Source organism: Streptomyces ferrugineus, from assembly GCF_015160855.1.
Taxonomy (GTDB): Bacteria; Actinomycetota; Actinomycetes; order Streptomycetales; family Streptomycetaceae; genus Streptomyces; species Streptomyces ferrugineus.
On sequence record NZ_CP063373.1, the window covers coordinates 955042 to 1184882 of the forward strand.

Below are 229841 nucleotides of genomic sequence, written 5' to 3' on the forward strand. Positions count from 1 at the left end.
GCAGGGCGCTGGTGCTGGTGCCGGACACCGGGCCGGCGCTGACGATCCGGCCGGGGGACCAGGTGCCGGACGCGCGGTACGGCGTGTACCAGGGGATGTTCATGGTGGACACCACCGAGCACCCGCTGGTCCTCGACCTGTGGCTGGCCGGGCGGGAGACGGCCGACTCGTTCCACTGCCGGGTGGAGCTGATGTGCCAGGTCACCGACCCCGCCGCGGTGGTGGCCCGGGGCGTCCGCGACATGGGCGCCGCCTGGCACGGGCCCGCCCACGAGCGGTTGCGGGACGTGGCCCGCCGGTACGGCGCCGAGCAGCTCCGCAGGGCGGAGGACGCGCTGAACGCCGCGCTGCGGGACTTCACGGGCGACGCGGCCGTCCGGCTGTACGGCGCACGCGCCGAACTGAGCGTCCAGCGGGGGCCGTTGGACACGACCGGCAGAAGCCGGGTGCGCGGTGCGTCTCGGCGTGACCGGTCCGCAGAGGAGACGACGGCACCGGGCGGCCCCGAGGTGCTGCGCGGCGAGGTGCTGTCCCGCAAGGAGGAGCCGCTGCTGCGCAGGCCCAGCAGAGTGCGGGGCACCGGAACGACAGGTGACCGGTGCCGCGAGGGCGGAGGGCGGGTGACCGGGCCGTGATCATCCCGCCGAAGCCCACCCGTCCGCCGGACCGCTCGGGGCCCGCCCGACCCGGCCATCTGACCTGGTCCGCCGCCGACGGACGGCTCATGGCCCTCGCCGTGTGGACGGAACGCCGCCCCGGCCACGGCGAGGACGCCGAACCGCTCGCGGCCCATCACCGGCCCACCGGAGACGGACTGCTCGCCGTCTTCGACGGCTCGGGCGGCTCCGGAGCGGCCCCCGCCTGGCGCGCCCCCGACGGCGCCACCCACACCGGCGCCTGGGTCGGCGCCCGGATCGCGAGGCTGGCCGCGGAGTGCTGGTTCCAGGGCGTCGTCGCCGCCAAGGAGCCGGACACCCCCGAGCGGCTGACGTACTGCCTGCGGGCGGTCCTGGACGCGGCGCCCACGACGACGGCACGGAGCAAGGTCACCGGCTCCATGCGCCGCCTGCTGCCCACCACCATGGCCGCGATCCGCTACCGGGCCGGCGACGACGGCGTGCGCTGGCAGGCCGTCTGGGCCGGCGACTCACGGTCGTACGCCCTGCTCCCCGGCAGCGGACTGCACGCGCTCACCCGGGACGACACCCACGAGGACGACACCCTGGAGCAGCTCCGCCAGGACCCGCCGATGACGAACGTCATCTGCGCCGACCGCCCCTTCGACCTGTCCGCCCGGCAGGGGGAGTTCCACGAGCCCTGCGTCCTGCTGGCCGCCACCGACGGCTTCTTCGGCTACGTCCACACGCCCGCGCAGTTCGAGTGCGTCCTGCTCGACACGCTCGCGCGGTCCAAGAGCGCGGGCGAATGGGCCGAGCTGCTGCGCCGGGCGATCGAGCCGGTCACGGCCGACGACGCGTCACTGTCGCTGGTGGCGGTGGGATTCGCCGACTTCGCGGAGCTGCGCGGGGCCTTCGCCGAGCGCCGCGACAGCGTCGTACGCGCCGGGTATCTCGACGTTCCGCCGGCCGACGACCCCGACGCGGTGCGCCGCTGGCAGGACCGGACGTGGCAGTCCTACCGACACGCATACGAGAAGTTCATGCCGGGGGTGCGCGAGTGAAGCGGGGCGATGTCATCGGGGGATACCGGGTCGTCACCGAGCCGACCAACGCCGGCGGCGGCAAATGCGTATGGGCCTTCGCCGAGAAGGACGGCAAGGAGTACTTCCTCAAACGCTTCCTGGAACCCAAGCGTCCCCGGGAGGGCTCCGGCGGCAGCGCCGCGAGCCGGCGGATCCGGCTGGAGACCTGCCGTGAGTTCGAGGAGCGGCACCGGAGCATCATGAAGCTGCTGCGCCCCGACGCCAGCGGCGCGGGCAACCTGGTGCTCGCCACGGACTTCTTCCACGCCGGCAGCACCTACTACAAGGTGACCGAGCGCATCGACACCGCCAGCCTGGAGGAGCCGCAGTCACTGGGCCCCAAGCAGAAGGCGGTGCTGCTGCGGACGCTGGCGACCAGCCTGCGGCTGCTGCACGACATCGAGGTGGTGCACGGCGACCTCAAGCCGGCCAACGTCCTCGTCCAGAAGCGGGAAGGCGCCGCCTTCCACACGGCGAAGCTGATCGACTTCGACGACTCGTATCTCTCCGGCCGGCCGCCGGAGCGGGACGACGTCGCGGGCGACTCGCTGTACGGCGCGCCGGAGTGGCGGCGCTATGTGCAGGGCGACGAGTCCGTCGACAGTACGGATCTGACGACGGCCGTGGACGTGTTCGCGCTGGGCCTGATGACCCACACCTATCTGACCGGGTCACTGCCCGCCTACGACGGCCGGTTCGGCTCCCCGGCGGACGCGGTCAACGCGGCCGAGCCGCTGGTCGCCGACGACCGGCTCGGCACCGCGACACAGGACCTGATCACGGCCATGACGGCCGCCGAGGCCAAGGACCGCCCCACCGTCGCCGACTTCCTGGCCGCACTCAAGGACCCCGAGGCCTGCACCCTGCACGCCACACCGCAGCCACGCCCGCTGCGCAGGAGCCGGGTCCAGTTCAACCCGCCGGACCGCTCCGGGAAGGCGCCCGCCCCCGGGAGCGACGACCCGCCGGCCAGGTCCAGGGTCCGGATCAACCTCGGTCACCACCGAGAGGGCCACCCCGGCAACCGATCCACCCCGTAACCGAGAGGAACGCCCATGACCACGGAGATCGAGAAGTACCACGGGAACCTCCAGTACGCCGTCGACATCGTGATGTGCATCGACGCCACGGGCAGCATGAATCCCGTGCTGGACATCGTGAAGAACAGCTCGTTGCAGTTCCATCAGCGGCTGGGCGAGGTGATGGCGCGCAAGAGCAAGGAGATCAGCCAGCTCCGTCTGAAGGTCATCGCCTTCCGGGACTTCGGCGACGACCCCTCCGACGCGATCGAGCAGACGGACTTCCTGCGGCTGCCCCAACAGGTCGGCGAGTTCGAGAAGTTCGTCCGCGGCCTGCGGGCGACCGGCGGCGGGGACATCCCCGAGTCCGGACTGGAGGCGCTGGCCCTGGCGATCAACTCCCCCTGGGAGACCGGCCTGGATAGGCGGCGCCACGTCATCGTCATGTTCACCGACGCGCCCGCCCATCCGCTGGGCACGGTCGGCGCCTCCGCGCAGACGTATCCGCGCGGCATTCCGCGCAGCATGGACGACCTCTTCGAGCAGTGGGGGTACGCCCGCAGCCAGACGGCGGTGATGGAGCAGTCGGCGAAGCGGCTGGTGCTGTTCGCGCCGGAGGAGGAGCCGTGGAAGGAGGCCATCGGGGAGGAGTGGGACCTCACCCTGCACTTCCCGTCCAGGGCGGGGGAGGGCCTGGAGGAGTTCGAGATGGACGAGATCATCGAGACGATCGCGAACAGCCTGTGAGCTTCCAGCTGCGCGGCGCGGGCACCCGGCTCGACCTCGACCGGGGATGGCTGGTCGTCACCTGGGGCCGCGCCGACCGCCCCCTCGGCCAGCTGGCCGTGCCGCCCGGGTGCTGTGTCTCGATACGCGGCCGGTCCGTGGCGCCGGAGGGCAGCCTGTGCCTGGCGTTCCGGTTCCGGCCCGCGGGCGAGAGCGGGGCCGATGTGACGGCGGAGATCGTCGTCGGCCCGGCCGGGGCGGAACGGGCCTGGCAGTTCGCGCTGGAGTTCGCCCGCGAGTACGGCGTCCAGGACCTCTCCGCCTCCTGGTGGGACGTCCAACCGTCCGCCGCCGAGCGGGAGGAGAGCGGGCGGGACTGGCTCAGCGCCCCCGTCTCACCGGAGACCCACGTGCTGTTCCGCACGGTCATGGCCCGCCTGACCGTCGCGGACACGTGATCCGAGGGAGCCATGATGACCGGGCCGACGTGGCGGTGCTCGGACTGCGACACCTACAACGATGCCGCGGTGCGCGTGTGCGACCTCTGCGAGACACCGCGGCGCGAGGCGACGGCGCCAAGGGCCGCGTCCGGGGCCGCGTCCGGGCCGAAGAGCGGGGAACCGAGGAAGCCGCCGGTCAAGAAGCCACCGGTCAAGAAGCCGCCGGTCAAGAAGCCACCGGCCCGCACGGGCACTGGCGCCACCGGTTCCCGCTCGGTCCTGTCGGAACTGGACTGGGTGTGCGCCGCTTGCGGCCACCGTGTGGCGGGGCGGATCAACTGCGATGCCTGCGGCACGCTCTGGACACCCGAAGTGACGACGATCGTGCACGGGGATCCGCTGTACGGGAGCTTCCGGCTCCCGTCGTCCCCGCCGGACGACCTCGTGGACTCGCTCCTCCCGAAGCCGACCCCCAGGGAACCCACCCGGGGAGAGGTGGCCGCGGGCTGCGGATGCCTGCTCTTCCTCGCGTCCGTCGTCGTCACCCTGATCGTGCTGCTGATCCTCAACTGGTCGACGGTGACCTCGTTCCTGACGGGCTCCGACTCCTCGGAGGGCTCCGCGAAACCGTCCCCGACGGTCTCCGCGAGCGGCCCCTGCCCGAAGGAGCTGGCCGCGATGCTGCCGAAGGGGTCGGCGTCGGGCGCCCGCCTGGTCGCGGCCTACAGCAGGGACAACGTGAAGGACCGATACGCCTTCTGCCGTACGGAGGCGGGGAAGGTCTACTACTTCTTCGCCAAGAGGGCCGGTGAGCGGTACGGCAGGCCCACGGCGGCGGAGAAGTCCGGAACCGGATACCTGGTGCGCTTCTCCAACAGCAGTTTCCGGTTCCGGGACCTGGAGGTGACGGCCTACGACAAGGGCGGCAAGGAGCTCTGGAAGGAGGAGCTGACCCCCGAGGCCTCCGCCGACTGACGGCCGCGGCCTAGTCCTTCGCCGCGCGCGTCCCCACCGCGTCCTCCATCGGCTCCCCGGGCGCCGGCACCGCGGCCGCCGCGGCCCCGTCGCCGTCGGTGTTGATGCGCTCGACGATCGCGAGCCGCTCCGGGGTGTCCTCCGGCTTGATGAAGCCGATGAGGATGTACAGGACCAGTGAGACCGCCAGCGGGATGGAGACCTGGTACTGCAGCGGCACCCCGCCCTCGATCTGCCAACTGATCGGGTAGTTGACCAGCCAGAAGGCGAGCAGGCCCATCGACCAGCTCACGAGGGCGGCGGTCGGGCCGGAGCGGCGGAACGGGCGGAGCAGGCCCAGCATCATCGGGATCGCCATCGGGCCCATCAGACCGGCGACCCATTTGATGACGACCGTGATGATGTCCTTGAACGTGGGGGAGTTGACCTGCGTCGCCGCCGCCATGGACAGGCCGAGGAAGACGACGGTGGCGATCCGGGCGACCCGCAGCCCCTGCCCCTCGGTCCAGGTCCGCGCCCGGCGCCAGATCACCGGCGCGCAGTCCCGGGTGAACACGGCCGCGATGGCGTTGGCGTCGGAGGAGCACATGGCCATGGTGTGCGAGAAGAAGCCGACGATGACCAGACCCAGCAGGCCGTGCGGCAGGAGCTGTTCGGTCATCAGGCCGTAGGAGTCGGAGCCGTCCGGCTTCTGCGACTCGACCAGCAGCGGCGACATCCACATCGGGAAGAACAGGACCACCGGCCAGACCAGCCACAGCAGCGCCGACAGCCGCGCCGAGCGCTCGGCCTCGTACGGGGTGGCCGTGGCCATGTAGCGCTGGGCCTGGTTGAGCATGCCGCCGTTGTACTCGAAGAGCTTGATGAAGAGGAAGGCGAGCAGGAACACGGTCCCGTACGGCCCGACCAGCGGCTCACCGTGGCCCTGCAGCTCCGGCTCGTCCCAGGCGCCGAGGAAACCGATGCCCTTGTCGTTCAGCTTCAGGATCACCGCGACGAACATCGCGACGCCGGCCAGCAACTGGATGACGAACTGCCCGAGTTCGGTGAGCGCGTCCGCCCACAGGCCGCCGATGGTGCAGTAAATGGCGGTGATGCCGCCGGTGATCAGGATGCCCTGGTTCAGGCTGACGCCCGTGAAGACCGACAGCAGCGTCGCGATCGCGGCCCACTTCGCGCCCACGTCCACGATCTTCAGCAGCATGCCGGACCAGGCCAGCGCCTGCTGGGTCTTGAGGTCGTAGCGGTTCTTCAGGTACTCCAGCGGGGAGGCCACATGGAGGCGGGAGCGCAGCCGGTTGATGCGCGGCGCGAACAGCTTCGAGCCGATGGCGATGCCGAGCGCGATGGGGAAGGACCAGGTGACGAAGGACGTGACGCCGTAGGTGTAGGCGATGCCCGCGTACCCGGTGAACATCACCGCGCTGTATCCGGACATGTGATGCGAGATGCCGGACAGCCACCAGGGCATCTTGCCGCCGGCGGTGAAGAAGTCGCTGACGTTGTCCACCCGTTTGTGCGACCAGACACCGATCGCCACCATCACGCCGAAGTAGCCGATGAGCACGGCCCAGTCGAGACCGTTCATGTGCGTCCTCCCAGGGTTCAGCCCGGCGCTCATCGTGGGCGCTGTCGCGTGAACACGACAAGTGAGCGTCGGGTCAAGGGGAGGTAAAAGTATTCGGCATGATGGTCTGCGTTCACCTACCTGAACGTCATCGCATCAGCTCCCCGGCGTTGACCAGCAGTGACTGTCCGGTGATGGCCCGCGCCAGGTCCGACGCGAGGAACACGGCCGCGCCCGCCACATCCCCGTCCGTGGCCAGCTCGGGCAGCGCCATCCGCCCCGTCAGCCGCTTGAGCACGTCCGCCTCCGGTACGCCCTCGGTCTGCGCCGTGAGCCGCACGAACGCCTGCACCGGAGGCCCCCACATCCAGCCCGGCAGCACGGTGTTGACCCGGATCCGGTGCGGGCCGAGCTCCCGGGCCAGGGAGTACATCGCGCTGGTGAGGGCGCCCTTGGAGGCGGCGTAGGCGGCCTGGCGCACCTGGGAGGGCGCGGCCACGGCGGATTGCGTGCCGATGAACACCACCGAGCCCCCGCCGCCCTCCTTCAGTGCCGGAAGACAGGCCCGGGTCATCCGCAGCGAGCCCAGCAGATTGACGTCGATCACCGACTGCCAGGTGGTGAAGTCGGCGTCCTCCAGGCCCCCGAAGTAGGAGTCCCGGGCGGCCACATGCACGACCCCGTCGATCCCGCCGAACCGCTCCCGGGCCAGCGCGGCCAGCGCCTCGCACTGCCCCTCGTCGGTGATGTCGGTCGCCCGGTACGCCGTGTGCGCCCCGGCGGGATCGATCTCGGCCGCGCACTTGGCCAGGTTGGCCTGCGTGCGCGCCCCCAGCACGGCGTTCCCGCCGCCTTGTACGACCGCCGCCGCGACCTGATGACCGAGCCCGGCGCCCACTCCGGAGACGACGACGGTCTTGCCGCTGAGCAGTGACATGGGGGCCTCCCTGGTTGAAGCCTGCGACGCGCACCTGGCGATTTATCTGACGGGGCGTCAGAGTATGGGCGTCCGAGGGAGGAAGGAAGGGAACGGCATGAGCGAGGACACCCGCAGCGGGACGTACGCCGAACTGGCCGCCGTGGGCCCGTACGGAGTCCACCCGGGCCACGCCCTGATCACCATGGTGGAACCGCACCCGGGTCACGAGTACGCCTACAACCGCTGGTACGAGGACGACCACTACTACGCCGGCGCGATGGCGATGCCCTGGATGTTCGCGGGCCGCCGCTGGGTGGCGACCAGGGACCTTCAACTGCTGCGCTACCCGGAGAAGTCGGCGATCGCCCAGCCGGTCACCGCGGGCTGCTACATCTCGACGTACTGGATCACCGCCGGCCGCTACGACGACCACATGCGCTGGACGGTGGCCATCAACAAGCGCCTCAACCGCGACGCCCGGGTCTACCAGGACCGCACCCATGTCTTCACGGCGTTCCAGGACCACGAGGCGACGGTGTACCGCGACGGCGCGGCGGGCCCCCGCGACTTCCACGCCCTGGACCACCCCTACGCGGGACTGGTGGTGCAGGTCGTCGACGCCGACTCGCCGGAGCAGCGAGCCGAACTGCTGGAGTGGCTGCGCGCGAAGTACCTCCCCAGGCGCCTGGCGGCGGGTTCCCCGGCCGCGCTGGTGACGATCTTCCGGCCGACGCCCCTGCCCCTCGACCGCATGTCGTACGTCAAGCAGGTCGAGGGCGTCGACACCCGCCTGACGCTGCTGTGGTTCCTCCAGACGGATCCGAGGGAGTGCTGGGAGGACGCCTTCACAGGTCTGGACACCGCCGTGGAGGAGGCCGGACTGGGGCGGGTGGAGCTGGTGGCGCCGTTCGTTCCCACGGTCCCGGGCACGGACCGCTATGTGGCGGAGCTGCGCTGAGCGCGGACACGGCCGAGCCCTCTCGGCAAGGACGGCGGACTGGTCGAGAGGGCTCTACCTGTGGTGCTTGTGCAGTTGTTGAGCGCGAAGTCGGTTGCGGCTGAGGGACCAGACAGACCCGCTCCTTACGCCTTCACCGACGCCACGAAGGTGTTCCACGCCTTCGCGGGGAACGCCAGGACCGGGCCCTCGGGAACCTTGGAGTCCCGCACCGCCATGGCCGCCGTGACCGGTGACTTGACCTCGACGCACGCGCCGTTTCCTGTGGAGTACGAGGACTTGGTCCACGTGTCCGTGGAACCCTGACGAATTGCCATGTTTGCTCCGAATTGCCAGATGTTGAGTTGCTGTCACCGCCCCGCGCGTCCGGACCGGATCCCGCGGCACGATTCACGCCAACCTGTCTTGCTGGATGGCGTGATCGACGCTACTCGCCAACATCGGCTGACGAAGCGACTATTCACTCGGGTGGGTGCATATTCCAGAGGACTCTTCCATTCCGACCGGGAGACGGTGTACCGTGCGGCGCTTCCTGGTCGGGACGGGCGGCTCAGTGCGCGCTCAGCGCGCGTACTCCTTGGCGATGTCCGCGATGAACTGGCGTGACTGGTCCACGTTCAGGGCCTGCGCCCGCAGGTGCTCGTACATCACGCTGTACTTCTGGACGTCGTTGGCCTTCTCCAGGTACAGGTCGCTGGTGACACCCTCGATGTAGACGACGCTGGAGTCGGCCGCGTCCGGGAACTCCAGGATCGCGTACTGGCCGTTGAGGCCCGGGTGCGCGCCCATGTCGAAGGGGATCACCTGCACGGTGACATGCGGCAACTGGGACTGCTCGACGAGCTGTTCCAACTGGTCGCGCATCAGGGAGCGGTTGCCGACGACCCGGCGCAGGGCCGCCTCGTCCATGACGGTCCACAGGCGCAGCGGGTTCTCCGCGGTGGAGATTCGTTCCTGTCGGCGCATGCGCACCTGGACCCGCTTCTCGATCTCGCCCTGCGCCGTCTCCGGCAACGCCCCGGCGATCAGGGCCTGCGCGTACTGCGGGGTCTGCAACAGCCCGGGAACGACCTGCGGGTCGTACACCCGCAGACTCGCGGCATCGGTCTCCAGCCCGATATAGACGCTGTACGGGATATCGCCGAACGAATGCCACCACCCCTGCTGGCGGCTGTCCTTGGCCATCTGCATCAGCGAATCCACGATCCGGTGGTCCTCCACCTCGTAGACCCCGCACAGATCGCGTACGTCGCGCTGGCTGATGCTGCGCCGCCCGTTCTCCAGCCGGCTGATCTTCGACTGCGACACCAGCAGCCGCTCGGCCACCTCCTCGGCCGTCATGCCCTTGAGCTCGCGGAGCCGGCGCAGCTCCTGGCCCAGCCGGCGTCGCCTGACGGTGGGATTGACATTGGACGCCACGGGACGCGCACCTCCGGCTGCCTGCCTTGTGATTGCAACTTTGCGTATCTGCTGTTGAGCAGACTGCCACCAAGGTGCTTACTACCGCTGGGAAACGGTGGATATGCGCTGGATACCCGCCAGTTCGGCGTCTGCCCGGGCACATGCCGCCGCGCGGGGCGGCGGGACCGGTGTCGTCGTCCGGACGTACGGTCCCGTCACCCCGCGCGGACCAGCGGCTCCCGTACCGGTCTCGGTGACTGCGGTGCGGCGCTGTGCGTGGCGTGCGTGTGGTGCGTGTGGTGCGGGTCGAGCAGCCGGCGCGCGTGCTGCGTGCGCGCCGGATCCTGTTGCCGCGGGCCGTGGGACTGCGGCTCAGTGGGCCACGACTCGCGCCATGGATCCGCGACGCGGCTGGGCCGGAACCCCACGGGCGGGTTCCGCTGCGGCCCTGCCTCCGGCGGCGGCCTGGCGGCCGGCCGGGGCCGGGCTGCGACGCGGCTGGGCCGCCGCGCCGTTCTGGACGTCCATCACGGCGTGCGCGACGAGACCGCCCATGGGGTCGTGCCTGATCAGATCCCGCAACCGGGACCGAGAGGACCGCCCCTCGTTCCCCGGATACAGGTGCTTGCCGAGGCCGACCGCGTGCGCCAGGGCGGCGAGTGCCGCGGTCCGTGGGTCCGGCGGTACGCCGGTGCGGATCGCGGAATCCAGCCGGGCCCTGATCTCCCGGCTGATGGCGTTGTCCGTCGCCTGGTAACGAGTCGTCGGCAACACTCCGCACATCTGACCGGCGACGGCGTGCACCATGCCGCACCTCTCCAGATGTGAGAGATAGGTCTGGCGAAGCCCCAGCCGGGGCCCGCCGATCCAGTGGACGGCACGCACCGGAGCGCCGCGCCTTCGCAGCAACTCCAACGCGCAGTCCAATGTCGGATCTCCAGTCGGCCGTGGTACGACCACGGCGATACGATCCCCGTCAGGGGCTATCCGTCCGGCCAGCGCCAGCTCCACTAGCTGTGCTCCGGCCAGACCGAGGTCGAGCGACTGCGGCTGTGCAGTGGTACCCGTGGCCGGGTCCAGTGCCAGCAGCAGAAGCTCCTCCGGAAGTGTTCTGCGGCTCCTGCCCATCCATGCCTCCCCGCGTGGATGAATGACAGGGTGACCCCTCTCACATTGGTCTGTCGAGGGTGCGTGACCGGTTCGTGAGGGAACCGGTAGGTATGTCGTTCTCGTCTACCGCATGAGTTGAGGGCCGCGCACAGGACACTGGTACATGGTTCGGGCAGCGGCACGGGGGGTCGTGCGGGCACGGTGTCCGGGCGACGGCTCACGGTTCGGCAGACGCACGGAGGGCGTGCGGCACATGGAGGAGGCATCGGTGGCGGGCGAGTCCCCCGACAGGTCGAAGCAGCGCGAGTCGTCGGCAGAACCGACGTCGGGGAGCGCGGTTCCGGTTCCAGATCCCACCCCCGAACCCAAGGGCGACCCACGCCTTGCGGTGGCGCGGGAGACATCGCGGGGCGGCGTCGACACGGCGACGCGCGTGCTGTCCCGGGGCGAACTGGAGGCGGTACGGGCGCGGATGGACGCCGCCGGGCATGCGAACGCCGGCGCCGGGCAGACGAAGGCTGTGGCCGAGAGCAGCGAGGGTGCGCAGGCGCGGACGGACGCCGAGGACGGCGCCGAGACGGAGAGCGACGACGTGGCCGAGTCGAGCAGGAACGACCCCGAGGCCACGTCGAGTGACGACCGCCTGAAGGCGGCGGTGGCGGCGTGGGTGGCCTCCGCGGACACGGACGGGTCCGACGAGGAGAAGAGCGCTGAGGCACCCTCCGACACCGACACCGACGCCGACACCGACGCCGTGACCGAGGAGAGTGCTACGGCGCCCTCCGGCACCGAAGGTGTGGCCGAGGAGAGTGCTACGGCGCCCTCCGGCACCGACGACGACCCGGCCGAGCCCACCGAGGCGTCCACGTCCGATGCCGACGCGGCCCCCGAGGACGCCGGCGCCGGCATAGACCAGGCCGCCGAGGCAGCCGACACCGACGAGACCGGCCCCGACGCGGGCACGAACGCCGGTCGCACCGACGCGGACCAGGACGAGGCCCCGAAGAGCGCCGCGGACGACGACACGGCCACCGAGCCCGCCGACTCGGACGCCACCAGCGCCGCAGGGGAGGACGCGTCCGCCGAGCCCACCGACACGGGCGAAGCCACGACCCCCGCCGACGCCGATGGGGCCCGGCAGGAGGCACCCACAGCCGACGATGGCGAGGACGCCCCGCAGCCGGCACCCGCCGCCGCTGACGCCGAGGAAGCCCGACGGGGTTCACCCGCACGCGGCGACGGCGAGACGGCCCGGGGCGAGGGCGAGGACGCCCCGCAGGGGACATCCGCCTCCGGCGGCACCGCGGACGCACCCGCCGACGGCGACGGAGCCCCGCAGGGGGCACCCGCCCCCGGCGACACCGAGGGCGCCCCCCAGGACGCACCCGCACCCGCCGACGGTGTTGACCCCCCACAGGGGCCACCCGCACCCGGCGACGAGAGTCGCACGGGTGGTGCGGGTGGGAAATCCTCGGCGGGCGAAGGCGGAGCCGAGGCCGTCGATCAGGCCACCGCCGTCTTCAAGGCGGTACGGCCGCCCGCCAAGCCCGCCGTCGATCAGCCGACCACCATGCTGAAGGCCCCCAGGCCCGACGCCGAGGCCCCCGCCGAGCGCACCAGCAAGTTCGTCGCGCTCAAGCCCGACATCCGCGAGGACACGGCGCCGCCCAATGCGCCGCAGGCACCGCAGGCGCCGCAGACCCCGCAGGGCCCCACGCCCGACGTCACCGCCGCCGTGCCCCAGATCGGCCCCGAGCGGACCACGCAGCAGCCGCTGCCGCCCAAGCCGCCGCTCGACCTGCTCGCCGAGCTGACGAACACCCCGCCGCCCCCGGACACCGCCGTGCGGACCGTCATCCGGCGGATCAAGATCTGGACGCCCCTGGCGGTGCTGCTCGCGATCGTCTTCGCGGTCGTGCAGTCGGTGCGCCCGCTCCCGACCCCCACCCTCGACCTCACCGCGAAGGACACCTACACCTTCGAGGGCGGCAAGATCGACATCCCCTGGCCCGCCGCGGGCCAGGCCGCGCTCGACGTCGACGGCATCGGCACCTTCGGCTCCTCCGGCGACCAGAAGCCCGTCCCGATCGCCAGCGTCGCCAAGGTCATGACCGCGTACGTCATCCTGCGCGACCACGCCCTCAAGAGCGGCGCCGAGGGTCCGAAGATCGAGATCGATCAGGCCGCCGAGGACCAGGCGGACGCCGGCCAGGAGTCGACCGTCGACGTGACCAAGGGCGACAGGATCACCCAGCGCGAGGCCCTGGAGAGCATCCTCATCGCATCCGCGAACAACGTGGCCCGTCTGCTGGCCCGCTGGGACGCCGGTTCGGAGAAGGCGTTCGTCGAGAAGATGAACGCCGCCGCCGAGGACCTCGGCATGACGAACACGACGTACACCGACCCCTCCGGCCTGAACAACACCACCGTCAGCACGGCCGTGGACCAGGTGAAGCTGGCCAAGGCGGCGATGAAGCAGCCCGCCTTCCGCGAGGTCGCCGCGATGATGTCGTACGACGACTACAAGGGCGTCAACCACTCCAACTGGAACCAGCTCGTCGGCCGCAACAACGTCGTCGGCATCAAGACCGGCACCACCACCTCCGCCCTCGGCAACCTGGTGTTCGCCGCGAAGAAGGAGATCGGCGGCGAGACCCGCACCATCGTCGGCGCCGTCGTCCGCCAGCCCGCCGGCGGCACGGACAACACCATCCTCAGCGCCGCCCTCACCGGCGGCGACCAGCTCATCCGCGCCGCCCAGGACGCCCTGCAGTCGGCGACCATCCTGAAGAAGGGCGACGTCGTCGGGTACGTGGACGACGGTCTCGGCGGCCGCACCGCGGTCGTCGCCACCAAGGACGTCAAGGCGGTCGGCTGGTCCGGCCTGAAGGTGAAGCTGACCTTCGCCTCCGACGAGGTGCCGCACACCGCGAAGGCCGGCACCCAGGTGGGCACGCTCACCGTCGGTGACGGCACCAGCGGCGCGGTGAAGATTCCGGTCGCCCTCCAGACGGAACTCACCGAACCGGGCTTCACGGACAAGCTGACCCGCATCGGCTGACCCGGAGGCAACGCGAGAGGCCGCACCGCAGCCCGCCGACGGCGCCCGTCGGCGGGCTGCGTGCTAGCGTCACGAAACGGGCAGGTCGTCGCTCACAAGGCGCGGCCGGAGAACCTTCAGGGTCTGGGCCGGCAACACGCGGGAAACGGGACGCGGCCAGAACAGCAGAAGACGGGACAGTACGGGGAGTGCCTCACAAGTGGCCACTGCGGAGCCGACACGCGCCGACGACGCCGATCCGGGACGAGGAGCCGGTCCGCGAATACGCGTGCCCGCGCCGCGTTCGGGAGACGATCGAAGCCGTATGGAGGAAGGACCGCCCTCCCGTCTGAAGGCCGCCGTCCACACCGTGCGTGAGCGTCTCCTGCGGCACCCGGTGCTGTCCGTCACGGCGCTGGCCGGGCTGCTCCACGTCATCTGGTTCTTCACGTTCGCAAGCAGCGGCGGCGATCTCGCGGCCCAGGACGCCTGGGCCGAGTTCGTCGGCCGGCACCCCGACTCGGCCTACAACCTGGCCTGGTACGGCGGTATGCACCCGGTGTCGTACAGCGTGGTGTCGCCGTATCTGATGTCGGTCCTCGGCGTCCGTACCACGATGATGATCGCGGGGACCGTCTCCGCGGGCCTGCTGACGCTGATCCTGCTGCGCAGCCGGGCGGTGCGGAACCCGCTGTGGGCCGCGCTCGCCGGGGTCTTCGGGCTGATCGCCAACGCGGTCTCCGGACGGGTGACCTTCGGCCTGGGCACGATGTTCGCGCTGGGCGCGGTCGCCGTCGTGTACTGCTGGCCGTACCGCTGGCGCTACAAGCGCTGGGCGAAGGCGCTGTGCGCGGCCCCGCTGGCCGCCCTCGCCACCATGGCGTCGCCGGTCGCGGGGCTGTTCGTGGGCTTCGTGGCGGTGGCGCTGTTCCTGCAGAAGCGGCGGCCGGGCGCCTGGGCGCTGGGTCTTGCGCCGTCGGCGGTGGTAGCGCTGTCGGCGTGGCTGTTCCCGTTCTCGGGCACCCAGCCGATGGTGATCGGCTCGGTGCTCCTGCCGCTGCTGATGTCGGTCGCCGTGTTCTTCCTGGTGCCCGAGGAGTGGAAGTCGGTCCGGCTGGTGGCCGCGGTCTACGGCGTCTCCGTGGTCCTGGTCTGGGTGATCAGCTCGCAGATCGGCTCCAACATCACGCGGCTGGCGATGTTGTTCGCTGGCACCACGCTGGTGGCGGCCCTGCCGTTCGCGGTGCCGCGCTCGCGCAAGTGGTACGCGGGCGTGCTGGCCCTGCTCACCTTCGCCGGCTGGATCGGCTACAAGACGGTCGACGACGTCATGCACGCCGCCCCGGAGGCGTCCTGGGCGCGTGAGCTGGCGCCGCTGGTCAACGAGCTCCAGGAGGTCGGCGCCGAGAAGGGCCGGGTGGAGGTCGTACCGGTCCGCTCCCACCGCGAGGCCGCCGCCCTCGCGCCGTACTACAACCTGGCCCGCGGCTGGAATCGCCAGGCCGACATGAAGCGCAACCCGCTCTTCTACGACGACACCCTCAACTCCGCGAACTACCACGAGTGGCTCAAGCGCTGGGCGGTGCACTTCGTGGTGCTGCCCAAGGACGAGCCGGACCCCTCGGCGGCGGAGCGGGAGCGGGAGCTGGTGCAGCGCGGCATGCCGTATCTGCGGCAGGTGTGGGGCGACGCCAACTGGCAGCTGTTCAAGGTGACCAACCCGGCGCCGCTCGCCGAGCCGAACGCCGTCGTGGACCGGGCCGAGCAGGGCGAGATGACGATGCGGGTGAGCAAGCCGGGCCGCATCCTCATCCGCATCCCCTACTCGCCCTGGCTGAGCATCGTCGACGCCGAGGGCAAGAAGCTCGACCCGCCCGAGGAGACGCAGGCGTCCAAGGACCGCCCCGACGGCGAGCCGAAGACGTACGACAACGTCAACGGCTGTCTGACGGAGACCGAGGAGGACGCCTTCGGCGACCAGTGGACGATGCTGGTGGCCCCGAAGGCCGGCACGTACCACCTGGCGGCGCCGTACGACGTGCCGCGCGGTACCCCGTGCCCGGAGGAGCTGCGCCAGGGGTGAGACCTGGCGCAGCCGGGGCCGCCGGTCCGGTCACCTCACCTCACGGGGAACGCCACATCGCACACCGGGTCCTCGGCGCCCGCCGCCTCCCAGTCCGCGAAGTACACCTCGCGGCACGGGCCGGCCTGCCACAGCCCCTGCTGCGGGATCCACTCCTCCACCGCCTCGAAGGCGGCCAGGATCTGCGGATGGGCGACCTGGGCCTTGGTGATGCGGGTGTAGGCGAGCCGGTGGGCCGGCTCCACGCGCACCTTCGTGTCCCGGGCGCGGCCCTGCCGCTCGACCCAGGCCCGGGCCGCGGCCTCGTCGGCCACCGGCACACAGGACTCGGCCGGTCCGTCGCTCTCCATCGACACGTCGGAGTGGTACACGACGAACGGTGCCGCGGTGATGCCGCCGCACTCCCGTGCCCCCTCCTCCAGCCGGCCCAGTGACGCGCCGATCCACGCCGGCAGCTCGCCCGCCAGCACATGGCGCGTCTCGGTGATCAGCACCTGCTCGGGCACGTCCACCGTCGCGACTTCGAACTTTCCGTACATCTCGGAGCTCCTCCCCGACAGTCGTTCACGGAGGTACTCGGCGAGTGCCCGCTGCCCCGCCACCCGCGCCTCGACGTCCGCCCAGTACGCGGTGAGCCGGTCGGCGGCCGTGGCCCCGTCCGGGGCCTCGACGACCTCGGCGACCCGCGCGAGCGGCATGTCGAGCTGGCGCAGGAGTGCCACCAGGCGGGCGCGTTCGATCTGGTCGACGCGGTAGTAGCGGTAGCCGTTGAACTCGTCGACGTGCGCGGGGGCCAGCAGCCCCAGGCGGTCGTACAGGCGCAGCGCCTTGGCCGAGAGCCTGGCGCGCGCGGCGAACGCGCCGATGGTCAGCAGTTCGTCGTCCACGGCCCTCTCCTCCGTCGCCGGGCGGACCGTTCCGCCCGGCGACAAGGACGTTCAGCCCTGCCCCAGGGGCAAGGTCAACCGCCGGCTACGCCAGCTGGCTCTCGACGGCGGCCACGAGCTCCGCGGCCTCCGGCTCGGTCTGCGGGGAGAAGCGGGCGACGACGGTGCCGTCGCGGCCGATCAGGAACTTCTCGAAGTTCCAGCGGATGTCGCCGCTGTGCCCCTCGGCGTCCGCGAACCCGACGAGCCGCTCGTACAGCGGGTGCCGGCCCGCGCCGTTCACCTCGACCTTCTCGGTCATCGGGAAGGTCACGCCATACGTCGCCGAGCAGAACTCGGCGATCTCCTCGGCGCTGCCCGGCTCCTGGCCGAGGAACTGGTTGCAGGGCACGCCGAGCACGGTGAAGCCACGCTCCGCGTAGCGCTCCTGGAGCTTCTCCAGGCCGGTGTACTGCGGGGTGAGGCCGCACTTGGAGGCGACGTTCACGACGAGCACCGCCTGGCCGGCGTACTGGGAGAGGTTCGCGGAGCCGCCCTTGAGGGCGTCGATCTCGACGTCGAGGACAGATGCGTTGGTGTCAGCAGTCATGAGCGGATGCTAGCTCCGGCCAATGCAGGGCCCGCGATCCGGCCCCGCCGCCTCCACGAGCACCTCGGCACGCGCGGTGCCGAGCGGGGCGCTGGCGCAGGGGTAGGCCAGGGCGGGTACCGGTTGGCCTCCGCCTCCCACGACACCCAGCCGCCCCGGCTCACCTGCGCGGTCCGCGCGACCACGTCGGCCTCCAGGACGTGCCGGCGCCGGTCCCGGTCCGGTCGTACGGTCTCGGTCCAGACGTACTCGAGCAGCGCGGCCGCCCGCTCGGGCAGGTCGCCCCGGTCCAGTACGGCGGGCAGCGGCCCGGCGAGGGAGACGGTCAAGGGGCGCGGGCCCGGCCGGGGTCGGTTTTCGCGTGGCGCGCGGGGGATGGCCAAAACATCACGGTGCGTCAGTCGTTTCCGCGCCAACTCGCCCGTGTTCAAGGGGAGTTCACTAGGTTGGTTGCAGATTTGATCACCGGCGACGCTTCGCATCGATCCCCAGGAGGCCACCGTGCCCGACTCCGACACCCCCATCGGCGCCACCGCCCGGACACGGCCCCGGATCGACACCTCCAAGCCCCACTCGGCCCGCTTCTGGAACTACTTCGTCGGCGGCAAGGACCACTACGAGGTCGACCGGCGGATCGGGGACGAGATCAAGGAGATCTTCCCGGGCCTGGTCGACGTGGCCGTCACCAGCCGCCTCTTCCTGGGCCGAGCCGTACGCCATCTGGCCGGCGAGGCGGGCATCCGGCAGTTCCTGGACATCGGCACCGGACTGCCGACCGCCGACAACACCCACGAGGTGGCCCAGCGCGTGGCACCGGACGCCCGGATCGTGTACGTCGACAACGACCCCATCGTGCTGGCCCACGCGAGCGCCCTGCTCACCAGCACGCCCGAGGGCATGACGACGTACCTGGACGCCGACCTCTACGACCCAGAGGCCGTCCTGGAGGCCGCCGCGGGCACGCTCGACCTCTCCCGTCCGGTCGCCCTGATGATCCTCAACACCCTCGGCCATGTCGCCGACCACGACCAGGCCCGCGACCTGGTGCGCCGCCTCCTGGCCGGCCTCCCCTCCGGCAGCCACCTGGTGATCAGCGACAGCACGGCAACCAGCGAGGGCATGATCGCCGCGTCGGAGGCGTACAACGCCAGCGGCGCGGTGCCGTACCACGTGCGCAGCATCGGCGAGATCGCCGCCTTCTTCGACGGCCTGGACCTGGTGGACCCGGGCATCGTGCAGGTGCCCGAGTGGCGCCCCGACGCCCATGGCCCTACGGATCCGGCGACGGCCGCGGTCGACGCCTACTGCGGGGTGGGCCGCAAGCCCTGAGTCACGCTCCGGGCCGGTTCACCTCCCTTGTTCCACGTACTCCTTGAACTGCTCCAGATCACCGCGCACCAGCCGCTCGATCGCGGTCGCCTGGGCGAACCCCTTGGGCCCGCCGAAGGTGTCCCGGACCGTGCCGGGGTCGTACTCCAGCCGCGCCTGGACCCGGGTGTGACCGTCGTCGATCGCCAGCAGCGAGAAGGATCCCGCCAGCTCGGGATCGCCCGTGGTCCGCCACTCCAGCACACGTTCCCCCGCCCGGTCGGAGACCTCGGCCTCGACCTCCCGCGCCCGCCCGCCGGCCTCGACATCCAGCCGTGCCCGACCGCTCCCCTCCGCGCGGGCCTCGCTCACCCCCGCCAGGAAGCGCGGATAGTTCTCCACCCGGTGCAGGCCGTCCCACGCCCGGTCGATCGGAACTCCGACGTCCACATGTTCTTCGAGGGTGCTCATGGCCCACCTCCACGTCCGGCTCATGAAGCCATGCCCTTGTGTTTCCAGTGTGCGCCCGGGGCCTGGCCGGCGCGTGCGTTCCGTCGTTGCACGGCCACGGCGGCCGGGAGCAGCACACCGCGCACGAGGGGTCGCGTAGCCGATGCCCTCGAGCTTTTGTCGAGAGTCGCGGGAAGCGCGACGTCGCGCCCCCTAGGGGGTGCGGGGAGAAGACTCAGGGCTGTCCCGGTCGGTGGCGTACGAAGGTGGCGTAGGCGAACCCCTCGCCCGCGCGTGGCGCCCGGGTCCAGGACCGGGTGGTGAAGGTGTGGAGTCTGCCCTGGGTCAGCGCGAAGCGGGGGAGTGAGAGCCCGAGTTCGGTGTGCAGGGCCTCCAACACGCGGCGCTCGCCGTCCGGTTCCCCGTCCTGCGGCCGGAACAGCCGTGCGGGGTCAAGGTTCTCGGGTATCGCGCCGGAGCGCTGGGCACCGACAGAGGGGCTCTGACCTGCGGTGTCCCCCGGACGCGCTGAGCGGCGGGACCGGTCCCGGCGGTGCGTCGCTAGGTTCCGCCTGGAGCACGCGCGAGCACGTGCGGGGGCTGGCGAGGAGGAGAGCCCGATGGCAGGCCTCAAGATGCGAACCGATCCGGAGATCCGGGCCAGACTCGGCGAGAGCGCCCTTTCCCACCTGCGCACCCAGCTACGGGCGGTCGACTGCCAGACCTGCGGCAGCCGGTTCCGGCGATGGCAGAAGCCCGCGCTCGCGGTCTACGCCGAGGGCGAGCGCGCCCAGGCGTCGCTGCATCACGCAGGTTGCCACCGGCCCGGCTGGCACGAGGGGCGTCTCGGCCCCGTACCCGAGGGCCGGCACCTCACATGGCGCGCGGGGACGTTCGTCATGCCGAGCGCCATGACGTTCGGCCTGTCCTCCGAGGACATCCCGTTCTTCCTGGTGAACCCGTCCTATGAGTCCGCTCTCCTCCAGGACTCCGACGGAGAGGGATGGCGCGTGTGGACGGTGGACCTCTTCCAGGAGCTGGGGCTCGACCGCGGCCTGGAGGCACTGAAGTCGGACGCCCCGACGCGGGCGCTGTCCGCCTCGATCGACGGGGAGTGGATCTCCATCACGGTCCGGGCCGGCAAGGTCCGGCATCACTGGCTGGACATCCCGCTGACCGCGGAGACGGCGGGACTCGTGCGTTCACGAGGCTCGATCGTGGTCGCGGTGACCACCCGCGTCGACGTCTATCAGCCGCTCTCGCACTTCCAGGTCGAGGCGTACATGGCGGCCGGCCTGATGGCGGTCGGGGTGGCCGCGCTCTCCTCTCCCAAGGACGCGGCCCGACGCCGACGGAAGCGTTGACGCGGTGACCTCTGAGGTCGACGTGGCCGGAGCTTCTGCTGAGCCCCGCCCTCATGGCGGCCGTCACCTGCTCTGAACCCACCAGATGATCAGGCCGACAAGGGCCGAACCGAGGGCCGCTCCGGCGCCGCGGACGGTCGCGAACAGCGCAGCGTGTGCGAGTCGGCGACCAGTTGGATTGTTCCGCTTCACAGCGACCTCCTCGCGAGCGTCGCGGCCTCAACGCCGCAGGTGCCTTCCATTGACGGTCAGTTCGGCACGGCAACGGCAGGGATCTCGGAGTACCTCGGAAAGACCGGTGGCCCGCCGTAGACTCGGCTCCCAGTCGGAATTCCGACTCGGAGCCAAACCACACGGGTCGGTGGAGGTTCGGGTGCCGGAAGGTGCTGCTCACGGGGGACCCCTGCCCCCGGTGTTCGTCGAGTTGTCAAAGCTGTGGGACGCGGCGCAGGCTCAGTTGGCCAAGCAGGGACGGCGATTGACTCTCGACCGGGTCAGCCGGGAATCGGGCGTACCGGTGGCGACGCTCAGCGACTGGCGCAGGGGCAACCACGTGCCACGCGAGGCGGAGCAACTGCTCAAAGTGGTCCGCTTGTTGAGTACCTGGGCGGAGCTGCGGCCGCCGGCCGAATCCGGTTGGCGACGGCTCATGGACGGCTCGGCCGCGCCGGCCGCCACGAAGTCCCCGCAGCCGCCGCCGTTCGGCGTCTCCATCGTCGCGCTGGGGGACCGCCTCACAGCGGCCTTCGCGGAGCCGCATGTCGAGGTGGACGCGCTGTGCCTCAACGGCCAGACACTCGCGGTGGCGATGGGGCATCCGCTCCGTGCCGTCCACTCCGGGAAGGCCAGGCCGGCGAAGATCAGCGTCCGTGTGCTCCTGCCCAGCAGGGATATCGATCTGGCCTTCCCCTGTGCCGTGGAATCGGAAGCGGAGGAGACCGACCACGTTCATCAGGCCTGGCTCCGACAGCGAAATGCCCACGCTCAGTCCATGACGAGCACACTGCGGTCACTTCAGGGAACTCACGGCATCGACGTTGAAGTGTCCTACCGAGCGCTGCCCTTCACCCCGATGGCAAGGCTCTACCTCATCAATGGCAAGGAGGCCCTGTTCTCGTACTACACGGTCACCCGGCGTGAGGTGCGGATCAGCGGGCAGGACATGGACGTCTACGATCCAGGAGCACTGGGTCTGGTCCAGCTCTTCGGTACGGAAGAGCGCGACGAGGACACGATGTTCGTCGAGCAGTCGAATCTCTGGTTCAACGCGATATGGGAGACGGTCTCCACCGAGATGACGTTCATGTAGAGCACCTGAACGCCACCGAACCACACAAGCCCCAACTCCGGTCAGATTGGTCGGTACCGGCGTGAACGGATCGGGCCCGGCCGCCGTATTCTTACCCGATCGAGGTGCGCATTCGGCCAGATTCCTCGGTCCGGGGGATGTGAGGCAACCATGGCGGCGGCGAGCAGCACGGTGCGCACAGGCACCGTACTTCCGGTGGACGCGGCGCGACGGGCGATGTGGGCATTCGTCATCGCCAATGTGGTGATCGTCGAGGCGCTGTTCCTCAGCGCCGGTTCGGGCAAGAACGAAGTGCTCACGGTCGCCAAGTTCTTCGGACTGCACGCGGCTCTGCTGATGCTGTTCCAACTGCTGCTGGTGGCCCGGCTGCCGTGGCTGGACCGCCGTATCGGCATGGACCGGCTCACGGTGTGGCACCGCTGGGTCGGCTTCACCCTGCTGTGGACCGTCCTCACCCACGCCACGCTGGTGGTGCTCGGCTACGCGACGCTCGACGACGCGTCCATGGGCAGGACGTTCGTCGCGCTGAGCGGGGTGCCGGCCTCCCTGCTGGGCATTCTCGCCGCGACCGTCATCGTCGTGATCGCCGCGATCTCCACCCGGCCCCTGCGGCGGCGTCTGCGGTACGAGGTCTGGCACGGTCTGCACCTGCTGCTCTACGTGGCCCTGGGCCTGTCGTTCGTCCACCAGCTGCAGGAGACCACGACGTTCACGTCCTCCGCGTTCGCCACGGCCTACTGGTGGATCCTGTGGCTGTTCGCCTTCGGCGCCCTGCTGACCGGACGCCTCGTCATGCCGCTGTGGCGCAACGCCTACCACCGGTTCCGCGTCTCGGCCGTGGTGCCGGAGTCGGCCAACGTGGTCTCCGTGTACGTCACCGGTCGGCACCTCGACAAACTCCCCGCCCGCGCGGGCCAGTTCTGCGTCTGGCGGTTCCCCGGGCACCACCACTGGTGGCTGGCCAACCCCTTCTCCCTGTCGGCGGCGCCGGGCGGACAGGGACTGCGCCTCACCGCCAAGGCCGTGGGCAGTGGCAGCGCGGGCCTGCGGAACGTCCCGGTCGGCAGCCGCGCCTTCGTCGAGGGGCCGTACGGCGCGTTCACCTCGCTGCACCGCACCCGGCCCGGCGCCCTCCTGATCGCCGGCGGGGTGGGGATCACGCCGGTGCGGGCCATGCTGGAGGAGCAGGCGACCGGCGACGTCGTGGTGCTGTACCGGGTGCGCAGCGAGGCCGACGCCGTGCTGCTGAACGAGGTGCGGGAGCTGGTCGCGCTCCGGGGCGGACGGCTGCACCTGCTCACGGGCAGGACCGGCGAGGGCGGCGTCCCGCCGTTCGACCCGAGCGGCCTGCACCGGCTGGTCCCCGACATCACCGAACGCGACGTGTACGTCTGCGGCCCGCCCGCGATGACCACGGCCGTGCTCTCCAGCCTGAGGGACCTGCGGGTCCCCGCACGGCAGGTGCACGCCGAGAGGTTCGGCCTGGCCTGACCCGGCCACCTGCCTCACTGCTCATCGGCCTGACCGGGTGCGGGACGCCGAGGGCCTTGAGCGATCTGGCGAGACGAGGAAGGTACTCGGGCGGATTCGACCGAGCCAGTCCTCGATGGAGCCCCACCGCCTCCTGCGCCGGGGTGAGGGCCTCCTCCAGCCTGCCCGTCAACCGCTCCACAGTGTTCCGCGTCGACGACGAACACGTTTGTCAGGGCTCGGTCACGGGGTGACTCCTGCCCGGGCGACCTGCGGCTCACGCCCGGGAGCGCTGTGGCCTGTGGAAACGTCGAGCGCAGAGGGTCCGCCCGGGTTCCGGGGGGAACGCCTCCCCGGCGAGGCGTCAACCGTTCGTGCGCCGTGCTGGAGGCGGTGCCTGGGCGGGGTCGGGCGGTTCGGTCTTCCACGAGGCCGAACCGCCCGTACCCTTCATGGTGTCTACGGCGTCACATAGCGGGCGCCAAACTCGGGAGGCAATACCTCGTGCTGATTGCTCAGCGTCCCTCGTTGACCGAAGAGGTCGTCGACGAGTTCCGGTCCCGGTTCGTGATCGAGCCGCTGGAGCCGGGCTTCGGCTACACCCTCGGCAATTCCCTTCGCCGGACCCTCCTGTCCTCGATCCCGGGTGCGGCGGTCACGTCCATCCGTATCGACGGCGTGCTGCACGAGTTCACCACCGTGCCGGGCGTCAAGGAGGACGTCACCGACCTGATCCTCAACATCAAGCAGCTGGTCGTCTCCTCGGAGCACGACGAGCCGGTCGTGATGTACCTGCGCAAGCAGGGTCCGGGTCTGGTCACCGCCGCCGACATCGCGCCGCCGGCCGGTGTCGAGGTGCACAATCCCGACCTGGTCCTGGCCACGCTCAACGGCAAGGGCAAGCTGGAGATGGAGCTGACGGTCGAGCGTGGCCGCGGTTATGTCTCGGCGGTGCAGAACAAGCAGGTGGGTCAGGAGATCGGCCGTATTCCGGTCGACTCGATCTACTCGCCGGTTCTGAAGGTCACGTACAAGGTCGAGGCCACGCGTGTCGAGCAGCGCACCGACTTCGACAAGCTGATCGTCGATGTCGAGACCAAGCAGGCGATGCGTCCGCGTGACGCCATGGCGTCGGCGGGCAAGACGCTGGTCGAGCTGTTCGGTCTGGCCCGTGAGCTGAACATCGACGCCGAGGGCATTGACATGGGCCCGTCCCCGACGGACGCCGCCCTTGCCGCGGACCTGGCGCTGCCGATCGAGGAGCTGGAACTCACGGTCCGCTCCTACAACTGCCTCAAGCGTGAGGGCGTCCACTCCGTGGGTGAACTGCTGGCGCGTTCCGAGGCCGATCTGCTGGACATCCGCAACTTCGGTGCGAAGTCCATCGACGAGGTCAAGGCGAAGCTGGCCGGCCTGGGCCTGGGCCTCAAGGACAGCCCGCCCGGATTCGATCCGACCGCCGCTGCCTTCGACGCGGACGACAGCGCGGACGCGGGTTTCGTGGAGACCGAGCGGTACTGAACGCCGCGCCGGATTGCGGGGAGCCGGGACGGCGGACCGGCTCCCCGAGGGCTCACCGGCGGAGATCCGCGTGGCGATCGACCTCGTGGGAGCCGACGGGTGGGCACGGTGGGCGCCGTCCCAGACGGCGCCGTGCCGCTGCTCTTTCCGAGGACTCCGGTCAGGCATCGATGTCCGCGCGCCGCCGCCGCGCCATGAGGATCGCCGACACGACCGACATCACCAGGAACAGCAGGGCGCCCGCGCCCGATATCACCGCCAGCGCAGCTGCCCCGCCGCCCCCGACATCCTCTTCACGGGCGACCACCTGTGGATCGTCCGCCTCGTATCGGATGGGCAGCCTGGCGCCGACAGGGCTCTTGCCGCCGCCGCTGCCCACCGGCAGATCCGCCACCACGGTCCGTCCATGGGCTACGAACTTGACCTGGCATCGCCCCGCCATACAGGCGCCGCCCTCGTGCAGGGTGGCATAAGCCCGCTCGCCGTCCTCGAGGGAGCGCAGGTGCTGGGCCGCCGGAAGCATCACCAGCGCCGACAGCGCGCCCAGCAGCAGCGCGAGGACCAGTGACATCAGGAGAGCCGGACGGGGCCCCAAGCCACCTGCTTTCGGTGTGCCGTCCAGGTGTCTTCACCTCCGTTCCAGTTCATGTCGAAGCGGTGCGCCACGCGTCACGCGTGGACCGTGCTCTGTATCCCGTGACGCTGAGCAGCGTAAAGAGTGAGCCGAGTCGGTATCACGTACTGAACCGGCACACCGGACACGGCCCGGCTGCCTGCTCTCGGCAACGAAGGCCGGTGGAACGGCGTTGAGACGAAGCAGCAGGCGACGCTGCCCAGGCCGAGCTGGCCAGGACAGCGGGCGTGGCCGCGGCCGGCCCCGCGATGCCGTCCGAGGACGGCACCCTGTCCACGGTGATCGTCTACCCGAAGACGTCGCCGCAGTCCGAGGGGACCGCCGATCTCGTGCATCACCTGCGCGCCGACGTGGCTCCGGACCTGGAGCGCGACACCGGCGCCGGGATCCTGGTCGGCGGTGCCACCGCCGCCTCCCAGGACTTCGCGGACACCGTCCACCGCCGCGCTCGGCGCCATGACCCTGGGGAGTGGGAGCGTACGAAGGATCACTCCCTCGCGGTACGGGAGGGACTGGCCGCCACCGGCAAGGTGATCACGGCGGCCGGGGCCATCATGCAACTGCTGGGCAAGCGGGCCTGGTGGCTGCCCGCCCCACTCGCCCGGCGACTGCCCAAGGTCTCCCTCGAACGCCCGGCAGGCCATCTGACTGGCTGAGAAATTCGAATTCGCGTCAGCCCTGGACATCCCATAGAGCCGCGGGCGACCCCTCCAGCCGGGGGGTGTCGTCATCCTCAGGTCGTAGAAGACTCGGCCATTACCCGCCAGTCGGCGGGTGCACATTTCCTTGAACTTGACACCCATCGCGGGCGTGCGTTTTTATGAGCATGTTGCCGGCGGCTGTTCGGCGGGGGAAAGCCGGGGGGCTCTTTTGTTTTCGTTAGTCACTTCTTAGTTCGTGCTCCGGGTGTCCCGTTGAGCTGAATTTCATGAGTTTCCGGATCCTGGTGAATCCTAGGAACGGAAAAGGGGTGCGTCACCTGTGGAAGAGGAACGCACCCCGGGCTGCCGTGCAGCCGAACCACTCGCAATCAAGCAGTTGATCAGGAGATTAACATGTCCGTTCTCGAAATCTCAAAGAAGCGCATCGCCGCTGCCGGTGCCGCCGTCGCCGGTGTGTCCGCCCCGCTCGTTCTCGCGGCGTCGACCACCCCGGACGTGCTGACGAGCTACTTCGGTCTCAGCGGCGTCACCGCGAACCGTGTTCTGAACGCCATCGAGGCGGGCACCGACGTCGCCGCTGCTCTCTCGGTCCTGGGCGGCGTCACCGCGGCCGGCGGTGTGGCCATGTGGATGCTGAAGAAGGCCATCGCCAAGGGTGGCCGCAAGGCCGTCGTCGCCTGACGCTCGTCCGTCGCCGCCGCCGGGGTGCCTCGCGCCCCGGCGGCGGGTCATTCGACCACAAGGGATTCACCGTGACGACCTTCTTCGGTTCCGTCCTGGCGCGCCAGCGGCCTGCCCTGATATCGGGACAGTTGGTCTGGCTCCTGTGTCTTGCCATCGGCGTATGGCTCTCCGGTGATATTCCGTCCGCCGTGCGTGCCGAGCCCAAGAGTCCGGGATCCGGTCTCTTCCTCGGGATTCTGGCGAACAATGCGGGAGTGGCGGCGCTCGCGTTCACCGGAATCGTTACGTTCGGATTGAGTGCCGTAGCTTTTTCGCTTATTTCCGGGCTCGGTGTCGGGATATTCATAGGGCACGCCTATTCGCTGGGTGCCGGGAAATTCTGGTCGGCTTTTCTGCCGCATGCGGTCATTGAGCTTCCCGCGCTGGGCGTGTCGGTGGCCGCCGGTCTGGTCACGGGGGTCGCCGCCGCGCGCAGGATGCTGGGCGGCCGCCGGACGGGCGACGACTCGATGAGCAGGCACCTCATCGACGCGGCGGTCCTCTTCGGGCTTTCTCTGGCCATGCTCGTCGTGGCCGCGGGGGTGGAGACATGGATAAGTTCTCGATGACCGGCACGCGGCGCCCGTTCCGGCTGGCCGCCGCCGGGGCGATGCTGCTGATGCCGCTCGCCAACCTGACCTTGCTGGGCCGCTACCGCGACGGTGTCCTGGAGCGCGTACCGGACGCGCCGCCCGGCGCGTTGAAGGCCGGAGTCGGCGCGGCCTGGCTGTTCGGTTCGGTGCTCAACGCGCTGGGCGTCCTGGTGCTGATCTTCCTCGCGGGGGTGGCCGGTGCGGTGGTCTGCCGGTGGGCGGGAGCCCCGGACGGCTTCGCGCGCCACCGCAGCGCGGTGGGGCTGGCGGTGGCCCTGTTCATGGTCGGAAAGGTGCTGGTACTCGCCGTGACCTCACTGCTGTTCGGTTCGCCCGCGAGTGACCGGATCGTCGACCAGGTGGGTGCCGCGAACCCCTCGCTGCTGCTGCTCGCCGTGGGCTGCGCCGTCGCCGTGCGGCGGGCGGCGGAGCTGTCGTGGCAACGCAGCGCGCTGTGCGCGCTGGCGCCCACGGCCGTGTGCGCCGCGTTCTGTCTCATCCCCGCGTGATGAGCGTGATGACGTGATGAGAGTGATGGGTGCGCAGGGCGGCTGAGTGCGCAAGGTGGCTGAGCGCGCAGGGCGGCTGAGCGCGCGGGACCGGCGCATGCGTAGGACAGATGATGCGCACGACCGATGAGTGCGTAGGACAGGGAGAAGAGTCATGACGAAGCCGGAGACCTCCGGCCGGACCCGTCGAGGGACCGCACTCGCCGGGCTGCTGACCGCGACCGCCGCGGCGGTCGCGGCGGTGCGGGCGGTCTGGTTCTGGGGCGAGAGCGATGCCACCCGCGAGGCCGTGGAACACTCCGCGCGCCTGGCGGACAGCGCCCGCGAGACGGTGCTGACACTGCAGTCCGTACTCAACTGGGGCTGGGCGGCTACGGCCGTACTGCTGGCGGTGCTCGCGACGCTGGTCTGGCTGGCGTCCGTCGGCCGGTGGCTGCTCTTCGGTCTCTCGGCGCTGTTCTGCCTCCCGCTGGGCATCGCCGGATGGCGCCTGCCCGCCGCCCCGGGACTCGATGTGCTCTCCCTCGTGTTCTGCGGGTGTGTGATCGCCGCGAGTGCGGTCGCGCTGCTCACGGCCCCCCGAGAAGGATGAGGCAGCGTCGGATGACCGCCGAGGCGACCGTCGCCGCCGCGTCGGCCCCCGCCACTCCCGAGCGCGTTTGGCGCAGCGCGGCCGCCCTCCTGGAGGGGGACCTGCGGCGACGGCGCAATCGGCTGCCCGGGTACCGGGGGCTGACCCCGGCTGTACGGGCGGTGCTCGCCGGGGCCGCCGCCGTCGGCGTGCTCACCGTGGGCGCGCTGCTCTGGGGCATCGGCGCCGTGTTCGGGCGGGTCTTCCCGGTCGGAATCAACGGCGCGGACGGCGCGGAGCCGGTCGCCGCCGCGTGCTGGCTGGGCGCGGTCGTGGTGTGCGTGGGACAGGTCGCCGCCGCCAGGCCCGTGCAGGCGCGGCTGTTGCTCGACCCGCCGGACCGCGGGGTGCTGCTGCCGTGGGGCGTACCGCCGAGCGCGGTCTTCGGTGCCCGGCTGATCGCGCCCGGCCTCGCCTCGGCCGCGGGCACGACGCTCGTGGTGGCCGTGTTCGCCACCCCCTGGCTCACGGCGACGGCCTCGGGGCGCGCGCTGCTGCCCGCGGTCCTGGTGACCGTGGCGGGCGCGGCGTGCGCCGGGGCGGCGGCCCATGTCTGCGCCATGGCCGTCCTGATGAACACCGCACGCGACAGGTCCACCGGCCGATGGATCCTGTACGCCGTCGTCCTCGGCCTCGCCGTGGGGTTCTTCCTCTCGCCGTTCGCCGGCCGGTTCGCGGGTGCCGCGAGCTATGAGTCCATAACCCTCTCGCTCCGCGAGAGCGTGGCCGGGATGCGTCCCGGGCTCTGGGACGAGCTGTTCGCGCCCGGACACCTGCCGCACGGGCTGCTGGTCTGGGCTCTGGTCACCGCCCTGCTCGCGCTCGCTGCCAGGCTGCTCCTGCGCTCCGCCGCCCACCGCTCCACGCTGGTGCCGACCGTGGCCACCCGGGGCGCGGAGCCGCGTCGGGTATCCAGCCGCCGTATCGGACTCGTCGTCAAGGACCTGCTGGCGCTGCGCCGGAAGCCCGCCGCCGTGACCGCCCCGTTCCACCGGTTGTGCGCGGCCGCCGTCGGGGTCGCGGCCCTGGGCGTGGGAGTACGGCTCCGCTTCGGCGACGACGTGCCCTGGGCGGTGCCCGTGCACACCTGGGGCCCCGCGCTCGCCCTCGCCCTCTTCCTGGCCGTGTCCACCGTGGTGGCCCAGGTCAGCGGAGTCGAGGCGGAGGGCCGCGGCCTGGAGGCGCTGCGCCAGGCACCGCTTCCCTTCGGTGCCGTCCTGGTCGCCAAGGTGTGGGCCTGCGTGTGCGCGGCCGCGCTCCCGGTCGTCCCCGCCTACCTCGGCGTGCTGCTCGCGGCCGGCGGCGCGGTCACGCCCGCCGCTGTCCTGGCCCTGCCGCTCGCCCTCGTCGGCGGCGGCGTCGCCATGGTCGTGACCGCCTTCGTCGTACCGGAGGCGGAGACGTTCTCCGAGGACCGCATCGTCCGCTCCGGCGCCGCGGAGACCGTGGAGGGCGTGCTGGCCGCCGCGCTCGTCGCACCGGGTTCCGCCGGACCGCTGCTGCGCCGACTGCTCGACGTGCCCGGCGGAGCCACGGCCCAGGCACTCGACGCGGGCTGCGCCCTGATCACCCTGTCCCTCTTCATGGCGGGCCTGCGCCTGCTGGCCCGCCGCGACATCCGATTCCGTAAGGCCATCCTGTGATCCACGTCGACTCCGCGACCGTGCGCTACGGCGACCGCGCGGCCCTCACGGACGCCAGCCTCTCCGTGGCGTCCGGTGAGTTCCTCTGCCTCGTAGGCCGCAACGGCTCGGGCAAGACCACCCTGCTGCGGCTGCTCGCGGGGCTGCTGGAGCCGACCGCCGGCACCGTGCGCATAGGCGGCCATCCCGCGGCCCACCGGCAGAGCCGGGCGGTGCGCGGATTCCTCCAGGCCGAACCGCCGCTGTACGAGTACCTGACGGTGGCCGAGCAACTGACCCTGGTCGCCAAGCTGTACGGGCGTGCGCCCGCGCAGGTCCTCGACCGGCTGGCCGGCACCGCGCTGGCCGACCGCCGCCACGCCCTCGTACGCGAACTCTCCCTCGGCATGCGCAAACAGCTCGGGCTGATCGCCGCGACCGTCCACGATCCGGCCCTGATCCTGCTCGACGAGCCCACCAACGCCCTGGATGCCACCGCGGTCGCGGCGCTGCGCGAGGCGGTCGAACGCTGGCACCGCGAGGGCAGGCTGATCGTGCTCTGCACCCATGACCTGGCCTGGGCCGACGGGCTCGCCGACCGGCTCGTCGTCCTGTCCGCGGGACGCGTGCTGCACGATGTCGCGCTGGACGGCGAGACCGCGACCGCCGCGCTGCGGCGCCTGGACCCGAGCGGCGCGCTGACCGCCCGCGGCGAAGGGCCCACCGGCCTGCCCACCGAAGAGTCCGTCGAAGGACCCACCGGCCTGCCCACCGAAGACAAGACCGCGGAGGCGGGCACGCCATGACCGCCATCGACATCCACGGGCTGCGCAGGACGTACGGGACACACACCGCCCTGCGGGGAATCGACCTGACCGTCCCGGCCGGGTCGCTCACCGCTCTCGTCGGCCCCAACGGCTCCGGCAAGACCACCACCATGCGGCTGCTGCTCGGCCTGGACCGCCCCGACGCCGGATCGGGCACCGTCCTCGGCGAGCCGCTCGAACGGCCCGCGCGCTACCTTCCGCGCGTCGGCGCGCTCATAGAGCAGCCCGCTCTCTACCGGCGCCTGACCGGCCGCGCCAATCTGCGGGTGCTCGCCGAACTCGGCGCCACGGACCGCCGCCGCGTCGACGAGGTGCTGGAGCTCACCGGCATGAGCCCGTACGCCGACCGTCCGGTGGCCGGCTACTCGCTGGGCATGCGGCAGCGGATCGGTGTCGCGGGGGCGCTGCTCACCGAGCCGCGCCTGCTGATCCTCGACGAGCCCACCAACGGTCTGGATCCCGTCGGCACCGCCCAGTTGCGTACCCTGCTCACCACCCTGGCCGCCGACGGCGTCACCGTTCTGATCTCCAGCCACCAGCTCAACGAGCTGGACACCCTGTGCGACCACTTCGTCTTCCTCGACCGGGGCAGGGTCCTGTTCGCGGGCGACCGCGCCGGGCTGACCGCGGCGCAGGGCCCGCTGATCGAGGCCGTACCGGAGCGTTCCGGGGATCTGCCCGCCCTGCTGCGCGCCGTCGAGGCGACCGGCCGCACCGCGCACGAGGCGGACGGGCTGCTGCTGACCGCCGCCCCCGCCGACTGGGCGCCGGCCCTGAACCGGATCGCGGCGGAGCACGGCATCACCCTGGCCCATCTCGCCGTACGCCGCCCTTCCCTGGAAGAGGCCTTCTTCACGCTCGCCGAACGCCACAACCCCCGTACAGCGAAGGCGGCCTGACCATGACGAGCACCATGACGACCATGTCGAGGGCTGTCCCGAGGACCATGCCGACCTCCGTGCTGAACGAGATACGCTCCGCCGCCCGCAGCGAGCGGGTGAAACTCGTGCGGCCGCGCCTGGTCCTGCCCGTGCTGCTGGGCACCGCCCTTCTCGCGGCCCTCACCGCCGCCGCCTTCACCCTCCTCTCCGACGGCCCCGCCACCGGCCCGCTGCGTCCCATGGGCATCGCATCGCCGGTCATCGGCCTGGTCGTGATGTGCGTGGCGGCGAACTCGTTCTGCGACGAATACCGCGAGGGCACCTGGGGCGCTCTCCTCGTACGCCATCCCCGCAGATCCACCCTCCTGGTGGGCAAGCTGGGCAGCCTGCTCGCCCTCGCCGCCGCCGCGGCTCTCGCCGCATGCCTGGCCTGCGCGGTCACGGCATGGGCGGTGACGGCGGCACTCGGGAAGGACACCGCCTCCTGGAGTACGGCGGCGACCGCGTCCACGGGCGTCCGGGTCGTCGCCGGATTCCTCGCGTACGCCGTGCTGGGCGCCGCGGCCGGACTGCTCCTGCGCTCCACGGCCGCGGCGCTGGGCTCCCTCCTCGGCTGGATCCTGATCGGGGAGTCGGCCCTGGGCGCGGTCGCGGCGGCCCGCGGTCTGAACGCCTCCGCGTGGCTTCCCGGCTCGGCCATCACCCGTATCACCGCCTCCGCCGCATGGCAGTTGCCCGCGCTGACCGCCACCGCCTGGTGCGCGGTTCTCTTCGCCGCCGCGATCTGGCGTTTTTGCAGGTCTCCCCGCCTGGGCTAGTGTCTGCGTCCGATAACGGGACACGACCGAGGTCAGGGGGGCCGGTGCCGCGCGTGATGGTCGTCGACGACGAGCAGGTGCTGCGGGAGGGACTGCGGCGGATCCTTCAGTCCTTCGACGACATCGACGTACCCGTGGTCTGCACGGGCGCCGAAGCCCTCGAACAGGCCAGGCTCCACGGCCCGGACGTCGTCCTCCTCGACCTCAGGATGCCGGACCGCGACGGCCTGACGGTGCTCGCGGATCTGCGGTCCCTGCCCAGCCCGCCGGCCGTCGCCATGCTCACCAACTTCGACGCCGAGGAGTCCCTGTCCGCGGCACTGCGCGGCGGCGCCGCCGGATTCCTGCTCAAGGACACCGCCCCCGAGCAGCTGGTCCACGCGGTACGGGCGCTGGCGGACGGCGGCAGCGTCATCGCACCGCGGCTGACCCGCACGGTCGTCGACGGTTTCGTACGGGCCCAGCCGGAGCACCGGCCCCCGCTCGCCGAAGGGGCTGCGCGGGCCCTGACGGAGCGGGAGCGCGGCGTACTGGCGCTGCTCGCCGACGGCATGTCGAACGCCGAGATCGCCCGGCACCTCTCCATCAGCCCGGCCACGGCCAAAGAGCATGTGAGCGCCATCCTGGCGAAGCTGGGCGTGGCCAACCGGGTCCAGGCGGCCGTCGCCGCGTACCGGGCCGGGCTGCACGACGCCGCATGAGCCGTTCGGACCTTGGATCGGCCGTGAGGTCCCTGCTCACTCCACGGCGGCTGATCGTCGTGGCCACGGCGGCCGAGCTCCTCGTCTTCCTCTCCTTCGAGCGCGAGACGCTGCTGGTCAGTTCGGCGGCGGTGCTCGGCCTGCTGCTGCGGTGCCGCTTCCCGGTCCTCGGGCTGCTGCTGACGCTGCCCTCCATCGCCATCGGCCAGGTCTGGCTGGCGCCCATGCTGGCCATGTTCGACGTGGCGGTCACCGCTTCGCGCAGGCGGGTGGTGACAGCCTGCGGGACGGGGCTGTTCCTCGCCGCCGGCTGTCCCTGGCCACTGGACTCGGTCACCGAACTGACCTGGCAGGAACATCTGTTGACGGTGGAGTCGTCGCTGATGCTGTCCATCGGGCCGATCGCGCTCGGCCTGCTGGCCAGGACCCGCGCCGAGCTGAAGGAGCGGCTGAGCGAACTGATGCGCAGCCAGGCGCTGGGGCGCCGTCTGGAGGCGGAGCGGGCCGTGGTGCGGGAGCGTTCCCGGCTGGCCCGCGACATGCACGACACGGTGTCCCACCATGTCGGCATCATCGCGGTACAGGCGGGCGCGCTGTCGGCGACGACCACCGACGAGGGCGTACGTGAGGACGCCGAGGTCATCAGACGGCACAGTGTGAGCGCGCTGGAGGAACTCCGCAACGTGGTCGGGGTGTTGCGCGGTTCCGACGCGGCGGCGGCTTCGGCGGCGGGCCGTACCCAGTTGGCCGATCTGGCGTTCCTGTCCCGGGAGAGCCGGCTCGACGTCACGCTGGACCTGGACCCCGCCCTGGCGGCGGGGTCCGGCGGACAGTGGGCGCCGGAGGCGGAGAGCACGGCCTTCCGCACCGTTCAGGAGGCGCTGAGCAACGTGCGCAAGCACGCGCCGGGTGCGCCCGCGGCCGTATCCGTCCATATGTCGGACGACCGCAGGGCACTCGTCGTGGAGGTGCGCAACGGATCCGCTGCCGAACCGTACGAGGGCCCGGACCTGCCCGTCGGCGGTCACGGCCTGACCGGCCTGCGGGAGCGGGCCGCCCTGATCGGCGGGACGCTGGAGGCACGCCCCCTGGAGGACGGCGGCTTCCTGGTACGAGCGGTCCTGCCGGCCGGGGTCGAGTAGCGGGAAGGGTGTCATCAAGTCGGGGAGCGGGGTGCGATGACCGCGGTGCGGGCGTTGGCCTGGCAGTTCCTGGCCAGTTCCGGGTTGCCGATCTCGGGGTTGCTGAGCCCTTCACCTGCCGGCCGGTCGCCCTGAACGCGTGCGCCGCTCGCTCGCTCGCTCGGCGAAGGCCTCCAGGCCCATGGCCAGGTGATGCGCACCCAGGTGATGCGCACCCAGGTGATGCGCACCCAGGTGATGCGCACCCAGGTGATGCGCACCCTGGCGCGGCTGCTCGACTCCGGCGAGGCCCCGGCAAACTGCGGGGCTCTGGGCAAGCGGGATCAGAACGGAGCGACCCGCGCCCGCTCGCTGGCACGATGGTCCCGTGGCCGACCTGAAGCGCATCCAAGCAGAGACCGTGGCGTACTTCCGGGCACTCGACGAGAACGCCACCCTGCGGCACCACTTCCGCGGCACTGACGAGGAGGGCGGCTCGTGGTACTTCGAGGCCGTACCCGACCGCGGCGAGTTGGTCGCCGTCAAGCAAGCCGAGCTGACTTCGGCCGGCCGACTCCACCGGTACAGCTGGGAGCGCCTGGAGGACGAGCACGGATTCCTGACAGACCAGGCGATCGACCCTGAAGAGGACCTGCTGGAGACCATCCCGGCTGAAGAGTTCCAGCGGGTGTGGACTCGGTGAGCGGGCTGGACAACCACTTCAGGAGTGAGGTGGGGCGAGGCAGTCACTGACCTGGGTGAACCTGACTGAGCTGACCTGCGCATCGCGATGATCCGCGCAGTCACTCCGGTTTGGCCGTGATCACCGCTGTCTCTCCCGGCGCCGCGACGCTTGCCGTGCCGTCGGCCGTGACGAAGGGCTCCTGACCGGGCTGCCGTGCGCCGACGCATGCGAGGGTGAGCGTGGCGGTCACGGCCAGGACGACAACGGCGGCTCCCGAGAGCAGGAAGGCCTTCTCGACTCCGGCGAGGGTGATGGCGGTCGAGGCCACGAAGGGGGAGATCGCCAGGGCTCCTGCCACCCCGGCCTCCCACAGGCCGAGCGCCTTCGCCAGATGATGGCTCGGCATCCGCTGCTGCACCAGTGCGATCAAGGGAATGTCCGTGAGGGCCGAGGCCAGCCCCGTGGCGGTCAGGAGAACGGCCGCCACGGCATGGGAGGTGACCGTTCCCAGTGGAGCCCGGAAGATCCCGAGCAGGGCCCACGCCAGCACCGCGGCCAGTGCGAGTCTGCGGATGCGCAGGCCGGCCAGGAGCAGCGCGCCCACCACTTCGGCGACCCCGGCGACGCCGAGCAGCAGGCCGTACTGGCCGCCCTGTCCCACGACCGTGACCAGCCCGACGGTCAGGAAACCACTGGTCAGGGCGAGGGCGAGCACGAAGGTCACGATGACGACGAGTACCTCGGGAGCGGCCCGCACTGCCCTCAGTCCGGCGCCGAGATCGGACCACAGCCCGGTCTGCCCGCTGGTCGCGGCGGGGCGGGTCACGCGGATGGCTGCCACGGCGACCGCCGAGCCCAGGAAGGTCAGCCCGTTCACCACCAGCACCGACTGCAGCGAGCCGAAGGCCAGCAGCGGCGCCAGCATGAGCGGGCCGACGAAGAAGGCGGCCCGGAAGGCGACTTGCAGGAGCCCGTTGGCCTGCTGGAGGCGGTCGCCCGGCACGATCTGCGGAACGATGGCGTTGCGGGCCGGGGCGAACGGGGCGCCGATCAGCGCCAGCAACGCCGTGGTCGCCACGAGCAGGGGCAGGTTCAGCAGGTTGAGGGAGAGCAGGACCGAAGCCACGGCCACCACGGCGACCCGGGCCAGGTCGGTGGCGATCATCAGCTTCCGACGGTCGCGGCGGTCGGCGTACGAGGCGACGACGAAGGTGGCCACGAACGCGGGCGCGAACGCGGAGACGCTGACCACGGCGACGGCCGTGGGGTCCTTCGTCAGTGACCAGGCCAGCCAGGCGGTCGCGGCGGTGTACAGGCCGTCGCCGAAGCGTGAGATGCCCTGGCCGGCGAAGAGAAGCAGGAAGTTGCGGTCCCTCAGCAGTGACATGCGGCCACTGTCGGGTCCTGTCGGGGGTCTGATCCACTTATTAGGCAGATGGCTAATCAGTCGGGCCCGGTCAGCTCGCCGTCGCCGTGCAGGAAACTTTCCAGGCTGGGGGTCAGGCCCGCCACCTGTCCGGACGCAAGCCGGTACAGGACGTAATAGCCCTCGCGGCGGCGCTCCAGCAGGCCCGCGTCCGCCAGCACCCGCAGGTGCTTGGACAGGGCGGCCTCGCTGACGCCGACGAGCGGGGCCAACTCCTGTGTGCTGCGCGGGCGTTCGGCGAGCAGTCGCAGGGCGCGCAGCCGGGTGTCGTCGGCGAGCGCGCGGAGTGTGCCGACGAGCCTGGTCGGCGGAATCCGCGGGCGGGCTTCCCGGACGATCGAGGAGACGGGGAAGACGAGCCCGAGGGGCCACGGACCGTCGCAGTTGACGCGTACGTGCGGCCACACGTAGGCGCTGGGGGCGAGGACGAGTGTGTCGTCCGGGCCGATGGCGACCTCGTGGTCGTGCGGCCGCTCCAGCCAGAAGCGTTCGGCCTGCGGATCGCTGCGCACCTCCGGCCATAGGCCGCGGAGCATCCCGTACAGGCCGCGCTGCTCGATCTGGTGCCCGGCCTCGCTGACGCCGGCGGCGAGTTCGGGTTCGAGCCGTGCCCATTCCTCCTCGAACGCCTCCCGCCAGTAGCGCTCCAGCATGCTCAGGAACCGTTCGAGCAACGCGCGGGGATCGTCGAGGAGCATCGCGGCCATCGCTTCGTCGCTTTCCCGTGCGACTCGCTCCCGCAACAGGCCGCGTACCTCCGGTTCGTCCAGCACGCGCGGATCCCTGCCCTCGCCGCCGCCCGGCCAGGGCGTGAGCAGGGGGACGGCGAACTCCAGGCGGACCAGCTTCGGATCCGCCCCGCGCAAGCCGGCCAGTTCGTCGTCGAAGTCCGTCAGTCCACCGGTCGGCCGCGGAAAGAGGAACTCGGGGAAGTACGAGCGCACCGCGTAGGAGAACGCCTCGATCTCCCGCTTCAGCGCCGGGGACAGCTTGCGCATCGCACGCACCCAGCCGTGCTGGACGGGGTGGTGCTTGGGCTCCACCAGCACATGGAGACTCAGTACGGCTTCCATCGTCGGCGAGTAGGCGAACCCCACCCGCTCCGCACCGCCGGCCGGGACCCGGAACACGATCGTCATGACCCGTCATCCTTGCCCCATGGCGTCCGCGACGGGAGCCGCGCCGCGCCGCGTTCTCGGCCTTCGGCCTGCACCGGTGTCGTGAGCGTGTGCAGGACGGCGTCGGCCATGGCGTGTTCGCGCGCTCGTCGGGGTGGACGGCGGCCGCGTCGCTGTCGCAGATGAGGGGGCCGATCCAGCGGGTGCCGGTACGTCATGTCGCCGGGCGCGATGGGCAGTTCGCGGCCGCACTCGTCGACGTCGGAGGGCAGGATCGCGGGGTGGCCGACGACGTGGACCGCTGCCTCGGGGGCGTGTCGTTCTGCGACTCGGCCGGACTGAACGTGCCGCACCGTCGTCGAGGCCCGTCGCACCGTCCGCCACGCGTTGTGCTGGCGCTTCCCTGGCGGAGACCGAAAGCGATCTGCAACACCCTTCTGTAACCGTTCCGGTTCGCCGCGTTGACACCCCGCACACCCACCCTTAGTGTCACGCCAGCATTCCGAACATGTGACGACATTTCGAACGCTGAAAGGCGAGTGTCCTGTGCATCCCGGAAGCAGCACGCACGTGGCCGGAACGCCGCGGCGGGCCGCAGCAGAGCCCTGATCGGCGATCTGCGGGACACCGAGGCGCCTGAGCGCCGTCTCGAGCAACGTGCCGGCCGACCTGACCTCAACCACTGAGCGAAGTCCGCCGGTTGCTCACTCGCCTTGAAACCTGTGCACAAGACGCCCGACGATCTCGGCGGCCACGTGCGGACCTCTGAAGTCCCTGGACACCGCCCGGGAGCGGGTACGGCGCGTCCGACTTGCCTTCGACCTGCCTTCGACCTGCCGGCCGACTGCCCGGCTCGCTCCACCGCTTCGCCATCCACACCTGATACGCCGTCATCTCGCTCAACGGCGAGAAGAACAAGGACCAATCGCTATGTTCAACCGAAGAGCCACCCTCGCCGCCCTCGCCGGAGCCGCCTCCCTCGCCCTCACCCTGTCCGCATGCGGCCAGAACAGCGAGGGCAGCTCCGAGAGCAGCTCCGAGGGCGGTACCGTCGGCATTGCCATGCCGACCCAGACATCCGAGCGCTGGCTCACCGACGGCAAGAGCCTCGTTGAGAACCTGAAGGTCAAGGGGTACGAGACCAAGCTGGTCTACGGCGGCGACGACCCGAAAGCCCAGGTCTCACAGATCGCGGACCTGATCAAGCAGGGCGTCGACGCGCTGATCATCGCGGCCATCGACGCCAAGTCGCTGAACGGCGTGCTTCAACAGGCCGCCGATGCGGACATTCCGGTGATCTCCTACGACCGGCTCATCCTCGGTACCAAGAACGTCGACTACTACGTCTCCTTCGACAACGAGATGGTCGGCCGGTTCCAGGCCGGCCACATCGTCAAGAAGCTCGGCCTGGAGGACGGCAAGGGCCCGTTCAACATCGAGCTGTTCGCCGGCTCCCCCGACGACAACAACACCAGATACTTCTTCGAAGGTTCGATGGCGCTCCTGCAGCCGTTCCTGGACAGCAAGCAGTTGGTCGTCCCCTCCGGCAAGACCGCGCTCAACCAGATCACCACGCCGCGCTGGGACGGGCTCACCGCGCAAAAGCGCATGAGCGGCATCCTCACCGAGTGGTACGGCAGCAAGAAGGTCGACGCGGTCCTGTCGCCGTACGACGGCATCTCCAGGGGCGTCCTGTCCGCGCTGAAATCGGATGGCTACGGCTCCGACAGCAAGCCCCTCCCGGTCATCACGGGCCAGGACGCCGAACTGGCCTCGGTGAAGTCAATCATCGCGGGTCAGCAGTCGCAGACCGTCTACAAGGATGTCCGCCGGCTCGCCGACGCCGCCGCAGAGATGGCCGACGACATCCTCAACGACAGGACGCCGTGGGTGGACAACACAGGGGACTACAACAACGGCGCCAAGGACGTGCCTGCCGTCCTGCTGCAGCCAACGAGTGTCGACAAGACCAACTACGACGTTCTGGTTGTGGACGACTACTTCACCGCCGACGAGCTCAAGTGACGTCTACCTGCGCGTCGTCCAGGACATGCGGCGAGAAGCCATGACCACATGGATCGCCTGCCCAGGACATCCCTGACAGTCAGTGACCACCAGCGTTGATGTCAGAAGTGAGTGCCTACGTCGTCCAGCTCACGGCGCGCCCGTCGTCACCCAGACCGGCGGCACGGACGGCCTGAAGGCCACACACCCTGCACGTCTGGCTCCTCGGCGACGGCTCCCGCCCCGAGCATGATGGTGTCCTGCAACGACCTCCGGCCGAGAGGTCCACCGTCTGCCCGGAGAACGGGAACGGTCCCGGAGGACGGCGGTTCGCCGCCCTCCGGGGCTGCCGTCTTCGCTCACGACCAGCCAGGCCGGCATCCGTGTCGGATGATGCTGATCTGCTAGCCCTCCCTGGGGTAGAAACCCCAGGTCAGAGCCACCCACGACATCCACATCCAGGAAGCGACGTTGCGCTACAGGCCTGTGCGACGCAACCAGGATGCGGGGATCACCGCCGCGATGAGTGCCGCTGTCGCCGCACCCGCGCACGCCGCGACAAGGACTGTCCAGTCGAGATCTTGGTGGGCGACGAGTCTGGCGATCGTGCCCGCGACTGCCCCGAAGGCGGCGCCATCGGTGATGACCCTTTTCCGAATCGAGGGCTTGTTCCGCAATTCGCCAGAAGGTTCCCCCGGTTCATGCCGTCGAGTCGATACCAGGGCGAGGAGCGCACCCGCCACAGGAAAAGTGATCACCAAGGTCCTGAGCGCCGTCGGAGGAGGAGAGCTCACGGAGAGCAAGATCACGACGGAGACACCGAGGCTGGCAACGCAAGACGCCAGGACCTTCCCCGAACTAGCCCTCGCCGGTGGCCTTATTCGATTGCCCTGAGATGCTCTTACCATCCATCGCAGAGCCAGGAGGAACGTGGCGATACCCGCTGCCAGCCCGGTTCCGACGAAAAAGCTGTGCTGATGGCTGACGCCAGTCAGATCGGAGAGCAGGACGGCAAAGGCACCGATACAGCCGACCCCCATCGCCAGAACGCTGATCTTCAACAGGATTCTCTGACGTGGCATGTGACAATCCTCGCGATGGGGCTGGTGGACCTCTGTGCTTCAGGACATCAGGATGCCGCCTGCGTACGCAGGCACTCCGAAGAGCACTGCTCCTCCGAAGCATGCCTGACCGATCTCCAGTGGCGACCCGCCGGCATCCCAGGCGGAATAGGCACCCCCTGCACATCCGCCCACAGCTGCTCCAACGGTGGCGGCGACCAGCGCCGACCCGCCTGAGACGAAAATCGCAGTACCGACAGCAAAGGCGGCAGCGGAGCCCACCGCCATGGATCCGAAGATTCCCCCCAGGTCGATGAGGCCAGATGGGTCGATTCGGTTGGCCGGATCACCGGAGGCGTACAGGTACGGATTCGTGGACAGGCCGGAGGGGTCGGGCTGGGTGAACCTGCCGATCTGAGGGTCGTAGTAGCGGGCGTTGAAGTGGTACAGGCCGGTGGGGTCCTGGTATCCGCCGGTGAACCGGTGGGGCTGGGGGACCTGTTCGGTGGCGTCGGTGATGCCGTTGGGGCTGTAGTAGTACCAGTTGACCTTTTCACCCTGGGAGTTCGCCACGGCCTCGACCGTGCCGAGGGCGTCGGTGAGGTAGTAGTGCGTCTCGTCCTTGGTGCGGAAGGAGTGGAGGTTTCCGGACGGCTCGCGGGTAAAGTTCATGTCCACTCCGGCCTTGGTCTGGGCGGAGAGGCCGACCGGGCCGTGGTGGTAGGTGGTGTCGCCAAACGGTGAGGACGGCGACGGCGAGTGTGACGACGGCGAGTAACGAAAGACGTGGTGTGGCCTTCATGAAGAGCAGTCCTCCGGCCTGGGGGGATTGGGGGGCAGCGCCTGGGACTGGGCCGGCCGCTGCGCTGTTCCGGATGGGGAGGGGCAGGGGGAGAGGACCGCCACGGGGGACGGCACGTTCATCGGCGCAGTCGGTGTGCGACCGTTGCTCCGCAGCCGCCCCCCTCTCCGAACCGGCCTATCTCACCGTGATGTTGGAGCTCCCGCTGCTCTGGTATCCCTCGGTGGCGAGGATCATGTAGTACTTGAAGCTCCCCAGGGGCATTCCCGCGCGGGCCCAGGCGTCGAAGTGGTTGCCGGTGGTGATGGTGCCACCGGTTCGCTTCGCCTGCCGGACGCTCCAATACTGGTTGAACGTGCGGGTGCCTTCGACGGACGGGGCGTTGTAGCGAGTGGTCTGGTAGATGTCGTACGTGCCGCCGTCGCTGGTGACAGTGCCCTTGTACGCCCCGGTGGGCCGGTAGGTGCCCCAGTTGTCGACGATGTAGTACTCGATGAGCGGGTTCGACGTCCACCCGTAGAGCGTCAGGTAGCCGTTGCCGGACGGGTTGAAGCTGCCTGAGTAGGTCACGGTCCGGCGCGAGCCGTTGCTCCAGCCCTTGCCGGCGACGAAGTTCCCGGTGTTTCTCCACGAGGTGCTGTAGTTGCCACCGGAGTTCAGGGTCATGGAGACCGTGCCCTGGCTGTCCGTCCAGAACGAGTAGTAGTACCCGTTGTTGGTTCCGGTCTGGTTCGTGCTGATGACCGTGGCTGCCTCGGCGGTGCCGGGCAGGGCCAACGTGGCCCCGGTAGCCAGCAGCAGGGTGCAGACGCTGCGGCGCGTCGGGTTTGCGGGTCCGTCGTTCATGAGCGCGCTTCCTCCTCGTCCTCGTGAGGCCGACGGGGCCGGGCAACTGGTGTCGGCGGGTGTTCGTGCCAGCCCGCGTCGACAGCGGTTGAGCTCTGCCAACAGCGAGCAGTTTTGGTATGGCCCTGCCAACTGTCAATAGTTTCGGCACTTACCCCGAAACATTCGTTAGGCTCAATTGTGCCTTCGGGGGCATTTCTCCTCGTCATGGCCGCGCTCATGGAGTGAAGCGACACTGATCGTCTAGGGTGAGATCAAATTCCCTTGGTTCAGATCCTCGAATGTTTCGAATGCCTTCCGAATGTGCGCGAGGGGCGCGTGGCCAGGGGCGGCGCGCCCGGTACCACGCAAACGACCCCGGACGAGGAGTCCGAGGCCGAGCGGAGCGCCTCGATGGGGGGGATCCCAGGTCGGCGGCGCAATGCATGGCGCCCCCGGCAGGATTCGAACCTGAGACACCCGCTTTAGGAGTGTTCTCTGATCAAGGTCGTGACCTGGGAAACTCCGCCATGAACGCGTTTGACCTGGAGAAACATGTCTCGGTGGTTCGTGCAGGTTCCCAGGGTTTCCCGGCCTCATATGTGCTGAATCCGTTCCGGGCCGGCTGCAGGGGGCGACCTCGTGCCGCAGGTCGCGGGCGCGCGCGGCGTGGCCAGGGGGAGGCACAAGACGCGGAGGAGTACGCGCCCGTGTGGTGGATCAACACCCCGTTCACGGGCCCCAGTTGCCGTGCTGGTCGCGGTTGTGGGTGCGCCAGGATCCGTGTTCGACAACGCCAAGTCGTGCGTTCTTGAGAACGGACAGGAACTTGTCCGCGGACAGAGGGGTGGCCACCTTCGCTTCACCTTCACCCGGTGCGTCAGGGGCGGTCGGCCGTGCCCGGGGGCGCCGGACCGGTCCCTCGAGGACGAAGGGCACTTCACTGCCGGCGGAGGGCCGTCCTGACAGCGGCCGGAGTCTAACGTCTCTATGCGGCTTACCCACCTCGTCGGATCTGCTGCCAGGAGGGCCAAAAACAGGAGATGGCAGGACGAAGGGCCACAAGGCCGAGTACGTTCGACTCGGCCCGCTGGCTGCCGGACGGCATCGGGGTTGCGCCGGCCGTCTCTCGCTCTCGCGACAGGAGTCGTTGCCCCATGACCTACCGGTTCAACCCGCCGCCCACCTGGCCCGCCCCGCCGGAGGGGTGGAGCCCGCCACCGGGCTGGGAACCGGATCCCGCATGGCCCACACCCCCAGGCTGGCAGATCTGGATCCCGGAAGGGGCCGCGCCGCAGCCGAGCGCACCCGTTCCTCAGCAGTCCCCCTACGGCCCCCAGGCGACGGCCCCGGCCACAGGTGGGGGTCTGTTCGGCCGGCGCCGTAAGCAAGCGGAGTCCGAGGCGGCGCGTCTGGCGGGCGAGCTGGCGCTGATGGAAACACAGGTACGCGGACTGCAGGAAGACAACCGTCAGCTGACGGAGCAATTGAGTCGTCTCATCGGAGCCGACAGCGCTCAGATAGCCGCCGAGCAGCAGCGACTGCTCCGCGCGCACGAGGAGAAGCTCCAAGAGATCGGACGGATCGACGCTCTCCTCGACGAGAAGATAGAGCACGCCGCCGAGAGCGCCGCGCAGTCCCTGGTCGACGTGCGCCGCCAAGCCGACGACATGGCTCGCCAGACGGCGGAGGCCGAACAGCGCCTCACGGCCGCGCGCCGGGATCTGGTGCTCACCGATGAGACGCGGATGCTGCAAGAGGCCGGCATTTACGAGTACCGCCATCCGCTCGCCGACGCGCTCGCCTACAAGGACCGGCTCGACAGTCTCAAGGCCCGCTACAAGCAGTTGGCGAGGGACGACCGGGCAGTGCTCGGGAACCAGTACTGGATGGTGGACGGCTCAGCTGCCAAGGGCCGCAAGATGGTCCGTGACTTCTCCAAGTTGATGCTGCGCGCGTACAACGCCGAGGCGGACAACGCAGTGCGCGGCATGAAGCCGCACCGGCTCGACTCGCTGATCTACCGGCTCGGCAAGACGCGGGAGTCGATCGCCCGGCTCGGCGCCACCATGCAGATCCGCATCGGCGATGACTACCACCAGCTGCGGGTGCAGGAGTTGGAGCTGACGGCCGACTACCTGGTGAGGAAGGAGACCGAGCGGGAGGAGCAGCGAGAGCTACGAGCCCAGCAGCGCGAGGAGGAGCGCCTGCAGCGCGAGATCGAACGCGAGCGTCAGCGGCTGGAGAAGGAACGCAGTCACTACGAGAGCGCCCTGCGCCGCCTGCGCTCCGGCACCGGCGATGCGGCCGCCATCGCGGAACTCGAAGGAAAACTCGCCGAGTTGGGCGCCGAGCTGGAGGCGGTCGAGGCCCGCGAGGCCAACATCCGGGCCGGATACGTCTACGTCATCTCCAACGTCGGAGCGTTCGGCGAACGCATGGTCAAGATCGGTATGACCCGGCGTCTCGATCCCATGGACCGTGTCATCGAACTCGGGGACGCGTCCGTCCCCTTCCGCTTCGACGTACACGCCCTGATCTTCAGTGAGGATGCCGTCGGCCTGGAACGCCGCCTGCACCAGGAGTTCGAGTCCCGCCGCGTCAACCGGGTCAACCTACGCCGGGAGTTCTTCTACGTCACACCGGCAGACGTACGCGCCGCCCTGCAGCGGCTCGCCGGACAGCACCTCCTGGAGTTCCAGGACACGCCCGAGGCTCCTGAATGGAGGGCCAGCCAGACCGCTGCCGGGCGGTGACGGGCTCGACTCAGTCAACCTCGTCGGCTGCGTCCAGACGGCAGGCGGCGCCATCCAGACTGATCCAGGTGACCTTGGAGGTACTTCCCGCCGCGAGGTGAGCGGTCACTTCTCCGGTTGGGGTGATCGCGAGCCGCACGGACACCTACACCTCGCTGATGCCCCAGTTCGAACAGGAGGCCGCCGACGCCCCCGTGGAGTCGGCAGAAAACCCCGTAACCAGGACGTCGCCTAGCGTTACGTCCCCGCACACACGAAAACAGCCAGGATTCGAACCTGCGACACCCGCTTTAGGAGTGGGATCGAATCCTTGCCGGAGGGTGCCCGGCGCTGCCGCGCGGTGCTGCTTCCCCTGGTCAGAACCGTGCGGCGAGCCACTTGGTCCAGCTCATGCCGCCCTGTATCGGGCAGTCCGCTCACGCATCGCTCACGCGCCGCCGACTGCTGAGCAGCGCGTGGTCAGATCTGGCCGAGGTCGATCTCCACCGGGAAGGGGGCCGCTACCTTGAGGACGCCGGTGAACACGTCTCCGTCCCGGTAGGTCTTCGTCGCGGGGTCGAGAACGTAGGTGTACACGAGAGGAACGCCTGTCGCGGCCTGCTCGATCCGCCAGTAGAAGGCGATGCCTGCCTTGGCGTACTGGTCGACCTTCACGATCCGGTCGGTGGTCTCCGAGCCCGGCGACACCACCTCCGCGACCAGCAGCACGTGCTCAGGGCGGGTGGGGGTGACGTCGATCGTGTCCGCGCGGTACACGACGACGTCCGGGCGGCGATTGGTGAGAGGGACGTCCTGGAGCCGGACGTCGAAGTCAGTGTCGGCGTTCCACTCCGGGCCCGCGGCAGCATCCAGGGCGTTCGCCAGAATCCGGGCCAGCCGGTTGTGCCGCTTGGACGCGCTCGGACTCACCACGACCATCCCGTCCACGATCTCGATCCCAGAGCACTGCTCCTCGGACCAGGACTCGTACTCCTCCGCCGTGATCTGCTCATGCATCCACGCCGGGGCCACCATCTCGGCCGTCATGAAGCACCTCCCGGACACTGTGCTGCGGGCCCGATCCCGCTGGATTCAGCGTACTGTCCGCCACCCGTCAGGCACGCTGATCTTTCACGCACCGTCCCCGTCGGTCGGCGTCCCGCCGGCGAGCTCCACGACATCATGATCGTTGGCATGACCCTGGAAGAGGCTGAACTCGGGACCTGCACAGACCGGCCCGCTACAGAGCCGGCAGTACCCCGTCGCTCACGCGAAACGGCCCTGGACAAGGAGCCCGAGGCCGAAGAGGGCGCCTACGTGGGGAGAAACCCAGGGTCAGCGCGTACTACACGGTGCGCGTAGCAGGATTCGAATCTGTGACACTCGCTTTATAAGGGGTTTTCTTGGGGCGGGGCTATGACCTGCGAAAATATCGGCTGCATGGCGTCTGGCCCGGGAATACTCCTCTCCGTAGTTCTCAAGCGTTCACAGGGCTTCCCGGCCTCATGTGTGCTGAATCCGTTCCTCACGGCACCATCCACAGGCCCTCGGCCGCTTGTGCCATCGGTGCAGGGAGGGGACCGCACTGGTCTTGACGTGGGTTCACCGAGGCCGCGACGGGATTGACGGAATCGTCATCAGGCCCCGGCTCGGCCGAAGCGCCGAGCCAGAGGCAAACGGGAGCTTCCCTCACCCACCTCTGGCGAGGCGGAACAGGATGTCCCAGCCCTTGTGCGTGATGCGAGGGTCCTCGTCGGGTGTGGGAGGCCGGCCCAAGAGGTGCTCCCGGTTGAGTCTGGCGACTGCCTGGCAGGTCTTGGGGCCGTAGTGATCGCTCTCGAGAACGAGTTGATCGAGGTACTCGGCCCGCTTCAGGAGTTTCTGCAGCTGCTCGACGTCCGCGTGGACGCGGCCCGGCCCAAGACACCGCGGGAAAGGCGGGACCATGAAGCGTCTGTGCTCGGACTCAAGGGGGATGCTCAGGGCCTGCCCCTCGCGGATGGTGTACGGGACCCGGAGGCCGTTCTCGTCGATGATGCCTGCCTGACGCACGCCGTAGCGGTTTGCGATGTCCTGGATGGTTTCATCGCGTTTAACGACGTACATCACATGCGTGTGCGGTGATGGCTGGTAGGTGATGCGCTGCCGCGGCCACCACGGCCACCAGGGCTCAGCGGGCTTGTTCTGGTTCCGTGCGGCGCGCAGTATGGCGGCGAATTCCTTTTTATGGGAGGCCCGTTGCTCCACGTACCGGGCGCAACCGATCTGCGAACGCTCCTCCAGCCCAATGATGAGCTGTGCCTGCGCAGGCATACTCCACTCGTCGATGACCGCCCTGAGTACCTTGTTGGACAGGGTATTGGCCTCTGCCTTCTCCAGGCTGTCCACCATCGTGGCCACTTGGTGGACGGGGCGTTCGGCGATGCCGAGCAGCAGTTCCGACTTGTGTGGAAGAGAGCGCTCCAGCGCCACAGCGAGCCGGGCAAGGTCACTGGGCGGGTGCGTCAGCCAGAGTTCGGACAGCTCCGTGTCGCTGAGGAACCGTGACCCCGCGACGTCCAAGTGGCGAAGCGTGCCGGCCGCGTGGCCCACGGGGCGGTGGAGGCTCAACCAGAAGATGCGCTCGGCCGGTCCGTCCTGCCCCGCGGCATCCAGCTTGGTCACCAAGTAGGCGGCCTGGCTGGGCGAACACGCTCGGGCCGCATCGTCCAGCAGCTCTTCCATCGCCTGGTCGGCGATCAGCTCGGTGAGGTGCGAGGTGATGGAGGCGAACTCCTCGACTGCCCGCTCCCGCGCGATGTCCACGGCTGCCTCCAGCGCGTGCTGGTGCTGGCCGACCGCCAGCAGATGCGCGATGAACTGGGAAACGTCCTCTGTGGGCCAGTGCTGAACTGCCAGAAACCGGGCCGTGGCAGCGGCGTCGACCAGCCGGTTCGATTGCAAGGCCGCGACCAGCTCCGCCAGGTAGTGCGGGCCGCGTTGGCTCATACCGACCACGAAGATCTGCCGCGCTTGGTGGTCGTACCCTTCCCGCACGAGGACGGAGATCATTTCGGCGGCGTCGATCGCGCTGCGTTTCTCCGCGACGATCTGGGACAGGAGGGCCGCGGTGTCCCGCATGTCGTACCCGCACAGAGACAGGAACAACGCCGTGATGTCGGAGGCCGTACGGCGATCGGCGACGGACCGCGCGACATCGTCGATCAGATGGGTCAGCCCGCCCTGAGCCAGCTCCTGCATCAGCTGGGCAGCTTCTGCCACATCCCTGGTCAGTGCGAAACCCATGAGGAGCGTACGCGCGTGTTCGGCGAGATCCGCCCGGCACAGCGCCTCGGCGAACTGGATGGCCTGCTGGGTCGGCTGCAACCGTACGGAAAGCCGCAACAGACTGACAACGCACTCGTCCGCGGACATTGCGTGCAGCAGGTCCACCAGATACGCGGTTTCCTTCACGGGCCGGGTCAGGAACAGGGTCGGCAGCGCGGCCTCGGCCGGGGCACGATGGCCGGCCTCGAAGAGGGCAGCGAGGAACGGGGCGAGTTCGGCGACGGCTCGTACCTGGAGAGCCGTACGGACGAGGTCGCCTGCGGTGGCCGTGCGTTTCTCGCTCAGGAGGCTCACTGACGTCACCAGCTGGCGGATCGTCGCGGTGCGGGGCGTCGACTCCAGGACATGCAGCATGTCGTGGTGGGTGTCGGCCGGGAGCGTGGCAGGCACATGGGCGCTGTTGCGGATGAAGGGGGTGGCGCCCAGGCCGTTGCGGTCCAGGTCCAGCGGTGTGGGCCGGCTCCTGGCCTTCAGCCGCCCGCGCACGTGGCTGAAGATGACTCTGAGGTCGAGTAGCTCGCCGGCGCCGGGCACGCCCTCGCTCAAGGTCTCGATGAGTTCGGCGGTGAAGGCCGTGAAGGTCTCCCCGGGCGGCGAGAGAGCCACGGCCGTCTCTCTCGCCGCGGCCATGACGTAGGTGCCGTCCACCTCCGCGAGGTCGATGACCGACTCGGACTGGACACCGAACGCCCGTGCTCCGTAGCAGCAGTCCAGGATGACAATGCGGCGGGGCGCTCCGGTTGATTCGATGGGCCGCCTGATCCAGTCGTAGGGGACGGCCGTGTCGTAGACGGAGGCGTTGTCGCTCTGCGGGACGGCCAGGTGCAGGTCCCCCTTGTCGTCGAGGAGACCGTGGCCCGCGTAGTAGATGAGCAACGTGTCGGTCGCCTCGCGCGCGGCCTTCCGCACGGCCTCCGACACCTCGAAGGTGGTGGACGGGTCGACCATGGCGACGCAGTTCTCTGTGCGAAACGGTGCGTCGGCCCGGCACAACAGTGCCTTCAATGCAGGCACATTGGCCTGTACGGCGGGCAGATCGTCCAGATGGGAGTAGCTGCTGGCTCCGATGAGCACGGCCCGTGAACGTTCTGGGCAGGGCAGGTGGTTCACAGTGCGGCTGTGCCTATTCGTGCCCGAGCCGTTCGAGGAGCGCCTGCGCCTCGGCCAGTGAGTCGGTGTTGATCTCGACGGTTGTTCCGTCGGGCCGGCGAACCGTCAGGATGGGCCGCTGCGGTCGCGTGGCCCGCCAGCTCATGAGGCTCACCGCCAACGAAGCGGCGTTGAAGGTCGAACCGAGTACGAGCGAGAGAACGTCGATCACCGAGCCCTGTGCGCCCGGTACCGGCGGGTCCACTGCCCCTAACTGCGGGGCCGCGAGGCGGCTCGTCCGCCGGTCTGATCGAAGCCAACTGTGCAGCGATCTCAACTCGGCTTCTGCCTGAAGATCGTTCATGCCTTCAACGCCAACTTGGACCTGCATGAGCCCCTTCTTCCGTCACGGCGTTCATCGTCCAGACACGTCGTTCATGAAGCGTTGGTTCCCGAGGGGACCAGACTCTATCTGTTGCGGGTGAGCACAGCTGAGGCGCAGCGCTGGTGTGGCTGACTGTGTCAACGTTTGCCTGGCGACCCGTCCGCTCACGCATGAAGCCGCCGACCTGGGTCTGCTCATGCCAGGGAGGCGTTCATTCGGCCCCGGACGCCTCGTCCGGCTGGCCGCAGTGCCTGTTCAGGCGGTCGGCCCACTCCTGATGGCGACCGGCGCGTCGCGCCGGGCCCGCTTCCACTTCTTCCATCCCGACCAGCTCGCCGCGTACGAGCGCCATCCCATCCTGCTGGCCGCCACCGCATACGGCCTCTTTGCCACAGCACCGCGTGGGTGACCGCCGGCTTGGAGTCTGACGTCCACAGGACCGACGGCCCTCATTGGAGCATCGAGGCGCGCATCTCATGTGTGCCACGAGAACGAAAGTCCCTGCCGCCCATCAGGAAGGCAGGGCCTCTGACCTGCTGCGTCTTTGTGCCCCCGGCAGGATTCGAACCTGCGACACCCGCTTTAGGAGAGCGGTGCTCTATCCCCTGAGCTACGAAGGCAGGGATCTCGGAGAGATCCGGCGACTAGCCTAGCGGATAAGGGATCGGGAGTGGGAAAGTTCGCGTTTCCGCAGGTCAAGGGTCTGCCTGGGGTGCTGGTGGTCAGGTGGAGGCAGGGGGAACGGATCGCGTCCTGCCCTGTGCCTCCTCGTCTGTCCTCTGTGCGTACCTTCCTCTGCCCTCCCCCTTCACCCCGTACCGTCGAGAGGCAGGGGCCGGTGAGAAACGTGACCGCTACCGCGCACCCATGGGTGCGGAGTGGAGTTCGCGCACCAGTTGCGGAGTGAGCAGTTCGCCGGCGCGGTCGGCGAGGACCGACATCTCGTAGCCGACGAGGCCGATGTCGCAGCCGTCCGTGGCCAGGACGCCCAGGCAGCTTCCGTCGCGGATGCGGCCGACCATGAGGAAGCCTCCGAGCATTTCGATCATGACGAGTTTCATGCCGCGGAAGCCGTGGGCCGTCGCCGCGTTCTCGGCGAGGCTGGTGATGCCGGAGACGACGGCGGCCAGGTGGTCGGCGCGGTCTCGGCCGAGAGTGTCGGAGGATGCCATGAGCAGGCCGTCGGAGGAGACCGCGACGGCGTCGGTGACGCCGTCGGTGGTGCGGACGAACTCCGAGATGAGCCAGCCGAAACTCTGCACAGGGGTGGTCACGATGACGCTCCTTGAGTGGTTCGGGCCTCGGCACGAGCGACACCTGCGCGGAAGCCGTTGAGCAGGGAAGAGACAGCGGGACGGGCGGGTGGGAGTGTGGTGGTGGGGTCCTCGGTGGGGGTGAGGAGACGCCCGGGGAGGGCCAGGAGGGCGGACAGGCCGCCGCCGGGGGTGTCGAAGAGCTGGACCTGGGTGCCGTCGCCGAGGCGGTGGGAGAGTCGGCCGACGACGAGGTGGCCGAGGTAGCGGGCGGGTGCCGCGAGGAGGGCCTGATCCCCGGAGTCGGAGAAGCGGGCGTGGGCGCGTTCCTTGTCGGCCGCGGACATGCCGACACCGTGGTCGACGACGGCGAAGCAGTACGTGTCGTCCTCGGTGTCGTACCAGCCGTGCACCTCGACCGGTTCGGTCGGTGGCGAGAAGGTCAGGCCGTTCTCGATGAGTTCGGCCAGGAGGTGGGCGACATCGGCGACGGCGTGCCCGCGCACCCGCACCGGTTCCACGGTCGCGATCAGCACCCGTCGGTACTGCTCGACCTCGGCGACGGCGGACTGCACGACCTCCAGCGCGCCGGCCGGCGCTGCCGTGGGCCGCGGCTGGTTGTGCCCGGCCAGCACCAGCAGGTTTTCGGCGTTGCGGCGCATCCGGGTGGCGAGGTGGTCGAGTTCGAAGAGTTCGGCGAGGGCGTCCGGGTCGAGTTCCTGGCGTTCCAGGCGGGTGATGAGCCCGAGTTGGCGCCGTACGAGGTTCTGGTTGCGGCGGCCGAGATTGGCGAGCGACTCGGTGGTGGTGCGGCGCAAGCCGGCCTGCTGGGCGGCGAGGCGCAGGGCGGTGTGTTCCACCTGCCGCAGGGACGCCGCGACCTCGGTGATCTCGGCCGCGCCGTTCCGGAGGCGTGCATCGGGAGAATCCAGGGCATCTGGGGTATCCGGGGCACCTGAGGCACCCGGGGTGTTCGTCGCCAGCAGGTGTTCCACCTGGTCCGGTGGGGACTGCTGGATCCGGGCGACGGCCTGGGGCAGCCGGTGCCGTGCCACGTCGTGGGCGGCCTCGGCGAGCGCACCGAGCGGGCGGGTGAGGGAGCGGGAGGCGAACGCCGCCAGGCCTGCGAGGAGGGCGGCCACCAGCATGCCCGCCGCGAGGTAGGCCGCGAGGCCCGTCTCGGCGTCGTGGCTGAGCCGGTCGGCCCGGCCCCGCACATCGGCACCGACCGACCGCTGGACGGCGTACAGGTCGTCGACGAGTACGGTCATCGCATCCCACCAGGTGCCGGCGTCCACGCGCAGCACGGAACCGTCGGTGGCGTCCTTCGCCCGGTTCTCGTAGGCGGTGGCCCGCTTGGCGTCCGCGGTCTCGAAGGCGTGCGACAGGGCCGTGCGCTGGGGCTGGGTGGCGACCTGCCGGAAGCGGGCCAGGGCGGCGACGCGGGTGGCGCGGACCTCGGTGAAGGCGAGGTACTCGCGGCCGTGAAAGGTGCCCTCGGCGAACACGCCGTTGAGCAGCCCGCGTTCGAGGGCGACGGATTCCTTGGCCGCGGCCAGTTCTCTCAACGCTGCCAGCCCGTCGCTCAGTTGCCGGTCGGTGCCCGTCGCCGTCCTGGCCACCGGGTCGACGGCGTTGAGGGCGTTGATGGCGGTGGTGTAGAAGGTGAGGGTCTCGGCCCGGTCGGCGGTGCCGCGGTCGGCAGCGGTACGGATGCCGGCGAGGTCCGCCAAGTGGCGCAGGACGACGTCCTTGACCGCGCTGTCGTCGCGTATGCCGGGCAGCGCCGCGTCCACGCGCGTCCGCGTAGCGGTCAGCGGTGTGCGGAACCGCTTCTCCCCGCCCAACAGGCCGTTGGTCAGGCCGCGTTCGCGTTGCAGCTGATGCACCAGGGACTGGACCCGCAGGCTGAGGCCGACCTCGGCACGTGTCGTCCGGGCGTCGTCGAGGGCCTCGGCGCGACCCTGCACGGCGAGACCGGCGACCGCCAGCAGCAGGCAGATCGGGACCGTGATGACCACCGCCACCCGGCCCCTGATGCTGCGCCATCCGGGCACCGGCCGACGGTCGGGGGCCGTACGGCCACCGCGGCGGCGCACGGAACGGCCGGGTCGGCCCCTGCCTAACCGTCCCTCACCGATTGCGGCGAGTCTGCCGAGCGGCTGCCGTACCAGCTCCCACACCCTCATACGTCACGAAGCTAGTCCGACCGCCGTGCCGGGCGGTTTCCCCACTGTTAGGCGCGTGGGAAGTTCGGTTGCGCTGCTCTCACAGCGAGGGCCAAGAGGCTGTGACCGTCGCGAAGAGGAACGAAGAGGAACGAAGAGGAACGAAGAGGAATGCCAGTGGCTGACCGACATCGGTCTGGCCTGAGCGCCCGGCCGCTTCTCGCTGTCCGTGCCGCGTTGCCGCAGGAAGGGGCGTCAGGACAGGGGCGGCACTGGGACGTCCTCCAAGTCGAAGGTGCCGCACGCCATGTCGCCGGGCGCGTTCGCGACCCACTGACTCCGGCCCGCCCTTGACCTCAAGTTAACTTGAGATTTTACGTTCGCACTGCGGTTTCTCCCGAACCGTTCTCCCGACCCACGGAATCGAGGTACTCCCATGTCCCTGCCCTCTCTCAAGATCGGCGTCCTCATCGGCAGCGTCCGCCCCGGGCGGTTCGCCGACAAGGTGGCCCGGTGGTTCGTGGGCGAGATCGGGCGCCGTGACGACATGGAGACGCACGTCATCGACCTGTCCGAGCCCGCTCTCGCCGAGGAGCTCAAGCTCACCCTGGAGCGGTCCGAGGGGTCGGGTGACGCGCCGACGCTGGCGGAGCGTGTCGGCGGGCTCGACGGGTTCGTCGTCCTCACTCCCGAGTACAACCACGGCTACCCGGCCGCCCTCAAGCTGGCCATCGACTACGTCTACCGGGAGTGGCGGGCCAAGCCGGTCGGCTTCGTCTCCTACGGCGGTATGGCCGGCGGACAGCGTGCCGTGGAGCAGCTCCGTCAGGTCTTCGCCGAGCTGCACGCCGTCACCCTGCGCGACACCGTCAGCTTTCATATGGCCTGGGAGCAGTTCGACGACGAGGGCCGCCCGCACGACCGCGACGGCACCGCCAAGGCCGCCGCCGTACTGCTGGACCAGCTCGCCTGGTGGGGGATGACCCTGCGGGAGGGGCGGGCTGCCAGGGCGTACGACGGCTGAGGCCCCGGCCCGCCATGTCACCCCACCCCACCCGACCCGGCGGAACCGGCTGCCGCGTCGTTCCACCGCGACCCGTCCGAAGGCGGCCGCCACGTCTTTCCACCGCGACCCGGTCGAACCGGCCGTCACCTCATTCCACCGCGACCCACCCGACCCGGCGGAACCGGCGGCCACGTCACTCCACCGCAACCCGGCCGAAGGCGGCCGTCACGTCACTCCACCGCAACCCGGCCGAACCGACCCACCACCCGCAGCTCGCCCTCCACCCGCCCCGCCGTCTCCATCAGCTCCGGCAGTACCTCCCGCTCGCACTCCTCCACGGACCGCCGAGCCGCGTGCATGGCCACGTTCATCGCGGCGACCACCCGGCCCGTCCGGTCCCGTACCGGTACCGCCACCGATCGCAGGCCCGCCTCCAACTCCTCGTCGACCAGGGCGTATCCGCGGGCTCGGATGTCCGACAGGGCGCTCGCCAGTGCCGCGGGATCCGTGATCGTGCGCGGGGTCAGCGGGCGCAGCGGCTCGGCTCCCGGTGGTGTCGACTGGCCTCCCTCTCCCCTCAGGTCCGCCAGCAGCACCCGCCCCAGCGATGTCGCATACGCCGGCAGTCTCGTGCCGACCGTGATGTTGACGCTCATCACGCGGGTGGTGGCGGCCCGGGCGAGGTACTGGATCTCCTCGCCCGAGGAAGTCAGCACCGCCAGGGACGCCGACTCGTGGACGCGGTCGGCCAGATCGGCCAGGTGGGGGGCCGCGATCTGGGCGAGGGGCGTGCGGGACAGGGGCGGGTAGCCGAGGGACAGTACCCGGGGAGTCAGGGCGAAGGCGCGGCTGCCCGACTGAGTGACCAGGCCCAGGTGCTCGTAGGTGATGAGGGCCCTGCGGGCGGTCGCGCGGGCCAGTCCCGTCGCGCGGGACACGTCGGTCAGCGTCAGCTGCGAGCGGCCCTCGCCGAACGCGGTCAGTACGGTCAGCCCGCGCGCCAGTGACTCCACGAACTCCCGGCCCAGTTCCTGCTTCGAGGCGCCCGTCCAGGTCGCCAGACCCGCCGGACCCGGGCCGGGGCTCGGGGCCGGGGCCTCGCGCAGTGCGCGTTCCATCTCCGCCACCGACGTGCGCAGTCGGGGCAGGAGCGTCTCGCGCAGGTCGGCGGCCGTGTGCCGGCTGGTGTGGCTCACCACGCTCGCCACGCAGGCGATGCGGCCGCCCGCCCGGGGGTCCCTGACGGGTGCGGACACCGCGACCAGCCCGGGCTCGATGAGCTGGTCGTCCAGTGCCCAGCCGTCGCCCCCCGCCCGCGCCACCCGGTGCTCGAAGTCCTCGTCGGAGGACGGGTGGTGCACCTGCCACGGTACGGCCGGAAAGCCCCGGTCCTCCGGGTCGGCCGCCCGGCGCTCGCGCCACGCCCGCCACTGCGCGTCCGTCCACTCCGTCGCGAACAGTGGGCCGGGCGCGGTGCGTTCGGCCGGGAGCAGGTCGCCGATGCGGAAGCTGAGGGACATCGCGCGGCGGCGGGTCGCCTGGTGGATGAAGCGGATGCCGTCGCGGTCGGCGACCGCCAGCGACACCGACTCGTCCAGTTCGTCGGCGAGCGCGTCCGCGGGGGAGGACAGGAGGTCCGGCAGGCCGAGGGCGGCCAGGTAGGCGTTGCCCAGTTCCATGACGCGCGGCGCCAGGACGATGTCGCGGCCGTCGAAGCGGACGTATCCCATGCGCGCGAGCGTGGACGCGATCCGGTCCACCGTCGAGCGCGCGAGACCGGTGCTCCGTTCCAGCGCGCTCGCGCTCAGCGTCCCGCCGGCCTCCGTCAGCCGCCGCAGCACCGCCACCCCCCGGATCAGCGGCGTGACCGCCTCCGCCGGTACGGCACGGTCGTCGTCCAGGGTCGTCTTCGCGGGCATCGGCTCTCCGTACGGCGTTCGCGGCAGCCCTAACCGTAATGCGATCCACGCGCGCGTACGGCGATCAGGGCGCCCGTCCGCGCACGCCCCCGCGCACGCCCCCGCTCCCGGCCTACTCACGGCTCACCCGCACCCGGTACGCGCCCGTCAGGTCCACCCCCACCACCGCCACCCGCACCCCCCGCTTCTCGTCCACGAACTCCTCCCCGGGCCCGAACGTGGCGTCCGACAGTTCGGCGTGGACGTTCGGGCTGCGGGTGCAGCCCCCGCTGTCCTCGCGGGAGTCGAGGACCTTCACCGGGCCCATCCCGGTGTCCACGTCCGCGTCGACCTTGTAGACCAGGACGCCGGGGCGGCAGACGGCCTCGTCGTTGCCCTCGCGGGTGCGCAGTTCGAGGGCGTAGCCGGTGCGGCGGTTCAGCGGGACGAAGACCAGCTTCGGGCCGCCCTCGCGGGCCAGCGGCGTCAGCACGTACTCGGCCGTGCCGCGGCCGGCCGCGCACCGCACCTGTGCGTCGTCCAGCCAGGACAGCTTCCACTTGTGCCAGCCCAGCAGGTCGTTGTTGGCCCCCCAGTCCTCGCTCATGATGTCCCAGTGGCCGACCGCGCCCCCGCCCTCGGCGGTGTACAGGTCGGGCAGGCCGAAGACATGGCCGTTCTCGTGCGGGAGGACACGGTAGCCGGTGCGGTGGTAGGTGCCGGAGCCGTCGTCCTGGCGGGAGTAGACGAAGGACGCGTTGGCCACCGAGACGCCGTCGGCGACCGGGGCCTCGGCGTTGCCGGCGAAGGTCACCGACAGGACCGTGTCCAGGGCGGAGGGGCCGGCGTTCGGTGTCACCAGCACGTTCAGGAAGTCGTACGACCGGAAGTCCACCTTGGGATCGGCGGCGACCACGATGTCCTCGACCAGCTTCCGGTACCCGGGGTCGAAGGGCGCGCCGCGCTCTATGCCGTACGCCCGGAAGGACTTGGGCATGCGCAGCCAGCCGCGGATCGGTGTCTCGGGGCGGTAGTCGAGGCGGCCGTAGGAGCTGGTGCGGTACCAGTCCCGGGTCTGGGGGAAGAACTCGGCGAAACGGTCGAGGGCGCGGCCGCGGCCGGGTGTGTCGGGGAAGTCGACCATCAGGGTGAGGCCGCGGACGGTGCCGGTGGAGCGGGCGTAACCGCGGGCCGTCGGTATGCCCTCGGACATCTGGACCGTCGAGCGGCCGCTGATCATGCAGGGGCGCAGGGCCGAGGGGTGCTCCGGGGAGACCGGGCCGGCTCCGGCCACCGTCGAGGTGCCCGCCGTGAGGTGCCCGGTGCCCGCCGAGGTGCTGACCGCCAGGGTCAGCACGGCGACGGAGGCGAGGGCGGCCACACGGCGGGGGCGTATCCGGCGGTTCGGCTGCATGCATGGGCCCTTTCAGTCCATGGCAGCCGCCGGACTGCGTGCTGCACCCTCTCGATCACCCTGTGTCGAGGGGTGCGCGGGCGCGCGCTGGATGAGACCGAACGTGGGTTCTTCGCCGAAAAGGGTGTGATCTAGGCCACGTGGAATATTTTCCGGACGGGGAAATAACCGGGGACCCTCTCCCCGTTTAGCCATGTGTCCGAGCGAAACGGGGACACCTTCCCCGGATCGCCGCCCAGCAGCATCAGGAGTGCACCGTGCAGACCGTGACCCCCGTACCGCGCAAGGCGCCCCGGCCGCGCGCCGACGCCCTGCGCAACCGGGAGCGGATCGTCAGCGCCGCCCAGGAGATGTTCGTCGAGTTCGGCCCGGACGCGCCGCTCGACGAGATCGCCCGCCGGGCCGGCGTCGGCAACGCCACGGTGTACCGCAACTTCCCCGACCGCGACGCGCTCGTCCGCGAGGTCGTCTGCTCCGTCATGGACCGTACGACGGCGGCGGCCGAGCTCGCGCTCGCGGAGACCGGGGATGCCTTCGGGGCCCTGGAGCGCTTTGTGCACACCGCCGCCGATGAGCGGATCAGCGCGCTGTGCCCGATGATCCAGAGCACGTTCGACAAGAACCACCCGGATCTGGAGGCGTCGCGGGAGCGGACCGAGCAGCTCATCGGGGCGATCATGGACCGCGCCAAGGCGGCCGGCCAGCTCCGCTCCGACGTGGACGTCGGTGACCTCATGCTCGCCGTGGCCCAGCTCAGCCGGCCGCCGGCCGGTACCGGGTGCCAGATCGCCGACCGCTTCGTCCACCGCCATCTTCAGCTGTTCCTGGACGGACTGCGGGCCCCGGCCCCTTCGGTCCTGCCGGGCGCGGCGCTGACCATGGAGGACCTGCGCAAGGCCTGACCGATCAGTTCAGAGCGCGACAGCAGTCACCACACCGAATGCCACCGGCCGTCACAGCCGACGAGCCGTCCCCTTAATCAGTCTTTCTCCGTCCAGTCAGTCTTTCTCCGTCTTTTTCCGTCACGAAGTCCCGAAGTGGGTACACCCATGTCTGAAACGGCCGCAAAGGCTACCGGCAGCGCCCTCGGCGCCGTCGATCCCAACCGCTGGAAAGCCCTCGCGTTCATCGCGATAGCCCAGCTCATGGTCGTCCTCGACGCGACCATCGTGAACATCGCCCTGCCCTCCGCCCAGCAGGACCTGGGCATCTCCGACGGCAACCGGCAGTGGGTCGTCACGGCCTACGCCCTCGCCTTCGGCGGTCTGCTGCTGTTCGGCGGCCGGATCGCCGACCTGTGGGGCCGCAAGCGGGCCTTCGTCATCGGTCTGGGCGGCTTCGCCGCGGCCTCCGCGCTGGGCGGCGCGGCCACCAACGAGGCCATGATGTTCGGCGCCCGCGCCCTGCAGGGTGCGTTCGGCGCCCTGCTCGCCCCGGCCGCGCTCTCCCTGCTCGCGGTGATGTTCACCGACGCCAAGGAGCGCGCCAAGGCGTTCGGCATCTACGGCGCCATCGCCGGTGGTGGCGGTGCCGTCGGTCTGATCCTCGGCGGCTTCCTCACCGAGTACCTGGACTGGCGCTGGACGTTCTTCGTCAACATCCCGTTCGCCGTGATCGCCGCGGCCGGTGCCTGGTTCGTCATCCGTGAGCCGGAGGGCGGCCGCAACCGCTCCGCGCTCGACATCCCCGGCGTGATCCTGTCCACCCTCGGTCTGGTCGCGCTGGTCTACGGCTTCACCCGCGCCGAGTCCGACGGCTGGGGCGACTCGATGACCGTCGGCATGTTCGTCGCCTCCGGTGTGCTGCTGCTGGCCTTCGTGCTCGTCGAGGCCAGGGTCAAGGCCCCGCTGCTGCCGCTGCGCGTGGTCACCGAGCGCAACCGCGGCGGTGTCTACCTCTCCCTCGGTCTCGCGATCATCGCGATGTTCGGCCTGTTCCTGTTCCTGACCTACTACCTGCAGATCGTCAAGGGCTACTCGCCGGTGAAGACCGGCTTCGCCTTCCTGCCGATGATCGCGGGCATGATCACCGGCTCCACCCAGATCGGCACCCGCCTGATGACCCGGGTCGCGCCGCGGCTGCTGATGGGCCCCGGCTTCCTGGTCGCCGCGCTCGGCATGCTGCTGCTGACCCAGCTGGAGATCGGCTCCTCGTACGCCGCGCTCCTGCTGCCCGCGATGCTGCTGCTCGGCCTCGGCATGGGTACCGCGTTCATGCCGGCGATGTCCCTCTCCACGCAGGGCGTCAAGCCGCAGGACGCCGGTGTCGCCTCCGCGATGGTCAACACCTCGCAGCAGGTGGGCGGCGCGATCGGCACGGCCCTGCTGAACACGATCGCCGCCTCGGCGACCACGTCCTACATCGCCGACCACATCGGCGGCGCGAGCAGCCGGACCCAGCAGCAGCTGGTCCAGCTGGAGGGCATGGTGCAGGGCTACACCAGCGCCATCTGGTTCGCCGTCGGCATCCTGGTGGTGGCCGCGGCCATCGCCCTGACCTTCGTCAACGCCGGCCGCCCGGGCGGTACGACGGTGGCGTCCTCCGAGGAGGGCGTCGAGGACGAGGTGGCGGTGCCGGTCGTCGCGCACTGAGCCTGGCGACGACCGTCCGTACCCCTGGGACCAGGCGTACGTGCGGGGATGGGGACGCTCCGTACGTACGGCCTTCAGGACCTGCCCCGGCTCGCTGAAACGAGCGGTTCAGCGCAGCCAGGGCAGGTCCGCACCCGCTTCCGTCGGCTGCAGGCCCTCGGCGACGATCCGCATGATCTCGCCGAGGGCCTTCTGCTGTTCCTCGGTGAGCCGGTCGAACATCGCCTGGCGCACGGCCTCCACATGGCCCGGCGCGGTCTCGCGCAGCACCTGGTGGCCCTCGTCGGTCAGCACCGCGAACTGGCCCCGCTTGTCGTCGGGGCAGTCCTCGCGCCGCACCCAGCCGTTCTTCTCCAGCCGGGCGATGGCGTGCGAGAGGCGGGAGCGGGTGATCTTCGCGTACATCGCGAGCTCGGTCATCCGCAGCCGGCGGCGCGGGGACTCGGCGAGCTTGACCAGCAGGCCGTAGTAGATGTGCGGCATACCCGCGTCACGCTGGAGCTGGCGGTCCAGGTGGTCCTCGAGCAGGTAGACCGCGTCCAGGTAGGTGCGCCAGACACGCTGCTGCTCGTCGGTGAGCCAGCGCGGTTCCTGTTTCGGTGCGGATGCGGGTGGCGCGGAAGTCGATGCCGTATTCATGTACTCCACTGTACGAGAGCTCTCCTTGAATTTTTAACTACTGCGACGTACGGTTTTCCGACAGAGAAGCTTTAGAATTGAAGCAACTGAGACCCCAGGTCTCCGGAGGGAGCCGTCGCCATGTCCGCCGCCACGCAGGAGCGCATGCCCGCTCTCTACCTCAGCCATGGCGCCCCGCCACTCGCGGACGACCCGATCTGGCCCGGCGAGCTCGCCGCCTGGTCCGCCGGCCTGCCACGCCCCAAGGCGATCCTCATGGTCTCCGCCCACTGGGAGGAGGCCCCGCTCGCCATCGGTGCCACCACGACCGTTCCTCTCGTCTACGACTTCTGGGGATTCCCCGAGCACTACTACCAGGTCACCTATACGGCTCCCGGCGCCCCGAAGCTCGCCGAGTCCGTACGGAAGCTGCTGCGCGCCCCGGGCATACCGGTGCAGGACATCCCGGACCGCGGCCTCGACCACGGCGCCTACGTCCCGCTCGTCGAGATGTACCCCGGCGCCGACATCCCTGTCCTGCAGATATCCATGCCGACCCTCGACCCCGCGCGGCTGATGGAGATCGGCCGCAAGCTGGCGCCGCTGCGCGACGAGGGCGTGCTGATCGTCGGCTCCGGCTTCTTCACCCACAACCTGGCCGCGCTGCGGCAGGGCGGCCTGCCCGCGTGGTCGGTGGAGTTCGACGACTGGGGGCGCCGGGCGCTGGAGAGCCGCGACTGGGACGCCCTGCTGGACTTCCTCGACAAGTCCCCGGCGGGCCGCTACGCCCACCCGCGCACCGAGCACTTCGCCCCGCTGTTCGTGACGATGGGCGCGGCGGAGGCGGCCGGTGAACTGGATGCCCAGCGGTCCGTGATCGACGGGTTCTGGATGGGGCTGGCGAAGCGCTCGGTCCAGTTCGGCTGAGCCGTCCGGCCCTGAGGGCCTGCGAAGAGGCCCTCACAGCTCCTTCTCGTACCAGGCCACGTCCCAGTAGCGGCCGAACTTGCGGCCCACCTCCCGGTACGTGCCGACGTGCCGGAAGCCGAACCGCTCGTGCAGCCGCGTGGACGCCTCGTTCGGCTGCGCGATCCCGGCGTACGCGCGGTGCACGTCCTCCTCGGCCAGGGCCTCGAACAGGGCCTTGTAGAGGAGGGTGCCGATACCGCGGCCCCCGGCGTCCGGAGCGAGGTAGACCGTGGTCTCCACCGACGTCTCGTAGGCGGGCTTCGGCCGGAAGGCGCTGGATGTGGCATAGCCGAGAATCCGCTGTGAGGTGCGCCCCGGACCGCCCTGAACGGCAACCATCAGGCGGTGCGGGCCGTCTTCAGGGTGGGAGAGCAGCCAAGGGCGGCGCTCTTCCGGCGTGAAGACCGCGGTATCGAATGTGATGGGCGTCTCACGTACATAGTGGTTGTAGAGGTCGGTGAGGGCCTCGAGGTCGCCCTCGACTCCCGGTCTGACCTGCACCTCTGTACGTTCTGACAGCATCGGTCCTCCTCGTGTGGCCGGACAGGGTACTGCAAGATCAGAAAAATGAGGGGTCGGGTTGGGAATTCTGTCCTGATTCCAGTCGTTGTTTCCATCGAACGGCGGGCACTCGAGAAGAGTCCCAAGCGTTCACGAACCACCCGCCCGCCCCACATCGCAAGGGAGCACGCATGGCAACCCGTGCCGTCGCCCGTCGTCAGTCCGCCACCGGCGAGACCGGCGCGGCAAGCAGTGTTCGCGCCCATGGCGGCGAGATCGCGGACCGCGACCTGGTCGGCATGTACCTCGACGAGATCGCGCGTACGCCGCTTCTCGACGCAGCCAAAGAGGTCGAGCTGTCGCAGATCATCGAGGCGGGTGTGTTCGCAAGGCAGGTCCTCGACGGATACGAGGAGTCCAGGGCGGACGCCACCCGCGAGGAGCTTGAGGCCCTCGTCGCCGACGCCGAGCGGGCCAAGGACATCTTCATCCGCTCCAACCTCCGTCTGGTCGTCGCGGTGGCCCGCCGCTACCCGCGCAGCGGCCTGCCCCTCCTCGACCTGATCCAGGAGGGCAACGCCGGCCTGGTGCGCGCGGTGGAGAAGTTCGACTACCGCAAGGGCTTCAAGTTCTCCACGTACGCCACCTGGTGGATCCGTCAGGCCATCACCCGCTCGATCGCCGACCAGTCCCGCACCATCCGGCTGCCCGTCCACCTGGTGGAGGAGCTGGGCCGGATCCGCCGCGTCCAGCGCGAGTTCAACCGCGAGCACGGCCGTGACCCCGAGCACGCCGAGATCGCCGCCGAGCTCGGCTCGACCCCGGAGCGGGTCGCGGACGTCCTGGACTGGGCCCGCGACCCGGTGTCCCTCAACATGTCGGTGGACGACGACGGCGAGACCCAGTTCGGCGACCTGCTGGAGGACACGTCGGCGGTCTCCCCCGAACAGTCCGTCCTCACCCTCCTGCGCAGCGAGGAACTGGACGACCTGATCGGCCGCCTGGACCAGCGCACGGCATCCATCATCAAGATGCGCTACGGCATCGAGGACGGCCGGGAGCGCACCCTGACCGAGGTCGGCAAGGAGCACGGACTGACCCGCGAACGCATCCGCCAGATCGAGAAGCACGCCCTGTTGGAACTGAAGAAGCTGGCGCGCAGCACCGGCTTCGACGCCGCCGCGTAACCCCCCGCCTTCCGGGGCGGGGGCGTACGCCGGGTGGCCAAAGACCGCGCAAACATGGCGTTGTTACGCCGCTTCAATCCATGGGCCACCGGGAACAAGACCTCCGGGCAAGGGAGTTGGCTCCCGAGGCCGTCCCACCCATCACCGGACCAAGTCCCGACGCACTCCCCCCGGCGCCGGGACCTCCCCCGAGCCGGGCTTCGGCGCCCATCCCCCCTGGGTGCCGAAGCCCGGCTCCTTTTGCGCGCCAGGGCCCACGACAGCCCGAACGGGCAGGCCACCCCGTACCTGAACCACGGGGTGGCCCACCCGAATGGCAGATTGTGCCACATCGGCATAGCCTGCCGAGCGTGAGCAGCCCCACCCCCTCCCTGACGGAGCGACGCAAGGCGGCGACCCGCATGGAGATCGCCCGCGCAGCGGCCGCCCTCTTCGTGCGACAGGGCCTACGGGCCACCCGGGCCGAGGACATCGCCCAGGCCGCCGGCATCGCACCGCGCACCTTCTACCGCTACTTCGCCACCAAGGAGGAGGCGGTGGCCCCGCTCTACGCGGCAGGCGCCGACCGCTGGACCGAGGCGGTCCGCGACGCCCCCGCCGACCTCCCCGTCCCCCAGGCCCTGGAACACGCCCTCCACCACACCCTGACCCCCGGCGCGGGCATCTCGGAGTCCTCCTGGGAATGGGCCCGCACCCTGGTCCGCCTGGCCACGTCGAACCCCGCCCTGCGCAAGGTCTGGGCCGAGGTGTGCCACGAGTCCGAACGCACACTGGCGGACGCACTGGCGGCGAGAACCGGCCACGACAACGTTGCCGCCCTGAACTTCGCGGCAGCCGCGGCCGCCGCGTCCGTACGCGTGGCCGTGGAGACATGGGCCTCGGGCAACGCCCCCGCCCAGGGCCCCGAGGGCCCAGCGTCCCTGGCACGGGCCAACTTGGCAGCGCTGAGAAACTTCCCGTGGGAGAACCTCGGAGCCCGGGCCTGAGGGCCCGCGCGCGGACTGCTGTGTACGGGCGGGCGGGAGCCAGGCCTGAGGGCCCGCGCGCGGACTGCTGTGTACGGGCGGGCGGGAGCCGGGCCCTTGGCCCCGCGCGCGGACTGCTGTGTACGGGCGGGCGGGAGCCGGGCCCTTGGCCCCACGCGCGGACTGCCGTGTACGGGCGGGCGGGAGCCGGGCCCTTGACCCCACGCACGGACTGCCGCGTACGGGCCGGCGGGAGCCCGGCCCGGGGTCCCACGCACCCACGCACCCACGCACCCACAGCCGCGTACTGGACCTCGGGAGCCCGGCCCCTGACCCCACGCACCCGCAGTCGCGTACGGCGGCGAGGGGCCGTGTCGGGGGGTGTCCGCCCGCAGCGGCGGGCGTCAAGAAGGGGGCAACCACCCTGCCCGACGGCAACCGCCCGACCGAGGACGGACACCCCCCGGCGCGGCCCCGACCCACAATGCGCCCGCAGGCGCTACGCGAACCCCCACCGAACCGCAACGGGCCGCCGCAGGCATCCCCGGCTCAACCGCCGGAGGCCCCCCGCGACAACCGCCCACCCAACTCCCGCACACACCGCACCAGTTCCTCCGGCGCCTCCACCACGAACTCGCACCCCACCATCGCCAACCGCACGGCCAGCCACTCCACCGGCTCACTCGTAGCCGCCCGCATCCGGCAACGCCCGTCGCCCAGCGCCTCCGGCACCCCCAGCCACCGAGGCAACCGCGCACTCACGGCATCGGCCTCCGCGGCGAACGTGGCCGCGAACTCGTACGTCTCCTGCCGTGGCCGAATCGACTGCCGCAGATACTCCGCGGCACTCCCCGTGGGCAACTCCCGCGGAGCGAACCGCGCCCCGGTCGCAAGGGGCTCGCTCACCCGGTCGACCCGGAACGTCCGCCAGTCGCCCCGATCGAGGTCGTACGCGACGAGATACCAGCGCCGCCCCGTCGACACCAGCCGATGCGGCTCGGTCAGGCGGCGCGACTCCGTGCCGTCCTTCGCCCGGTACGCGAACCGCAGCCGCTCCCGCCCCGCAACGGTCGACGCCATCACGGTCAGCGTCTCGGGCGCGATGCTCGCCCCGTCCCCACTGGTCAACGGCGTGGTCGCGGCCTGGAGCGTGCTCACCCGGTGCCGTAGCCGCGACGGCAGCACCTGCTCCAGTTTGGCCAGCGCCCGCACCGACGCCTCGTCGATGCCCTCGACCGCGTGCCCCGCGCCGGCCCGCAGTCCGACCGCGATCGCCACGGCCTCCTCGTCGTCCAGCACCAGCGGCGGCAGCGCCTTGCCCGCGACGAGCCGGTACCCCCCGTCGGCGCCCTTGGTCGCCTGCACGGGGTATCCCAGTTCCCGCAACCGGTCGACGTCCCGCCGGACCGTGCGCCGGGAGACCCCGAGCCGGTCGGCGAGCTCGCCGCCTGGCCATTCGCGGGGCGTCTGAAGGAGCGAGAGAAGCGTCAGCAGCCGTGCCGGAGTATCCGTCGTCATGAATCCGAGCATGCCGCAGAACTAGGACACGATCTGACCTACTGCCGGAATACCTTCAAGCCATGACCTCAGCCGAGACCACCCCCAGCCCCACCAGTCCCACCAGTTCCACCCCCAGTCCCACCAGTTCCACCCCCAGTCCCACCGGTTCCACCCCCCGTCCCACCGCCACGACGGCGACCGAGCCCGCCCCGGGCGACCGCCGCCGCTGGTTCGCCCTGGCCATCGTGATGACCGCGGCCTTCATGGACCTCGTGGACGTCACGATCGTCAACATCGCCATCCCGTCGATCCAGCGCGACGCCGGAGCGACCTTCAGCCAGATCCAGTGGATCACCGCCGGCTACGCGCTCGCCTTCGCCGCCGGCCTGATCACCGGGGGACGACTCGGCGACATACACGGCCGCAAGCGGCTGTTCCTCATCGGCATCGGCGGCTTCACCGTCGCCTCCGCCCTGTGCGGCTTCGCCGCGAACCCCGAGATGCTGGTCGCCTCCCGCATCCTTCAGGGCGCGATGGCGGCGCTGATGGTCCCGCAGGTCCTGTCGATCGTGCACGCCACGTTCCCGGCACACGAACGCGGCAAGGTCTTCGGCCTGTTCGGCGCGGTGGTGGGCCTCGGCGCGGTCACCGGCCCCCTGCTCGGCGCGCTCCTGACGGAGTGGAACCTCTTCGGCCTGGAATGGCGCCCGATCTTCCTGATCAACCTCCCCGTGGGCATCGCGGGCCTGATCCTCGGCAGCCGCTACATCACCGAGTCCAAGGCGCCGCGGGCGCTGAAGCTGGACCTGGTCGGCGTCGCGCTCGTCACCCTCGGTCTGCTGATGCTGCTCTACCCGCTGACCCGCGGCCGTGAGCTGGGCTGGCCGCTGTGGGGGTACGGGTCGATGGCGGGCGCGCTCATCGTCCTCGGGGCGCTGGTGGCCTACGAGAAGCGGAAGGCCGCCCGGGACGGCTCCCCGCTGATCGAGCTCCCCCTGTTCAGGGTGAAGAGCTTCGCGGCCGGTATCGCCGTGCAGACCGTCTTCGGTGTGGCGCTCGGCATCTTCTTCCTGGTCTGGACGCTGTACATGCAGTTCGGCCTGGGCTGGGGCCCGTTGAAGGCCGGCCTGACCGGCATCCCGTTCTCGATCGCCGTCTCGACGGCGGCCGGCCTGTCCGTGCAGAAGCTGGTCCCGCGCTTCGGCCGAGGGGTGCTCCAGGCGGGCGCGCTGGTGATGGCGGCCGGCGTTCTGATCTACCTGTGGGAGGCGGGCCGCTACGGTCTGGCCATCGCCCCCTGGCAGATGGCCCTGCCCCTGGTCGTGATGGGCGTCGGCATGGGGCTGATCGTGGCCCCGCTGACGGACGCGATCCTCTCCGAGGTGCCGCGCGAGCACGCCGGTTCGGCGTCGGGCCTGATCAACACCGTCCAGCAGATGGGCAACGCCCTCGGCCTCGGCCTGGTCTCGGTGGTGTTCTTCGGCTCGATCGCCGACCACCTGCGGCCGGAGCAGGTGGGCCCCGCCTTCGTGGACGCCTTCCAGAACGCGCTCGGCTGGGTGGTCGCGGTGATGTGCGCCATCTTCCTGCTGATGTTCGCGCTGCCCGGGCGGCCGGCGCAGCACATCGAGGGAGCGGCCGACGACCCGAGGCCGACGCCGGAGAAGCAGCCCGAGCTGGTGGCCTGACGGCGATGTCCTGAGGGCGGGGGAGGGGCCCGGCACTTCGGTGCCGGGCCTCTCTTCGTGTGCGCTCATGCCTGCTCACAGGCCCGTTCATGCCCACATTGGAACTTGATCACGCCCGATTGAGCCCGAACCTGTTTACTTTCCGGAAATCCGGGCGTAGCCTCCGGGGCGAAACCACAAGTTCGGGCACAGTTCGGAGGCGAACGGACATGTACGCACCGGAGCGGCAGCAGGAGATCCTCCGGCTCGCCCGTGACGGCGGCCGAGTGGACGTCCTGTCGCTGGCCGAGGAGTTCCAGGTGACGGCGGAGACGATCCGCCGGGACCTGAAGGCCCTCGACCGCGCCGGGCTCGTGCGCCGTGTGCACGGTGGTGCGATCCCGGTCGGGCGCCTGGACTTCGAGCCGGACCTCACCGAGCGGGAGTCGACCGCGGCCGACGAGAAGGACCGGATCGCCAAGGCGGCCGTCGCCGAGCTGCCCACCGAGGGCACGATGATCCTCGACGCCGGTACGACGGTGGCCCGCCTCGCCGGCGCGCTGCCGCTGGAGGCGTCCCTCACCGTCGTCACCCACAGCCTGCCCATCGCGGCCCGCCTCGCGGACCACCCCGGCATCCAGCTCCATCTGATCGGGGGGCGGGTACGGCACCGTACGCGCGCCGCCGTGGACGCCTGGGCGCTGCGCGCATACGGCGAGATCCGCGCCGACGTCCTGTTCGTCGCGGCCAACGGCTTCTCCGCCGAGCACGGTCTGACCACCCCCGACCTCGCCGAGGCCGCGGTCAAGCGCGCGGCCGTGGCCGCGGCCCGCCGCGTGGTGCTGCTCGCCGACTCCTCCAAGCACGGCCAGGAGCACTTCGCCCGCTTCGGCGACCTGAGCGACGTGGACCTGCTGATCACCGACAGCGGGCTGAGCCCCGAAGACGCCTCCGCCATAGAGCGCGGCGGCACGGAAGTAGTGCGCGCATGATCCTCACCGTCACCCCGAACCCGTCCCTGGACCGCACCTACGAGGTCCCCTCCCTCGACCGCGGCGAGGTCATCCGCGCCACCGGCGAGCGCATGGACCCGGGCGGCAAGGGCGTGAACGTCTCGCGCGCGGTGGCGGCCGCCGGACAGCGCACGGTCGCGGTCCTGCCCCTGGGCGGCGCGCCCGGCGCACTCGTCGCCGACCTGCTCGACGCGCAGGGCATCGAGGTGGCGCCGGTCCCGGTCGCCGGGGCCACCCGCTCCAACATCGCGCTCGCGGAGTCGGACGGGGTGCTGACGAAGATCAACGCACCCGGGCCCGAACTGTCCGCGGCCGAGCAGGAACTGCTGCTGGAGACGGTGCGCGAGCAGTCGCACGACGCGGACTGGATCGCCTGCTGCGGCAGCCTGCCGCGCGGACTCGCCCCCTCCTGGTACGCCGACGTGGTCACGCGGGCGCACTCCGGTGGCGCGCGGATCGCGCTGGACACCTCCGGTCCCGCGCTCCTCGAAGCGCTGCGGGCGCGGCCCGACGTGGTCAAGCCGAACGCCGAGGAGCTCGCGGAGGCGGTCGGGCGCCCCCTGGTCACCGTGGGCGACGCGGTGAAGGCGGCCGAGGAGTTGCGCGAGATGGGCGCACGCGCCGTGCTCGCGAGCCTGGGCGCCGACGGACAGCTCCTCGTCGACGACGCCGGTGCCTGGTTCGGCAGCGCCCGCGTGGACGTCGTGCGCAGCAATGTCGGCGCCGGCGACTCCTCCCTCGCCGGCTTCCTGATCGCCGGGGGCAGCGGGCCCGAGGCGCTGGCCTCCGCCGTCGCCCACGGCGCGGCGGCCGTACAGCTCCCCGGCAGCGTGATGCCCTCGCCGGCGGAGCTGGACCTGGCGGCGGTGACGGTCACGGCCGAGGTGCCGGTGGATCGCGTACTGAAGGAGCCGGTGTCATGACGAGTGTCGCAATTGTCACAGTTCTTGCCGATCGGTTCGTCGAGCGGCGAAGCTCGCTGTTACTCACGGCCAAAGACGGACGGCAGGGCCTCCTGAGCCGCTCTGCCGCCCGGAGGAGGCGGGACTTCCCCGACCCCGCCTCCTCCACCCCCAGCCCCCACAGCAGTCCCGCCACCCCCCATGGCACCCCCGTCCCCTTCCCCGCCCACCAGACTCCCCGGGCGATACGCGTGCGAAGGAGCCCGCGATGAGCGACATGATCACCGCGGACCTGGTCGATCTCGACCTGTCCGCCGACACCAAGGAGGCGGCGGCGCGCGCCCTCGCCGAGCGCATGGTGGCCCTGGGCCGGGTGACCGACCTGGAGGGCTTCCTCGCCGACGTGGCCGCCCGCGAGGCACAGATGCCGACCGGCCTCGACGGCGGCATCGGCATCCCGCACTGCCGCAGCGAGCACGTCACCGAGCCGACGCTCGCCTTCGGGCGCAGCGCCGCCGGCATCGACTTCGGCGCGGCGGACGGCCCCGCCGACCTGATCTTCCTGATCGCGGCCCCGGCGGGCGCGGACGACGCCCATCTGACGATCCTGTCGTCGCTGGCCAGGCAGCTGATGAACACCGAGTTCACGGACGCGCTGCGCTCGGCGGGCGACGCGGCGTCGGCGGCGGCGCTGATCCGGGGCGAGGAGCCGCCGGCCGCCGCTTCGGAAGAACCCGCAGACTCCGTGGCGTCGTCGGTGGCGGCCTCCTCCGACGACGCCACGGGAACCACCACCGACGCCTCCGACGAGCGCCCCTTCCGCATCGTCGCCGTCACCTCCTGCCCGACCGGCATCGCCCACACCTACATGGCGGCCGAGTCGCTGGAGAACGCGGGCCGTGAGGCGGGCGTCGAGGTCGTCGTCGAGACACAGGGCTCGGCCGGCTTCACCCGGCTCGACCCGGCCGTCATCGCGGCGGCGGACGGTGTGATCTTCGCCCACGACGTGGCCGTACGGGAGAAGAGCCGGTTCGCCGGCAAGCCGACCGTCGACACCGGTGTGAAGGCGGGCATCAACCGCCCCGCCGAACTCATCGCCGAGGTCCGCGAGAAGGCGGCCCGCGGCGAGGTCACCGCGGCGGCCGGGCCGGGCACCCCCGTGGAGCGCACCGGCGAGCCCGGCGAGGGCTACGGCACCAAGCTGCGCAAGTGGCTGATGTCCGGCGTGAGCTACATGGTGCCGTTCGTCGCGGCCGGCGGTCTGCTGATCGCCCTCGGCTTCGCGATCGGCGGCTACCAGATCAACGAGGCCAAGTCGGTCACCGAGCACTTCGACTGGGGCCAGGTCGACAGCTGGGGCGCGCTGCTGTTCCAGATCGGCGCGGCGGCCTTCGGCTTCCTCGTCCCGGTCCTCGCCGGATACATCGCCTACGGCATGGCCGACCGGCCGGGACTCGTGCCCGGCTTCGTCGGCGGCGCGATCTCCGTCACGATCGGCGCCGGATTCCTCGGCGGTCTGGTCGCCGGTCTGATCGCCGGTGGTGTGGTCCTCGGCATCCAGCGCGTCAACATCCCACCGGTGCTGCGCGGCATCATGCCGGTGGTGGTGATCCCGCTGGTCTCCTCGATCGCCGTCGGCTTCCTGATGTTCGTGGTGATCGGCAAGCCGATCGCCGAGGCGCAGAAGGGCCTGACCGACTGGCTGAACGGTCTCTCCGGCACCAACGCCGTCCTGCTCGGCATCCTGCTCGGCCTGATGATGTGCTTCGACCTCGGCGGCCCGGTCAACAAGGTGGCCTACACCTTCGCGACGGCCGGCATCTCGGTCGCCGCCCCCAGCGACTCCGCGATGAAGATCATGGCCGCCGTGATGGCCGCGGGCATGGTCCCGCCGCTGGGCATGGCCCTGGCGACCTTCGTCCGCAAGCGCCTGTTCACCACCGCCGAGCGCGAGAACGGCAAGGCCGCCGTGGTCCTGGGCGCCTCCTTCATCTCCGAGGGCGCGATCCCGTTCGCCGCGGCCGACCCGCTGCGCGTGATCCCCGCCTCCATGGCGGGCGGCGCGGTCACCGGCGCGCTGACCATGGCCTTCGGCTCGACCCTGCGCGCCCCGCACGGCGGCATCTGGGTCACCTTCCTGATCGGCAAGCCGTTCCTCTACCTGCTGGCCATCGCGGCCGGTACGGCGGTCACGGCGGGCCTGGTCATCCTGCTGAAGGGCATGCGCAAGACGGCACCCGACGGCACTGCGGCCGCCAAGTCCCCGGCGGTCGCGGGCGCGGAGGCCAAGCAGCCGGTGGCGGCGTAAGCCCTCCGCCGGACAGGCCGCCCGCTTGTCCCTTTGGGGCGCTGTGAGTTGTTCACGGCACCTGCGAGATACATCACGGTCCGGGCCCTTCGGCTCGGACCGTGATGTCTACTGGGGCGTATGCCGGAAAACGTCTCGATGCTCCAGCTCCTGGGCCCCGTCGTGCTCGCCCTGGCGGCCGCGCTGTGGGTGACGGGACTGATCCGCCTGCTGCGCCGCCCCCGCCCGGTGCACCCCCGACGGGCCACCGACCAGAAGCTCTCCGGCCTTCCGCCCCAGCGGCAGACCGCCCCCGACCGGGAGTCCGTCGAACTCACCCCGGCGGAACGGGACGCCTTCGCGGGCCTGGTGCGCCGCCTCGACGACGGCCGCTGAGCACGGAGCCCGCGCCAGGGCTGCCCTACGGCACCTGCGCCGCCCGGCGCTCCATCGCGTCGCGTGCCGCGTCCTCGCTGACGTACACCTCGCACATGTGCCGCCCGTCGGGCGTCGCCGTGTGCTCGACCTCCCAGAGGGAGACCTCCTCGCCGTCGCACAGCAGAAAGGCGTGCTCGTAGAGCGCGAAGCACAGCCCGGCGCGGCCCGCACGGCACGGGCGCCCGAAGGCCTGCGTGATCTGGTGCGCGCACGCCGTGGCCAGTAACGCGGCCGTCTCCGTGCCCGGCCGGTCGGCGTTCTCCGCCCGGCGCAGCAACCGGCGGGCATGGTCCGGCGAGTCGTCCGGCACATACGCGTGCCGGGGCGCGGGGATCGGCGACAACTGCACCGTCACCGGCAGCTCGAAGTCCGGCGCGTCCGGCGGCAGCGGCAGCCGCGCGGTCGCGGCGCGCAGCTCCTCCTCGTCGGCGTACACCTCGTGCTGCGGTTCGCGGCCGCGCGCGGTGTTGTGCACGAGTTCCCACAGGGTGAGCGCCGAGCCGTCGGCGAGCAGCCAGGTGTGCCGATACGTCTCGCGGTGCAGCCCGGCGCTGTGGTGCGCGGAGTGCAGCGAGCTGTCATGAGCCAGCGCACAGTCGAGCCGCCGTATCGCCTCGTCGGGCAACTCGAAGGAGTTCAGGGCGCGGCCGAGGAGTCGCGCGAGGTGCTCCTCCGGAGACTCCGGCGACTCGGGTGGTTCGTACGCTGCCGTCTCGTACGGAACGCTCAAGGCTTCTCCCGGCGTTGCTGCATGTCACCTTGTGGGTGCATACCGTAGCCCCTCGGTCGGACATCATGTCCGGGAACCGAGAAAACGTACGTCCGGTAAAACGCTCGGGCCGCGCGAGAAGTTCCCGCGCGGCCCGACGAACTGTCAAGAATCCCTGCTCGGACACTACTTCAGTGGATCAGACGGCACTCCCCGCGACCCACTGGCTCCACGCCATGTTCCAGCCGTTGAGCCCGTTGTCCGGCGTCACGGTCTTGTCGGGGGAGTTCTTGACGATCACCACGTCGCCGAGGATCGAGTTGTCGTAGAACCACTTGGAGGGCGTGTCCCCCTGTCCGCCCCGGACATCCTGCAGGCCGACGCAGCCGTGGCTGGTGCCCTGTCGCCCGAAGGGCGGGTTGCCCTTGTTGTACCAGTAGTTGCCGTGGATGAAGGTGCCCGACTGCGTCAGCCGCATCGCGTGCGGCACATCGGGGATGTCGTACGCGTTGGCGAGGCCGACGGTCCTGCTGTCCATCCGCAGCTTCGTGAACTTCTCGGAGATCACCATCTGCCCGTTGTACGTGGTGAACTCCGCGCTGCCCGCCGAGATCGGCACCGACTTGACCGTGCTGCCGTCGCGCACCACCGTCATCGTCTGCGTGTTGACGTCGACCGTGGAGACCTGCGAGCGCCCGACGGTGAAGGTGACCGTCTTCTTCTGCACCCCGTAGACGCCGTTCGCGCCCTCGACGCCGTCCAGGTCGATCTTCATCGTGACCTTGGAGCCGGCCTTCCAGTACTCCTCGGGCCGGAAGTCGAGCCGCTGGGTGCCGAACCAGTGCCCGACCACCTTCTGCCCACTGCTGGAGGTGACCGTGATGTGCGACTGCACGGCCTTCTTGTCGCTGATCGCCTTGTCGAAGCTGAAGGACACCGGCATCCCGACGCCGACCGTGGTGCCGCCGTCGGGAGTGTACGTCCCGATGAAGCTGTTGGCCGAGGAGACCGTGGTGAAGGTGGAGTCGGCGGCGGTGGTGCGCCCTTCCCCGTCCTTCGCGGTGGCCGCTATCTCGTACTTCGTCCCCCGCTCGAGCTGTTCCTTCGGCTTCCAGCCGGTCCCGTCGGCGGACAGCGAACCGGGCACGTCCTGCCCGCTGTCCGCCGCCTTCATCGTCACCTCGGTCAGCTTGCCGCCGCTGACCTTCACGCCGGTCGTGTTGATCGACGCCCCGGTCGAGCCGTCCTTCGCCGAGATCGCTATCTTCGCGGCGGACGTCCTGGCGGAGTCGCCGCCCTTGTCGCCGTTGTCGGCATTGGCGCTGCCACCGCAGGCGGTGAGCGTCAGGGCGCCGATCATCAGGGCGGCACAGGCCCCCAGTGCGCGCCGCGCTGTTATGTCCGGCGTTGTCACGAGCTGCTCCATCTTCATGCGGTCTGCGGGATCCGTTCCGTTCCACGGTGGAAGAGGCCACCGCCGCCGGAGCGGGTTCCCAGCGTTCGCGGTGAATGCCATCACGTGACAGAACCGCGACAATCGCCGCACGGAGCAGACGCCTCCGCCTCAACTCGCCCGCTACGCCTCCCCGTACAGCTCCCCGTACGACGGCCACACCCCGCCCGGCCCGGCCACCGACTCGGCCGCGCGCACGGCCCGTACGATCGCCCGGGTCACCGCGTCCGCGCCGGCCGCGAGGAGGCCGTTGAGCGCGAGCGGATTCCCGGCGTCCAGCGGGCGCTGACCGGTGGCCAGCGTGAACACGGTGTCCCCGTCGTGGAGCAGATGCACGGGTCGTACCGCCCGAGCGATCCCGTCATGTGCCGTACCCGCCAGCTTCTGTGCCTGCGCCTTCGACAGGTCCGCGTCGGTGGCGACGACCGCGAGCGTCGTGTTCAGCGGTGGCAGCGCGTTCTTCTCCGCGAGCTCGGCGAGGCGCCGGCGTGCGGCCTCGTGGACGTGCGCCTCCGGGTATGGCACGCGCCCCTGGAACAACTCCCCGTACAGCACACCGGTTTCCGGATCCACGACCGCCCCAGCCGCGTTGGCCACCACCAGCGCGGCCACCGTCACCCCCGAGTCGAGCACCGTGCTCGCGGTGCCGATCCCGCCCTTGACCGGGCCCACGGTGGCTCCCGTACCGGCGCCCACACAGCCCTCCGGCACCGCGGCGCCCGCCTCGCTCGCCGCGGCCGCCTCGACCGCAGCCCGCCCGGTGGCCGCGTCCGGCCTGGCCCGGAAGTCGCCGCCGCGGCCGAGGTCGAAGACACAGGCGGCGGGCACCACGGGCACGACATGCGCCGGATCCACCCCCACCCGCACCCCGCGCCGCTGTTCCTCCAGCCAGGCCATCACCCCGGACGCCGCGTCGAGCCCGTACGCGCTGCCGCCGGTCAGCACGATCGCCTCGACCTTCTGCACCAGGTTGCGCGGATCGAGCGCGTCGGTCTCCTTGGTACCGGGCCCGCCGCCGCGCACGTCCACCGCGGCGACGGCACCGCCCTCGGGTGCCAGCACCACCGTGGTGCCGGTGAGCCAACCGTCGCCGGTACGCGTCGCGTGCCCCACCCGCAGCCCCGCGACATCTGTCAGAGCGTCAACTGTCATGGGGCCAGTCTCGTCCGGACCGGGCCGGTCAGGCGACCGGCGCTCGCGCCGCCGTCTCGCGCTCCCGGGCCGTCGTGCGCGCCGTCAGAGTCTCGCCGGTCGCCACCGTCAGGGCGCAGACGAGACCGGCCGCGAGCACCGCCCACTCGCCCAGGAACGTGCAGCAGATCACCAGCAGGGCCGCGGTCGGCAGCACCAGCTGCTGGGCGATGCCCACCTTGAAGTGACGCGAGTGCAGCGCCCAGACGGTGAGCAGATACAGCGCCGTCGGCAGGGTCACCGCCGCCGACGCGGACAGCGTCGAGATGTGCGCCTTGCCCACGGACTGCTCGACCGCCACCTCCAGCCCCGCGCCGATCGCGGCAGCCGAGGCGAAGACGACGTAGTGGCCGTAACCCCACAGGAACGCCTGCCTGTTGGATCTCAGATGACCGTGGATCGGCACCACGAAGTAGATCCACCAGGCAGCGAAGATGATCAGCAGCCCGCCCGCGGCGATCGGCAGCAGTTCGCCCAGCGCGTCCTCCTCGTCGATGCCCGTCTTCACGGCGACCGTGGCTGCCGCGATGGTCTCGCCGAGCACGATGATCGTGAACAGCCCGTACCGCTCGGCGATGTGGTGCGGGTGCCAGGACGTGGGCTGGACCTTCTCCGCGTACACCGGCACGCACATCTCCAGGACCGCCATCACCACGAACACCGCGACCAGGGTGTCCTCGGGCAGCACCACGAGGCCGACCCAGCCGATCTGGCACAGCAGCACACCGCCGGCGTACCGCAGGGCCATCCGGCGTTCCCTGCCCTCACTCGACCCGGCCACGCGCAGCCACTGCGACACCAGGGCGAGCCGCATGATCACATAGCCCACCAGCACCGCCTGGTACTCGTGGTCCTCGAACGCCCGGGAGACCCCGGCCGCCAGCACCAGCACACCGGCGATCTGGATCAGCGTGACGACCCGGTAGAGCACGTCGTCGTTGTCGTAGGCCGAGGCGAACCACGTGAAGTTCATCCACGCCCACCAGATGGCGAAGAACACCATCGCGTAGTTGAGGATGCCCTCGCCCGCATGGCCCTCGGCGACCGCGTGCACCAACTGGATGCCCGCCTGGGCGATGGCCACGACGAAGCACAGGTCGAAGAAGAGCTCCAGCGGAGTGGCGGACCGGTGTGCCTCACCGCGGCCACGGGCGGTGAGCCTGCGCAGCGGGCTGCGGTGCGCGGGCGGGCGGGGGGAGTCCGGCGCGGGAGTGGAACTGGACGTCATGGGATCAAGCACAGCAGATGGCGCGTGGAATTTCTCCCGCTGAGCGGCACCCGCACAGCGGCCCGAGCGGGCGTCCCGGGGGCCGCGGCCGTCAGAGCCGCCGCCCCGAGGGCCGTACCCTGGACGCATGAGCACGCCCCCCGCCCCCGAGCCGCGCGAGCCCAAAGCCGCGCTGATCTTCGACGACCCGCTGGACCAGCAGTCCTCGGACGACACGGACCGTGGGTGGGGCGAGCGGCAGGGCGGCGACAGCGCGGCCGACCTCAAACGCTTCCTCGACGAGAAGCCGCCCCACCACATCTGATCCGGAGCGCCGCGGCCCTGACGGTCGATGAACGTGACGTCGACATGCTCCAGATCGTCCACGACGCGCATGATCCCCGCCTTGTCCGACCCCGTCGCCGCCGCCAGGCCCCGCCGCACCGTGGGACCGCCGCACCGTGGGACCGCGGTCGACCAGCACGATCAGCGCCGGCGCGGTCGCGGCGCTAAGGCCGGTCGTGTCCCGAGCCGCGCTGGGCGACCAGTGCGTCGCGGATCTCCTTGAGCACCTCCAGCTCGGTCACCTCGATGACCTCCTGCGCGCCCTCCTTCGCCTTGCGGCGGGCCTCCACCCGGGCCAGGTACTTCGCCATGGGCAGCACCATCAGGAAGTAGACGACGGCCGCGGTGATCACGAAGCTGAGCGCGGCACCCAGCACCGAGCCCCACAGGATCTGGATCCCCTGCTCGCCCTCGCACGACCCGCTCAGGCACGAGCTGTAGTGATCGAGGTTCTTGGTGCCGATCGCTCCGACCAGCGGATTGATGATGCCCTTCACCACCGCGTTCACGATGTTGGTGAACGCGGCACCGATCACCACCGCCACTGCCAGATCGACGACGTTTCCGCGCATCAGGAAGGCCTTGAAGCCCTCCCAGACGCCCGGTTCCTTGTTCTCGCTCACTTCGGAGCCACCCCTTGTACACACGGCTTGTGGAACAGACCGCTCCGCAACCTACGTCAGGGCCACGCCATCCTGTCCAATCGCGGCTCAGCACAGCGTCACCGCCAGCCGAGCCGTGGCGCTCGCGCCCGCGAGGCGCGCCGCCGTGGCACGCGGCACCGACAGCACGACCAGCGCACCGCTCCCGGCCGCGGCGTCCAGCGGCTCCGGCACCTTCGACACCCGCGCCCCGCGCGCGACCACCCGGGCGTCGCCGCCCCTCGCGGTGTCCGCCGCGGCGATCACATCGACCCGGTCACCGGGCCGCAGCAGCCGTACGGTGGCCCCGTCGGCGATCCGCACCGGAGCGGACACCCGCTCGACGGCAGGGTGTTGGCGCACCGGCCCCGCCACCGGATGGCCACGCGCCCGGTCGGCCTCCCGAGGGCCCGCCGCCACGAGCGCCGCCGCGGTCACGGCGAGCCCGGCCGCCAAGGCCCGCCTTCGGTGCCGTACCAGCCGGCGTGATCGATACCGCCCGCCGCGCACCCGGACCGGCGCGAAGTGCGGCACTTCGCAGGTGGCCGGGGCGTCCGTGCCCAGCGGCAGCGGAGCGCGCGGAGAGGAAGGGGAAGGGAACGGCGGAGCAACGGACACGGGAACCACCACCTGCGACGACGGAACGGCTGTCAGCCCACGATGGGCCAAAAGCGCCGCCGCCCGCCGGGCCCCGTGGACTACCGGCCGGTTGTGGAAAACGCCCCCACCCGAACGAGGAGTTCCGCCCTCCCCGCCGGGGCAACCCCCAGGGCCACCGCCCTACGGCAGCTCGAACCCCGGATCCATCCCGCCCAGCGCGCCGGTGCACAGACAGTCCCGCTCCTCGTTCGTCGGCAGCGCCGCCACCGCGTCGAAGAGCACCCCCCGCAGCCGGTCCACATTCGCCGCGAACACCCGCAGCACCTCGTCGTGGGAGACGCCCTCACCGGTCTCCGCGCCCGCGTCCAGGTCGGTGACCAGCGTCAACGACGTGTAGCAGAGCTCCAGTTCACGGGCCAGCGCCGCCTCGGGGTGGCCGGTCATGCCCACCACCGACCAGCCCTGCGCCTGGTGCCACAGCGATTCGGCGCGGGTCGAGAAGCGGGGCCCCTCGACGACGACCAGCGTGCCGCCGTCCACCGGCTCCCAGTCCCGACCGCGCGCCGCCTTCAGCGCGGCCGCGCGACCGGTGGGGCAGTAGGGGTCGGCCAGGGAGACGTGCACCACGTTCGGCACGGTGCCGTCGGGCAGCGGCAGCCCGTCGAAGTACGTCCCGGTCCGGGACTTCGTGCGGTCGACGAGCTGGTCCGGCACCAGCAGCGTGCCCGGACCGTACTCGGGGCGCAGACCGCCCACCGCACACGGGCCGAGGACCTGGCGCACGCCGAGCGAGCGCAGCGCCCACAGGTTGGCCCGGTAGTTGATCCGGTGCGGCGGCAGATGGTGGCCGCGGCCGTGCCGGGGCAGGAAGGCGACCCGCCGGCCGGCGATCTCGCCGAGGAAGAGGGAGTCGCTGGGCGCCCCGTAGGGGGTGTCCACCTGTATCTCGGTCACGTCGTCGAGGAACGAGTAGAAACCGGAGCCGCCGATCACGCCGAGTTCGACGTTCGCCTTGTTCGCCATGCCCGCACCCTAACCGCACCCGGAAACGCCGAGGACCCCGTCGCCGGACGGCGACAGGGTCTCGTAAGAAATGGGTCCCTACGCGGCGGTGCTGCTGGAGGAGGTGCCGGTGCTCGACGCCTTCGAGTCCGAGGACGACGAGGAGGATGTCGAGGACGACGAGGACGAGTCCGACGACGCGGAGGAGGACGTCGACGGCTTCGACGACGACGGCGCGCTGCTCGACGAGGAGCCGCGGCTGTCGTTGCGGTAGAAGCCGGAGCCCTTGAAGACGATGCCGACCGCGGAGAACACCTTCTTGAGGCGGCCCTGGCAGCTGGGGCACTCGGTCAGGGCGTCGTCGGTGAACTTCTGCACCGCCTCGAGGCCCTCGCCGCACTCGGTGCACTGGTACTGGTAGGTCGGCACTGTCTTCCTCCTGGCACTCTCACTCGATGAGTGCTAACGACGAACAATAGTGACGCATTCCAGCCGCTCAGTCCACTGCCACCGGCATGCGGTGACCCACGCCACGTGCGACCGTACGGCCGCGGGGCCGCGTCGCCAGCCGGGAGCGCAGCGCCACCAGGGTCGCGAGCGCGAGCAGCGTCCCGGCCATCGGCACCAGGAACCCGGCGCCGCCCCACAGGCGGTCCTCCAGCTGTCCGGCGACGGTCACCGCCGCGGCCTGGCCGAGCGCCACCGCACCCGTGAGCCAGGTGAAGGCCTCGGTCCGGGCACCGGCCGGGACCAGGCCCTCGACCAGCGTGTACCCGGTGATCAGCGCGGGCGCGATGCACATGCCGACGAGCAGGCCGAGGCCCGCCAGCACCAGCACCGAGTGGGCGGCCCACAGCCCGGACGCGGCCAGCGCGAGGGCGGCGTACCCGACGAGGAGGCGGCGCTGCGGGGCCACCTTCCACGCGATGGCGCCGCAGGCCACGCCGGAGAGCATGTTGCCCGCCGCGAAGGTGCCGTACAGGACGCCGTTGAGTCCGGGCTCGCCGATGGACTCGGTGAAGGCGGCCAGCGAGACCTGCATGCCGCCGAAGACGGAGCCGATGCCGAGGAAGGCCACGATCAGCACCCGCACCCCGGGGACGCGCAGCGCCGAGGCGTGCTCCACGCGCGCGTGCCCGCCGGCGGCGACCGAGGGCTGGGTGCTCTTCTGCGCGGCGAACAGCAGACCGCCCAGCAGCGTGAGCGCGGCCTCGGTCACCAGGCCCGCGGCCGGGTCGACGGCCGTGCACAGGGCGGTGGCCAGCAGCGGGCCGACGACGAAGGTCAGCTCGTCGGTGACCGACTCGAAGGCCGCCGCCGTCGACATCAGGGGCGAGTCCTGGAGCCTGACGCCCCAGCGGGCCCGCACCATGGGCCCGACCTGCGGCACCGAGGCACCGGTCGGCACGGCCGCCACGAACAGCGCCCACAGGGGTGCGTGGGCCAGCGCGAGCCCGGTCAGGGTCAGTCCGGACAGGGCGTGCACGAGGACGCCGGGGACGAGGACGGCGCGCTGGCCGTAGCGGTCGGCGAGGCGGCCGCTGTAGGGCGCGAACAGCGCCATGGAGACGCCGGTGACGGCCGCGACAGCGCCCGCCGCACCGTAGGAACCGGTGGTGTGCTGGACCAGCAGCACGATGGAGAGGGTCAGCATCGCGAACGGCTGACGCGCCGCGAAGCCGGGGAGCAGGAACGTCCAGGCGCCGCGGGTGCGCAGCAGCTGTCCGTATCCGGGGCGGGAGGAGGCCGACGAGTCCTTCGACGGCTCCTGGGTGACCGTGGACGCCACGGCCCGTGCCTTTCTGCCGCCTGGTAGCGCGGCCCCGGTGGGTGGGGGAGCGGCGCCGAGAGCTGTCCTCTTGCGCGGAACTGCGGTAGATACCGGCGCCCACATGAGGAAGGACGTCCCGGCCGCCATACGGCCGCGCCAGCTCTGCGTCAGGCAGAGTTGGTTCGATCTGGGGTTACGCCTGCATAGTACAGGGATCAGGCCCCGTTGACCTTGTGAAAATGAGCACTGCGCAGCGCTCCGCCTGCGATCAGCTCGTCCCGTTCGTTCCCAGCCATCCGGCCAGCTTGCCTCCGGCGCCCACCGCGCGCAGCCGGCGCTCGGCGGCGTCCCGGACCGGGTCCGTGGCCACCACGAGCAGTTCGTCCCCGAGCCGCAGCACCGTCGTCGGCAGCGGAACGAACGACTTTCCGTCCCGGACGACGAGGGTGACGGCGGCCCCGGCCGGCAGCCGCAGCTCGTTGATCTCGACGCCGTGCATCTTGGAGCCCTCGGGGATCGCGAAGGACAGCAGATGCCCGCGCAGCCGCTCCAGCGGCGCCGACTCGATGCCGAGGTCGGCGGCCTCGGGACCCTGGCCGAGGTTCAGCTTGCGGGCGAGCCACGGCAGGGTCGGCCCCTGGATCAGCGTGTAGACGACGACCAGGACGAAGACGATGTTGAAGATGGTGCGACTGCCCTCGACGCCGCTCACCATGGGGATCGTCGCCAGAATGATGGGCACGGCGCCGCGCAGCCCGGCCCAGGACATCAGCGCCTGCTCCCGCCAGGGCACCCGGAACGGCACCAGGCAGGCGACGACGCCGAGGGGCCGCGCCACCATGGTCAGCACCAGGCCGATGACGAGCGCGGGCACGATGTCGTCGCCCAGCTCGTGCGGCGTGACCAGCAGGCCGAGCAGCACGAACATGCCGATCTGGGCGATCCAGCCGACCCCGTCGGCGAACCCGCGCGTGGCGGGCCAGTGCGGCAGCTTGGCGTTGCCCATCACCATCGAGGCGAGGTAGACCGCGAGGAAGCCGCTGCCGTGCGCCATCGCGCCGGCCGCGTAGGCGGTGACGGCGATGGCCATGACGGCGATCGGATAGAGGCCGGAGGCGGGCAGCGCCACATGTCTGAGGGCCCAGGCGCCCAGCCAGCCCACCGCGAGGCCGATGGCGGCGCCGATGGCCAGCTCCTGAGCTATCTCGCCCACCAGCGCGTACCAGTGCTCGACCGGGCCGTGTTCGGAGAGGGCGACGACCAGGATGACCACGGGGGCGTCGTTGAAGCCGGACTCCGCCTCCAGGGTGCCCGTCACGCGCGGGGGGAGCGGGATCTTGCGCAGCACGGAGAACACCGCGGCCGCGTCCGTCGAGGAGACGACCGCTCCGATGATCAGCGCCTGCCGCCACTCCAGCCCGACCAGGTAGTGCGCGGCCGTCGCCGTGACCCCGACACTCACCGCGACCCCGACCAGCGCCAGCGCGGAGGCGGCCGGCAGGCCCGGCCTGATCTCCTTCCACTTCGTGCCCAGACCGCCTTCGGCCAGGATCACGACCAGCGCCGCGTAGCCGATGACCTGCGTCAGCTCGGCGTCGTCGAAGCGGATGCCGCCGATGCCGTCCTGGCCCATGAGCACGCCGATGCCCAGGTATACGAGCAGGCTGGGGAGCCCGCTGCGCGAGGAGATCCGGACCGCTGCGACGGCGACGAGCAGGACGAGCGAGCAGACGAGCAGGAGTTGGTTGAGGTCGTGGACAGTCAGCGGCCGTTCCCTTTCCCTGGCACGCGCACGCGCGCGGGCTCATGTACATAGGACACGAAGTGGTGGTTCTCCGCACCTAACTACTTCGTTACCTTACCTAACTCTTGACGATTTCTTGACGCTCCGGGGTGCATGATCGAACACCCGCCCGTGCTGGTTGCCTACTCCGCGTCAAGGTGGATCGGGCCCTGCGCCTATGGTTGCTCCAGCGCTCATTCAAAAGGACCGCCCGCCTGCCTCTCGCGTTAGGACAGCAAGGACAGCGATGCCCCCCAACACCACCGCCTCCACGGGTCAGCAGCCCGGCAAGTCCGGCAGGAAGAAGGGGCGCAGAGCCCGCCTGCTCGTCCTCGTGCTGGTACTGGCCGTCGTGGCGGGCGTCGCCGGCGGGGCGTACTGGTCCATCAGCACCGTCCGGGCCTCGTTCCCGCAGACGAAGGGCTCGCTCACGCTCGAGGGCCTGTCCGGCCCGGTCGACGTCAAGCGTGACGACTACGGCATCCCGCAGATCTACGCCTCCTCCGACGAGGACCTGTTCATGGCGCAGGGCTACGTCCAGGCCCAGGACCGGTTCTGGGAGATGGACGTACGCCGCCACATGACCTCCGGCCGGCTGTCGGAGATGTTCGGCAAGAGCCAGGTCGACAACGACGAGTTCCTGCGCACCCTCGGCTGGGACCGGATCGCGCGACAGGAGTACGACAAGACGCTGTCGGCCTCCACCAAGAAGTACCTCCAGGCCTACGCCAAGGGCGTCAACGCCTATCTGGACGGCAAGGAGGGCAAGGACCTCTCCCTGGAGTACGCGGCCCTCGGCTTCACCAACGACTACAAGCCCGCGAAGTGGACCCCGGTCGACTCGATCTCCTGGCTGAAGGCGATGGCCTGGGACCTGCGCGGCAACATGCAGGACGAGATCGACCGCGCCCTGATGACCAGCCGCCTGGGCCCCAAGGAGATCCAGGACCTGTACCCGCAGTACCCGTACAGCCGGAACAAGGCGATCGTCCAGACCGGTCAGTACGACGACGTCACCAAAACGTTCGAGCAGTCGGGCTCCTCGGCCGCCGCGGGCTCGGCCACGGGCGGCGGCACGGCGGGCACGGCCGCCTCCTCCGGCTCCTCCGCCTCCTCCGGCACCTCCGGCCTGCAGGGCCAGCTCGCGGGCCTGCAGAACGTCCTGGAAGACCTGCCCACGGCCGTCGGCGTGAACGGCGACGGCATCGGCTCCAACTCCTGGGTGGTGTCCGGGAAGTACACGATCAACGGCAAGCCGCTGCTGGCCAACGACCCGCACCTGTCGGCCTCGCTGCCGTCCGTCTGGTACCAGATGGGCCTGCACTGCCGCTCGGTCTCCAGCACCTGCCAGTACGACGTCAGCGGCTACACCTTCGCGGGCATGCCCGGCGTGATCATCGGCCACAACCAGAACATCGCCTGGGGCATGACCAACTCCGGCGTCGACGTCACCGACCTCTACCTGGAGAAGCTCTCCGGCGACGGCTACCTCTACGACGGCAAGACGAAGGCCTTCAACACACGCGAGGAGACCATCAAGGTCGCCGGCGGCGCCTCCAAGGAGATCGTCGTGCGGGAGACCCAGGCCGAGAAGACCGAGGACGGGCAGACCCTGCCCGGGATGCCGCTGCTGTCCGACCGCAGCAGCGAACTGGTGAAGGTCGGCAGGAAGGCCACCGTCGACACCGCCGCCCCCGACCGCGGTGACGGCTACGCCATCGCGCTGCGCTGGACCGCGCTGGACCCGGGCACCACCGTGGACGCCGTCTTCGCCATGAACAAGGCGAAGAACTGGACCGACTTCCGCGCCGCCGCCGCCCTGTTCGACGTGCCCTCGCAGAACCTGGTCTACGCCGACACCGAGAACCACATCGGCTACACCCTGCCCGGCAAGATCCCCACGCGCGCGGAGGGCTATGACGGCTCCGTCCCGGCGCCGGGCTGGGACCGCAAGTCCCGCTGGACCGGCTACATCGACGACGACGAACTGCCGTACGAGTACGACCCGTCCCGCGGCTACATCGTCACCGCCAACCAGGCCGTGGTCGACAAGACCAAGGCCAAGTACCCCTACACGCTCACCACGGACTGGGGCTACGGCGCCCGCAGCCAGCGCATCACCGATCTGATCCAGTCGAAGATCGACGACGGCGGCAAGATCTCCACCGACGACATGCGCCAGATGCAGCTCGACAACAGCAGCGAGATCGCCAAGCTGCTGGTGCCCAAGCTGCTGAAGATCAACATCGACGACAAGGACGTCCGGCACCCGGAGTCCATCCGGGAGGCACAGGAACTCCTGGAGGGCTGGGACTACACCCAGGACGCCGACTCGGCGGCGGCCGCCTACTTCAACGCGGTCTGGCGCAACATCCTCAAGCTCGCCTTCGGCAACAAGCTGCCCAAGGAGCTGCGGGTCGAGGGCCAGTGCCTGTGGGTCGACCCCGTCAACACCACCCGCCCCGCGGACGAGACGGAGGAGGTCCGCGAGTGCGGTGAGCGCGAGCCCGACCAGGCCCAGCCGGACGGCGGCGACCGCTGGTTCGAGGTCGTGCGCAACCTCATGGACGACGAGGACAGCGACTGGTGGACGACGCCGAAGTCGGGCACCCGCCCCGGGGCCACCAACCGTGACGAACTGTTCAAGCGCGCCATGATCGACGCCCGCTGGGAGCTGACCGCCAAGCTCGGCAAGGACATCGACACCTGGAGCTGGGGCCGGCTGCACCGGCTGTTCCTGGAGAACCAGACCCTCGGCACCGACGGGCCCGGATTCCTCCAGTACGCCCTCAACCGCGGCCCCTGGAAGCTCAGCGGCGGCGAGGCCACGGTCAACGCCAGCGGCTGGAACGCGGCCGGCGGCTACGTCGTGGTCTGGGTGCCGTCGATGCGGATGGTGGTCAACCTCGGCGACCTCGACAAGTCGAAGTGGATCAACCTCACCGGCGCCTCCGGGCACGCCTACAACGCCCACTACACCGACCAGACGGACAAGTGGGCCAACGGTGAACTGCTCGACTGGTCGTTCTCCAAGAAGGCGGTCGACGGCACTACGAGCGACACGCTCGTGCTCAAGCCCTGACCCCGGGCTCCTGACGCGAGCGGCCGCCACGCGCGCGTGGCGGCCGCTCGCGCGTCCGGGCCGCGCCGGTCAGCCGAACCGCCGCACCCCCGACGGCGTCACCACCGCGTGCACCGGCCGGTCGTGCGGCTCCTCGGGGACGCGCTCGACGACCTCGGAGTCGTACAGCAGCACCACCAGCGCGGGACGGGCGCCCGCGCTCTCCAGCCGGGCGAGGACACGGTCGTACGACCCCCCGCCGCGCCCCAGCCGCATCCCGCGCGCGTCGACCGCCAGACCGGGCAGCAGCACGACGTCGGCCTCGGTCACGGCGTCCGGGCCGAGACGCTCGCCGGCGGGCTCGAAGAGGGCCATCTTTCCGCCGTGTTGGACGCGGGCGAGGGAGCCCCGGCCGGCATACGCGCCCCAGTCGAGGTCGTTGTCGGGCAGCAGCGCCGGGAGCAGCACGCGCACGCCCCGCGCGCGCAGCGCGTCGAGCAGCGCGAGCGTGCCGGGTTCGCTCCCCACGGAGACGTACGCCGCCACCGTGCCCGCCCCGGCCAGCTCCGGCAGTTCCAGTGCCCGCCCGGCCAGCTCGGTCGCCGATGCCCGCACGTCATCCTCCGGCAACCTGTCTCTCACCGTGAGGAGCTCGCGCCGCAACGTTCGCTTGTCAGGCTCGGCCGGGCGTCCGGTGTGCCCCATGGGTCGCTCCCTTCCCTTCGCATTGTGCTCATATGAGAGTCAAATGACCGGAGCCTCTGATTCCCTACAAAGGCAACGGATAAGGTGGCGGGCATGACTCAGTCCCACCCTCGGATCAGCAAGGCTGTCATCCCCGCAGCGGGTCTCGGCACCCGCTTCCTGCCGGCCACCAAAGCCACTCCCAAGGAGATGCTGCCGGTCGTCGACAAGCCGGCGATCCAGTACGTGGTCGAAGAGGCCGTGTCCGCCGGCCTCGACGACGTCCTCATGATCACCGGCCGCAACAAGCGCCCCCTTGAGGACCACTTCGACCGCAACTACGAGCTGGAATCGGCCCTGCAGAAGAAGGGTGACGCCGGCCGGCTCGCGAAGGTGCAGGAGTCCAGCGACCTGGCCACCATGCACTACGTCCGCCAGGGCGACCCCAAGGGCCTCGGCCACGCCGTCCTGTGCGCCGCCCCGCACGTCGGCCACGAGCCCTTCGCCGTCCTGCTCGGCGACGACCTGATCGACCCGCGCGACCCGCTGCTCAAGCGGATGGTCGAGGTGCAGGAGCAGCACGGCGGCAGCGTCATCGCGCTCATGGAGGTCGCGCCCGAGCAGATCCACCTCTACGGCTGTGCGGCCGTGGACCCCACCGAGGACGGCGACGTCGTCAAGGTCCACGACCTGGTCGAGAAGCCGGCCGCCGCGGACGCCCCGTCGAACTACGCCATCATCGGCCGCTACGTCCTCGACCCGGCCATCTTCGACATACTGCGCAAGACCGAGCCGGGCCGCGGCGGTGAGATCCAGCTCACCGACGCCCTCCAGCAGCTCTCCCAGGACGAGAAGGTCGGCGGCCCGGTGCACGGCGTCGTCTTCAAGGGCCGCCGCTATGACACCGGCGACCGCGGCGACTACCTGCGTGCCATTGTCAGACTCGCGTGCGAACGTGAAGACCTGGGCCCGGACTTCCGGACCTGGCTTCGCAGTTACGTAGCCGAGGAGATGTAGCGAGTTGAGCACCGCCGCGCCCAGCCCCGCCGGCCAGGACCACCTCTGGTCGGTGGACGAACACCTGGAGGACATCCTCACGACCGTCCGCCCCCTCGAACCCATCGAGCTGCAACTGCTCGACGCCCAGGGCTGCGTCCTGGTCGACGACGTCACGGTGCCGGTCTCCCTGCCGCCGTTCGACAACAGCTCCATGGACGGGTACGCGGTTCGGGTCGCGGATGTCGAGGGCGCGAGCGAGGAGCACCCGGCGGCCCTGGAGGTCGTCGGGGACGTCGCGGCGGGCCAGGCCGAGCTGCTCCAGGTGGGCCCCGGCCAGGCCGCCCGCATCATGACCGGGGCGCCGCTGCCGCCCGGCGCCGAGACCGTCGTCCCGGTGGAGTGGACCGACGGAGGCCTCGGCGAGGGCCCGGTGAGCGGGATGCGCGCCCGCAGCCTCGCCCCCGAGGGCGCGCAGGGCCAGGTCCACATCTACCGGCCCGCGGAGGCACGCGCGCACGTGCGCGCGAAGGGCAGCGACGTCAAGGCGGGCGACAAGGCCCTCGAAGCCGGCACGGTCCTCGGGCCGTCGCAGATCGCCCTGCTCGCCGCGATCGGCCGCGGCACGGTACGGGTGCGCCCGCGCCCGCGCGTGGTCGTGCTGTCCACCGGCAGCGAACTCGTCCAGCCCGACGAGGAACTGGCCGAGGGCCAGATCTACGACTCCAACAGCTTCGCCCTCACCGCCGCCGCCCGGGACGCCGGCGCCATCGCCTACCGCGTCGGCGCCGTCGCCGACGACGCCGAGACGCTCCGGTCCACCATCGAGGACCAGCTCGTGCGCGCCGACCTCATGGTCACCACCGGCGGCGTGAGCGTCGGGGCCTACGACGTCGTCAAGGAGGCGCTCTCCCACGTCGGCGACGAGGACGAGGCCGGCAGCGGCGTCGAGTTCCGCAAGCTCGCCATGCAGCCCGGCAAGCCCCAGGGCTTCGGCTCCATCGGCCCCGACCACACCCCGCTGCTCGCCCTGCCGGGCAACCCGGTGTCGTCGTACGTCTCCTTCGAGATCTTCGTGCGCCCCGCGATCCGCACCCTGATGGGCCTGGAGGACGTCCATCGGCCCCGCATGACGGCGACCCTCACCGCGGACGAGGCGCTGACCTCCCCGAAGGGACGCAGACAGTTCCTGCGCGGGACGTACGCGGACGGCGAGGTGCGGCCGGTCGGCGGCACCGGATCCCATCTGATCGCGGCCCTGGCGCACGCGGACGCGCTGATCGTCGTCCCCGAGGACACCGCGAGCGTCGAGCCCGGCGCCGAGGTCGAGGTGGTCCTGCTCGGCTGAGGGGCCCTGGTTGGCGGTACCGTGTCGCGCACAGCAGGCCCGTGCGCCGCACCGCGACGGGCCCGGACCGGGAGCGCCACACCAGCATGACTGAGCCTTCCCGGGGGGAGACCCCCGGACCCTCTGTGTACGACCCATCCACCCAGGACCGTCTCACGCACATCGACGACGCGGGCGCGGCCCGCATGGTCGACGTCTCGGAGAAGGACGTGACCGCGCGCACCGCCCGCGCCTCCGGTCGCGTCCTCGTCTCCCCCCGCGTGGTCGAGCTGCTGCGCGGCGAGGGGGTCCCCAAGGGCGACGCCCTGGCCACCGCGCGCATCGCGGGCATCATGGGTGCCAAGCGCACCCCGGACCTGATTCCGCTGTGCCACCCGTTGTCGGTGTCGGGTGTGAAACTGGACCTGTCGGTCGCGGACGACGCCGTGGAGATCGTGGCCACCGTGAAGACCACGGACCGCACGGGCGTCGAGATGGAGGCCCTCACCGCGGTCTCCGTCGCCGCGCTCACCGTGATCGACATGGTCAAGGCGGTCGACAAGGGAGCGGTCATCACGGACGTTCGGGTGGAGGAGAAGACGGGCGGCAAGTCGGGCGACTGGAGCCGGGGATGACGTATCGCGCTCTTGTGGTCACCGCCTCGAACAGGGCCGCCGCCGGGGTCTACGAGGACAAGGGCGGCCCGCTGGTCGCGCACGGCCTGAGGGGCTTCGGCTTCGACGTCGAGGGGCCGCAGGTGGTGCCCGACGGGGACCCGGTGGCCGCCGCCCTGCGCGCCGGTGTCGACGCCGGCTACGACGTCATCGTGACCACGGGCGGCACCGGCATCTCGCCCACCGACCGCACCCCCGAGGCGACCCGCGAGGTGATCGACCACGAGGTGCCGGGCATCGCGGAGGCCATCCGGGCGTTCGGAGTGCGGAAGGTGCCCACGGCCGCGCTGTCCCGGGGGCTCGCCGGAGTCGCCGGGCGCACGCTGATCATCAACCTGCCCGGCTCCAGCGGCGGAGTGAAGGACGGCCTGGCCGTCCTGGAGCCCCTGCTGGTCCACGCCGTCGACCAGCTCCGCGGCGGCGACCACCCCAGACCCAGCAGCGGGGGTGCGAGCTGAACAGCCCATCCTGGCCCGTCGTGCTGGGGGACGGCGACGTCGTCCTCCGGCCGATAAAGATGCGCGACCAACGGGCCTGGCGCGAGGTCAACCGGCGCAACCGGGACTGGCTGCGGCCGTGGGAGGCGACGATTCCGCCGCCCACGCCGAGCGGGCCGATCGCGCACCGGCCGACCTACCGTCAGATGGTCCGCCACCTGCGCTCCGAGGCGAACGCGGGCCGGATGCTGCCGTTCGTCATCGAGTACCAGGGGCGGCTGGTCGGGCAGTTGACGGTCGCCGGGATCACCTGGGGCTCGATGTGCTCGGGGCACGTCGGTTACTGGGTGGACGAGGCGGTGGCGGGCCGCGGGGTGATGCCGACGGCCGTGGCGCTCGTCGTGGACCACTGTTTCCGGACCGTCGGTCTGCACCGCATCGAGGTCTGCATTCGGCCCGAGAACGGGCCCAGCCGCCGGGTCGTGGAGAAACTCGGATTCCGTGAGGAGGGGCTGCGTCCGCGATATCTCCACATCGACGGAGCCTGGCGTGACCATCTCGTGTTCGCGCTCACGGCGGAAGAGGTTCCGGAAGGGTTGCTGGCCCGCTGGCAGCGGGCACGCTCTCAGCAGGCGCCGCGCTCGAAGCCGCAGAACACGCAGGGGAATCCCGCATAGCCCGGAAGCATAGCCCCGGAAATTGAATACGTGTTCGAAATTGATCGCCGGATGACCGGCTCGGGGCATTAAATTCGCGCCCTCGGCGGCCTGCTGATCGCATCGGTCACAAAAAAAGTTCGAAATATCAGCCAGATCGTGCGACACACCGGCTCAATTGGCGGATGGCCTCACGCAAACCCCTCTACCGTGTGAGGCGTGAGCAGCAGCGGCCTCATCTACGCAGTCATTGTCGGGGCCTGGGCCGCCTACTTGGTGCCGATGTGGCTCCGTAGGCAGGACGAGCTGAACGAGGCCCGTCCGACGGAACGCTTCAGCACAGCCATCCGGTTGCTGTCCGGACGGGCGGGGATGGAGCGCCGATACGCCAAGGACCTGCGTGCGCGCTCCACCGAGGAGGGGGAGCCCAGCGCCGATGGACCGGGCGATGCCACCGGGTCGGTGGACGTCCGGGCCTTCGCCGTGCCTCCGGCCCGTCCGCAGGCCCAGGCGACGGATCGGGCGCAGGCGTCCGGGCGCCCGGAGCAGGCGCGCGAACCCGCCCGCGAACCGGTGGCCAAGGCGGCGCCCGAGCGCGCCGGCGGACCCGCGGCCGAACCGGGCTCCGGCCCGGCGGCGGCCAAGGCACGCAAGCGGGTGCCCGCCGCCCGGCGTCCCCCCTCCGGGGAAGCGGCCGCGGCGCGGGCCCGGCGCTCGAAGGTGCTCGCGCGCCGCAGGCGTACGACCGTCGTCCTGTTCCTCGCCTTCACCCTCGGCGCGATCGTCGCCGCCGTCGGAGGGCTCGCCTTCCTGTGGGCGCCCGGCGTTCCCGCCCTGCTGCTGAGCGGGTACATCGCGTATCTGCGCTCCCAGGAGCGCCGCCGCTTCGCCTACCAGATGGACCGGCGCCGCGCCGAGGTCGCCGCGCAGCGGCTGCGCGAGCACGCCCGTCAGTCCCGCCGCCGCGGGGGCGCCGACGCCGGGACCGGTGTCGACGAGCCCGACGAAGGGGCCGAACCAGGCACCGACACCGGGATGTCCGCCCTCGCCGCCGACCGGCGCGCCCTCGTGGAGCAGACCGACCACGCCGAGTGGGTCGACCAGCAGCGCGAGCGGCAGCGGCGGCCGGGCCACGGCGACAGCTGGGACCCGGTCCCGGTACCGCTGCCGACGTACGTCACCGCGCCGGTCGCCCCGCGCGCCTCCGCCGACGTGGACCTCGGGGCGCCGGACGCCTGGAGCTCGGCGCGGTCGAGCTCCGTCGCCCGGGACCGGGAGACGGGCGCCGAGGCCGCCTCGGCCGGGCGGGACGCGGAAGCGGGCCGGGCGGCTCGCGGCGAGGACCGGAGCGAGGACCGGGCCGACGGCGACGGCCGCGGTGACGCCCGCCGCCGGGCCGTCTCCGCCCGCCGGGCGCGCGAGCGGGGCCGTACGCCGCTGTTCGACCAGTACGAGGACGGCGACCGGCCGCGCGCGGCCAACGAGTAGCCGCGCCGCCACCCGGGCAGGGCGGCCGACCAGCAACGGATTTCCGAGCAGCCCGATCGGGGTGCTAAAGTTTCACTCGTTGCAAGGGCCTGTGGCGCAGTCCGGTAGCGCACCTCGTTCGCATCGAGGGGGCCAGGGGTTCAAATCCCCTCAGGTCCACAGCAACGACTTTCCAAGGGAACTTGGGGAGTTGGCGAGATCCCGTCCGGTCGGTTGAGCGGACGGGATTTTTCGTTGTTTGCGGGGAGCCGGTGACCTCGGTGTGGTGCTCGCCACCAGCACCGTTCCGACCGTCGTCTTCGTCCTCGTGGGCGGAGTGCTCGCGGACCGGGTGTCCCGTAGTCGGCTGCTCTTCCTCGGCAATCTGCTGGCGGCCGTCGCCCAGGGGGTGCTCGCGGCCACCGTCGCCACCGGGTACGCCACGACGACCTCCATCGCGGTCTGCGGCTTCCTCTCGGGGACGGCCGTGGCCTTCACCGTGCCCGCCACCCGGGGCGCCGTGGCCCAGATCGTGCCCGCGGAGCAGTTGCAGCAGGCCAACGCCCTGCTCAGACTGCCGAGCAACGCGGTCAAGGTGCTCGGGCCGGCCATCGGCGGAGTCGTCGTCGCGGCGAGCGGACCGGCGTGGGCGCTGGCCTGGGACGCGCTCACCTTCGCCGTCGCCGCGCTCCTGCTGCTCGGGCTGCGTCTGGACGCGCCCGTCACCGTCAGCAGTGCGCTGGGCGATCTGCGGGAGGGCTGGACCGCCTTCCGGTCACGGACCTGGCTGTGGACCTACACGGTCGCCGGGACCGTCCTCGTCGCCGCGTGGCTGGCGGGGTTCCAGCTCCTGGGGCCCGTCGTGGTGGCCCAGGAGTACGCGGGGGCGCGTGACTGGGGCCTGGTGCAGGGCGCGTTCGCGGCGGGGCTGCTGGCCGGGACGGTGGTGTGCCTGCGCTGGCGGCCGTACCGGCTGCTGACCGTGGCCGTCGTGGGCGGGGCGCCCCTTGCGGCGCCGTTGCTCGCCCTGGGGTGGGGACTGCCGCTGCCCTGGGTGCTGTTGGCCACGCTGCTCGCGGGCATCGCGCTGGATGTGGCGATCGTCACGTGGACGACCGCGTTCCAGCAGCATGTGCCGCAGGGGGAGTTGGGGCGTATGAGCGCGTTCAACGACGTGGGGGAGCGGGTGGCGACTCCGCTCGGCTATCTGCTCACCGGCCTCGCGGTGGGGGCGTGGGGCAACCGGACGGTGCTGGTGGCGTGCGCCGGTCTGATCGTGGCCGCCGTCGTACTGAACCTGTGTGTGGGGGACGTGTATCGCGTCAACGCGGCGCGGGACTGACCGCTCACAGCGCCTTGGCGTAACACATGCTCAGCTCGTGGAAGCGGTAGTAGCCGAACTTCTCGCACGGCTCGTATCCGCTGGACGTGTATAGCGCCACCGCCTCCGGCTGTCTGGCGCCGGTCTCCAGCACCATGCGGACACGCCCCGCCGCCCGGGCGTCCTCCTCCAGTGCGGCCAGGATGCGTCTGGCGAGGCCCTGTCCGCGCATCGCCTCGACCACATACATCCGCTTGAGCTCGGCGTCCCCGTCCTGGTTGTTCTCGCCGTTGTCGTCCTGGGCCCGCCAGCCGCCGGAGGCGACGGGTACGCCGAGCGCGTCGTACGCGATCAGGTACAGGCCCTTGGGGGGCTCGAAGTCGGCCGGGGCGAGGGGGGTGGCGTCGCCGTCGTCGCCGTAGCGGACCGCGTATTCGGCCTGGACCTGGTCGTTGAGCTTGACGGCGTCGGGGTGGTCGAAGGGCACGGGGCGTATATGCATGCTGGCTACCGTATATCAATTCAAGATCAAGAGGTTCCAGAACCGGACACCGTCCAGTGTGCCGGTAAGGTGCCGGGGTGCTCACTGTGACCTCTGTGAATGTGAACGGCTTGCGGGCCGCCACGAAGAAGGGCTTCGTGGAGTGGCTCGCCGGCACCGCCGCCGATGTGCTGTGCCTTCAGGAGGTGCGCGCCGAGCCGGAGCAGCTGCCCGAGCATGTGCGCACACCCGACGGCTGGCATGTCGTGCACGCGCCCGCCGCCGCCAAGGGCCGCGCCGGCGTCTCGCTGTACACCCGCCGAGAGCCCGACCGGATCCAGGTCGGCTTCGGGTCGAGCGAGTTCGACGGCAGCGGACGCTATGTCGAGGCCGATCTGCCGGGTGTGACGGTCGCCTCCCTCTACCTCCCCTCCGGCGAGGTCGGCACCGAGCGGCAGGACGAGAAGGTCCGCTTCATGGGCGAGTTCCTGGCCTATCTGAAGGACCTGCGCGAGCGCGCCGCCGCCGACGGCCGTGAGGTCCTCGTCTGCGGCGACTGGAACATCGCCCACGAGAAGGCGGACCTGAAGAACTGGCGGGGCAACCAGAAGGACTCCGGCTTCCTGCCGGAGGAGCGCGAGTGGCTCAGCCGGGTGTTCGACCCCGCCGCCGGCGGCTACGTCGATGTCGTACGGTCGCTGCACCCGGACGTCGACGGGCCGTACTCCTGGTGGTCGTACCGCGGGCGCGCCTTCGACAACGACACCGGCTGGCGCATCGACTACCACGTGGCGACGCCGGGGCTGGCCGCCAAGGCGCTCAAGGGGTACGTCGAGCGCGCCGCCACGCATGCCGAGCGGTGGTCGGACCACGCGCCGGTGACCGTGGTCTACGACCGCTAGGGCCGGTCCGGCCCGCTCTGTCCGCGCAGCCGCCGGTCCAGCGCCAGGGACAGCTCCGCCTCCACCACGCTCCGGGCGAGCGGGCGCAGGCGGGGCAGGTCCTCCTCGGCGGCGTGGCGCAGGACCAGGTCGGCGAACAGCTCCGCCAGGTCGTCCACGTGCTCGCGGACCCGCTTGCCCGCCGCCAGCACCTCCGCGAGCGGGATGCCCTCGCGGACCAGGGCCGCGGAGACGTCCAGCAGGCGGCGGCTGATGTGGACGATCTCGTCGCCGTCGGTGCCGAGGTAGCCGAGGTCCAGGGCGGCGGCGAGGTTCTCCGGGGTGACCTGGCCCTCGAAGCGGGCGGCGAGTTCCTCGGGGGTGAGACGGACCGGCTCCTCCTCGGTCGGGGCGACGCCGAGGACGTCGGCGACATCGCGGCCGTGGTCGAGGGCCTCGGCCAGCTCCGCGATGCCGGTCAGGGTGTGGCCGCGCTCCAGCAGCGCCGCGATCGTGCGCAGCCGGGCCAGGTGGTGGTCGTCGTACCAGGCGATACGGCCCTCGCGGCGAGGCGGCGGGATCAGCTTGCGTTCTCGGTAGAAGCGCAGGGTGCGCACCGTGATGCCGGCCAGACGGGCGAGCTCCTCCATGCGGTATTCACGCTTCTCGGTCACCCGGGAACCTTAGTTCGTGCCGACGGTACCCGCGGCGGTAGCCGCTGATGTCAAAAGCCCTCGCCCGACCCCTACCGGTCAGTACGGAGCTCCTCTACTCTCCCATTGCGCCAGTGTTCACTGGCGTGGTTCCGGTTGAGGCTCAAGTGTGGAGGCACAGGCATGGCCGAACGCGAGCATGTGCGGGTCGCGGTGGTCGGGTCCGGGTTCGGCGGGCTGGGGGCCGCCGTACGGCTGAGGCGCGAGGGCGTCACCGACTTCGTCGTCCTGGAGCGGGCCGACAGCGTCGGCGGCACCTGGCGGGACAACAGCTATCCGGGGTGTGCGTGCGATGTGCCCTCGCATCTGTACTCGTTCTCCTTCGCGCCCAACCCCGACTGGCCGCGCACCTTCTCCGGGCAGCAGCACATCCGGGCCTACCTGGAGCATGTGACGGATGTCTTCCGGCTGCGTCCCCACATCCGCTTCGACTCGGAGGTGAAGCGGATGACCTGGAACGGCGAGCGGCTGTGCTGGGACATCGAGACCAGCGGCAGGAATCTGTCGGCCGACTTCGTCGTCTCCGCCACCGGGCCGCTGTCCGACCCGAAGATCCCGGACATCCCGGGGCTCGACTCCTTCCCCGGCAAGGTCTTCCACACCGCCCGCTGGGACCACGACTACGACCTGCGCGGCAAGCGCGTCGCCATGGTCGGCACCGGCGCCTCCGCCATCCAGATCGTGCCGGCCATCCAGCCCGAGATCTCCCGGCTCACCCTCTTCCAGCGCACCCCGCCCTGGGTCATGCCCCGCGTCGACCGCGCCATCAGCGGCGCCGAGCGCTCCGTGCACCGGGCCCTGCCCTTCACCACCCAGCTGCGCCGCGGACTGCTGTGGGGCATCCGGGAGTTGCAGGTCCAGGCCTTCACCAGGCACCCGAACGAGCTGGGCCTCGTCGAGCAGCTCGCCAAGCGGAACATGGCCCGCGCCGTCAAGGACCCGGCCCTGCGCGCCAAGCTCACCCCCGACTACCGCATCGGCTGCAAGCGGATCCTGCTGAGCAGCGAGTACTACCCGGCGCTCACCCGGCCCAACGTCGACGTCGTCGCCAGCGGGCTCACCGGGATCCGCGGCTCGACCGTCGTCGCCGCCGACGGCAGCGAGGCCGAGGTCGACGCGATCATCTTCGGTACCGGGTTCCACGTCACCGACCTGCCCATCGCCGAGCGGGTGGTGGGCGCCGACGGCAAGACGCTCGCCGAGGCGTGGAAGGGCGGGATGGAGGCCCTGCGGGGCGCCGCCGCCGCCGGATTCCCGAACTGGATGACCGTCATCGGGCCCAACACCGGCCTCGGCAACTCGTCCATGATCCTGATGATCGAGTCCCAGCTGAACTACCTGGCCGACTTCGTACGGCAGCTGAACGTCCTCGGCGGTCGGGTCGCCCTCGACGCGCGGCCGAGCGCCGTGCGCGCCTGGAACCGTCGGGTGCAGGAGCGCATGAGGCGGACGGTGTGGAACACGGGCGGGTGCACCAGCTGGTACCTGGACGCGAACGGCCGCAACACCACCATCTGGCCGGGAACGACGACCGAGTTCCGGCGGGCCACACGGCGCGTCGATCTCGCGGAGTACGCCGTCGTCCGGGCCGCCGTCAAGGACGCCGCGGAGGTGACCGCGTGAGCCGCCTCATGAGCGTCGCCTCCGGGCCGTACGCCCCTCCCGTCCCCGCCCGTGAGCTGACGGCCGTGTCCGCCGACGGCGCCCGGCTGCACGTCGAGGTGCACGGTCCCGTCGACAACCCGGCCGCGCCCGCCGTCGTCCTCGCGCACGGCTGGGCCTGCTCGACCGCCTTCTGGGCGGCGCAGATCCGGGAACTGGCCGTCGACCACCGGGTCATCGCCTACGACCAGCGCGGCCACGGACGCAGCCCGGCCAGCCCCGACTGCGGCACCGACGCGCTCGCCGACGACCTCGAAGCCGTACTGAAGGCGACCCTCGCGCCCGGCGAGAAGGCCGTCATCGCCGGGCACTCCATGGGCGGCATGACGGTGATGGCCGCCGCCGCGCGCCCCGCCCTGCGCGAACACGCCGGCGCCGTCCTGCTGTGCAGCACCGGCGCCTCGCGGCTGGTCGCCGAGTCGACCGTCATACCCCTGCGCGCCGGCCGCCTGCGCACCTGGCTGACCAGGCGCATCCTCGGTTCCCGGGCGCCGCTCGGGCCGGTCACGCCGATCGCCAGGGCGATCCTCAAGTACGGCACGATGGGCCCCGGTTCGGCCCCGCACATGGTCGAGGCGTGCGCGCGGATCGTGCACGCGTGCCCGCGCAAGGTGCGGTACGCCTGGTCGCAGGTGCTCGACCTGCTCGATCTCGAGCATCGAATACGGGAGTTGACCGTGCCGACCGCGGTCGTCGTCGGCACGGCCGACCGGCTGACCCCGCCGGTGCACGCGCGCTCCCTCGCCGCCGCGCTGCCGGGCGGCCTCGGCGTCACCGAACTGCCCGGCCTCGGGCACATGACGCCGATCGAGGCGCCCGAGCTGGTGACCGCACGCATCCGGGAACTCGTCACGACATATTCGCGAGCCACGACATACCCGCAGGTCAAGGAGGGCGCATGAGCAGGGTGAGCCTCGATGGACAGGTCGCCGTCGTCACGGGGGCGGCGCGCGGCGTCGGTGAGCTGCTCGCACGCAAGCTCTCCGCGCGCGGCGCGAGCGTGGCGCTGGTCGGGCTGGAGCCGGACGCCCTCAAGCAGGTCTCCGAGCGGCTGCACGGCGACAGCGACCACTGGTACGCCGACGTCACCGATCACGAGGCGATGGCGCGGGTCGCACAGGAAGTGAAGGAACGATTCGGGAAGGTCGACATCGTCGTCGCCAACGCGGGTGTCGCGACCGGCGGGCCCTTCGTGGACTCCGATCCTCAGGCCTGGCGGCGGGTCATCGAGGTCAATCTCATCGGGTCGGCGGTGACCGCCCGCGCGTTCCTGCCCGTGCTGGTGGAGAGCCGGGGGTACCTGCTGCAGATCGCCTCGCTCGCGGCGATCACCCCGGCGCCGATGATGACCGCGTACTGCGCGTCCAAGTCCGGTGTGGAGGCGTACGCGCACAGCCTGCGGGCCGAGGTCGGCCACCAGGGCGTGCGGGTCGGGGTCGGGTATCTGTCCTGGACCGACACCGACATGGTGCGCGGGGCCGATCAGGACGACGTCATGCGGGAGTTGAGGCAGCGGCTGCCGTGGCCGTCCAACAAGACGTATCCGCTGGGGCCGGCGGTCGAGCGGATCGTGGCCGGGATCGAGCGGCGGTCGAGCCATGTGTACGGGCAGTGGTGGCTGCGCGGGATGCAGGGGGTTCGCGGGTATCTGCCGGGGATCATCGGGACCGTGGGGCAGCGGGAGATGCGGCGGTTCGCGGGCCGGCTGGACGGGATGCGGACGGGGCTGGTCGGGGCGGGCGGCTCCGCCGACGAGCGGGAGCGGGCCGCGCGGGCTGGGGGAACTACGTCGCGTAACTGATCGACATGCGGGGGGTTATCGCCCGTGTGAATCTGGTCGAGGCCCCAGCGAGGGGCCAACCCCCCACCCACTACGGGAGTGAACCCACATGGGCATGAAGGACCAGTTCCAGGAGAAGTCCGAGCAGCTCCAGCAGCGCGCCAAGCAGGCCAAGGAACAGGCCAAGGAGCGCGGGCGCCAGCAGCGGCCGCAGCGGGACGAGGAGTCCGAGCGGATGCGCGAGCGTGAGGACGAGGAGCGCTTCGACCAGGACTACGACCGGTAAGTCGTCGTGCTGAGACGTGGGGTGCCCCCTGCTTCGGGGGTGCCCCACGTTTGTGTCCTCAAGAGCGTGGCGGAAGCTTGGGCCTCGACCGGTCCGGAACATGTGCGTAGTCCGGAGGCGTCGCGGGCGGGTTCGTCTCCAGCAACTCCAACGCCAGTTCCACCGCATCCGTCAGCTGGGCATGTCTGCCCTCCGCCCAGTCCAGCGGGGTCCGAAGGACCTCCACGTCGGGGCTCACGCCCCTGTTCTCGATGCTCCACCCGTACGCGTCGAACCACGCCGCGTTCATCGGCACCGTGATCACCGTGCCGTCGCCGAGGCGGTGACGGCCGGTCATGCCGACCACTCCGCCCCAGGTGCGCTGCCCGACGACCGGGCCCAGCTTGAGGAGCTTGAAGGCGGCCGTGATCATGTCGCCGTCCGAGGAGGTCGCCTCGTCGGCGAGGGCGACCACCGGGCCGCGGGGCGCGTTCGAGGCGTACGACACCGGCTGGGCGTTTCTCGTGAGGTCCCAGCCGAGGATCGTGCGGGTCAGCTTCTCCACCACCAGCTCGCTGATGTGGCCGCCCGCGTTGCCGCGTACGTCGACGATCAGCGCGGGGCGGGACATCTCCATGCGCAGGTCCCGGTTGAACTGGGCCCAGCCCGAGCCGCCCATGTCCGGGATGTGCAGATAGCCGCAGCGACCGCCGCTCAGCTCCCGTACGACCGTGCGGCGTTTGGCGACCCAGTCCTGGTAGCGCAGGGGCCGTTCGTCGACGAGGGGGACCACCGCCACCCGGCGGGCCCGGCCCGCTTCGCCCTCCGCCGGGGTGAACGTCAGCTCCACCGTCGTGCCGCCGGCGCCGGCCAGCAGCGGGTAGGGGCCGGTGAGCGGGTCCACGGGGCGGCCGTCGACGTGGGTGAGGACCGCGCCCTCCCGGATGCCCGCGCCCGCCAGCGGGGAGCGGGCCTTGGAGTCGGAGGACTCGCCGGGGAGGATGCGCTTGACCATCCAGCCGTCGTCGCGGCGTACGAAGTTGGCGCCGAGCAGGCCCTGCCAGCGCTGGTAGTGCGGCGGGCCCTCGTTGCGGCGGGCGGCCGTGACGTAGGCGTGGGAGGTGCCGAGCTCGCCGAGGACCTCGCGCAGGAGGTCGGCGAACTCGTCGGGGGAGGCGACCCGTTCGACCAGGGGGCGGTACTGGTCGAGGACCGCGTCCCAGTCGATGCCGCACATCCCCGGGTCCCAGAAGTACGCCCGGATCAGCCGGCCCGCCTCGGCGTACGACTGCCGCCACTCCGCCGCCGGGTCCACCACGTGCAGGATGCGGCGGGCGTCGATCCACACCGTCGTGTCGCTGTCGCCGGACTCCGTGGCGGGGACCGCCCTGAGGTCGCCCTCGTCGAGCAGCACCAGGCGGGTGCCGTCGCCGCTCACCGTGAACCAGTCGAGGTGGTCGACGAGTTCGGACTTCTTGCCCTTGCTGATGTTGAAGTGTTCGAGGGTCGGCCGCCCGGTCGTGTCGTCCGGGTTGGCGAACGTCTCGCCGAGCGCGCCCGAGATCGGCCAGCGCAGCCAGACCAGTCCGCCGCCGGAGACCGGGCACAGCGCCGAGTACTTGGAGGCGGCGACCGGGAAGGGGGTGACCCGGCTTTCGAGCCCCTCGACCTCGACGATCGTCGCGCCGCCGGTGCCGCCGTCCTCGTCCTCCACCGGGTCCAGGCCACCGGCGGCCGGGCGGCCCTCGGGGTTCAGGGCGAAGGGGGAGGGGGTGGCCGAGGACAGCGGGACCAGGTAGGGGCGGCAGCCGAGAGGGAAGGAGAGGTCGCCGGTGTGGACGTCGTACACCGGGTCGAAGCCGCGCCAGGAGAGGAAGGCGAGGTAGCGGCCGTCCCTGGTGAACACCGGGTTCTCGTCCTCGAAGCGGCCGCTGGTGACATCGACGATCAGGCTGTCCCCTTGTCCCGTTCGGGAAATACGGGCCAGTTTGATCTGGCGCAGGGAGCGGCCGATCCCCGGGTGCGACCACGTCAGCCAGCTGCCGTCCGGGGAGAAGGCCAGGTCCCGCACGGGGCCGTTGACCGACCGGATCAGCTCGGTGACCTCCCCGTTGGAGTCCTCCGTCACGTCGAGCAGCAGCAGCCGCCCGTCGTGCGAGGCGATGGCCAGGCGCTCGCCCTCCGGGTCGGCGGCCATCTCCAGGACCCGGCCCAGCTCGCCGGAGGCCAGCCGGCGCGGGTCGCGGTCGCCGGTCGCCCGGGGCAGATAGGCGACCTCGATCGCGTCCTCGCCCTGAGCGTCCGTCACATACGCGACCTGGCCGACCGATCCGAGCATCTCCGGGAGCCGGACCCGTACGCCCGGGGTGTCGGTGATGGTGCGGGCCGGGCCGTCCCGGTGGGTCAGCCAGTACAGGCTGCCGCGTACGACGACGGCGCTCGCGCGGCCCGTCTCGTCGACCGAGACACCGTCGACGTGCTGGGCGGCGGGGACCTGATAGGGGCGGCGGCCCGCGCGCGGCCCGCTGAGCCGTACGTCGAGTCTGCGCGGCCGCGACGCGGCGGCCAGGTCGTCCACGATCCACAGGTCGCCCGCGCACTGGTACACCACGCGGGTGCCGTCGCTCGCCGCGTGCCGGGCGTAGAAGGCGTCGTGGTCGGTGTGCCGGCGCAGGTCGGAGCCGTCGTGGGCGCACGAGTAGAGGTTGCCGACGCCCTCGTGGTCGGAGAGGAAGGCGATACGGCCGCCGACGAACAGGGGGGAGGCGAGATGGCCGCCGATGTCCGCGAGCAGGCGCTCGCCGTGCAGCCAGAGGCGGCCCGTGGCCCCGCCGCGGTAGCGCTTCCAGGAGGCCGGTTCGTGCGGCGGAGTCCCGGTCAGGAGCAGGGTCTTGCGCTCGCCGTCGAGGTCGGCGACCTGGATGTCGGAGCACGGGCCCCAGGGGAGCTTGCGGCCGGGGTCGCCGTCGGGGCGGACCTTGTAGGCCCAGGTGAAGTGGGAGAAGGGCTCGCCGTGCGAGGCGACGGCGAGGATCACGCCGTCGGGGGTCCAGCCGCACACCTGGGTGTCCGCCGAGCCCCAGTGGGTGAGCTGGGTGCCGGGGCCGCCGTCGACCGGGACCAGGTGGATCTCGGGGGCCAGGCTGCGCCAGCTCGTGTACGCGATGCGGCGGCCGTCGGGGGAGAAGCGCGGGTGGCCGATCTTGGTGCGGTCCACGGTGAGCCGCCAGGCGCGGCCCGGGCCGTCGAGGGGGGCCAGCCACAGGTCGTCCTCGGCCACGAAGCAGAGCAGGTCGTCATGGAGATGCGGCAGGCGCAGATAGGTCACGTCCCCATGCTTTTCCCGTGGACGTACCTGAGCAACTCGTGACATAGCGGATGTCGGGACTGATGATGCGAACGAAACAGTTTCGTTTCTCGGTTGGATGCGCTACCTTCGTCGTGTACGAAACCGTGTCGTTCGGAGTGGAAGGTGGAGAGGGTCATGGCTGAGGTCGCAACGTCGCGTCGCAGTCGTATCACCCCCGAGCGCGAGGCCGAGTTGTACGAGGCTGTGCTCGACCTGCTCCGAGAGGTCGGCTACGACGCCCTGACCATGGACGCCGTGGCCGCCCGCACCCGGTCCAGCAAGGCCACGCTCTACCGCCAGTGGGGCGGCAAGGCCGAGCTGGTGGTGAAGGCCATCCGGCACAACAAGCCGGGCAAGGACCTGAGCGAGATCGACACCGGGTCGCTCCGCGGCGACTTCCACGCCCTCATGGCGCATGCGGACGACGCCCAGATGGAACAGAACGGCGCGTTGATGCGCGGACTGGCCATGGCGATGCACGCGAATCCGGACCTGCACCGGGAGTTCCGGAGCCAGGTGGTCGAACCGGAGATCGCGGAATTCCGCCGCATGCTGCAGCGGGCCGTCGACCGGGGTGAGGTCCGTCCGGACTGCCCGGCGCTGGACTTCGTGGTGCACATGATGCTCGGCGCGTTCGTCACCTGCTCGATCCTCGACGACAGGCCGCCGACGCCTGCCTTCCTCACCTCGTACATCGACGCCGTGGTCCTCCCCGCCCTCGGCGTGCCCGTCAACTGACAAGTCCCCTGCACGTTCCCTGAGAAAGCCCTCCACCTGACGTACCCGCTCACGTCGTCGGGCTGATCACCCCTGCCCTGAATTCCTCACGACCTGACCGGGAGACGCCCCGTGGCCACCTTCCTCTACAAACTCGGCAGACTCTCCTTCCGCCGACGACACTTCGTCGCCCTGATATGGGTCGCGCTTCTGACGCTCGCGGGCGTCGGCGCGGCCAGTGCCCCCTCGGCCGGCTCCGCCTCCTTCTCCATCCCCGGCACCGAGGCCCAGAAGGCCTTCGACCTGCTGGACGAGCGCTTCCCCGGCATGAGCGCCGACGGAGGGACCGCCCGGATCGTCTTCAAGGCGCCGAGCGGCGAGAAGATGACCGACGCCGACAACAAGGCGATCGTCGAGAAGACCGTGCAGGAGCTGAAGGACGGCTCCGAGGTCGCCGCCGTAGCCGACCCGTACACCGCGAAGGCCGTCAACCAGGACGGCACGATCGCGTACGCGTCGGTGTCGTACCAGGTCTCCGGCTTCGAGCTGGAGGAGTCCACCCGGGACGCCCTGCAGGAGGCCGCGCAGCACGCGAGGGACGCCGGGCTGACCGTCGACGTCGGCGGTGACGCGCTGCAGGCTCCGGCCGAGAGCGCCGCCTCGGAGGTCATCGGCATCGCGATCGCCGCGGTGGTTCTCGTCATCACTCTCGGTTCGCTGCTCGCGGCGGGTCTGCCGCTGCTGACCGCGATCATCGGCGTGGGCATCGGCGTCTCGACGATCACCGCCCTGGCGAGCGCGCTCGACCTCGGCGACACGACGTCCACCCTGGCGTTGATGCTCGGCCTGGCGGTCGGCATCGACTACGCGCTGTTCATCGTCTCCCGTTACCGCGCCGAGCTGGCCGAGGGCCGCGAGCGTGAGGAGGCGGTGGGACGGGCCGTCGGCACGGCGGGCTCGGCGGTGGTCTTCGCCGGCCTCACGGTCGTCATCGCCCTGGCCGGTCTGTCGGTCGTCAACGTCCCGATGCTGACCAAGATGGGCCTCGCGGCAGCGGGCACGGTCGCCATCTCCGTCCTGATCGCGCTGACCATGGTCCCGGCACTGATCGGCTACGTGGGCCGCAGGCTGCGTCCGGCGGGTGAGAAGAGCAAGCTGCTCGGCGGCGGGCGCGCGGCCAAGAAGGCGGCCGACGGGGCGGACCGCCCGAACATGGGCACGCGCTGGGCGAGCTTCGTCGTACGCCGTCCCGTGGCCGTCCTCCTGACGGGCGTGATCGGCCTGGGCGCCGCGGCCATCCCGGCGGCCTCCCTCGAACTGGGCCTCCCGGACGACGGCTCCCAGCCCACCTCCACCACCCAGCGCCGCGCCTACGACCTGCTCTCGGAGGGCTTCGGACCCGGCTTCAACGGCCCGCTGATGGTCGTGGTCGACGCCAAGGGCAGCGACGATCCGCAGGCCGCCTTCACCGACGTCGGTGACAGGATCAAGGGCCTGAACAATGTCGTCACGGTGGCCCCGGCGGTGCCCAACGAGGCCGGCGACACCGCGACGATCACCGTCGTCCCCGACGCCAAGCCGGCCTCGACGACCACCGAGGACCTGGTGCACACCATCCGCGACACCGGCGCGGAGATCACGGCGGACAGCGACGCGAAGGTCTATGTCACCGGTGCGACCGCGATGAACATCGACGTGTCGCAGAAGATGAGCGACGCGCTGATCCCGTATCTGATCCTGGTCGTGGGCCTGGCCTTCCTGCTCCTGATCCTGGTCTTCCGCTCGATCCTGGTCCCGCTGAAGGCGGCCCTGGGCTTCCTGCTGAGCGTGCTGGCCGCGCTGGGCGCCGTGGTCGCGGTCTTCCAGTGGGGCTGGCTGTCCGGACTGCTGGGCGTGGAGGAGACCGGCCCGGTCATGTCGATGATGCCGATCTTCATGGTGGGCATCGTCTTCGGCCTGGCGATGGACTACGAGGTGTTCCTCGTGACCCGGATGCGCGAGGCCCACGTCCACGGCGAGCGGCCGACCCAGGCGGTCGTGACGGGCTTCAAGCACGGCGCGAGGGTCGTCACAGCGGCCGCGATCATCATGATGGCGGTGTTCGGGGGCTTCATCGGCGCCAGTGAGTCGATGGTGAAGATGATCGGCTTCGGTCTCGCGATCGCCGTCTTCTTCGACGCCTTCGTCGTCCGCATGGCCATCGTCCCGGCTGTCCTGGCCCTGCTCGGCAAGAAGGCCTGGTGGCTGCCGAAGTGGCTGGACCGCGCCCTGCCGAACGTGGACGTGGAGGGCGAGGGCCTGCGCACGGAGGCCGAGTCCGGGAAGGACGCGGACCCCGACGGGGAGCGCGCGCTGGCACGCGTGTGACGGGCCACCATTGAAGTAGGCCGGCCGGTGAGGGCTCCGTGGGGACGGGGCGCCCTCACCGGCTTTCTTCATGAGGTCCCGTAGACCGTCGAAATGAGGTCTCGTAGACCGTCGAACGGGGAGCGGTCAGCCCAGGTCCAGGCGGTCGGCCAGTCCTGCGGCGGTGAAGGCGGCGATCAGCGGGTCGCGGCCCTCCGTGAAGTGGGCCCAGCTGTCGTAGTGGACGGGGACGACACGGCGGGCGTCGAGGATCTTCGCCGCCCGCGCGGCTTGGGCGCTGTCGAGCACGAGCGTCGAGCCGTCGAAGAGCTCGTCGAAGCGCGGTGCGCCGGCGAAGAGGATGGCGGTGTCCACCGGGGCGAAGCGCTGGGCGATCTCCTCGACAAGGGTGAGCTGGGCGTTGTCGCCGCTGACGTAGACGGTGGGCAGGTCGTCGGCGGTCAGGACGAAACCGACGACCTCGCCGGTGATCGCCTCGACCTCCGTACGCGGTCCCGGGCCGTGGAGGGCGGGCACAGCGGTGACGGTGAGCGTGCCGCCGTCGGGGCGGTCCAGCTCGATCGACTCCCAGTCCGCGAGGCCCTTGGCGCCCTGGCCCAGACGCCGTCCGCCGCCGGGGGTGGTGAGGGTGAGCGGGACGTCGGCGAGCAGAGCGCGGCCGGAGTGGTCGAGGTTGTCGGGATGCTCGTCGTGGGAGAGCAGGACCACGTCGATGGGGCCCAGCTCGGTGGGGGTGGCCGCGGCGGGGGCCGTCTTGGTCAGGTAGGGGCCGTCGGGCCCCGGGTAGTCGCCGGGGGCGTCGAAGGTCGGGTCGGTCAGGAACCGCAGCCCGCCGTATTCGAAGAGGGCGGTCGGGCCGCCGAAGGCACGGACGGGGAACTGTGCGCCGACGGGACTGGGAGTAGACATGACAGAGCCATCCTCACGGATATGTGGGTATGCATCCGTGAGTCACTCTAGATGCCTCTCACGGATGAGCGCAACATAAACCGTGAGGGCTTGTGTTGCTGAGCTGGTGAGGCTGGCCACACAACGGAATCCAAGGCCCCGCACCCATGTTGGACTGGCTGTCGAAGGCGCATGGGAACCGTTGCTGAGGGAGTGCGGGCGTGGACGTGAACGGCGTGGTCGCCGGGGGCTTCGAGCCGGTCAGGGAAGCGTTCGTCCGGAACTTCTCCGCACTCGGGGAGCGGGGCGCGGCCGTCGCGGTGTACCGGGACGGGCACAAGGTCGTGGACCTGTGGGCCGGCACGAAGGACGTCGACGGCACGGACCCGTGGCTGCCCGGCACCGCACAGGTCGTGCGCTCGGCGACCAAGGGCGTCGCCGCCGCCGTACCGCTCATCCTGCACCGGCGTGGGGAGCTGGACCTGGACGCGCCGGTCGGCGAGTACTGGCCGGAGTTCAAGGCGCACGGCAAGGAGCGGCTGCTGGTGCGGCACGTGCTCGGCCACCGTGCCGGGCTCCCGGTGCTCGACCGCCCGCTCACTCCCGAGGAGGCGCTGGACCCGCACCGCGGGCCCGAGGCCGTGGCCGCGCAGGCGCCGGTGTGGGAGCCGGGCACCGACCACGGCTATCACGCGCTGACGTACGGCTGGCTGCTGGACGAGCTGGTGCGGCAGGTCACGGGCCGCTGGGCCGGCGCATGGCTGGCGGCGGAGATCGCCGGGCCGCTGGGTGCGGACCTGTGGCTGGGGCTGCCGGAGTCGGAGGCGGGCCGGGTGGGGCGCGTCGGCCGCGTCGAGGGGCCGGAGCCCGCCGGCGGACTGCGCTCGCGCCCCAAGCGCTCGGTCACCGCGGCCTACGAGGACCCGGACTCCCTCACCCGCCGCGCGTTCGCCGCGATCACTCCCTTCCCCGACCAGAACGACCCCGCCTACCGCGCCGCCGCCCTGCCCGCGACGAACGGCATCGCGACGGCCGACGGTCTGGCGCGGGTGTACGCGGCGCTGATCGGCGAGGTCGACGGCGTACGGCTCTTCGATCCGGCGACGGTGGAACTGGCCCGCGCCGAGGAGTCGTCGGGCCCGGACCGCGTCCTGGTCGTGGGCACCCGCTTCGGCCTCGGCTACATGCTGCACGGCACCGCCTCCCCGCTGCTCGGCCCGGGCTCCTTCGGCCACCCCGGGCGCGGCGGCGCCCTCGGCTTCGCCGACCCGGAGACGGGGATCGCGTTCGGCTATGTGACGAACGGCTTCCGCAGGACGGTGACGGCGGATCCGAGGGCGCAGGGGTTGATACGGGCGGTACGGGCGTCGCTCACGTAGCGCTCGGCTCAGACGTGGATCGGGTGCGAGGTGCGCCCCGAAGCCGCGTCGATCTCCCCGTGCGCCTTGGTGAGCATCTGCATCGCGAGCTCGTTCAGGGCGCGGGCAGCGGCGATCTCCTCCCCGACACGTGGCTGATTGGAGTCGGTGTGGTGCCGTGTGGCGTGTCCGTGGGCCCGCACCTCGGTGCCGTCGGGAAGCCGCACCAGCGCGGCCGCCCGCGTGTGCTGGTCGTCCTCCAGGAACTCCAGCTCGACATGCCATCCCACTGCGGTGTGCATCATGACGATCACCTCCGGAACAACTGCTTCCAGGGTGCTCCCTCGGGGGCACCCGCGCCTAGTCGGGTGCCCTCCTGAGCCGGGTTTTACCGGACGTTCGGGACGAAGGCCGTGACTCGGGATCAGGTGAGACTGGGCACACTCACCGCACGGGGCGCTTCCGCCCTGCTTCCATGGAGGTGTCATGCGCTGCTGCTTCTCCGCACACCTTCCCGCTCTCGCAGCACTGTCGGCCTTCCCCGGCCCCTGCGAGGTGCTGCGCTCCGGCGCGCGCCTCGCCCCCGCCCTGCTGCGGTCGGCCTCGGCCGCCGTGCGCCGGGCGGCTTCCGCCCACCCCGACGACCTGACCGCCGTCAACCTGGAACTGGTCACCCTCACCGAGGACCGCGCCGTCATCACCTGGTACACCGGGATCCCGGGCACCAACGACGGCATGGGCCACCCCCTCCCCGCGATCACCGAGGGCGAGGTCGTCTACGGCACCCACCCCGCCCACCTGAACCGCACCGCCTCCGAGGGCCGCCCGACCGCCCACCACCAGGTCGAACTCACCGACCTGGAGCCGGGGCAGACGTACTACTACCAGGCACGCTCCCGGGGCGTTGCCGCCACGCCCACCCCCCTGCACCTGGTGCGCGGCAACGCGGTGGGCACGTCGACGTTCGGGTTCGGCTCGGGCGGCGGGCCGTACTCCTTCACCACCCCGCAGCCCCCGCCCGGCCGGCATCTGCTGTCGGTCGCGCTCTGCAACGACCTGCACCTCGGCGAGACCACCGCGGGCCTCGTCGGCGGTCTGCCGCTGCTGCGCGGAGTGGTCCAGCAGCCGGGGCGCGCGCCCTACCCGGAGCTGATGAGCCGCGCCCTGGTCGAGGAGGCCCGGCGGCGCGGGGCGGACCTGCTGCTGGCCGGCGGCGACATCTCGGCGGGCGGCGCGGCGCACGACCTCGGCGAGGCCCGCCGCATCCTGGACGGGTTCGGCGCGCACGGGCAGGACTACTTCGTCGTACGCGGCAACCACGACCGCTCCCATGACAACAGCGCCTTCCGCACCGCCTTCCCCGTCGCCGACGGGCCGGGCTACTTCGCCCGTGACCTCGGCGGGCTGCGGATCATCGGCCTCGACACCTACGCCAAGTCCGGCAACGGCGCCGACGCGGGCGGGCTCGGGGCCGAGCAACTGTCCTGGTTCCGGGCGACGTTGAGACAGGCTCCGGATCAGCCGACGGTGGTGTTCGGCCACCATCCGCTGACCGTGCGGGACTCCGTCTTCCCGGTGACCCGCGGCCAACAGCTGGACCGGCGCCAGGCGCGTGCCCTCGTGGACGCCTACGCCGCCGCGCCCGGCGTCTTCCTGCACCACGCGGGCCACACCCACCGCAACAAGCGCACCGTGCTGGTGCGGGCCCCGCACGTCACCCATCAGGAAGTCGCCGCCGCCAAGGAGTACCCTGGCGGATTCACCCTTCTGCGCATCCACTCCGGCGGCTACGCCCTCAACCACTACAAGGCCGGCGACATGGCGGCCCGGCAGTGGGGCGAGCGCAGCCGCCGGGTGGCCGCGGGCCTGTGGCCCCACCACGCCCTGGGCCGCTCGGTCACGGACCGCAACAGCGTGCGGGCGCACGACCTGTCTGGAGTCGCCGGGTTCGCAGTGCGTGAATAGCGGGTGACGCTGCGCGTTCGTAGCATCGAGGCATGGCAACCCTGTGGGAGCTGATGCAGGACTGCATCCCCGACGACCACGCCCGACAGGTCACCTCGCGCTACTACGTCGACGAGGTGATGGCCGCCCCGGGTGCGCCCGGCCTGGTCGTCGACCTGGGGTGCGGTCGCGGCACGTCGGCCGCGCTGTTCCGCAAGCACGCCCCCGAGGTGCGCTGGGTCGGCGTCGACATCCGTGACTCGCCGGAGGCCGCACAGCGCACCCCCGGCGGCGACCCGGTCATCCACTACGACGGCGTCCACCTCCCCCTCGGCTCGGACTCCCTCCCCCTCGTCTACTCCCACCAGGTCTTCGAACACGTCGCCCGCCCGCGCGAACTCCTCGCGGAAGTCGCCCGGGTGCTGGCGCCCGGCGGTCATTTCATCGGATCGACATCCCAGTTCGAGCCGTACCACTCCTTCAGCCTGTGGAACTACACGCCGTACGGCTTCCGGACGCTGGTCGAGGACGCCGGGTTGGCGTTGGAGGAGATCCGTCCGTCCCTCGACGGGGTGGCGCTGATCATGCGGAGCTATCTCGGCCGGCCGCCGGAGTACAGCCGCTACTGGGACGAACAGTCCCCGCTCAACACCGAGATCGACCAGTGGGCGAAGACCGGCCGGCGCAGAACGGCCCTGGTGAACCTGCGGAAGCTGACGTACTGCGGCCAGTTCGCGTTCAAGGTCGGCAAACCGGTGCCAGATCACAAAACTCGGCGCGCCGCAGGATGATTTGGGGCATTTCCTACTTAACCTCCCTTAATCGTAAGGGCTCACCCCTTCACGCTTCGCATCCACCTCACTCCACCGGAGATGACATGCACAAGCTTCGCAAGGCCGCCGTCCTGGTCGCCGCCGTCAGCACCGTCGGACTCCTGGGCGCGGGCAGCGCCCACGCCGACGGCCGGGGCGACGGCCCCGGAGGCAACAACTACAGCGTCACGCAGAGCACCCAGTGCAAGTCCCACGACTTGAACCTCGACATCCTCGGCGTGGTCGGCATCCTCAACGGCGTGCTCGGCAGCGGGCTCAACGGCGAGGGTGACGCGGGCGCCCAGAGCAACCACCTCGGCTCGACGATGGGCTGCAGCAACACCGCGTTCTAGTCGAACGCGGCCGCAGCCGCCGGCAGTGACAGGCGGTCAGCCAACGGCTGACCGCCTGTTCTGGTCCGGACCTGAACGCGGGTGACCGACTAGGCTGCCATGGGATTCAACCCGCGTGCAGCATCAGCCCGATGCCCACGACCAGCAACGCCGCCGCCGCGATCCGGCCCGCCCCGAAGCGCTCCTTGAAGAGCACCGCCCCGATCGCGGCCCCCACGATGATGGACGACTCCCGCAGCGCCGCGATCGGCGCCAGCTCCGCCTTCGTCTGTGCCCACAGCACCAGCGCGTACGCGGCGACGGACAGCGCGGCACCCAGCAACCCCAGCCGGGCGAACGGCCGCAGCACGGTGAGCGTGTCGCCGCGCCAGCGCCGGACGGCGTAGAGGGGAATGACGACGCCCTCGATCACCATCAGCCAGGCGATGTACCCGAGGGGCGACCCGGAGGCCCGTACGCCGAGACCGTCGAGGACGGTGTACGCCGCGATGGACAGCCCGGTCGCCAACGCGGCGCCGATCGCCTTCCAGTTGGGCCGGTGCCCGCGCAGCCCCCACAGCGCGACGCCGGTAAGGCCCGCGCAGGACACGGCGATTCCGGCGGCCACCCACCCGTCCGGCACCTCGTGCGCGAACACGGCGGCCAGCAGGGCGACCACGAGCGGGGCGGTGCCGCGCGCGATGGGATAGGCCTGCCCGAAGTCGCCCAGCCGGAAGGACTTCATCAGCAGCGCGAAGTACACGATGTGGACGACCCCGGAGGCGAGGAGATACGGCCACGCCCCCGACGCCGGGACCTCCCCGAAGGGCATCAGTATCAGCCCGATCAGCACCCCGCCGCCCGCGATGAGCGTGAACCCGACCAGCTTGTCGGTGATCTTGTGGGCGATGGCGTTCCAGCTGGCGTGCGTGACGGCGGCAAGCAGGACGGCGGCCGTGACCAGCGGCGTCACGAAGCCGACGACTGCTCGCGCACGTCCACGACAGTCGCGCCGGCGTGGGCGACGAGGTCCTTCGGCGCCATGGGGAACACCGCGTGCGGGTTGCCCGCGGCCGCCCACACCACGTCGTGCTCCAGCAGCGAACGGTCGGCGAGCACCCGCGTCCTCGTACGGTGCCCGAAGGGCGGCACGCCCCCGATGGCATACCCGGTGGTCTCCCGTACGACATCGGCCTTGGCCCGCGTGACCTTGCCGGCGCCGAGCGCCTCGCGGACCAGTTCCACGTCGACCCGGGAGGCCCCGTCCATCAACACCAGCACCGGCACCCCGTCGGCGGCGAAGATCAGTGACTTGCAGATCTCACTCAGCTCACACCCGATCGCGGCGGCGGCCTCGGCGGCGGTCCGGGTCGCGTCCGGGAACCGGCGGATCCGGATGTGCAGGTCGTCGAGGCCCAGCTCACTCAGGGCTTCGGCGAAACGGGGGTGGGCTCCGAAGCCCTCGTTCTCGGCGTCAGTGGCGGCTGTCGTCATGCAGGCACGCTAGCGGTAGCTGTACGGGGCATGCGACTGGGTTACGTCGTCAGCCGAGCAGAATCGTGACGTCGATGTTGCCGCGCGTCGCGTTCGAGTACGGGCACACCTCGTGCGCCGCGTCCACCAGCTTCGCCGCGATGTCCGGGTCCAGGACCGGCAGCGAGACGCTGAGGGCGACCGCGAGGCCGTAGCCGCGGTGCTTGTTGGGGCCGATGCCGACCTTCGCGGCGACCGTGGACCCGGTGAGGTCGTAGCCCTCGCGGTTGCCGACCAGGATCAGCGCGTTGTGGAAGCAGGAGCTGTAGCCGGCCGCGAAGAGCTGCTCGGGGTTGGTGCCGTTGCCGTCGCCGCCCAGCTCCGGCGGCATCGAGACCTTCAGCTCGATCTGACCGTCCTGGCTGGTGACATAGCCGTCCCGGCCGCCGTGCGCGGTGGCCTCGGCGACATACATGATCTTCGTCGGGCGAGTGTCGACGGCGGTTCCTTCATCGGTCATGGTTGGCCCTCCCCCAAAAAAAGACGTGCACAAGTGCATCGTGCACAAGGTACTTGCCGGTACAGGGCCCGCTGTTACCAGGGGGTAGCAACCGCGGGTAACCCGAGATCAGCGGCCGCGGTCGGCCGCCGCCCGCGCCTGCGCCGCCAGCCGCCGCAGCTCCTCGCGCAGCCGGGCGACCTCCGGCCCCTGGAGCCCGGTCTCCGCGAGCAGCGCCCCGGGCACCCGCGCCGCCCGCTCCCGCAGCTCCTCGGCCCGCCCCGTGCACGCGACCAGTACCGAGCGCTCATCGCCCGCCGACCGCTCCCGGCGCACCAGCCCCGCCGACTCCAGCCGCTTCAGCAGCGGCGACACCGTGCCGTAGTCGAGCGTCAGCGCCCCGGCCAGCTCCTTGACCGGCAGCTCGCCGCGCTCCCAGAGGACCAGCAGCACGAGGTACTGCGGGTAGGTGAGGCCGAGCTCGTCGAGTAGCGGCCGGTACGCGGCCGTCACCGCGCGCTGGGCGGCGTACAGCGCGAAGCAGAGCTGCTGGTCGAGCAGCAGTGAGCCGTCGGTCTCCTCGTTCGTCACGCGCCCATTGTCACGGAGCGCGGATCGAAGCCGAACGGCAGCTCCAGTCGATGGGCGCGCATCAGCTCGTCGTCCGCGAGGAGTTCGCCGGTCTTGCCGTCCGCCGCGATCACGCCCTCGCTGAGGACGAGGGAGCGCGGGCACAGCTCCAGGGCGTACGGCAGGTCGTGCGTGACCATCAGGACCGTGACGTCCAACGAGCGCAGGATGTCGGCCAGTTCGCGGCGGGAGGCGGGGTCGAGGTTGGAGGACGGCTCGTCCAGGACGAGGATCTCCGGCTCCATCGCGAGCACGGTCGCCACCGCGACCCTGCGGCGCTGGCCGAAGGAGAGGTGGTGCGGCGGGCGGTCCTTGAACTCCGCCATGCCGACCCGCTCCAGCGCGCGGTCGACCCGCTCCTGAAGCTCCGCCCCCTTCAGCCCGGCCGCCGCCGGCCCGAACGCCACGTCCTCACGGACCGTCGGCATGAACAGCTGGTCGTCCGGGTCCTGGAACACGATCCCGACCCGGCGCCGGACCTCCGCCATGTGCTGCTTGCCGACGGGGAGCCCGGCGACCTTCACCGTGCCCGTGCCGCCGGTCAGGATGCCGTTGAGGTGCAGGACGAGGGTCGTCTTGCCGGCGCCGTTCGGGCCGAGCAGCGCGACCCGTTCGCCGCGCGCGATGGAGAAGTCCACGCCGAACAGGGCCTGGTGGCCGTCGGGGTAGGCGAAGGCGAGGCCGGAGACCTCCAGAGAAGCTGTCACAGCGTCCATCACAACACCCATCCCAGCAGACAGACGACCAGGGCCGTGCACGGGAGCGCGAAGGCGTACGACCACTGCGCCCGGGACGCGGTCACCTCGTCGATCACCGGCATCGAACCGGCGTACCCGCGGCTGACCATGGCGAGGTGGACGCGCTCGCCGCGCTCGTAGGAGCGGATGAACAGCGCGCCCGCCGACTTCGCGAGCACGCCCCAGTGGCGGACGCCCTTCGCCTCGAAGCCGCGTGACTCCCGCGCGATGCGCATCCGCCGCATCTCGTCGGCGATGACATCGCCGTAGCGGATCATGAAGGACGCGATCTGCACGAGCAGCGGCGGCAGCTTGAGCCGCTGGAGGCCGAGCAGCAGTTCGCGCAGCTCGGTGGTGGAGGCGAGCAGGACGGAGGCGGCGACGCCCAACGTGCCCTTGGCGAGCACGTTCCAGGCGCCCCACAGCCCGCTGACGCTCAGCGACAGCCCCAGCACCTCGACGCGCTCGCCCTCCGCCACGAACGGCATCAGCACGGCGAACGCGACGAACGGCACCTCGATCAGCAGCCGCTTGAGCAGAAATCCGGCGGGCACGCGGGCCGCGTACGCGACGCACGCGAGCAGTACGGCGTACAGGCCGAACGCCCACATCGCCGCGCGCGGTGTCGACACCACGACCACCACGAACGCGAACGTGGCGGCGAGTTTGGTGTGCGGCGGCAGGGTGTGCACGGGCGAGTGCCCGTGCCGGTAGAGCCTGTGCGCGTGCCCGGCGCCCACGTCAGACGCTCGTGCTGGAGGGGGAGACGTCGACCGGGTCGGACGTACGGCGCCTGCGCACCGCCCAGAACACCGCGCTGCCCGCGACCGCCGTGACGCCGACGCCGATCGTGCCCGCGAGGCCGCCGGAGAGCCGGGCGTCGGTGATGTCCTTGACGCCGTAGTCGGCGAGCGGGGAGTCGGCCGTGTCGTGCTCCTCGGCCTTCTTGTCGATGCCGTGGTCGGCGGCGACCTTCTCCAGGCCGTCCGGGTCGGCCGAGGCGTAGAAGCTGACGAACCCGGCGAGGACGAGGGAGGTGACGAGGCCCACGGCCCACACCTTGCGGGAGGAGCGGGCGGCGACCGGGACGGCGGCCGGCTCGGCGGCGGGCGCGTCGACCAGCTCGCCGCCCACCCGCAGCTTCAGCCGCTGCCGCAGATCACGGGCGCCGTACACGAGGTCCGGGCGTACGGCGATGACGGCGCCGACGGTCAGCGCGGTGATCGTGGCCTCGCCGACGCCGATCAGGATGTGCACGCCCACCATGGCGGTGGCGACCTTGCCGATCGAGACGTCGGTGGTGCCGCCGACCGCGTACATCAGCGTGAAGGCCAGCGCGGAGGCCGGCACGGACAGCAGGGCGGCGACGAAGGCGGCCACGGTGATCGACCTGCGGCCGCGGGGCAGGATCTTCACCAGGCCGCGGAAGGCGGCGTAGGCGACGATCGTCGTGACGATCGCCATGTTGGTGATGTTCACGCCGAGGGCGGTCAGGCCGCCGTCCGCGAACAGGATGCCCTGCATCAGCAGGACGACCGAGACGCACAGCACCCCTGTGTAGGGGCCGACGAGTATCGCCGCGAGCGCCCCGCCGAGCAGATGGCCGCTGGTCCCCGCCGCGACGGGGAAGTTCAGCATCTGCACGGCGAAGATGAACGCCGCCACCAGTCCGGCCAGCGGCGCCGTCCGCTCGTCGAGCTCACGGCGCGCGCCGCGCAGGCTCACGGCGACGGCGGCAGCGGCGACCACGCCGGTCGCGACCGACGTGGGGGCGTCTATGAATCCGTCAGGTACGTGCACCGTTCGATGATAGTGGCTTAATGCGAACCACTTGCAAGAGCGAGGAACTTGTCCATCGCATATGTGAGATGTAGCGGCGCGGACGGGCGCTTTCCGGAAGATATGCGACATTGGAGGGGGAGCGAAGGCACAGCTTTCGCTCAGGTCACGCAGCGTAAGGGGCCGTCCGATGTCTGTAGTCGAACAGTACGCGCGAGCCCATATCGTCACGGACGCGGACCTCCTGGCGGAGGAGCAGGACGCGGTGCCGGTGATCCTGCGGTACGACCCCGAGACGGATCCGCGCGCGGTGCGGGTCCGGTTGCCCGGGCGCGAGGCGCACGAGTGGACCTTCTCCCGCTCCCTGCTGGAGCAGGGGCTGCGGGCCCCCGCGGGGAGCGGGGAGATACGGGTGTGGCCGTGCGGCCGGGTGCAGGCCGTGGTGGAGTTCCACTCCGCGCAGGGGGTTTCGCTGGTGCAGTTCGACTCGAAGGCCCTGATGAGGTTTCTGCGGCGGACGTATCTGGCCGCCGCCGCACCCGTCGGCCGCTGAGGCTCAGCCGCCCGTCTTCAGCAGCGCCGCCACGATCGGGCCCGCGGTCTCCCCGCCGTGGCCGGCCGCCTGGACCACGCCCGCCGCGGCCAGGTCGCCCCGGTACGCGGTGAACCAGCCGTTGGGCTTCTTCTGGTTGTCGACCTCCGCCGAGCCGGTCTTGGCGCCGACGTCGCCGGTGACCCCGGACATCGCCTCGGCCGCCGTGCCGTAGGCCGCGGTGTAGGACATCAGGTCGCGCAGCTGGGACAGCGTGGACGCGGACATCGTGCGGGACGCGGTCGCCAGCTGACGGCCGTCGACCTCGGGGGAGACCAGGTAGGGCTGCTTGAAGGTGCCCGCCTTCACGGTCGCCGAGACCGACGCCATGTTCAGCGGGTTCATGCGCACGCCGCCCTGTCCGATGAGCGAGGCCGCCATCTGGGCCTGCGACTGGACCGGGACGGAGCCGTCGAAGGTGGAGACGCCGACGGACCAGTTGTTCAGGGAGAGGCCGAAGACCTGCTGGGCCTGCTTGGTGAGGCTGTCGTTGTCCAGCTCGGGCGCCTGGCTGATGAAGGCGGTGTTGCAGGAGCGGGCGAAGCTCGCCTTGAAGGTGCCGTTCTTGATCTCGAACTTGTCGTCGTTCTGGAACTTCCAGTGCCCGTACGTGAAGTACTTCGGGCAGGGGTGCGGCTCGTCCGCCGACGCCAGGTCCTTCTCGATCAGCAGCGAGGAGGTGATGACCTTCATCGTGGAGCCCGGCGCGAGGGAGCCCTGGAACGCGGTGTTGAAGCCGTGCGAGGAGTTGGCGACCGCCAGGATCTCGCCGGTCGAGGGGCGCAGCACGGCGACCGACGCCTTCGACTTCGCCGCCACCTGCTTCTCCGCGGCGGCCTGCATCGCCGGACTCAGCGTCGTCTTCACGGTGCCCGGCGTGCCCTTGCTCAGCTCCAGCAGGGTCTTGTCGGACAGCTCGGCCTTCTTGGACTCCTTGCCCCGAACGACCTGGAGCTCGACGCCCGCCTTGCCGCCGGCCTTCTCGCCGTACTTCTCGCGCAGGCTGTCCAGGACCGAGCCCAGCGACGGGTACTCCTTCTCCGTCAGCTCGCCGCCGTCCCGGTCGAGGGCCTTGACCGGCGGGGTGCCGGACTCCCCGGTGACCAGGGTGTCGCCGTCCTTCAGATCGGGGTGGACGACCGCGGAGTGCCACCCGACCAGCGGCTTTCCGTCCTCGGCGCGCCGCACGACGGTGAGGGAGCTGTCGTACGCCAGCGGCTTGGTGGTGCCCTTGTACGACACCGTCGCCTTCACGGAGAAGGGGACCTTCGCGCCGGTGCGGGTGCCGGCGGTCAGGGTCACGTCCTTGATGTGGGCGTCCTTGGCGTAGCCCGTCAGCAGGGCCCGCGCGGCCGCCGTGTCGTCCGTGGCGGCGGCCGCCTCGGTCACCTTGCCCTGCTGCCAGGCGGTGAGGAAGTCCCGGGCCGCGGTGGTGACCTCGGTCGCCGACAGCGGGCCGGTCTTGACCGCCTTGGCCTTCTGGTCGCTGGTCGACGACGACCCGCCGCCGTTCTCGGCCGCCGCGCCGCTGCCGAGCAGGGCGTAGACGCCGAGCCCGGCGCCGCCGAGGACCACGGCGATCATCCCGCCGAGTACGGCGGGGTTGGTCTTCCGTCGCTCGGCGACGCGCCTTCTGTTGCCCACTGCTTTCCGTTCCCTCGCGATTCAGGGGCCCCCGCCGCCCCGCCGACCTCACGCATACCAACGACGACGACCACCCTAGAGTCCCCTGCCGCGGGGGATAAGTTCAGCCGGACGCTCGTAGCACGGCTGCGACAATCGGCCCCGCCGCGTCCCCGCCGTGGCCGCCCTTCTGTGTCATGGCCGCGGCCGCGACATCGTTGCGGAAGCCGGTGAACCAGCTGTCGGAGGTGGCCTGCCCGTCGACCTCGGCGGAACCGGTCTTGGCGCCGATGTCGCCGCCGAGCCGCGACATGACCCGCACGGCGGTGCCCTGGGCCGAGGTCGCGGTCAGCCGCATCATCTGCTTGAGCTGGGCGGCGGTGCTCGACGGCAGCCCCTTGGCGGTGGCCAGTTGACGGTCGTCGAGGTCGGGCGAGACGAGATACGGCTGGTGGAACTCGCCGGTGATCGCGGTGGCGGTGACCGACGCCATGTTCAGCGGGTTCATCTCGACCTTGCCCTGGCCGATGGCGTTGGCCGCGCGGTCCGGGCCGGGTGAGGCCGGGACGCTGCCGTCGAAGGAGACGATGCCGGTCTTCCAGTCACCGCGGCCGAGCCCGAACCGCTCCTGGGCCTCCGCCGTCAGCGAGGAGTCCGAGAGCGGGTCCTCGTCGACGAGCTTGATGAAGGCGGTGTTGCAGGAGCGCAGGAAGCCGTTGGCCAGCGTGGCGTTCGCGGTCTCGTCGGGCCGAAGGCCCGTGAGGTTCTTGAAGGTCTGGCTCTGCCAGGTGGCGGTGGGCGGACAGGGCGCCGGGCCGTTCATCGTGGTCACGCCGTTGTCGATGAGCATCGCCGCGGTGATGATCTTCATCGTGGAGCCGGGGGCGACGCGTCCCTCGAAGGCCGCGTTGAAGGCGTCGTCGCGATGGTTGGCCACCGCCAGCACCTCGCCGGTGCTCGGCTTGAGGGCCACCACGGAGGACTCCGCGTACTTCTTCACGGCCTGCTCGGCCGCCGCCTGCACGCTCGCGCTGAGCGTCGTCTCCAGCCTGCCCGGCTCGCCCTCGGCCAGGGTCAGCAGCGAGGTGTCCGGTGACTCGTCGGCGTGCCGGATCGACAACTCGACGCCGGGCTCGCCGCCGGCCTTGTCGCCGTACCTGCCGCGCAGCGTGTCCAGGATCGGGCCGAGCGAGGGGTACTTCTCCTTCGTCAGCACGGTGCCGTTGCGGTCGACGGCCTCGATGGGCGGGGTCGCCGCCTCGCCGGTGACGAGGGTGTCGTCCCGCTTGAGCCGTGGGTGGATCACGCTCGGCTGCCAGTCGACGAGGGCCCGCCCGGTGGTCTTCCCGCGTACGACGGTGAGTTCGCTCTTGTAGGACAGCGCCTTGGACTTGCCGCCGTAGGACACCTTGGCGCTGACGGTGTAGGGCACGGTGGCGCCGCCGGCCCTGCCGGGCGTGATCTTCACGCCGGTGATGTGGGCGTCCTCGCTGTAGGAGGACAGCACGGCCTGGGCGGCCGCGTCGTTGTTCGTGTACGTCGAGGCCTGTGCGGCCTCGCCCTTCTCCCAGGCCGTGAAGAACTTGGTCGTGGTCTCCTCGACCTCCTCGGCGCTCGGCGGACCGGTCCGGGCCGGCGCCGGTCCCGCGGCACCCGTCGCCCCTCCGCCGTTCAGCGCGGACATGATGTTGTAGGCGCCGTATCCGGCACCGCCCACCATGACCGCGAAGACGCCGCCTATGACAGCGGCCTTTACCCCCTTGGACATGATCTCCTCCCCGTTCGTCCACCGAACTGTAAGAGGGGTGAGGGATACGTGGGGGAGTTGTTTCCTTTTGTTGTCCGAATGTGTGACCGATTCTTAGCCGAACGAACGACATGTTCCGACAGGCACCGTCACCGCGCCCCGGAGGTCCTCTCGTGCCGCATCGATTCGCCGGACTCCGGACGCGTCGCGCCGCGTCCGTACTGGTACTGGCGCTCGGCACGGCCCTCGTCCTGCCGGCCGCCCTCGGCACCGGGCGCGGCGACCCGGGACCGCCCGCGACGGTGGGCTCGAAAGAGCCGGTCGAAGACCCGACGGCCCCGGTGACAAGGCTCTCGTACAGAGCGGCCCCGGGCCAGAACAACAGGGTGACCGTCACCGAGTCGGCGGCCGACTACGACGACATCACCTATGTGATCGACGACGTGGTCCCCATCGACCCGGGGAACGGCTGCGCCTACCTCAGCGACGTCGACCACACCAAGGTCTCCTGCAAGGTGAAGATCGAGGAGATGGCCACGGACCCGTACAACACCCTGTTCGTGGAGCTCGGCGACGGAGAGGACACCGCCAGTGGCCGCCGGGTCGGCGAATCCACCATGGGCTACACCGTGTTCAGCTTCGGCTCTGGCGACGACACCTGGGCCGGCACCTCGAACGAGGTCATGACGGTCTACGGCGGCCCCGGCGACGACAAGCTGACGGCGATCCGCGGCGTGCATGTCGACGGCAACGCCGGCGACGACACCATCCACGCCGGCGAGGGGACAAGTGCCTTGGGCGGCCCCGGCGACGACACGATCCACGCCGAAGGCGACGGGGCCAGTGCCTCGGGCGGCCCCGGCGACGACGTGCTCCGGGGCCGGGAGGGCGACCAGGTCCTGTCCGGCGAGCAGGGCGACGACTCGATCCACGGCGGCCCCGGCGACGATCTGCTGTCCGGCAACGAGGGCAACGACGTCCTGTACGGCGACGACGGCGACGACCTGATGTGGGGCGAGCGCAAGGTGGGCGACGGCTTCGAACTGTCGCGGGACGAGAAGCTCGGCAAGAAGCGCGACGACAAGCTGTACGGCGGCCCCGGCACCGACGAACTGTACGGCGGACCGGGCCCGGACGGGCTGTACGGCGGGCCCGGCACGGATCGGCTGGACGGGGGGACCAGCCCCAACACCGTGGTCCAGGACTGACGCCGCCCGGCAACACCCCCTACACCCAGGTGTCCAGCCACATCCGCGACCGCCAGTCGTCGATCGGGATCGCCGTGCCCGTGTAGACGGGCCAGAAGTAGATGAAGTTCCAGGCGATCAGGAGCACCAGCACGCCCGCGCCCGTCGCGCCCGCGACCCGGCGGGTGTCGCTGGAGCCGGGTGGGCCGATGAGGGTGCCCAGGAGCATGGCGACGGCCAGGCAGAGGAAGGGGAGGAAGACGATGGCGTAGAAGAAGAAGATGGTGCGTTCCTGGTAGAGGAACCAGGGGAGGTAGCCGGCCGCGACGGCGCAGGCGATGGCGCCGGCGCGCCAGTCGCGGCGGAAGAGCCAGCGCCACAGGATGTACAGCACCGCGAAGGCGGCCACCCACCACAGCAGCGGGGTGCCCAGGGCCAGCACCTCGCGGGCGCACTTCTCGCCCGCGTCGGCGGGGCAGCCGTCCCTGCCGGGCGCGGGGGACTCGTAGAAGTACGACACCGGGCGGCCGACGACGAGCCAGCTCCACGGGTTGGACTGGTAGGTGTGCGGGGACGACAGGCCGACGTGGAACTCGTAGACCTGGTGCTCGTAGTGCCACAGGCTGAGCCACCAGTCGGGGAACAGCCACGACCAGCTGCTCGTGCGGCCGTTCGCTGACGCCCAGTCGCGGTAGTAGCCGCCGCTGCCGTCGGTCGGCGAGAGGATCCAGCCGGTCCACGACGCGATGTAGGTGACGATCGCCACCGGCACCGTCGCCAGGAAGGCCAGACCCAGGTCGCGCCTGAGCACCGCCTCGTACGGGTGGCGGGCGCCGGCGACCCGGCGGGCGCCGACGTCCCACAGCACCGTCATCAGGCCGAAGGCGACCAGGAAGTACAGGCCGTTCCACTTGGTGCCGATGGCCAGGCCCAGCATCAGGCCGGCCGCCCAGCGCCAGGGGCGCCAGCCCAGACGCAGGGTCTCGGCGATGTGCGCGTCGGGGCGGACCCGGCCGTCGGCGTCGGCCGGCAGCGCGGCGGCGAGTTTCGCCCGGGCCCGGTCCCGGTCGAGGACCAGGCAGCCGAACGCCGCCAGCACGAAGAACATCAGCACCCCGTCGAGCAGCGAGGTGCGCGCCATCACGAAGGCCAGCCCGTCCACCGCCATCAGGGTGCCGGCCAGACAACCCAGGAAGGTGGAGCGGAAGACGCGGCGGCCGATGCGGCACAGCATCAGGACGGCGAGCGTGCCGAGCAGGGCCGTCATGAAGCGCCAGCCGAACGGGTTGAACCCGAACATCAGCTCGCCGAGCCCGATCACGTACTTGCCGACCGGCGGATGCACGACGTACGCCGCGTCCGTCGGGATCTTCACCTTGTCGCCGAGCTCCAGGACCAGGTCGTTGGCGTTCTTGTCCCAGCCGACCTCGAAACCGCGGTGGACCAGCGCCCAGGCGTCCTTGGCGTAGTACGTCTCGTCGAATATCACCGCCTTCGGGCTGCCCAGGTTCCAGAACCGCAGCACCCCGGCCAGCAGCGTGACCAGCAGCGGACCGCCCCAGGCCGACCAGCGCGCGATCCGCTCGGCGAGCGGCCGCGAGACGCCGAGGAACTGCCACATCCGCGGGCTGGGCTGGACGTAGGGCGGCACGAGCCGGTCACGCACATCGCTTCTGGGCGACGCCGTGTAGCCGAAACGGCGCAGCCGCTGCTGCCACGACGGCCGCTGCTCGTGCGGTGCCTGGCCCTGCCGGATGTCCGTGGAGTCCATCGACGACGCTGTACTGGTCACCGCGCCATCGTAGGGAACACGTCTGTGACAGTCGCGTGGATGCGCCCTGCGAGGATGGAAACGTGACAGGAACCCTTGTTTTGGCAGGCACCCCCATCGGCGACGTCAAGGACGCCCCGCCCCGGCTGGTCGAGGAGCTCGCCGGTGCGGATGTGATCGCCGCCGAGGACACCCGCCGGCTCAAGCGCCTCACCCAGGCGCTGGGCGTGCAGCCGGCCGGGCGGGTCGTGTCGTACTTCGAGGGCAACGAGTCGGCCCGTACGCCCGAGCTGGTCGAGGCGCTCCAGGAGGGCTCGCGGGTGCTGCTGGTGACCGACGCGGGGATGCCGTCGGTGTCCGACCCGGGGTACCGGCTGGTCGCGGCGGCGGTGGCGAAGGACATCCGGGTCACCGCGGTGCCCGGCCCGTCCGCCGTGCTGACCGCGCTCGCGCTGTCCGGGCTGCCGGTCGACCGGTTCTGCTTCGAGGGGTTCCTGCCGCGCAAGGCGGGGGAGCGGCTGTCGCGGCTGAAGGAGGTGGCCGGGGAGCGGCGCACGCTCGTCTACTTCGAGGCCCCGCACCGGCTCGACGACACGCTCGCCGCGATGGCCGAGGTGTTCGGCGGCGAGCGCCGGGCCGCCGTGTGCCGGGAGCTGACCAAGACATACGAGGAGGTCAGGCGCGGCGGGCTGGGGGAGCTGGCGGAGTGGGCCGCGCAGGGGGTGCGCGGGGAGATCACCGTCGTCGTCGAGGGGGCGCCCGAGAAGGGGGCCGAGGAGATCGACGCCGCTGAGCTGGTGCGGCGGGTTCGCGTCCGCGAAGAGGCGGGGGAGCGGCGCAAGGAGGCCATCGCGGCGGTGGCGGCGGCGGCCGGGGTGCCGAAGCGCGAGGTCTTCGACGCCGTGGTGGCGGCCAAGAACGCGGGGGCGTGAAACGCCGTGTGAGCAGGGCGTATATCGCATGAGCGAGCGCCCCATGCCGGGGTAAAGCGACTCGGCCCTTTCGGCAAGGAACGCCCAAGTCGGCGCCAATACTGGACAGATGGCGTGCGTTCACTCCTGGCGAGGAGTCCACTGGGTCGTGGGGCGCGAACCGCCCCACCAGCGGACTACAGGAGCTGGCATGAGCGAGATCACAGGGCAGACCGGCCTTCGCAACGGGGCGACCGCCGTCGTGAACGAGTCGTACTCCTTCGCCTGCATGCGCTGCGGGCACGGCTGGGAGCAGTCGTACGAGATAGAGCACCACATGGACGGTGAGGGCCGCGAGTTCGTGATGTACGTGGCCGACGGCCAGGTCGTGCCGTCGCCGCTGAGCCGGCCGACGTGTCCCAACTGCGACAACCACGTCGTACGGATCATGCGGCCGGGCCGGGTGGCGTCGGTGCGCGACGCGGTGCACCAGCAGCACCGGGTGCCGCCGGCGGGCCCGGTGGAGGTGCCGTCGGTGCCGGCCGACGGCGCGGCGGCGAAGGAGCCGCACCACTGGCACCTGGCCGACCTGCTGCACGTCTTCCAGCGCAGGGCGAGCTGAGCCGGACGCCCGGTCCCTAGGTCCTGTCGTCAAATTCCCGCCTGACGCCGCGCGGCAGGCGGGAATTTGACGACAGGACCTAGCGGCGTGCCCCTTTCGTAGGATCGGGGCATGCCTTCGAACGCCGCCGACAAGCACGCCGCCCCGCCGCTCCCGGAACCGCTCCGGGTACCGGTCGCCGACTCGCACACCCACCTCGACATGCAGTCGGGCACGGTGGAGGAGGCCCTGGCGAAGGCGGCGTCGGTGGGCGTGACGACCGTCGTGCAGGTGGGCTGCGACGTACGGGGCTCGCGGTGGGCGGCCGAGACGGCGGCGGAGTACGACGCCGTGCACGCGACCGTCGCGCTGCATCCGAACGAGGCGCCGCGCATCGTGCACGGCGATCCCGACGGCTGGTCCCGGCAGGGGGCGCGCGAGCCCGGGGGCGCGGGGGCGCTCGACGAGGCGCTCGCGGAGATCGACCGCCTGGCCGCACTCCCCCAGGTGAAGGGCGTCGGCGAGACCGGCCTCGACTACTTCCGCACCGGGCCCGAGGGCAAGCAGGCGCAGGAGGAGTCCTTCCGCGCCCACGTCGAGATCGCCAAGCGGCACGGCAAGACGCTGGTCATCCACGACCGCGACGCCCACGAGGACGTGCTGCGCGTGCTGAAGGAGGAGGGCGCGCCCGAGCGGACCGTCTTCCACTGCTACTCCGGCGACGCGGAGATGGCCAAGGTGTGCGCCCGCGCCGGATACTTCATGTCCTTCGCGGGCAACGTCACCTTCAAGAACGCCCAGAACCTGCGGGACGCGGTGGCGGTGGCGCCGCTGGAGCTGCTCCTGGTGGAGACGGACGCGCCCTTCCTCACGCCGGTGCCGTACCGCGGACGGCCCAATGCGCCGTATCTCATTCCGATCACGGTGCGCGCCATGGCGGCCGTACGGGGGATCGAGGAGGACGCGCTGGCGGCGGCCCTCGGCTCGAACACGGCACATGCCTTCGGTTACTGACCGATAACCGAGGGATAACGCTCGCGAGGGTTCACCTCGGACCGACGGCGACGCTGTGTAGTCGCGTCGCTTTGGAGAGTCACGGCACCTCCGCTAGGTTCTGGGGGCCCGAAACGGACCCCTCGCTGGAGCGTGTCGTCGTGAGCAACGCGCAGTTCGAGACGTACGGCCCGAGCCGGGCCCACGAGCCCCCGCCGTACGGCGGCTTCGACCCGTACGGCGCTCAGACGCTGGCGTACGGGGTGCCGAGGCCCTACGAGGCGCGTACGGACAGTTACGGAGCCGGGTACGAGACGCGCGGGGGGTACGGGGCGTACGAGAAGTACGACGACACCTACCGGCCCGCGTACGAGATCTCCGAGACGGCGCACACGCCCGTGGTGCGCCCCAGGAGCGGCCGCCGGGCCGCGCACCGGCGCAGGGCGCGCGCGGCCGAGAGGGGCGACGGGACCATGCGCCGGCTCGTCCCGCAGGCGCTGGTCGTCGCGTTCCTCGCGGGCGGGACCAGCGCGTTCGTCGCCAAGGACAAGGGGATCGAGCTGAGCGTCGACGGCAAGCCGCGCAGCCTGCACACCTTCGCCGACGACGTCACCGAACTGCTCGACGACGAGGGCGTCGAGGTCGGGGCGCACGACGAGGTCGCGCCTCCTCCCGACACGGGGCTCGCCAACGGGGACGAGGTCGCGGTGCGCTACGGACGTCCCCTGCGGCTCACGATCGACGGCCACAAGCGCGAGGTGTGGACGACGGCGCACACGGTGGAGGAGGCGCTCACTCAGCTGGGGGTGCGTGCCGAGGGCGCGTATCTTTCGGCCTCGCGCTCCCGGCGCATCGGGCGTGAGGGGCTCGCGCTGGAGGTGCGCACCGAGCGAGCCGTGACGGTCATGGCGGACGGCCTGGCCCGCCCCATCCGCACCAACGCCGCGACCGTGAACGAGGTCGTGGAGCAGGCGGGGATCACCCTGCGCGGCCAGGACACCACCTCCGTCCCCCTGGACAGCTTCCCGCGCGACGGGCAGACGGTCACCGTCCTGAGGATCACCGGCCGCAAGGAGATCCGCGACGAGGCGATCCCGTTCGCCGTGGAGCGCGTCGACGACCCCTCGGTGTTCAAGGGCACGGAGATCGTCGAGCGGGCGGGGCGGGCGGGACTGCGGCGGACCACGTACTCCCTGCGCACGGTCAACGGCGTCAAGCAGAAGCCGCGCCGGACCGGGTCCGAGGTGGTGCGCGAGCCGCAGACACAGATCGTGAAGGTGGGCACCAAGCCCCTGCCGACGTCCGTGGACGGTGCCGGGCAGCTCAACTGGGACGGGCTGGCGGCGTGCGAGTCCGGGGGCCGGGCCGACGCGGTGGACTCGTCGGGGACGTACGGCGGGCTGTACCAGTTCGACACGCGGACCTGGCACGACCTCGGCGGGAAGGGCCGGCCGCAGGACGCCCCGCCGGCGGAGCAGACGATGCGCGCGAAGAAGCTGTACGTGCGGCAGGGGACCAGTCCCTGGCCGCACTGCGGGGGGCGGCTGCACAGGTGAGTCCCTGGGGCGGCCACGTCGGCGGCGCCCCGTACCCTTGTCGGGTGAGCAGCCCCACCCCCGACGCCCTCCTGGGCCCCGCCGACGTCCGAGAGCTCGCGGCGGCCCTCGGTGTGCGCCCCACCAAGCAGCGCGGCCAGAACTTCGTGATCGACGCGAACACGGTCCGCCGTATCGTCCGCACCGCCCAGGTCCGCCCCGACGACGTGGTCGTCGAGATCGGCCCGGGGCTCGGCTCGCTCACCCTCGCCCTGCTGGAGGTGGCCGACCGCGTCACCGCCGTCGAGATCGACGACGTACTGGCCGCCGCGCTCCCGTCCACGATCGCCGCCCGCATGCCGGAGCGCGCCGACCGCTTCGCGCTGGTGCACTCCGACGCGATGCACGTCACTCAGCTGCCGGGCCCGCCGCCCACCGCGCTGGTCGCGAACCTCCCCTACAACGTGGCCGTCCCGGTCCTGCTCCACATGCTGGAGACCTTCCCGAGCATCGAACGCACCCTCGTCATGGTGCAGTCGGAGGTCGCCGACCGCCTCGCCGCCGCACCCGGCTCGAAGGTGTACGGCGTGCCGTCCGTGAAGGCCAACTGGTACGCCGAGGTCAAGCGGGCCGGCGCCATCGGGCGCAACGTCTTCTGGCCCGCGCCGAACGTCGACAGCGGCCTGGTCGCCCTGACCCGGCGCACCGAGCCGATCAAGACCACCGCTTCCCGGCGCGAGGTCTTCGCCGTCGTCGACGCCGCCTTCGCCCAGCGCCGCAAGACGCTGCGCGCCGCGCTCGCCGGCTGGGCGGGTTCGGCGCCGGCCGCCGAGGCGGCACTCGTCGCGGCCGGCGTCTCGCCGCGGGCGCGCGGAGAGGCCCTGACCGTCGAGGAGTTCGCGCGCATCGCCGAGCACAAGGAGTCCGAGTAAGTGAGCGCGAGCGTCACCGTCCGCGTCCCCGCCAAGGTCAACGTCCAGCTCGCGGTGGGCGCCGCCCGGCCCGACGGGTTCCACGACCTGGCCAACGTCTTCCTCGCCGTCGGCCTGTACGACGAGGTCACCGTCACCGCCTCGCCCGACGGCCCGCGCGTCACCTGCGACGGCCCCGACGCCGACCAGGTGCCGCTGGACCGCACGAACCTCGCCGCGCGCGCGGCCGAGGCGCTCGCCGCGCGCCACGGCCGTACCCCCGACGTGCATCTGCACATCGCCAAGGACATCCCGGTGGCCGGCGGCATGGCGGGCGGCAGCGCGGACGGCGCGGGCGCGCTGCTGGCGTGCGACGCGCTGTGGGGCACCAACGCCTCGCGCGAGGAACTCCTCGACATCTGCGCCGAGTTGGGCAGCGACGTGCCGTTCAGCCTGGTCGGCGGCGCGGCCCTGGGCACCGGACGGGGCGAGAAGCTGCGCGTGCTCGACGTGGGCGGCACCTTCCACTGGGTGTTCGCGATGGCCGACCGCGGGCTGTCCACCCCCGCCGTCTTCCGCGAGTTCGACCGGCTCGGCGAGGGCACCGACATCCCCGAACCCGTCGCCTCCCAGCCGCTGCTCGACGCCCTGGCCAAGGGGGACGCCGACGCGCTCGCCGCCGCCGTCTCCAACGACCTCCAGCCCGCGGCCCTCTCCCTCTTCCCGGAGCTCGCCGACACCCTCGCCGCCGGCCGCGCCGCGGGCGCGCTGACGGCGCTCGTCTCCGGCTCAGGCCCGACCACGGCGTTCCTCGTCCGCGATCCCGAGGCGGCGGTGAAGGTGACCGAGGCCCTGCGGACGTCCGGCACCTGCCGCTCGGTGCGCACGGCGTCGGGGCCCGCGCGGGGCGCGACGGTGGTGCGGGGCGGCGGTGAGTTCGGGGAGTAACTCCGTACTCACAAGTACGAGTTCTTCGCTCGATCTCCACACGGATGTACTGCGATCGCAGTACACGTGGGACGAGTGGGACGGTTAATGTCGCTTGACGATTCAAGCGTCTGGCCCCCACATGCGCCGACGCACCGTCAAGTGCACTTCTGGAAGGGGACACCTCCGTGTCCGAATCCCCCACCCCCGCACAGCCGTCCCACCGTAGAAAGCGCTCCCTCTCCCGCCGGGGCGCGATCGCCGCCGGCGGCGCGGTGGCCGCCGGGGCCGCGATCACGCCGATGGTGTTCGCGGCCGGCGACTCCGGCGAGAGCGACAACTCCGCCTCCGGCACCGGCGATTCCGGCACGACGCCGGAGAAGTTCCCGGCCACCCGGACCGAGGCCGCCACCGGCACCGGCGAGGCCACCACCGCCTTCGCCGCCTCCTACGTCGGGGTCCGCTGGTCCGGCGCGAAGGACGGCGCCGCCATCCGGCTCGCGGACGGCGACTGGCAGACCCTGGCCAGCGGCTGCGCGACCGTCGAGGACGGCGGCACGGCCCTGGTCGCCGCCGACAGCGCCACCGCGTACTCGGTGAAGGCGCCGGGCGGCATCAACGCCGTCCACTCGCTCGCGATCGACACCACCGACGGACCCGACCGCACCTTCCACGTGCCGAGCGAGCCCACGCGCGTGCGCGGCGTCGGCTACCTCTCGCGCCCGGCCTGGGGCGCCGACGAGTCCAAGCGGTTCAAGCCGGACGGCTCGGTCAACTCGCCCGAGACGTACTACCCGCTGCAGATCATCACGGTCCACCACACCGCGACGCCGAACGACGACCCCGACCCGGCCGCGACGGTACGCGCGATCTACGAGTACCACGCGATCACCAACGACTGGGGCGACATCGGCTACCACTTCCTCATCGACGAGGCGGGCACGGTCTACGAGGGCCGCTACTCCGGCGACGACGGCATCCCGGCCTTCAACCCCGACGGCGACCTCGTCACCGGCTTCCACTCCGTGGGCTACAACTCCGGCGCCCTGGGCATCGCCCTGATCGGCAACCTCGACCGGCAGGCGCCCACGGACGCGGCCAAGGCCTCCCTGATCCGGCTGATCAAGGTGATATGCCGCCTCCAGGGCCTCGACCCGCAGGCGCAGGTGACCTACACCAACCCCGTCAACGGCACGAAGAAGGACACGAACACCATCGGCGGGCACCGCGACTACTTCGACACCGAATGCCCCGGCCAGGTCATGTACGACCTCCTCGGCGAGGTCCGCACGGCCGCCGCCCGCCGCTGACGCCGAGCACTCCGCCCCGGGGAGGACAGGGGGTCCCCGGGGCGCACGTGTGTGTGAAGACTCTCGGGGCGTGAAGGTCTGTCGGTGGGCGCGACTACCCTGGAGGGTCGATCGTCCCCCTGGGCAGGAGAGAAATGGCCGTCAACCTCGTCAATGTCGAGAACGTCAGCAAGGTGTACGGCACCCGTGCCCTGCTCGACGGCGTGTCGCTCGGCGTCTCCGAGGGCGACCGCATCGGCGTCGTGGGTCGCAACGGCGACGGCAAGACGACCCTGATCCGGATGCTGGCCAAGCTGGAGGAGGCCGACACCGGCCGGGTCACCCACTCCGGCGGACTGCGCCTCGGCGTGCTCACCCAGCACGACTCGCTCGACCCCGAGGCCACCGTCCGCCACGAGGTCATCCGGGACCTGGCCGACCACGAGTGGGCCGGCAACGCCAAGATCAGAGACGTACTGACCGGACTCTTCGGCGGGCTCGACCTGCCCGGGTTCCCCCAGGGGCTCGACACCGTCATCGGCCCGCTCTCCGGGGGCGAGCGGCGCCGGATCGCGCTCGCCAAGCTGCTCATCGAGGAGCAGGACCTGATCGTCCTCGACGAGCCCACCAACCACCTCGACGTCGAGGGCATCGCCTGGCTCGCCCAGCATCTGCGCGAGCGGCGCTCGGCACTGGTGTGCGTCACCCACGACCGCTGGTTCCTCGACCAGGTCTGCACCCGCATGTGGGACGTCCAGCGCGGCGACGTCTACGAGTACGAGGGCGGCTACTCCGACTACGTCTACGCCCGCGCCGAGCGCGAGCGCATCGCCGCCACCGAGGAGGTCAAGCGGCAGAACCTCGTCCGCAAGGAGCTGGCCTGGCTGCGCCGCGGCGCGCCCGCGCGTACGTCCAAGCCGCGCTTCAGGGTCGAGGCGGCCAACGAGCTCATCAAGGACGTGCCGCCGCCCCGGGACAGCAGCGAGCTGATGAAGTTCGCCTCGTCCAGGCTCGGCAAGACCGTGTTCGACCTGGAGGACATCACCGTCCAGGCCGGTCCCAAGGTGCTGCTCAAGCATGTGACCTGGCAGCTCGGGCCCGGCGACCGCATCGGACTCGTCGGGGTCAACGGCGCCGGGAAGACGTCGCTGCTGCGCGCCATGGCCGAGGCGGCACGGACCGAGGGTGAGGCGCAGCCGGCCGGTGGCCGGATCGCGGTCGGAAAGACCGTCAAACTGGCCTACCTCTCCCAGGAGGTCGACGAGCTCGACCCCGACTGGCGGGTACTGGAAGCCGTTCAGCGGGTGCGCGAGCGCGTCGACCTCGGCAAGGGGCGCGAGATGACCGCCGGACAGCTGTGCGAGACCTTCGGCTTCAACAAGGAGAAGCAGTGGACGCCGGTCGGCGACCTGTCCGGCGGTGAGCGCCGCCGGCTCCAGCTCCTGCGCCTGCTGATGGACGAGCCCAACGTCCTCTTCCTGGACGAGCCCACCAACGACCTCGACATCGAGACCCTCACCCAGCTCGAGGACGTCCTCGACGGCTGGCCGGGCTCGATGATCGTCATCTCCCACGACCGGTTCTTCATCGAGCGCACCACCGACCGCGTGTTCGCGCTGCTCGGCGACGCCACCCTGCGGATGCTGCCGCGCGGCATCGACGAGTACCTGGAGCGCCGCCACCGCATGGAGGCCCAGGCCGCCGCCGCGGCCGCCACTCCGGCCGCCGAGAAGGCCGTGCCGGAGCGGAGCGCGGCCGATCTGCGCGCCGCCAAGAAGGAGTTGCAGAAGATCGAGCGACAGCTCGACAAGATTTCCGAACGGGAGACCAAGCTGCACGCGCAGATCGCCGAGCACGCCACCGACTTCGCGAAGGTCGCCGAACTCGACACGGAGCTGCGCGATCTGGCCGGTCAGCGGGATGAACTGGAGCTGCGCTGGCTGGAACTCGCCGAGGAGGCGTAGCGCTCCGCTGGGGGTGCCGCGATAGGTCGGTTGCTCGGCTGCGGCGCCGTTGGGGCTGGTCGCGCAGTTCCCCGCGCCCCTGTGGGGCGCGTCCGCACCCTGCGTGAAGAGGGTGTGAACGCGCATAACGGCGGTATCACGGGCCCGTCCTCCCTTGGGAACAGGGGTGGATGCGGCCCGGTGGGCTGTCGGTGGTGGGTGATAGAAAGGGCCGCCTGAGAACAGTCTGAGAAACGCCGGTGTGGCGGAAACGCGACGGCACGGAACGTGGCACCACACCGGTCTCAAGGGGGAACCGCTCATGAGCCAGCCGCCCAACCAGCCGCCGCAGGGCGGATTCGGCGCACCACAGGATCCGAGGCAGGGTGGCTTCGGAGCGCCGCAGACCCCGCCCCCGCCGCAGGGCGCCCCTCAGACACCCCCGCCGCCCCAGGGCCCGCCGCAGACTCCGCCGCCCCCGCAAGGCCCGCCGTCCGGCGCCCCGCAGCCCGGATACGGCTACCCCCAGCAGCCGCCCGCCCAGCCGGGCCCGTACGCCCAACCCCAGCAGCAGCCGGGGCCGTACGGCTATCCGCAGCAGCCCGGCCCCTACGCCCAGCAGCCCGCCCAGGGCTACGGCTACCCGCCCCAGCCGCAGTACCCGGGCGCGCCCGGCCCCGGCTCGCGCAACCCCTTCAAAGGCAAGCCCGCCCTCGCCATCGGTGCCGCCGTCGCGGCACTGGTCGTCATCGGGGGCACCGTGTACGCGGTGACCAGCGGCGGCGACGACAAGGACGACAAGCCCGTCGCCCAGCAGACCGACGACCCCAAGGGCTCCGCGTCCCCGTCCGGCTCCGAGGGCGGCGGCAGCGAGGGCGGCGACGACCCGGAGAACCTCAACGCGGGCCGCCAGGCGGGCGAATCGAAGGTGCTCTGGTACAAGTCGGCGCCGGACGCGCCCAAGTCCGGCGCGGACGCCCCCGGCATGTGGATCACCGACAAGGCCGCGGTGAAGGCGGCGTACAAGCAGCTCTTCGCCTACAACGTCGCCGACGGCGAGAACGCCTGGGACCCGATCTCCTTCCCGGAGAAGATCTGCGCGGTCACCCCGCAGAAGTCGGCCGACGACAAGGTCGTCGTCGCGTACATGAACGGCAGCAGCGACCGCGCCAAGTGCAACCAGCTCCAGCAGGTCGACCTCAACACCGGCGAAAAGGGCTGGAAGGGCGATGTCGCCAACGGCCAGCTGTTCGACAGCACGCTGAAGGTCGAACTGTCCATCACCGGCAAGACCCTGATGGTGGGCCGCTCGCAGTCCGGCACCGCGTACGACATCGACAGCGGCAAGAAGCTGTGGGACAAGACGCGTTACGGCGACAAGTGCTTCCCGGCCGCCTTCGCGGGCGGCGACAAGCTCATCTCTGTCGCGTCCTGCGACGCCTCCGGCTCCGACGAGCACGACGAGGTGCAGGAGCTCGACCCGGTCACCGGCAAGGCGAAGTGGACCATGCGGTTCGACAAGGGCTGGCGCGTCGCACGCGTCTTCTCCATGGACCCGCTGGTCATCTACGGCACCAACAAGGAGAAGAAGGCGTGGAACATCTCCACGTTCAACTCCGCCGGCAAGATCCGCTCGCAGGTCGACGTCGACCTCGACATCGGCGCCGAGTGCGGCTGGGCCATCCTGCAGCGTGACCTCACGGGCTGCTCCGGTGTGGTCGCCGACGCCAACACGCTCTACATGCCGACCAAGGCGATCAGCAGCGCCAACGAGATCGTCGCCATCGACCTCGCCAACGGCAAGGAGAAGTGGCGCGTGAAGTCCCCGGCCGAGGAGTCGATGCTGCCGATCAAGGTCGAGGAGGGCAAGCTCATCGCGTACGTCCAGCCGTCGTACGACGCGGGCGGCCAGGTCGTGTCGATCCCGGCCACCGGGAGCAACCACGAGCCCAGCAAGCTGCTCCAGAACCCGGCGGGCGCCGCGGACATCGAGAACGGCTTCTTCTCCAAGGCGTACGCCTGGGTCGACGGGCGCTTCTACCTCTCCAGCACCCGGCTCAGCGGCAACGACGAAGCCAAGGAGAAGCTGATGCTCGCCTTCGGCAAGTGAGGCGTGCGCCGGCCGCTGTCCTCGCCGTCGTCCCCACCGTGTCCGCCGCGCCGCCCGTCGTCCCCCTCCCCTGAGGTACCCACGCCATGACCCAGCCGCCGCCTCCGCCGCCCAACCAGCCCCCGCCGGGCGGGTTCGGCCCGCCGCAGGACCAGCCGCCCCAGCAGCAAGGGGGCGGCGGCTTCGGCGCACCCCAGCCACCACCGCAGCAGCCCCCGCAGCCGCCGCAGGGCCCGCAGCCGCCGCAGCCCGGATACGGCTATCCCCAGGCGCCGCAGCCACCTCAGCCACCTCAGCCACTGCAGGGAGCTCCCGCGGCCCCGCCCGGGTACGGCTACCCCGCTCAGCAGCCCGCCGCCCCCTACGGGCAGCCGCAGAACCCGTACGCCCAGCCGCCCGGCTACGGCTATCCGCAGCAGACCGTGCCGATGCACCCCCAGCCCGGCCAGGGCGGCGGAGGCGGCAGGTCCAGCTCGCAGCTCGCCGTCATCGTGGCGGCCGCCGTCGTGGCGATCGCCCTGATCATCGGCGGTGGCGTCTGGTACGCGAACTCCGGTGACGACGGCGCCAAGGACGACACCGCCAGCTCCAGCGGCGGCACCGGAGGCGGGGGCGACGGCGAGGGGGGCGGTGGCTTCGACGCCCCCGACGGCACGGAGAAGGTGCCCTCGAACACCACCTCCCAGGTCCTCTTCCAGGTCCCGGCGCCCAACGTCGACGACGACACCAGCATCTCCGTGCCCGGCTCGTGGCTGACCGACAAGGCGTACGTCAAGAGCGGCGTCGCGGAGATCGTCGGCTACGACCCCGACAAGGGCAGCGAGCTGTGGACGGTCAAGCTGCCCGGCCCGGTCTGCCAGGCCAGCAAGCACATGACCGAGGACCACGTCACGGCCGTCGCGTTCGAGCCCGCGATGCCGACCGAGGACAAGCCCTCGCACGGCTGCACCCAGATCGCGGCGATCGACCTCGACGCCGGCAAGAAGCTGTGGACCAAGACCGCCAAGGGCAAGAACGGGGAGATCCGGTACGACAACGTCACCGTCAGCGGGGGCACGGTCGCGGCCGGCGGCACCAGCGGCGGCGCGGCGTGGGACGTCGGGTCCGGCAGGCAGCTGTGGGTCCCCAAGACCGACGACAACTGCTACGACCTCGGGTACGCCGGCGGTCCGAAGCTGGTCGTCGTCCGCAAGTGCGGCAGCTACGAGCAGCCCCAGCTGAACATCCAGACCGTCGACCCGAAGACCGGGAACGTCATCTCCGACTACAAGATGGCCGCCGGCGTCGAGTACGCCAGCGTCATCTCCACCGACCCGCTGGTCGTGGCCGCCGAGCTCGGCCAGTCCAAGGACGCCGTCGGCATCACGGACGTCTTCTCGATCGACAACAGGACCGGCAAGCTGCGCATCCGTGTCTCCGTGCCGGGCGACCGGTTCGCGGCCCGCTGCTCCGGTGTCACCACGATCGAGGCGTGCACGGGTGTCGTGGTGGGCAACGACCGGCTCTACGTGGAGACCGAACAGCACGCCGGCGGTGGCGAGTACGGCCGGACCAACGAGATCGTCGCGTTCGATCTCGCCACCGGCAAGCAGACCGGGCAGCGTGCGGACGCGGGCGACCGGTACACGATCTCGCCGCTGCGCATGGACGGCGGCAATCTGATCGCGTACAAGCGTCCGCCGTACGACAAGGGCGGTCAGATCGTCAGCATCGACGGCGGCAGTTTCGAGGAGACGAAGCTGCTGGAGAATCCGGCCACGAAGACGGTGCGGGACGTGGAGACGCGGATGTCGCCGGACTACGCCGAGATTCTGTACTCGCAGGGGCGTCTGTACATGTCCGCCAAGTTCGCGAGCGAGCTGGGGAGTTCGGACACCCGCAAGGCGCATGTGATCGCGTTCGGCGCGACCGGCTGAGTACGGCCCCCCTTTCCTGGTCGGGAACGGGGGGCCGTTTCGTGTACTGCCTCAACGCTGTCGAATGCGCGGAAAGCCAGAAAATCCGCCGTTCCGGGGCACTTCTCGCCGGTAGGGGGAGCGCAATGTCGAACAAGCGTGTAGCTTCCGGGGGCATGAAGGGCGGGGGAGCCGGGAGGGGGCTTCTGTCCGCGCGGACCAGTGGGCATCCATAGTGGGGCATCCGGACTGGCGCGGTCGGTCCTGGGTAGTGATGGGGATCCATTGGGGGGACTGGGGGGTTGCTCGATGGGAGTGCGGCTCATGGTGGTCGACGACCACCGATTGCTCGCGGAGGCGCTGGCCTCGGCGCTGAAGCTGCGGGGGCACCGGGTGCTGGCCGCGGCGGCGCCTGCCGCGGGGGCGGCGGAGCTGGTGATCACGCGGGCGCCCGAGGTGTGCCTGCTGGGGACGGCGACGCCTGCGGAGCCGGGGATGTTCGATCCGGTGGCGAAGATCAAGCGGGAGCGGCCGCAGGTGGCGGTGTTGGTGCTGGGGCCGGTGCCGAGTCCGCGCGGGATAGCGGCGGCGTTCGCGGCCGGGGCCTCCGGTTATGTCCGGCACGATGAGCGCATAGAGGGCGTGGAGCGGGCGATCATGAAGGCGCGGGCGGGGGAGGCGGCGGTGGCGCCGCAGTTGCTGCAGGGTGCGTTCAGTGAGCTGCTGAACCCTGCGGCGCAGCCGGACGACGAGGGGCAGCGCCTGCTTCAGATGCTCACGCCCCGGGAGGTCGAGGTCCTGGTCCGGGTGGCCGACGGCGAGGACACCCGCCTGATCGCGGCCGGAATGGGCATCGCACCGTCGACTGCACGCACCCATGTCCAACGGGTACTGATGAAACTGGGCGTCGGCTCCCGGCTGGAGGCGGCGGCGTTGGCGGCGCGCACGGGGTTGCTGGACCGGGCGGGGCCGTTGCCGGAGGGGGACGCGGGGGTGGAGCCGTGATGCCTGCGGCGCATGTGCGGGTTCGGTGGGGGTGCGCGTAGCGCCTTTGGGTGCGTTGTGGGTCGGGGCCGTGGCGGGGGGTGTCCGTCCTCGGACCGGCGGCTGGCGTCGGGCAGAGTGCTGACCGCCCCTTGACGCCGGCCACTGCGGGCGGACACCCCCCACCACGTCCCCTTCCCGCCGTGGGCGGCTGCGGGCCGGTGGGGGTACGCCGGTCCGCACCTCGCAACCCGTGCGGCCCAGGGACCCTTCTCGATGCCGTCCGGCACCACCCAGCCGTCCGGCACCCGAGGACGGGCTCTCACCGACCTGCTGGGCGTCACCTTTCAACGTCGGCCGGCACAGTCCAGCCCGTCCGGCGTTTGAGGACGGCCTCCCACCATCCCGAATCCCCACCCACCGACCGCCACTCACCGGCAGGGCCGGCCCCTCTCAGCAGGCCGGCACCCTCCAGCCGTCTGGCGTCCGAGGACGGGCTCTCACCATCCCCGACCCCCGCTCACCCGCAGGACCGGCCCCTCTCAGCAGGCCGGCACCCTCCAGCCGTCTGGCGTCCGAGGACGGGCTCTCACCATCCCCGGCCCCCGCTCACCGGCAGGTCCGGCCCCTCTCAGCAGGCCGGCACCCTCCAGCGGTCCGGTGTCCGAGGACGGGCTCTCACCATCCCGAGCCCCCACCCACCCGCTGGGCGCCACCTTTCAGCGCCGGTCGGCGCAATCCAGCCCGTCCGGCGTTTGAGGACAAGGCCCCTTCAGGGCCGGAGCGGGGTCTGGGGCGGCAGCCCCAGGGGGGTCGAAGGGGCGGAGTCCCTGGGGATGGGACGGGTAGGGGCGGCGGGGGCGAGGGAAGCGGGGGATGAGGGTGGGTGGGTCAGGGAGTGGGGGGCTCGTTTTCCGACGGGGTGGTGTCGGGTGGGGGCGGGGCCGTGGGGCGTAGCTTCAGCCAGGTGAGGAAGAACAGGCCGAGGAGCAGCATGCCCAGGCCGGTCCAGAGGTTGATGTTCACGCCCTCGGCCTTGTCGATCGCCGCGTCGTCGTCCGTGAGACCGACGATGGTGACGATGACGCCGTAGAGGACGAAGAGCCCGCCGATGATGCGCCGGATGTCGAAGAGGCGGGCCGCCGTCGCGGACTTGCCCTCGAGTTCGCTGACCTCGCGCTGGACGTCCTTCTCGGTGAACGGGGAGGGGTGTTCGGAGTTGTCGCTCATGGTGTCTCAGGCCTCCTTCGTCAGAACGAGAACGGGATGTAGCAGGCGGCCGCCAGCACCACGGCACCCCAGCCCAGCAACGCCGGCTTGCGGTACCACGCGTCGTCGCCCTTGGCCGGCGGCTCGGTCATGCCGGGGGAGCGGGTGCCGTAGACCAGGCCCTGGAGTTCCTCCGTCGGCTTGGGGGCCGTGAAGAGGGTGACGGCCACCATGACGACCGCGCCGGCCACGAAGCCCGCGATCGCGGAGACGAAGTTGGCGCCCTGGTCGGAGGGGATGGAGACGATGTCCTGCTTGTAGAGGACGAAGTAGTTCACCATCGCTGCTGTCGTGCCGGCCAGCAGGCCCCAGAAACCCGACTTCATCGACGCCCGCTTCCAGAACATGCCGATGATGAAGACCACGAACATCGGCACGTTGAAGAAGGAGAACAGGGTCTGGAGGTAGCTCATGATGTTGGAGAAGGAGGACGCCAGGAACGCCGTGCCGATCGATGCCAGGACGCCGATCGCCGTGATCAGGCGGCCGAAGCCGACGTAGTAGGAGTCCTCTCGGTCCTTCACCACGTACTTCGCCCAGATGTCCGTGGTGAACACGGTGTTGAACGATGAGACGTTGGCCGCCATGCCCGCCATGAAGGCCGCCAGGAGGCCCGTCACCGCGATGCCCAGTACGCCGTTGGGCAGCAGGCCCTGCATGAGGTAGGGGATCGCGTCGTTGTACTGGTAGCCCGATTCGGAGGTGCCGAAGCCGGGGACCAGGGCCGCCGCCGCAAGGCCGGGGATCATCACCAGGAACACGATGAAGATCTTCGGGAACGCCGCGATCAGCGGGGTGCGCTGCGCCGCCGAGAGGTTCTTCGCGGACAGGGCCCGCTGGACCTCCGCGAAGTTCGTCGTCCAGTAGCCGAAGGACAGCACGAAGCCGAGGCCCAGGACGATCGTCAGCCAGTTCGCGCCCAGCGGGTTCGCGTCGCCGATGCCCGTGCCGCCCCAGGCGGTGACGAAGTCGTCGCCGTGGGACTTGGTGAGCGTGTCCGTCAGGCCGTCCCAGCCGCCCACCTTCTTCAGCGCCAGCACGGTGATCGGGATCAGCGCCGCCAGGATCACGAAGAACTGCAGGACCTCGTTGTAGATCGCCGACGACAGGCCGCCGAGGGTGATGTAGGCCAGCACGAAGAAGCCCGCCACGACGATCGCCACCCACTCCGGCCAGCCCAGCAGGGCCTCGACCACGATCGCCAGGGCGTACAGGTTCACGCCGGCGATCAGGATCGCGGCGAAGGCGAACAGGATCGAACTGAGCAGGTGCGCCCACTTGTCGAAGCGCAGGAGGAGGAACTCGGGTACCGAGCGGACCTTGCTGCCGTAGTAGAAGGGCATCATCACCAGGCCGAGGAAGACCATGGCCGGGATGGCGCCGATCCAGTACCAGTGGACGGTGTAGGCGCCGTACTGCGCGCTGTTCGCCGCCATGCCCAGGATCTCCGTCGCGGCCAGGTTGGCGGAGATGAAGGCCAGGCCGGTGACCCAGGCCGGCAGGGAGCGGCCGGAGAGGAAGAAGTCGAGGCTGGTCTTGACCGAGCGGCGGGCCGCGAATCCGATGCCCAGCACGGCGACGAAGTAGATGCCGAGCAGTGTGTAGTCGACCCAGTTCGTGGGGAGCCGTAGCTCGGCGGCGAGGTAGGTGGGGGAAGTGGGGGAAGTGGGGGAAGTGGGGGAAGTGAGAGGCCCCGTGGGGGAAATTGTGGGGGTTTGCATACGTACTCGCTTCGTGTCGCGAATCGATACACAGCGGAACCTACGCCCGGGTGTTCAGTAATTGAACACGTCGGGTGATGCTCTTTGTTGGATTGTGATGTTGACGGAGGGGGTGAGATGTGTTGTTCTGTGTTTAGTTCTGTTTGATGGGAGTGCGGCGTGAAGAAGACCTCGACCCGACTGGCCGACGGTCGTGAGCTCATCTACTACGACCTGCGCGACGACACCGTGCGGGACGCGGTCGACCGCCGTCCCCTGGACCGGACCGTCACCACGTCCGAGATCCGTCATGACGTGCTGCTCGGGGACTCCGTCGCCATCGCCTCGCACCGGCAGGGGCGGACCTACCATCCGCCGGCCGACCAGTGCCCGCTGTGCCCCTCCGAGGGCGACCGGCTGAGCGAGATCCCGGACTCGTCGTACGACGCCGTCGTCTTCGAGAACCGCTTCCCCTCGCTCGCCGGCGACTCCGGGCGCTGCGAGGTCGTCTGCTTCACCTCCGACCACAACGCGTCCTTCGCCGACCTCACCGAGGAGCAGGCGCGGCTCGTGCTCGACGCCTGGACCGACCGGACCTCCGAGCTGTCGTCCCTGCCCTTCGTCGAGCAGGTGTTCTGCTTCGAGAACCGCGGTGCCGAGATCGGCGTGACGCTCCAGCACCCCCACGGACAGATCTACGCCTATCCCTTCACCACCCCGCGCACCGCCCTGATGCTGCGCTCCCTCGCCGCGCACAAGGACGCCACCGGCGGCGAGAACCTCTTCGACGCCGTCGTCGAGCGTGAACTCGCCGGCGAGCGGGTCGTCCTGGAGGGTGAACACTGGGTGGCCTTCGTGCCGTACGCCGCGCACTGGCCGTACGAGATCCACCTGTACCCGAAGCGCCGGGTGCCCGATCTGCTCGCCCTGGACGAAGAGGCGCGCTCAGAGTTCCCCAAGGTTTATCTGGAACTCTTGAGGCGCTTCGACCGGATCTTCGGGGAAGGTGAGCCTCCCACGCCGTACATCGCCGCCTGGCATCAGGCGCCGTTCGGCCAGCTGGAGGACTTCGAGGGCGTCGTGCGTGAGGACTTCGCGCTTCACCTCGAGCTTTTCACCATCCGCCGCACTTCCGGCAAGCTGAAGTTCCTCGCGGGTTCCGAATCCGGCATGAACGTGTTCATCAACGACGTGCCGCCGGAGCGCGCGGCTGAGCGACTGCGAGAGGTAGCGAGTTCATGAGCGGGAAGTTTCTGGTCACCGGTGGCGCGGGCTACGTCGGCAGCGTGGTCGCGCGGCACCTGATCGAGGCGGGCGAGGAGGTCGTCGTCCTCGACAACCTCTCCACCGGCTTCCGTGAGGGTGTGCCGTCCGGGGCGTCCTTCATCGAGGGCGACATCCGCGACGCCGCCAAGTGGCTGGACTCCTCCTTCGACGCGGTGCTGCACTTCGCCGCGTTCTCGCAGGTCGGCGAGTCGGTCGTGAAGCCCGAGAAGTACTGGGACAACAACGTCGGCGGCACCATGGCGCTGCTCGGCGCCATGCGCGAGGCGGGCGTGCGCAAGCTGGTCTTCTCCTCGACGGCCGCCACGTACGGCGAGCCGAAGGAGGTACCGATCGTCGAGTCGGCGCCGACGCGGCCGACGAACCCGTACGGCGCCTCCAAGCTCGCCGTCGACCACATGATCACCGGCGAGGCGGCGGCCCACGGCCTGGGCGCGGTCTCCCTCAGGTACTTCAACGTCGCGGGCGCCTACGGCGACTGCGGTGAGCGCCACGACCCCGAGTCGCACCTCATCCCGCTGGTCCTCCAGGTCGCCCAGGGCCGGCGCGACGCGATCTCCGTCTTCGGCGACGACTACCCGACGCCGGACGGCACCTGCGTGCGCGACTACATCCACGTCGCCGACCTGGCGGAGGCCCACCTGCTCGCCCTGGAGGCCGCCCGGCCCGGCGAGCACCTCATCTGCAACCTCGGCAACGGCAACGGCTTCTCCGTGCGCGAGGTCATCGAGACCGTCCGCAAGGTCACCGGGCACCCGATCCCCGAGGTCGTGGCCCCGCGCCGGGGCGGCGACCCGGCCGCCCTGGTCGCCTCCGCCGACACCGCCCGCGAGCGGCTCGGCTGGAACCCGTCCCGGGCGGACCTCGCCGGGATCGTCGCGGACGCGTGGGAGTTCGCGCAGCGGCGCGGCAACTAGAACGTACGAAAGGTCAGGGTCAGGGGATGAGCGTCGACACGGCAGCCGCGGTCGCCGAGCGGTTCAGGGAGCTGTACGGGGCCGAGCCGGAGGGGGTGTGGGCCGCGCCGGGCCGGGTCAACCTGATCGGCGAGCACACCGACTACAACGACGGCTTCGTCATGCCGTTCGCGCTGCCGCACACCGCGGTCGCGGCGGTCTCGCGGCGCGCGGACGGCGTCCTGCGGCTGCACTCGGCCGACGTCGAGGGCGGCGTGGTGGAGCTGCGGCTCGACGACCTGCGCCCCGAGACGGACCGGAACTGGACGGCGTACCCGTCGGGCGTCGTCTGGGCCCTGCGCCAGGCCGGCCACGCGGTGACCGGCGCCGACATCCACCTCGCCTCGACGGTCCCGGCGGGCGCGGGCCTGTCGTCGTCGGCGGCCCTGGAGGTCGTGGTCGCGCTCGCGCTCAACGACCTCTACGACCTGGGCCAGAAGGGCTGGCAGCTGGCCCGCCTGTGCCAGCGCGCCGAGAACGTCTACGTCGGCGCCCCGGTCGGCATCATGGACCAGACCGCGTCCGCCTGCTGCGAGGCCGGCCACGCCCTCTTCCTCGACACCCGTGACCTCTCCCAGCGGCAGATCCCCTTCGACCTGGCCGCCGAGGGCATGCGCCTGCTCGTCGTCGACACCCAGGTCAAGCACTCCCACAGCGAGGGCGAGTACGGCAAGCGCCGCGCGGGCTGCGAGAAGGGCGCGGCCCTGCTGGGCGTCGACGCGCTCAGGGACGTCGCCTACGACGGCCTGGACGCGGCCCTCGAGCGGCTCGGCGACGACGAGGAGGTCCGCCGGCTGGTCCGGCACGTGGTCACGGAGGACCAGCGTGTCGAACGCGTCGTCGCCCTGCTGGAGTCCGGTGAGACACGGGCGATCGGCCCGGTGCTGACGCAGGGCCACGCCTCCCTGCGCGACGACTTCCGCATCTCCTGCCCCGAGCTGGACCTGGTCGTGGACACGGCCCTGGCGGGCGGCGCCCTCGGCGCCCGCATGACCGGCGGCGGCTTCGGCGGCTCGGCGATCGTGCTGGCCGAGGCGGCCGACGTCGAGACCATCACCAAGGCGGTCGAAGAGGCCTTCGCCGCGGCCGGGTTCACCGCGCCGCGCGTGTTCGAGGCGGTGCCGGCGGCGGGCGCCCGGCGGCTGAGCTGAGCCCGCGGAAGCCGCAGACGGGGCCGAGGCGACGCCTCGGCCCCGGGTGCGGCAAGCCCCTCTAGAGGTACCCCCACGCCCGGCACATCGGCCGCAGCACATCCGCGATCTCGTCCTGCGACGGTGCCGGCCGGTCCGGCTGTACCCGGCCCGAGCGGATCTTGTCGTTCCAGTCGCCGAAGCCGCCGCCCAGTACGGCGCCCTCCAGGCTGCTGCCGTATTCGAGCATGCCGGGCTCGTAGTCGAGGTCCAGGAAGCGGCAGATGTCGCGGAGCGCGGCGACGGGGTCGGCGGTGAGGTCCTCGTAGCGCAGGATGTGGCCGCCGAGTTCGGCGTGGGCCTCCTCCATGGCCTCCATGTACCGCAGCACGCGCTCGGCCGCCTCCTCGCGGGTGCGGTCCGGGACGGCCTCGTGCCAGGAGCGGGCCACCGCGGCCGGATGCCGGCGCAGGAAGACGAAGCGGGCATCCGGCCAGGTCTCGGCGATGCGCCGCCATGCGAAGGCGTTGCCCGGGGTCTTCTCCACGATGAACGACTTGCCGGACTTCACCAGTTCCCGGTGCAGGATGCGGTCCCACAGCAGCGCCTCCAGCTCCTCGTACCCGAGGCCGAGCGCGCGCATGGACTTCTCGGTGGGGCTGTGGGTCTTGAAGTACACCTCGAGGCCGGTCAGGTGCAGCTCGTGCGCGGCGTGCAGCCGGGAGTGCGCGCCCAGCATCATGCGCAGCAGGGTCGATCCGGAGCGCACGGAGGTGAGGATGAAGACCGGCCGTCGCAGCAGCCGGTCCACGGCCGGATCCACCGGTCCGCCCACCGCCCCGGTCGCGGGGCGCTCCGGGCGCGGGCCGCGCGGTGCGGGGATGGCGCCGAGATTTTCCTTCGGCGGCGACGGAGCCGGCACTCGGCGTACCTGGTACCCGGTCGTCGCTCCGATCTTCGAGTTCAGCTTCCGCAGCATGCTCATGGGGCGGAGGGTAGGGGATGTGCCTGAGACGACACTGAGACTCAGATTGATCCCAGATGCTTGGTCAGGGTGTACTCCGTGATGCCCGGCGGATAGTCCGGGATCACACACACCACGTCATACCCCTGCCGCTGGTAGAACTCCGGCGCCTGGAAGTCCCAGGTCTCCAGGCGTACGGCAGCGCAGCCCCGCTCGGCGCGGGCCACGCGCTCCGCCTGTGCAAGCAGTCGCGAACCGATGCCCGCGCCGCGAAGGCGTTCGTCGACCCAGAGGTAGGTGACATGGAGCCAGGTGGTCCAGGTGTACCCGACGAGTCCGCCGGCCACGGCGTCCGCCTCGTCCAACGCCCAGACCTGGAGCGGGCGTTCACGTCCACCTGGGGTTCCGCGCAGGGCGCGCAGGATCGGGGAGGCCGCGGAGTTGGTGTCCCGCAGCCGGCGGCGGAGCAGATCCTGGCGCGCTTTGTCGACTTCTGTCTCCAGACGAAACATGCGGCTCACCATAAACGCGTCGGCCAACCAGTTCTGCAAATTACCTTCCGCTCCTGCCCCCCGGCCGTACCCTGATGAACAGCACCGGTGGGGGCCGGTGCTGATCAGGGGGCGAGACAGTCGGGTTCGACACCCGAAGTGGGGGGTAGCAGTTCCTGCACGGCGGCGGCCGTGCGCGCGCCCAACGCGCTTCGGGCGTCGTACCCGCAGATCGTTGTCTTGTCTCCCGGTGTCGTCCTTATGACGATGGGGTCCCCTGCTCTTCGAGAGCTTGGGGAAGGGGGTTTCGTGGTTCGCATCCGAGTGCTGGTCGTCGACGACCATCGCATCTTCGCCGAGTCGCTCGCCGCGGCTCTGGCCGCCGAGCCCGATGTCGACGTCTCCGCCGCCGGCAGCGGCCCGGCCGCGCTGCGCAGTCTGGAGCGCGCGGCCGCCGAGGGACGGCGGTTCGATGTCCTGCTCGTCGACGCCGACCTGGGCGGCAATGTGCCGGGGGTCCGGCCCGCCGTGCCCGTGCAGGAGGTGGGGGAGGACGGGCTCGTGGACGGCATCTCGCTGGTCGCCGGGGTCCGCTCGGCGCAGCCGGCCGTACGGATCGTCGTCCTCGCCGAGAAGGACGATCCGCGCCGGGCCGCGCTCGCCCTGCAGGCCGGGGCGTCCGGGTGGGTGGCCAAGGACTGCTCGCTGTCCCGGCTGCTCACCGTCATCCGCGGGGTCCTGCGCGACGAGACCCATCTGCCGCCGGCCCTGCTCACGGGCGTGCTACGAGAGCTGACGGCCGCCCGAAAGCACCGCACCGAGAGCGAGCGGCTCGTCGAGTCCCTCACCCCGCGCGAACGTGAGGTCCTGCGCTGCATGGTGGCCGGCCTGGGCAGAAAGGCGGTCGCCGAACGCCTGTACCTGTCCCCGCACACGGTCCGGACACACATGCAGAACGTCCTGGGCAAGCTCGGCGTCCACTCGACGCTGGCAGCGGTGGCGCTCGCGCGCCGGGCGGGGGTCGGCCCGGTCGACTTGGGCCCGGCCGGCAGGATCCTGCCGGAGGAAAGCAGCAGCGCCTGATCAACGCCGCTGAGCAGCAACACCCCTAGGGGCGCGGGGCTGTGTCGATTTGCGGCTACCGCCGCGTGGGCGCAACCAGCCACGACGGCGTCGCAGACGGCAAACGACAGATCGCGGCACTCAGCTCAACCGGGGATGTTGTCGAACGGCGCAGTCAGCTGCCGCAACAACGCGGCCAGCTCACCCCGCTGCGCCCGCGACAGCTCGGCGAGGATCGCACGCTCCTGGTCCAGCAGACCGGCGAGCGCCTGGTCCGCGCGGTCGCGGCCCTCGTCCGTGAGACGCACCAGCACACCGCGTCGGTCGCTGGGGTCGGGGAGGCGCTCCACCAGGCCCTTCTTGGCTAGGCGGTCGATGCGGTTCGTCATCGTGCCCGAGGTGACCAGGGTCTGTGTCAGCAGCTGTCCGGGGGAGAGCTGATACGGCGTCCCGGCGCGCCTGAGCGCGGTCAGCACGTCGAACTCCCAGGGCTCCAGGCTGTGCTCGGAGAAGGCCAGCCGGCGCGCCCGGTCCAGATGCCGGGCCAGTCTGCTCACCCGGCTGAGCACCTCGAGCGGTTCCACGTCGAGGTCCGGGCGCTCCCGGCGCCACGCTGCGACCAGCCGATCGACCTCGTCCTCCATGACGATCAGTGTAGTGGTTGTGTCGACGTGAAGTCTCTTGACGTCAAGATATCCAGGGGGGCAGGCTGGAGACGAGAAGACAGGAGGCCCCGCCCATGTCCGCTGCCGCCACCCCCACCTGGGATCCCGCCCAGTACCTGCGTCACGCCGGCCACCGCGCCCGCCCCTTCACCGATCTGCTGGCCCGCGTCCCCGACCTCCCCGGCGAACGGCCGCGCATCGCCGACCTCGGCTGCGGCCCCGGCAACGTCACCGCCCTGCTCGCCGAACGCTGGCCCACCGCGCACATCACCGGCTACGACAACTCCGCGGAGATGCTCGACCAGGCCCACGTCCAGCACGAGGGGCCGAGCGCGGGCGGCGGGCGCCTCGGCTTCGCCCACGCCGACGTACGGACCTGGACGCCCGAGGAGCCGTACGACCTGATCGTCAGCAATGCCACCCTCCAGTGGGTGCCGGGGCACGCGGACCGTTTCGCGCACTGGGTGCAGGGCCTCAGGCCCGGCGGCACCTTCGCCTTCCAGGTCCCCGGCAACTTCGACGCCCCGAGCCACCGCCTGATGCGCGACCTCGCGCGGCGCCACGGCCTCGCGGACACCCTGCGCCACCGGGACGCCGTGCTCGCCCCGCGGGACTACCTGACCGGGCTGACCGGCCTGGGCTGCTCCGCGGACGTCTGGGAGACGACGTACGTCCATCTCCTGAGCGGCGAGGACCCCGTCCTCGACTGGGTGAAGGGCACCGGACTGCGGCCGGTCCTCACCGCGCTCGCCGACGACCCCGAGGCGCGGGACGCCTTCCTCGACGACTACCGGGACGCCCTGCGCGCGGCCTACCCGGCCGGCCCGCACGGCACCCCCTTCCCCTTCCGCCGGATCTTCGCCGTGGCCCGCAAGGAGGCCTGATGATCACCGCCGTCGACCACGTCCAGCTCACGGCGCCGCCCGGCTCGGAGGAGCGGCTGCGGACGTACTACGTGGGCGTCCTCGGCATGACCGAGATCCCGAAGCCCCCCGCACTGGCCGGGCGCGGCGGCTGCTGGTTCCGGGCGGGCACCGTGGAACTGCACCTCGGCATCGAAGAGGACTTCCGCCCCGGGACGAAGGCCCACCCCGGACTGCGGGTCACCGGGATCGAGCGGTACGCGGCCCGGCTGACGGCGCACGGGGCGCCGGTGGAGTGGGACGAGGAGCTGCCGGGGCACCGGCGGTTCCACTCCTACGACCCCGTGGGCAACCGGCTGGAGTTCCTGGAGCCGGTGACCGGGGAGCCCGGCACCACTGTTTGAGACGGCGGTGCACTGGTCACCCGCTGAATCACACCGGCGTCAACCTTGCGGGAGTGAGGAACATGGCGAAGGAAGAGAAGGCCAGGTCCAAGAAGGAACAGCTCAGGGGCAAGGTCAAGGAAACGATGGGCCGCGTGGTCGGCAATGAGGAAATGACCGCAAAGGGCAAGGCCGAGCAGCGCAAGGGCCACGCACGCCAGGCGAAGGAGAAGGGCAAGGACACGTTCAAGGGCTGAGTACGTCGGCACCGAGGCCCCGTCGACAGGGCGCGGGTCAGCTCTTCCGGCGCCCTATCAGGTGCGGCTTCGCCTCCAGGCCGTCCAGGCCGTGCCAGGCCAGGTTCACCAGATGCGCCGCGACCTCCGCCTTCTTCGGGCGGCGGACGTCCAGCCACCACTGGCCGGTCAGGGCCACCATCCCGACCAGGGCCTGCGCGTACAGCGGGGCCAGCTTGGGGTCGAAGCCGCGGCTCTTGAACTCGCGGCCCAGGATGTCCTCCACCTGGGTGGCGATGTCCGAGATCAGGGACGCGAAGGAACCCGTCGACTGGGGGATGGGCGAGTCACGGACCAGGATGCGGAAGCCGTCCGTGTACTCCTCGATGTAGTCGAGAAGCGCGAAGGCCGCCTGTTCGCACAGCTCACGGGGGTGGCCGGCGGTCAGCGAGCTGGTCACCATGTCCAGCAGACGGCGCATCTCACGGTCCACCACCACCGCGTACAGGCCCTCCTTGCCGCCGAAGTGCTCGTACACCACCGGCTTGGAGACGCCCGCCTTCGCGGCGATCTCCTCCACCGACGTGCCCTCGAACCCCTTCGCGGCGAACAGGGTGCGACCGATCTCCAGCAGCTGCTGGCGGCGCTCCGCACCGGTCATCCGGGTACGGCGCGTCCGCCGCTGCTTCTCATTGCCGGGGGTACTGCTGGAGTCGGTCGCCACGGCGTCAATCATGCCGCCTTTACAGGTTCCTTCCGGCGCCGGGAGCCGCCTTCCCCGGTGTTCCGGCGTGAATCGATACGCGAGCGTGACGGCCAGCGCACGTCGTAGGCCCAGCCGAGCATCTCGAACCAGCGGATGATCCGCGCCGAGGAGTCGATCTGACCGCGCTCCACACCGTGCCGCGCGGACGTCGGGTCGGCGTGGTGCAGGTTGTGCCAGGACTCCCCGCACGACAGCACCGCCAGCCACCACACGTTGCCCGAGCGGTCACGCGACTTGAACGGCCGCTTGCCCACCGCGTGGCAGATCGAGTTGATCGACCAGGTGACATGGTGCAGCAGGGCCACCCGGACGAGTGAGCCCCAGAAGAAGCCCGTGAACGCGCCCCACCAGGACATCGTCACCAGTCCGCCGATCAGCGCGGGCAGCGCCAGCGACAGCGCCGTCCAGTAGATGAACTGGCGGGAGATCGCACGGATCGCCGGGTCCTTGATCAGATCCGGCGCGTACTTGTCCTGCGGCGTCTGCTCCTCGTCGAACATCCAGCCGATATGCGCCCACCACAGGCCCTTCATCAGGGCCGGAACGGTCTCGCCGAACCGCCACGGAGAGTGCGGGTCGCCCTCCGCGTCGGAGAACTTGTGATGCTTGCGGTGGTCGGCCACCCAGCGGACGATCGGACCCTCGACCGCCAGGGAGCCCGCGATCGCCAGCGCGATCCGCAGGGGCCGCTTGGCCTTGAACGAACCATGGGTGAAGTAGCGGTGGAAGCCGATCGTGATGCCGTGGCAGCCCAGGAAGTAGAAGAAGACCATCAGGCCGAGGTCGAGCCAGCTCACACCCCAGCCCCAGGCCAGCGGCACGGCCGCGACCAGCGCCAGGAACGGGACGGTGATGAAGAGGAGGAGCGCGATCTGCTCGATCGAGCGCTTCTTCTCCCCGCCCAGCGTGGCGGAGGAGGTCTGGGTGTCGTCGTTCGCCTTCGGGGCGTCTTCGATCACATCGGAGCTCGTGGTCATGGGCGTCCCCTGTGGGGTGTCGAGGGTTGTGGCAGATGCCGGGGCTGCGGGAACTGTTCCCAGAATTCGTTACAACGGTCCCTACGGTTCCGTAACCTACGGCATCGTAAGTATGGCAGTGCGTCGCCCGGCGGCAAGAGCCCGAGAGTCTGCGCGTCCGCGTCGACACCTATCCTTGGAGTCGGTCGGACAGCGCGGTCCGCTCTGATTTCTTCCCGGATGCCAGGAGCCGTATGCGGCACCCACCGCGCGGCACCTGCGCCGGGTTCCCTCCCGGACGAGCTTCAACACTGCAAGGAGCCGCACCTGTGAGCAGTGCCGACGACCAGACGACGACCAGCAGCGAGCTGCGCGCCGACATCCGCCGACTGGGTGACCTCCTCGGCGAGACACTCGTCCGCCAGGAAGGCCCCGAGCTGCTGGAGCTCGTCGAGAAGGTCCGCCGTCTCACCCGAGAGGACGGCGAAGCCGCCGCCGAGCTGCTGCGCGGCACCGAGCTGGACACCGCGGCCAAGCTGGTCCGCGCCTTCTCCACCTACTTCCACCTGGCCAACGTCACCGAGCAGGTCCACCGCGGCCGCGAGCTGCGCGCCCGGCGCGCCGCCGAAGGCGGTCTCCTCGCCCGTACGGCCGACCGCCTCAAGGACGCCGACCCCGAGCACCTGCGCCAGACTGTCGAGCACCTCAACGTCCGCCCGGTGTTCACCGCCCACCCCACCGAGGCCGCACGCCGCAGCGTCCTCAACAAGCTCCGACGCGTCGCCGCCCTCCTGGAGACCCCCGTCCTCGAAGGGGACCGCCGCCGGCACGACACCCGACTGGCCGAGAACATCGACCTCGTCTGGCAGACCGACGAACTGCGCGTGGTCCGCCCCGAGCCCGCCGACGAGGCCCGCAACGCCATCTACTACCTCGACGAACTCCACGCCGGCGCCGTCGGCGACGTCCTGGAGGACCTCACCGCGGAACTGGAGCGCGTCGGCCACAAGCTCCCCGACACCACCCGCCCCCTCACCTTCGGCACCTGGATCGGCGGCGACCGCGACGGCAACCCCAACGTCACCCCCCAGGTGACCTGGGACGTCCTCATCCTCCAGCACGAACACGGCATCAACGACGCCCTGGAGATGATCGACGAGCTGCGCGGCTTCCTGTCGAACTCCATCCGCTACACCGGCGCGACGGAGGAACTCCTGGAGTCGCTGAAGGCCGACCTGGAGAACCTCCCCGAGATCAGCCCCCGCTACAAGCGCCTCAACGCCGAAGAGCCCTACCGGCTCAAGGCCACCTGCATCCGGCAGAAGCTGGAGAACACCAAGACCCGCCTCGCCAAGGGCATCCCCCACGAGGCGGGCCGCGACTACCTCGGCACCGGCGAACTGCTGCAGGACCTCACCCTGATCCAGACCTCGCTCAGGGACCACCGCGGCGGCCTGTTCGCCGACGGCCGCATGAACCGCACGATCCGCACCCTGTCCGCGTTCGGCCTGCAGCTGGCCACCATGGACGTACGCGAGCACGCCGACGCCCACCACCACGCCCTCGGCCAGCTCTTCGACCGGCTCGGCGAGGAGTCCTGGCGCTACGCCGACATGCCCCGCGACTACCGCGCCAAGCTCCTCGCCAAGGAACTCCGCTCCCGCCGTCCCCTCGCCCCCACCCCGGCACCCGTGGACGCGGCCGGCGAGAAGACCCTCGGCGTGTTCCAGACCGTCAAGAAGGCCCTGGAGGTCTTCGGACCCGAGGTCATCGAGTCGTACATCATCTCCATGTGCCAGGGCGCCGACGACGTCTTCGCCGCGACCGTCCTCGCCCGCGAGGCCGGCCTGATCGACCTGCACGCCGGCTGGGCCAAGATCGGCATCGTGCCGCTGCTGGAGACCACCGACGAACTCAAGGCCGCCGACACCATCCTGGAGGACATGCTCTCCGACCCGTCGTACCGCAGGCTCGTGGCCCTGCGCGGCGACGTCCAGGAGGTCATGCTCGGCTACTCCGACTCCTCCAAGTTCGGCGGCATCACCACCAGCCAGTGGGAGATCCACCGCGCCCAGCGCCGCCTGCGCGACGTGGCGCACCGGTATGGGGTGCGTCTGAGGCTGTTCCACGGCCGCGGCGGCACCGTCGGCCGCGGCGGCGGCCCCTCCCACGACGCGATCCTCGCCCAGCCCTGGGGCACCCTGGAAGGCGAGATCAAGGTCACCGAGCAGGGCGAGGTCATCTCCGACAAGTACCTCGTACCGTCCCTGGCCAGGGAGAACCTCGAGCTGACGGTGGCCGCCACCCTCCAGGCCTCCGCCCTGCACACCGCCCCCCGCCAGTCCGTCGAGGCACTCGCCCGCTGGGACGCCGCGATGGACGTCGTCAGCGACGCCGCCCACGCCGCCTACCGCAGGCTCGTCGAGGACCCGGACCTGCCGACGTACTTCCTCGCGTCGACACCGGTGGACCAGCTCGCCGACCTGCACCTGGGCTCGCGCCCCTCCCGCCGCCCCGGCTCGGGTGTCTCCCTCGACGGGCTGCGCGCCATCCCGTGGGTGTTCGGCTGGACCCAGTCCCGGCAGATCGTGCCCGGCTGGTTCGGCGTCGGCTCCGGCCTCAAGGCGCTGCGCGAAGCGGGCCTGGACACCGTGCTCGACGAGATGCACGAGCAGTGGCACTTCTTCCGCAACTTCATCTCCAACGTCGAGATGACGCTCGCCAAGACCGACCTGCGGATCGCCGGGCACTACGTCGACACCCTCGTGCCGGACGAGCTCAAGCACGTCTTCGACACCATCCGCGCCGAGCACGAACTCACCGTCGCGGAAGTCCTGAAGGTGACCGGCGAAAAGGAACTCCTCGACGCCCAGCCGGTCCTCAAGCAGACCTTCGCCATCCGCGACGCCTACCTGGACCCCATCTCCTACCTCCAGGTCACCCTGCTCAAGCGCCAGCGCGACGCCGCCGCGGCCGGCGCCGAGGCCGACCCGCTGCTGTCCCGCGCCCTGCTCCTCACGGTGAACGGCGTGGCCGCGGGCCTGCGCAACACCGGCTGAGCGCCCCGCGGACAAACGGTGCCCCCGTGCTTCGTACTTGAGTTCTAGTGGTCGTCGCAACACCCCAGCTCAAGGGGTGCGATGGACTTCGAGATCCGCAAGGACAGACGTGGTGGGGGCGGCCGTCGGCTGACGCGTGAGCGGGAGGTATATCTCCAGCTCATGCGTCAGGGGTACAGCAGCAGAGAAGCCTGCCGGATCGTCGGGATCAACCTGCGAACCGGCAAGCGGTGGCGCAACGGCCACCACTCACCGACCTACGGAAAGCCGAAGCCTCCCATCACCGTGGAGGCTTCGGCTTCCGGCCCGTCGCGGTACCTCCGGGAGGAGGACCGCATCTACATCGCCGACCGGCTCCGCGAGAGGGCATCTGTCCGGCAGATAGCCGCTGAGCTGGGCCGCAGCCCGTCGACCATCAGCCGGGAGATACGCCGCAACGGCATGCCACTGCGCGGGGACGCCTCCCGCTGGGCCTACCGGCCGCACGCCGCCCACCGCCGCGCCGAGCAGCGCAGGCCCCGCCCCAAGGCGGGCAAGATCGGGCAGAACCCCGAACTGCGGGGCTTCATCCAGCACCACCTCACACTGCGCTGGAGCCCTGAGCAGATCTGCCAGGCTCTACGGACCGCCTTTCCCGACCGGCCGGAGATGCACGTGGTCCACGAGACGATCTACCAGGCCCTCTACGTCCAGGGCCGCGGTGAACTGCGCCGCGAGCTGACCCGCGCCCTGCGCTCCGGACGGGCCATGCGCCGGCCGCACCGGCAGTCCTACAAGCGCCAGCCCCGGAACATCAGAGACATGGTGATGATCAGCGAGCGGCCCGCCGAAGCCGCCGACCGGGCCGTCCCCGGGCACTGGGAGGGAGACCTCATCATCGGCAAGGAAGGCAAGTCGGCCATCGCCACCCTCGTCGAGCGCAGCACCCGCTACGTCCTGCTCGCACCACTGCCCGAGGACCACAGCGCGGCCAGCACCCAAGACGCCCTGATCGAAGCCGTCACATCGCTTCCGCCGCACCTGAAGCGGTCCCTGACCTGGGACCAGGGCTCGGAGATGGCCACGCACAAGGCATTCACTCTCGCCACCGACATCCCGGTCTACTTCTGCGACCCAGCCAGTCCTTGGCAGCGCGGCTCGAACGAGAACACGAACGGCCTGCTGCGGCAGTACTTCCCGAAGGGCACCGACCTGTCCCGGCACAGCCGGGAGCACCTGGCTGCCGTCGCCGCCGAACTCAACAGCCGCCCACGCAAAACGCTCGGCTGGGAAACCCCAGCCGAGCGCCTCGCTAAGCTCCTGGCCACAGCCAGTTGATCACTTGTGTTGCAACAACCCCTGGAATTCGCCGTACGAGCACGGGGGCACCGCTCATTCAGTCGCGCGCGTCAGGCCTGACGACGCCGGAACGCCAGGTAGCCGCCCACACCCAGCAGCGCCAGGGCGGCCGCGGACAGCAGACCCACCGGAGCACCGTTGCCGGTCTCCGCGAGGTCACCCTCCGCGCCCTGCGCCGACGGGGACGACGACGGGGCGGCCGCGGCCGACGTGGACGGACTCGACGACGGCTCGGCCGTCGACCCGCCCGGCGTCTCCGACTCCGACTCCGAGGCCGACGGCGTGGCCGTACCGCCGCCCTCCTCCTCGTCCGCACAGTCCGTCCAGAACACCTTGTGCTTCGCGGACCCCTTCTCGCCCTCGAAGTTCCAGAACAGCTTGTAGTGCCCGTCGGGCAGCGTCAGGTCCTCGGTACGGCCATGGCCCTCGCCGTCCAGCGTGATCTCGCCGGACTCCACGGTCTCGCCCTTGACGGCGGCCGTCGGGGCCCAGGCCTCGATGTGCCACGAAACCTGCTGGACGCCGTCGAACCCGAACGCGTCCAGATAGAACTCACACACGTGCGGCTCGTTGCGGCGCAACTCCTCGCCGGTGGAGGCGTCATGAATCTTGACGGTGCCGTTGTCACCCGGAGCAGTGGCGTGAGCGGCGGCCGGGGCACAGAGAACGGCGGCCGCGGCGACGGCGGACAGGGCGCCGACGCGGTGGAGGGTACGCATGAGGCAGTTATCCATCTTCGTGAAGGAACGGGAAGATGTGGAGGGGGCGGCTCAGCATCCAGCCCGCACTGACCTCAGGTCAATCACGAACAGACAACACTCACATCCTCCACAGACATGGAGAACGGCACACACCTCAGATCGTCACGAATGCCGCCGTCAGCAACGCGACCCCCGACCCCGCCATCACCCACGCCAACCGCGTCCGCCGCAACCCGCCCGCGACCACGATCGACGCCAGCAACAGCGCCCCACCCATCGGAACCCAGGCATAGAGAACACCCGCGGGCCCGGACCGTACGACATCGTCACTGCCCGGCTTGACCACGACCGTGTACGTCTGCCCCTTGCGCACGGCCACGCTCTTCTCGACGACGACCGACTCGCGCGCCCGCGAACCCTCCGAGACCGGCGTATAGAGACCGCTGCAGGTGTCCGCACCACAACGCGTCACCTCGATCGTGCCGCTCTCCCGGCCCTTCGTGAGCATCACATGATGAGCGGTGCCCCACGAGGCCCACACACCCGCGATCAGGATCAGCACGGCGACCGTGCCCATCGCCGCGACGCGCCCGAACCGCAGCACGGCGACCGCGCCTTGACTGGAAACAACGGCAGAAGGCATGGCCGCGATCCTTGGCCATGCCCGCACGCCCGGTCAACCTCGGCCCGGCCGGACAGCCGGACAAGTCAGGAGTTGTACGTGCTTTGCGCCCGCTCCAGGCCCTCGATCACCAGACACTCCACCGCATCCGCCGCACGGTCCACGAAGTAGTCCAGCTCCTTGCGCTCCGCCGACGAGAAGTCCTTCAGCACGAAGTCGGCGACCGGCATACGCCCCGGAGGACGCCCGATACCGAACCGCACCCGGTGATAGTCCGCGTCCATCACCTTCGTCATCGACTTCAACCCGTTGTGCCCGTTGTCCCCACCACCGAGCTTCAGCCGCAGCATCCCGTAGTCGATGTCCAACTCGTCATGGACGGCGACGATGTTCGCCACCGGCACCTTGTAGAAATCACGCAAGGCGTTCACCGGCCCACCCGACAGATTCATGTACGACATCGGCTTCGCGAGAATCACCCGCCGGTTCGCCGGCCCCGGCGGACCGATACGGCCCTCCACCACCTGCGCCTGCGCCTTGCCCGCCCGCTTGAACCGCCCCCCGATCCGCCCGGCCAGCAGATCGGCCACCATGAACCCGACGTTGTGCCGGTTCATGGCGTACTCCGGCCCGGGATTGCCGAGGCCCACGATCAACCACGGGGCATTGGCGTCGGTCGTCACGTCCATGTCTCCTTGATACGCGTCGGCCGCTGCCCCGCACGGGAACAGCGGCCGACGAACCGTCGAAAACGGCCGGCGAGGATCAGGCCTCGGCAGCCTCTTCGCCCTCGGCCGCCTCGCCCTCCGGGGCCTCCTCGGCCTGCGCGGACAGCACCTGGAGAACCACCGCGTCCTCCTCGACGGCCAGCGTGGTCCCCTTCGGCAGGGTGATGTCCTTGGCCAGGATGGAGGCACCGGCCTCCAGACCCTCCACGGACACCGTGACGGACTCGGGGATGTGCGTGGCCTCGGTCTCGACCGGCAGCGTGTTCAGCACGTGCTCCAGCAGGTTGCCACCCGCGGCCAGCTCGCCCTCGGTGTGCACCGGGATCTCGACCGTGACCTTCTCGCCACGCTTCACCAGCAACAGGTCGACGTGCTCCAGGAAGCCCTTGATCGCGTCACGCTGCACGGCCTTCGGGATCGCCAGCTCGTTGGTCTTGCCGTCGATGTCCAGGGAGATCAGGACGTTCGGCGTACGCAGCGCCAGCAGCAGGTCGTGGCCCGGAAGCGTCAGGTGCAGCGGGTCGGCACCGTGCCCGTACAGAACACCCGGAACCTTCGCGTCACGACGGATACGACGGGCGGCACCCTTACCGAACTCGGTGCGGGTCTCGGCGGAGATCTTTACCTCGGACATGCGGATCACTCCTCGCAGAAACTAGGAACGGACGTGGTCACCCGGCCACGAACGGCCTGCTACGAAGAGCGCGTCGATAACGGACCACCGCATCCCGCAGAAACGGAAACGGCCTCCCTCGCCGAGCAACTGAAACAGTCTACTCGGACCCGGAGGCCGCACCCAAAACGATCTCTACAGCAAAGGATCCCTACAACAAGGATCCCTACTGCTCGTCGAACAGACTCGTCACCGAACCGTCCTCGAACACCTCACGCACCGCCGACGCGATCGTCGGCGCGATCGACAGCACCGTCAGCTTGTCCAGATCCCGGCTCAGCTCACCCGGCGTCGGCAGCGTGTTCGTGAACACGAACTCACTCACCCGCGAGTTCTTCAACCGGTCGGCCGCCGGCCCCGACAGCACACCGTGCGTCGCCGTCACGATGACATCCTCCGCACCATGCGCGAACAGCGCGTCCGCCGCCGCACAGATCGTGCCACCCGTGTCGATCATGTCGTCGACCAGCACACACACCCGGCCCTTGACCTCACCCACGACCTCGTGGACGGTCACCTGATTCGCCACGTCCTTGTCCCGCCGCTTGTGCACGATGGCGAGAGGAGCACCCAACCGGTCACACCAGCGGTCCGCCACCCGCACCCGCCCCGCGTCCGGAGACACGACCGTCAGCTTCTCCTTGTCCACCTTGTCGCCCACATAGTCCGCGAGCAGAGGAAGAGCGAAGAGGTGATCGACGGGGCCGTCGAAGAAACCCTGAATCTGGTCGGTGTGCAGATCCACCGTCAGGATGCGATCCGCACCCGCCGTCTTCATCAGATCCGCGATCAGACGCGCCGAGATGGGTTCACGCCCACGGTGCTTCTTGTCCTGCCGCGCGTAACCGTAGAACGGCACGATGACCGTGATGGAGCGAGCCGACGCGCGCTTCAACGCATCGATCATGATCAACTGCTCCATGATCCACTGATTGATCGGAGCCGTGTGGCTCTGGATCACAAAGCAGTCAGCGCCACGCGCCGACTCCTGGTAACGGACATAGATCTCACCGTTGGCGAAATCGAAGGCCTTCGTCGGGACAACCCCGACACCCAGCTCGTGGGCGACCTCCTCGGCAAGCTCGGGGTGGGCGCGGCCGGAGAAGAACATCAACTTCTTCTCGCCGGTCGTCTTGATCCCGGTCACAGCACTGTCTCCTCAGAGGTGTCTCAGCTGGGTGTGCGGGTGTGCACTTATCACGGTACGCCGTGTTTGACGCGCCCGTTTCCGGTCAGTCCTCGCTCTCGACCTGCCGAGAAGCCGCCTCCGCCGCCTTCGCGGCAGCACTGCCCGGACGCTTACGAGCCACCCAACCCTCGATATTCCGCTGCTGACCACGGGCCACGGCCAGCGAACCGGGCGGCACATCCTTCGTGATCACAGACCCGGCAGCGGTGTACGCACCGTCCCCGACCGTGACCGGAGCCACAAACATGTTGTCCGACCCGGTACGGCAGTGCGAGCCGACCGTGGTGTGGTGTTTGTCCTGTCCGTCGTAATTCACGAAGACGCTCGCCGCACCGATGTTGCTGTACTCACCGATCGTCGCGTCACCGACATAGGACAGATGCGGGATCTTCGTCCCCTCACCGATCGAGGCGTTCTTCGTCTCGACGTACGTACCGATCTTGCCCTTGGCGCCCAGCCGCGTCCCGGGCCGCAAATAGGCAAACGGCCCCACACTCGCCTGCGCCCCGACCACCGAACTGTCGGCCACCGTGTTGTCCACCCGCGCCCCGGCACCGACCCTGGTGTCCGTCAGCCGGCTGTTGGGCCCGACCTCCGCGCCCGCGCCGACATGGGTGGAGCCCCGCAGCTGCGTACCCGGCTGCACGACCGCGTCCTGCTCGAACGTGACCGTCACATCCACCCAGGTCGTCGCCGGATCGACGACCGTGACGCCGGCGAGCATCGCCGCCGTCAACAGCCGGTCGTTGAGAATCCGCCGCGCCTCGGCGAGCTGCACCCGGTTGTTGATCCCGGCGATCTCACGGTGATCGGCGGCGACGGACGCACCGACGCGGTGACCGGCCTCGCGCAGAATGCCGAGCACGTCGGTCAGATACTCCTCGCCCTGGCTGTTGTCGGTCCGCACCTTGCCCAGAGCGTCGGCGAGGAGCCGTCCGTCGAAGGCGAAGACGCCCGAGTTGATCTCCCGGATCGCCCGCTGGGACTCGGACGCGTCCTTGTGCTCGACGATCGCCGTCACGGCCCCCGAGGCCCCGTCCCGCACGATCCGCCCATAACCGGTCGCGTCCGGCACCTCGGCGGTCAGCACGGTCACGGCGTTGCCGTCGGAAGAGTGGGTGGCGGCGAGGCGGGTCAGGGTCTCCCCGGTGAGAAGCGGAGTATCTCCGCAGACGACGACCACGGTCCCGTCGACCGTGTCGCCCAGCTCCTCCAGGGCCATCCGCACGGCATGCCCGGTGCCGTTCTGCTCGGCCTGCACGGCGGTGCGCACCTCGGGGTCGATCTCGCCGAGCCGGGCGGTGACCTGCTCACGGGCGTGGCCGACCACGACGACGAGATGCTCGGGGTCCAACTCACGCGCGGCGGCGAGCACATGCCCCACGAGGCTGCGTCCGCAGATCTCGTGCAGGACCTTGGGTGTGGCCGACTTCATACGGGTGCCCTCACCCGCTGCGAGAACGACGACGGCTGCCGGGCGAATGGCGCTCACGGTTTGCCCTTCGGATGTGGCGGGGTGGGTGACATCCGCAGGATACCGGGGTGTTTTGTGGGGGGTATGGGAGCGGGCCCTGACTGAGCTGTTGGCAGTCAGGGCCCGAACCGAGCATGTGCTCCCCCGCCAGGACTCGAACCCGGACAGATGGCACCAAAAGCCACAGTGCTGCCAATTACACCACGGGGGAATATCTCGACCAAACCGGACATTTAGTCAGGTCGTCGAGCGGCGCCTCCTACTATGCCGTACCAAGCGCCTTCCATGCGACGATACAAGTCGGCGCTCTTCAATACGTAGATGATCAGGCAGCCGCGATACGCCTCCGAGGTGTTCTTCCGGCTCGTCTTCGGGTTGTGCTTCTTGAGTGTCGCCTTCTGGAACGTGGTTGGATCCACGCCTACGAGTTGAGCCCAGAACTCTTCGGCGTCCGCCACGTTGGCCGACTCGTGGATGCTCACCCGGAAGCGCAGGCGCTCGCGCTCTACGCCGAGTACGTCGAGCCAGCGCAGGAAGAACCTGATGACGTTCGGGTCGCTATTGATGAAGTGCAGTCGCTCCCGGCGGCTGTACGCCTTGTCCTTGGCGCCCTCGGCCCAGTAGAGGACCACACCGGCCAGAAACACCTCCCGGTCGGACAGGTCGCCTACCGCTTGCTTGGCGGTTGCCTTCGCATGCTGGCGTTCCTCCTCGCGACGCTTCAGCGTGGCCTCCCAGCCTCGCCTGGCGATAGCCGAAGCCTCCTCGGGAGTGCGCTTGCGCTCCGGCTTCGGCAGATCCCGCACCCACAGCGAGATCGAACTCTTCGAGCACCCCAGCTCCACCTGGATCTGGTCGTACGTCCAGCCCTGGAGCCGCAGCTCCCGTGCCTTGTCCCGTAGGTCGTCCTTCGCGTTCGGGCGCCGCGTCCAAGCCGGCGGTGGCTCGCCCTCCAGCAGCCGGTTGAGGATGTCGTTGTTGTCGACGTGCAGCCGGTCGCGGATCTGGCGTCGGCTGAGCCCCGCGCGCCGCAGCGCCACCGCCCGCTCCCGCAGCCCCTCGAAGTCGGAGTATTTGCCCTGTGGATGTGCCATGGGCATACCGTCCGGGCGGAATGATCGCTTCCGGCGTCGAACAGTGAGCGATTCAGCAGTTCGAGGGATATCGGGCGGTTTCGCTTTCGTTCGGTTACGGACTGTGGTGTAGGCCAGTCCGCAAAACTCGCCAGAAATCCACCGCCGCGCGCCCGTAGGCTGGAGGCATGACCACGACGGGGGAAGAGCGCGCCGAGGTCCCGCCGGGGGTGGGGCCGTGGTGGTGGGGCCGGGTGCGCAGTGCGGTGCTGGACGTCGGTTTGGGCGTCGTGTCCGCGGTGGAGTGCGGTGTCGAGGGGGTCCGGTTCGCGGGGGACGCGGGGATTCCGGAGGCCGCGGGGGTGGTGTTCGGGGTGCTGGCCGGTTCGGTGCTGGTGCTGCGGCGCCGGTGGCCGATCGCGGTCGTGCTGGTGTCCATCGCCGTGCTGCCCGCGCAGATGGGGTTCCTGCTGGGCATCGTCGGGCTGTACACGCTCGCCGCTTCCGAGCTGCCGAGGCGGATCATCGCGTCGTTGGCCGGGATGTCGTTCGTCGGCACGTTGATCGTGATGTTCGTGTGGATGCGGCAGGGCGTGGACCGGGGCGAGCTGAGTTTCGGGGACTGGGTGGTGCCGTTCGCGTCGCTCACCACGGCGCTCGGCGTGACCGCGCCGCCGTTGCTGCTGGGGCTGTATGTGGGGGCCAGGCGGCGGCTGATGGAGAGCTTGCGGGAGCGTGCGGACAGCCTGGAGCGGGAGTTGCAGTTGCTCGCGGAGCGGGCGGAGGAGCGGGCCGAGTGGGCGCGGGGCGAGGAGCGGACGCGGATCGCGCGGGAGATGCATGACGTCGTCGCGCATCGGGTGAGTCTGATGGTGGTGCATGCGGCTGCGCTGCAGGCGGTGGCTCGGAAGGATCCCGAGAAGGCGGTGAAGAACGCGGCGCTGGTGGGGGACATGGGCCGGCAGGCGTTGACCGAGTTGCGGGAGATGCTGGGGGTGCTTCGCAGCGGGGGTGCCGGTGCGGAGAAGGCCCAGCGGGTTGTCGTACCGCTTGCCGCTGTGGGGGTTGCCGCCGCTGCCGCGGCCGATCGGGAGCGGTCCGGTGGTGATGAGAGAGGTGCCGAGGGGCCCTGTCTGTCCGAGTTGGACGAGTTGATCGAGCAGTCGGCGGCCGCGGGGATGGCCGTGGATGTGTCCGTGGAGGGCGAGACGCGGGCGTATGCGCCGGAGGTCGAGCAGACGGCGTATCGCGTGGTGCAGGAGGCGCTGACGAACGTGCACAAGCATGCGGCGGGCGCGAAGACGCATGTGCGGCTGGCGCATCGGGTGTCGGAGATCGCGATGCAGGTGGAGAACGAGCCGCCGCCGGAGTCGGCGTCGTCGGCTCGGTTGCCGTCGGGGGGCAACGGTCTGGTGGGGATGAAGGAGCGGGTCGTCGCGTTGGGCGGGGTGTTTGTGTCCGGGCCGACGGATGCGGGGGGTTTTCGGGTGTCGGCGGTGATTCCGGCGGCGTGAGGCGGGCTGTTGTCCGGGCTCAGCCGGTTGTGAGTCGTACCGGTTCGGTGCCTGCGACGAGGCCGGCGAGGGCTTGGTCGATGTCGGGGCCGAGGTACCAGTCGCCGGTGTGGTCGAGGGCGTAGACGCGGCCGTCGGTGTCGATGGCGAGGAGGGCCTGGGTGTCGGTCTCGGCGCCGAGGGGGCAGACCTCGGTGTCGAGGGCGCGGCCGAGGTCGCCGAGGGTGCGGGCCATGTGGAGGCCGTGGAGCGGGTCGAAGTGGAGGTGGGCGGGGGCGATCTGGCGGCCGGGGCCGGTGGGTGTGATGTGCAGGCCGCCGAACTCGGCCCAGGCTTCGACGGCGGCGGGGAAGACGGCGTGCCGGTGGCCGGCGGGTGAGGTGTGTTCGCGCAGGCTGTCGGCCCAGACCTCGGCCTGTTTGATGTCCCAGCGTCCGGGCTGCCAGCCGGCGGCGCGCAGGGCGGCGTCGACGGGGACGGGGAAGCGGGTGGTTGAGGTGCGGTCGGTGTGCATCTGCCCTTCGATCGTCGAGTGCGCCGGGTGTCTCGGCAGCGCCTGGCCGCCCGGCTGGGTGCGGTCGTACTGGTGGATCCGGTGGATCCGCTGGATCCGGTGGATGTGGCGGGTCAGCCGCCTGCTGCCGTCGGGTCGACGATACGGACGCCGAAGTGGGCGCTGAGGGCGGTGCAGGCGCGGCAGGGGGCGGCGAAGCTGCCGTGCAGGGGGTCGCCGTCCTCGCGGATGCGGCGGGCGGTGAGCTTGGCCTGTTTGAGGGCTTTGCGGGCTTCGCCGTTGGTCATGGGTTTGCGGGCGGCGCGTTTGCTGCGGGCGGCGTCGGCGGCGGTGATGTGGCGTGAGATGAGGATGGTCTCGGCGCAGCGGCCGGTGAAGCGGTCGCGTTCGCCGCTGGTGAGGGTGTCGAGGAAGTCCTGTACGAGGTGGTGCAGCTCGGGGGGCTGGTCGCCGCGGGCGGCGGTGCCGGTGAGTGTGGCGCCGCGGACGGAGAGGGCGGCGGCGACGGTGGGGAGTATGCCGTCGCGGCGGTGGTGGAGGGCGGGCGCGTGCGTGGTTTCGGTGGCGCTCCAGCCGATTCGGGGGTCGCCGGACCTCGCGGAGTGCGGCCCTGTCTGCGTCGCGTTCATGATCATCATCCCCTCCCGAGCATCCCCCGTGCATGCTCTCGGACGTCACAGAGTGCCAAATGCCGTGGCGGGTGCGGAAGCTGGGGCGACGCGACACGCCCGGGTTTGGGCTGGCTGTCACGGTGGGGTGACGGCTGGTCACGGAAGCGGAGGGGGTGATGACCGGTGCCGGTGACCGGTGTCGTCGTACCGCATAGGCTGTCTGCACCGCTTTCCATGCGGTGACGCGTGGACGCAGACGAGACAGTCGATACGTGGCGTTGTGACCGAGAGTGGTCGTGGCGGCGCGTATCAGAACGCCGCAGGGGGCAACCGCCATGACGACAGGTCGGCTCGGGCTGGGGGCACCTCCCGGCCGCCAGGCCGGGGGACAAGCCGCGCCGCCGAACGCGGCCTACGCCGGGCAGGTCGTGCATTTCCCGGATCCGGTACGGGCGTCCCGTCACCCGAGAGGAGTACGGGTCGACGAGCGGGGTTACCCCGACTTCTCGCCGTACGCGCGTGCGGCGGCTCAGATCGCGGAGCCGCCGGAGGGGTTCGGCGTCGACGAGCTGCGGCTGACGGACTATGTGTCGGCGAACGCGGCGCTGGCGGCGTCGGGGCACGAGTTGTGGGACACGGTGCCGGCGGTGGCGACTCCGCACGGCTGGACCTGGCATCACGTGGTGGGCACGCGGCGGCTGGAGTTGGTTCCGGTCGAGGTGAAGGCGCTGCTCAGGCATCACGGTGGGATCGCCACGTCGGCGGTGGACCAGAACAAGCGCGGGACGCGGCCGTTGCAGGAGACGCGGCCGGCGCACTTCCGGCTGCCGAAGTCGGGTGTGGCGGTGACGGAGGCGCAGGCGCAGGGTGTCGAGGAGGACCTCGGGTATCGGCTGCCTGGTGCGTATCGGTCGTTTCTGAAGGCGGCGGGCGGGTGTGCGCCCGTGGGGACCGCGTTGGACGCGGAGTTGGGCCTGCTGGTCGACCAGCCGCTGTTCACGGTGCGGGACGAGGCGGCGGTCAATGACCTGGTCTACGTCAACAAGTGTCTGCGCGACCATCTGACCAAGGACTATCTGGGTGTCGGCTTCGTCCAGGGCGGGCTGCTGGCCGTGAAGGTGAAGGGCGAGCGGATCGGTTCGGTGTGGTTCTGCGCGTACGACGATGCGCGGGACGTGGATCCCTCGTGGCCGCCGGCGGAGCGGGTGGAGCGGCTGCTGATGCCGTGCGGTGAGGACTTCGACGCGTTTCTGTCCCGGCTGGCGGGTTCTCCGCCGGAGTTGGAGACGGTGGCGAATCTGATGGTGGACGGTGGGTTCGCGCGTGTGGTGCCCGTCGCGGCCGCGGCTGTGGGGGAGTGAGCTTCGCGATGGTGACGTTCGCACAGGCGCAGGAGCGCGCCGAGGAGTGGATCAACGGGGACCTGCCGGCGTACCAGCATCGTGAGGTGCGGGTGCGGGAGTTCGAGCGTGGGTTCGTGGTGTGGGCGGAGGACCGCGCGGACGGGCCGAGTTCGGACGGCGGCGCGCAGCGGCTGGTGATCGCCCGGGACAGCGGGGAGGCCACGCTGTGGCCCGCGCTGCCGGTGGGTGAGGTGATTCGCCGGTACGAGGAGGAGTACGGCCGTGCGGGCGCGGCCGCGGAGCCTGCGCCGGCTGCTCCGGCGAGGGTGGATCTGAACCAGACGTCGTTTTTGCTGACTCCGCCGGAGTGGTTGCAGGAGGCGGCCAATCAGTTGGGGGTTCCGGATCGGCGGGGTGGGGCTCCGGGTTCGGGTTCGGAGTCGGGTTCGGGTTCGGATTCCGATGGTGCCGGGTTGCCCGGGTCCTCGGCCGCTCCGTCGCCTGCGATGCCTGATGTGCCCGACGGGGCCACTCCGTGGGCGGGGACGGACACCAACGCCGATGCGGGTGAGGACCGTTCCGTGCCGTTGCCGGAGACGGTGTTCGCGCCGCCGCTCAGCGGTGACGACAGCACGCCGCCGGACGCCGCGACGGCCCTGATGTCGGGCGGCAGCCAGCTTCCGCCGACGGCGGTTTCGCCGGCGGTGGACGATGAGGAGGCGGAAGGTGCGGCGGGTGCCCCGGGTGCGTCGGGGAGCACGCCGCCGCCTCCGCCGGGGGCGCCGTCGTACGGGTACCCGCAGGGTGCGGGTGCGCCCGGTACGCCGCCGCCCGCACCCTCCTACGGCTACCCGCAAGGTGGGCCCGCCGGTGCGCCCGGTGCGCCGCAGGCTCCGGGTGCTCCCGGGGCGCCGGGGCAGCCGTCCGCGCCGAATGCCGGGGACATCGCCGATGCGGTGACGAGCAAGGCGGAGCCGCCTCGGGCGCGGGGCGGGGTTGCGCCGCCTCCGCCGCCGGGGGTGCCGGGTGCGCCGTCGGCTCCGGGTGCGTCGGGTGGCGGTTACGTGCCCACGCAGCTTGTGTCGTCGCTCGGGCCCGATGGGCCGCAGGACGCCCCCGGGACCGGGGCTCCCCAGGGTCCCGGTGCGCCGAACCCGCCCGGCCTTCCGCAGCCGCCCGGTGCTCCGGGCGCGCCCGGCATGCCCGGCGCGCCGCAGCCTCCGGGTGCCCCCAACCCGCCCGGTACGCCTGGTGGTACGCCCCCCGGTGGGGTGCACCACGCCGCGACCGTGCTGGCCGAGCCGAGCGGTATGGGCGGCGCGCCGCAGCCGCCCGGTCCCCCGAACCCGCCCGGCATCCCCAACGCGCCGGGTACTCCGGGTGCCCCGGGCATGCCCGGCGCGCCGCGGCCGCCCGGTGCCCCGGGCGCTCCCGGCTCCTCGGGCGGTGCGGGAGGTGCCGTGCACCACGCGGAGACCGTGCTGGCCGGGCCCCCGGTGGGCGGGCCCGGGGTGCCGCCGCCGCAAGCTCCGGGCGCTCCCCAGGCTCCGGGCGCTCCGGCTCCGGGTGTTCCGCAGGCTTCGGGGGCTCCGGCCCCCGGCGCGCCGCAGCCTCCGGGCGGCCCTGGCATGCCCCCAGGCGCCCCCGGCATGCCACCGGCTGGACCGGGTATGCCGCCTCCCGGTGCTCCCGGTGCTCCCGGTGCTCCCGGTGCTCCCGGTGCTCCCGGTGCTCCCGGTGCTCCCGGTGCTCCTGGTGCTCCTGGTGCTCCTGGTGCTCCTGGTGCTCCCGGTGCTCCCGGTGCACATGGCGCTCCGCAGGCCCCGGCCGCTCCGGCTCAGGGTGCTGCTCCGCCAGCTCCGGGCGCCCCGGCTCCCGGCGCCCCGGCTCCCGGCGCTCCCGGCGCCCCCACCCCGGGCATGCCCGGCGCGCCCCAGCCCCCCATGCCCCCAGGCGCCGTCCCACCCCCGCCCGGTCACCCCGGCCCCGGCCAGCCCGGCCACCCCGCCCCCGGCCACCCGGCGCAGCAAGGCCCGCCCCAGCCCTCGTACGGCTACCCCCCACAACCCACCGGCCAGCCCACCGTCGGCCCCGGCTACCAGGCCGTCCTTCGCTACCGTGCGCAGGACGGGTCGGAGCAGCAGCTCATTCGGCGTTCCGCGCCGGGTACGCCGCACCCGGAGTGGCAGATCTTCCATGAGCTGCGCGGTATGAACGTGCCGCCGGATCAGGTGCTGGAGCTGCACACCGAGTTGGAGTCGTGCGAGCTGCCGGGTGCGTACTGTGCGCGGATGATCCGGGAGCAGTGGCCGCAGGCGCGCATCACGTCCATCGCGCCGTACGGCACGGATCACGCGAGCCGGCAGCAGGGCATGCAGCAACTGCTCGTTCACCAGGGCGAGTTGCACGAGGTGGCCGACGGACCCGCGCGTCCGGCCCCGGTGCGCGCCCCGCTGCCGCAGGTGCAGTCGGCGCCGCCGATTCCGCCGGAGGGCGTGGCGCAGGAGCTGGCGGGGGCGTTCGGTCCGGGTCTCTTCCGGTTCGAGCAGGCCGCCGTGTCCCGGCAGGGCGTGCCGCCGGTCGTGGCGCACAGCCTGGTGGTCGGCGGTCTGCCGATGGACATGGGTCCGTTCTTCTGGGCGCAGGCCCAGCCCGGGCGGCCCGTGCCGACGCTGGCGGAGCTGGCGCAGGAGCGCGGGGTGCAGCCGGCGTCGGACGCGGGGTCGTACCTCGTCATGGGCAGCGACTTCGGCAAGGCCGTCTGTGTGCAGTACGGGACGGCGAACATCGTCGCCGTGCCGGTGGAGGCCGGCCCGGGCGGTGCGCCCGTACCGCCGCAGTTCGTGAACACCGGCCTGCCGGAGTTCCAGCGCTGCCTGGCGCTGCTCGGCCGGATGTGGCGGCTTCGGTTCGGTCTCAACCAGGAGCAGGCGGGCCGCTGGACCGTCGACTTCCAGGCCCAGCTCGCCTCTCTCGACCCGGCGGCGCTCGGCTCGCCGGAGAGCTGGTGGTCGGTGCTGCTGGAGCAGATGTGGGACGGGTTGCTGTGACGCCACCCGGCCGCCGCTGACAGCGCCGGCCGAGTGGTGTGCGAAAGGGCCGGCCCCGGTGTACGACCGGGTCGGCCCTTTCGCATCCCTTTCGCGTCCCTTTCGTATCCCTGTCCTATGCCCTCTGCCGTGTTCCGGCGCCTCTTCCCTCCGCCCTCCGCGCCTCCCGTGCCCCGCCCCTCGCCCGGAGTGTCGCGTTATGAGCCTCTCCATCCGATACATCAAGATGTGCGCTAAATCATCATTTTCGTAGCCGTTCGATGGAGAGGGGTTCTCAGGATGAGCAGCGCACCGGTCTCGCTCCACGACTTCGTCGTCGTACGAGGGCGTGGCTACCGTCCCGACCAGGTCGACGCCTATGTCGACGCCCTCTTCCGCGACCGGGACGCCGCCTGGGAACGGGCCGCGCGGCTCACCGTGCTGGCCAAGGAGATGGAGGCCGAGGCGGAGCGGCTGCGGGAGGAGGTGGCGCAGCTCGCCCCGCAGACGTACGAGTCGCTCGGGGAGGGGGCGCGCCGGCTCTTCGAGATGGTGCAGGAGGAGGCCGAGGCCGTGCGCGAGCGCGCGCGGCAGGACGCACAGCGCCTGAAGGACGAGGTGCAGGCGTGGGTGAACGGCCTGCGGGACGCGGCTCAGGAGCACGCCGACGCCCTGCTCGCGGAGGCCGACGCCTATGTCGATCAGCGGCTGCTCCCGGCGCGCGACGAGTCGGACGAGATCCGGGTCGCCGCCCGGCGCGCGGTGCGTGACGAGCGCGGACTGGAGCTTCTCGCGCTGCGCGAGCTGCGGCAGCGCACCACCCGGATGCTCACCGAGCAGGCCGCGGAGCACGCCGAGCGGTGGGCCGAGCTCGAGCGGGAGACCGAGGAGCGGCTGGCCGCGCAGGAGGCGGTGGAGCGGGAGCGGCAGACGCGGGCCGAGGCGGCGCTGGCCGAGGCGAAGCAGGCGTTCGCGGAGGCGGAGGCCTCGTCCCGGCAACTGGAGGAGGAGGCGCAGGCCCGCGCGGCGGAACTGCTCGCGCGGGCCCGGGAGAAGTCGGAGGAGATCGCCCGGGAGACGGAGCGGGTGCTGCGCGAACACGGTGACATGTGGGACGACGTACGGACCCACATCGGCCAGATGCGCAACAGCCTCTCCGCGCTCACGGGGCAGGCCGCCGCCCTGGAGTGAGCCGGCACACCGGATCGCCCCGGACCCTCCGGCTCCCTCCGGCTCCCTCCAGTCACCGGATCACCTCTGATCCGCGCCCCTGCGCACCGCCCCCGCCAGGATCCACCCCTCCACGGCCTCGTACTGCCGCCGCTGCTCCTCGGACTCCCGCCGCCCCGACACGACCGTCCCGAGCCACCCGAGCAGGAACCCGGCCGGGATCGACACCAGTCCGGGCGTGGTGAACGGGAACCAGTTGAAGTCGGCGTCGGGGAACGCCGAGATGGGTGAGCCGGAGACCAGATTCGTCCACGGCATCAGCGCCAGCACGACCGCCGAACCGCCGATCAGGGTCCACAGCAGGCCGGCCCGGGTGTACCGGCGCCAGAAGAGGCTGTAGACGAGGGCCGGGGCGATGGCCGAGGCGCCCAGGGTGAAGGACAGGGTGACCAGCGGCTGGAGGCTGCGGTTCTGGACCATCGTCGCCAGCACGATCGCCGGGACGCCCACCGCCAGCGCCGACAGCCGTGCCACCGTCATCTCGTGACGGCCGCTCAGCTCCCGTACCCGGGTGGCGAACACGTCATGGGCGAGGGAGTTGGCGCAGGAGAGGATCATGCTCGCCACCGAGGCGAGCACGGTCAGGAAGATGGCCGTGGTCACCGCCGTGAACAGCAGGGACTCCGCGGTCGAGACATCGGCGCCGAAGACGGCCCTGGAGGCCAGCAGATACGCCGTGTTGCCCTGCGGGTCCGCCCCGGCGATCACCTCCCGCCCGATCAGCGCCGTCGCCCCGAAGCCGACCACGGTGATCACCAGCACGAACAGCGCCACGCTCGACACCGCCCAGGACATCGACCGCCGCACCTGACGGGCGCCGCTCGCCGTGTACATACGCATGGTGATGTGCGGCAGCACCGCGCCGCCGAGGACGACCGCGAGCTGGGAGCTGATCATGTCGAGGCGGGGATACGAGCCGCCCGCGAACTGAAGGCCCGACTCCAGGAACGCCGAGCCGACCCCGCTGCGCCCGGCCGCCGCGTCGAACAGCGCGCCCGGGTCCCAGTCGAAGCGCCGCAGCACCAGTACGGCGACCACCGCGCCCGACCCGAGCAGCATCACCATCTTCAGGATCTGGATGAGGGCGGTGCCCTTCATCCCGCCGATCGCCGCGTAGCTGATCATCAGCACGCCCAGCCCGATGATGCACCCGGTCTTGAGGGAGTCGCCGGAGAAGCCCAGGATGAACGCCAGCAACTGCCCGGTCCCCGCCAGTTGCACCAGCATCAGCGGCAGCAGCGCGGCCAGCGTCACCGCGCACGCCGCGATGCGTACGCCCCGCCCGGGCATACGGCGTGCCAGCGCGTCGCCCATGGTGAACCGGCCCGCGTTGCGCAGGGGTTCGGCCAGCAGGAACATCAGCAGCATCAGCGACAGGGTCGTGCTCAGCGCCAGCACGATCCCGTCGTAGCCGCACAGCGCGATCACGCCGGTGGTGCCGAGCACGGTGGCCGCGCTGATGTAGTCGCCCGCGATCGCCAGGCCGTTGCGCATGGGGGACAGGGAGCTGTAGCCCGTGTAGAACTCGTCGAGGTCGTCGCGGTCCGGGCCGGTCATCACGCACAGCAGCAGCGTGATGGTGGCCACGGCGCAGAAGGCGACCAGCGACATCGCCTGCGCGTTCCCACTGAAGTCCGTCATCGCCCGGCTCCCCTCTTGGCGTCCAGCGCGGCCTCCTTGCGGATGCGGTCCGCGAGCGGGTCGACGTAGCGCCGGGCGGTGTGCTCGTAGAGACCTATCGCCAGCCAGGTGACGGGCAGTTGCAGCAGCGCGAGCAGGAGTCCCGCGGGCAGCCCGTCGGCGACCGTGCCGGTCATGAACCCGGGTGCGAAGGCGGACAGGATCAGAAACAGCGTGAAGTACCCGAGCGCGGTGAGCGTCGCCACGCGCCGCTGCCAGCGGTAGGCGCCGCGCAGGACCCTGAGGTCGCTGTGGTGCCCGAGCGGCGGGTGGTCCGGGGCGCGGTGCCGTGGGGGTGCCGCGGGTGGCTGGGGCGGGGCGGGTGGTCGCCAGGGGTACGTGGCGTACGACGGGGAGGGGGGCGGCGACGGGGAGGGTGGCGAAGGGGACGGCGTATACGGGTCGTACGGGGTGTACGGGGCGCGCGGGTCGTACCGGTCTTGCGGGTGGTGAGGGTCGTACGGGTCGTACGGGTCGTGCCGGTCGTGCCGGTCGTGCGGGGAGGACATCCCGGTGCTCCTTGCGTGGCTCGGGTCCGGTGCGGCGGACCGCAGGGAGGTGGGGGGCGGCGAGCCACGCACGTTACTTCGGAGTACCGGCCAACGCGAGGGTTTCACCAAACTGAGCGGTCGGTATGCGCTTGCTATGCCAAACCGTGCCTGACCTGGGGTGTTACCCGGATTAACTCAGACTTTTGTTGCGGTAGCGGATCCCGGGGCGGCCGTCGATGGTGATGTTCTCCACGACCGAGAAGCCGTTGCGCTCCAGGACGGCCCGGGAGCCGAGGTTGTCCAGGGTCGTGATCGCGACCAGGGACGTCAGCCCGTACGCCGTCCCCGCCAGCCGGCACACCTGAGCGACCGCCGCCGTGGCGACGCCCTTGCCCGCCGCCTGTTCGCCCACGCGGTAACCGAGTTCGGCACAGCCGTCCTCGACGTCGACCAGGTTGACCCGCCCGAGGAGGCGTCCCTCGCCGGACAGCACCACATGGGAGTGGCAGATCCCGGCGTCCTGTTCGGCCAGCAGCGCCCTGAGGCGGGCCGTGAATTCGGCGAAGTACGCGTCCCCGCGATCCGGCACCGTCCGGGCGAAGTACTCCCGGTTCTCGCGCTCGAAGGCCAGCAGGGCGTCGGCGTGGTCGGCGCGCAGGCGCTCCAAGGTCACCATGGGGGAAGGGTATGCGCCCGTGTCGCGGTGGTCGTCCGACTCCGGTACGACACCGCTACCCCCACGGGCACCCCCGCACTACGCCCCCGGCCTGACGCCAGGCCGGGGGTCCGCGGCCTACCGTCCTCCGCATGAACAGATCACGCCTCTTAGCGCTGGCGGCGTCCGCCGCGCTCGTGCTCGGACCTGCCCTGACCCTGCCCGCCGCCGGCGCGGAGCCGGCCCCCGCCCCTGTCCCCGCCTCCGCCGCCCCTGCCCCCGCCGCCCCGGTCGCCGCTTCGGCCCAACTGCCCCGCCCCACCGGCCCGCACCCCGTCGGCCGCAGCACCCGCCACCTCGTCGACACCGACCGCCCGGACCCCTGGGTGCCGTCCGCCGGGCCGCGTCAGCTCATGGTGTCCATGTACTACCCCGCCCGCCCCGGCACCGGCGGACCGACGGCCCCGTACATGACCACCGAAGAGGCCCGGTTCCTGCTGGAGTTGAGGGCGCCGGACGCCACCGTCGCGCCGGAGGCGATCAGCGGCGTCCGCACCTGGGCGCACCCCGACGCCCGCCCGGCGCACGGCAGGTTCCCGCTGGTCGTGCTCTCACCCGGGTTCACGTTCCCGCGCGCCACCCTCACCGGCCTGGCCGAGGACCTCGCCAGTCGCGGATACGTCGTCGCGCTGGTCGACCATCCGTACGAGAACGCCGGTACGACCCTGCCCGACGGGCGCACGCTGCCCTGCGCCATCTGCGACGAGTTCTCCTCGATCGGCGGCTCGACCGTCGCCGAGAGCCGGGCGCGGGACGTGTCGTTCGTGCTCGACCGGCTGACCGGGCGGCATCCGGCGTGGCGGCACGCGCGCGTGATCGACGCCGGGCGGATCGGGATGGCCGGGCACTCCATCGGCGGCAATGCCGCGGCCGCGACGATGGCCGGCGACGCGCGCGTGCGGGCCGGCGCGAACATGGACGGCAGCTTCTTCTCCGCGGTCCCCGGCGGCGGTCTCGACGGGCGGCCCTTCCTGATGCTCGGGGCCGAGGACCGGCTGGGCGACAAGACCTGGCGCCAGAGCTGGGCCGACCTGGACGGCTGGAAGCGTTGGCTGACCGTCGCCGGGGCCGATCACGGCTCCTTCACCGACGTCCCTCTCCTCGCGGAGCTGGCCGGCATCCCGGACACCGCGCCGATGCCGTATGAGCGCTCGCAGGTCCTCACGCGCGCGTACGTCGCCGCGTTCTTCGACCTGCATCTGAAGGGCGTGCCGCAGCCGGCGCTCGACGGCCCGTCGCCGGACAGCCCCGAGGTCACCGTCCGTCTTCCTTGAGGGCACCCTCCTTGGGGACGTCTTCCCTGAGGACGTCTTCCCTGAGCACCGGGAACCGTCTCGGCGCCAGCAGCAATAGCACCAGGAAGGCCAGCGCCGCCGCGCACGACGCCCCCAGATACACGGCGTGCACCGCGTCGGCGATGGCCCGCCTGGTGGCCTCCGGAGCCCCGCCGCCGGAGTCCAGCGCCCGCGTCACCGAGTCCAGGTCGCTCGCCCCGCCGAGCCGCGCCGCCAGTACGCCGTTGGCCACCGCGCCGAACAGCGCCGCGCCCACCGTCTGGCCGGTCTGCCGGCAGAACAGCACCGACGCCGTCGCCGTCCCGCGCTCCGACCAGCCGACCGTCGACTGCACGCCGATGATCAGCGGCAGTTGGAACAGGCCCAGCGCCGCCCCGAGCAACAGCATCAGCAGCATCGGCTGCCATGCCTGCCCCGGATACGGCAGGAACAGGAACGCCAGCAGGATCAGCGCGGCCGTGCCGATCCCCAGCATCGCCGTGTTGCGGAAGCCGATCCTGCGGTACACGTGCTGGCTCAGCGCCGCCGACACCGGCCAGCTCAACGTCCAGACGGACAGCACGAATCCGGCCGCCACCGGGGCCAGGCCGAGGACCGCCTGGGCGTAGGTGGGCAGGAACACCGTGGGCGCCACCATCAGCAGCCCCAGCGCGCCGAGCGCCAGGTTCACCGCCGCGATCGTCCGGCGCCGCCACACCCACCCGGGGATGATCGGCTCGGCCGCCCGGCGCTCCACCAGCACCACGACCACCGCCAGCGCCAGCCCCGCAGCGAACAGGGCGAGCGACGGCCCCGACAGCCACGGCCAGGCCACCCCGCCCTGCACCAGCGCCGTCAGCAGCACGCCCCCGCACGCGAACACCGCCAGCGCGCCCGCCCAGTCGACACGCGCGCGCGTGCCCGCCGCCTCGCGCTCCGGCTCGTGCAGATGACGCACGATCAGCCACAACGCCACCGCCCCGATGGGCAGGTTGACGAGAAAGATCCAGCGCCAGTCCGCGTACGCCGCCAGCACACCGCCCAGCCCCGGCCCGGCCACCGCCGACAGCGCCCACACCGTCGACAGCCTGGCCTGGATCTTCGGGCGTTCCTTCAGCGGGTACAGATCGGCGGCCAGCGTCTGGACCGTGCCCTGAAGGGCCCCGCCGCCCAGCCCCTGCACGATCCGGAACGCGATCAGCGCCGCCATGTTCCAGGCCACCGCGCACAGCAGCGACCCCAGCAGGAACACCGCCGCGCCCGCGATCAGCACCGGCTTGCGGCCGAAGGTGTCGGAGAGCTTGCCGTAGACCGGCAGCGTCACCGTCACGGCCAGCAGATAGCCGGAGAAGAGCCAGGAGAAGACCGAGAAGCCGCCCAGGTCGCCGACGATCTGCGGTACGGCCGTGGAGACGATGGTGGAGTCGAGCGCGGCCAGTGCCATCGCCAGCATCAGGGCCGCGACCACCGCCCCGCGTCTGTCGGTTCCGGTGCGCCCTGCGGTGTCGCGTATCGCGGGTCTCGGACTGCCCACCGGGTTCCTCTCTGTTGCTTTCCCCTTGCACCTATCTGCCGCCGAACAGCTTCCCACTTGACCCTGACGTCGCGGGAGGGTGGAACCTGGACGGGCCCGAGGGGGGAGAGGACCCTGGGCGCCCTCCGCCGTGGGGTGGACGGCCCCTAGGGGGACCTCCGTACTACGTCTCGGGGAGGGTTGGTACCGCCGGAGGACGAGACGGTGCCAGGGCCGTCCTTAATCTGGCTTTACGCCGCCGGGGGGCGGTTGACCGAACCGGCGGGGGTGGGGTTTTCCCCCGTACAAGACGGGGCTCGGCACCAGCGCGCCGGACCCCTGCGCGGCGCCAGACTCAACGACGTACCCAGCTTTCGACGTACCGGGCACACCGCCTCGTACGTTCATCCGCGACCGACATAGGAGACATACCGTGACATCGGCTGTGACCATTCCCAGGCACGGGGGCACTGGAGGGCGTACGGCCGTTGCCGCGCGGGCGCGGCAGGTCGTCAAGGCGTACGGGTCGGGGGAGACCCGTGTCGTCGCGCTCGACCACGTCGACGTGGACATCGCGCGTGGCCAGTTCACCGCGATCATGGGCCCCTCGGGGTCCGGCAAGTCCACCCTCATGCACTGCCTCGCCGGGCTCGACACCGTGACGTCGGGCCAGATCTACCTCGACGAGACCGAGATCACCGGCCTGAAGGACAAGAAGCTCACCCAGCTGCGCCGGGACCGGATCGGCTTCATCTTCCAGGCGTTCAACCTGCTGCCGACGCTCAATGCCATCGAGAACATCACGCTGCCCATGGACATCGCCGGCCGCAAGCCCGACAAGCAGTGGCTCGCGCGCGTGGTCGACACCGTCGGCCTCTCCGACCGGCTCAAGCACCGGCCCACCCAGCTCTCCGGCGGCCAGCAGCAGCGCGTCGCCGTGGCCCGCGCCCTGGCCGCGCGGCCCGAGATCATCTTCGGTGACGAGCCGACCGGAAACCTCGACTCGCGCGCGGGCGCCGAAGTGCTCGGCTTCCTGCGGCGGTCCGTCACCGAGCTCGGGCAGACCATCGTGATGGTCACGCACGACCCCGTCGCCGCCTCCTACGCGGACCGGGTGCTGTACCTCGCCGACGGCCGCATCGTCGACGAGATGTACAAGCCGACCGCCGACGCCGTCCTGGACCGCATGAAGGACTTCGACGCCCGGGGGCGTACGTCATGACCGTCCTGAAGACCTCGATGCGCAACTTCTTCGCGCACAAGGGGCGCATGGCCCTGTCGGCCGTGGCGGTGCTCCTGTCGGTGGCCTTCGTGTGCGGCACGCTCGTGTTCACCGACACGATGAACACCACCTTCGACAAGCTCTTCGCCGTCACCTCCTCCGACGTCACCGTCAGCCCCAAGGACGCCGGCGACGAGGACGACGGCAACGGCACGGGCCGGCCCAGCTCGCTGCCCGCCTCGACCGTCGAGCAGGTCGCGGCCGTGGACGGCGTGCAGAAGGCGGAGGGCGCGGTCGCCTCGACGAACGTGACCGTCGTCAACTCCGAGAACAAGAACATGGGTTCCTCCACCGGCGCGCCCACCTTCGCCGGGAACTGGACCCAGAACGACCTGAAGTCCATGGAGATCACCTCCGGGCACGCCCCGCGCGGGCCCACCGAGGTCATGGTCGACGCGGACACCGCCGACAAGCACGACCTGAAGCTCGGCGACGAACTGCGCACCATCGCCGCCACGGGAGACATCCGCGCGAAGATCGTCGGCATCGCCTCCTGGAAGGTCACCAACCCGGGCGCGGCCGTCGTCTACTTCGACACCGACACCGCCCAGCGGGGGCTGCTCGGCGCCCCCGACCGCTTCACACAGGTCTCCGTCACGGCGGCGAACGGCGTGAGCGACGCCCAGCTCAAGCGGAACGTCGCGCAGGCACTGGACGGTGCGTCGGGTGGCGCGTCCGGCGACGCGTCCGGCGGGGCGTCCGGTGGCGCGTCCGGCGGTGCGTACAAGATCCAGACGGCCAAGGAGAACGCCGACGAGAACCGCAAGGACGTCGGCGAGTTCATGGACATCATCAAGTACGCCATGCTCGGCTTCGCCGGGATCGCGTTCCTGGTCGGCATCTTCCTGATCATCAACACCTTCTCGATGCTGGTCGCCCAGCGCACCCGTGAGATCGGCCTGATGCGGGCGATCGGCTCCTCGCGCCGGCAGGTCAACCGGTCCGTGCTGGTGGAGGCGCTGCTGCTCGGCCTCATCGGCTCGGTGCTCGGGGTGGGCGCCGGCGTCGGCATCGCGGTCGGCCTGATGAAGCTGATGTCGATGGCAGGCATGAACCTCTCCACCGACGACCTCACGGTGACGGCGACGACCCCCGTGGTCGGCCTGGTCCTGGGTGTGGTGGTCACCGTCCTGGCCGCCTACCTCCCCGCCCGCCGCGCCGGCAAGGTCTCCCCGATGGCCGCCCTGCGCGACGCCGGAACGCCGGCCGACGGCAAGGCGGGTCTGGTGCGCGGCCTGATCGGCCTGGTGCTGACCGGCGCGGGCGCCTTCGCCCTGTACGCGGCCGGCACGGCCGACAAGGCGAGCGACGGGGCGCTGATGCTGGGCGCCGGAGTGGTGCTGTCCCTGATCGGCTTCGTGGTCATCGGCCCGCTGCTCGCGGGCGTCGTCGTCCGGGTGATCAGCGCGGTCCTGCTGCGGGCCTTCGGACCCGTGGGCCGCATGGCCGAGCGCAACGCGCTGCGCAACCCGCGCCGCACCGGTGCCACGGGCGCCGCCCTGATGATCGGCCTCGCACTGGTGGCCTGTCTGTCGGTGGTCGGCTCCTCGATGGTCGCCTCGGCCACCAGCGAGCTGGACAAGTCGGTCGGCGCTGACTTCATCGTCATGCGCGGCCAGCAGATGATCGTCCCGGACGCCGAGGAGGCGATGCGGCAGACGCCGGGCCTGGCGCACGTCACCCGCTCCAAGGACGTCAACGCCACCCTGACCTCGCCGGACGGCAAGACCGACGACACCGGGCTCACGGCCGCCGACCCGACCTACGCCGAGGACCTGCGCCGTACGACGACGGAGGGCACCCTGTCCGCCGCCTACGGCAAGGACGCCATGTCGGTCGGCTCCGACTACGCCACGAAGCACGGCGTGCACGTCGGCGACACCATCACCGTCGCCTTCAAGGGCGGCGAGACGGCGAAGCTGAAGGTCGCGGCCATCACGGACGACGACACCTCCTTCGACCAGGGCGCGCGCTACACCAGCATCGAGACGCTGCGGAAGTACCTTCCCGCCGACCGGATTCCGCAGAGCCAGATGCTGCTCGGCAAGGCGAAGGAAGGCCAGGAGGAGGCGGCGTACGCGGCCCTGAAGAAGGCGCTGCACGACTATCCGCAGTACCCGGTCCGCGACCAGACCGACTACAAGGAGGAGCTCAAGGACCAGATGGGCCAGCTCCTGAACATGATCTACGGCCTGCTGGCCCTGGCGATCATCGTGGCCGTCCTGGGCGTGGTGAACACCCTGGCCCTGTCGGTGGTGGAGCGCACCCGTGAGATCGGCCTGATGCGGGCGATCGGCCTCTCCCGCCGCCAGCTGCGCCGCATGATCCGCATGGAGTCGGTGGTGATCGCCCTGTTCGGCGCCCTGCTGGGTCTGGGGCTTGGCATGGGCTGGGGCGCGACGGCCCAGAAGCTGCTGGCTCTGGAGGGCCTGAACGTCCTCGACATCCCGTGGCCGACGATCATCGGCGTCTTCATCGGCTCGGCCTTCGTGGGCCTGTTCGCGGCGCTGGTGCCGGCGTTCAGGGCGGGCCGGATGAACGTCCTGAACGCGATCGCGACCGAGTAGCCACCGCATACGGGGGTTGCGGGGGACGGGCCCGGCCCGGAGGGACCACCTTCCGGACCGGGCCCGCCATCGTCACTGCCACTAGTTACTGCCGCTCGTCACTGCCGTTCGTCACTGCCGCTTGAGGAGTACGACTCCGTAGACGTTGCCCTCGACGGTGTACCGGGCCTGCGGGTGCAGGGACCTGACGTAGCCCTCGACGTCCCGGTAACGCTTGCGGGAGTTGTCGAGGGCGATGAAGTCGGGGTTAATGCCACGCGTGCTGGTGATCCAGAAGACCCGGCAGCGCGAGGTGAGCCGGCTGATCGGCGCGATGTTCGCCTCCACGGAGGCGCCGTCCGGGACCTCGGCCAGCAGCCGTTCGATCGCGCTCACACGCTCGGGCTTGCGATAGATCTCGCTCTCCGTGAGCGCGGCCAGCGGCAGCGAGGTGGTCAGCGCGAGCGAGGCGGCCGCGACGGCGGCGGGCAGGTGACGGACGTACGAGCGCAGCCACGCGCGCGTGCTGTGCCGTGCGGTGCCGAGGGCGTCGACCAGCGCGAGGGTCACGATGGGCATCAGAACGGCGTTGTAGTGCCAGTCGGTTCCCCAGTACTGCGGATACGAGGAGACGAAACGCCAGCCGATCGTGGGCAGGGCGACGAGCAGGATCGGGGAACGCAGGGCGAGCAGCCCGCTGGTCGGGATGAGCAGCCAGCACAGGGTGCGCAGCTTGGTGTCGAGACCGTCGAACGGCCCGCCGCCGCCGGACTCGTCGACCTTGCTCCAGTAGTCGTAGGTACCGGCGGAGTTGAAGCTCGGTATGACCAGCAGCAGGGTGACCACGAGGGCCACGACCCCGAAGACGGCGACGCCGATCGCGTACCGCATCGCGCGCGGGGACTCCTGGCGGGCCCGCCAGGCGACGACCAGGGCGATGGCGGTGACCGTGAACCCCAGGTCCTCCTTGACGAGAACGAGCGGCATGGCCCACACCAGAGCGGCCCGCCAACGCTGGGCGAGCAGCGCCTCGAGACTGAAGGCGATCAGCGGCAGGGCGAAGCAGATCTCGTGGAAGTCGAAGTCGACGGCCTGCTGAAGCCCCCACGACAGCCCGTACGCCACCCCGATCGCCAGCCCGCCCCACCGTCCCAGCAGCCGGGCCGCGGCGCGGGTGACGGGAACGGCGGAGAGGGCGAACAGCGCGGCCTGGGCGAGGAGCAGCGTGACGGGCGAGGGGAAGACCCGGTACAGCGGCGCGAGGAGGGCGGTCACCGGACTGAAGTGATCACCCAGGATGTTGAACCCGGGCCCCTTGAGGTCGGCGATCGGCGCCTGAAGGTGCGCGTACGACCGGATGACCTGCTCAAAGATCCCGAGGTCCCAGGACCGCTGCCCCAGATGCCGGTAACGCCCCACGGACACCACCGCATAACCGACGAACAGCGCGACCGCGAGCAGCCATGGCTCCCGCCGCCCGGCGACGACCCGCGGTTGATCCGTGGAGCGAGCGTCGGACGCCGATATATGAGGCTCGGAGGAGGTACTGGACATCGCCGAGGGAGCGGGGGTGGGCATGGGGGGGACCTTACGCGGTACGGGATTGAGGGTTTCGCCCACCCGTGCGACTTGGCCGGCGCGGCCTTTCGGGCGCCGGTCCGATTTGCGTGACTCCAGCCGGTTCTGAGCAGATCCACTCGCACCCAAGAACCGCTCGCCAACGCCGCGCCGCACCTCTCGACCCGCCCGGCGTTCGAGGACGGGGCCTTCCCACCCCGAACACCCATCCCCACCCTGAAGGGGCACCTCTTCCAACACCGGCCCGCATCTCGCGGCCTGTCCGGTGTTCTGGGCCGGGGCCACGCTGTCCCGGGCTCCGCCCCGCCCGCTGGGGGCGCTGCCTTGCGGTGCCGGGTCGGGCCTTGCGGCCTGTCTGGTGTTCTGGGGCGGGTCTCGCTGTCCCGGGCCCTCGCCCACCCGCTGGGGGCGCCGCTTTCCAGCGTCGGGCCGGGCTTTTCGGCCTGTCCGGTCTTCGGGGGCAGGGTTGTGCTGTCCCGGGCCCTCGCCCGCCCGCTGGGGGTGCCGCGTTCCAGTGTCGGGTCGGGTCTTCCGGCCTGTCCGGTCTTCGGGGGCAGGGTTGTGCTGTCTCGGGCCCTCGCCCGCCCGCTGGGGGTGCCGCTTTCCAGCGTCGGGTCGGGTCTTCCGGCCCGTCCGGTGTTCGGGGACAGGATTGTGCCGTCCCCAGCCCCCACCCACCCGCAGGGGGGCGCACCTTCCAGCGTCGGCTCGCATCAGTCAGCCCGTCCGGCGTTTGAGGACAAGGCCCCTTAAGGGCCGGAGCGGGGGTCTGGGGGCGCAGCCCCCAGGGGTGCCCGGGGTCGAAGGGGCGGGGCCCCTGGGGATGGGACGGGTAGGGGCGGCGGGGGCGAGAAAAGGTCGAGGCTCGCGACGGTGACGGTGGCCGAGAGAACCGGCGTTATCCACAGCCCCCGGCGCCCGCTCGCGCAGCGACGTACGCTGGAACCCCCGGCCCGTCACACGCGTCGGGCCCTTCGTGTTGCCCACCCAGGACGGAAAGCGCCTCCGAATGAGCCTGCACGGTCTGCTCGACGCCGTAGTCAAGGACACCGCCCTCGCGGAAGCGATCACCGCCGCCGCAGACGGCAACCGCATGCACGTCGACCTGGTCGGCCCCCCAGCGGCCCGCCCGTTCGCGATCGCCGCCCTCGCCCGCGAGACCGACCGCCCGCTCCTGGCGGTGACGGCGACCGGCCGCGAGGCCGAGGACCTGGCGGCGGCCCTGCGCTCCCTCCTCCCCCCGGAGGGCGTCGTGGAGTACCCGTCCTGGGAGACCCTCCCGCACGAGCGCCTGAGCCCCCGCAGTGACACCGTCGGCCGACGCCTGGCCGTCCTCCGCCGCCTCGCCCACCCCAGCTCCGACGACCCCGAGACCGGCCCGGTCTCCGTCGTCGTGGCCCCCGTCCGCTCGGTCCTCCAGCCCCAGGTCAAGGGCCTCGGCGACCTCGAACCGGTGTCCCTGAGGACCGGCCGGACCGCCGACCTCGGCGAGATCGTCGAAGCCCTCGCCGCCGCCGCGTACGCGCGCGTGGAGCTCGTCGAGAAGCGCGGCGAGTTCGCCGTACGAGGCGGCATCCTGGACGTCTTCCCGCCCACCGAGGAACACCCCCTGCGCATCGAGTTCTGGGGCGACGACGTCGAGGAGATCCGCTACTTCAAGGTCGCCGACCAGCGCTCCCTCGAAGTCGCCGAGCACGGCCTGTGGGCCCCGCCCTGCCGTGAGCTGCTCCTCACCGACGACGTCCGCGCACGCGCGCGTGCCCTCGCCGAGGAGCACCCCGAACTCGGCGAGCTGCTCGGCAAGATCGCCGAGGGCATCGCGGTCGAGGGCATGGAGTCCCTCGCGCCGGTCCTCGTCGACGACATGGAGCTGCTGCTCGACGTCCTGCCCAAGGGCGCGATGTCCGTCGTATGCGACCCGGAGCGGGTACGCACGCGTGCCGCGGACCTCGTGGCGACATCCCAGGAATTCCTCCAGGCGTCCTGGGCCGCCACCGCCGGCGGCGGCGAGGCGCCCATCGACGTCGGCGCCGCCTCCCTGTGGTCCATCGCCGACGTACGCGACCGCGCGCGCGAGCTGGACATGATGTGGTGGTCGGTGTCGCCGTTCGCGGCCGACGACACGTTTACATTTGCCGCTGACGCGGCGGGCGACGCCGACACCCTCAAGCTCGGCATGCACGCGCCGGAGTCGTACCGCGGCGACACCGCGAAGGCCCTCGCCGACACCAAGGGCTGGCTCGCCGACGGCTGGCGCACGGTCTTCGTGACCGAGGGCCACGGCCCGGCGGCCCGCACGGTCGAGGTGCTCGGCGGCGAGGGCGTCGCGGCCCGCCTGGAGGCGGACCTGGGGAAGATCTCCCCGTCCGTCGTCCATGTCGCGTGCGGCTCGATCGACTACGGCTTCGTGGACCCCGTCCTCAAGCTGGCCGTCCTGACCGAGACCGACCTGTCCGGGCAGAAGGCGGCCGGCAAGGACGGCGCCCGGATGCCGGCCCGCCGCCGCAAGACCATCGACCCGCTCACCCTGGAGACGGGCGACTACATCGTCCACGAGCAGCACGGCGTCGGCCGCTACATCGAGATGGTGCAGCGCACCGTCCAGGGCGCCACGCGCGAGTACCTCGTCGTCGAGTACGCCCCCGCCAAGCGCGGCCAGCCCGGCGACCGGCTGTACATCCCCACCGACCAGCTGGAGCAGATCACCAAGTACGTCGGCGGCGAGGCGCCCACCCTGCATCGCCTGGGCGGCGCCGACTGGACGAAGACCAAGGCGCGGGCCAAGAAGGCCGTCAAGGAGATCGCCGCCGACCTGATCAAGCTCTACAGCGCGCGCATGGCGGCCCCCGGGCACGCCTTCGGCTCGGACACCCCCTGGCAGCGCGAGCTGGAGGACGCCTTCCCGTACGCCGAGACCCCGGACCAGCTGACGACCATCGCCGAGGTCAAGGAGGACATGGAGAAGTCGGTCCCGATGGACCGCCTGATCTGCGGCGACGTCGGCTACGGCAAGACGGAGATCGCGGTGCGGGCCGCGTTCAAGGCCGTCCAGGACGGCAAGCAGGTGGCCGTCCTCGTCCCCACGACCCTGCTGGTGCAGCAGCACTTCGGGACGTTCTCCGAGCGCTACTCGCAGTTCCCGGTGAACACCCGGGCGCTGTCCCGCTTCCAGAGCGACACCGAGGCGAAGGCGGTCCTGGAGGGCCTGCGCGAGGGCTCGGTGGACATCGTCATCGGCACGCACCGGCTGTTCTCGTCGGAGACCAAGTTCAAGGACCTGGGCCTGGTCATCGTCGACGAGGAGCAGCGCTTCGGCGTCGAGCACAAGGAGCAGCTGAAGAAGCTGCGCGCGAACGTCGACGTACTGACGATGTCCGCGACCCCGATCCCCAGGACCCTGGAGATGGCGGTCACCGGCATCCGCGAGATGTCGACGATCACCACTCCGCCCGAGGAGCGCCACCCGGTCCTGACCTTCGTCGGCCCGTACGAGGAGAGGCAGATCGGTGCCGCGATCCGCCGCGAACTGCTGCGCGAGGGCCAGGTCTTCTACATCCACAACCGCGTCGAGTCGATCGACCGCGCGGCCGCCCGCCTGCGCGAGATCGTCCCCGAGGCGCGTATCGCGACGGCGCACGGCCAGATGTCGGAGCAGGCGCTGGAGCAGGTGGTCGTCGACTTCTGGGAGAAGAAGTTCGACGTCCTGGTGTCGACCACGATCGTCGAGTCCGGCATCGACATCTCCAACGCCAACACCCTGATCGTGGAGCGCGGCGACAACTTCGGCCTGTCCCAGCTGCACCAGCTGCGCGGCCGGGTCGGGCGAGGCCGGGAGCGCGGCTACGCCTACTTCCTGTACCCCCCGGAGAAGCCGCTCACGGAGACCGCCCACGAGCGCCTCGCGACCATCGCCCAGCACACCGAGATGGGCGCCGGCATGTACGTCGCGATGAAGGACCTGGAGATCCGGGGCGCCGGCAACCTGCTGGGCGGCGAGCAGTCCGGCCACATCGCGGGCGTCGGCTTCGACCTGTACGTCCGTATGGTCGGCGAGGCGGTCGCGGACTACCGGGCGTCCCTGGAAGGCGGCGTCGAGGAGGAGCCGCCGCTGGAGGTCAAGATCGAGCTCCCGGTCGACGCGCATGTCCCGCACGACTACGCCCCCGGCGAGCGCCTCCGCCTGCAGGCCTACCGGGCCATCGCCTCCGCCAACACGGAGGAGGACATCAAGTCCGTACGCGAGGAACTCGTCGACCGCTACGGCAAGCTGCCCGAGCCGGTCGAGAACCTCCTGCTGGTGGCGGGCCTGCGCATGCTGGCCCGCGCGTGCGGCGTCGGTGAGATCGTCCTTCAGGGCAACAACATCCGCTTCGCTCCGGTGGAGTTGCGCGAGTCCCAGGAACTGCGGGTCAAGCGCCTGTACCCGGGCACCGTCATCAAGCCGGCGGTGCACCAGGTGCTGGTGCCGCGTCCGAAGACCGCGAAGGTGGGCGGGAAGCCGCTGGTCGGGCGGGAACTGCTCGGGTGGGTCGGGGAGTTCCTGGCGTCGATTCTGGGATCGTGAGCGGCTTTGTCGTGAGCAGATCTTGAGCAGATTGCGAGCCGTACGGTGATTCGAGACCTCTACAACGTCCGGTTGCGGCCCGCGGAGGACGCCGGGGGCGCCGCCACACCGATGACCGAGGAGGAGGAGCAGCGCTACCGCGCCGTGTTGTTCAGCGAACAGCAGCAGGTACTGGTGGAAGCCGAGGACCACTGCCGCCTCAGGCTCTGCCTCGCCGGGTACGCGGCGTCGTAAGGGCCGCAGCCGCGACGCAGCCGCGACGACGCCCGCTAGTCGCCGTGCACTTCGGTGTTCTGGCAGGCGTGCAGCAGCCAGCGTCCGTCGTCCTGCTTGGTCATGACGTACAGCGGGGCGCCTTCGGTGTCGCCCTGCGGCGAGTGGTAGACCTGCCGGACCTTGACGGCCGCCACGTCGGGGCGCAGGAGCTGCGTGTGCACCACCTCGTAGGTGACCTCGCCGTCCCAGGTCGCGGTGGGCAGTACGGCGCGGGTGAACTCGGCGATGGCGTCGCGGCCGATGAGGACCTTGCCGTGGCCGGTGGTCCACAGCGCGTCGGGGTGGAAGAGGGCGAGGAAGCCCTCGGGGTCCTTGGCCCGCTGGGTGCGCTCGACGGTGGCGACGACCTCGGCGATGGCGTCGCGATCCGCTGTTTCGATGGTCATGTCGATGGTCATGCCGATCACTGTGGGACCTCAAGTGGACTTGAGGTCAAGCTCGTTCCCCGCGCCCGCTCGGCGCCTCGCTCCGGAACAGCATCGCCGCCAGCGTCCGGAACACCTCTTCGGGGTCCCGGTCGCCGACCGGCCCGTCGAGGTTGTGGCTGAGCAGCAGCGTGGCGAAGCCGTGGGCCAGTGACCAGGCGGCGACGCCGGCGAGCCGGGGGTCGATGCCGAGCTCCTCGGGGTGCACGGCGGAGACGGCGCCGCGCAGGGCGTCACCGGCGAGGGCGCGGGCCGTGGCCAGCTCGAGGTCGTCGGCGCGCAGCAGTTCGGGCGTGAACATCACCTGGAAGTGCGCGGGGTGCTCGCGCGCGAAACGGACGTAGCGCACGCCCGCGTCCCGCAGGTCCGCGGCCTCGATGAGTGCGGTCGCCAGCAGCCCGTACCCCTCGGCGGCGATCGCCGTGAGCAGCCCGGTGCGGTCCCTGAAGTGATGGGCCGGCGCCGCGTGCGAGACACCGGCACGACGGGCGAGGTCGCGCAGGCTCAGCGCGGACGGGCCGTCGGCGGCGATGGCGTCCAGCGCGGCGGTGAGGATGGCTCGGCGCAGATCGCCGTGGTGGTAGGGGCGGCGGGGGGAGGACTGCTGGGTCATGGCAGCAGCGTACGCGCGGTCTAGGCAATGACAAGTTTCCTGGATCTAGCCATTGACAAGTTCGATCGGCGTCCGGCAGTCTTGTCAGTGTCAAGTTGTGGGAGCGGGAGATTCGGACCGGGGAGCGGGGGAGTCGCGCCATGGTGAAGAAGTACGACGGTGATCTGGGGCTCGATCGCGTACGTCAGCTCTGGCATCTGCTGGAGCCGCTGCACGCGGTGCTGTACTACGCGCCGGAGGCCTTCGAGGAGGCGGCGGCGCTCGGCTACGCCACTGAACAGCGCTGGCCGAGCTACTTCCCGTACCGGGCCGCGCCGCTGGGAGCGGTGGGCCCGGAGCAAGTCGCCTCCGCCTTCTACAGCTTCAGCCCGCGCATGGTCGCCGAACACATCGACCCCGCATGGAAGAGCGCGAACCCCGAGGCCGTGCTGCGGGCCCGGACGCGCGGCATCGACCGGGCCTACCGGGCGATACTCGGCGACCGGACGGACAGCCCCGAGCTGGCGGAAGCAGCGGCCCTCGCCCGCCGCGCGGCCGAAGCGGCGAACACCGCGGGCCGTCCCCTCGCCGCGGCCAACGCCGCCCTGGACTGGCCGCGGCCCCCGCACCTCCAGCTCTGGCACGCGGCGACGATCCTGCGCGAACACCGCGGCGACGGCCACATAGCGGCCCTGCTGGTGGCCGGCCTCGACCCGGTCGAGTCGCTCGTGTCGTTCGCCGCGATAGGCGCCGCGTCGGTTGAGCGCTTCGAGAGCCGTGGCTGGAGCGAGGAGGAATGGGCGTCCGCCCGGGAGCGGCTGACCGCACGGGGACTGGTCGACGCGGACGACGGTAAGGCCACGGAGGCCGGCCGCGAACTGCGCCGCGCGGTCGAGGAGCAGACCGACCAACTCGCCGCCGCGCCCTGGCAGTCGCTCACCCCGGCCGAGGTGGACCGTCTCGTGGCACTGCTCGGTGAGTTCTGGGTGGCGGTGCTGTCCTCCGGTCTGCTGCCGTCCGAGACGACGTTGGGGATCGGGAAGGTCTGAGGCCCTCTCGGCTCTCCGACTTCGCCTGGGGGCGGGTGTGGGGCAGCGTGAAGCCGTCCGCGGGAGCTGGATCTGCGCGGACGGCCTCAGTGCTCAAGGTGCTCCGGCCTCAAGGCTGCTCGGGCCTGTCGCGGTCCATGCCGAGTTCGCGCTCCATCCGCTGCTGCGCGTCGTCGGTCTGGCGCTCGTACTTGTCGCCCGTCTTCTCGTTGACCTTCCGCTCCGCGGTGTCGGACATGTCCCTGGCCCTGTCCTGCGCCTGGCGGTTCCTGAACCTGTCGAAGATGCCCATCCAGAGCTCCTTCCGGAGGTGATTCACGACCGAAGATACGCCCGAGTTGCGAAGTATGCGCGAATAGCCCTGTTGTGGTCTGGACCTCCGGGCGGGCCTCTTGAATGCCGCCGTGCGCCGGGTCGCTACCGTGTGCGTGACGGTGTACCAGGGAAGACCGCCAGTGCGGGGCGGAACGCGCGGCAAAGGGGAGGGGCGCGTCGTGATGCGTCTGAGGGGCGGGGCGGCGAGTGCCGCGGCGATGCTCGGCATGGTGCTGGTACTGGCGGGCTGCGAGAACGTCGATCTGTCCGTGGACGACGAGTCCTCCGGCTCCGCCGTCCCGACCGCCGGCTCCGGCCGCGCCACGAGCCCGCTGGACAACCCCGACGGCACCAAACCGGGGCTCGCGGCCCTGACTTCGGACGCCGACCGGGCCGAGGGGCGGGCCCTCATAGCCAAGGTGGCGACGAAGGGCCGCGGCCCCAAGACGGGCTACGACCGCGACGAGTTCGGCTACGCCTGGATGGACTCGGCGCCGGGCGGCATCCCGTTCGCCCGCAACGGCTGCGACACCCGCAACGACCTCCTCAAGCGCGACGGCGAGGACCTCCGCTTCCGCTCCGGCTCGGACTGCGTCGTGACCTCCATGACGTTGCGCGACCCGTACACGGGCCGGACGATCGAGTGGACCAAGTCCCGTGCCACGGCCGTGCAGATCGACCATGTGATGCCGCTGTCCTACGACTGGCAGATGGGCGCCTCCCGCTGGCCCAAGGGCAAGCGCCAGGACATCGCCAACGACCCCCTCAACCTCATACCGGTCGACGGCCCGGCCAACGGCTCCAAGGGCGACTCCGGGCCCGCGACCTGGCTGCCCCCGAACAAGCGGATCCGCTGCTCGTACGCGGTGCGGTTCGCCCAGGTGTCGCTGAAGTACGAACTGCCGGTGACGACCGCCGACAAGGAGATGATGCTGCGCCAGTGCGGAGGGTGACCCGGAGCGTGAGCGGGCCCGGTCGCGGGCCGAAAACGGCTTCCCGGCGCCACCGTCCCCGCTTACCGTTTCCGGCATGGAACTGAAGGTGTCGAGCCTGGCGGACCGCCCGGAGATGCTCGGGCGGGTGCTGGGAATGGCGGACAGCTGGCCGGAGTTCGTCGTCCAGGACCCGGTCGGCAACGCCCACTACGGCCGCATCCCGCGCGAATTCCCGCAGTACGCGCTGTTCGCGGAGGACGAGCGGGGCGAGGTCGTCGCCCAGGCCTTCAGCGTGCCGTTCGCGCTCGGCGCCGAGGGACGCGGCCGGCTGCCCGCCCGGGGCTGGGACGAGGTGCTGGTGTGGGCCTTCGCCGACCTGCGGGCCGGCGTTCGCCCCGACACGGTCAGCGCCATCTCCGTCGTCATCGCCCCGCACGCACTGGGCGGCGGCCTGTCCGCCCGGATGCTCTCCGCGATGCGTGACAACGCCCGCGCCCTCGGATTCCGCGAGGTCGTCGCCCCGGTCCGCCCCAACGCCAAGCACCTCGAACCGCACACCCCCATCGAGGAGTACGCCCACCGCCTGCGCACCGACGGCCTGCCCCACGACCCATGGCTGCGCGTCCACGCCCGCGCCGGAGCCACCATCGACTCCATCGCCCCGGCCTCCATGACCGTCGCCGGCTCGCTGGAACAGTGGCGCCGCTGGACCGGGCTGCCCTTCGACACCCCGGGCGACATCGAGGTGCCCGGCGCGCTGGTGCCGGTGCGGTGCGAGCCGGAGCGGGACCACGCGGTGTACGTCGAACCCAACGTGTGGATGCGGCATCCGCTCTGAGCCACGCGGAAGGTGAGCCTCCGCGTGACCTGCGCCCAAGTGCGAAGTGATCAGCACGACAACGGTTCGGTACAAGCGGTGACCGTATGTCGGTGTCGACCTATACGCTCGAAGCGACAATCGCACGACCGAGGTTGCCCCGCACCGGGCAGGGTCGGTCGACACCGTACACCCACTTCAGGCTTCAGGAGCAACCATGCACGGCCACGGCTATCCGCAGCCGGTGAACCAGCCGCCGCCCACCGGGTGGCTGGTCTTCCTGCGCGTGGTCTTCGTCGTGATCTCCGTGCTGAGCTTCGGCCTGCTCATGTGGACGATGATGCTGCGCCTGGCCATCGTGACCCGCAGGGCGCTCGACTGGTGGCTGTTCGCGGCGTCGATCGTGGTGGAGTTCCTCGGCCTGTACCTGATGGGTTCCGAGCCCGGCGAAGAGATCCACACCGCGGGCGGCTGGATCGGCCTCGCCCTCGTCCTGGGCGGCATCGTGGCCTCGGTCGCGTACTACCTCTCCGCCGACATACGCCACTTCCACCAGCTCCGCTTCCCCGGCTACCGCGCACAGCGGCCCCCGGCCCAGGCCTACGGCTACCCGCAGCCGCAGTCGCCGTACACCGCCACGACGGCGCCGCAGTCGCCGACGCGGCAGGCGCCCACCCCGCACACCCCCATACCGCAGACACCGGCCCCGCCGCCCCCACAGCGCCCCGCGCCCGCCCGCATCGACCAGGTGCGCGCCGAACTCGACGAGCTCAGTGACTATCTGCGCAAGCACGACGGCAACCCCGAAGGCGGAAGGTGACCGTGGCGACAGGACGCCTTGTCGCCGGCCGCTATGAACTGTCCACGCTCATCGGACAGGGCGGCATGGGACAGGTCTGGACGGCGTACGACCAACGGCTCGACCGGCGCGTCGCGGTGAAGCTGCTGCGCCCCGACAAGGTGGCCGGGCAGGAGGCGGACGAGCTGCGCCGCCGCTTCGAGCGCGAGTGCCGGGTGACCGCACAGGTCGACCACCCCGGGCTGGTCACGGTGCACGACGCGGGCAGCGAGGGCGAGGAGTTGTTCCTCGTCATGCAGTACGTCGACGGCGTCGACCTCTCCGCGCATCTCGCCGAGCACGGCCCCTACCCCTGGCAGTGGGCGGTCGCGGTCGCCGCGCAACTGTGCGCCGTGCTGAGCGCCGTGCACGCCGTGCCGATCGTCCACCGCGACCTCAAGCCGCGCAACGTGATGGTGAAGCAGGACGGCACGGTCACCGTCCTCGACCTCGGCGTCGCCTCCGTCATGGACGCCGACACCACCCGCCTCACCCACACCGGCACCCCCATCGGCTCACCCGCCTACATGGCCCCCGAGCAGGCCATGGGCGGCGCGGTCGGCCCGTACACCGACCTGTACGCGCTCGGTGTGGTGCTGCACGAACTGCTCAGTGGAGACGTGCCGTTCTCCGGCTCCACCGCGCTCGGCGTGCTGCACCGGCATCTGTACGAGCCGCCGCAGCCCGTGCGCCGGATCCGCCCCGAGGTCCCCGAGGCACTCGAAGCCCTGGTCCTGCGCCTGCTCGCGAAGGACCCGCAGCACCGCCCCGCCTCCGCGCAGGAGACGTACGACGGCCTGGAGGCGCTCCTGCCCGCCCGCGGGACGCCCACCGGAGCGCCCCTCGACCCCACCCGCCCCTTCCTGCGCCCGCACGCCCCCTGGCCGGACCGCGCACGCACCCCCGCCCCCCAGCCCACGCCCGCCACCCCCATCACCCCCGACACCGACAAGCCGGACGTCGCCCGCGCCGTCGACGAGGTCAAGCGCCTCCTCGGCGAGGGCCGTATCACCCAGGCCGTCGACATCCTCGGCTCGATCCTGCCCACCGCGGCCGAACAGCACGGCGAGCACTCCCCGGTCGTGCGCACCCTGCGCAAGCAGTACGCCGCCACCCTCATGGACGACGGCCAGTACCGGCGCGCGCTGCCCGAACTGCGCCGCCTCGCCGACGAACGTGCCGCCGAGGCCGGCCAGGCCGACCCGCAGGCCCTGCGCTTCCGCTTCGACGTCGCCCAGTGCCTGGAACAGCTCGGCCAGCCGGGCGCCGCACTCACCGAGTACCGCGCGCTGCTGCCGTACTACGAGAACCAGTACGTCTCCGGCAACCCCGAGCTCGCCCACGACGTACGCCGCCGCATCGGCCACCTCCTGCTCGCCCTGGGCGACCGCCCCGCCGCCCACGACACCCTGGCCCGGCTGCTGATCGACGTGGAGCGCCTGCACGGCCCGGGCCACCCGGTCGCGGCGGAGGTACGGCGCACCCTGCAATGGCTGGGGCAGGTGCGCGGCTAGTCGCCCGACCGTCCCAGGTACGGGGGCGGTGACGGCCACCGGTCGGCGACCCCGCCGAGCGGGTGGTGCCGCGGTGCCCGAAGTCCTGGCGAATCGTTGGTCGAATGGGTTGGCCAGAGCTTGCCCACTGCCTACCATCGATCACCGCAAGACTTTGTGCACCGTCGCACAAGCTCTCCAACGGGAGGTCTCCTTGCACCGCCGCCGTCGTACCGCGCTCCTTCTCTCCGCCGCGATCGTCGCGGCCCCCCTGCTGACCGCCTGCGGAAGTGACGCGCACCCCGGTGCGGCGGCCGTCGTCGGCGGCCAGCGGATCACCGTCGCGCAGCTGGAGAACAGGGTGAGCGAGGTACGCGCGGCCCAGCGCGAGGCCGTACCCGACGAGGCCGCGTACGCACAGGTCGTCGCCAAGTCCGGCAGCCTCCCGCGCGACGTCCTGCACAACATGGTCCTCGACGAGGTGCTGCACCAGGCCGCCCAGGACGCGGGCGTCACCGTCACCCGCAAGGAGATCCAGAAGATGCGCGGCGACCTGGAGAGCCAGGTCGGCGGCGCCAAGGCCCTGGAGACCGCCTGGCTCCAGCAGTACGGCGTCCCGCCGCAGCGCCTCGGCGAGAACCTCCGCCTCCAGCTCGAGGCCCAGAAGCTCGCCACGGCCCTCGGCACCGACACCGGCAAGCCCGCCTTCTGGAACGCCATGTCCGCGGCGTCCAAGAAGCTCGGCATCGAGCTCAACCCGCGCTACGGCACCTGGGACGTCCAGAAGAGCAGCCGGGCGGACGCGAAGACGCCGTGGGTGCGTGAGGTGACGGCGGCAGGCACCCAGCAGACCATGTGACGGCCTGTGGATAACTCAGGGGGTCGTCGGTCGCTTGGGTTACGTTCGGATCGTGAACGCAACCAGTCCCGAAGCCGCCGCCCCCGGGCGCATCGTCCTGCTCACCACCAGCCACCGTGTCGCCCCCGGCCTGCTGTCCTGGCCCGCATGGCAGGCCCTGCGCTCCGCCGACCGCGTGCTGTGCGCGGACGGCGCCCATCCGCAGCTGCCGTATCTGCGCGAGGCCGGGACAGCGGTCGACGAGGCGGCCCCGACCGCGCAGGAGCTGATCGACGCCTGCGCCGGCGGCCGCACGGTCGTGGTCGTGGCGACCGGCGAGGGCGAGCCCGCGCTCACCGACGGCCTCGCCCGCCTCGCGGGCACCGGCCGCATCCCCATGCCGGACCTGGAACTGCTGCCCGCCTCCTACGACCTGCCCGGCGCCCGCCTCCTCGACCTCGTCCAGGTCATGGACCGCATCCGCGCCGAGTGCCCGTGGTCCTCCCAGCAGACCCACAAGGGCCTGGCGAAGTACGGCATCGAGGAGGCCTACGAACTCGTCGAGGCGATCGAGGACGGCGACCGCGACGAGCTCCGCGAGGAACTGGGCGACGTCCTCCTCCAGGTCGTCTTCCACTCCCGCATAGCCGAGGAGGACCCGGACGCCCCCTTCTCCATCGACGACGTGGCCGGCGGCATCGTCACCAAGCTCATCCACCGCCACCCCCATGTCTTCGGCGACGAGACGGCGGCGACGCCGGAGGAGGTCAAGGAGCACTGGCTGCGCACCAAGGCGGTGGAGAAGCAGCGGGAGTCGGTGACGGAGGGCATCCCGCTCGGCCAGCCCGGCCTCGCCCTCGCGGCGAAGCTGGCGTCCCGGGTCCGCACGGCGGGCCTGGAGGTGCCCCTGCCGACGGGTGAGGGCCTCGGCTACGAGCTGCTCGCGATGGCGGTCCGCGCGGAGGCGGCCGGGGTCGACCCGGAGGCGGCGCTACGGGTCGCGGCACGGGCGTACCGGGACGCGGTACGCGCCGCCGAAGGGCTCGACGCCTAACACCGACTCCGTGCCCGGCGCCCGGCATCGACTCCGTGTCCGGCGTCTGGCACCGGCTGAGTGTCCGGCGCCCGGTATCGGTTCCGTGTCCGGCGTCTGGCACCGGCTGAGTGTCCGGCGCCCGGCACCGGCTCCGTGTCCGGCGCCTGGCATCGGCTCATTGCCCGGTGCCCGGCACCGGCTCGGTGCCGCCACCGCGCACGGCGTGCGGCACCGCCCGCCCGCTACCGTCAAGGAGTGACCAACCAGCCCCACCCCCCGACTCCCCACCCCCCGACTCCCCACCCCCAGACCCCGCACCCCCAGACCCCGCACCCCGCAACCCCCGACCTCTTCACCTGGGAGTTCGCCGCCAACCCCTACCCCGCCTACGCCTGGCTGCGCGAGCACGCCCCGGTGCACCGGACGCGGCTGCCCAGCGGGGTGGAGGCCTGGCTGGTCACCCGGTACGCCGACGCCAAGCAGACCCTCGCCGACAACCGGCTCTCCAAGAACCCGGCCCACCACGACGAGCCCGCGCACGCCAAGGGCAAGACCGGTATCCCCGGGGAGCGCAAGGCCGAGCTGATGACGCATCTGCTCAACATCGACCCGCCGGACCACACCAGGCTCCGCCGGCTCGTCTCCAAGGCCTTCACGCCCCGCAGGGTCGCCGAGTTCGCCCCACGGGTGCAGGAGCTGACCGATCGGCTCATCGACGGGTTCGCGGAGAAGGGGAGCGCGGACCTGATCCATGAGTTCGCCTTCCCGCTCCCCATCTACGCCATCTGCGACCTGCTCGGCGTCCCCCGCGAGGACCAGGACGACTTCCGGGACTGGGCGGGCATGATGATCCGGCACCAGGGCGGCCCGCGGGGCGGGGTCGCGCGGTCGGTGAAGAAGATGCGCGGGTATCTGGCCGACCTCATCCACCGCAAGCGCGAGGCCCTCCCCGACACCCCCCACCCCGGCGAGGACCTCATCTCCGGGCTCATCCGCGCCTCCGACCACGGTGAGCACCTCACCGAGAACGAGGCCGCGGCCATGGCCTTCATCCTGCTGTTCGCCGGTTTCGAGACCACGGTCAACCTGATCGGCAACGGCACCTACGCCCTGCTCACCCACCCCGAGCAGCGCACCCGTCTGCAGACCTCCCTCGCCGCCCACGACACCGCCCTCCTCGAGACCGGAGTGGAGGAACTCCTGCGCTACGACGGCCCCGTGGAGCTCGCCACCTGGCGGTTCGCCACCGAACCGCTCACCATCGGCGGGCAGGACATCGCAGCGGGCGACCCGGTCCTCGTCGTCCTGGCCGCCGCCGACCGTGACCCGGAGCGGTTCGCCGACCCCGACGTCCTCGACCTCGGCCGCCGCGACAACCAGCACCTCGGCTACGGCCACGGCATCCACTACTGTCTGGGCGCCCCGCTCGCCCGACTGGAGGGCCAGACCGCCCTCGCCACACTCCTGACCCGGCTGCCGGATCTGCGACTCGCGGTGGATCCAGCCGAGTTGCGCTGGCGCGGCGGGCTCATCATGCGCGGACTGCGTACGCTTCCGGTGGAGTTCACCCCAGTTGGGTGAGTGCGTCCACCCCGGCGAACATGACACGCACTCATGTCTGTGATCTTCACGTGATCTGCGCGGCATTAACTTGTGACAAGTGATCGTCTGCCTATACGTTCACGGATCAACGACGGCGCCAGGTTTCACGCGCCGCGGTCACAGCTGTCTCGTGAAAGGTCCCCGCATGCTCTCCGGGAACGGTCGTCACCGTCGCCCCCGTCAGGCTCCGGCTCTTCTCGTCGCGGCCGGAGTGACCGGGTCCGCAATCGCCATCCCGCTGCTCGGCGCCACGGGCGCGAGCGCCGCCGAAGCCACCGTGTGGGACAAGGTGGCCGACTGCGAGAGCGGCGGCTCCTGGAGCGCCGACGACGGCAACGGACAGTACGGCGGGCTCCAGTTGACCCAGGAGGACTGGGAGAAGTACGGCGGCCTCGACTACGCCGCCAGCCCCGATCTGGCCAGCCGCTCCCAGCAGATAGCCGTGGCCCAGGAGATCCTCGCGGACCAGGGCACCGCCCCCTGGGGCACCTGTGCGGTGCTCAACGGGCTCACCAAGAAGTCCGGGGCGATCGACCTCGACACCGGTGTGGCGGAGGACTCACCCTCCGAGGTGTCCGGATCATCCGGCTTGCTTGATTCGTCCAGGTCGTCAGGCTCGTCCAACTCTTCGGATTCATCCGGTTCGTCGAGCGAATCCGACTCCTCCGATGCGTCCACCCCATCCGACGACCCCTTGAGCTCGCCGAGCGGCACGCCTGACGATTCATCCGAATCGCCCGAGAATTCCACACCTTCTCCGTCTCGGGATGACAAATCCTCGAAGTCCGACAAGTCGCCCGAATCAACCCCTTCGCAGTCGCCGGACAGCTCTCCCGTGGAGGCGTCCGAGGACGACAATCAGGACAACCCGGGGCAGGACGCGGGCTCCTGGGGTCTCGTCGACACCGGGGCGGTCGACGCTCCGGCGGCCGGCTCCGGTCGCCATCGTGGACCCAGCGCCGACGAGGGCAAGGCCGACGACGCGGCCACCAAGTCCTCCGGCCGCCATGCCTCGTATCAGGTCCGCTCGGGCGACACTCTCGCCTCGATCGCCGACTCCCTTGACCTCGACGGCGGATGGCGCGCGCTGTACAAGGCGAACGAGAACGCCATCGGGTCCGACGCGAACCACATCTTCCCCGGTCAGACCCTGGACGTCCCCGTCGAATAACGGTCGAACAGGGCGAAAGGCGGCGGCAGTTGGCGTCATGTTTCGCGGCTAATGTCCGCTTTGAAAGCAGTGAGAGATAGATCTCAGAAGCCCTGATCGTCTTTGTAATTCCGCGAATCGCGTGTCTACGGTCGTGATCGCTCGCCACCAGAGCGAGCCCCGACAGCCGTCACGCCGAATCCTGCCGGCGGCCGTACGGGAACAGTCGTCGCGTAAAGCGCCGTAGGCAGGAGCGGGGGACCCAAGGTTTGCGCCGGGTCCGGCAGTTGAGGCCCTTCGGGGCCGCACGGCCGGAATCGGCTTGGGGTGAAGTCGCGCACTGGACACCAGCGGTGCGCGGCCGGGCAACTCAACCGGCCCGAACCCGACAGCTCACCTCGCAGGCGTCGGTGAGGGGATCTCTCCATGCTGTTTTCCAGCAAGGGCAAGCACCGTCGTCCGTCCAAGGCCGCTCGCGCCATCGCCGTCGTCGGCGTCACCGGTGCCGCCGCCGTCGCCGCCCCGCTGATGGCGGCCGGCAGCGCCTCCGCCGCCACCGCGTCCGAGTGGGATGCCGTCGCCCAGTGCGAGTCCGGCGGCAACTGGTCGATCAACACCGGCAACGGCTACTACGGCGGTCTGCAGTTCTCCGCCTCCACCTGGGCCGCGTACGGCGGCACGGCGTACGCCTCCACCGCGGACCAGGCCACCAAGGCCCAGCAGATCGAGATAGCCGAGAAGGTCCTCGCCGGCCAGGGCAAGGGTGCCTGGCCGCACTGCGGCACCGGCCTGTCCAGCGCCGCCTACAGCGGCTCTTCGGCGAGCGGCTCCTCGCAGAGCACCGAGCGCTCCACCGAGCAGCAGTCGGCCTCCCGCTCCACGGACCGCCCGGCCGCCAAGAAGAGCACCAAGACCGTCACCACCCCGACCGGCAAGAAGGTCAAGAAGGGCGACGGCGAGTACAAGGTCGTCAAGGGCGACACCCTCAGCTCGATCGCCGAGGAGCGCGACGTCAAGGGCGGCTGGGAGAAGCTCTTCCAGCTGAACAAGGACATCGTCGAGGACGCGGACCTGATCTACCCGGGTCAGCAGCTGCACCTGAAGTAAGAGGAAGGTGCGGGGGGCGGGCCGGCGGCGGCGGAAACACGCGGCCGACAGGTGAACCACAGCGCCTTCACATCCGTGGACCTCATAGTGAAGGTGTCGTGAGGGTCACCCCCCGTCCCTCACGAACTCCCCGCCCCGGTGCGTCTTCCCCCGTACGCGCCGGGGCGGGGCTTTTTTGTGCCCGCATCGCGGGCGGTGTTTTTGTTCCGTTCGGAAACAATTTACTCTCGATTCTGTCCACGGGGCGGTCGACCACTGGTCTGACGCCCGGAGCCGGTTAGGCTCGTCTCGCAGTACGCACCGCGCACTGCGTACCCGCGTCACATCCCAGAAGGAGATGCTCGTGCCGTCCATCGACGTCGTCGTAGCCCGGGAAATCCTGGACTCCCGAGGCAACCCCACGGTCGAGGTCGAGGTCGGCCTCGACGACGGCAGCACGGGTCGTGCCGCCGTTCCGTCCGGCGCCTCGACGGGCGCCTTCGAGGCCATCGAGCTCCGCGACGGTGACCCCAACCGCTACCAGGGCAAGGGCGTCGAGAAGGCCGTCCTCGCCGTCATCGAGCAGATCGGCCCGGAGCTGGTCGGCTACGACGCCACCGAGCAGCGCCTGATCGACCAGGCGATGTTCGACCTGGACGCCACCGACAACAAGGGCTCCCTCGGCGCCAACGCCATCCTCGGCGTCTCCCTCGCCGTCGCCCACGCCGCCTCCGAGGCGTCCGACCTGCCGCTCTTCCGCTACCTGGGCGGCCCGAACGCGCACCTGCTGCCGGTGCCGATGATGAACATCCTGAACGGCGGCTCGCACGCCGACTCCAACGTGGACATCCAGGAGTTCATGATCGCCCCGATCGGCGCGGAGTCCTTCTCCGAGGCGCTGCGCTGGGGCACCGAGGTCTACCACACCCTCAAGAAGGTGCTGAAGAGCAAGGGCCTGGCCACCGGCCTCGGCGACGAGGGCGGCTTCGCCCCGAACCTCGGCTCCAACCGTGAGGCCCTCGACCTCATCCTCGAGGCCATCAAGGAAGCCGGCTACACCCCCGGCGAGCAGATCGCCCTCGCGCTCGACGTCGCCGCGTCCGAGTTCTACAAGGACGGCTCCTACGCCTTCGAGGGCAAGGACCGCTCGGCCGCCGAGATGACGGAGTACTACGCGGAGCTGGTCGAGGCCTATCCGCTGGTCTCCATCGAGGACCCGCTGTTCGAGGACGACTGGGCCGGCTGGAAGACCATCACCGAGAAGCTCGGCGACAAGGTCCAGCTCGTCGGCGACGACCTGTTCGTCACCAACCCGGAGCGCCTGGCCCGCGGCATCGAGGAGAACTCCGCGAACGCCCTGCTGGTCAAGGTCAACCAGATCGGCTCGCTGACCGAGACCCTGGACGCCGTCGAGCTGGCCCAGCGCAACGGCTTCAAGTGCATGATGTCCCACCGCTCCGGCGAGACCGAGGACGTCACCATCGCCGACCTGGCCGTCGCCACCAACTGCGGCCAGATCAAGACCGGCGCCCCGGCCCGCTCCGAGCGCGTCGCCAAGTACAACCAGCTGCTGCGCATCGAGGAGATCCTCGACGACGCGGCGGTGTACGCCGGCCGTAGCGCGTTCCCGCGCTTCAAGGGCTGAGACAGGCCTTAGAGCAGCGTCGTACGTACGTCCCCGTACTCGGTCCCGTACCGTGTGCGGGGACGTACGCACGTGAAAGGGGAGGCGCAGAGCCGATGGCCGTCAAGGACCGGGACCGTTTCTCCACCGCGACCAGGATCCGGCTGCTCGGCGAGCAGACGGCGGCCCGTGTCTACCGTTCCCAGACCAAGCGGCAGGCCAGGCGCTCCCGGCTCACTGGCCGCGCCGCGCTGCTCGCGCTGGTGGTCTGCTCCCTCGTCGTGGCGCTGGCCTACCCGATGAGGCAGTACGTCTCCCAGCGCGCCGAGATCGCCGACATGCAGCGGGAGCGGGAGGAGGCCGCCCGGCGCGTCGAGCAGCTGCGCGACCTCAAGGCGCGCTGGCAGGACGACGCGTACGCCGAGCAGCAGATCCGGCAGCGGCTGCACTATGTGATGCCCGGGGAGACCGGTTTCATCGTGGTCGACCCGGACGCGGCGAAGAAGTCGCGGACCGACCAGAGCGAGGCGGACCGGCCCTGGTACGCGAACATCTGGGACGGGGTCGACAAGGCCGACGCCGCCGACCAGTGAGAACCGAACGAAGAGAACGACGGAAAGACAGGCATGCAATCGCCCCCGCCGCCCACCCCGCGCACCGAGCCCACCGACGCGGACGTCGAGGCGTTCAAGCAGCAGCTCGGCCGTCCCCCGCGCGGGCTGCGCGCCATCGCGCACCGGTGCCCGTGCGGGCAGCCGGACGTGGTCGAGACGGCGCCCCGGCTGCCCGACGGCACGCCCTTCCCGACGCTGTACTACCTGACGTGCCCCAAGGCGTCGTCGGCGATCGGGACGCTGGAGGCGAACGGGGTGATGAAGGAGATGACGGCGCGGCTGGAGAGCGATCCGGAGCTGGCGGCGGCGTATCGCTCCGCGCATGAGGACTACATCCGGCGGCGGGACGAGATCGAGGAGCTGACCGGGTTTCCGAGCGCGGGCGGCATGCCGGATCGGGTGAAGTGCCTGCATGTGCTGGTGGCGCACTCGTTGGCCGCCGGGCCGGGGGTGAATCCGCTGGGGGACGAGGCCATCGCGATGCTGCCGGAGTGGTGGCTGAAGGGGCCGTGTGTGGTGCCGACCGAGATCGGCCCCTGAAGGGCCTCGTCCTCAAACACAGCTCGAAGACAGTCCCGCACATCGGAAGGGCACCCCATGACCCGCGTCGCCGCCATCGACTGCGGTACGAACTCCATCCGGCTCCTCGTCGCCGATGTCGACCCGGTCACGGGCGAACTCGTCGATCTGGACCGGCGTATGACCATCGTGCGGCTCGGCCAGGGCGTCGACCGTACGGGGCGGCTCGCCCCTCAGGCGCTGGAGCGGACCTTCGCCGCGTGCCGTGACTACGCGGCGATCATCAAGGAGCACGGCGCCGAACGGCTGCGCTTCGTCGCGACGTCCGCCTCCCGGGACGCCGAGAACCGGGACGACTTCGTGCGCGGCGTCATGGAGATCCTGGGCGTCGAGCCCGAGGTGATCACCGGCGATCAGGAGGCCGAGTTCTCCTTCACGGGAGCCACCAGGGAACTGACGGGGCGTGCGGACCTGCACCGGCCCTACCTCGTCGTGGACATCGGCGGCGGGTCGACGGAGTTCGTCGTCGGCGAGGAGCATGTGCGGGCGGCGCGCTCCGTGGACGTCGGGTGTGTGCGGATGACCGAGCGGCATCTCGTGCGGGACGGCGCGGTTTCCGACCCGCCCTCCGAGGAACAGATCGCGGCCATACGGGAAGACGTCGAGGCCGCCCTGGATCTCGCCGAGGAGAGTGTGCCGTTGCGCGAGGCCCGGACGCTGGTGGGGCTCGCCGGTTCCGTCACCACGGTGTCGGCGATCGCCCAGGACCTGCCCGAGTACGACTCGACGCGCATCCACCACTCCCGGGTCACCCTCGGCCGGGTCCGCGAGATCACCGACCGGCTGCTGCACTCCACCCACGCCGAGCGTGCGGCCGTGCCCTCCATGCACCCGGGGCGGGTCGACGTCATCGGGGCCGGCGCTCTGGTGCTGCTCGCCGTCATGGAGCGGATCGGCGCCGAGGAGGTCGTGGTCAGCGAGCACGACATCCTCGACGGCATCGCCTTCAAGGTGGCGGAGGACGCGCAGGCGGCCAAGCGCGACAGTCGCTGAATCCGCCCTGATTCCGTCCTGACACCGCCTTGATCCCAACCCTGTGACGCGGAACGGCCCCGGACCTCATGGGAGGAACCGGGGCCGTCGTGCCTGCCCGTGCGGGCCGGCCGTCAGTTGCAGAGGAGGACGAGGAGGCCGCTACACCCTCCGTCGTGGTGGCCGTGACCATGACCGTGGCCATGGCCATGGCCGTGTCCGTGGTCGCCGTGGCTCGGACTCGCCTGGGCGATCGCGGCCTTGGCGGCGACTTGGTGGGCGGGTGCGGCCGCGGCGGACGCGGCCGTGGCCGCACCCGTCGCCAGGGCGATGCCCAGGGCAACGCCGACCGAGACTATTCGCTTGGTGGCCCGCGCGGGGGCCTTCTGTGAGGTGATCATGGCTGCACGTTATGTGCCCTTCCGATCATTTTCGCGCGGAGTGTGGCTACTGGGTGACGGTGACTCAGGTCGCGCCCGCGGGGTGGTTCGCGTCTCGTTTTGCTACTTGTCGGTAGCCATCGGCTGAGCGCTGCGGTTAGCGTGTGAGCGCCTTTCAGGGGGTCTTTCGGGCCCCTCGGGGCGGCCTCGCGGGTGGCCGCCGGAGAAAGTTCGTGAAGTTCTTCACAAGGAAATCGGCCCTGCGGGAGCACTGATCGGTGCCGGTTGACCCTTCCGAGGGGCGAACGGCCCCTTGAACATGTTCAGATGGCCGGCGTATGGGGGCTTCGGGGCGCTCTCGGCGAAGGGTGTTCCGGTCCGCTCACAGGGGGTGCGGAGAGCCAGAGAGGCAGCTCACGCGGCATTGACAACGGGTCGAACCGTGCGCCGGTTCCCTGACGTGACCATGAGCTGCGTCACGCGGGCCGGGGAGTGTAGCACAGGCCATGGAAGAGCTTGTGAAGGGGCGCACGAGCGACCCCCCTGAGGCAGGTGGATACTCGATGGCATGAGCACCACGGAGCGTCCCAGGATCCTCGTAGTAGGCGGTGGGTACGTAGGCCTGTACGCAGCTCGGCGCATTCTCAAGAAGATGCGCTACGGAGAGGCGACCGTCACGGTCGTCGACCCCCGGTCGTACATGACCTACCAGCCCTTCCTCCCCGAAACCGCCGCCGGCAGCATCTCCCCGCGCCACGTCGTCGTCCCGCTGCGACGCGTGCTGCCCAAGGCGGAGGTCCTCACCGGCCGGGTCACCACCATCGACCAGGACCGCAAGGTCGCCTCGATCGCCCCGCTGGTCGGCGAGGCGTACGAGCTGCCCTTCGACTACCTGGTGATCGCGCTCGGCGCGGTCTCCCGCACCTTCCCGATCCCCGGCCTCGCCGAGCAGGGCATCGGCATGAAGGGCATCGAGGAGGCCATCGGCCTGCGCAACCACGTCCTCGAGCAGCTCGACAAGGCCGACTCCACCACCGACGAGGAGATCCGCCGCAAGGCGCTCACCTTCGTCTTCATCGGCGGCGGCTTCGCCGGTGCCGAGACCATCGGTGAGGTCGAGGACATGGCCCGCGACGCGGCCAAGTACTACACCAGCGTCTCCCGCGAGGACATGCGGTTCATCCTCGTCGACGCCGCCGACAAGATCCTGCCCGAGGTCGGCCCCAAGCTCGGCCAGTACGGCAAGGAGCACCTGGAGGCCCGCGGGGTCGAGGTCTACCTCTCCACCTCCATGGACTCCTGCGTCGACGGCCACGTGATGCTGAAGAACGGACTCGAGGTCGACTCCAACACCATCGTGTGGACGGCCGGCGTCAAGCCCAACCCGGCCCTCGGCCGCTACGGTCTGCCCCTCGGCCCCCGTGGTCACGTCGACTGCGAGCCCACGCTCCAGGTCAAGGGCACCGACTACATCTGGGCCGCCGGCGACAACGCCCAGGTCCCGGACCTCGTCGGCCGCAAGGCGGGCAACGAGAACGCCTGGTGCCCGCCGAACGCCCAGCACGCGCTGCGTCAGGCCCGCGTCCTCGGCGACAACGTGATCTCCGGTATGCGGGGCTTCCCGCAGAAGGACTACTCGCACGCCAACAAGGGCGCGGTGGCCGGACTCGGCCTCCACAAGGGCGTGGCGATGATCGTCATGGGCAAGATGAAGATCAAGCTCAAGGGCCGTCTCGCCTGGTACATGCACCGTGGCTACCACGGCATGGCGATGCCGACCTGGAACCGCAAGATCCGCGTCTTCGCCGACTGGACGCTCGGCATGTTCCTCAAGCGCGAGGTCGTGGCGCTCGGCGCGCTGGAGACTCCGCGCGAGGAGTTCTACGAGGCGGCGAAGCCCGTGCCTGCGGCGCCCAAGCCGGAGAAGACCAAGGCCAAGGCCTCCTGACCGGCTCCGGTCGCTGAACCAACGAAGGACCTTCCGCCATCCGTGGTGCGGGAGGTCCTTCGGCGTTCCTGGGGCCTGTGCCCCCAGCTTTTGCCTGGCTGTAACGCGCATGGGGGACTGCGCACAAGCCCCTCAGGTGTTTACGTGGTGTTGGACTTTCCGGGTTCACCTGTCACGGAGGTGTGCGCCATGGCCGACGCCGCGCTGCGGCTGAAGAGCCTCGTCGAACAGTTGCTGGGAGTACCGCTCCCGGTGCGCATCCGCGCCTGGGACGGTTCGCAGGCGGGTCCGCCGGACGCGCCTGCCCTCGTCGTACGCAACCGCCGCGCCGTGCGGCGGCTGTTGTGGAAGCCGGGCGAACTGGGGCTGGCCCGTGGCTGGGTGGCCGGGGACCTCGATGTCGAGGGGGACCTCTACACCGCCCTCGATCTGATGGCCGGGCTGGTGTGGGAGCGGGGGGAGGACGCCCGGAGCCTGGCTCAGGCGCTGCGGGACCCCGAGGTGCGCGCCGCGGTGCGCGGCCTGGTCAAGATGGGCGGACTGCCGCTGCCGCCCGCGCCGCCCCCCGAGGAGGTGCGCCGGCACGGCCATCTGCACACCAAGCGCACCGACAGACGCGCCATCAGCCACCACTACGACGTAGGCAACGACTTCTACGAGATCGTCCTCGGCCCGTCCATGGTGTACTCCTGCGCCTACTGGTCGGCCCCGCCCCCGGACGGCACCCTCGAAGCCGCCCAGCGCGACAAGCTCGACCTCATCTGCCGCAAGCTCGATCTGAGGCCCGGCCAGCGGCTGCTCGACGTCGGCTGCGGCTGGGGCTCCCTGGCCGTGCACGCCGCCCGCGAGTACGGCGTGAGCGTCGTCGGCGTCACCCTCTCCCAGGAGCAGGCGGCGTACGCCCGCAAGCGCGTCGCCGGCGAGGGGCTCACCGACAAGGTGGAGATCCGCGTCCAGGACTACCGGGACGTCGACGACGGGCCGTACGACGCCATCTCCTCCATCGGCATGGCCGAACACGTCGGCGCCGAGCGGTACCTGGAGTACGCCGACGTACTGCACCGGCTGCTCAAGCCCGGCGGGCGGCTGCTCAACCACCAGATCGGGCGGCGGCCGCAGCGCGACGAGTCGACGTACCGCGTCGACGATTTCATCGACGCCTATGTCTTCCCCGACGGCGAGCTCCAGCCCGTCGGCGTCACCGTCACCCAGCTCGAACGCGCCGGGTTCGAGGTGCGCGACGTCGAGTCGATCCGGGAGCACTACGCGCTGACCCTGCGCCGCTGGGTGGCCAACCTGGAGGCCGACTGGGCCCGCGCGGCCGAGCTCACCGGCGCCGGCCGGGCCCGCGTCTGGCGGCTGTACATGGCCGCCTCCGCGGTGTCCTTCGAGCGCAACCGCATCGGGGTCAACCAGGTGCTGGCGGTGCGGACGCCCGACTCCGGTGACGCGGCGATGCCGCTGCGCTCCCGCACCTGGGGCTGAGACGCCAGGGGCCCCGCTCCCTTCCGGGAACGGGGCCCTGTGCGCGTACGTGCCGCTATTCCGCCTTGATCGCGTTCAGCATGTTCAACTTCGCGGCGTTGCGGGCCGGCCACAGCGCGGCCAGGACGCCCACCAGACCGGCCAGCACCAGGAAGATCCCGATCCGGTCCCAGGGCAGCACCAGCGCGTAGCCCGGGATCTCCTCCGCGATCGTCTCGCCGATCGCCCAGCCGAGGAACGCGCCGAGACCGATGCCGACCACCGCGCCGAACACAGAGATGACCACGGCCTCCAGCCGGACCATCCGCTTCACCCGGCGCCGGTCGAGACCGATCGCCCGCAGCATGCCGATCTCCTGCTGCCGTTCGAAGACCGACATCGCCAGGGTGTTGACGACCCCCAGCACCGCGATGATCAGGGCCATCGCCAGCAGGCCGTACATGATGTTCAGCATCGTGTTGATGGCGCCGCCGAACTCGTTGCGGATGTCCTGACGGTCCATGACCGTGATCGCGGGGTTGTCGCCCAGCGCGTCGATGAGGACCTTCTCGTTCGCCGCGGTCTGGCCGCCGTCGACCTTCACGAAGATCTGCGGGATGTACGGCTTCACCTCGTGCTGGTTCACGATCGCGGTGTCGACGAGGACGGGGGAGAGGAACTCGCTGTCCTTGTAGACGGCGCCGACCTTCAGCGTGGCCTTCTTCTCGTCGGCGAAGGTGACGGAGAGGCTGTCGCCGGGCTTCCAGCCCTTGCTCCTGGCCGTCTTCTCCGCGACCGCGACCTGGCCCTTCGCGAGCGAGTCCACGCTGCCGTCGACGACGTCGACGTTCAGGACCCGCTCGATGTCGCCCGGCGTGACCGCCGAGGCGGACACGTAGTCGTCGTCGACCTGGAAGTAGGCGTCCTGCTGCGGCGACACCGCGGAGACGCCCTTGGCCTTCTCCAGCGCCGTCAGCGCGGACTGGTCGAGGTCCCCGCCGTTCGCCATCCTGACCATGTAGTCGGCCTTGATGTTGTCCGTGGTCATCTTGTCGATGGCCGTGCCGACCGTGATACCGAGCACCGACAGACCGGTCACCAGCGTCAGGCCGATCGCGAGCGCCGAGGCGGTGGCACCGGTGCGGCGCGGGTTGCGGACCGCGTTCTGGCCGGCCAGCTTGCCGGCCACCCCGAAGGGGCCGACCAGCAGCGGACGGACGAGCGCGATCACGGGCCGGGACAGCAGCGGGATCAGGATGATCACGCCGATCAGCGCGAGGAACGCGCCGCCGGCGATGTACATCCGGCCGCTCTTGCCGCCGGACGAGGCACCCAGCACGATCGCGGCCGAGCCGAGAGCGGTGATGGCCGCGCCGATGGAGTTGCGCACCACCAGCGACTTGGTGGTCGCCACCGCGTGGACGCTGCTCATGGCCGCCACCGGCGGGATCTTCGCGGCCCGGCGGCCGGGCAGCCAGGCGGCGAACATCGTGATCAGCACACCGACGCCGATCGCGGCGATCACCGGCGTGGCGGACAGGATCAGCGGGCCGTCCGGGATCTTCATCTCGAACGCGGCCATTCCGGAGCGCAGACCGACCGCGAGCCCGATGCCCAGGACGAAGCCGATCACCGAGGCGACCAGGCCCACCACCGCGGCCTCGGCGAGCACCGAGCGGGTGATCTGCTTGCGCGACGCGCCGACGGCGCGCATCAGGGCGATCTCCTTCGTGCGCTGGGCGACCAGCATCGTGAAGGTGTTGGAGATCAGGAAGATCCCGACGAACAGCGCGATGCCCGCGAAGCCGAGCAGGACCTGCTTGAGGCTGCCCAGCCCCTGCTCGATCTGCTTGGCCTGCTCGTCCGCGAGCGCCTGGCCGGTCTGGGCCTCGGCCGTCTCCGGCAGCAGCGGCTCGACCGCGCCCAGGATCTTCGCGTCGGACGCGCCGGGGGCGGCGGTGACGGTGACGCTCCCGAAGTAGCCCGGCTTGAGGTACTGCTTCTGGGCGACCGCGGTGTCGAAGAGGACGAGGCTGCCGCCGGCGTTCACGGCGCCGTCCTCGGTGGTGAACACACCGCTGAGGGTGTACTCCTTCACCGGGCCGTTGGTCGCCACCCGCACCCGGTCGCCGACCTGGTACTCGCCCTTGGTCGCGGATTCCTTGTCCAGGGCGATCTGATCGTCCTTCACCGGGCCCGAGCCGTCGGTGAACGTGTAGGCCGTGTCCTTGCCGTCCTTGCCGGGGGCGAAGTTGGAGCCCTTGTTGGACCAGCCGACGCCGATGAGCTTCCCGTCGGGGTCGGCGACCCCGGCGAAGCCCTCGACGCGGCCGTACACGCCGGCGACGCCGTCCACGGCGGAGATCTTGTCGAGGGTCTTGTCGGAGAGGCCGGGCTCTTCCTTGGGATTGTCCGGGTCGGCGTGCGAGGTGACGGCGACCGCGACGTCGTCGTAGCTCTTCGCCGACTGGTTGCGGAAGGCGTTGGAGAGGGTGTCGGCGAAGACCAGGGTGCCGGAGACGAACGCGACGCCGAGCATCACGGCGAGCACGGTCATCAACAGCCGGGCCTTGTGCGCGAGTACGTTGCGCAGGGCGGTGCGGAACATCAGCTGGTGCGGCCCTTCGCGTCGAACTGCTTCATGAAGTCGAGCACGTTGTCCGCGGTCGGCCGGTACATCTCGTCGACGATCCGCCCGTCGGCGAGGAACACCACGCGGTCCGCGTACGCGGCGGCCACCGGGTCGTGGGTGACCATCACCACCGTCTGCCCCAACTCCCGTACGGAGTTGCGCAGAAAGCCCAGCACCTCGGCGCCGGAGCGCGAGTCGAGGTTTCCGGTCGGCTCGTCGCCGAAGATGATCTCGGGCCTGGAGGCCAGCGCACGGGCCACGGCGACGCGCTGCTGCTGGCCGCCGGAGAGCTGCGCGGGGCGGTGGCCGAGGCGGTCGGCCAGGCCCACCATCCGGATGACCGAATCCACCCACTGCTTGTCCGGCTTGCGGCCCGCGATGTCCATCGGGAGGGTGATGTTCTCCAGCGCGGTCAGGGTCGGCAGCAGGTTGAACGCCTGGAAGATGAAGCCGATCTTGTCCCGGCGGAGCTTGGTGAGCTGCTTGTCCTTCAGGGAGCCCAGCTCGGTGTCGCCGATGCGCACCGAGCCGGAGGAGAAGGTGTCGAGACCGGCCACGCAGTGCATCAGCGTGGACTTGCCGGAGCCGGACGGGCCCATGATCGCGGTGAACTCGGCCTGCCGGAAGTCGACGGAGACCCGGTCCAGGGCGACCACCTGGGTCTCGCCCTGTCCGTAGACCTTCGACAGATCCGTGGCACGCGCGGCCACGGTGGTGGCCCGGGCGGCGGTGGGTGCGGTGGTCACGAGAGAAACGCTCCTGAAGGGACGGTGGTGTGTTCGAAGGACGTATCCATCGTCCCGGCCGGGAACCGCCGTGTAGTCAGTCGCTGTTCCGGTTCCGAAGGCAGACTGCGGATGGACCGGGGGCGGTTGTGTCATACCTGAGGATGACGGGGACCCCTGACACCCGGTCGGATCGGGAACAGGTGGAGCGTCCTTGTTTGGACGGTGAAATTCCGTCATTCCGTATGCGCCGCCGACCGTCGCACGTAAGGCTATTGGCAAGTGCGGATGGCGCGTTCCATGGGCTGATGCACCCTCAGACATCAATAAAATAAGACAACATCGGCCCGCCCGCCCGCTGTTCGGGGGAGGCGTCCCGATAGGCTCGGAACCTCGATGCGGAGCCCATGGCCTGCCCAGATGGTGGAATGCAGACACGGCGAGCTTAAACCTCGCTGCCCCTTCGCGGGCGTGCCGGTTCAAGTCCGGCTCTGGGCACTTCCGACGCACCCCCTTCCTTCAAGACTTCACCGCAACCGTTGACAGCGGGCGCGTGCGGCCGGACACTCACATTCGAAGATGGTGAATAAAACTTCACTATACGAACCAGCACGCCATGTGAACAGCTAGAAGGGAAGCGACCGATGCGCACCACCGTCGGCATCATCGGAGCGGGCCCGGCCGGCCTCCTCCTCGCCCGGCTGCTCCACAACGCCGGCATCGACTCGGTCGTCCTGGAGAGCCGCGACCGCGCCTACGTCGAGCACCGCCAGCGCGCCGGAATCCTGGAGCAGGGCACGGTGGACGTGCTGCGCGCGGCCGGCGCCGGGGAGCGGATGGACCGCGAGGGCCTGCGCCACGACGGCATAGAGCTGCGCTACGACCGCAAACGCCACCGCGTCGACTTCCCCGGCCTCACCGGCGGCCGCTCGGTGATGGTCTACGCCCAGACCGAGGTCTGCAAGGACCTCATCGCCCTCCAGCTCAAGGAGGGCGGCCCGCTGCTGTTCGAGGCGGAGGCGCTGGCGGTGGAGGGCGCGGACACCGACAGCCCGCGCGTGCGCTACCGGCACGGGGGTGTCGAGGACGTCCTCGCATGCGACTACGTCGTCGGCTGCGACGGCTTCTGGGGCGTCGCCCGCAAGGCGATCCCCGAGGAGCTGACCCGGGTCTTCGAGCGGACGTACCCCTTCGGCTGGCTCGGCATCCTCGCCGACGTCGCCCCCTCGCACGACGAGCTGGTCTACGCCCGCCACGACCGCGGCTTCGCCCTGCTGTCCATGCGCTCCCCGTCCGTCTCCCGCCTCTACCTCCAGGTGCCCGAGGGCACGGATGCCGAGGAGTGGGGCGACGACGAGATCTGGGCGGAGCTCGAGCGCCGCTTCGAGACCGCCGACGACTGGCGGCTGGAGCGCGGCCCGATCACCCAGAAGTCGGTCACGCCCATGCGGTCCTACGTCCACGAGCCCATGCGCCACGGCCGCCTGTTCCTGGCCGGTGACGCGGCACACATCGTGCCGCCGACGGGCGCGAAGGGGCTGAATCTGGCCATCGGTGACGTCGTCACCTTCGCGCGGGCGCTGACCCATGAGAGGGACACGGGCTCGGCGGAACTCCTCGACGCCTACTCCGAGACCTGTCTGCGCCGCGTCTGGCAGGCCGAGCGGTTCTCGTACGACATGACGACCCTGCTGCACCGGGCGCCCGAGGCCACGCCCTTCGAGGACCGGCTCCAGTTGGCGCGGCTGGAGCGGATCGCGGGATCGAGGGCGGCCGAGACGGATCTCGCCGAGGGGTACACGGGGTTTCCGTTCGGGTGACGGGGTACGCGATCCGGGCGGGTGATCTCCGACAGGTTCCGGCCACGTCGCAGGTTGGTCATGAATGAGCCCCTCCATGGCCGGGAATCACCCGGCCGCGTAGCGTGTTGGCCAGCACGACGAGGGAAAGATCCTCCCCAAGCAGTAGGGTCAATCCTTTGCCCACCTATTACTCTTGAGCCAAGGTCGCGCACGGCGATCATGGAGGAGTGAAATGAGGAGCAGCAACCCGGTCTTCTCGCGACGGGGGTTCAGCCGCGACAACGGCTACGCGGGCTTCAACACCGCGCCGCAGGCCGGGGGCGCCGCTGTCGGCACGCAGGCCAACCCGTACGCCCAGCCGCAGGCGGGCAACCCGTACGCGCAGAACCCTTACGCCCAGCAGGCCCAGCAGTACGGCGCACCGCCGCAGGCACCGGCCACCACCGGCCGCATGACGATGGACGACGTCCTCATGCGCACCGGCACCACGCTCGGCATCCTGATCGTCACGGCCGCGCTCGCATGGGCGCTGCTGCCGGTCGACGACGCGAACATCAGCCGGTCCTACGGCATCGCGATCGGCGCCGGTCTGATCGGCATGGTCCTGGCGCTCGTCCAGTCCTTCAAGCGCAAGGCGTCGCCGGCGCTGATCATCTCGTACGCCGCGCTCGAGGGCGTGTTCCTCGGCGTGGTCTCCAGCGTCGTCGACAACCGCATCGCCAGCGGTGCGGCCATGCAGGCGGTGCTCGGCACGGTCGCGGTCTTCGCCGCGGTGCTGGTGGCGTACAAGGCGGGCTGGATCCGCGTCAACCGCCGCTTCGTCGGCTTCGTGATGGCGGCTGCGCTCGGCTTCATCGCGCTGATGGCGATCAACCTGCTGTTCGCGGTCTTCGGCGGCGGTGACGGCCTCGGCTTCCGCAGCGGCCCGCTCGGCATCCTGTTCGGCGTCATCGGCATCCTGCTCGGCGCCTGCTTCCTCGCCCTGGACTTCAAGCAGGTCGAGGACGGCATCGCCTACGGCGCGCCGCGCGAGGAGGCCTGGCTCGCCGCCTTCGGTCTCACGCTGACGCTGGTGTGGATCTACATGGAGTTCCTGAGGATCATCGCGATCCTCAACAGCAGCGACTAGTCCGCGGCGATCGCGCAGTCAGCAAAGGGCCCCGGGTTCTCTCCCGGGGCCCTTCGTCGTCTTGCGCGCCTAGAGGAATTTGCGCGCCGCCCTCCTCAGGTCGTACTCATGGACGATCGCCTTCGCGTGGCCGTACGCGAGGTCGTATTCGTGGCGGAGCCAGCTGACCTTCTCTTCGAAGCGAACGAGAGCCGGGCCTTCTTCTACGGTGCGGAGCCAGTCGGAGACTTCACGACCGGTGCAGTGGGGGATGCGGGCGAGCATGTTGCGGTGGGTCTCCTCGGAGAGGACGTGGGACATCGGCGCCTCCGGACGCAAAGGGGATGTAAGCCGGTCCTTCAGGTCACCGTGCCTGAGCGTTCGCCCGTTGGCAACAGTCGCGTACGCTCACGGCGTGGTTGATACGACGCGTCTGACCCAAGCCGTAGATCACTTCGCCGACCGGTTGCGGGCGGCGCCGCAGAGCCGGCTGCAAAGAGGTGGCGCTTCCCAGGCGCTGGCACTGGCCAGAGAACTGGCACGCAGGGCGCAGCTGCTGGAGACGCCCGGGGTGGAGCCCCGGGTGATGCCCGACGCCGGGATGTTCGCCGCCGCGGACCAGATCACCGTCGCCGTACACGATCTGGCGCTCGTGCTCACCGACGAGGACGAGGTCGAGGACGCGGTGCGGCTGGTCGCGGAAGCCCAGAAGAAGGCCGGGGTGTGAGCCCTAGAGGGACGCTATGACCCGGTCGGCCAGGATGTAGACGTTCTCCTCGCCGCACGCGAAGGTCAGCGTGTACGCGCCCGAGACCCCCGAACCGCCCAGCAGCACCGGCGTCTCGCCCGCGCGCAGGGCCGTCGCCAGGCGCTCGGCCGTCTCGCGGTGGCCAGGGGTCATGCACAGCGTGGTGCCGTCGGCGAAGACATAGACGTCGAGGGTGCCCAGCGGACCCGGGCGGACGTCGGTCAGCTCGGTGGCGGAGGCGGCCAGGTCCTCCAGGGTGGCCACCGTGCGCTCGTGGTCGTTCGCGACCGGTGACGAGGCCGGGACGAAGTCCGGGTGGGAGGGGTGACGGCGGCGGGCCGCGGCGAGTTCGGGGGACTCCCCGGCGAACTCGTCGGCGTCGGCGGTGGACTCGGTCACCGGCTCCAGGTGCTCCAGGCCCGCGAAATCGGCCTGGCGGGGCAGGAACAGCTCGCTGTCGGACAGGCCGAGCAGCGTGGGCGCGTCGGAGGCGTCACGCGCCTCCTGGGCGGCCCAGAAGGCACGCGCCTCGGCCAGCTCCCGCTCGCGCTCCTCGGCGAGCGCCTCGGCGACGGCGGCGCGTATCTCATCGGCGTCGGCGGAGACGCGGGCCGGCGGGACGAGACCGCGGGCCGCGGCGGCGTTGTTCTGTGCCAGCTCGGTGTGCAGGGCCGCGACCTGTCGGCGCAGCACCACGAGGGTGCGCAGGACGGCGACGCCCACGGCGCCGGTGGCGGCCGTGGTGAGCAGCAAGGCGATCGGCATGGCGCTCACTGACGTACTCCCGGTTCAAAGTCGACCCCCGACTTCCTACATCAGCTTGAAGGGCGGACTATCCAGCTGTCAGTGCGTAACGTCACGAAACGGACAGGGTTTTTGGTCTGTGGTTTGCTGGCGGAAGCGCGTGACCTGCGGTGATTCCTCGGCGAGGGAGATAGGTCACATCCTGGGGGCGATTGGATCACAGATCGACCCAGAACCTTGGACTTTCCTCGGTTCTGGGTCAAAGGGTGGCGCTGGGTTCCAGTGCGGATACGTTCCGTCAGCTCAGGCGCTCGATGACCATCGCCATGCCCTGGCCGCCGCCGACGCACATCGTCTCCAGGCCGAACTGCTTGTCGTGGAACTGGAGGGAGTTGATGAGTGTGCCGGTGATGCGGGCGCCGGTCATGCCGAAGGGGTGGCCGACGGCGATGGCGCCGCCGTTGACGTTCAGTTTGTCGAGGTCGATGCCCAGGTCGCGGTAGGAGGGGATCACCTGCGCGGCGAACGCCTCGTTGATCTCGACCAGGTCGATGTCGTCGATGCTCAGGCCGGCGCGGCGCAGCGCCTGCTGCGAGGCCTCGACCGGGCCCAGGCCCATGATCTCGGGGGACAGGCCCGAGACGCCGGTGGAGACGATGCGGGCGAGCGGGGTCAGGCCCAGCTCGCGGGCCTTGGTGTCGGACATGATCACGACCGCGGCGGCGCCGTCGTTGAGCGGGCAGCAGTTGCCGGCGGTGACGAGGCCGTCGGGGCGGAAGACCGGCTTCAGACCCGCCACGCCCTCCATGGTGACGCCGGCGCGGGGACCGTCGTCCTTGCTGACGACGGTGCCGTCGGGCAGGGTCACCGGGGTGATCTCGCGCTCCCAGAAGCCGTTCTTGATGGCTTCCTCGGCGAGGTTCTGCGAGCGGACGCCGAACTCGTCCATGTCCTGGCGGGTGACGCCCTTCCAGCGGGCCAGGTTCTCGGCGGTCTGGCCCATCGCGATGTAGGCGTCCGGCACGAGGCCGTCCTCGCGCGGGTCGTGCCAGGTGGTGCCCTCCTGCTCGGCGCGGGCCGCGGTGCGGGCCTCGGCCTCGGCGAAGAGGGGGTTGTGCGTGTCCGGCAGGCTGTCGGAGTTGCCCTTGCTGAAGCGGGAGACCATCTCGACGCCGGCCGAGATGAAGACGTCGCCCTCGCCGGCCTTGATGGCGTGCAGGGCCATCCGGGAGGTCTGCAGGGACGAGGAGCAGTACCGGGTGACGGTGCAGCCCGGGAGGTGGTCCATGCCCATCTGCACGGCGACGATGCGGCCGAGGTTGTTGCCCTGCTCGCCGCCGGGCAGGCCGCAGCCGAGCATCAGGTCGTCGATGTCGCGGGGGTCCAGCTCGGGCACCTTGGCGAGCGCCGCCTGGATGATGGTGGCGGCGATGTCGTCCGGGCGCAGCTCTTTGAGGGAGCCCTTGAAGGCGCGGCCGATGGGGGAGCGGGCGGTCGAGACGATCACGGCTTCGGGCATCACGGCTCCAGTCGAAAGGTGCGGGCATACCAGGGGGTCGGGCACGACTGTGAGGGAAGTTACCCGGCCGTACGAGGCGGGTCACGGGTGTGGCGGTGTGACCCTGACCGCAATTTTCTAAGCGCTTGCTTGGGCCCTGGCCGACAGGGACCCCTCGAGCAGGGAGTACCCCGGGACAGGCGCGTGGAAAAGAAATGCGCGGGGACCGCCGCACCCCCGTATCCGGGGGGCGGGACGACGGCGGTCCCCGCGAGGGACGCGGGCCGGGTCAGGGCCAGGCTTGCGCGTCCGTGGCGTCCTTGGAGGTCCGGGAGCCGCTCCGGAGGTCCTTGGCGCCGTTCGGTGCCGGCCGGGGCGGGGAGCCGCTCCCGCCCTGCCGACACCCACCAATGTGCCGGACCCGTGTTAAGCGGGTGCTGCGTGAACGTGACGCGCTCGTACCAGTTCCGCGACGGTCCGAGCAGCCCCGGTCACCACAAGTTCGCCGCGGACACCGCCAGTTCACCGCGGGTTCGCCGCTACTTTCCGCCCTTGGCCAGGAAGGCCAGCAGGTCCTGACGGCTGACCACACCGGTCGGCTTGCCCTCGACCAGCACGATCGCCGCGTCCGCCGCGCCCAGCACGGACATCAGGTCGCCGACCGGCTCACCGGAGCCGACCTGCGGCAGTGGGGCCGACATGTGCTTCTCCAGCGGGTCCTCCAGCGAGGCCCGCTTGGTGAACAGGGCGTCGAGCAGCTCCCGTTCGACGACCGACCCGACGACCTCCGCCGCCATCACGTCCGGGTGGCCGGCACCCGGCTTCACGATCGGCATCTGCGAGACGCCGTACTCGCGCAGCACCTCGATGGCCTGACCCACCGTCTCGTCCGGGTGCATGTGCACGAGGGACGGGATGGCGCCGTGCTCCTTGTCGTTGAGGACGTCGCCGACGCGCGCGCTCGGGCCCTCGTCCTCCAGGAAGCCGTAGTCGGCCATCCACTCGTCGTTGAAGATCTTGCTCAGGTAGCCACGGCCGCTGTCGGGGAGCAGCACGACCACGACGTCGTCCGGCCCGAGCCGCTCGGCGACCTTCAGCGCCGCCACGACCGCCATGCCGCAGGAGCCGCCGACCAGCAGCCCCTCCTCGCGGGCCAGGCGCCGGGTCATCTGGAAGGAGTCCTTGTCCGACACGGGGACGATCTCGTCGGCGACGGTCCGGTCGTATGCGGTGGGCCAGAAGTCCTCACCGACGCCCTCGACGAGATACGGCCGCCCGGAACCGCCCGAGTACACCGAGCCCTCGGGGTCGGCGCCGATGACCTTCACCTTGCCGTCGCTGACGTCCTTCAGATAGCGGCCGGTGCCGGAGATGGTGCCGCCGGTGCCCACGCCCGCCACGAAGTGGGTGATCCGTCCCTCCGTCTGCTCCCACAGCTCGGGGCCGGTGGAGTGGTAGTGGGACAGCGGGTTGTTGGGGTTGGAGTACTGGTCCGGCTTCCAGGCGCCGGGCGTCTCGCGCACCAGGCGGTCGGAGACGTTGTAGTAGGAGTCCGGGTGCTCGGGATCCACGGCGGTCGGGCAGACGACGACCTCGGCCCCGTAGGCCCGCAGCACATTGATCTTGTCGGTGCTGACCTTGTCGGGGCACACGAAGATGCACTTGTACCCCTTCTGCTGGGCCACGATGGCGAGCCCGACCCCGGTGTTGCCGCTGGTCGGCTCGACGATGGTGCCGCCGGGCTTGAGCGCACCGCTCTCCTCCGCGGCCTCGATCATGCGCAGGGCGATGCGGTCCTTCACGGAGCCGCCCGGGTTGAAGTACTCGACCTTGGCCAGGACGGTGGCCTGGATGCCCTTGGTCACGTTGTTGAGCCTCACCAGCGGGGTGTTGCCGACGAGACTGATCATCGAGTCGTGGAAATGCACCGTTGTCTCCGGATGCTGCAAAAGGTGTGGTCGTAGTGTTCCGCCAGCCTACGGCCCGGCGGCCCACGGGGCTGCGCCGAAGGTCGTTCCGAAGGTCGTTCACTCCCCGTTGGGATTGGGCCACGGTCCGTGCGGGGCAAGCAGTTGATGTAGGGCTACGGCTACGAGGAGGTGGCGGCGACGTATGGCGAACATGTCGAGGGCGAGGGTGGCACGGCGGATCGCGGCGGGCGCCGCGTTCGGCGGAGGCGGCATCGGTCTGGCGGGCGCGGCGGCCGTGGGGCTGCTGCTCGCCGAGGTGCGGATGGCCAGGCGGCACGTGGGCAACGGCACCAACAACCATGTACCGAACGCCGACGGCCGCTACGGCCGCCACTACGAGACCCCCGCCGACCCGCCGCTGCGCCTGACGATGCTGGGTGACTCCACGGCGGCGGGGCAGGGTGTGCACCGGTCGGGGCAGACGCCGGGCGCGCTGCTGGCGTCGGGACTGGCGGCGGTGGCGGAACGGCCGGTGATCCTGCGCAATGTGGCCCTGCCGGGGGCGCGCTCGGACGACCTGGACCGGCAGGTGGCCCTCGTGCTCGGCGACCCCGCCGTGCCGCCCGACGTCTGCGTGATCATGATCGGCGCGAACGACGTCACGAACCGCATGCCGCCAACCCGCTCGGTCCGCCATCTGTCCTCGGCGGTACGCCGGCTGCGCACGGCCGGCGCGGAGGTGGTCGTCGGCACCTGCCCCGACCTGGGCACCATCGAACCGGTCCAGCAGCCGCTGCGCTGGCTGGCCCGCCGGGCCTCCCGGCAGCTGGCGGCCGCGCAGACGATCGGCGTCGTCGAGCAGGGCGGGCGCACGGTGTCCCTGGGCGACCTGCTGGGCCCGGAGTTCGCGGCGAACCCGCGCGAGCTCTTCGGCCCCGACAACTACCACCCCTCCGCGGAGGGCTACGCCACGGCGGCCATGGCGGTCCTGCCGACGGTCTGCGCGGCCCTGGGCCTGTGGCCGGCGGAGGAGGAGCGCCCCGACGCCACCCGCCGCGAGGGCTTCCTGCCGGTCGCCCGCGCCGCGGCCGAGGCCGCCTCGGAGGCCGGCACCGAGGTCACGGCGGCGATGCCGACGGGCCCGAAGGGACCGTGGGCCCTGCTCAAGCGCCGCCGCCGGCGCCGGGTTCCGGAGCCGGACCCCACCGCGGCGACACCGTCGTCCTGAAGGACACGTCCCGAGAGAGGCCCGGCGGTACGGCGGGAAGGTGCTGGGCGCGCGAGGGCCTGGGTGTGTGGGGCCGAGTGGGTGTGCCGTCGGTGGGGGCGTGGGCTTCGTGGAGGCGTTGTGGTGTAGCGGTGGGAAGGTCCTGGGCGCGCGAGGGTCCCGGTCCCGCGCGACCGAGCGGACGTGCCCCCGGAAGGGACGCGGCCCTCCTGGAGCCCCGCTCCCCGCGGAGGTCACTCCTCCCAGCGGTCCTCGTCCCTGTCCGGCCTGCGCCGCCAGCCGCGGAACAGGCCGGGGTTGGTGCGGGCCGCCTGGACGAGGTTGACACCGACGATGCCGAACCAGGAGACGAGCAGCCCCTTGAGGCCGGCGGTGCCGGCGCCGATCCCGGACAGCGGGATCGCCAGTACCAGGGAGACGATGCCGAAGCCGAAGCGGTCACCGAAGGAGTCCGTCGGCTTCGGCGAGCGCGCGCCCCGCGCCGCCACCATCTGCTGCTCGGCGAGCTGCCGCCGCATCCGGCGCTCGACCGCCCCGTCGATGCGCTGGTCGACCTTCTCCATGAACGAGTCGACCAGCGCGGACTCGTAGTCGTCGCCCAGTTCCCTGCGGGCCTGCAAGGTGGCGTTGAGTTCCTTCTTGAGCTCGGCGTCCCGCGCGTCCATTCCGGTCATATGTCCCACGGTAGGCAGCGGGGACGAAGGCCGCACTGGGGTTAGCCCCCCTGTTCCGCGGGGGGCACGCGGCAGGGCGGCGCCGTCACTTCACCAGGCCGTGCTCCCGGACGTACGCGTCCGCCACGTCCTCAGGGTCCTTCTTGTCCTTGTCGACCTGCCGGTTCAGCTCGGTGAGCTGGGCGGTGGTCAGGGTGTTGCCGAGGCGGGCGAGGGCTCTGCGGACGGTGGCGTCGGCCTTGCGGTCGGCGATGAGGGGCACCACGTGCTGGCCGGGGATGAGGTTCTTGGGGTCGCTCAGCACCACCCAGCCGTTGGCCTGGATGTCGGTGTCGGTGGTGAAGAGGTTCGCCACGTCCACGTCCCCCTTCTTCAGGGCGCCCTTGACCAGCGGCCCGGAGGAGTCGAGGGACTTGAACTCCTTGAACTCCACGCCGTAGACGTCCTTGAGACCCACCGCGCCGACCTCCCGCTTCTTCACCTCCGGCGCCGCGCCGATGACCAGCTTGCCGTTCTGCTTCCTGAGGTCGGCGAGGGAGGCCAGGCCGTACTTCTCGGCCGTCTCCCGGGTGACGACGAAGGCGTCCGAGTCCTCGGCCCTCCCGTACGGCAGCACCTGGAGGCCGTTGGGCAGGGCCATGGTGAGGGCGTTCTGCATCTCGCCCTCCTCCGTCGCGGTCGCCTTGGGGGCGACGTAGTGCAGCAGGGCGCCCTGGTACTCCGGGAGCAGGTCGATGTCACCGCCCTTGAGGGCGGGGATGAGGATCTCGCGGGTGCCGAGGTTGGGGCGGACGGTCACCTTGACGCCGGCGTCCTGGAGCACGGCGGCGTAGAGGTACCCCAGGATCTGGTTCTCGGTGAAGTTGGCGGTGCCGATGGTGAGTCCGCCCTTGCTGGAGCCGCCGCCGGAGCCGGCGCTGCCTTGGCCGTCGAGGGAGGTGATGCCGCTGGAGCAGGCGGCGAGGGCGGGGACGGAGGCGGCCGCGAACAGGCCGCCGAGGAGTGTGCGTCGGTTCATCGGGAGGTTCATCGAAAGGTCCCTAGGCGGTGCGGTGGCGGAAGAGGAAGCGCTGGAGGCCGGACAGGGCCAGATCGAGGACGACGGCGACCGCGGCGACCAGCACCGCGCCGCCGAGTACCTGCACGAGGTCGCGCTGGGCGAGGCCGTCGAAGACGTAGCGGCCCAGGCCGCCGAAGGAGACGTACGCGGCGATGGTGGCCGTGGCCACGACCTGGATCAGCGCCAGCCGCAGGCCCGTCATGATCAGGGGGAGGGCGAGCGGCAGCTCCACCTGGAGCAGGACCTGGTGGCCGCGCATGCCCTGGCCGCGCGCCGCGTCCTTCACCTCCGGGGCGACGGCCGTCATCCCGGCGTAGGTGTTGGTGACGATCGCCGGGACGGCGAGGGCGACCAGCGCGACGTAGACCGGGAGCATGGACAGTCCGCCGGCCAGGAAGACCAGCACGACCAGGCCGACGGTGGGCAGGGCGCGGCCGAAGGACGCGAGGTTGATCGCGACGAAGGCGCCCTTGCCGGTGTGGCCGATCAGCAGGCCGAGGGGGAGGCCGATCGCCGCCGCGATGAGGGTGGCGAGCAGGGAGTACTGGAGGTGTTCGGTGAGGCGGTGGGCGATGCCGTCGGAACCGGACCACTGCTCGCCGCTGACCAGCCATGCGCCGAGGTTCTCGAAGAGTTCGTACATGTCAGGCTCGCCGCCTCCGCCAGGGTGTGAGTACGTACTGCAGGGCGACCAGAGCCGCGTCCGCGACCACGGCCAGGAGCAGGGTCAAGACCACTCCGGCGATCACCGGGGTCGGGAAGTTGCGCTGGAAGCCGTCGGTGAAGAGCTGGCCGAGGCCGCCGTCGCCGATGTAGGTCGCGACCGAGACCAGGGAGATGGACATGACCGTCGCGATCCGGACGCCGGCCATGATCACGGGGAGGGCGAGCGGGAACTCGACGGTGAGCAGGGTGCGCAGGGGCCTGGTGCCCATCGCCTTCGACGCCTCCTTCACCTTCACCGGCACCGAGTCCAGGCCCTCGACCGTGTTCCGCAGCAGGACGACCAGGGTGTAGATCGTCAGGCCGATGACGGTGGTGGTCCGGGTGAGGCCGGAGACCGGGAGCAGCAGGACGAAGATCGCGATCGACGGGATGGTGAACAGGACGTTCGAGAGGCCGAGCAGGAGGCCGCGCAGGGGGCGGATCCGGTGGGCGATCACCGCGAGGGGGAGGGAGATCAGAACGCCGAGGAGGACGGCGGTGAGCGCGGCCTGGAGGTGGGAGATCGTCAGGGCGGTGAGGTCGTCGGTGTGGTCGCCCATCCACGACCAGTCGATGGTCATGCGGTCACCCGGGCTTCCGTGTGCGCCTGGCCGGCGTGCTCGTGGATGTCGTCGCGGGAGGAGACGCCGGTGAGCGCGCCCGCCGCGTCCACGCGGGCTATCAGGCCGGTGGGGGAGGCGATCGACTCGTTGAGGGCCGACAGGAGGGAATCGTTGTCGCGCAGTGGCCGTACGGGGATCTCGGCGTCCTTCGACGCCCAGTGCCGGGGCCTGTTCGCCTCGTCGAGCACGAGGCTCCAGGTGCCGCCCTCCGGCGCCGGGGCCTGCGGGACGTCCGCGAGGGTCCGCAGCGACAGCAGCTTCAGGCCGCGCTCGGCGCCGAGGAAGTCGGCCACGAAGTCGTCGGCGGGGCGGGCGAGGAGTTCGGCGGGCGGGGCGCACTGGACCAGGTGGCCGCCGGTGCGGAAGATCGCGATCTGGTCGCCGAGCCGTACGGCCTCGTCCACGTCGTGCGTGACGAAGACGATGGTCTTGCTCAACTCCTTCTGGAGTCTGAGCAGTTCGTCCTGGAGCTGGGTGCGCACCACGGGGTCGACCGCGCCGAACGGCTCGTCCATCAGCAGTACGGGCGGGTCGGCGGCGAGTGCGCGGGCCACGCCGACGCGCTGCTGCTGGCCGCCGGAGAGCTGGTGCGGGTAGCGGCGGCCGGTCTCGGCGGGCAGGCCCACGGTTTCGAGGAGCTCGGCCGCTTTCGTACGAGCCCTGCGGCGGCTCCAGCCGAGCAGCAGCGGCACGGTGGCGACGTTGTCGAGCACGGTGCGGTGCGGGAACAGGCCCGCCTGCTGGATGACGTATCCGATGGAGCGGCGCAGCTCGGCGGCGTCCTGGCGGATGACGTCCTTGCCGCCGACCCGGATGGTGCCGGAGGTCGGTTCCACCATCCGGTTGATCATCCGCAGGGTGGTCGTCTTGCCGCAACCGGAGGATCCGACCAGGACGGTCACGCCACCCTCCGGCATCTGGAGGGAGAGATCGTGGACTGCTGTCGTGCCGTTGGGGAAGCGCTTGTGGACCGCGTCGAACTGGATCATGAGATGTCCCTTGCCCGGCTGTATAACGTCATGCAGAGTTCTTGGTAGCTGAATAGGTTGTCAACGGGTTGGTGTAAATCCGGAGTAACAGCTGACTGAAGAGCGAGATCGGATGTCCGAGTTGAGGGGAGTTGGGGCTTGATGTCGTCTCGGATCGTGGACATCCCCGGTGTCGTGTCCTCCGGGCACACCGGTCTGGTCGTCCTCGACGGGATCGGGCTCGGCGTCGAGGACGTCGCCCGCCTCGCCGACGGGACCGCGCGGCCGGTCCCCGCGACCGACGCGATGAAACGCGCCGAGGAGTCCTGGGACGCGGCCCGGCTCATCGCCGCGACCGGCCGCGTCTACGGCCGCTCCACCGGCGTCGGCGCCAACCGGAACGAGGACGTGCCCACCCACGCCGCCGCCGAGCACGGCCTGCGCCTGCTGCGCAGCCACGCCGGTGCCATCGGCGAGGAACTGCCCGCCCGGCAGGTCAGGGCCATGCTCGCGGTACGCGCCAACCAGCTGCTCGCGGGCGGGGCCGGCCTGCGCCCCACCGTCATCACCGCGCTGTGCGAGGCCCTGGAGAGCGGCGCCCATCCGGTCGTGAACGAGTTCGGCTCGGTCGGCACCGGAGACCTCGCGGCCCTGGCCCAGACCGGCCTCGCGCTGGCCGGCGAGCACCCCTGGCGTGGCTCCGGGGCGCCCGAACCGCAGCCGCTCGACAACAACGACGCCCTCGCGTTCATCAGCAGCAACGCCCTCACCCTCGGCCAGGCCGCCCTGGCCCTGCACGAACTGCGCGGCCTCATCGCCGCCACCCAGGTCGTCGCCGCCCTGTCGCTGCTCGCGGTCGACGGCTCCCACGAGGCGTACGCCGCCCCCGTGCACACCGCCCGGCCGCACCGGGGCAGCACCGAGGTGGCCCGCCGGATGCGGGAGCTGATCGGCGCCGAGGACCGGCCCACCCCGCCGCTCGGCCGGATCCAGGACCCGTACGGCTTCCGCTGTCTGCCCCAGATCCACGGCCCCGCGCACGACGCCGCCGACGCCCTGGGGGAGGTGCTCGCGGTCGAGATCAACGCCGCCGCCGAGAACCCCCTGATCTCCCCCGAGGACATGGCCGCCTACCACCACGGCGGCTTCTACCAGGCCCAACTCGCCCTCGCCCTGGACCACTTCCGGCTGGCGCTGACCCAGGTGGCCCGGCTGTCGACCTCCCGACTGTCCACCCTGAACGAGCCCGCCTACACCCGTCTGCGGCCCTTCCTCGCCGACCAGGAGGCCGCCTCGTCCGGCGTGATGATCCTGGAGTACGCCGCCGGAGCCGCCCTCGGCGATCTGCGGGCCTTCTCCGCCCCCGCCTCGCTCGGCCACGCTGTACTCTCCCGGGGCGTGGAGGAGCAGGCCAGCTTCGCCTCGCTCGCCGCGCGGCAGACACTGCGCGCGTGCGGCGCGTACCGTCTCGTCGTCGGCTGCGAACTCGTCGCCGCCGTACGGGCGTTGCGCCAGCGCGGCCTCAGGCCCGACCCTGGGCTTCCGGTCGGCCGGGCGCTTTCGCTGGCGGAGTCGGTGCTCGACGACGACCCGGCCGACCGCCCGCTCACCGACGACGTGACCGCGGCGGCGGCACTGCTGGACCGGTTCACGGAGATCTGGAGGGGGAGCGCGGCATGAGCGCGGACAGGAACACGGGCGGGACGGACAGCCCCGCCGCGCGACTTCAGGCGCTCTTCGAGGGGCACCGGCTGACGCCGACCCAGCGGCGTATCGCGCACAGCATGGTGCGCCGGGCCGCCGACGTGCCGTTCCTGTCCAGCGTCGAGCTGGCCGAGCTGGCCGGGGTCAGCCAGCCGTCCGTGACCCGCTTCGCCGTCGCCCTCGGCTTCGACGGCTACCCGGCGCTGCGCAGGCACCTGCGCGAGGTCGCGCCCGTCGAGCCCGCGGCGGACACCGGCTCGTACAACGAGTACCAGCAGGCCGTCGAGGCCGAGATCGAGAACCTGCGGCATCTGGCGGAGGTGCTGGCCGACCCGCGCCCGGTGCAGAAGGCCGGCCGCCTGCTCGCGGCCTCCCGCCCGCTGCCCGTGCTCGGCCTGCGCGCGGCGGCCTCCCAGGCGTACGGCTTCTCGTACTTCGCCGCCAAGGTCCACCCGGACGTACGGCTGCTGCACGAGGGCGGCACGATGATCCACGACCGTATCGACGCCGCCGTACGGGCCGGCGCGACGACCCTGCTCTGCTTCGCGCTGCCCCGGCATCCGCGCGAGGTCGTGGACACCCTCTCCTACGCCAAGGAGTCCGGGCTGACCGTGGTGACCGTGGCCGACTCCGCGTTCGCGCCGGTCGCCAAGGTCTCCGACCTGCTGCTGCCCGCCGCCGTCGGCACCGGCCTCGCCTTCGACACGGCCTGCGCGCCGATGCTGCTGGGCCGGGTCCTGCTGGAGGCCATGTGCGACGACCTGCCGGACGCGCAGGCGCGGCTGGAGGAGTTCGACGCGCGGGCGGCGGCGCGGGGGCTGTTCGTCGAGTGAGTTTCTGAGGGCGAGCGGGTTCTTAAGACTCGTCTCACGTTCGGTGGCTAGCGTGCGCGCACAGCAACTGGACAGATCGCAGACGGGAGGCTGGACGTGGCACGCGGTGGAGGACAGGGGCTGGCTCGGGTGGCCGTCGTCGTACGGGCCGGGGCGGCGCCGCTGTGGTGGCTCGGGGTGTTCGCGGCGGGCATCGGTGCGCTGGCGCCGGGGCTGACCGGCCGCAGGATCGGCGTCCTGGCCGGCGCCGCGCTGTTCATCGTCGCCGCGGCCGTGGTCGCGTACCTCCGCCGCAGGCGGTACACCGCCCTGATCGGCTCGGCCGCCCGCGCCGGCAAGCACGATGTGCTCCAGGACCGTGCCGTCGCCGTCCGCAACTGGCGCCGGGGTCACCGCTGGTGGCTGCTGCTGTCGTTCCTCGCCGCCCTGGGCAGCGCGTTCGCGGTGCCGGCGGCCGGCGGGATGCTGCTGGCCGGATGCGGGGCGGGGCTCGGGCTCAAGGCGGCGTGGCTCGGGCGGCGGGAGCGGGCCGACGGTGTCCTGCTGTGGGTGCGGGTCGACTGGCTCGACGGCCGGGGTGGCCGCCCGGCGGGCAAGGCCGTGAAGGCCTACCGCAGTACCGGCATCGCCGCGGGCGACGCGGCCCCGGGCGGGGCCCGCCGTCGCACCGCGGCGCTGGTGTAGCCGGGCGGGTCAGACCTCCAGCTCCTCCTCGATCTTCTTCAGCTGGTGCCTGGCCATGGCCAGGTTGGCGCGCTTGACGTCGAGCACCAGGTACAGGAAGAGCCCGTTTCCGCCGCGCCCGCTGATCAGCCGGATCAGGTGGTACTGGTCGGTGAGGGTGATCAGGATGTCCTCGATGCCGCCCTTGAGGCCGAGGTGCTCCATCGTGCGCATCTTGGCGCGGACGACGTCGGTGTTGCCGGCGGCGGCGACATTGAGGTCGAAGCCCTTGCTGCCGCCGAGCGTGCCCAGCGCCATGCCGCTGGTGTAGTCGACGAGCGCGACGCCGGTCGCGCCCTCGATCGAGGACAGGCATTCCTTCAGTGCGGTCTCGGTGTTGGCCATGGTGGGTCTCCCTCTCAACTTTCGGTAGCGGTACGCGCGTTGGCCGTGGTGGTGCGTGCGGCGCGCGCGGTTCTGGTGCGGGTGGGCATGGGTCCGGCGGACTCCTTGGCCGGGCTCTTGGCCGGGCCGCGGCGCGCGGGCGTCGCTTTCGCGTCCACGAGCTCCCCGATGCGGGCACCGGCGCGACGGCCCTCCAGATGCAGCCGGCCGACGTTGACGCCGTCGGTGGCGAGCAGGGTCAGCACGGCGGTGCGGCCCGCGGCGTACGTGGCGACATAGCCGTCCGTCCCGCGCAGGAGCAGTTCGCGGAAGTCGCCCCGGCCGGTCGCGTCCGTCACCCGCACCGCGACGCCGAGCGCGGCGGCGGTCAGTGCGGCGAGGCCGTCCGGTTCGACGCCCGGGGTGTCGTGGGCGAGGACGAGGCCGTCCACGCCGGCCGCGAGCGCTCCGGTCAGCTGGGGCACACGGGCTCTGAGCCGGCGGAACTCGTCGAGTATCGGGGCCTCGGCCGCCATCAGGTCTCTCCTCTCGGCTCGGGACCGCTGCCGCGGGCGAGGCGCCCCGGTCGGCTCGCGGTCCTCGAAGGGTTTGCGGTCAAAGGGCCTCCAGCGCATCCCTGACCCTCTTCAGCAGCGCGACGTAGGGATCGGCGGCGGCGTCGGGCGGGGGAGCGGGGGCGGGCGGCGGCTGCGCGGACACGAGCCCCGCCGCGGCCAGCCGCCGCAGGTGCACCAGCGTGTGGAACGCCGGTCTGCCCAGCTCCCGCGCGATGTCCACGGCCCTGCGCACGCCGTCCACCTGGGCCAGCACGGCGGCCTGCCGGGACGGGACCGCCGGCGCCGCCACCGGGTCGGCCCGGATCAGGGGCGCGCCGTCGGTCGCCGGGTCGGGCCAGATACGGCGCAGCAGCGCGCGGCGGCGCAGCGTCTCGCGCTCCAGCTCGGCCACCGGCACCGGATGCACCGCGGCCAGCCAGTGCGCGGCGCCGTAGCGGAAGCGGCCCGGCGTGCTGCTGGGCGCGAGGGCGAAGTACGCGGCGTCGTACACCGCGCCGACCTGCGCCAGCTCCAGCGCGCCCGGCGTGACGCCGTACCGCCGCAGCCGCCCCTCGTCGGCGCTGTCCTCGACGTCCCGCCAGGTCTCGGCGTCGAGGGCGCCATGGGCCGTCAGGAGCACGCCGAGGCCGGGTGCGAGCGGGCTCTCGGCGTGCACGATCCGGCCCTCGGCCAGATGGAGCGTGCCGTGCTCGCGGTCCAGGACCCCGGTGGCCCGCTCCTCGGCGAGCCGGGTCAGCATCGGGGAGACGCCGCCCCCGCAGCGCACCCGGGCCGCCGTGCGGTCCCGGACCGGCAGGCGCGGTGGCGGGGTGGTTCCGACCGCGGTCATCCCAGCACCAGCCGTTCGGCCATCTCGCCGAGCCGGATGCGGGCCAGCGCGAGATTGCCGTCCGCGCGGGCCAGCCACAGATACAGGAACACGCTGCTGTCGAACGACGTCGGCACGAACCGCAGCACGTGGTAGCTGTCCCGGTTGCTGAGGATCACGTCCTCGACGGGCGGATCCGGGACGTCGGCGCCGTCCCCCGGCCCGAACGCCTGCTGCTCGGCGGCCAGCCGCGCCAGCTCCGCCGCCTCGGCCGCCGCCGTCTCGTGGTCGCCGCCCGGAGGATCGCCCACGGTGCCCAGGGCCAGTCCGCTCGTCCAGTCGACCAGTGCGGCGCCACGCGCACCTGGCAGCCGCATCGTCTCCAGCAGGCACTCGTCGATTCCGGGCACCGTCGCTCCCCTCCCGCCCTCGGGGTCCGGCTGAGTGACGGCCAAGCTACGCAACGTGTGTGCGGCGAGTGAGCGTTCGGGCATTTTCCAGTGGAACATGCCCCGAGGGGCTAGGGTGGGTCAACTGACCCCGTTTTCACGTGACTTGATCTCGTATGGTGTACGGCTCCGGATCGGCGTACGTCAACGCCGCCTCGGCGCGGGCAGGGTGGTGAGCGAGCCCGCGTGCGCCCCTCCCGATTCGGCCACGATCTCGTCCAGCGACTGCGGCTCGCGCACCGTCGCGAAGGCGATGCCCCCGGCGTCGTCCGGCGCGAAGCCGTACACACCGGGCCGGGCGAGGGAGTTGTACGCGTAGTGGTGCGCGAAGTAGTACGCCCCCGTGTCCAGCGCCGCCGCGTAGTCGCCCTGCGCCAGCAGCGGCAGCGCGCTCCCCTCGGCCAGCAGATCACCCGAGAAGCAGGCCGGCCCGGCCACGTCCTGCACCACCGCCGGGCCCTCCTTCGGGCGCCCCTTGCCGTCGTAGGCGGCGATCCTCAGCGGCCAGCTCCCCGGCGCGTACACCGTCCGGGTCGCCACCTGCACACCCGCGTGCGTGACCGCCACCGGCCGGCCGCCGGCGCTCTTGGCGTACTCGACCCGCGCCACGACCGTCCCGTGCTTGGCGAGCAGCGAGCGCCCGAACTCCGTGACCAGCCCGTAGCGCCCGTCGAACAGCCCCGGCACCGCCTCGCCCAGCAGCCGCGCGTACTGCGCGTAGGTCGGCGTGGTCGCGTCCGACGCGAAGTTCACCGGCAGTCCACCGCCGATGTCGAGCGTGTCGATCTGCCGCCGCCCGATCCGCCGGTTGATCTCCTCGGCCAGCGCGAACGCCTGCGCGACCCCTTGTGCCATCAGCGACAGCGGGATGCCCTGAGAGCCGGTGTGCGCATGCAGCCGGGTCAGCCACGGACGGTCCTGATACGCCCGTACGACCCACTCCCGCGCCCCCTCGTCGCGCAGCGCCACCCCGAACTTCGAGGTCGCCGTGGCCGTGGACGTCGCCTCGATCGAACCCCCGCCGACCTGCGGATTCACCCGTATCCCGAGCGGTGAGCGACTCGCGGCCGACCTCATGAGAGCGTCGATGCGGTCCAGCTCCTGCGGGTTGTCCGCGTTGACCGCGACACCCAGCGCCAGCGCCTCGCGCAGCTCGGCCGGCGTCTTCGCGGGCGAGTCCAGGACCGTCCGCTCCGGGCGCAGCCCCGCCGCCCGCGCCAGCGCCAGCTCCCCCGGGCTCGCCACCTCCGCGCCGATGCCCTCGTCGCGCAGCAGCCGCAGCACCGGCACCAGCGGGGTCGCCTTCACCGCGAAGGCGTGCAGCACCGGTGTGCCCGGCGCCACCAGCGCGTCGAACGCCGCCCGCAGCGCCGCCGCGGACTCCCGGATGCCGGTGACGTCCAGCAGCCCGACGATGGGTGAGTCCGGCCCGAGCAGCCCCTGCTCCACGGCCGCCCGCACCGCCTCGTCGCGCCGGGCCACCCGGCCGGCGTCGTACTCCGGTATTCCCACAACATCCCCCGTCATGCCGTCGTCCGAGCTCATGCATCCAGCCAAACACCCGGAACGCGACCGTGCTGGCGCACCGATGTATTGACTAGCTCTATTCAGAGCGCCAGGATGTGAATATCCACCTCAACAGTCCGCAGTCACCGTCCGCTGGGAGGCAGACCATGTCAGGACCCCGCCCCGTACGAGCACCGCGCGGTACGGAACCGAGCGCCCTGGGATGGCAGCAGGAAGCCGCCCTGCGGATGCTCCAGAACAACCTCGACCCCGAGGTCGCCGAGCACCCCGACAAGCTCGTCGTCTACGGCGGCACCGGCAAGGCGGCCCGCGACTGGCGCTCCTTCGACGCGATGGTGCGCACCCTGAGGACCCTGAAGCAGGACGAGACGATGCTCGTCCAGTCCGGCCGCCCCGTCGGCGTCATGCAGACCCACGAGTGGGCCCCGCGCGTCCTGATCGCCAACTCCAACCTGGTCGGCGACTGGGCCAACTGGGAGGAGTTCCGCCGACTGGAACAGCTGGGCCTGACCATGTACGGCCAGATGACGGCCGGCTCCTGGATCTACATCGGCACCCAGGGCATCCTCCAGGGCACCTACGAGACCTTCGCCGCCGTCGCCGCCAAGAAGTTCGGCGGCACCCTCGCCGGGACGATCACCCTCACCGCCGGCCTCGGCGGCATGGGCGGCGCCCAGCCGCTCGCCGTGACCATGAACGACGGCGTCGCCATCTGCGTCGACTGCGACCCGCGCGCCATCGAGCGGCGCATCGAGCACCGCTACCTGGACGTGAAGGCCGACTCCCTCGACCACGCCCTCCAACTGGCCACCGAGGCCCGCGACGCCCGCCGCCCGCTGTCCATCGGCGTCCTCGGCAACGCGGCCGAACTGGTGCCGCAGCTCCTCGCCATGGGCGCACCCATCGACATCGTGACCGACCAGACCTCGGCCCACGACCCGCTGGCCTACCTCCCGCTGGGCGTCGACTTCGACGAGATGGCCTCCTACGCCGCCAAGGACCCGGCGGGCTTCACGAGCCGGGCACGCGAGTCGATGGCGCGGCACGTCGAAGCCATGGTCGGCTTCATGGACGCCGGCGCCGAGGTCTTCGACTACGGCAACTCGATCCGCGGCGAGGCCCGACTCGCCGGCTACGACCGGGCCTTCGCCTTCCCCGGCTTCGTCCCCGCCTACATCCGCCCCCTCTTCTGCGAGGGCAAGGGCCCCTTCCGCTGGGCGGCCCTCTCGGGCGACCCGGCCGACATCGCCAGGACCGACAAGGCGATCCTGGAGCTGTTCCCGGAGAACGAGTCCCTCGCCCGCTGGATCAGGATGGCCGGCGAGCGGGTCCACTTCCAGGGCCTGCCCGCACGCATCTGCTGGCTCGGCTACGGCGAGCGGGACAAGGCGGGCGAGCGCTTCAACGACATGGTCGCCAGCGGCGAGCTGACCGCGCCCCTGGCGATCGGCCGCGACCACCTCGACTGCGGGTCCGTCGCCTCGCCGTACCGCGAGACCGAGGCCATGCTCGACGGCTCCGACGCGATCGCCGACTGGCCGCTGCTGAACGCCATGGTCAATGTGG

208 protein-coding genes, 4 tRNA genes, 2 pseudogenes and 1 riboswitch (2 of these 215 only partly in view) are annotated in these 229841 nt (G+C 70.8%); of the genes and pseudogenes, 118 read left to right on the forward strand and 96 right to left on the reverse strand.

Going from position 1 to position 229841, the window contains the following annotated elements; translation table 11 throughout:
* The 6 genes in view from IM697_RS04590 to IM697_RS04615 are tightly spaced (at most 15 nt apart) and all read left to right on the forward strand, a layout consistent with a single transcriptional unit that may run on beyond the window.
* Window positions 1-635, forward strand: the 3' portion of a protein-coding gene (locus IM697_RS04590) for a hypothetical protein (protein WP_194044984.1). It extends 94 nt beyond the left edge of the window; the window shows 635 of its 729 coding nt (coding positions 95-729); its start codon lies beyond the left edge, outside the window; it ends in the stop codon at window positions 633-635.
* Complete coding sequence (locus tag IM697_RS04595) at window positions 632-1681, forward strand: serine/threonine protein phosphatase (RefSeq protein ID WP_228044500.1); 1050 nt, start codon at window positions 632-634, stop codon at window positions 1679-1681. The genes IM697_RS04590 and IM697_RS04595 overlap by 4 nt, the downstream gene beginning before the upstream one ends.
* Window positions 1678-2742: a protein kinase domain-containing protein gene (locus IM697_RS04600; protein ID WP_194044986.1), complete on the forward strand. Its 1065-nt coding sequence runs from the start codon at window positions 1678-1680 to the stop codon at window positions 2740-2742. The genes IM697_RS04595 and IM697_RS04600 overlap by 4 nt, the downstream gene beginning before the upstream one ends.
* A gap of 15 nt (window positions 2743-2757) precedes the next feature.
* On the forward strand, window positions 2758-3468 hold the full coding sequence (locus tag IM697_RS04605; RefSeq protein WP_194044988.1) for a vWA domain-containing protein: 711 nt from the start codon (window positions 2758-2760) through the stop codon (window positions 3466-3468).
* Window positions 3465-3905: a hypothetical protein gene (locus IM697_RS04610; RefSeq protein ID WP_194044991.1), complete on the forward strand. Its 441-nt coding sequence runs from the start codon at window positions 3465-3467 to the stop codon at window positions 3903-3905. The genes IM697_RS04605 and IM697_RS04610 overlap by 4 nt, the downstream gene beginning before the upstream one ends.
* Before the next feature lie 15 nt (window positions 3906-3920).
* Entirely contained in the window at window positions 3921-4862 is a 942-nt protein-coding gene (locus IM697_RS04615) for a hypothetical protein (RefSeq protein WP_194044993.1), read from the forward strand.
* A 10-nt stretch (window positions 4863-4872) separates the two neighbouring features.
* Here the strand turns inward: IM697_RS04615 and IM697_RS04620 are convergent, their stop codons facing one another.
* Both IM697_RS04620 and IM697_RS04625 read right to left on the reverse strand, forming a co-directional pair.
* The gene (locus IM697_RS04620) at window positions 4873-6450 is read right to left on the reverse strand and encodes a sodium:solute symporter family protein (RefSeq protein WP_194044995.1); all 1578 of its coding nucleotides are present in this window, start codon (window positions 6448-6450) and stop codon (window positions 4873-4875) included.
* A 127-nt stretch (window positions 6451-6577) separates the two neighbouring features.
* Window positions 6578-7366, reverse strand: coding sequence for an SDR family oxidoreductase (locus IM697_RS04625; protein ID WP_194044997.1), 789 nt, complete (start codon window positions 7364-7366; stop codon window positions 6578-6580).
* Window positions 7367-7463: 97 nt separating this feature from the next.
* Between IM697_RS04625 and IM697_RS04630 the strand changes: the two genes are divergently transcribed.
* Window positions 7464-8306 carry a hypothetical protein gene (locus tag IM697_RS04630; protein ID WP_194044999.1) on the forward strand — a complete coding sequence of 281 codons (843 nt, stop codon included), beginning with the start codon at window positions 7464-7466 and terminating at the stop codon, window positions 8304-8306.
* Between the two features lie 125 nt (window positions 8307-8431).
* On the opposite strand, the gene IM697_RS04635 is transcribed toward IM697_RS04630, so the two are convergent.
* The 3 genes from IM697_RS04635 to IM697_RS04645 all read right to left on the reverse strand — a co-directional run bounded on the left by IM697_RS04635 (window position 8432) and on the right by IM697_RS04645 (window position 10835).
* Window positions 8432-8623, reverse strand: a complete 192-nt coding sequence (locus tag IM697_RS04635; RefSeq protein ID WP_194045001.1) for a DUF397 domain-containing protein — start codon at window positions 8621-8623, stop codon at window positions 8432-8434.
* A 244-nt stretch (window positions 8624-8867) separates the two neighbouring features.
* Window positions 8868-9725, reverse strand: coding sequence for a helix-turn-helix domain-containing protein (locus IM697_RS04640; protein WP_194045003.1), 858 nt, complete (start codon window positions 9723-9725; stop codon window positions 8868-8870).
* Between the two features lie 354 nt (window positions 9726-10079).
* Window positions 10080-10835, reverse strand: coding sequence for a GOLPH3/VPS74 family protein (locus IM697_RS04645; RefSeq protein ID WP_194045005.1), 756 nt, complete (start codon window positions 10833-10835; stop codon window positions 10080-10082).
* A 235-nt stretch (window positions 10836-11070) separates the two neighbouring features.
* Between IM697_RS04645 and IM697_RS04650 the strand changes: the two genes are divergently transcribed.
* Together IM697_RS04650 and IM697_RS04655 are read left to right on the forward strand one after the other, a co-directional pair.
* Window positions 11071-13878, forward strand: a complete 2808-nt coding sequence (locus IM697_RS04650; protein WP_194045007.1) for a D-alanyl-D-alanine carboxypeptidase — start codon at window positions 11071-11073, stop codon at window positions 13876-13878.
* A gap of 199 nt (window positions 13879-14077) precedes the next feature.
* The gene (locus tag IM697_RS04655) at window positions 14078-15940 is read left to right on the forward strand and encodes an MFS transporter (RefSeq protein WP_194045009.1); all 1863 of its coding nucleotides are present in this window, start codon (window positions 14078-14080) and stop codon (window positions 15938-15940) included.
* Window positions 15941-15975: 35 nt separating this feature from the next.
* Here IM697_RS04655 and IM697_RS04660 read toward each other — a convergent pair whose 3' ends face one another.
* From IM697_RS04660 to IM697_RS44480, 3 genes and pseudogenes are all read right to left on the reverse strand, one after another.
* Window positions 15976-16827 carry a MerR family transcriptional regulator gene (locus IM697_RS04660; RefSeq protein WP_194045010.1) on the reverse strand — a complete coding sequence of 284 codons (852 nt, stop codon included), beginning with the start codon at window positions 16825-16827 and terminating at the stop codon, window positions 15976-15978.
* Window positions 16828-16912: 85 nt separating this feature from the next.
* Window positions 16913-17416, reverse strand: coding sequence for a glutathione peroxidase (locus IM697_RS04665; RefSeq protein ID WP_228044501.1), 504 nt, complete (start codon window positions 17414-17416; stop codon window positions 16913-16915).
* Between the two features lie 140 nt (window positions 17417-17556).
* Window positions 17557-17745 (reverse strand): annotated as a pseudogene (locus IM697_RS44480) (transcriptional regulator); the annotation flags it as partial.
* 172 nt (window positions 17746-17917) lie between these two features.
* Between IM697_RS44480 and IM697_RS04670 the strand changes: the two are divergent.
* Complete coding sequence (locus tag IM697_RS04670) at window positions 17918-18745, forward strand: SAM-dependent methyltransferase (RefSeq protein WP_194045012.1); 828 nt, start codon at window positions 17918-17920, stop codon at window positions 18743-18745.
* Window positions 18746-18763: 18 nt separating this feature from the next.
* On the opposite strand, the gene IM697_RS04675 is transcribed toward IM697_RS04670, so the two are convergent.
* Together IM697_RS04675 and IM697_RS04680 are read right to left on the reverse strand one after the other, a co-directional pair.
* Window positions 18764-19195 carry an SRPBCC family protein gene (locus tag IM697_RS04675; protein WP_194045013.1) on the reverse strand — a complete coding sequence of 144 codons (432 nt, stop codon included), beginning with the start codon at window positions 19193-19195 and terminating at the stop codon, window positions 18764-18766.
* A 214-nt stretch (window positions 19196-19409) separates the two neighbouring features.
* Window positions 19410-19574 carry a hypothetical protein gene (locus IM697_RS04680; protein WP_407699605.1) on the reverse strand — a complete coding sequence of 55 codons (165 nt, stop codon included), beginning with the start codon at window positions 19572-19574 and terminating at the stop codon, window positions 19410-19412.
* 220 nt (window positions 19575-19794) lie between these two features.
* Between IM697_RS04680 and IM697_RS04685 the strand changes: the two genes are divergently transcribed.
* The 4 genes from IM697_RS04685 (at window position 19795) to IM697_RS04700 (ending at window position 24838) form a co-directional block, all read left to right on the forward strand.
* Window positions 19795-20538, forward strand: a complete 744-nt coding sequence (locus tag IM697_RS04685; RefSeq protein ID WP_194045014.1) for a hypothetical protein — start codon at window positions 19795-19797, stop codon at window positions 20536-20538.
* Between the two features lie 412 nt (window positions 20539-20950).
* Complete coding sequence (locus IM697_RS04690) at window positions 20951-21847, forward strand: GntR family transcriptional regulator (protein WP_194045015.1); 897 nt, start codon at window positions 20951-20953, stop codon at window positions 21845-21847.
* A gap of 150 nt (window positions 21848-21997) precedes the next feature.
* Window positions 21998-23338 (forward strand): ferredoxin reductase family protein, encoded by a 1341-nt coding sequence (locus tag IM697_RS04695; RefSeq protein ID WP_194045016.1) that lies wholly within the window; start codon window positions 21998-22000, stop codon window positions 23336-23338.
* Window positions 23339-23821: 483 nt separating this feature from the next.
* Window positions 23822-24838, forward strand: coding sequence for a DNA-directed RNA polymerase subunit alpha (locus IM697_RS04700; RefSeq protein WP_194045017.1), 1017 nt, complete (start codon window positions 23822-23824; stop codon window positions 24836-24838).
* Between the two features lie 160 nt (window positions 24839-24998).
* Here the strand turns inward: IM697_RS04700 and IM697_RS04705 are convergent, their stop codons facing one another.
* Window positions 24999-25409: a hypothetical protein gene (locus IM697_RS04705; protein WP_194045018.1), complete on the reverse strand. Its 411-nt coding sequence runs from the start codon at window positions 25407-25409 to the stop codon at window positions 24999-25001.
* A 290-nt stretch (window positions 25410-25699) separates the two neighbouring features.
* Here IM697_RS04705 and IM697_RS04710 point away from each other — a divergent pair, with 290 nt between their 5' ends.
* The 11 genes from IM697_RS04710 (at window position 25700) to IM697_RS04760 (ending at window position 34581) form a co-directional block, all read left to right on the forward strand.
* Complete coding sequence (locus tag IM697_RS04710; protein ID WP_407699606.1) at window positions 25700-26128, forward strand: hypothetical protein; 429 nt, start codon at window positions 25700-25702, stop codon at window positions 26126-26128.
* Window positions 26129-26527: 399 nt separating this feature from the next.
* On the forward strand, window positions 26528-26815 hold the full coding sequence (locus IM697_RS04715) for an uberolysin/carnocyclin family circular bacteriocin (RefSeq protein WP_194045020.1): 288 nt from the start codon (window positions 26528-26530) through the stop codon (window positions 26813-26815).
* Between the two features lie 71 nt (window positions 26816-26886).
* Window positions 26887-27426, forward strand: a complete 540-nt coding sequence (locus IM697_RS04720; protein ID WP_194045022.1) for a stage II sporulation protein M — start codon at window positions 26887-26889, stop codon at window positions 27424-27426.
* Entirely contained in the window at window positions 27408-27959 is a 552-nt protein-coding gene (locus tag IM697_RS04725) for a hypothetical protein (protein ID WP_194045024.1), read from the forward strand. Before IM697_RS04720 ends, IM697_RS04725 begins: the two co-directional genes overlap by 19 nt.
* A 154-nt stretch (window positions 27960-28113) precedes the next feature.
* The gene (locus IM697_RS04730) at window positions 28114-28551 is read left to right on the forward strand and encodes a hypothetical protein (protein WP_194045026.1); all 438 of its coding nucleotides are present in this window, start codon (window positions 28114-28116) and stop codon (window positions 28549-28551) included.
* Between the two features lie 11 nt (window positions 28552-28562).
* Complete coding sequence (locus tag IM697_RS04735) at window positions 28563-30233, forward strand: hypothetical protein (protein WP_194045034.1); 1671 nt, start codon at window positions 28563-28565, stop codon at window positions 30231-30233.
* Entirely contained in the window at window positions 30230-31018 is a 789-nt protein-coding gene (locus IM697_RS04740; protein ID WP_194045036.1) for an ABC transporter ATP-binding protein, read from the forward strand. The genes IM697_RS04735 and IM697_RS04740 overlap by 4 nt, the downstream gene beginning before the upstream one ends.
* Complete coding sequence (locus IM697_RS04745; RefSeq protein WP_194045038.1) at window positions 31015-31938, forward strand: ABC transporter ATP-binding protein; 924 nt, start codon at window positions 31015-31017, stop codon at window positions 31936-31938. Before IM697_RS04740 ends, IM697_RS04745 begins: the two co-directional genes overlap by 4 nt.
* Before the next feature lie 23 nt (window positions 31939-31961).
* The gene (locus IM697_RS04750; RefSeq protein ID WP_194045040.1) at window positions 31962-32738 is read left to right on the forward strand and encodes an ABC transporter permease; all 777 of its coding nucleotides are present in this window, start codon (window positions 31962-31964) and stop codon (window positions 32736-32738) included.
* Between the two features lie 44 nt (window positions 32739-32782).
* A complete protein-coding gene (locus IM697_RS04755; protein ID WP_228044502.1) occupies window positions 32783-33439 on the forward strand; it encodes a response regulator in 657 nt (218 codons plus the stop codon).
* Window positions 33440-33462: 23 nt separating this feature from the next.
* Window positions 33463-34581 carry a sensor histidine kinase gene (locus IM697_RS04760; protein ID WP_194045042.1) on the forward strand — a complete coding sequence of 373 codons (1119 nt, stop codon included), beginning with the start codon at window positions 33463-33465 and terminating at the stop codon, window positions 34579-34581.
* Between the two features lie 14 nt (window positions 34582-34595).
* Here the strand turns inward: IM697_RS04760 and IM697_RS04765 are convergent, their stop codons facing one another.
* Window positions 34596-34841 carry a hypothetical protein gene (locus IM697_RS04765; protein WP_194045043.1) on the reverse strand — a complete coding sequence of 82 codons (246 nt, stop codon included), beginning with the start codon at window positions 34839-34841 and terminating at the stop codon, window positions 34596-34598.
* Window positions 34842-34948: 107 nt separating this feature from the next.
* Here IM697_RS04765 and IM697_RS04770 point away from each other — a divergent pair, with 107 nt between their 5' ends.
* Window positions 34949-35263: a hypothetical protein gene (locus IM697_RS04770; RefSeq protein WP_194045044.1), complete on the forward strand. Its 315-nt coding sequence runs from the start codon at window positions 34949-34951 to the stop codon at window positions 35261-35263.
* Between the two features lie 100 nt (window positions 35264-35363).
* Here the strand turns inward: IM697_RS04770 and IM697_RS04775 are convergent, their stop codons facing one another.
* Both IM697_RS04775 and IM697_RS04780 read right to left on the reverse strand, forming a co-directional pair.
* Window positions 35364-36632 (reverse strand): MFS transporter, encoded by a 1269-nt coding sequence (locus tag IM697_RS04775; protein WP_194045045.1) that lies wholly within the window; start codon window positions 36630-36632, stop codon window positions 35364-35366.
* Window positions 36633-36688: 56 nt separating this feature from the next.
* Window positions 36689-37810 (reverse strand): ArsR/SmtB family transcription factor, encoded by a 1122-nt coding sequence (locus tag IM697_RS04780; protein ID WP_194045046.1) that lies wholly within the window; start codon window positions 37808-37810, stop codon window positions 36689-36691.
* Between the two features lie 89 nt (window positions 37811-37899).
* Between IM697_RS04780 and IM697_RS04785 the strand changes: the two genes are divergently transcribed.
* Window positions 37900-38232, forward strand: a complete 333-nt coding sequence (locus tag IM697_RS04785) for a hypothetical protein (protein ID WP_194045047.1) — start codon at window positions 37900-37902, stop codon at window positions 38230-38232.
* 487 nt (window positions 38233-38719) lie between these two features.
* Window positions 38720-39814 (forward strand): multiple monosaccharide ABC transporter substrate-binding protein, encoded by a 1095-nt coding sequence (gene chvE / locus IM697_RS04790; protein ID WP_194045048.1) that lies wholly within the window; start codon window positions 38720-38722, stop codon window positions 39812-39814.
* A 1100-nt stretch (window positions 39815-40914) separates the two neighbouring features.
* On the opposite strand, the gene IM697_RS04795 is transcribed toward chvE, so the two are convergent.
* From IM697_RS04795 to IM697_RS45380, 3 genes are all read right to left on the reverse strand, one after another.
* Entirely contained in the window at window positions 40915-41526 is a 612-nt protein-coding gene (locus IM697_RS04795) for an RHS repeat-associated core domain-containing protein (RefSeq protein WP_194045050.1), read from the reverse strand.
* Between the two features lie 307 nt (window positions 41527-41833).
* Entirely contained in the window at window positions 41834-42502 is a 669-nt protein-coding gene (locus IM697_RS04800; protein ID WP_194045052.1) for a glycoside hydrolase family 11 protein, read from the reverse strand.
* Window positions 42503-43213: 711 nt separating this feature from the next.
* Window positions 43214-43336, reverse strand: coding sequence for a hypothetical protein (locus IM697_RS45380; RefSeq protein WP_265582701.1), 123 nt, complete (start codon window positions 43334-43336; stop codon window positions 43214-43216).
* A gap of 302 nt (window positions 43337-43638) precedes the next feature.
* Here IM697_RS45380 and IM697_RS04805 point away from each other — a divergent pair, with 302 nt between their 5' ends.
* The gene (locus IM697_RS04805; RefSeq protein WP_228044503.1) at window positions 43639-45237 is read left to right on the forward strand and encodes an SNIPE associated domain-containing protein; all 1599 of its coding nucleotides are present in this window, start codon (window positions 43639-43641) and stop codon (window positions 45235-45237) included.
* Between the two features lie 10 nt (window positions 45238-45247).
* Here the strand turns inward: IM697_RS04805 and IM697_RS45385 are convergent, their stop codons facing one another.
* The 4 genes from IM697_RS45385 to IM697_RS04820 form a co-directional block, all read right to left on the reverse strand.
* Window positions 45248-45376 carry a hypothetical protein gene (locus IM697_RS45385; protein WP_265582702.1) on the reverse strand — a complete coding sequence of 43 codons (129 nt, stop codon included), beginning with the start codon at window positions 45374-45376 and terminating at the stop codon, window positions 45248-45250.
* 320 nt (window positions 45377-45696) lie between these two features.
* Window positions 45697-46263 carry a Uma2 family endonuclease gene (locus IM697_RS04810; RefSeq protein ID WP_194045055.1) on the reverse strand — a complete coding sequence of 189 codons (567 nt, stop codon included), beginning with the start codon at window positions 46261-46263 and terminating at the stop codon, window positions 45697-45699.
* Between the two features lie 642 nt (window positions 46264-46905).
* Window positions 46906-49617, reverse strand: a complete 2712-nt coding sequence (locus tag IM697_RS04815; RefSeq protein ID WP_194045057.1) for a caspase, EACC1-associated type — start codon at window positions 49615-49617, stop codon at window positions 46906-46908.
* A gap of 49 nt (window positions 49618-49666) precedes the next feature.
* A complete protein-coding gene (locus IM697_RS04820; RefSeq protein ID WP_194045059.1) occupies window positions 49667-50023 on the reverse strand; it encodes an effector-associated constant component EACC1 in 357 nt (118 codons plus the stop codon).
* Between the two features lie 241 nt (window positions 50024-50264).
* Here IM697_RS04820 and IM697_RS04825 point away from each other — a divergent pair, with 241 nt between their 5' ends.
* A complete protein-coding gene (locus tag IM697_RS04825; RefSeq protein ID WP_194045061.1) occupies window positions 50265-50426 on the forward strand; it encodes a hypothetical protein in 162 nt (53 codons plus the stop codon).
* A 138-nt stretch (window positions 50427-50564) separates the two neighbouring features.
* Here IM697_RS04825 and IM697_RS04830 read toward each other — a convergent pair.
* The 3 genes from IM697_RS04830 to IM697_RS04840 form a co-directional block, all read right to left on the reverse strand.
* Window positions 50565-50637, reverse strand: a tRNA-Arg gene (locus IM697_RS04830).
* A 234-nt stretch (window positions 50638-50871) separates the two neighbouring features.
* On the reverse strand, window positions 50872-51291 hold the full coding sequence (locus IM697_RS04835; RefSeq protein ID WP_194045063.1) for a roadblock/LC7 domain-containing protein: 420 nt from the start codon (window positions 51289-51291) through the stop codon (window positions 50872-50874).
* Window positions 51288-53327 carry a sensor histidine kinase gene (locus IM697_RS04840; protein WP_228044505.1) on the reverse strand — a complete coding sequence of 680 codons (2040 nt, stop codon included), beginning with the start codon at window positions 53325-53327 and terminating at the stop codon, window positions 51288-51290. The genes IM697_RS04835 and IM697_RS04840 overlap by 4 nt, the downstream gene beginning before the upstream one ends.
* 547 nt (window positions 53328-53874) lie before the next feature.
* On the opposite strand from IM697_RS04840, the gene IM697_RS04845 reads away from it, so the two are divergent.
* Entirely contained in the window at window positions 53875-54462 is a 588-nt protein-coding gene (locus tag IM697_RS04845) for an NADPH-dependent FMN reductase (RefSeq protein WP_194045067.1), read from the forward strand.
* 212 nt (window positions 54463-54674) lie between these two features.
* On the opposite strand, the gene IM697_RS04850 is transcribed toward IM697_RS04845, so the two are convergent.
* Both IM697_RS04850 and IM697_RS04855 read right to left on the reverse strand, forming a co-directional pair.
* The gene (locus IM697_RS04850; protein ID WP_194045069.1) at window positions 54675-56363 is read right to left on the reverse strand and encodes an IclR family transcriptional regulator domain-containing protein; all 1689 of its coding nucleotides are present in this window, start codon (window positions 56361-56363) and stop codon (window positions 54675-54677) included.
* A 112-nt stretch (window positions 56364-56475) separates the two neighbouring features.
* Window positions 56476-57756 carry a M6 family metalloprotease domain-containing protein gene (locus tag IM697_RS04855; protein ID WP_194045071.1) on the reverse strand — a complete coding sequence of 427 codons (1281 nt, stop codon included), beginning with the start codon at window positions 57754-57756 and terminating at the stop codon, window positions 56476-56478.
* A 257-nt stretch (window positions 57757-58013) separates the two neighbouring features.
* Here IM697_RS04855 and IM697_RS04860 point away from each other — a divergent pair, with 257 nt between their 5' ends.
* Both IM697_RS04860 and IM697_RS04865 read left to right on the forward strand, forming a co-directional pair.
* Window positions 58014-58658: a TetR/AcrR family transcriptional regulator gene (locus tag IM697_RS04860; RefSeq protein WP_194045073.1), complete on the forward strand. Its 645-nt coding sequence runs from the start codon at window positions 58014-58016 to the stop codon at window positions 58656-58658.
* Window positions 58659-58805: 147 nt separating this feature from the next.
* Window positions 58806-60347 carry an MFS transporter gene (locus tag IM697_RS04865; protein ID WP_194045075.1) on the forward strand — a complete coding sequence of 514 codons (1542 nt, stop codon included), beginning with the start codon at window positions 58806-58808 and terminating at the stop codon, window positions 60345-60347.
* 108 nt (window positions 60348-60455) lie between these two features.
* Here IM697_RS04865 and IM697_RS04870 read toward each other — a convergent pair whose 3' ends face one another.
* A complete protein-coding gene (locus IM697_RS04870) occupies window positions 60456-60986 on the reverse strand; it encodes a MarR family winged helix-turn-helix transcriptional regulator (RefSeq protein ID WP_194045077.1) in 531 nt (176 codons plus the stop codon).
* 120 nt (window positions 60987-61106) lie between these two features.
* Here IM697_RS04870 and IM697_RS04875 point away from each other — a divergent pair, with 120 nt between their 5' ends.
* Complete coding sequence (locus IM697_RS04875) at window positions 61107-61892, forward strand: dioxygenase family protein (RefSeq protein WP_194045078.1); 786 nt, start codon at window positions 61107-61109, stop codon at window positions 61890-61892.
* Window positions 61893-61925: 33 nt separating this feature from the next.
* Here the strand turns inward: IM697_RS04875 and IM697_RS04880 are convergent, their stop codons facing one another.
* The gene (locus tag IM697_RS04880) at window positions 61926-62456 is read right to left on the reverse strand and encodes a GNAT family N-acetyltransferase (RefSeq protein WP_194045079.1); all 531 of its coding nucleotides are present in this window, start codon (window positions 62454-62456) and stop codon (window positions 61926-61928) included.
* Between the two features lie 170 nt (window positions 62457-62626).
* On the opposite strand from IM697_RS04880, the gene IM697_RS04885 reads away from it, so the two are divergent.
* Together IM697_RS04885 and IM697_RS04890 are read left to right on the forward strand one after the other, a co-directional pair.
* Complete coding sequence (locus tag IM697_RS04885) at window positions 62627-63622, forward strand: sigma-70 family RNA polymerase sigma factor (RefSeq protein ID WP_194045080.1); 996 nt, start codon at window positions 62627-62629, stop codon at window positions 63620-63622.
* Window positions 63623-64023: 401 nt separating this feature from the next.
* On the forward strand, window positions 64024-64608 hold the full coding sequence (locus IM697_RS04890) for a TetR/AcrR family transcriptional regulator (RefSeq protein ID WP_194049590.1): 585 nt from the start codon (window positions 64024-64026) through the stop codon (window positions 64606-64608).
* 528 nt (window positions 64609-65136) lie between these two features.
* On the opposite strand, the gene IM697_RS04895 is transcribed toward IM697_RS04890, so the two are convergent.
* Complete coding sequence (locus IM697_RS04895; RefSeq protein WP_194045081.1) at window positions 65137-66105, reverse strand: helix-turn-helix transcriptional regulator; 969 nt, start codon at window positions 66103-66105, stop codon at window positions 65137-65139.
* A gap of 62 nt (window positions 66106-66167) precedes the next feature.
* Here IM697_RS04895 and IM697_RS04900 point away from each other — a divergent pair, with 62 nt between their 5' ends.
* The 5 genes from IM697_RS04900 to IM697_RS04920 all read left to right on the forward strand — a co-directional run bounded on the left by IM697_RS04900 (window position 66168) and on the right by IM697_RS04920 (window position 72352).
* Window positions 66168-67775 carry an MFS transporter gene (locus tag IM697_RS04900; protein ID WP_194045082.1) on the forward strand — a complete coding sequence of 536 codons (1608 nt, stop codon included), beginning with the start codon at window positions 66168-66170 and terminating at the stop codon, window positions 67773-67775.
* Between the two features lie 209 nt (window positions 67776-67984).
* Complete coding sequence (locus IM697_RS04905; RefSeq protein WP_194045083.1) at window positions 67985-68746, forward strand: DeoR/GlpR family DNA-binding transcription regulator; 762 nt, start codon at window positions 67985-67987, stop codon at window positions 68744-68746.
* Window positions 68743-69690, forward strand: a complete 948-nt coding sequence (gene pfkB, locus IM697_RS04910) for a 1-phosphofructokinase (RefSeq protein ID WP_194045085.1) — start codon at window positions 68743-68745, stop codon at window positions 69688-69690. The genes IM697_RS04905 and pfkB overlap by 4 nt, the downstream gene beginning before the upstream one ends.
* Window positions 69691-69937: 247 nt before the next feature.
* On the forward strand, window positions 69938-71977 hold the full coding sequence (locus IM697_RS04915) for a PTS fructose transporter subunit IIABC (RefSeq protein ID WP_194045087.1): 2040 nt from the start codon (window positions 69938-69940) through the stop codon (window positions 71975-71977).
* Between the two features lie 120 nt (window positions 71978-72097).
* Entirely contained in the window at window positions 72098-72352 is a 255-nt protein-coding gene (locus IM697_RS04920; RefSeq protein ID WP_194045090.1) for a hypothetical protein, read from the forward strand.
* A 25-nt stretch (window positions 72353-72377) separates the two neighbouring features.
* On the opposite strand, the gene IM697_RS04925 is transcribed toward IM697_RS04920, so the two are convergent.
* From IM697_RS04925 to IM697_RS04940, 4 genes are all read right to left on the reverse strand, one after another.
* Window positions 72378-73124, reverse strand: coding sequence for a DUF6227 family protein (locus IM697_RS04925; protein ID WP_194045092.1), 747 nt, complete (start codon window positions 73122-73124; stop codon window positions 72378-72380).
* A gap of 178 nt (window positions 73125-73302) precedes the next feature.
* Complete coding sequence (locus tag IM697_RS04930) at window positions 73303-74517, reverse strand: L,D-transpeptidase (protein WP_228044506.1); 1215 nt, start codon at window positions 74515-74517, stop codon at window positions 73303-73305.
* Between the two features lie 162 nt (window positions 74518-74679).
* Window positions 74680-75708: a P1 family peptidase gene (locus IM697_RS04935; protein WP_194045104.1), complete on the reverse strand. Its 1029-nt coding sequence runs from the start codon at window positions 75706-75708 to the stop codon at window positions 74680-74682.
* Between the two features lie 28 nt (window positions 75709-75736).
* On the reverse strand, window positions 75737-76975 hold the full coding sequence (locus IM697_RS04940; protein ID WP_194045106.1) for a low temperature requirement protein A: 1239 nt from the start codon (window positions 76973-76975) through the stop codon (window positions 75737-75739).
* Window positions 76976-77102: 127 nt separating this feature from the next.
* On the opposite strand from IM697_RS04940, the gene IM697_RS04945 reads away from it, so the two are divergent.
* Entirely contained in the window at window positions 77103-77279 is a 177-nt protein-coding gene (locus IM697_RS04945; RefSeq protein WP_194045108.1) for a hypothetical protein, read from the forward strand.
* Window positions 77280-77463: 184 nt separating this feature from the next.
* On the opposite strand, the gene mscL is transcribed toward IM697_RS04945, so the two are convergent.
* The 6 genes from mscL to IM697_RS04975 all read right to left on the reverse strand — a co-directional run bounded on the left by mscL (window position 77464) and on the right by IM697_RS04975 (window position 83078).
* Window positions 77464-77922, reverse strand: a complete 459-nt coding sequence (mscL, locus tag IM697_RS04950; RefSeq protein ID WP_194045110.1) for a large conductance mechanosensitive channel protein MscL — start codon at window positions 77920-77922, stop codon at window positions 77464-77466.
* 87 nt (window positions 77923-78009) lie between these two features.
* Window positions 78010-78558 carry a hypothetical protein gene (locus IM697_RS04955; RefSeq protein ID WP_194045111.1) on the reverse strand — a complete coding sequence of 183 codons (549 nt, stop codon included), beginning with the start codon at window positions 78556-78558 and terminating at the stop codon, window positions 78010-78012.
* Between the two features lie 162 nt (window positions 78559-78720).
* Window positions 78721-79563, reverse strand: a complete 843-nt coding sequence (locus IM697_RS04960; protein ID WP_194045112.1) for an S-methyl-5'-thioadenosine phosphorylase — start codon at window positions 79561-79563, stop codon at window positions 78721-78723.
* A gap of 78 nt (window positions 79564-79641) precedes the next feature.
* On the reverse strand, window positions 79642-79971 hold the full coding sequence (locus tag IM697_RS04965) for an FmdB family zinc ribbon protein (RefSeq protein WP_194045113.1): 330 nt from the start codon (window positions 79969-79971) through the stop codon (window positions 79642-79644).
* 67 nt (window positions 79972-80038) lie between these two features.
* Complete coding sequence (locus IM697_RS04970; protein WP_194045114.1) at window positions 80039-81331, reverse strand: MFS transporter; 1293 nt, start codon at window positions 81329-81331, stop codon at window positions 80039-80041.
* A 250-nt stretch (window positions 81332-81581) separates the two neighbouring features.
* Window positions 81582-83078 carry a potassium/proton antiporter gene (locus tag IM697_RS04975; RefSeq protein ID WP_194049591.1) on the reverse strand — a complete coding sequence of 499 codons (1497 nt, stop codon included), beginning with the start codon at window positions 83076-83078 and terminating at the stop codon, window positions 81582-81584.
* 265 nt (window positions 83079-83343) lie between these two features.
* On the opposite strand from IM697_RS04975, the gene IM697_RS04980 reads away from it, so the two are divergent.
* The gene (locus IM697_RS04980) at window positions 83344-86178 is read left to right on the forward strand and encodes a penicillin acylase family protein (protein WP_194045115.1); all 2835 of its coding nucleotides are present in this window, start codon (window positions 83344-83346) and stop codon (window positions 86176-86178) included.
* A 69-nt stretch (window positions 86179-86247) separates the two neighbouring features.
* On the opposite strand, the gene IM697_RS04985 is transcribed toward IM697_RS04980, so the two are convergent.
* Window positions 86248-86862 carry a 5-formyltetrahydrofolate cyclo-ligase gene (locus IM697_RS04985; RefSeq protein ID WP_194045117.1) on the reverse strand — a complete coding sequence of 205 codons (615 nt, stop codon included), beginning with the start codon at window positions 86860-86862 and terminating at the stop codon, window positions 86248-86250.
* 93 nt (window positions 86863-86955) lie between these two features.
* Here IM697_RS04985 and galU point away from each other — a divergent pair, with 93 nt between their 5' ends.
* The 8 genes and pseudogenes from galU to IM697_RS05025 form a co-directional block, all read left to right on the forward strand.
* Window positions 86956-87858, forward strand: a complete 903-nt coding sequence (gene galU, locus IM697_RS04990) for a UTP--glucose-1-phosphate uridylyltransferase GalU (protein ID WP_194045119.1) — start codon at window positions 86956-86958, stop codon at window positions 87856-87858.
* Window positions 87859-87862: 4 nt separating this feature from the next.
* Window positions 87863-89185, forward strand: a complete 1323-nt coding sequence (gene glp / locus IM697_RS04995) for a molybdotransferase-like divisome protein Glp (protein WP_194045121.1) — start codon at window positions 87863-87865, stop codon at window positions 89183-89185.
* Between the two features lie 86 nt (window positions 89186-89271).
* Window positions 89272-89799, forward strand: a complete 528-nt coding sequence (gene moaC / locus IM697_RS05000) for a cyclic pyranopterin monophosphate synthase MoaC (RefSeq protein ID WP_194045123.1) — start codon at window positions 89272-89274, stop codon at window positions 89797-89799.
* Window positions 89796-90296, forward strand: coding sequence for a MogA/MoaB family molybdenum cofactor biosynthesis protein (locus IM697_RS05005; protein ID WP_194045125.1), 501 nt, complete (start codon window positions 89796-89798; stop codon window positions 90294-90296). The genes moaC and IM697_RS05005 overlap by 4 nt, the downstream gene beginning before the upstream one ends.
* A gap of 20 nt (window positions 90297-90316) precedes the next feature.
* Window positions 90317-90952 carry a GNAT family N-acetyltransferase gene (locus IM697_RS05010; RefSeq protein WP_194045127.1) on the forward strand — a complete coding sequence of 212 codons (636 nt, stop codon included), beginning with the start codon at window positions 90317-90319 and terminating at the stop codon, window positions 90950-90952.
* Window positions 90953-91150: 198 nt separating this feature from the next.
* Entirely contained in the window at window positions 91151-92419 is a 1269-nt protein-coding gene (sepX, locus tag IM697_RS05015; RefSeq protein WP_194045129.1) for a divisome protein SepX/GlpR, read from the forward strand.
* 85 nt (window positions 92420-92504) lie between these two features.
* Window positions 92505-92578, forward strand: a tRNA-Ala gene (locus IM697_RS05020).
* Between the two features lie 85 nt (window positions 92579-92663).
* Window positions 92664-93740 (forward strand): annotated as a pseudogene (locus tag IM697_RS05025) (MFS transporter); the annotation flags it as partial.
* A gap of 4 nt (window positions 93741-93744) precedes the next feature.
* Here the strand turns inward: IM697_RS05025 and IM697_RS05030 are convergent.
* Window positions 93745-94221, reverse strand: a complete 477-nt coding sequence (locus IM697_RS05030; protein ID WP_194045131.1) for a GNAT family N-acetyltransferase — start codon at window positions 94219-94221, stop codon at window positions 93745-93747.
* 77 nt (window positions 94222-94298) lie between these two features.
* Between IM697_RS05030 and IM697_RS05035 the strand changes: the two genes are divergently transcribed.
* Window positions 94299-95102: an exodeoxyribonuclease III gene (locus IM697_RS05035; RefSeq protein ID WP_194045133.1), complete on the forward strand. Its 804-nt coding sequence runs from the start codon at window positions 94299-94301 to the stop codon at window positions 95100-95102.
* On the opposite strand, the gene IM697_RS05040 is transcribed toward IM697_RS05035, so the two are convergent.
* A complete protein-coding gene (locus IM697_RS05040; protein ID WP_228044507.1) occupies window positions 95099-95755 on the reverse strand; it encodes a MerR family transcriptional regulator in 657 nt (218 codons plus the stop codon). The two genes, IM697_RS05035 and IM697_RS05040, sit on opposite strands and share 4 nt — an antisense overlap.
* 162 nt (window positions 95756-95917) lie before the next feature.
* Between IM697_RS05040 and IM697_RS05045 the strand changes: the two genes are divergently transcribed.
* The 4 genes from IM697_RS05045 (at window position 95918) to IM697_RS05060 (ending at window position 99522) form a co-directional block, all read left to right on the forward strand.
* Window positions 95918-97417, forward strand: coding sequence for a flavin-containing monooxygenase (locus IM697_RS05045; protein ID WP_194045135.1), 1500 nt, complete (start codon window positions 95918-95920; stop codon window positions 97415-97417).
* A complete protein-coding gene (locus tag IM697_RS05050) occupies window positions 97414-98358 on the forward strand; it encodes an alpha/beta fold hydrolase (RefSeq protein ID WP_194045137.1) in 945 nt (314 codons plus the stop codon). Before IM697_RS05045 ends, IM697_RS05050 begins: the two co-directional genes overlap by 4 nt.
* A complete protein-coding gene (locus IM697_RS05055; protein WP_194045139.1) occupies window positions 98355-99257 on the forward strand; it encodes an SDR family oxidoreductase in 903 nt (300 codons plus the stop codon). Before IM697_RS05050 ends, IM697_RS05055 begins: the two co-directional genes overlap by 4 nt.
* Before the next feature lie 88 nt (window positions 99258-99345).
* The gene (locus IM697_RS05060; RefSeq protein ID WP_194045141.1) at window positions 99346-99522 is read left to right on the forward strand and encodes a hypothetical protein; all 177 of its coding nucleotides are present in this window, start codon (window positions 99346-99348) and stop codon (window positions 99520-99522) included.
* A 58-nt stretch (window positions 99523-99580) separates the two neighbouring features.
* Here IM697_RS05060 and IM697_RS05065 read toward each other — a convergent pair whose 3' ends face one another.
* Entirely contained in the window at window positions 99581-102829 is a 3249-nt protein-coding gene (locus tag IM697_RS05065; protein ID WP_194045143.1) for a S41 family peptidase, read from the reverse strand.
* Window positions 102830-102985: 156 nt separating this feature from the next.
* Here IM697_RS05065 and IM697_RS05070 point away from each other — a divergent pair, with 156 nt between their 5' ends.
* Together IM697_RS05070 and IM697_RS05075 are read left to right on the forward strand one after the other, a co-directional pair.
* Window positions 102986-103588, forward strand: coding sequence for a TetR/AcrR family transcriptional regulator (locus IM697_RS05070; protein ID WP_194045145.1), 603 nt, complete (start codon window positions 102986-102988; stop codon window positions 103586-103588).
* Window positions 103589-103699: 111 nt separating this feature from the next.
* Window positions 103700-105934 (forward strand): MMPL family transporter, encoded by a 2235-nt coding sequence (locus IM697_RS05075; RefSeq protein WP_194045147.1) that lies wholly within the window; start codon window positions 103700-103702, stop codon window positions 105932-105934.
* Between the two features lie 126 nt (window positions 105935-106060).
* On the opposite strand, the gene IM697_RS05080 is transcribed toward IM697_RS05075, so the two are convergent.
* Window positions 106061-106843, reverse strand: a complete 783-nt coding sequence (locus tag IM697_RS05080; RefSeq protein WP_194045149.1) for an MBL fold metallo-hydrolase — start codon at window positions 106841-106843, stop codon at window positions 106061-106063.
* 200 nt (window positions 106844-107043) lie between these two features.
* Between IM697_RS05080 and IM697_RS05085 the strand changes: the two genes are divergently transcribed.
* On the forward strand, window positions 107044-108201 hold the full coding sequence (locus tag IM697_RS05085; protein ID WP_194045151.1) for a serine hydrolase domain-containing protein: 1158 nt from the start codon (window positions 107044-107046) through the stop codon (window positions 108199-108201).
* A gap of 8 nt (window positions 108202-108209) precedes the next feature.
* On the opposite strand, the gene IM697_RS05090 is transcribed toward IM697_RS05085, so the two are convergent.
* Window positions 108210-108485, reverse strand: coding sequence for a DUF1876 domain-containing protein (locus tag IM697_RS05090; protein WP_194045153.1), 276 nt, complete (start codon window positions 108483-108485; stop codon window positions 108210-108212).
* 181 nt (window positions 108486-108666) lie between these two features.
* Between IM697_RS05090 and IM697_RS05095 the strand changes: the two genes are divergently transcribed.
* The 3 genes from IM697_RS05095 to IM697_RS05105 all read left to right on the forward strand — a co-directional run bounded on the left by IM697_RS05095 (window position 108667) and on the right by IM697_RS05105 (window position 111289).
* On the forward strand, window positions 108667-110145 hold the full coding sequence (locus IM697_RS05095; protein ID WP_194045155.1) for a purple acid phosphatase family protein: 1479 nt from the start codon (window positions 108667-108669) through the stop codon (window positions 110143-110145).
* A 32-nt stretch (window positions 110146-110177) separates the two neighbouring features.
* A complete protein-coding gene (locus IM697_RS05100) occupies window positions 110178-110915 on the forward strand; it encodes a class I SAM-dependent DNA methyltransferase (protein WP_194045157.1) in 738 nt (245 codons plus the stop codon).
* 86 nt (window positions 110916-111001) lie between these two features.
* A complete protein-coding gene (locus IM697_RS05105; protein ID WP_194045159.1) occupies window positions 111002-111289 on the forward strand; it encodes a hypothetical protein in 288 nt (95 codons plus the stop codon).
* A 106-nt stretch (window positions 111290-111395) separates the two neighbouring features.
* Here IM697_RS05105 and IM697_RS05110 read toward each other — a convergent pair whose 3' ends face one another.
* From IM697_RS05110 to IM697_RS05140, 7 genes are all read right to left on the reverse strand, one after another.
* On the reverse strand, window positions 111396-112241 hold the full coding sequence (locus IM697_RS05110) for a DMT family transporter (protein WP_194045161.1): 846 nt from the start codon (window positions 112239-112241) through the stop codon (window positions 111396-111398).
* Window positions 112238-112762 carry a YbaK/EbsC family protein gene (locus tag IM697_RS05115; RefSeq protein WP_194045163.1) on the reverse strand — a complete coding sequence of 175 codons (525 nt, stop codon included), beginning with the start codon at window positions 112760-112762 and terminating at the stop codon, window positions 112238-112240. Before IM697_RS05115 ends, IM697_RS05110 begins: the two co-directional genes overlap by 4 nt.
* Before the next feature lie 49 nt (window positions 112763-112811).
* Window positions 112812-113261, reverse strand: coding sequence for an organic hydroperoxide resistance protein (locus IM697_RS05120; RefSeq protein WP_194045165.1), 450 nt, complete (start codon window positions 113259-113261; stop codon window positions 112812-112814).
* A gap of 108 nt (window positions 113262-113369) precedes the next feature.
* On the reverse strand, window positions 113370-113831 hold the full coding sequence (locus tag IM697_RS05125) for a MarR family winged helix-turn-helix transcriptional regulator (RefSeq protein WP_194045167.1): 462 nt from the start codon (window positions 113829-113831) through the stop codon (window positions 113370-113372).
* Window positions 113828-114586 carry an energy-coupling factor ABC transporter ATP-binding protein gene (locus IM697_RS05130; protein WP_194045170.1) on the reverse strand — a complete coding sequence of 253 codons (759 nt, stop codon included), beginning with the start codon at window positions 114584-114586 and terminating at the stop codon, window positions 113828-113830. The genes IM697_RS05125 and IM697_RS05130 overlap by 4 nt, the downstream gene beginning before the upstream one ends.
* Window positions 114586-115347 carry a cobalt ECF transporter T component CbiQ gene (gene cbiQ, locus IM697_RS05135; RefSeq protein ID WP_194045172.1) on the reverse strand — a complete coding sequence of 254 codons (762 nt, stop codon included), beginning with the start codon at window positions 115345-115347 and terminating at the stop codon, window positions 114586-114588. The genes IM697_RS05130 and cbiQ overlap by 1 nt, the downstream gene beginning before the upstream one ends.
* A gap of 1 nt (window position 115348) precedes the next feature.
* Window positions 115349-116407 (reverse strand): energy-coupling factor ABC transporter permease, encoded by a 1059-nt coding sequence (locus IM697_RS05140; RefSeq protein ID WP_194045174.1) that lies wholly within the window; start codon window positions 116405-116407, stop codon window positions 115349-115351.
* 169 nt (window positions 116408-116576) lie between these two features.
* Between IM697_RS05140 and IM697_RS05145 the strand changes: the two genes are divergently transcribed.
* Window positions 116577-116939, forward strand: coding sequence for an SsgA family sporulation/cell division regulator (locus IM697_RS05145; RefSeq protein ID WP_194045176.1), 363 nt, complete (start codon window positions 116577-116579; stop codon window positions 116937-116939).
* Between the two features lie 3 nt (window positions 116940-116942).
* Here IM697_RS05145 and IM697_RS05150 read toward each other — a convergent pair whose 3' ends face one another.
* Window positions 116943-118622 carry a penicillin-binding transpeptidase domain-containing protein gene (locus tag IM697_RS05150; RefSeq protein WP_194045178.1) on the reverse strand — a complete coding sequence of 560 codons (1680 nt, stop codon included), beginning with the start codon at window positions 118620-118622 and terminating at the stop codon, window positions 116943-116945.
* 103 nt (window positions 118623-118725) lie between these two features.
* Complete coding sequence (locus IM697_RS05155; protein WP_194045179.1) at window positions 118726-120369, reverse strand: penicillin-binding transpeptidase domain-containing protein; 1644 nt, start codon at window positions 120367-120369, stop codon at window positions 118726-118728.
* Window positions 120370-120521: 152 nt separating this feature from the next.
* Here IM697_RS05155 and IM697_RS05160 point away from each other — a divergent pair, with 152 nt between their 5' ends.
* The gene (locus IM697_RS05160; RefSeq protein WP_194045180.1) at window positions 120522-121556 is read left to right on the forward strand and encodes a calcium-binding protein; all 1035 of its coding nucleotides are present in this window, start codon (window positions 120522-120524) and stop codon (window positions 121554-121556) included.
* Window positions 121557-121575: 19 nt separating this feature from the next.
* On the opposite strand, the gene IM697_RS05165 is transcribed toward IM697_RS05160, so the two are convergent.
* On the reverse strand, window positions 121576-123327 hold the full coding sequence (locus tag IM697_RS05165; protein ID WP_194045182.1) for a dolichyl-phosphate-mannose--protein mannosyltransferase: 1752 nt from the start codon (window positions 123325-123327) through the stop codon (window positions 121576-121578).
* A gap of 62 nt (window positions 123328-123389) precedes the next feature.
* Here IM697_RS05165 and rsmI point away from each other — a divergent pair, with 62 nt between their 5' ends.
* The 11 genes from rsmI (at window position 123390) to IM697_RS05220 (ending at window position 137426) form a co-directional block, all read left to right on the forward strand.
* Entirely contained in the window at window positions 123390-124238 is an 849-nt protein-coding gene (rsmI, locus tag IM697_RS05170) for a 16S rRNA (cytidine(1402)-2'-O)-methyltransferase (RefSeq protein ID WP_194045183.1), read from the forward strand.
* A gap of 190 nt (window positions 124239-124428) precedes the next feature.
* Window positions 124429-124839, forward strand: coding sequence for a hypothetical protein (locus IM697_RS05175; RefSeq protein ID WP_194045184.1), 411 nt, complete (start codon window positions 124429-124431; stop codon window positions 124837-124839).
* Between the two features lie 111 nt (window positions 124840-124950).
* The gene (locus IM697_RS05180) at window positions 124951-125832 is read left to right on the forward strand and encodes a TatD family hydrolase (protein ID WP_194045185.1); all 882 of its coding nucleotides are present in this window, start codon (window positions 124951-124953) and stop codon (window positions 125830-125832) included.
* Window positions 125833-125972: 140 nt separating this feature from the next.
* A complete protein-coding gene (locus IM697_RS05185) occupies window positions 125973-127367 on the forward strand; it encodes a resuscitation-promoting factor (RefSeq protein ID WP_228044508.1) in 1395 nt (464 codons plus the stop codon).
* A gap of 44 nt (window positions 127368-127411) precedes the next feature.
* The gene (rsmA, locus tag IM697_RS05190; RefSeq protein ID WP_194045187.1) at window positions 127412-128278 is read left to right on the forward strand and encodes a 16S rRNA (adenine(1518)-N(6)/adenine(1519)-N(6))-dimethyltransferase RsmA; all 867 of its coding nucleotides are present in this window, start codon (window positions 127412-127414) and stop codon (window positions 128276-128278) included.
* Complete coding sequence (locus IM697_RS05195) at window positions 128279-129205, forward strand: 4-(cytidine 5'-diphospho)-2-C-methyl-D-erythritol kinase (protein WP_194045189.1); 927 nt, start codon at window positions 128279-128281, stop codon at window positions 129203-129205.
* A 167-nt stretch (window positions 129206-129372) separates the two neighbouring features.
* Window positions 129373-130494, forward strand: a complete 1122-nt coding sequence (locus tag IM697_RS05200; RefSeq protein ID WP_322734548.1) for a peptidoglycan recognition protein family protein — start codon at window positions 129373-129375, stop codon at window positions 130492-130494.
* A gap of 134 nt (window positions 130495-130628) precedes the next feature.
* Window positions 130629-132437 (forward strand): ABC-F family ATP-binding cassette domain-containing protein, encoded by a 1809-nt coding sequence (locus IM697_RS05205; RefSeq protein ID WP_194045191.1) that lies wholly within the window; start codon window positions 130629-130631, stop codon window positions 132435-132437.
* A 301-nt stretch (window positions 132438-132738) separates the two neighbouring features.
* Window positions 132739-134526 carry an outer membrane protein assembly factor BamB family protein gene (locus IM697_RS05210; protein WP_194045193.1) on the forward strand — a complete coding sequence of 596 codons (1788 nt, stop codon included), beginning with the start codon at window positions 132739-132741 and terminating at the stop codon, window positions 134524-134526.
* An 86-nt stretch (window positions 134527-134612) separates the two neighbouring features.
* Window positions 134613-136442, forward strand: a complete 1830-nt coding sequence (locus IM697_RS05215; protein WP_194045194.1) for an outer membrane protein assembly factor BamB family protein — start codon at window positions 134613-134615, stop codon at window positions 136440-136442.
* A 288-nt stretch (window positions 136443-136730) separates the two neighbouring features.
* Window positions 136731-137426 (forward strand): helix-turn-helix transcriptional regulator, encoded by a 696-nt coding sequence (locus IM697_RS05220; RefSeq protein WP_194045195.1) that lies wholly within the window; start codon window positions 136731-136733, stop codon window positions 137424-137426.
* An 870-nt stretch (window positions 137427-138296) separates the two neighbouring features.
* Here the strand turns inward: IM697_RS05220 and IM697_RS05225 are convergent.
* Both IM697_RS05225 and IM697_RS05230 read right to left on the reverse strand, forming a co-directional pair.
* Window positions 138297-138635, reverse strand: a complete 339-nt coding sequence (locus tag IM697_RS05225; RefSeq protein ID WP_194045196.1) for a hypothetical protein — start codon at window positions 138633-138635, stop codon at window positions 138297-138299.
* Window positions 138636-138655: 20 nt separating this feature from the next.
* A complete protein-coding gene (locus IM697_RS05230; protein ID WP_228044509.1) occupies window positions 138656-140395 on the reverse strand; it encodes a sodium:solute symporter family protein in 1740 nt (579 codons plus the stop codon).
* Window positions 140396-140554: 159 nt separating this feature from the next.
* Between IM697_RS05230 and galT the strand changes: the two genes are divergently transcribed.
* Genes galT through galK form a run of 3 tightly spaced genes read left to right on the forward strand, consistent with a single transcriptional unit; the run spans window position 140555 to window position 143765 of the window.
* The gene (gene galT / locus IM697_RS05235) at window positions 140555-141616 is read left to right on the forward strand and encodes a galactose-1-phosphate uridylyltransferase (protein WP_194045197.1); all 1062 of its coding nucleotides are present in this window, start codon (window positions 140555-140557) and stop codon (window positions 141614-141616) included.
* Window positions 141613-142575 (forward strand): UDP-glucose 4-epimerase GalE, encoded by a 963-nt coding sequence (gene galE / locus IM697_RS05240; RefSeq protein ID WP_194045198.1) that lies wholly within the window; start codon window positions 141613-141615, stop codon window positions 142573-142575. Before galT ends, galE begins: the two co-directional genes overlap by 4 nt.
* Before the next feature lie 26 nt (window positions 142576-142601).
* Window positions 142602-143765: a galactokinase gene (gene galK / locus IM697_RS05245; protein ID WP_194045199.1), complete on the forward strand. Its 1164-nt coding sequence runs from the start codon at window positions 142602-142604 to the stop codon at window positions 143763-143765.
* Between the two features lie 61 nt (window positions 143766-143826).
* Here the strand turns inward: galK and IM697_RS05250 are convergent, their stop codons facing one another.
* Together IM697_RS05250 and IM697_RS05255 are read right to left on the reverse strand one after the other, a co-directional pair.
* Window positions 143827-144729: a sulfotransferase family protein gene (locus IM697_RS05250; protein ID WP_194045200.1), complete on the reverse strand. Its 903-nt coding sequence runs from the start codon at window positions 144727-144729 to the stop codon at window positions 143827-143829.
* Between the two features lie 41 nt (window positions 144730-144770).
* Entirely contained in the window at window positions 144771-145232 is a 462-nt protein-coding gene (locus tag IM697_RS05255; RefSeq protein WP_194049597.1) for a GNAT family N-acetyltransferase, read from the reverse strand.
* Window positions 145233-145508: 276 nt separating this feature from the next.
* Between IM697_RS05255 and IM697_RS05260 the strand changes: the two genes are divergently transcribed.
* Entirely contained in the window at window positions 145509-146282 is a 774-nt protein-coding gene (locus IM697_RS05260) for a LuxR C-terminal-related transcriptional regulator (RefSeq protein ID WP_194045202.1), read from the forward strand.
* A gap of 125 nt (window positions 146283-146407) precedes the next feature.
* On the opposite strand, the gene tamR is transcribed toward IM697_RS05260, so the two are convergent.
* On the reverse strand, window positions 146408-146905 hold the full coding sequence (gene tamR / locus IM697_RS05265; RefSeq protein WP_019753616.1) for a MarR family transcriptional regulator TamR: 498 nt from the start codon (window positions 146903-146905) through the stop codon (window positions 146408-146410).
* A 95-nt stretch (window positions 146906-147000) separates the two neighbouring features.
* Between tamR and IM697_RS05270 the strand changes: the two genes are divergently transcribed.
* The 3 genes from IM697_RS05270 to IM697_RS05280 all read left to right on the forward strand — a co-directional run bounded on the left by IM697_RS05270 (window position 147001) and on the right by IM697_RS05280 (window position 148429).
* The gene (locus tag IM697_RS05270) at window positions 147001-147810 is read left to right on the forward strand and encodes a trans-aconitate 2-methyltransferase (protein ID WP_194045204.1); all 810 of its coding nucleotides are present in this window, start codon (window positions 147001-147003) and stop codon (window positions 147808-147810) included.
* Window positions 147810-148193 carry a VOC family protein gene (locus IM697_RS05275; RefSeq protein ID WP_194045206.1) on the forward strand — a complete coding sequence of 128 codons (384 nt, stop codon included), beginning with the start codon at window positions 147810-147812 and terminating at the stop codon, window positions 148191-148193. The genes IM697_RS05270 and IM697_RS05275 overlap by 1 nt, the downstream gene beginning before the upstream one ends.
* Window positions 148194-148255: 62 nt before the next feature.
* The gene (locus IM697_RS05280) at window positions 148256-148429 is read left to right on the forward strand and encodes a CsbD family protein (RefSeq protein ID WP_194045208.1); all 174 of its coding nucleotides are present in this window, start codon (window positions 148256-148258) and stop codon (window positions 148427-148429) included.
* A 37-nt stretch (window positions 148430-148466) separates the two neighbouring features.
* On the opposite strand, the gene IM697_RS05285 is transcribed toward IM697_RS05280, so the two are convergent.
* Both IM697_RS05285 and IM697_RS05290 read right to left on the reverse strand, forming a co-directional pair.
* Window positions 148467-149144, reverse strand: a complete 678-nt coding sequence (locus IM697_RS05285; protein WP_194045210.1) for a TetR/AcrR family transcriptional regulator — start codon at window positions 149142-149144, stop codon at window positions 148467-148469.
* The gene (locus IM697_RS05290) at window positions 149141-150151 is read right to left on the reverse strand and encodes an acyl-CoA desaturase (RefSeq protein WP_194045212.1); all 1011 of its coding nucleotides are present in this window, start codon (window positions 150149-150151) and stop codon (window positions 149141-149143) included. Before IM697_RS05290 ends, IM697_RS05285 begins: the two co-directional genes overlap by 4 nt.
* Before the next feature lie 308 nt (window positions 150152-150459).
* Between IM697_RS05290 and ppc the strand changes: the two genes are divergently transcribed.
* Together ppc and IM697_RS05300 are read left to right on the forward strand one after the other, a co-directional pair.
* Window positions 150460-153189 (forward strand): phosphoenolpyruvate carboxylase, encoded by a 2730-nt coding sequence (gene ppc / locus IM697_RS05295; protein WP_194045214.1) that lies wholly within the window; start codon window positions 150460-150462, stop codon window positions 153187-153189.
* Between the two features lie 81 nt (window positions 153190-153270).
* Window positions 153271-154506 carry an IS30 family transposase gene (locus IM697_RS05300; RefSeq protein WP_194043207.1) on the forward strand — a complete coding sequence of 412 codons (1236 nt, stop codon included), beginning with the start codon at window positions 153271-153273 and terminating at the stop codon, window positions 154504-154506.
* A gap of 71 nt (window positions 154507-154577) precedes the next feature.
* Here IM697_RS05300 and IM697_RS05305 read toward each other — a convergent pair whose 3' ends face one another.
* The 8 genes from IM697_RS05305 to IM697_RS05340 all read right to left on the reverse strand — a co-directional run bounded on the left by IM697_RS05305 (window position 154578) and on the right by IM697_RS05340 (window position 161008).
* Entirely contained in the window at window positions 154578-155246 is a 669-nt protein-coding gene (locus IM697_RS05305) for an LPXTG cell wall anchor domain-containing protein (RefSeq protein WP_194045216.1), read from the reverse strand.
* 136 nt (window positions 155247-155382) lie between these two features.
* On the reverse strand, window positions 155383-155871 hold the full coding sequence (locus IM697_RS05310) for a hypothetical protein (RefSeq protein WP_194045218.1): 489 nt from the start codon (window positions 155869-155871) through the stop codon (window positions 155383-155385).
* 65 nt (window positions 155872-155936) lie between these two features.
* Entirely contained in the window at window positions 155937-156539 is a 603-nt protein-coding gene (pth, locus tag IM697_RS05315; protein ID WP_194045220.1) for an aminoacyl-tRNA hydrolase, read from the reverse strand.
* A 76-nt stretch (window positions 156540-156615) separates the two neighbouring features.
* Window positions 156616-157212, reverse strand: coding sequence for a 50S ribosomal protein L25/general stress protein Ctc (locus tag IM697_RS05320; protein WP_194045222.1), 597 nt, complete (start codon window positions 157210-157212; stop codon window positions 156616-156618).
* 205 nt (window positions 157213-157417) lie between these two features.
* Window positions 157418-158398 (reverse strand): ribose-phosphate diphosphokinase, encoded by a 981-nt coding sequence (locus IM697_RS05325; protein WP_194045224.1) that lies wholly within the window; start codon window positions 158396-158398, stop codon window positions 157418-157420.
* Between the two features lie 85 nt (window positions 158399-158483).
* On the reverse strand, window positions 158484-159932 hold the full coding sequence (gene glmU / locus IM697_RS05330) for a bifunctional UDP-N-acetylglucosamine diphosphorylase/glucosamine-1-phosphate N-acetyltransferase GlmU (protein ID WP_194045226.1): 1449 nt from the start codon (window positions 159930-159932) through the stop codon (window positions 158484-158486).
* Between the two features lie 121 nt (window positions 159933-160053).
* Window positions 160054-160125, reverse strand: a tRNA-Gln gene (locus tag IM697_RS05335).
* 22 nt (window positions 160126-160147) lie between these two features.
* Window positions 160148-161008 (reverse strand): hypothetical protein, encoded by an 861-nt coding sequence (locus IM697_RS05340; protein WP_194045228.1) that lies wholly within the window; start codon window positions 161006-161008, stop codon window positions 160148-160150.
* A 167-nt stretch (window positions 161009-161175) separates the two neighbouring features.
* Here IM697_RS05340 and IM697_RS05345 point away from each other — a divergent pair, with 167 nt between their 5' ends.
* Window positions 161176-162501 (forward strand): sensor histidine kinase, encoded by a 1326-nt coding sequence (locus tag IM697_RS05345; protein WP_194045230.1) that lies wholly within the window; start codon window positions 161176-161178, stop codon window positions 162499-162501.
* A gap of 19 nt (window positions 162502-162520) precedes the next feature.
* Here IM697_RS05345 and IM697_RS05350 read toward each other — a convergent pair whose 3' ends face one another.
* Window positions 162521-163015: an SUKH-3 domain-containing protein gene (locus IM697_RS05350; protein ID WP_194045232.1), complete on the reverse strand. Its 495-nt coding sequence runs from the start codon at window positions 163013-163015 to the stop codon at window positions 162521-162523.
* A gap of 113 nt (window positions 163016-163128) precedes the next feature.
* Window positions 163129-163653 carry a YwqJ-related putative deaminase gene (locus IM697_RS05355; protein ID WP_194045234.1) on the reverse strand — a complete coding sequence of 175 codons (525 nt, stop codon included), beginning with the start codon at window positions 163651-163653 and terminating at the stop codon, window positions 163129-163131.
* Window positions 163654-163961: 308 nt separating this feature from the next.
* On the opposite strand from IM697_RS05355, the gene IM697_RS05360 reads away from it, so the two are divergent.
* The 3 genes from IM697_RS05360 (at window position 163962) to IM697_RS05370 (ending at window position 169189) form a co-directional block, all read left to right on the forward strand.
* Window positions 163962-164987 carry an SMI1/KNR4 family protein gene (locus tag IM697_RS05360; protein ID WP_194045236.1) on the forward strand — a complete coding sequence of 342 codons (1026 nt, stop codon included), beginning with the start codon at window positions 163962-163964 and terminating at the stop codon, window positions 164985-164987.
* A gap of 8 nt (window positions 164988-164995) precedes the next feature.
* Complete coding sequence (locus tag IM697_RS05365; protein WP_194045238.1) at window positions 164996-168019, forward strand: SUKH-4 family immunity protein; 3024 nt, start codon at window positions 164996-164998, stop codon at window positions 168017-168019.
* A 279-nt stretch (window positions 168020-168298) separates the two neighbouring features.
* A complete protein-coding gene (locus IM697_RS05370) occupies window positions 168299-169189 on the forward strand; it encodes a cellulose-binding protein (RefSeq protein WP_194045240.1) in 891 nt (296 codons plus the stop codon).
* Between the two features lie 60 nt (window positions 169190-169249).
* Here the strand turns inward: IM697_RS05370 and IM697_RS05375 are convergent, their stop codons facing one another.
* The 3 genes from IM697_RS05375 to IM697_RS05385 form a co-directional block, all read right to left on the reverse strand.
* Entirely contained in the window at window positions 169250-170869 is a 1620-nt protein-coding gene (locus IM697_RS05375) for a sodium/solute symporter (RefSeq protein WP_194045242.1), read from the reverse strand.
* Entirely contained in the window at window positions 170866-171417 is a 552-nt protein-coding gene (locus IM697_RS05380) for a DUF485 domain-containing protein (protein WP_194045244.1), read from the reverse strand. The genes IM697_RS05375 and IM697_RS05380 overlap by 4 nt, the downstream gene beginning before the upstream one ends.
* Before the next feature lie 172 nt (window positions 171418-171589).
* Window positions 171590-172075 carry a GNAT family N-acetyltransferase gene (locus IM697_RS05385; protein ID WP_194045245.1) on the reverse strand — a complete coding sequence of 162 codons (486 nt, stop codon included), beginning with the start codon at window positions 172073-172075 and terminating at the stop codon, window positions 171590-171592.
* 131 nt (window positions 172076-172206) lie between these two features.
* Between IM697_RS05385 and IM697_RS05390 the strand changes: the two genes are divergently transcribed.
* On the forward strand, window positions 172207-173388 hold the full coding sequence (locus IM697_RS05390; protein WP_194045246.1) for an alpha/beta hydrolase family protein: 1182 nt from the start codon (window positions 172207-172209) through the stop codon (window positions 173386-173388).
* Here IM697_RS05390 and IM697_RS05395 read toward each other — a convergent pair.
* Window positions 173369-174922: an MFS transporter gene (locus IM697_RS05395; RefSeq protein WP_194045247.1), complete on the reverse strand. Its 1554-nt coding sequence runs from the start codon at window positions 174920-174922 to the stop codon at window positions 173369-173371. The two genes, IM697_RS05390 and IM697_RS05395, sit on opposite strands and share 20 nt — an antisense overlap.
* A gap of 412 nt (window positions 174923-175334) precedes the next feature.
* On the opposite strand from IM697_RS05395, the gene IM697_RS05400 reads away from it, so the two are divergent.
* Both IM697_RS05400 and IM697_RS05405 read left to right on the forward strand, forming a co-directional pair.
* A complete protein-coding gene (locus IM697_RS05400) occupies window positions 175335-176123 on the forward strand; it encodes an ABC transporter ATP-binding protein (protein ID WP_194045248.1) in 789 nt (262 codons plus the stop codon).
* Window positions 176120-178750, forward strand: a complete 2631-nt coding sequence (locus IM697_RS05405) for an ABC transporter permease (protein WP_194045249.1) — start codon at window positions 176120-176122, stop codon at window positions 178748-178750. Before IM697_RS05400 ends, IM697_RS05405 begins: the two co-directional genes overlap by 4 nt.
* Before the next feature lie 111 nt (window positions 178751-178861).
* Here the strand turns inward: IM697_RS05405 and IM697_RS05410 are convergent, their stop codons facing one another.
* Window positions 178862-180307, reverse strand: coding sequence for a DUF2079 domain-containing protein (locus IM697_RS05410; protein ID WP_194045250.1), 1446 nt, complete (start codon window positions 180305-180307; stop codon window positions 178862-178864).
* A 1009-nt stretch (window positions 180308-181316) separates the two neighbouring features.
* On the opposite strand from IM697_RS05410, the gene mfd reads away from it, so the two are divergent.
* Window positions 181317-184871 (forward strand): transcription-repair coupling factor, encoded by a 3555-nt coding sequence (mfd, locus tag IM697_RS05415; protein ID WP_194045251.1) that lies wholly within the window; start codon window positions 181317-181319, stop codon window positions 184869-184871.
* A gap of 45 nt (window positions 184872-184916) precedes the next feature.
* Window positions 184917-185105: a hypothetical protein gene (locus IM697_RS05420; protein ID WP_194045253.1), complete on the forward strand. Its 189-nt coding sequence runs from the start codon at window positions 184917-184919 to the stop codon at window positions 185103-185105.
* A gap of 35 nt (window positions 185106-185140) precedes the next feature.
* Here the strand turns inward: IM697_RS05420 and IM697_RS05425 are convergent, their stop codons facing one another.
* Both IM697_RS05425 and IM697_RS05430 read right to left on the reverse strand, forming a co-directional pair.
* A complete protein-coding gene (locus tag IM697_RS05425) occupies window positions 185141-185545 on the reverse strand; it encodes an SgcJ/EcaC family oxidoreductase (protein WP_228044511.1) in 405 nt (134 codons plus the stop codon).
* 34 nt (window positions 185546-185579) lie between these two features.
* Window positions 185580-186185 carry a TetR/AcrR family transcriptional regulator gene (locus IM697_RS05430; protein ID WP_194045255.1) on the reverse strand — a complete coding sequence of 202 codons (606 nt, stop codon included), beginning with the start codon at window positions 186183-186185 and terminating at the stop codon, window positions 185580-185582.
* A 140-nt stretch (window positions 186186-186325) separates the two neighbouring features.
* Here IM697_RS05430 and IM697_RS05435 point away from each other — a divergent pair, with 140 nt between their 5' ends.
* The gene (locus IM697_RS05435) at window positions 186326-187213 is read left to right on the forward strand and encodes an SCO6745 family protein (RefSeq protein ID WP_194045257.1); all 888 of its coding nucleotides are present in this window, start codon (window positions 186326-186328) and stop codon (window positions 187211-187213) included.
* Between the two features lie 109 nt (window positions 187214-187322).
* Here IM697_RS05435 and IM697_RS05440 read toward each other — a convergent pair whose 3' ends face one another.
* Window positions 187323-187505 (reverse strand): Rv0909 family putative TA system antitoxin, encoded by a 183-nt coding sequence (locus IM697_RS05440; RefSeq protein ID WP_194045259.1) that lies wholly within the window; start codon window positions 187503-187505, stop codon window positions 187323-187325.
* 205 nt (window positions 187506-187710) lie between these two features.
* Here IM697_RS05440 and IM697_RS05445 point away from each other — a divergent pair, with 205 nt between their 5' ends.
* The 15 genes from IM697_RS05445 (at window position 187711) to IM697_RS05515 (ending at window position 204925) form a co-directional block, all read left to right on the forward strand.
* Complete coding sequence (locus IM697_RS05445) at window positions 187711-188481, forward strand: HNH endonuclease family protein (RefSeq protein WP_194049599.1); 771 nt, start codon at window positions 187711-187713, stop codon at window positions 188479-188481.
* A gap of 76 nt (window positions 188482-188557) precedes the next feature.
* The gene (locus IM697_RS05450; protein WP_194045260.1) at window positions 188558-189301 is read left to right on the forward strand and encodes an N-acetyltransferase; all 744 of its coding nucleotides are present in this window, start codon (window positions 188558-188560) and stop codon (window positions 189299-189301) included.
* Between the two features lie 196 nt (window positions 189302-189497).
* A complete protein-coding gene (locus tag IM697_RS05455; RefSeq protein ID WP_194045261.1) occupies window positions 189498-190100 on the forward strand; it encodes a hypothetical protein in 603 nt (200 codons plus the stop codon).
* A 65-nt stretch (window positions 190101-190165) separates the two neighbouring features.
* On the forward strand, window positions 190166-191632 hold the full coding sequence (locus IM697_RS05460; RefSeq protein WP_265582738.1) for a serine/threonine-protein kinase: 1467 nt from the start codon (window positions 190166-190168) through the stop codon (window positions 191630-191632).
* Between the two features lie 193 nt (window positions 191633-191825).
* A complete protein-coding gene (locus IM697_RS05465) occupies window positions 191826-192470 on the forward strand; it encodes a SurA N-terminal domain-containing protein (protein ID WP_194045263.1) in 645 nt (214 codons plus the stop codon).
* Between the two features lie 52 nt (window positions 192471-192522).
* Window positions 192523-193503, forward strand: coding sequence for a nucleoside triphosphate pyrophosphohydrolase (locus IM697_RS05470; RefSeq protein WP_194045264.1), 981 nt, complete (start codon window positions 192523-192525; stop codon window positions 193501-193503).
* 237 nt (window positions 193504-193740) lie between these two features.
* Complete coding sequence (locus IM697_RS05475; RefSeq protein WP_228044513.1) at window positions 193741-195066, forward strand: cytochrome P450 family protein; 1326 nt, start codon at window positions 193741-193743, stop codon at window positions 195064-195066.
* A gap of 166 nt (window positions 195067-195232) precedes the next feature.
* Window positions 195233-196258, forward strand: coding sequence for a LysM peptidoglycan-binding domain-containing protein (locus tag IM697_RS05480; RefSeq protein WP_194045265.1), 1026 nt, complete (start codon window positions 195233-195235; stop codon window positions 196256-196258).
* A 208-nt stretch (window positions 196259-196466) separates the two neighbouring features.
* Window positions 196467-196659: riboswitch (cyclic di-AMP (ydaO/yuaA leader) on the forward strand.
* Window positions 196660-196663: 4 nt separating this feature from the next.
* Complete coding sequence (locus IM697_RS05485; protein WP_194045266.1) at window positions 196664-197344, forward strand: LysM peptidoglycan-binding domain-containing protein; 681 nt, start codon at window positions 196664-196666, stop codon at window positions 197342-197344.
* 343 nt (window positions 197345-197687) lie between these two features.
* Window positions 197688-198968, forward strand: a complete 1281-nt coding sequence (eno, locus tag IM697_RS05490; protein ID WP_194045268.1) for a phosphopyruvate hydratase — start codon at window positions 197688-197690, stop codon at window positions 198966-198968.
* A 95-nt stretch (window positions 198969-199063) separates the two neighbouring features.
* The gene (locus IM697_RS05495; protein ID WP_194045270.1) at window positions 199064-199540 is read left to right on the forward strand and encodes an FtsB family cell division protein; all 477 of its coding nucleotides are present in this window, start codon (window positions 199064-199066) and stop codon (window positions 199538-199540) included.
* Window positions 199541-199573: 33 nt separating this feature from the next.
* Window positions 199574-200101 (forward strand): DUF501 domain-containing protein, encoded by a 528-nt coding sequence (locus IM697_RS05500; protein ID WP_194045272.1) that lies wholly within the window; start codon window positions 199574-199576, stop codon window positions 200099-200101.
* 57 nt (window positions 200102-200158) lie between these two features.
* Window positions 200159-201133, forward strand: a complete 975-nt coding sequence (locus IM697_RS05505; RefSeq protein WP_194045274.1) for a Ppx/GppA phosphatase family protein — start codon at window positions 200159-200161, stop codon at window positions 201131-201133.
* A 927-nt stretch (window positions 201134-202060) separates the two neighbouring features.
* A complete protein-coding gene (locus IM697_RS05510) occupies window positions 202061-203440 on the forward strand; it encodes an NAD(P)/FAD-dependent oxidoreductase (protein WP_194045275.1) in 1380 nt (459 codons plus the stop codon).
* Between the two features lie 189 nt (window positions 203441-203629).
* The gene (locus IM697_RS05515) at window positions 203630-204925 is read left to right on the forward strand and encodes an SAM-dependent methyltransferase (protein ID WP_194045276.1); all 1296 of its coding nucleotides are present in this window, start codon (window positions 203630-203632) and stop codon (window positions 204923-204925) included.
* Window positions 204926-204980: 55 nt separating this feature from the next.
* Here the strand turns inward: IM697_RS05515 and IM697_RS05520 are convergent, their stop codons facing one another.
* Together IM697_RS05520 and IM697_RS05525 are read right to left on the reverse strand one after the other, a co-directional pair.
* A complete protein-coding gene (locus tag IM697_RS05520; protein WP_194045277.1) occupies window positions 204981-207512 on the reverse strand; it encodes an ABC transporter permease in 2532 nt (843 codons plus the stop codon).
* Window positions 207512-208282, reverse strand: a complete 771-nt coding sequence (locus IM697_RS05525; RefSeq protein WP_194045278.1) for an ABC transporter ATP-binding protein — start codon at window positions 208280-208282, stop codon at window positions 207512-207514. The genes IM697_RS05520 and IM697_RS05525 overlap by 1 nt, the downstream gene beginning before the upstream one ends.
* 393 nt (window positions 208283-208675) lie before the next feature.
* Between IM697_RS05525 and IM697_RS05530 the strand changes: the two genes are divergently transcribed.
* The 3 genes from IM697_RS05530 (at window position 208676) to IM697_RS05540 (ending at window position 211192) form a co-directional block, all read left to right on the forward strand.
* Window positions 208676-208759: transfer RNA gene (locus tag IM697_RS05530), tRNA-Leu, on the forward strand.
* A 146-nt stretch (window positions 208760-208905) separates the two neighbouring features.
* Complete coding sequence (locus tag IM697_RS05535; RefSeq protein WP_194045279.1) at window positions 208906-210081, forward strand: 4-hydroxybenzoate 3-monooxygenase; 1176 nt, start codon at window positions 208906-208908, stop codon at window positions 210079-210081.
* A 214-nt stretch (window positions 210082-210295) separates the two neighbouring features.
* Window positions 210296-211192 carry a Bax inhibitor-1/YccA family protein gene (locus IM697_RS05540; RefSeq protein WP_194045282.1) on the forward strand — a complete coding sequence of 299 codons (897 nt, stop codon included), beginning with the start codon at window positions 210296-210298 and terminating at the stop codon, window positions 211190-211192.
* A 69-nt stretch (window positions 211193-211261) separates the two neighbouring features.
* Here IM697_RS05540 and IM697_RS05545 read toward each other — a convergent pair whose 3' ends face one another.
* A complete protein-coding gene (locus IM697_RS05545; protein ID WP_030049879.1) occupies window positions 211262-211492 on the reverse strand; it encodes a DUF4287 domain-containing protein in 231 nt (76 codons plus the stop codon).
* 94 nt (window positions 211493-211586) lie between these two features.
* On the opposite strand from IM697_RS05545, the gene IM697_RS05550 reads away from it, so the two are divergent.
* Window positions 211587-211898 (forward strand): hypothetical protein, encoded by a 312-nt coding sequence (locus IM697_RS05550; protein WP_194045283.1) that lies wholly within the window; start codon window positions 211587-211589, stop codon window positions 211896-211898.
* A gap of 3 nt (window positions 211899-211901) precedes the next feature.
* Here IM697_RS05550 and IM697_RS05555 read toward each other — a convergent pair whose 3' ends face one another.
* The 3 genes from IM697_RS05555 to IM697_RS05565 all read right to left on the reverse strand — a co-directional run bounded on the left by IM697_RS05555 (window position 211902) and on the right by IM697_RS05565 (window position 216089).
* Window positions 211902-212684: a hypothetical protein gene (locus IM697_RS05555; RefSeq protein WP_194049600.1), complete on the reverse strand. Its 783-nt coding sequence runs from the start codon at window positions 212682-212684 to the stop codon at window positions 211902-211904.
* 277 nt (window positions 212685-212961) lie between these two features.
* A complete protein-coding gene (locus IM697_RS05560) occupies window positions 212962-214182 on the reverse strand; it encodes an acetyl-CoA C-acetyltransferase (RefSeq protein ID WP_194045284.1) in 1221 nt (406 codons plus the stop codon).
* A 518-nt stretch (window positions 214183-214700) separates the two neighbouring features.
* Entirely contained in the window at window positions 214701-216089 is a 1389-nt protein-coding gene (locus tag IM697_RS05565; protein ID WP_194045286.1) for a cystathionine beta-synthase, read from the reverse strand.
* A 184-nt stretch (window positions 216090-216273) separates the two neighbouring features.
* On the opposite strand from IM697_RS05565, the gene IM697_RS05570 reads away from it, so the two are divergent.
* The gene (locus tag IM697_RS05570; protein WP_194045288.1) at window positions 216274-217299 is read left to right on the forward strand and encodes an SGNH/GDSL hydrolase family protein; all 1026 of its coding nucleotides are present in this window, start codon (window positions 216274-216276) and stop codon (window positions 217297-217299) included.
* A 233-nt stretch (window positions 217300-217532) separates the two neighbouring features.
* Here IM697_RS05570 and IM697_RS05575 read toward each other — a convergent pair whose 3' ends face one another.
* The 5 genes from IM697_RS05575 to IM697_RS05595 form a co-directional block, all read right to left on the reverse strand.
* Window positions 217533-217973: a hypothetical protein gene (locus IM697_RS05575; protein WP_194045290.1), complete on the reverse strand. Its 441-nt coding sequence runs from the start codon at window positions 217971-217973 to the stop codon at window positions 217533-217535.
* A gap of 85 nt (window positions 217974-218058) precedes the next feature.
* Window positions 218059-218991, reverse strand: coding sequence for an ABC transporter substrate-binding protein (locus IM697_RS05580; RefSeq protein ID WP_194045292.1), 933 nt, complete (start codon window positions 218989-218991; stop codon window positions 218059-218061).
* A gap of 22 nt (window positions 218992-219013) precedes the next feature.
* On the reverse strand, window positions 219014-219676 hold the full coding sequence (locus tag IM697_RS05585) for an ABC transporter permease (protein WP_194045294.1): 663 nt from the start codon (window positions 219674-219676) through the stop codon (window positions 219014-219016).
* A gap of 1 nt (window position 219677) precedes the next feature.
* A complete protein-coding gene (locus tag IM697_RS05590; RefSeq protein WP_194045296.1) occupies window positions 219678-220319 on the reverse strand; it encodes an ABC transporter permease in 642 nt (213 codons plus the stop codon).
* Window positions 220316-221350, reverse strand: a complete 1035-nt coding sequence (locus IM697_RS05595) for an ABC transporter ATP-binding protein (protein WP_194045299.1) — start codon at window positions 221348-221350, stop codon at window positions 220316-220318. Before IM697_RS05595 ends, IM697_RS05590 begins: the two co-directional genes overlap by 4 nt.
* 141 nt (window positions 221351-221491) lie before the next feature.
* Between IM697_RS05595 and IM697_RS05600 the strand changes: the two genes are divergently transcribed.
* From IM697_RS05600 to IM697_RS05610, 3 genes are all read left to right on the forward strand, one after another.
* Entirely contained in the window at window positions 221492-223009 is a 1518-nt protein-coding gene (locus IM697_RS05600) for an aromatic amino acid ammonia-lyase (protein ID WP_194045301.1), read from the forward strand.
* Entirely contained in the window at window positions 223006-223866 is an 861-nt protein-coding gene (locus IM697_RS05605) for a MurR/RpiR family transcriptional regulator (protein ID WP_194045303.1), read from the forward strand. The genes IM697_RS05600 and IM697_RS05605 overlap by 4 nt, the downstream gene beginning before the upstream one ends.
* Before the next feature lie 96 nt (window positions 223867-223962).
* Window positions 223963-224550, forward strand: a complete 588-nt coding sequence (locus IM697_RS05610) for a hypothetical protein (RefSeq protein ID WP_194045305.1) — start codon at window positions 223963-223965, stop codon at window positions 224548-224550.
* Between the two features lie 9 nt (window positions 224551-224559).
* On the opposite strand, the gene IM697_RS05615 is transcribed toward IM697_RS05610, so the two are convergent.
* The 5 genes from IM697_RS05615 to IM697_RS05635 form a co-directional block, all read right to left on the reverse strand.
* Window positions 224560-224934, reverse strand: coding sequence for a roadblock/LC7 domain-containing protein (locus tag IM697_RS05615; RefSeq protein ID WP_194045307.1), 375 nt, complete (start codon window positions 224932-224934; stop codon window positions 224560-224562).
* A gap of 14 nt (window positions 224935-224948) precedes the next feature.
* Entirely contained in the window at window positions 224949-225449 is a 501-nt protein-coding gene (locus tag IM697_RS05620; RefSeq protein ID WP_194045313.1) for a roadblock/LC7 domain-containing protein, read from the reverse strand.
* Window positions 225450-225528: 79 nt separating this feature from the next.
* Window positions 225529-226320, reverse strand: a complete 792-nt coding sequence (locus tag IM697_RS05625) for a transcriptional regulator (protein ID WP_194045314.1) — start codon at window positions 226318-226320, stop codon at window positions 225529-225531.
* Window positions 226317-226709, reverse strand: coding sequence for a hypothetical protein (locus tag IM697_RS05630; protein WP_194049601.1), 393 nt, complete (start codon window positions 226707-226709; stop codon window positions 226317-226319). Before IM697_RS05630 ends, IM697_RS05625 begins: the two co-directional genes overlap by 4 nt.
* 183 nt (window positions 226710-226892) lie before the next feature.
* Window positions 226893-228293, reverse strand: a complete 1401-nt coding sequence (locus IM697_RS05635; protein WP_194045315.1) for a type III PLP-dependent enzyme domain-containing protein — start codon at window positions 228291-228293, stop codon at window positions 226893-226895.
* 128 nt (window positions 228294-228421) lie between these two features.
* Between IM697_RS05635 and hutU the strand changes: the two genes are divergently transcribed.
* Window positions 228422-229841, forward strand: the 5' portion of a protein-coding gene (hutU, locus tag IM697_RS05640) for a urocanate hydratase (protein WP_194045316.1). Its footprint extends 245 nt past the window's final position; only the first 1420 of its 1665 coding nucleotides appear in the window; it begins with the start codon at window positions 228422-228424; the stop codon falls past the right edge of the window.

Bases quoted from the DNA above. Each gene is read 5' to 3' on its own strand.
- IM697_RS04810 (WP_194045055.1), bottom strand. From the start codon at position 46,263: ATGACGGCCGAGATGGTGGCCCCGGCGTGGATGCATGAGCAGATCACG.
- IM697_RS05300 (WP_194043207.1), top strand. From the start codon at position 153,271: ATGGACTTCGAGATCCGCAAGGACAGACGTGGTGGGGGCGGCCGTCGG.
- IM697_RS05385 (WP_194045245.1), bottom strand. From the start codon at position 172,075: ATGGTGACCTTGGAGCGCCTGCGCGCCGACCACGCCGACGCCCTGCTG.
- IM697_RS05580 (WP_194045292.1), bottom strand. From the start codon at position 218,991: ATGAACCGACGCACACTCCTCGGCGGCCTGTTCGCGGCCGCCTCCGTC.
- IM697_RS05155 (WP_194045179.1), bottom strand. From the start codon at position 120,369: ATGTCCAAGGGGGTAAAGGCCGCTGTCATAGGCGGCGTCTTCGCGGTC.
- IM697_RS05365 (WP_194045238.1), top strand. From the start codon at position 164,996: ATGGTGACGTTCGCACAGGCGCAGGAGCGCGCCGAGGAGTGGATCAAC.
- IM697_RS04715 (WP_194045020.1), top strand. From the start codon at position 26,528: ATGTCCGTTCTCGAAATCTCAAAGAAGCGCATCGCCGCTGCCGGTGCC.
- IM697_RS05280 (WP_194045208.1), top strand. From the start codon at position 148,256: ATGGCGAAGGAAGAGAAGGCCAGGTCCAAGAAGGAACAGCTCAGGGGC.
- IM697_RS04775 (WP_194045045.1), bottom strand. From the start codon at position 36,632: ATGTCACTGCTGAGGGACCGCAACTTCCTGCTTCTCTTCGCCGGCCAG.
- IM697_RS05495 (WP_194045270.1), top strand. From the start codon at position 199,064: ATGGCCGTCAAGGACCGGGACCGTTTCTCCACCGCGACCAGGATCCGG.
- IM697_RS04645 (WP_194045005.1), bottom strand. From the start codon at position 10,835: ATGGGCAGGAGCCGCAGAACACTTCCGGAGGAGCTTCTGCTGCTGGCA.
- IM697_RS05005 (WP_194045125.1), top strand. From the start codon at position 89,796: ATGACGTATCGCGCTCTTGTGGTCACCGCCTCGAACAGGGCCGCCGCC.
- IM697_RS05145 (WP_194045176.1), top strand. From the start codon at position 116,577: ATGTCTGTAGTCGAACAGTACGCGCGAGCCCATATCGTCACGGACGCG.
- IM697_RS04745 (WP_194045038.1), top strand. From the start codon at position 31,015: ATGACCGCCATCGACATCCACGGGCTGCGCAGGACGTACGGGACACAC.
- IM697_RS05080 (WP_194045149.1), bottom strand. From the start codon at position 106,843: ATGTCTACTCCCAGTCCCGTCGGCGCACAGTTCCCCGTCCGTGCCTTC.
- IM697_RS04750 (WP_194045040.1), top strand. From the start codon at position 31,962: ATGTCGAGGGCTGTCCCGAGGACCATGCCGACCTCCGTGCTGAACGAG.
- IM697_RS05060 (WP_194045141.1), top strand. From the start codon at position 99,346: ATGGGCATGAAGGACCAGTTCCAGGAGAAGTCCGAGCAGCTCCAGCAG.
- IM697_RS04885 (WP_194045080.1), top strand. From the start codon at position 62,627: ATGGCAACCCGTGCCGTCGCCCGTCGTCAGTCCGCCACCGGCGAGACC.
- IM697_RS05635 (WP_194045315.1), bottom strand. From the start codon at position 228,293: ATGAGCTCGGACGACGGCATGACGGGGGATGTTGTGGGAATACCGGAG.
- IM697_RS05055 (WP_194045139.1), top strand. From the start codon at position 98,355: ATGAGCAGGGTGAGCCTCGATGGACAGGTCGCCGTCGTCACGGGGGCG.
- IM697_RS05435 (WP_194045257.1), top strand. From the start codon at position 186,326: ATGGTGAAGAAGTACGACGGTGATCTGGGGCTCGATCGCGTACGTCAG.
- IM697_RS05585 (WP_194045294.1), bottom strand. From the start codon at position 219,676: ATGTACGAACTCTTCGAGAACCTCGGCGCATGGCTGGTCAGCGGCGAG.
- IM697_RS05120 (WP_194045165.1), bottom strand. From the start codon at position 113,261: ATGACCGATGAAGGAACCGCCGTCGACACTCGCCCGACGAAGATCATG.
- IM697_RS05515 (WP_194045276.1), top strand. From the start codon at position 203,630: ATGGCCGACGCCGCGCTGCGGCTGAAGAGCCTCGTCGAACAGTTGCTG.
- IM697_RS05615 (WP_194045307.1), bottom strand. From the start codon at position 224,934: ATGGCCAACACCGAGACCGCACTGAAGGAATGCCTGTCCTCGATCGAG.
- IM697_RS05275 (WP_194045206.1), top strand. From the start codon at position 147,810: ATGATCACCGCCGTCGACCACGTCCAGCTCACGGCGCCGCCCGGCTCG.
- IM697_RS04915 (WP_194045087.1), top strand. From the start codon at position 69,938: ATGAGCGACATGATCACCGCGGACCTGGTCGATCTCGACCTGTCCGCC.
- IM697_RS05350 (WP_194045232.1), bottom strand. From the start codon at position 163,015: ATGCACACCGACCGCACCTCAACCACCCGCTTCCCCGTCCCCGTCGAC.
- IM697_RS04920 (WP_194045090.1), top strand. From the start codon at position 72,098: ATGCCGGAAAACGTCTCGATGCTCCAGCTCCTGGGCCCCGTCGTGCTC.
- galE (WP_194045198.1), top strand. From the start codon at position 141,613: ATGAGCGGGAAGTTTCTGGTCACCGGTGGCGCGGGCTACGTCGGCAGC.
- IM697_RS05290 (WP_194045212.1), bottom strand. From the start codon at position 150,151: ATGACCACGAGCTCCGATGTGATCGAAGACGCCCCGAAGGCGAACGAC.
- IM697_RS04625 (WP_194044997.1), bottom strand. From the start codon at position 7,366: ATGTCACTGCTCAGCGGCAAGACCGTCGTCGTCTCCGGAGTGGGCGCC.
- IM697_RS05425 (WP_228044511.1), bottom strand. From the start codon at position 185,545: ATGACCATCGACATGACCATCGAAACAGCGGATCGCGACGCCATCGCC.
- IM697_RS04875 (WP_194045078.1), top strand. From the start codon at position 61,107: ATGTCCGCCGCCACGCAGGAGCGCATGCCCGCTCTCTACCTCAGCCAT.
- pth (WP_194045220.1), bottom strand. From the start codon at position 156,539: ATGGACGTGACGACCGACGCCAATGCCCCGTGGTTGATCGTGGGCCTC.
- IM697_RS05620 (WP_194045313.1), bottom strand. From the start codon at position 225,449: ATGGCGGCCGAGGCCCCGATACTCGACGAGTTCCGCCGGCTCAGAGCC.
- IM697_RS05250 (WP_194045200.1), bottom strand. From the start codon at position 144,729: ATGAGCATGCTGCGGAAGCTGAACTCGAAGATCGGAGCGACGACCGGG.
- mfd (WP_194045251.1), top strand. From the start codon at position 181,317: ATGAGCCTGCACGGTCTGCTCGACGCCGTAGTCAAGGACACCGCCCTC.
- IM697_RS05285 (WP_194045210.1), bottom strand. From the start codon at position 149,144: ATGATTGACGCCGTGGCGACCGACTCCAGCAGTACCCCCGGCAATGAG.
- IM697_RS05510 (WP_194045275.1), top strand. From the start codon at position 202,061: ATGAGCACCACGGAGCGTCCCAGGATCCTCGTAGTAGGCGGTGGGTAC.
- IM697_RS05590 (WP_194045296.1), bottom strand. From the start codon at position 220,319: ATGACCATCGACTGGTCGTGGATGGGCGACCACACCGACGACCTCACC.
- IM697_RS05070 (WP_194045145.1), top strand. From the start codon at position 102,986: ATGGCTGAGGTCGCAACGTCGCGTCGCAGTCGTATCACCCCCGAGCGC.
- IM697_RS04665 (WP_228044501.1), bottom strand. From the start codon at position 17,416: ATGACTGCTGACACCAACGCATCTGTCCTCGACGTCGAGATCGACGCC.
- IM697_RS05090 (WP_194045153.1), bottom strand. From the start codon at position 108,485: ATGATGCACACCGCAGTGGGATGGCATGTCGAGCTGGAGTTCCTGGAG.
- IM697_RS05045 (WP_194045135.1), top strand. From the start codon at position 95,918: ATGGCCGAACGCGAGCATGTGCGGGTCGCGGTGGTCGGGTCCGGGTTC.
- IM697_RS05445 (WP_194049599.1), top strand. From the start codon at position 187,711: ATGCGTCTGAGGGGCGGGGCGGCGAGTGCCGCGGCGATGCTCGGCATG.
- IM697_RS05450 (WP_194045260.1), top strand. From the start codon at position 188,558: ATGGAACTGAAGGTGTCGAGCCTGGCGGACCGCCCGGAGATGCTCGGG.
- IM697_RS05455 (WP_194045261.1), top strand. From the start codon at position 189,498: ATGCACGGCCACGGCTATCCGCAGCCGGTGAACCAGCCGCCGCCCACC.
- IM697_RS05500 (WP_194045272.1), top strand. From the start codon at position 199,574: ATGCAATCGCCCCCGCCGCCCACCCCGCGCACCGAGCCCACCGACGCG.
- IM697_RS05180 (WP_194045185.1), top strand. From the start codon at position 124,951: ATGCCTTCGAACGCCGCCGACAAGCACGCCGCCCCGCCGCTCCCGGAA.
- IM697_RS04895 (WP_194045081.1), bottom strand. From the start codon at position 66,105: ATGACGACGGATACTCCGGCACGGCTGCTGACGCTTCTCTCGCTCCTT.
- IM697_RS04900 (WP_194045082.1), top strand. From the start codon at position 66,168: ATGACCTCAGCCGAGACCACCCCCAGCCCCACCAGTCCCACCAGTTCC.
- IM697_RS04850 (WP_194045069.1), bottom strand. From the start codon at position 56,363: ATGCCCGCGAAGACGACCCTGGACGACGACCGTGCCGTACCGGCGGAG.
- IM697_RS05215 (WP_194045194.1), top strand. From the start codon at position 134,613: ATGACCCAGCCGCCGCCTCCGCCGCCCAACCAGCCCCCGCCGGGCGGG.
- IM697_RS05105 (WP_194045159.1), top strand. From the start codon at position 111,002: ATGCACAAGCTTCGCAAGGCCGCCGTCCTGGTCGCCGCCGTCAGCACC.
- IM697_RS05225 (WP_194045196.1), bottom strand. From the start codon at position 138,635: ATGAGCGACAACTCCGAACACCCCTCCCCGTTCACCGAGAAGGACGTC.
- IM697_RS05625 (WP_194045314.1), bottom strand. From the start codon at position 226,320: ATGACCGCGGTCGGAACCACCCCGCCACCGCGCCTGCCGGTCCGGGAC.
- IM697_RS05410 (WP_194045250.1), bottom strand. From the start codon at position 180,307: ATGCCCACCCCCGCTCCCTCGGCGATGTCCAGTACCTCCTCCGAGCCT.
- IM697_RS05205 (WP_194045191.1), top strand. From the start codon at position 130,629: ATGGCCGTCAACCTCGTCAATGTCGAGAACGTCAGCAAGGTGTACGGC.
- IM697_RS04855 (WP_194045071.1), bottom strand. From the start codon at position 57,756: ATGCAGCCGAACCGCCGGATACGCCCCCGCCGTGTGGCCGCCCTCGCC.
- IM697_RS05320 (WP_194045222.1), bottom strand. From the start codon at position 157,212: ATGTCCGAGGTAAAGATCTCCGCCGAGACCCGCACCGAGTTCGGTAAG.
- IM697_RS04820 (WP_194045059.1), bottom strand. From the start codon at position 50,023: ATGCAGGTCCAAGTTGGCGTTGAAGGCATGAACGATCTTCAGGCAGAA.
- IM697_RS04780 (WP_194045046.1), bottom strand. From the start codon at position 37,810: ATGACGATCGTGTTCCGGGTCCCGGCCGGCGGTGCGGAGCGGGTGGGG.
- IM697_RS04685 (WP_194045014.1), top strand. From the start codon at position 19,795: ATGGCAGGCCTCAAGATGCGAACCGATCCGGAGATCCGGGCCAGACTC.
- IM697_RS04615 (WP_194044993.1), top strand. From the start codon at position 3,921: ATGACCGGGCCGACGTGGCGGTGCTCGGACTGCGACACCTACAACGAT.
- IM697_RS05305 (WP_194045216.1), bottom strand. From the start codon at position 155,246: ATGCGTACCCTCCACCGCGTCGGCGCCCTGTCCGCCGTCGCCGCGGCC.
- galK (WP_194045199.1), top strand. From the start codon at position 142,602: ATGAGCGTCGACACGGCAGCCGCGGTCGCCGAGCGGTTCAGGGAGCTG.
- IM697_RS05210 (WP_194045193.1), top strand. From the start codon at position 132,739: ATGAGCCAGCCGCCCAACCAGCCGCCGCAGGGCGGATTCGGCGCACCA.
- IM697_RS04675 (WP_194045013.1), bottom strand. From the start codon at position 19,195: ATGAGCACCCTCGAAGAACATGTGGACGTCGGAGTTCCGATCGACCGG.
- IM697_RS05505 (WP_194045274.1), top strand. From the start codon at position 200,159: ATGACCCGCGTCGCCGCCATCGACTGCGGTACGAACTCCATCCGGCTC.
- IM697_RS04945 (WP_194045108.1), top strand. From the start codon at position 77,103: ATGAGCACGCCCCCCGCCCCCGAGCCGCGCGAGCCCAAAGCCGCGCTG.
- IM697_RS05270 (WP_194045204.1), top strand. From the start codon at position 147,001: ATGTCCGCTGCCGCCACCCCCACCTGGGATCCCGCCCAGTACCTGCGT.
- IM697_RS04960 (WP_194045112.1), bottom strand. From the start codon at position 79,563: ATGGCGAACAAGGCGAACGTCGAACTCGGCGTGATCGGCGGCTCCGGT.
- IM697_RS04985 (WP_194045117.1), bottom strand. From the start codon at position 86,862: ATGGGGCACACCGGACGCCCGGCCGAGCCTGACAAGCGAACGTTGCGG.
- IM697_RS05405 (WP_194045249.1), top strand. From the start codon at position 176,120: ATGACCGTCCTGAAGACCTCGATGCGCAACTTCTTCGCGCACAAGGGG.
- IM697_RS04935 (WP_194045104.1), bottom strand. From the start codon at position 75,708: ATGACAGTTGACGCTCTGACAGATGTCGCGGGGCTGCGGGTGGGGCAC.
- IM697_RS04605 (WP_194044988.1), top strand. From the start codon at position 2,758: ATGACCACGGAGATCGAGAAGTACCACGGGAACCTCCAGTACGCCGTC.
- IM697_RS05030 (WP_194045131.1), bottom strand. From the start codon at position 94,221: ATGCATATACGCCCCGTGCCCTTCGACCACCCCGACGCCGTCAAGCTC.
- IM697_RS05115 (WP_194045163.1), bottom strand. From the start codon at position 112,762: ATGACGACAGCCGCCACTGACGCCGAGAACGAGGGCTTCGGAGCCCAC.
- IM697_RS05520 (WP_194045277.1), bottom strand. From the start codon at position 207,512: ATGTTCCGCACCGCCCTGCGCAACGTACTCGCGCACAAGGCCCGGCTG.
- IM697_RS05375 (WP_194045242.1), bottom strand. From the start codon at position 170,869: ATGACGGACTTCAGTGGGAACGCGCAGGCGATGTCGCTGGTCGCCTTC.
- IM697_RS05460 (WP_265582738.1), top strand. From the start codon at position 190,166: ATGGGACAGGTCTGGACGGCGTACGACCAACGGCTCGACCGGCGCGTC.
- IM697_RS05560 (WP_194045284.1), bottom strand. From the start codon at position 214,182: ATGCCCGAAGCCGTGATCGTCTCGACCGCCCGCTCCCCCATCGGCCGC.
- IM697_RS05480 (WP_194045265.1), top strand. From the start codon at position 195,233: ATGCTCTCCGGGAACGGTCGTCACCGTCGCCCCCGTCAGGCTCCGGCT.
- IM697_RS05430 (WP_194045255.1), bottom strand. From the start codon at position 186,185: ATGACCCAGCAGTCCTCCCCCCGCCGCCCCTACCACCACGGCGATCTG.
- moaC (WP_194045123.1), top strand. From the start codon at position 89,272: ATGACTGAGCCTTCCCGGGGGGAGACCCCCGGACCCTCTGTGTACGAC.
- IM697_RS05605 (WP_194045303.1), top strand. From the start codon at position 223,006: ATGAGCGCGGACAGGAACACGGGCGGGACGGACAGCCCCGCCGCGCGA.
- IM697_RS04940 (WP_194045106.1), bottom strand. From the start codon at position 76,975: ATGACGTCCAGTTCCACTCCCGCGCCGGACTCCCCCCGCCCGCCCGCG.
- IM697_RS04620 (WP_194044995.1), bottom strand. From the start codon at position 6,450: ATGAACGGTCTCGACTGGGCCGTGCTCATCGGCTACTTCGGCGTGATG.
- IM697_RS04805 (WP_228044503.1), top strand. From the start codon at position 43,639: ATGACCTACCGGTTCAACCCGCCGCCCACCTGGCCCGCCCCGCCGGAG.
- IM697_RS04890 (WP_194049590.1), top strand. From the start codon at position 64,024: ATGGAGATCGCCCGCGCAGCGGCCGCCCTCTTCGTGCGACAGGGCCTA.
- IM697_RS05595 (WP_194045299.1), bottom strand. From the start codon at position 221,350: ATGATCCAGTTCGACGCGGTCCACAAGCGCTTCCCCAACGGCACGACA.
- IM697_RS04865 (WP_194045075.1), top strand. From the start codon at position 58,806: ATGTCTGAAACGGCCGCAAAGGCTACCGGCAGCGCCCTCGGCGCCGTC.
- IM697_RS05355 (WP_194045234.1), bottom strand. From the start codon at position 163,653: ATGATGATCATGAACGCGACGCAGACAGGGCCGCACTCCGCGAGGTCC.
- IM697_RS05310 (WP_194045218.1), bottom strand. From the start codon at position 155,871: ATGCCTTCTGCCGTTGTTTCCAGTCAAGGCGCGGTCGCCGTGCTGCGG.
- IM697_RS04845 (WP_194045067.1), top strand. From the start codon at position 53,875: ATGTCCCTGCCCTCTCTCAAGATCGGCGTCCTCATCGGCAGCGTCCGC.
- IM697_RS05540 (WP_194045282.1), top strand. From the start codon at position 210,296: ATGAGGAGCAGCAACCCGGTCTTCTCGCGACGGGGGTTCAGCCGCGAC.
- IM697_RS05095 (WP_194045155.1), top strand. From the start codon at position 108,667: ATGCGCTGCTGCTTCTCCGCACACCTTCCCGCTCTCGCAGCACTGTCG.
- IM697_RS04695 (WP_194045016.1), top strand. From the start codon at position 21,998: ATGGCGGCGGCGAGCAGCACGGTGCGCACAGGCACCGTACTTCCGGTG.
- IM697_RS05440 (WP_194045259.1), bottom strand. From the start codon at position 187,505: ATGGGCATCTTCGACAGGTTCAGGAACCGCCAGGCGCAGGACAGGGCC.
- IM697_RS05390 (WP_194045246.1), top strand. From the start codon at position 172,207: ATGAACAGATCACGCCTCTTAGCGCTGGCGGCGTCCGCCGCGCTCGTG.
- IM697_RS05175 (WP_194045184.1), top strand. From the start codon at position 124,429: ATGAGCGAGATCACAGGGCAGACCGGCCTTCGCAACGGGGCGACCGCC.
- IM697_RS04980 (WP_194045115.1), top strand. From the start codon at position 83,344: ATGCCCCCCAACACCACCGCCTCCACGGGTCAGCAGCCCGGCAAGTCC.
- IM697_RS05380 (WP_194045244.1), bottom strand. From the start codon at position 171,417: ATGTCCTCCCCGCACGACCGGCACGACCGGCACGACCCGTACGACCCG.
- IM697_RS04880 (WP_194045079.1), bottom strand. From the start codon at position 62,456: ATGCTGTCAGAACGTACAGAGGTGCAGGTCAGACCGGGAGTCGAGGGC.
- IM697_RS05340 (WP_194045228.1), bottom strand. From the start codon at position 161,008: ATGGCACATCCACAGGGCAAATACTCCGACTTCGAGGGGCTGCGGGAG.
- IM697_RS05360 (WP_194045236.1), top strand. From the start codon at position 163,962: ATGACGACAGGTCGGCTCGGGCTGGGGGCACCTCCCGGCCGCCAGGCC.
- IM697_RS05535 (WP_194045279.1), top strand. From the start codon at position 208,906: ATGCGCACCACCGTCGGCATCATCGGAGCGGGCCCGGCCGGCCTCCTC.
- IM697_RS04735 (WP_194045034.1), top strand. From the start codon at position 28,563: ATGACCGCCGAGGCGACCGTCGCCGCCGCGTCGGCCCCCGCCACTCCC.
- IM697_RS04705 (WP_194045018.1), bottom strand. From the start codon at position 25,409: ATGTCACTGGTCCTCGCGCTGCTGCTGGGCGCGCTGTCGGCGCTGGTG.
- chvE (WP_194045048.1), top strand. From the start codon at position 38,720: ATGTTCAACCGAAGAGCCACCCTCGCCGCCCTCGCCGGAGCCGCCTCC.
- pfkB (WP_194045085.1), top strand. From the start codon at position 68,743: ATGATCCTCACCGTCACCCCGAACCCGTCCCTGGACCGCACCTACGAG.
- IM697_RS04870 (WP_194045077.1), bottom strand. From the start codon at position 60,986: ATGAATACGGCATCGACTTCCGCGCCACCCGCATCCGCACCGAAACAG.
- IM697_RS05230 (WP_228044509.1), bottom strand. From the start codon at position 140,395: ATGCAAACCCCCACAATTTCCCCCACGGGGCCTCTCACTTCCCCCACT.
- IM697_RS04635 (WP_194045001.1), bottom strand. From the start codon at position 8,623: ATGGCAATTCGTCAGGGTTCCACGGACACGTGGACCAAGTCCTCGTAC.
- IM697_RS04795 (WP_194045050.1), bottom strand. From the start codon at position 41,526: ATGAACTTTACCCGCGAGCCGTCCGGAAACCTCCACTCCTTCCGCACC.
- galU (WP_194045119.1), top strand. From the start codon at position 86,956: ATGACTCAGTCCCACCCTCGGATCAGCAAGGCTGTCATCCCCGCAGCG.
- IM697_RS04800 (WP_194045052.1), bottom strand. From the start codon at position 42,502: ATGAACGACGGACCCGCAAACCCGACGCGCCGCAGCGTCTGCACCCTG.
- IM697_RS05130 (WP_194045170.1), bottom strand. From the start codon at position 114,586: ATGGACGCTGTGACAGCTTCTCTGGAGGTCTCCGGCCTCGCCTTCGCC.
- tamR (WP_019753616.1), bottom strand. From the start codon at position 146,905: ATGGAGGACGAGGTCGATCGGCTGGTCGCAGCGTGGCGCCGGGAGCGC.
- IM697_RS04725 (WP_194045024.1), top strand. From the start codon at position 27,408: ATGGATAAGTTCTCGATGACCGGCACGCGGCGCCCGTTCCGGCTGGCC.
- IM697_RS05600 (WP_194045301.1), top strand. From the start codon at position 221,492: ATGTCGTCTCGGATCGTGGACATCCCCGGTGTCGTGTCCTCCGGGCAC.
- IM697_RS05570 (WP_194045288.1), top strand. From the start codon at position 216,274: ATGGCGAACATGTCGAGGGCGAGGGTGGCACGGCGGATCGCGGCGGGC.
- IM697_RS05220 (WP_194045195.1), top strand. From the start codon at position 136,731: ATGGGAGTGCGGCTCATGGTGGTCGACGACCACCGATTGCTCGCGGAG.
- IM697_RS05555 (WP_194049600.1), bottom strand. From the start codon at position 212,684: ATGCCGATCGCCTTGCTGCTCACCACGGCCGCCACCGGCGCCGTGGGC.
- IM697_RS05575 (WP_194045290.1), bottom strand. From the start codon at position 217,973: ATGACCGGAATGGACGCGCGGGACGCCGAGCTCAAGAAGGAACTCAAC.
- IM697_RS05370 (WP_194045240.1), top strand. From the start codon at position 168,299: ATGAGCAGCGCACCGGTCTCGCTCCACGACTTCGTCGTCGTACGAGGG.
- IM697_RS05255 (WP_194049597.1), bottom strand. From the start codon at position 145,232: ATGGTGAGCCGCATGTTTCGTCTGGAGACAGAAGTCGACAAAGCGCGC.
- IM697_RS05100 (WP_194045157.1), top strand. From the start codon at position 110,178: ATGGCAACCCTGTGGGAGCTGATGCAGGACTGCATCCCCGACGACCAC.
- IM697_RS04730 (WP_194045026.1), top strand. From the start codon at position 28,114: ATGACGAAGCCGGAGACCTCCGGCCGGACCCGTCGAGGGACCGCACTC.
- IM697_RS04650 (WP_194045007.1), top strand. From the start codon at position 11,071: ATGGAGGAGGCATCGGTGGCGGGCGAGTCCCCCGACAGGTCGAAGCAG.
- IM697_RS05485 (WP_194045266.1), top strand. From the start codon at position 196,664: ATGCTGTTTTCCAGCAAGGGCAAGCACCGTCGTCCGTCCAAGGCCGCT.
- IM697_RS05345 (WP_194045230.1), top strand. From the start codon at position 161,176: ATGACCACGACGGGGGAAGAGCGCGCCGAGGTCCCGCCGGGGGTGGGG.
- IM697_RS04630 (WP_194044999.1), top strand. From the start codon at position 7,464: ATGAGCGAGGACACCCGCAGCGGGACGTACGCCGAACTGGCCGCCGTG.
- IM697_RS04905 (WP_194045083.1), top strand. From the start codon at position 67,985: ATGTACGCACCGGAGCGGCAGCAGGAGATCCTCCGGCTCGCCCGTGAC.
- IM697_RS05545 (WP_030049879.1), bottom strand. From the start codon at position 211,492: ATGTCCCACGTCCTCTCCGAGGAGACCCACCGCAACATGCTCGCCCGC.